The 230,686-nt window shown below is 55.7% G+C and carries 208 protein-coding genes and 7 tRNA genes (2 of these 215 only partly in view); 76 read left to right on the top strand and 139 right to left on the bottom strand.

All coding sequences use genetic code 11. The annotated features are described in order from the left end of the window. A protein-coding gene (glpC, locus tag F8561_RS19610; protein ID WP_151887802.1) for an anaerobic glycerol-3-phosphate dehydrogenase subunit GlpC crosses the window boundary here: on the top strand, positions 1-53 show its 3' end. It extends 1,138 nt beyond the left edge of the window; 53 of the gene's 1,191 nt are visible here — the last part of the coding sequence; its start codon lies beyond the left edge, outside the window; it ends in the stop codon at positions 51-53. A 33-nt stretch (positions 54-86) separates the two neighbouring features. Here the strand turns inward: glpC and F8561_RS19605 are convergent, their stop codons facing one another. The 4 genes from F8561_RS19605 to tctD form a co-directional block, all read right to left on the bottom strand. Then, complete coding sequence (locus F8561_RS19605; protein WP_025203597.1) at positions 87-1,286, bottom strand: nicotinamide mononucleotide deamidase-related protein YfaY; 1,200 nt, start codon at positions 1,284-1,286, stop codon at positions 87-89. Between the two features lie 94 nt (positions 1,287-1,380). Continuing rightward, complete coding sequence (locus F8561_RS19600; RefSeq protein WP_020883156.1) at positions 1,381-1,920, bottom strand: YfaZ family outer membrane protein; 540 nt, start codon at positions 1,918-1,920, stop codon at positions 1,381-1,383. A 129-nt stretch (positions 1,921-2,049) separates the two neighbouring features. Further along, positions 2,050-3,459 carry a sensor histidine kinase gene (locus tag F8561_RS19595; RefSeq protein WP_151887801.1) on the bottom strand — a complete coding sequence of 470 codons (1,410 nt, stop codon included), beginning with the start codon at positions 3,457-3,459 and terminating at the stop codon, positions 2,050-2,052. Then, entirely contained in the window at positions 3,446-4,120 is a 675-nt protein-coding gene (gene tctD, locus F8561_RS19590; RefSeq protein ID WP_151887800.1) for a transcriptional regulator TctD, read from the bottom strand. The genes F8561_RS19595 and tctD overlap by 14 nt, the downstream gene beginning before the upstream one ends. Positions 4,121-4,270: 150 nt before the next feature. On the opposite strand from tctD, the gene F8561_RS19585 reads away from it, so the two are divergent. From F8561_RS19585 to F8561_RS19575, 3 genes are read left to right on the top strand one after another with little or no spacing between them, the layout of a single operon-like run. Further along, entirely contained in the window at positions 4,271-5,251 is a 981-nt protein-coding gene (locus F8561_RS19585; protein ID WP_014170977.1) for a Bug family tripartite tricarboxylate transporter substrate binding protein, read from the top strand. Between the two features lie 11 nt (positions 5,252-5,262). Further along, positions 5,263-5,694: a tripartite tricarboxylate transporter TctB family protein gene (locus F8561_RS19580; RefSeq protein ID WP_020883153.1), complete on the top strand. Its 432-nt coding sequence runs from the start codon at positions 5,263-5,265 to the stop codon at positions 5,692-5,694. Positions 5,695-5,705: 11 nt separating this feature from the next. Next, complete coding sequence (locus F8561_RS19575; RefSeq protein WP_014170979.1) at positions 5,706-7,220, top strand: tripartite tricarboxylate transporter permease; 1,515 nt, start codon at positions 5,706-5,708, stop codon at positions 7,218-7,220. On the opposite strand, the gene menE is transcribed toward F8561_RS19575, so the two are convergent. From menE to F8561_RS19535, 8 genes are all read right to left on the bottom strand, one after another. Then, the gene (gene menE / locus F8561_RS19570; RefSeq protein WP_151887799.1) at positions 7,221-8,582 is read right to left on the bottom strand and encodes an o-succinylbenzoate--CoA ligase; all 1,362 of its coding nucleotides are present in this window, start codon (positions 8,580-8,582) and stop codon (positions 7,221-7,223) included. It lies immediately after the preceding gene. Further along, a complete protein-coding gene (gene menC / locus F8561_RS19565) occupies positions 8,579-9,544 on the bottom strand; it encodes an o-succinylbenzoate synthase (protein WP_151887798.1) in 966 nt (321 codons plus the stop codon). Before menC ends, menE begins: the two co-directional genes overlap by 4 nt. Next, a complete protein-coding gene (gene menB, locus F8561_RS19560; protein WP_014170982.1) occupies positions 9,544-10,401 on the bottom strand; it encodes a 1,4-dihydroxy-2-naphthoyl-CoA synthase in 858 nt (285 codons plus the stop codon). Before menB ends, menC begins: the two co-directional genes overlap by 1 nt. Beyond that, positions 10,398-11,174 carry a 2-succinyl-6-hydroxy-2,4-cyclohexadiene-1-carboxylate synthase gene (menH, locus tag F8561_RS19555; protein ID WP_151887797.1) on the bottom strand — a complete coding sequence of 259 codons (777 nt, stop codon included), beginning with the start codon at positions 11,172-11,174 and terminating at the stop codon, positions 10,398-10,400. Before menH ends, menB begins: the two co-directional genes overlap by 4 nt. After that, positions 11,171-12,841 (bottom strand): 2-succinyl-5-enolpyruvyl-6-hydroxy-3-cyclohexene-1-carboxylic-acid synthase, encoded by a 1,671-nt coding sequence (gene menD, locus F8561_RS19550; protein WP_151887796.1) that lies wholly within the window; start codon positions 12,839-12,841, stop codon positions 11,171-11,173. The genes menH and menD overlap by 4 nt, the downstream gene beginning before the upstream one ends. 88 nt (positions 12,842-12,929) lie before the next feature. Next, positions 12,930-14,225: an isochorismate synthase MenF gene (gene menF, locus F8561_RS19545; protein ID WP_151887795.1), complete on the bottom strand. Its 1,296-nt coding sequence runs from the start codon at positions 14,223-14,225 to the stop codon at positions 12,930-12,932. A gap of 95 nt (positions 14,226-14,320) precedes the next feature. Continuing rightward, positions 14,321-14,626, bottom strand: coding sequence for a stress response protein ElaB (elaB, locus tag F8561_RS19540; protein WP_020883147.1), 306 nt, complete (start codon positions 14,624-14,626; stop codon positions 14,321-14,323). A 53-nt stretch (positions 14,627-14,679) separates the two neighbouring features. Next, the gene (locus F8561_RS19535) at positions 14,680-15,141 is read right to left on the bottom strand and encodes a GNAT family N-acetyltransferase (protein ID WP_025203589.1); all 462 of its coding nucleotides are present in this window, start codon (positions 15,139-15,141) and stop codon (positions 14,680-14,682) included. Between the two features lie 70 nt (positions 15,142-15,211). Here F8561_RS19535 and rbn point away from each other — a divergent pair, with 70 nt between their 5' ends. Further along, positions 15,212-16,129 (top strand): ribonuclease BN, encoded by a 918-nt coding sequence (gene rbn / locus F8561_RS19530; protein WP_063934483.1) that lies wholly within the window; start codon positions 15,212-15,214, stop codon positions 16,127-16,129. A 64-nt stretch (positions 16,130-16,193) separates the two neighbouring features. After that, entirely contained in the window at positions 16,194-17,198 is a 1,005-nt protein-coding gene (locus tag F8561_RS19525; protein ID WP_014170989.1) for a chemotaxis protein, read from the top strand. A gap of 102 nt (positions 17,199-17,300) precedes the next feature. Here F8561_RS19525 and nuoN read toward each other — a convergent pair whose 3' ends face one another. From nuoN to lrhA, 14 genes are all read right to left on the bottom strand, one after another. After that, positions 17,301-18,758, bottom strand: a complete 1,458-nt coding sequence (gene nuoN / locus F8561_RS19520) for an NADH-quinone oxidoreductase subunit NuoN (RefSeq protein WP_014170990.1) — start codon at positions 18,756-18,758, stop codon at positions 17,301-17,303. 6 nt (positions 18,759-18,764) lie between these two features. Beyond that, on the bottom strand, positions 18,765-20,294 hold the full coding sequence (gene nuoM / locus F8561_RS19515) for an NADH-quinone oxidoreductase subunit M (RefSeq protein ID WP_014170991.1): 1,530 nt from the start codon (positions 20,292-20,294) through the stop codon (positions 18,765-18,767). Between the two features lie 76 nt (positions 20,295-20,370). Then, positions 20,371-22,212 (bottom strand): NADH-quinone oxidoreductase subunit L, encoded by a 1,842-nt coding sequence (gene nuoL / locus F8561_RS19510; RefSeq protein ID WP_014170992.1) that lies wholly within the window; start codon positions 22,210-22,212, stop codon positions 20,371-20,373. Continuing rightward, complete coding sequence (gene nuoK, locus F8561_RS19505; RefSeq protein WP_003861496.1) at positions 22,209-22,511, bottom strand: NADH-quinone oxidoreductase subunit NuoK; 303 nt, start codon at positions 22,509-22,511, stop codon at positions 22,209-22,211. Before nuoK ends, nuoL begins: the two co-directional genes overlap by 4 nt. Next, positions 22,508-23,062 carry an NADH-quinone oxidoreductase subunit J gene (nuoJ, locus tag F8561_RS19500; RefSeq protein ID WP_014170993.1) on the bottom strand — a complete coding sequence of 185 codons (555 nt, stop codon included), beginning with the start codon at positions 23,060-23,062 and terminating at the stop codon, positions 22,508-22,510. The genes nuoK and nuoJ overlap by 4 nt, the downstream gene beginning before the upstream one ends. A gap of 10 nt (positions 23,063-23,072) precedes the next feature. Continuing rightward, positions 23,073-23,615, bottom strand: coding sequence for an NADH-quinone oxidoreductase subunit NuoI (gene nuoI, locus F8561_RS19495; protein WP_003861491.1), 543 nt, complete (start codon positions 23,613-23,615; stop codon positions 23,073-23,075). 13 nt (positions 23,616-23,628) lie between these two features. Continuing rightward, positions 23,629-24,606, bottom strand: coding sequence for an NADH-quinone oxidoreductase subunit NuoH (gene nuoH, locus F8561_RS19490; RefSeq protein ID WP_014170994.1), 978 nt, complete (start codon positions 24,604-24,606; stop codon positions 23,629-23,631). Beyond that, a complete protein-coding gene (nuoG, locus tag F8561_RS19485) occupies positions 24,603-27,329 on the bottom strand; it encodes an NADH-quinone oxidoreductase subunit NuoG (protein WP_151887794.1) in 2,727 nt (908 codons plus the stop codon). Before nuoG ends, nuoH begins: the two co-directional genes overlap by 4 nt. 53 nt (positions 27,330-27,382) lie before the next feature. After that, positions 27,383-28,720: an NADH-quinone oxidoreductase subunit NuoF gene (nuoF, locus tag F8561_RS19480; RefSeq protein ID WP_014170996.1), complete on the bottom strand. Its 1,338-nt coding sequence runs from the start codon at positions 28,718-28,720 to the stop codon at positions 27,383-27,385. Next, complete coding sequence (gene nuoE / locus F8561_RS19475) at positions 28,717-29,217, bottom strand: NADH-quinone oxidoreductase subunit NuoE (protein ID WP_014170998.1); 501 nt, start codon at positions 29,215-29,217, stop codon at positions 28,717-28,719. The genes nuoF and nuoE overlap by 4 nt, the downstream gene beginning before the upstream one ends. 2 nt (positions 29,218-29,219) lie before the next feature. Continuing rightward, on the bottom strand, positions 29,220-31,022 hold the full coding sequence (gene nuoC, locus F8561_RS19470; RefSeq protein WP_014170999.1) for an NADH-quinone oxidoreductase subunit C/D: 1,803 nt from the start codon (positions 31,020-31,022) through the stop codon (positions 29,220-29,222). Positions 31,023-31,111: 89 nt separating this feature from the next. Continuing rightward, positions 31,112-31,786, bottom strand: a complete 675-nt coding sequence (nuoB, locus tag F8561_RS19465; RefSeq protein ID WP_003861482.1) for an NADH-quinone oxidoreductase subunit NuoB — start codon at positions 31,784-31,786, stop codon at positions 31,112-31,114. Positions 31,787-31,801: 15 nt separating this feature from the next. After that, the gene (gene nuoA, locus F8561_RS19460) at positions 31,802-32,242 is read right to left on the bottom strand and encodes an NADH-quinone oxidoreductase subunit NuoA (protein ID WP_014171000.1); all 441 of its coding nucleotides are present in this window, start codon (positions 32,240-32,242) and stop codon (positions 31,802-31,804) included. Positions 32,243-32,873: 631 nt separating this feature from the next. Then, positions 32,874-33,812 (bottom strand): transcriptional regulator LrhA, encoded by a 939-nt coding sequence (gene lrhA, locus F8561_RS19455; RefSeq protein WP_025203584.1) that lies wholly within the window; start codon positions 33,810-33,812, stop codon positions 32,874-32,876. A 941-nt stretch (positions 33,813-34,753) separates the two neighbouring features. Here lrhA and alaA point away from each other — a divergent pair. Together alaA and yfbR are read left to right on the top strand one after the other, a co-directional pair. Continuing rightward, positions 34,754-35,968 (top strand): alanine transaminase AlaA, encoded by a 1,215-nt coding sequence (alaA, locus tag F8561_RS19450; protein ID WP_014171002.1) that lies wholly within the window; start codon positions 34,754-34,756, stop codon positions 35,966-35,968. A 93-nt stretch (positions 35,969-36,061) separates the two neighbouring features. Further along, positions 36,062-36,661 carry a 5'-deoxynucleotidase gene (gene yfbR / locus F8561_RS19445; protein WP_014171003.1) on the top strand — a complete coding sequence of 200 codons (600 nt, stop codon included), beginning with the start codon at positions 36,062-36,064 and terminating at the stop codon, positions 36,659-36,661. A 40-nt stretch (positions 36,662-36,701) separates the two neighbouring features. Here yfbR and F8561_RS19440 read toward each other — a convergent pair whose 3' ends face one another. The 4 genes from F8561_RS19440 to yfbV all read right to left on the bottom strand — a co-directional run bounded on the left by F8561_RS19440 (position 36,702) and on the right by yfbV (position 40,323). Then, positions 36,702-38,534: an SLC13 family permease gene (locus tag F8561_RS19440; RefSeq protein WP_014171004.1), complete on the bottom strand. Its 1,833-nt coding sequence runs from the start codon at positions 38,532-38,534 to the stop codon at positions 36,702-36,704. A 75-nt stretch (positions 38,535-38,609) separates the two neighbouring features. Beyond that, complete coding sequence (locus tag F8561_RS19435) at positions 38,610-39,269, bottom strand: sugar phosphatase (protein WP_073396193.1); 660 nt, start codon at positions 39,267-39,269, stop codon at positions 38,610-38,612. Positions 39,270-39,280: 11 nt separating this feature from the next. Further along, a complete protein-coding gene (locus F8561_RS19430) occupies positions 39,281-39,775 on the bottom strand; it encodes a YfbU family protein (RefSeq protein ID WP_020883140.1) in 495 nt (164 codons plus the stop codon). A 92-nt stretch (positions 39,776-39,867) separates the two neighbouring features. Then, positions 39,868-40,323 carry a terminus macrodomain insulation protein YfbV gene (gene yfbV / locus F8561_RS19425; protein ID WP_008502875.1) on the bottom strand — a complete coding sequence of 152 codons (456 nt, stop codon included), beginning with the start codon at positions 40,321-40,323 and terminating at the stop codon, positions 39,868-39,870. A 337-nt stretch (positions 40,324-40,660) separates the two neighbouring features. Here yfbV and ackA point away from each other — a divergent pair, with 337 nt between their 5' ends. Both ackA and pta read left to right on the top strand, forming a co-directional pair. Further along, on the top strand, positions 40,661-41,863 hold the full coding sequence (gene ackA / locus F8561_RS19420) for an acetate kinase (RefSeq protein ID WP_040018038.1): 1,203 nt from the start codon (positions 40,661-40,663) through the stop codon (positions 41,861-41,863). A gap of 76 nt (positions 41,864-41,939) precedes the next feature. Continuing rightward, the gene (gene pta, locus F8561_RS19415; RefSeq protein WP_014171009.1) at positions 41,940-44,081 is read left to right on the top strand and encodes a phosphate acetyltransferase; all 2,142 of its coding nucleotides are present in this window, start codon (positions 41,940-41,942) and stop codon (positions 44,079-44,081) included. 44 nt (positions 44,082-44,125) lie between these two features. Here pta and F8561_RS19410 read toward each other — a convergent pair whose 3' ends face one another. The 5 genes from F8561_RS19410 to F8561_RS19390 all read right to left on the bottom strand — a co-directional run bounded on the left by F8561_RS19410 (position 44,126) and on the right by F8561_RS19390 (position 48,107). After that, positions 44,126-45,079 carry a transketolase family protein gene (locus F8561_RS19410; RefSeq protein ID WP_049022769.1) on the bottom strand — a complete coding sequence of 318 codons (954 nt, stop codon included), beginning with the start codon at positions 45,077-45,079 and terminating at the stop codon, positions 44,126-44,128. After that, on the bottom strand, positions 45,072-45,902 hold the full coding sequence (locus F8561_RS19405) for a transketolase (RefSeq protein WP_014171011.1): 831 nt from the start codon (positions 45,900-45,902) through the stop codon (positions 45,072-45,074). The genes F8561_RS19410 and F8561_RS19405 overlap by 8 nt, the downstream gene beginning before the upstream one ends. Further along, on the bottom strand, positions 45,899-47,290 hold the full coding sequence (locus F8561_RS19400) for a PTS ascorbate transporter subunit IIC (RefSeq protein ID WP_020883137.1): 1,392 nt from the start codon (positions 47,288-47,290) through the stop codon (positions 45,899-45,901). Before F8561_RS19400 ends, F8561_RS19405 begins: the two co-directional genes overlap by 4 nt. A gap of 21 nt (positions 47,291-47,311) precedes the next feature. Continuing rightward, positions 47,312-47,584, bottom strand: a complete 273-nt coding sequence (locus tag F8561_RS19395) for a PTS sugar transporter subunit IIB (RefSeq protein ID WP_020883136.1) — start codon at positions 47,582-47,584, stop codon at positions 47,312-47,314. A 79-nt stretch (positions 47,585-47,663) separates the two neighbouring features. Next, positions 47,664-48,107 (bottom strand): PTS sugar transporter subunit IIA, encoded by a 444-nt coding sequence (locus F8561_RS19390; protein ID WP_025203579.1) that lies wholly within the window; start codon positions 48,105-48,107, stop codon positions 47,664-47,666. Between the two features lie 238 nt (positions 48,108-48,345). Here F8561_RS19390 and F8561_RS19385 point away from each other — a divergent pair, with 238 nt between their 5' ends. Continuing rightward, positions 48,346-49,365, top strand: a complete 1,020-nt coding sequence (locus F8561_RS19385) for a LacI family DNA-binding transcriptional regulator (protein WP_014171015.1) — start codon at positions 48,346-48,348, stop codon at positions 49,363-49,365. A 3-nt stretch (positions 49,366-49,368) separates the two neighbouring features. On the opposite strand, the gene yfcD is transcribed toward F8561_RS19385, so the two are convergent. From yfcD to yfcF, 3 genes are read right to left on the bottom strand one after another with little or no spacing between them, the layout of a single operon-like run. Continuing rightward, on the bottom strand, positions 49,369-49,923 hold the full coding sequence (gene yfcD, locus F8561_RS19380) for an NUDIX hydrolase YfcD (RefSeq protein WP_014171016.1): 555 nt from the start codon (positions 49,921-49,923) through the stop codon (positions 49,369-49,371). Between the two features lie 55 nt (positions 49,924-49,978). Further along, the gene (gene yfcE / locus F8561_RS19375) at positions 49,979-50,530 is read right to left on the bottom strand and encodes a phosphodiesterase (RefSeq protein ID WP_014171017.1); all 552 of its coding nucleotides are present in this window, start codon (positions 50,528-50,530) and stop codon (positions 49,979-49,981) included. A 54-nt stretch (positions 50,531-50,584) separates the two neighbouring features. Further along, positions 50,585-51,229 (bottom strand): glutathione transferase, encoded by a 645-nt coding sequence (gene yfcF, locus F8561_RS19370; protein ID WP_020883133.1) that lies wholly within the window; start codon positions 51,227-51,229, stop codon positions 50,585-50,587. A 140-nt stretch (positions 51,230-51,369) separates the two neighbouring features. Between yfcF and yfcG the strand changes: the two genes are divergently transcribed. The 4 genes from yfcG (at position 51,370) to F8561_RS19350 (ending at position 53,900) form a co-directional block, all read left to right on the top strand. After that, a complete protein-coding gene (gene yfcG / locus F8561_RS19365; protein WP_020883132.1) occupies positions 51,370-51,999 on the top strand; it encodes a GSH-dependent disulfide bond oxidoreductase in 630 nt (209 codons plus the stop codon). A 74-nt stretch (positions 52,000-52,073) separates the two neighbouring features. Continuing rightward, entirely contained in the window at positions 52,074-52,442 is a 369-nt protein-coding gene (folX, locus tag F8561_RS19360) for a dihydroneopterin triphosphate 2'-epimerase (protein WP_020883131.1), read from the top strand. A 13-nt stretch (positions 52,443-52,455) separates the two neighbouring features. Continuing rightward, a complete protein-coding gene (locus F8561_RS19355) occupies positions 52,456-53,349 on the top strand; it encodes a TIGR01777 family oxidoreductase (protein ID WP_014171021.1) in 894 nt (297 codons plus the stop codon). Positions 53,350-53,390: 41 nt separating this feature from the next. Beyond that, positions 53,391-53,900 (top strand): GNAT family N-acetyltransferase, encoded by a 510-nt coding sequence (locus F8561_RS19350; protein ID WP_032678617.1) that lies wholly within the window; start codon positions 53,391-53,393, stop codon positions 53,898-53,900. A 47-nt stretch (positions 53,901-53,947) separates the two neighbouring features. On the opposite strand, the gene hisP is transcribed toward F8561_RS19350, so the two are convergent. The 15 genes from hisP to pdxB form a co-directional block, all read right to left on the bottom strand. Then, positions 53,948-54,721: a histidine ABC transporter ATP-binding protein HisP gene (gene hisP, locus F8561_RS19345; RefSeq protein ID WP_020883129.1), complete on the bottom strand. Its 774-nt coding sequence runs from the start codon at positions 54,719-54,721 to the stop codon at positions 53,948-53,950. A gap of 8 nt (positions 54,722-54,729) precedes the next feature. Further along, complete coding sequence (locus tag F8561_RS19340) at positions 54,730-55,446, bottom strand: ABC transporter permease (RefSeq protein WP_008502590.1); 717 nt, start codon at positions 55,444-55,446, stop codon at positions 54,730-54,732. After that, positions 55,443-56,129: a histidine ABC transporter permease HisQ gene (locus F8561_RS19335; protein ID WP_020883127.1), complete on the bottom strand. Its 687-nt coding sequence runs from the start codon at positions 56,127-56,129 to the stop codon at positions 55,443-55,445. The genes F8561_RS19340 and F8561_RS19335 overlap by 4 nt, the downstream gene beginning before the upstream one ends. A gap of 88 nt (positions 56,130-56,217) precedes the next feature. After that, positions 56,218-57,000: a histidine ABC transporter substrate-binding protein HisJ gene (gene hisJ / locus F8561_RS19330; RefSeq protein WP_020883126.1), complete on the bottom strand. Its 783-nt coding sequence runs from the start codon at positions 56,998-57,000 to the stop codon at positions 56,218-56,220. 226 nt (positions 57,001-57,226) lie between these two features. Further along, complete coding sequence (gene argT, locus F8561_RS19325) at positions 57,227-58,009, bottom strand: lysine/arginine/ornithine ABC transporter substrate-binding protein ArgT (protein ID WP_014171026.1); 783 nt, start codon at positions 58,007-58,009, stop codon at positions 57,227-57,229. A gap of 290 nt (positions 58,010-58,299) precedes the next feature. Continuing rightward, complete coding sequence (locus tag F8561_RS19320) at positions 58,300-58,869, bottom strand: UbiX family flavin prenyltransferase (RefSeq protein ID WP_014171027.1); 570 nt, start codon at positions 58,867-58,869, stop codon at positions 58,300-58,302. A gap of 89 nt (positions 58,870-58,958) precedes the next feature. Continuing rightward, complete coding sequence (gene purF / locus F8561_RS19315; RefSeq protein WP_014171028.1) at positions 58,959-60,476, bottom strand: amidophosphoribosyltransferase; 1,518 nt, start codon at positions 60,474-60,476, stop codon at positions 58,959-58,961. 36 nt (positions 60,477-60,512) lie between these two features. Further along, complete coding sequence (cvpA, locus tag F8561_RS19310) at positions 60,513-61,001, bottom strand: colicin V production protein (protein WP_000262116.1); 489 nt, start codon at positions 60,999-61,001, stop codon at positions 60,513-60,515. A 212-nt stretch (positions 61,002-61,213) separates the two neighbouring features. Further along, positions 61,214-61,915 (bottom strand): cell division protein DedD, encoded by a 702-nt coding sequence (gene dedD, locus F8561_RS19305; protein ID WP_014171030.1) that lies wholly within the window; start codon positions 61,913-61,915, stop codon positions 61,214-61,216. Continuing rightward, positions 61,905-63,173, bottom strand: a complete 1,269-nt coding sequence (gene folC / locus F8561_RS19300) for a bifunctional tetrahydrofolate synthase/dihydrofolate synthase (protein ID WP_050737141.1) — start codon at positions 63,171-63,173, stop codon at positions 61,905-61,907. Before folC ends, dedD begins: the two co-directional genes overlap by 11 nt. A 67-nt stretch (positions 63,174-63,240) precedes the next feature. After that, positions 63,241-64,146, bottom strand: coding sequence for an acetyl-CoA carboxylase, carboxyltransferase subunit beta (gene accD / locus F8561_RS19295; RefSeq protein ID WP_020883123.1), 906 nt, complete (start codon positions 64,144-64,146; stop codon positions 63,241-63,243). 154 nt (positions 64,147-64,300) lie between these two features. Beyond that, entirely contained in the window at positions 64,301-64,960 is a 660-nt protein-coding gene (locus tag F8561_RS19290) for a DedA family protein (protein WP_020883122.1), read from the bottom strand. A 28-nt stretch (positions 64,961-64,988) separates the two neighbouring features. Beyond that, complete coding sequence (gene truA / locus F8561_RS19285; protein ID WP_151887793.1) at positions 64,989-65,801, bottom strand: tRNA pseudouridine(38-40) synthase TruA; 813 nt, start codon at positions 65,799-65,801, stop codon at positions 64,989-64,991. Continuing rightward, the gene (locus F8561_RS19280) at positions 65,801-66,814 is read right to left on the bottom strand and encodes an aspartate-semialdehyde dehydrogenase (protein ID WP_014171035.1); all 1,014 of its coding nucleotides are present in this window, start codon (positions 66,812-66,814) and stop codon (positions 65,801-65,803) included. The genes truA and F8561_RS19280 overlap by 1 nt, the downstream gene beginning before the upstream one ends. A 67-nt stretch (positions 66,815-66,881) precedes the next feature. Beyond that, a complete protein-coding gene (gene pdxB / locus F8561_RS19275) occupies positions 66,882-68,018 on the bottom strand; it encodes a 4-phosphoerythronate dehydrogenase PdxB (RefSeq protein ID WP_025203570.1) in 1,137 nt (378 codons plus the stop codon). A 114-nt stretch (positions 68,019-68,132) separates the two neighbouring features. Here pdxB and flk point away from each other — a divergent pair, with 114 nt between their 5' ends. Continuing rightward, positions 68,133-69,137, top strand: a complete 1,005-nt coding sequence (flk, locus tag F8561_RS19270; RefSeq protein WP_025203569.1) for a flagella biosynthesis regulator Flk — start codon at positions 68,133-68,135, stop codon at positions 69,135-69,137. Between the two features lie 76 nt (positions 69,138-69,213). Here the strand turns inward: flk and F8561_RS19265 are convergent, their stop codons facing one another. After that, on the bottom strand, positions 69,214-70,392 hold the full coding sequence (locus tag F8561_RS19265) for an MFS transporter (RefSeq protein ID WP_151887792.1): 1,179 nt from the start codon (positions 70,390-70,392) through the stop codon (positions 69,214-69,216). 206 nt (positions 70,393-70,598) lie between these two features. After that, positions 70,599-71,816 carry a beta-ketoacyl-ACP synthase I gene (gene fabB / locus F8561_RS19260; RefSeq protein ID WP_014171039.1) on the bottom strand — a complete coding sequence of 406 codons (1,218 nt, stop codon included), beginning with the start codon at positions 71,814-71,816 and terminating at the stop codon, positions 70,599-70,601. A 158-nt stretch (positions 71,817-71,974) separates the two neighbouring features. Here fabB and mnmC point away from each other — a divergent pair, with 158 nt between their 5' ends. Continuing rightward, on the top strand, positions 71,975-73,972 hold the full coding sequence (mnmC, locus tag F8561_RS19255) for a bifunctional tRNA (5-methylaminomethyl-2-thiouridine)(34)-methyltransferase MnmD/FAD-dependent 5-carboxymethylaminomethyl-2-thiouridine(34) oxidoreductase MnmC (RefSeq protein WP_151887791.1): 1,998 nt from the start codon (positions 71,975-71,977) through the stop codon (positions 73,970-73,972). A 49-nt stretch (positions 73,973-74,021) separates the two neighbouring features. Here mnmC and F8561_RS19250 read toward each other — a convergent pair whose 3' ends face one another. The 6 genes from F8561_RS19250 to prmB are packed head-to-tail and all read right to left on the bottom strand — an operon-like array spanning position 74,022 to position 78,573. Beyond that, on the bottom strand, positions 74,022-74,300 hold the full coding sequence (locus F8561_RS19250; protein ID WP_020883115.1) for a YfcL family protein: 279 nt from the start codon (positions 74,298-74,300) through the stop codon (positions 74,022-74,024). Positions 74,301-74,313: 13 nt separating this feature from the next. Then, a complete protein-coding gene (locus F8561_RS19245) occupies positions 74,314-74,859 on the bottom strand; it encodes an elongation factor P hydroxylase (protein ID WP_050737145.1) in 546 nt (181 codons plus the stop codon). Next, positions 74,859-75,668 (bottom strand): sulfite exporter TauE/SafE family protein, encoded by an 810-nt coding sequence (locus F8561_RS19240; RefSeq protein WP_014171043.1) that lies wholly within the window; start codon positions 75,666-75,668, stop codon positions 74,859-74,861. Before F8561_RS19240 ends, F8561_RS19245 begins: the two co-directional genes overlap by 1 nt. Further along, positions 75,668-76,492, bottom strand: a complete 825-nt coding sequence (gene mepA / locus F8561_RS19235) for a penicillin-insensitive murein endopeptidase (RefSeq protein ID WP_151887790.1) — start codon at positions 76,490-76,492, stop codon at positions 75,668-75,670. Before mepA ends, F8561_RS19240 begins: the two co-directional genes overlap by 1 nt. A gap of 2 nt (positions 76,493-76,494) precedes the next feature. Then, positions 76,495-77,580 carry a chorismate synthase gene (aroC, locus tag F8561_RS19230; protein WP_025203566.1) on the bottom strand — a complete coding sequence of 362 codons (1,086 nt, stop codon included), beginning with the start codon at positions 77,578-77,580 and terminating at the stop codon, positions 76,495-76,497. Between the two features lie 60 nt (positions 77,581-77,640). Further along, complete coding sequence (gene prmB / locus F8561_RS19225; protein ID WP_014171046.1) at positions 77,641-78,573, bottom strand: 50S ribosomal protein L3 N(5)-glutamine methyltransferase; 933 nt, start codon at positions 78,571-78,573, stop codon at positions 77,641-77,643. Between the two features lie 145 nt (positions 78,574-78,718). On the opposite strand from prmB, the gene smrB reads away from it, so the two are divergent. Next, positions 78,719-79,270, top strand: coding sequence for an endonuclease SmrB (smrB, locus tag F8561_RS19220; protein WP_014171047.1), 552 nt, complete (start codon positions 78,719-78,721; stop codon positions 79,268-79,270). Positions 79,271-79,318: 48 nt separating this feature from the next. Here the strand turns inward: smrB and sixA are convergent, their stop codons facing one another. The 4 genes from sixA to F8561_RS19200 all read right to left on the bottom strand — a co-directional run bounded on the left by sixA (position 79,319) and on the right by F8561_RS19200 (position 83,995). Beyond that, positions 79,319-79,804 (bottom strand): phosphohistidine phosphatase SixA, encoded by a 486-nt coding sequence (gene sixA, locus F8561_RS19215; RefSeq protein WP_014171048.1) that lies wholly within the window; start codon positions 79,802-79,804, stop codon positions 79,319-79,321. A gap of 209 nt (positions 79,805-80,013) precedes the next feature. Further along, positions 80,014-82,161 carry a fatty acid oxidation complex subunit alpha FadJ gene (gene fadJ, locus F8561_RS19210; RefSeq protein WP_151887789.1) on the bottom strand — a complete coding sequence of 716 codons (2,148 nt, stop codon included), beginning with the start codon at positions 82,159-82,161 and terminating at the stop codon, positions 80,014-80,016. Beyond that, positions 82,161-83,471: an acetyl-CoA C-acyltransferase FadI gene (fadI, locus tag F8561_RS19205; RefSeq protein WP_032678623.1), complete on the bottom strand. Its 1,311-nt coding sequence runs from the start codon at positions 83,469-83,471 to the stop codon at positions 82,161-82,163. The genes fadJ and fadI overlap by 1 nt, the downstream gene beginning before the upstream one ends. A 239-nt stretch (positions 83,472-83,710) precedes the next feature. Then, entirely contained in the window at positions 83,711-83,995 is a 285-nt protein-coding gene (locus tag F8561_RS19200) for a YfcZ/YiiS family protein (protein WP_014171053.1), read from the bottom strand. 372 nt (positions 83,996-84,367) lie between these two features. On the opposite strand from F8561_RS19200, the gene fadL reads away from it, so the two are divergent. Further along, positions 84,368-85,696 (top strand): long-chain fatty acid transporter FadL, encoded by a 1,329-nt coding sequence (fadL, locus tag F8561_RS19195; protein ID WP_020883109.1) that lies wholly within the window; start codon positions 84,368-84,370, stop codon positions 85,694-85,696. Between the two features lie 63 nt (positions 85,697-85,759). Here the strand turns inward: fadL and mlaA are convergent, their stop codons facing one another. Further along, positions 85,760-86,512 (bottom strand): phospholipid-binding lipoprotein MlaA, encoded by a 753-nt coding sequence (gene mlaA, locus F8561_RS19190; RefSeq protein ID WP_020883108.1) that lies wholly within the window; start codon positions 86,510-86,512, stop codon positions 85,760-85,762. A gap of 315 nt (positions 86,513-86,827) precedes the next feature. Here mlaA and F8561_RS19185 point away from each other — a divergent pair, with 315 nt between their 5' ends. After that, entirely contained in the window at positions 86,828-87,757 is a 930-nt protein-coding gene (locus F8561_RS19185; protein ID WP_020883107.1) for a formate/nitrite transporter family protein, read from the top strand. Positions 87,758-87,832: 75 nt separating this feature from the next. Continuing rightward, positions 87,833-87,907 (top strand) — tRNA-Arg (locus F8561_RS19180). On the opposite strand, the gene F8561_RS19175 is transcribed toward F8561_RS19180, so the two are convergent. After that, positions 87,867-88,541, bottom strand: coding sequence for a helix-turn-helix domain-containing protein (locus F8561_RS19175; protein WP_020883106.1), 675 nt, complete (start codon positions 88,539-88,541; stop codon positions 87,867-87,869). The genes F8561_RS19180 and F8561_RS19175 overlap by 41 nt on opposite strands. Positions 88,542-88,715: 174 nt before the next feature. On the opposite strand from F8561_RS19175, the gene F8561_RS19170 reads away from it, so the two are divergent. The 3 genes from F8561_RS19170 to ypdK all read left to right on the top strand — a co-directional run bounded on the left by F8561_RS19170 (position 88,716) and on the right by ypdK (position 90,822). Continuing rightward, positions 88,716-89,192, top strand: coding sequence for a WbuC family cupin fold metalloprotein (locus tag F8561_RS19170; RefSeq protein WP_047366497.1), 477 nt, complete (start codon positions 88,716-88,718; stop codon positions 89,190-89,192). Positions 89,193-89,475: 283 nt separating this feature from the next. Next, a complete protein-coding gene (lpxP, locus tag F8561_RS19165) occupies positions 89,476-90,396 on the top strand; it encodes a kdo(2)-lipid IV(A) palmitoleoyltransferase (RefSeq protein WP_025203512.1) in 921 nt (306 codons plus the stop codon). Between the two features lie 354 nt (positions 90,397-90,750). Further along, positions 90,751-90,822: a membrane protein YpdK gene (ypdK, locus tag F8561_RS19160; protein WP_099458937.1), complete on the top strand. Its 72-nt coding sequence runs from the start codon at positions 90,751-90,753 to the stop codon at positions 90,820-90,822. 52 nt (positions 90,823-90,874) lie between these two features. Here the strand turns inward: ypdK and alaC are convergent, their stop codons facing one another. Beyond that, entirely contained in the window at positions 90,875-92,113 is a 1,239-nt protein-coding gene (gene alaC, locus F8561_RS19155; protein ID WP_025203511.1) for an alanine transaminase, read from the bottom strand. A gap of 386 nt (positions 92,114-92,499) precedes the next feature. Here alaC and F8561_RS19150 point away from each other — a divergent pair, with 386 nt between their 5' ends. Then, a complete protein-coding gene (locus F8561_RS19150) occupies positions 92,500-94,197 on the top strand; it encodes a sensor histidine kinase (RefSeq protein ID WP_025203510.1) in 1,698 nt (565 codons plus the stop codon). 13 nt (positions 94,198-94,210) lie between these two features. Beyond that, a complete protein-coding gene (locus tag F8561_RS19145) occupies positions 94,211-94,942 on the top strand; it encodes a LytR/AlgR family response regulator transcription factor (RefSeq protein WP_025203509.1) in 732 nt (243 codons plus the stop codon). A gap of 32 nt (positions 94,943-94,974) precedes the next feature. Here the strand turns inward: F8561_RS19145 and glk are convergent, their stop codons facing one another. Then, a complete protein-coding gene (glk, locus tag F8561_RS19140; RefSeq protein WP_014171063.1) occupies positions 94,975-95,940 on the bottom strand; it encodes a glucokinase in 966 nt (321 codons plus the stop codon). A gap of 205 nt (positions 95,941-96,145) precedes the next feature. On the opposite strand from glk, the gene F8561_RS19135 reads away from it, so the two are divergent. Then, positions 96,146-97,381 carry an ion channel protein gene (locus F8561_RS19135; RefSeq protein ID WP_151887788.1) on the top strand — a complete coding sequence of 412 codons (1,236 nt, stop codon included), beginning with the start codon at positions 96,146-96,148 and terminating at the stop codon, positions 97,379-97,381. Here F8561_RS19135 and ipdC read toward each other — a convergent pair whose 3' ends face one another. After that, entirely contained in the window at positions 97,382-99,040 is a 1,659-nt protein-coding gene (ipdC, locus tag F8561_RS19130; RefSeq protein ID WP_040018082.1) for an indolepyruvate decarboxylase, read from the bottom strand. A gap of 184 nt (positions 99,041-99,224) precedes the next feature. Here ipdC and mgrA point away from each other — a divergent pair, with 184 nt between their 5' ends. Together mgrA and F8561_RS19120 are read left to right on the top strand one after the other, a co-directional pair. Beyond that, on the top strand, positions 99,225-100,223 hold the full coding sequence (gene mgrA, locus F8561_RS19125) for an L-glyceraldehyde 3-phosphate reductase (RefSeq protein WP_014171066.1): 999 nt from the start codon (positions 99,225-99,227) through the stop codon (positions 100,221-100,223). Positions 100,224-100,350: 127 nt separating this feature from the next. Then, positions 100,351-100,698 carry a DUF2502 domain-containing protein gene (locus F8561_RS19120; RefSeq protein WP_014171067.1) on the top strand — a complete coding sequence of 116 codons (348 nt, stop codon included), beginning with the start codon at positions 100,351-100,353 and terminating at the stop codon, positions 100,696-100,698. A 75-nt stretch (positions 100,699-100,773) separates the two neighbouring features. Here F8561_RS19120 and F8561_RS19115 read toward each other — a convergent pair whose 3' ends face one another. Beyond that, on the bottom strand, positions 100,774-102,012 hold the full coding sequence (locus tag F8561_RS19115; protein ID WP_020883097.1) for an Nramp family divalent metal transporter: 1,239 nt from the start codon (positions 102,010-102,012) through the stop codon (positions 100,774-100,776). Between the two features lie 350 nt (positions 102,013-102,362). Between F8561_RS19115 and F8561_RS19110 the strand changes: the two genes are divergently transcribed. After that, positions 102,363-103,550: a NupC/NupG family nucleoside CNT transporter gene (locus tag F8561_RS19110; protein ID WP_014171069.1), complete on the top strand. Its 1,188-nt coding sequence runs from the start codon at positions 102,363-102,365 to the stop codon at positions 103,548-103,550. Positions 103,551-103,594: 44 nt separating this feature from the next. Here F8561_RS19110 and F8561_RS19105 read toward each other — a convergent pair whose 3' ends face one another. From F8561_RS19105 to F8561_RS19095, 3 genes are all read right to left on the bottom strand, one after another. Beyond that, positions 103,595-105,784 (bottom strand): EAL domain-containing protein, encoded by a 2,190-nt coding sequence (locus F8561_RS19105; protein ID WP_151887787.1) that lies wholly within the window; start codon positions 105,782-105,784, stop codon positions 103,595-103,597. A 213-nt stretch (positions 105,785-105,997) separates the two neighbouring features. After that, positions 105,998-106,073 (bottom strand) — tRNA-Ala (locus F8561_RS19100). Between the two features lie 42 nt (positions 106,074-106,115). After that, positions 106,116-106,191 (bottom strand) — tRNA-Ala (locus tag F8561_RS19095). A 217-nt stretch (positions 106,192-106,408) separates the two neighbouring features. Here F8561_RS19095 and F8561_RS19090 point away from each other — a divergent pair. Together F8561_RS19090 and F8561_RS19085 are read left to right on the top strand one after the other, a co-directional pair. Then, positions 106,409-106,771, top strand: a complete 363-nt coding sequence (locus F8561_RS19090) for a YfeC-like transcriptional regulator (protein WP_032680532.1) — start codon at positions 106,409-106,411, stop codon at positions 106,769-106,771. Position 106,772: 1 nt separating this feature from the next. Then, the gene (locus F8561_RS19085) at positions 106,773-107,165 is read left to right on the top strand and encodes a YfeC-like transcriptional regulator (protein ID WP_014171073.1); all 393 of its coding nucleotides are present in this window, start codon (positions 106,773-106,775) and stop codon (positions 107,163-107,165) included. Between the two features lie 44 nt (positions 107,166-107,209). Here the strand turns inward: F8561_RS19085 and gltX are convergent, their stop codons facing one another. Continuing rightward, positions 107,210-108,625, bottom strand: a complete 1,416-nt coding sequence (gene gltX / locus F8561_RS19080) for a glutamate--tRNA ligase (RefSeq protein WP_014171074.1) — start codon at positions 108,623-108,625, stop codon at positions 107,210-107,212. 258 nt (positions 108,626-108,883) lie between these two features. Between gltX and F8561_RS19075 the strand changes: the two genes are divergently transcribed. From F8561_RS19075 to F8561_RS19060, 4 genes are all read left to right on the top strand, one after another. Continuing rightward, positions 108,884-108,959 (top strand) — tRNA-Val (locus tag F8561_RS19075). A 41-nt stretch (positions 108,960-109,000) separates the two neighbouring features. Beyond that, positions 109,001-109,076: transfer RNA gene (locus tag F8561_RS19070), tRNA-Val, on the top strand. 29 nt (positions 109,077-109,105) lie between these two features. Continuing rightward, positions 109,106-109,181 (top strand) — tRNA-Val (locus F8561_RS19065). 4 nt (positions 109,182-109,185) lie between these two features. Then, a tRNA-Lys gene (locus F8561_RS19060) sits at positions 109,186-109,261 on the top strand. Positions 109,262-109,454: 193 nt separating this feature from the next. Here F8561_RS19060 and F8561_RS19055 read toward each other — a convergent pair. From F8561_RS19055 to xapA, 3 genes are all read right to left on the bottom strand, one after another. Continuing rightward, a complete protein-coding gene (locus F8561_RS19055; protein WP_020883096.1) occupies positions 109,455-110,342 on the bottom strand; it encodes a LysR family transcriptional regulator in 888 nt (295 codons plus the stop codon). Positions 110,343-110,410: 68 nt separating this feature from the next. Next, positions 110,411-111,667 (bottom strand): nucleoside permease, encoded by a 1,257-nt coding sequence (locus tag F8561_RS19050; RefSeq protein ID WP_151887786.1) that lies wholly within the window; start codon positions 111,665-111,667, stop codon positions 110,411-110,413. 51 nt (positions 111,668-111,718) lie between these two features. After that, complete coding sequence (gene xapA, locus F8561_RS19045; protein WP_014171078.1) at positions 111,719-112,543, bottom strand: xanthosine phosphorylase; 825 nt, start codon at positions 112,541-112,543, stop codon at positions 111,719-111,721. A gap of 207 nt (positions 112,544-112,750) precedes the next feature. Here xapA and F8561_RS19040 point away from each other — a divergent pair, with 207 nt between their 5' ends. Continuing rightward, positions 112,751-113,092: a FlxA-like family protein gene (locus F8561_RS19040; protein ID WP_020883093.1), complete on the top strand. Its 342-nt coding sequence runs from the start codon at positions 112,751-112,753 to the stop codon at positions 113,090-113,092. Here F8561_RS19040 and F8561_RS19035 read toward each other — a convergent pair. Then, on the bottom strand, positions 113,083-114,024 hold the full coding sequence (locus F8561_RS19035) for a LysR family transcriptional regulator (protein WP_063214677.1): 942 nt from the start codon (positions 114,022-114,024) through the stop codon (positions 113,083-113,085). The two genes, F8561_RS19040 and F8561_RS19035, sit on opposite strands and share 10 nt — an antisense overlap. Positions 114,025-114,113: 89 nt before the next feature. Here F8561_RS19035 and F8561_RS19030 point away from each other — a divergent pair, with 89 nt between their 5' ends. Then, complete coding sequence (locus tag F8561_RS19030; protein WP_014171081.1) at positions 114,114-115,109, top strand: bile acid:sodium symporter family protein; 996 nt, start codon at positions 114,114-114,116, stop codon at positions 115,107-115,109. On the opposite strand, the gene F8561_RS19025 is transcribed toward F8561_RS19030, so the two are convergent. From F8561_RS19025 to zipA, 3 genes are all read right to left on the bottom strand, one after another. Next, positions 115,106-115,321 carry a DUF3820 family protein gene (locus F8561_RS19025; protein WP_014171082.1) on the bottom strand — a complete coding sequence of 72 codons (216 nt, stop codon included), beginning with the start codon at positions 115,319-115,321 and terminating at the stop codon, positions 115,106-115,108. The two genes, F8561_RS19030 and F8561_RS19025, sit on opposite strands and share 4 nt — an antisense overlap. 1 nt (position 115,322) lies before the next feature. After that, positions 115,323-117,338, bottom strand: coding sequence for an NAD-dependent DNA ligase LigA (gene ligA / locus F8561_RS19020; RefSeq protein ID WP_151887785.1), 2,016 nt, complete (start codon positions 117,336-117,338; stop codon positions 115,323-115,325). Positions 117,339-117,407: 69 nt separating this feature from the next. Further along, positions 117,408-118,394, bottom strand: coding sequence for a cell division protein ZipA (gene zipA / locus F8561_RS19015; RefSeq protein WP_020883089.1), 987 nt, complete (start codon positions 118,392-118,394; stop codon positions 117,408-117,410). Positions 118,395-118,624: 230 nt separating this feature from the next. Between zipA and cysZ the strand changes: the two genes are divergently transcribed. From cysZ to crr, 5 genes are all read left to right on the top strand, one after another. Beyond that, positions 118,625-119,386, top strand: a complete 762-nt coding sequence (gene cysZ / locus F8561_RS19010) for a sulfate transporter CysZ (RefSeq protein ID WP_014171085.1) — start codon at positions 118,625-118,627, stop codon at positions 119,384-119,386. A 163-nt stretch (positions 119,387-119,549) separates the two neighbouring features. Further along, positions 119,550-120,521 (top strand): cysteine synthase A, encoded by a 972-nt coding sequence (gene cysK / locus F8561_RS19005; protein ID WP_020883087.1) that lies wholly within the window; start codon positions 119,550-119,552, stop codon positions 120,519-120,521. Positions 120,522-120,838: 317 nt separating this feature from the next. Then, on the top strand, positions 120,839-121,096 hold the full coding sequence (gene ptsH / locus F8561_RS18995) for a phosphocarrier protein Hpr (RefSeq protein ID WP_000487600.1): 258 nt from the start codon (positions 120,839-120,841) through the stop codon (positions 121,094-121,096). Between the two features lie 44 nt (positions 121,097-121,140). Next, complete coding sequence (ptsI, locus tag F8561_RS18990; protein ID WP_014171087.1) at positions 121,141-122,868, top strand: phosphoenolpyruvate-protein phosphotransferase PtsI; 1,728 nt, start codon at positions 121,141-121,143, stop codon at positions 122,866-122,868. A 40-nt stretch (positions 122,869-122,908) separates the two neighbouring features. Continuing rightward, on the top strand, positions 122,909-123,418 hold the full coding sequence (gene crr / locus F8561_RS18985; protein WP_003861316.1) for a PTS glucose transporter subunit IIA: 510 nt from the start codon (positions 122,909-122,911) through the stop codon (positions 123,416-123,418). A gap of 44 nt (positions 123,419-123,462) precedes the next feature. Here the strand turns inward: crr and pdxK are convergent, their stop codons facing one another. The 10 genes from pdxK to F8561_RS18935 form a co-directional block, all read right to left on the bottom strand. Beyond that, positions 123,463-124,299, bottom strand: coding sequence for a pyridoxine/pyridoxal/pyridoxamine kinase (pdxK, locus tag F8561_RS18980; RefSeq protein ID WP_025203495.1), 837 nt, complete (start codon positions 124,297-124,299; stop codon positions 123,463-123,465). Between the two features lie 5 nt (positions 124,300-124,304). Then, positions 124,305-125,216 (bottom strand): cysteine synthase CysM, encoded by a 912-nt coding sequence (gene cysM / locus F8561_RS18975; protein WP_014171089.1) that lies wholly within the window; start codon positions 125,214-125,216, stop codon positions 124,305-124,307. A gap of 112 nt (positions 125,217-125,328) precedes the next feature. Then, positions 125,329-126,423 carry a sulfate/thiosulfate ABC transporter ATP-binding protein CysA gene (gene cysA, locus F8561_RS18970; RefSeq protein WP_014171090.1) on the bottom strand — a complete coding sequence of 365 codons (1,095 nt, stop codon included), beginning with the start codon at positions 126,421-126,423 and terminating at the stop codon, positions 125,329-125,331. Continuing rightward, complete coding sequence (gene cysW / locus F8561_RS18965) at positions 126,413-127,288, bottom strand: sulfate/thiosulfate ABC transporter permease CysW (protein ID WP_020883085.1); 876 nt, start codon at positions 127,286-127,288, stop codon at positions 126,413-126,415. Before cysW ends, cysA begins: the two co-directional genes overlap by 11 nt. After that, positions 127,288-128,121, bottom strand: a complete 834-nt coding sequence (cysT, locus tag F8561_RS18960) for a sulfate/thiosulfate ABC transporter permease CysT (protein WP_020883084.1) — start codon at positions 128,119-128,121, stop codon at positions 127,288-127,290. Before cysT ends, cysW begins: the two co-directional genes overlap by 1 nt. Continuing rightward, positions 128,121-129,134, bottom strand: a complete 1,014-nt coding sequence (locus F8561_RS18955) for a sulfate ABC transporter substrate-binding protein (protein WP_151887784.1) — start codon at positions 129,132-129,134, stop codon at positions 128,121-128,123. Before F8561_RS18955 ends, cysT begins: the two co-directional genes overlap by 1 nt. A gap of 175 nt (positions 129,135-129,309) precedes the next feature. Beyond that, positions 129,310-130,209 (bottom strand): Dyp-type peroxidase, encoded by a 900-nt coding sequence (locus F8561_RS18950; protein WP_151887783.1) that lies wholly within the window; start codon positions 130,207-130,209, stop codon positions 129,310-129,312. Between the two features lie 92 nt (positions 130,210-130,301). After that, complete coding sequence (locus F8561_RS18945) at positions 130,302-130,877, bottom strand: RpoE-regulated lipoprotein (protein WP_020883081.1); 576 nt, start codon at positions 130,875-130,877, stop codon at positions 130,302-130,304. 63 nt (positions 130,878-130,940) lie between these two features. Then, positions 130,941-131,390, bottom strand: a complete 450-nt coding sequence (locus F8561_RS18940) for a DUF2919 domain-containing protein (protein WP_151887782.1) — start codon at positions 131,388-131,390, stop codon at positions 130,941-130,943. Continuing rightward, positions 131,377-131,802, bottom strand: coding sequence for a GNAT family acetyltransferase (locus F8561_RS18935; protein WP_020883079.1), 426 nt, complete (start codon positions 131,800-131,802; stop codon positions 131,377-131,379). Before F8561_RS18935 ends, F8561_RS18940 begins: the two co-directional genes overlap by 14 nt. 212 nt (positions 131,803-132,014) lie before the next feature. Between F8561_RS18935 and amiA the strand changes: the two genes are divergently transcribed. Both amiA and hemF read left to right on the top strand, forming a co-directional pair. After that, positions 132,015-132,890: an N-acetylmuramoyl-L-alanine amidase AmiA gene (gene amiA / locus F8561_RS18930; protein ID WP_014171098.1), complete on the top strand. Its 876-nt coding sequence runs from the start codon at positions 132,015-132,017 to the stop codon at positions 132,888-132,890. Beyond that, positions 132,890-133,789 carry an oxygen-dependent coproporphyrinogen oxidase gene (gene hemF, locus F8561_RS18925; protein ID WP_025203494.1) on the top strand — a complete coding sequence of 300 codons (900 nt, stop codon included), beginning with the start codon at positions 132,890-132,892 and terminating at the stop codon, positions 133,787-133,789. Before amiA ends, hemF begins: the two co-directional genes overlap by 1 nt. Before the next feature lie 18 nt (positions 133,790-133,807). Here hemF and maeB read toward each other — a convergent pair whose 3' ends face one another. Then, entirely contained in the window at positions 133,808-136,087 is a 2,280-nt protein-coding gene (gene maeB / locus F8561_RS18920) for an NADP-dependent oxaloacetate-decarboxylating malate dehydrogenase (RefSeq protein ID WP_014171100.1), read from the bottom strand. Between the two features lie 290 nt (positions 136,088-136,377). Between maeB and tal the strand changes: the two genes are divergently transcribed. Both tal and tkt read left to right on the top strand, forming a co-directional pair. Continuing rightward, positions 136,378-137,328 (top strand): transaldolase, encoded by a 951-nt coding sequence (gene tal, locus F8561_RS18915; RefSeq protein WP_014171101.1) that lies wholly within the window; start codon positions 136,378-136,380, stop codon positions 137,326-137,328. A 19-nt stretch (positions 137,329-137,347) separates the two neighbouring features. Beyond that, positions 137,348-139,336: a transketolase gene (gene tkt, locus F8561_RS18910; RefSeq protein WP_020883077.1), complete on the top strand. Its 1,989-nt coding sequence runs from the start codon at positions 137,348-137,350 to the stop codon at positions 139,334-139,336. On the opposite strand, the gene F8561_RS18905 is transcribed toward tkt, so the two are convergent. From F8561_RS18905 to aegA, 3 genes are all read right to left on the bottom strand, one after another. Then, entirely contained in the window at positions 139,333-140,376 is a 1,044-nt protein-coding gene (locus F8561_RS18905) for a DUF1176 domain-containing protein (protein ID WP_020883076.1), read from the bottom strand. The two genes, tkt and F8561_RS18905, sit on opposite strands and share 4 nt — an antisense overlap. Before the next feature lie 108 nt (positions 140,377-140,484). Then, positions 140,485-141,075 carry a GDP-mannose pyrophosphatase NudK gene (nudK, locus tag F8561_RS18900; protein ID WP_020883075.1) on the bottom strand — a complete coding sequence of 197 codons (591 nt, stop codon included), beginning with the start codon at positions 141,073-141,075 and terminating at the stop codon, positions 140,485-140,487. A gap of 67 nt (positions 141,076-141,142) precedes the next feature. Beyond that, positions 141,143-143,119 (bottom strand): formate-dependent uric acid utilization protein AegA, encoded by a 1,977-nt coding sequence (aegA, locus tag F8561_RS18895; RefSeq protein ID WP_151887781.1) that lies wholly within the window; start codon positions 143,117-143,119, stop codon positions 141,143-141,145. A 152-nt stretch (positions 143,120-143,271) separates the two neighbouring features. On the opposite strand from aegA, the gene narQ reads away from it, so the two are divergent. Next, complete coding sequence (narQ, locus tag F8561_RS18890; protein ID WP_151887955.1) at positions 143,272-144,966, top strand: nitrate/nitrite two-component system sensor histidine kinase NarQ; 1,695 nt, start codon at positions 143,272-143,274, stop codon at positions 144,964-144,966. A 142-nt stretch (positions 144,967-145,108) separates the two neighbouring features. Continuing rightward, a complete protein-coding gene (gene acrD, locus F8561_RS18885) occupies positions 145,109-148,222 on the top strand; it encodes a multidrug efflux RND transporter permease AcrD (RefSeq protein WP_020883072.1) in 3,114 nt (1,037 codons plus the stop codon). Positions 148,223-148,331: 109 nt separating this feature from the next. Here acrD and ypfM read toward each other — a convergent pair whose 3' ends face one another. After that, on the bottom strand, positions 148,332-148,391 hold the full coding sequence (gene ypfM, locus F8561_RS18880) for a protein YpfM (protein WP_015572204.1): 60 nt from the start codon (positions 148,389-148,391) through the stop codon (positions 148,332-148,334). A gap of 387 nt (positions 148,392-148,778) precedes the next feature. On the opposite strand from ypfM, the gene F8561_RS18875 reads away from it, so the two are divergent. Genes F8561_RS18875 through F8561_RS18865 form a run of 3 tightly spaced genes read left to right on the top strand, consistent with a single transcriptional unit; the run spans position 148,779 to position 150,489 of the window. Then, complete coding sequence (locus F8561_RS18875; RefSeq protein WP_050737159.1) at positions 148,779-149,129, top strand: ArsC family reductase; 351 nt, start codon at positions 148,779-148,781, stop codon at positions 149,127-149,129. Positions 149,130-149,139: 10 nt separating this feature from the next. Beyond that, entirely contained in the window at positions 149,140-150,267 is a 1,128-nt protein-coding gene (gene dapE / locus F8561_RS18870; protein ID WP_014171110.1) for a succinyl-diaminopimelate desuccinylase, read from the top strand. 24 nt (positions 150,268-150,291) lie between these two features. Further along, positions 150,292-150,489 (top strand): YpfN family protein, encoded by a 198-nt coding sequence (locus F8561_RS18865; RefSeq protein ID WP_014171111.1) that lies wholly within the window; start codon positions 150,292-150,294, stop codon positions 150,487-150,489. 36 nt (positions 150,490-150,525) lie between these two features. On the opposite strand, the gene ypfH is transcribed toward F8561_RS18865, so the two are convergent. From ypfH to dapA, 6 genes are all read right to left on the bottom strand, one after another. Continuing rightward, positions 150,526-151,221, bottom strand: coding sequence for an esterase (gene ypfH, locus F8561_RS18860; protein ID WP_032680517.1), 696 nt, complete (start codon positions 151,219-151,221; stop codon positions 150,526-150,528). A gap of 73 nt (positions 151,222-151,294) precedes the next feature. Next, on the bottom strand, positions 151,295-153,268 hold the full coding sequence (locus tag F8561_RS18855; protein WP_151887780.1) for a tRNA(Met) cytidine acetyltransferase TmcA: 1,974 nt from the start codon (positions 153,266-153,268) through the stop codon (positions 151,295-151,297). After that, positions 153,268-154,137 carry a neutral zinc metallopeptidase gene (locus F8561_RS18850; protein WP_020883068.1) on the bottom strand — a complete coding sequence of 290 codons (870 nt, stop codon included), beginning with the start codon at positions 154,135-154,137 and terminating at the stop codon, positions 153,268-153,270. Before F8561_RS18850 ends, F8561_RS18855 begins: the two co-directional genes overlap by 1 nt. A 119-nt stretch (positions 154,138-154,256) precedes the next feature. Further along, entirely contained in the window at positions 154,257-154,970 is a 714-nt protein-coding gene (gene purC / locus F8561_RS18845) for a phosphoribosylaminoimidazolesuccinocarboxamide synthase (RefSeq protein WP_008501631.1), read from the bottom strand. Positions 154,971-155,079: 109 nt separating this feature from the next. Beyond that, positions 155,080-156,114 carry an outer membrane protein assembly factor BamC gene (gene bamC / locus F8561_RS18840; RefSeq protein ID WP_020883067.1) on the bottom strand — a complete coding sequence of 345 codons (1,035 nt, stop codon included), beginning with the start codon at positions 156,112-156,114 and terminating at the stop codon, positions 155,080-155,082. 16 nt (positions 156,115-156,130) lie between these two features. Continuing rightward, positions 156,131-157,009 carry a 4-hydroxy-tetrahydrodipicolinate synthase gene (gene dapA, locus F8561_RS18835; RefSeq protein ID WP_014171117.1) on the bottom strand — a complete coding sequence of 293 codons (879 nt, stop codon included), beginning with the start codon at positions 157,007-157,009 and terminating at the stop codon, positions 156,131-156,133. Between the two features lie 145 nt (positions 157,010-157,154). Between dapA and F8561_RS18830 the strand changes: the two genes are divergently transcribed. Beyond that, positions 157,155-157,724 (top strand): glycine cleavage system transcriptional repressor, encoded by a 570-nt coding sequence (locus F8561_RS18830; protein WP_014171118.1) that lies wholly within the window; start codon positions 157,155-157,157, stop codon positions 157,722-157,724. Further along, positions 157,724-158,194 (top strand): thioredoxin-dependent thiol peroxidase, encoded by a 471-nt coding sequence (gene bcp, locus F8561_RS18825; protein ID WP_014171119.1) that lies wholly within the window; start codon positions 157,724-157,726, stop codon positions 158,192-158,194. Before F8561_RS18830 ends, bcp begins: the two co-directional genes overlap by 1 nt. Before the next feature lie 121 nt (positions 158,195-158,315). On the opposite strand, the gene F8561_RS18820 is transcribed toward bcp, so the two are convergent. Beyond that, on the bottom strand, positions 158,316-159,380 hold the full coding sequence (locus F8561_RS18820; RefSeq protein WP_014171120.1) for an AI-2E family transporter: 1,065 nt from the start codon (positions 159,378-159,380) through the stop codon (positions 158,316-158,318). Positions 159,381-159,601: 221 nt separating this feature from the next. Between F8561_RS18820 and bepA the strand changes: the two genes are divergently transcribed. Continuing rightward, positions 159,602-161,065: a beta-barrel assembly-enhancing protease gene (bepA, locus tag F8561_RS18815; RefSeq protein ID WP_020883065.1), complete on the top strand. Its 1,464-nt coding sequence runs from the start codon at positions 159,602-159,604 to the stop codon at positions 161,063-161,065. A gap of 18 nt (positions 161,066-161,083) precedes the next feature. Next, positions 161,084-161,440, top strand: a complete 357-nt coding sequence (gene arsC / locus F8561_RS18810; RefSeq protein WP_014171122.1) for an arsenate reductase (glutaredoxin) — start codon at positions 161,084-161,086, stop codon at positions 161,438-161,440. Here arsC and F8561_RS18805 read toward each other — a convergent pair. Next, positions 161,437-162,261: an XRE family transcriptional regulator gene (locus F8561_RS18805; RefSeq protein WP_121339161.1), complete on the bottom strand. Its 825-nt coding sequence runs from the start codon at positions 162,259-162,261 to the stop codon at positions 161,437-161,439. The genes arsC and F8561_RS18805 overlap by 4 nt on opposite strands. Positions 162,262-162,406: 145 nt before the next feature. Between F8561_RS18805 and celB the strand changes: the two genes are divergently transcribed. The 3 genes from celB to F8561_RS18790 are packed head-to-tail and all read left to right on the top strand — an operon-like array spanning position 162,407 to position 166,107. Further along, positions 162,407-163,726 (top strand): PTS cellobiose transporter subunit IIC, encoded by a 1,320-nt coding sequence (gene celB / locus F8561_RS18800; RefSeq protein ID WP_014171124.1) that lies wholly within the window; start codon positions 162,407-162,409, stop codon positions 163,724-163,726. A 3-nt stretch (positions 163,727-163,729) separates the two neighbouring features. Then, positions 163,730-164,689, top strand: coding sequence for a N(4)-(beta-N-acetylglucosaminyl)-L-asparaginase (locus tag F8561_RS18795; RefSeq protein ID WP_049022750.1), 960 nt, complete (start codon positions 163,730-163,732; stop codon positions 164,687-164,689). Then, the gene (locus F8561_RS18790) at positions 164,686-166,107 is read left to right on the top strand and encodes a leucyl aminopeptidase family protein (RefSeq protein ID WP_151887779.1); all 1,422 of its coding nucleotides are present in this window, start codon (positions 164,686-164,688) and stop codon (positions 166,105-166,107) included. The genes F8561_RS18795 and F8561_RS18790 overlap by 4 nt, the downstream gene beginning before the upstream one ends. Before the next feature lie 56 nt (positions 166,108-166,163). Here the strand turns inward: F8561_RS18790 and F8561_RS18785 are convergent, their stop codons facing one another. The 4 genes from F8561_RS18785 to F8561_RS18770 all read right to left on the bottom strand — a co-directional run bounded on the left by F8561_RS18785 (position 166,164) and on the right by F8561_RS18770 (position 170,559). Next, positions 166,164-166,865, bottom strand: coding sequence for a DnaA inactivator Hda (locus F8561_RS18785; protein ID WP_212479862.1), 702 nt, complete (start codon positions 166,863-166,865; stop codon positions 166,164-166,166). A gap of 95 nt (positions 166,866-166,960) precedes the next feature. Then, complete coding sequence (gene uraA, locus F8561_RS18780; RefSeq protein WP_014171128.1) at positions 166,961-168,250, bottom strand: uracil permease; 1,290 nt, start codon at positions 168,248-168,250, stop codon at positions 166,961-166,963. Positions 168,251-168,336: 86 nt separating this feature from the next. Then, entirely contained in the window at positions 168,337-168,963 is a 627-nt protein-coding gene (upp, locus tag F8561_RS18775) for a uracil phosphoribosyltransferase (protein WP_020883061.1), read from the bottom strand. Positions 168,964-169,128: 165 nt separating this feature from the next. Further along, positions 169,129-170,559, bottom strand: coding sequence for a 6-phospho-beta-glucosidase (locus F8561_RS18770; protein WP_151887778.1), 1,431 nt, complete (start codon positions 170,557-170,559; stop codon positions 169,129-169,131). A gap of 266 nt (positions 170,560-170,825) precedes the next feature. Between F8561_RS18770 and purM the strand changes: the two genes are divergently transcribed. The 4 genes from purM to ppx all read left to right on the top strand — a co-directional run bounded on the left by purM (position 170,826) and on the right by ppx (position 176,333). Continuing rightward, complete coding sequence (gene purM / locus F8561_RS18765; RefSeq protein WP_014171131.1) at positions 170,826-171,863, top strand: phosphoribosylformylglycinamidine cyclo-ligase; 1,038 nt, start codon at positions 170,826-170,828, stop codon at positions 171,861-171,863. Next, positions 171,860-172,501 (top strand): phosphoribosylglycinamide formyltransferase, encoded by a 642-nt coding sequence (purN, locus tag F8561_RS18760; RefSeq protein WP_014171132.1) that lies wholly within the window; start codon positions 171,860-171,862, stop codon positions 172,499-172,501. The genes purM and purN overlap by 4 nt, the downstream gene beginning before the upstream one ends. Positions 172,502-172,730: 229 nt before the next feature. Next, the gene (gene ppk1 / locus F8561_RS18755; RefSeq protein ID WP_014171133.1) at positions 172,731-174,791 is read left to right on the top strand and encodes a polyphosphate kinase 1; all 2,061 of its coding nucleotides are present in this window, start codon (positions 172,731-172,733) and stop codon (positions 174,789-174,791) included. A 3-nt stretch (positions 174,792-174,794) separates the two neighbouring features. Next, positions 174,795-176,333: an exopolyphosphatase gene (gene ppx, locus F8561_RS18750; RefSeq protein WP_020883058.1), complete on the top strand. Its 1,539-nt coding sequence runs from the start codon at positions 174,795-174,797 to the stop codon at positions 176,331-176,333. A gap of 4 nt (positions 176,334-176,337) precedes the next feature. On the opposite strand, the gene F8561_RS18745 is transcribed toward ppx, so the two are convergent. Further along, the gene (locus F8561_RS18745) at positions 176,338-178,578 is read right to left on the bottom strand and encodes an EAL domain-containing protein (RefSeq protein WP_151887777.1); all 2,241 of its coding nucleotides are present in this window, start codon (positions 178,576-178,578) and stop codon (positions 176,338-176,340) included. A 370-nt stretch (positions 178,579-178,948) separates the two neighbouring features. Here F8561_RS18745 and F8561_RS18740 point away from each other — a divergent pair, with 370 nt between their 5' ends. Beyond that, positions 178,949-179,119: a YfgG family protein gene (locus F8561_RS18740; protein WP_086463593.1), complete on the top strand. Its 171-nt coding sequence runs from the start codon at positions 178,949-178,951 to the stop codon at positions 179,117-179,119. Here F8561_RS18740 and F8561_RS18735 read toward each other — a convergent pair. After that, positions 179,116-180,006, bottom strand: a complete 891-nt coding sequence (locus tag F8561_RS18735) for a LysR family transcriptional regulator (protein WP_014171137.1) — start codon at positions 180,004-180,006, stop codon at positions 179,116-179,118. The two genes, F8561_RS18740 and F8561_RS18735, sit on opposite strands and share 4 nt — an antisense overlap. A gap of 97 nt (positions 180,007-180,103) precedes the next feature. Here F8561_RS18735 and F8561_RS18730 point away from each other — a divergent pair, with 97 nt between their 5' ends. From F8561_RS18730 to F8561_RS18720, 3 genes are all read left to right on the top strand, one after another. Further along, complete coding sequence (locus tag F8561_RS18730; protein ID WP_040018115.1) at positions 180,104-181,297, top strand: MFS transporter; 1,194 nt, start codon at positions 180,104-180,106, stop codon at positions 181,295-181,297. Between the two features lie 111 nt (positions 181,298-181,408). Then, a complete protein-coding gene (locus tag F8561_RS18725) occupies positions 181,409-181,876 on the top strand; it encodes a DUF6130 family protein (RefSeq protein ID WP_151887776.1) in 468 nt (155 codons plus the stop codon). An 11-nt stretch (positions 181,877-181,887) separates the two neighbouring features. Continuing rightward, positions 181,888-182,631, top strand: coding sequence for an alpha/beta fold hydrolase (locus F8561_RS18720; protein ID WP_151887775.1), 744 nt, complete (start codon positions 181,888-181,890; stop codon positions 182,629-182,631). 45 nt (positions 182,632-182,676) lie between these two features. Here F8561_RS18720 and F8561_RS18715 read toward each other — a convergent pair whose 3' ends face one another. After that, entirely contained in the window at positions 182,677-183,123 is a 447-nt protein-coding gene (locus tag F8561_RS18715; RefSeq protein WP_151887774.1) for a winged helix-turn-helix transcriptional regulator, read from the bottom strand. A gap of 113 nt (positions 183,124-183,236) precedes the next feature. Here F8561_RS18715 and F8561_RS18710 point away from each other — a divergent pair, with 113 nt between their 5' ends. Further along, positions 183,237-184,454, top strand: a complete 1,218-nt coding sequence (locus F8561_RS18710; protein WP_151887773.1) for an MFS transporter — start codon at positions 183,237-183,239, stop codon at positions 184,452-184,454. Between the two features lie 41 nt (positions 184,455-184,495). On the opposite strand, the gene iolB is transcribed toward F8561_RS18710, so the two are convergent. The 10 genes from iolB to F8561_RS18660 all read right to left on the bottom strand — a co-directional run bounded on the left by iolB (position 184,496) and on the right by F8561_RS18660 (position 197,614). Beyond that, positions 184,496-185,308: a 5-deoxy-glucuronate isomerase gene (gene iolB / locus F8561_RS18705; RefSeq protein WP_047955946.1), complete on the bottom strand. Its 813-nt coding sequence runs from the start codon at positions 185,306-185,308 to the stop codon at positions 184,496-184,498. Positions 185,309-185,317: 9 nt separating this feature from the next. Further along, a complete protein-coding gene (iolE, locus tag F8561_RS18700) occupies positions 185,318-186,208 on the bottom strand; it encodes a myo-inosose-2 dehydratase (protein ID WP_047955947.1) in 891 nt (296 codons plus the stop codon). A gap of 14 nt (positions 186,209-186,222) precedes the next feature. Continuing rightward, a complete protein-coding gene (locus tag F8561_RS18695; RefSeq protein WP_151887772.1) occupies positions 186,223-188,127 on the bottom strand; it encodes a bifunctional 5-dehydro-2-deoxygluconokinase/5-dehydro-2-deoxyphosphogluconate aldolase in 1,905 nt (634 codons plus the stop codon). A 12-nt stretch (positions 188,128-188,139) separates the two neighbouring features. Further along, positions 188,140-189,273: a Gfo/Idh/MocA family protein gene (locus F8561_RS18690; protein ID WP_020883047.1), complete on the bottom strand. Its 1,134-nt coding sequence runs from the start codon at positions 189,271-189,273 to the stop codon at positions 188,140-188,142. A gap of 8 nt (positions 189,274-189,281) precedes the next feature. Further along, positions 189,282-190,310 (bottom strand): ABC transporter permease, encoded by a 1,029-nt coding sequence (locus tag F8561_RS18685; protein ID WP_014171147.1) that lies wholly within the window; start codon positions 190,308-190,310, stop codon positions 189,282-189,284. An 11-nt stretch (positions 190,311-190,321) separates the two neighbouring features. Further along, positions 190,322-191,869: a sugar ABC transporter ATP-binding protein gene (locus F8561_RS18680; protein WP_014171148.1), complete on the bottom strand. Its 1,548-nt coding sequence runs from the start codon at positions 191,867-191,869 to the stop codon at positions 190,322-190,324. A 54-nt stretch (positions 191,870-191,923) separates the two neighbouring features. Next, positions 191,924-192,853 (bottom strand): sugar ABC transporter substrate-binding protein, encoded by a 930-nt coding sequence (locus tag F8561_RS18675; RefSeq protein WP_020883045.1) that lies wholly within the window; start codon positions 192,851-192,853, stop codon positions 191,924-191,926. 31 nt (positions 192,854-192,884) lie between these two features. After that, on the bottom strand, positions 192,885-193,871 hold the full coding sequence (gene iolG / locus F8561_RS18670; protein WP_151887771.1) for an inositol 2-dehydrogenase: 987 nt from the start codon (positions 193,869-193,871) through the stop codon (positions 192,885-192,887). Between the two features lie 300 nt (positions 193,872-194,171). Continuing rightward, positions 194,172-196,097: a 3D-(3,5/4)-trihydroxycyclohexane-1,2-dione acylhydrolase (decyclizing) gene (gene iolD, locus F8561_RS18665; protein WP_014171151.1), complete on the bottom strand. Its 1,926-nt coding sequence runs from the start codon at positions 196,095-196,097 to the stop codon at positions 194,172-194,174. Between the two features lie 11 nt (positions 196,098-196,108). Further along, entirely contained in the window at positions 196,109-197,614 is a 1,506-nt protein-coding gene (locus tag F8561_RS18660) for a CoA-acylating methylmalonate-semialdehyde dehydrogenase (RefSeq protein WP_151887770.1), read from the bottom strand. 278 nt (positions 197,615-197,892) lie between these two features. On the opposite strand from F8561_RS18660, the gene F8561_RS18655 reads away from it, so the two are divergent. After that, on the top strand, positions 197,893-198,723 hold the full coding sequence (locus tag F8561_RS18655) for a MurR/RpiR family transcriptional regulator (protein WP_020883041.1): 831 nt from the start codon (positions 197,893-197,895) through the stop codon (positions 198,721-198,723). 57 nt (positions 198,724-198,780) lie between these two features. Here F8561_RS18655 and guaA read toward each other — a convergent pair whose 3' ends face one another. After that, the gene (gene guaA / locus F8561_RS18650; protein WP_014171154.1) at positions 198,781-200,358 is read right to left on the bottom strand and encodes a glutamine-hydrolyzing GMP synthase; all 1,578 of its coding nucleotides are present in this window, start codon (positions 200,356-200,358) and stop codon (positions 198,781-198,783) included. Positions 200,359-200,425: 67 nt separating this feature from the next. Next, entirely contained in the window at positions 200,426-201,892 is a 1,467-nt protein-coding gene (gene guaB, locus F8561_RS18645) for an IMP dehydrogenase (RefSeq protein WP_020883040.1), read from the bottom strand. Positions 201,893-202,054: 162 nt separating this feature from the next. Between guaB and xseA the strand changes: the two genes are divergently transcribed. From xseA to F8561_RS18630, 3 genes are all read left to right on the top strand, one after another. Beyond that, entirely contained in the window at positions 202,055-203,428 is a 1,374-nt protein-coding gene (gene xseA, locus F8561_RS18640; RefSeq protein ID WP_014171156.1) for an exodeoxyribonuclease VII large subunit, read from the top strand. A gap of 72 nt (positions 203,429-203,500) precedes the next feature. Beyond that, the gene (locus tag F8561_RS18635; protein ID WP_014171157.1) at positions 203,501-204,520 is read left to right on the top strand and encodes a M4 family metallopeptidase; all 1,020 of its coding nucleotides are present in this window, start codon (positions 203,501-203,503) and stop codon (positions 204,518-204,520) included. After that, positions 204,521-204,871 carry a protealysin inhibitor emfourin gene (locus F8561_RS18630; protein ID WP_020883037.1) on the top strand — a complete coding sequence of 117 codons (351 nt, stop codon included), beginning with the start codon at positions 204,521-204,523 and terminating at the stop codon, positions 204,869-204,871. Here the strand turns inward: F8561_RS18630 and F8561_RS18625 are convergent. The 13 genes from F8561_RS18625 to F8561_RS18565 form a co-directional block, all read right to left on the bottom strand. Beyond that, positions 204,868-205,089, bottom strand: a complete 222-nt coding sequence (locus F8561_RS18625) for a zinc ribbon domain-containing protein (protein ID WP_025203470.1) — start codon at positions 205,087-205,089, stop codon at positions 204,868-204,870. The genes F8561_RS18630 and F8561_RS18625 overlap by 4 nt on opposite strands. A 52-nt stretch (positions 205,090-205,141) precedes the next feature. After that, the gene (locus F8561_RS18620; protein ID WP_151887769.1) at positions 205,142-206,176 is read right to left on the bottom strand and encodes a Gfo/Idh/MocA family oxidoreductase; all 1,035 of its coding nucleotides are present in this window, start codon (positions 206,174-206,176) and stop codon (positions 205,142-205,144) included. 65 nt (positions 206,177-206,241) lie between these two features. Then, positions 206,242-207,783, bottom strand: a complete 1,542-nt coding sequence (locus F8561_RS18615; protein ID WP_047356613.1) for a peptide MFS transporter — start codon at positions 207,781-207,783, stop codon at positions 206,242-206,244. 300 nt (positions 207,784-208,083) lie between these two features. Beyond that, positions 208,084-209,556 carry a ribosome biogenesis GTPase Der gene (gene der, locus F8561_RS18610; protein ID WP_020883033.1) on the bottom strand — a complete coding sequence of 491 codons (1,473 nt, stop codon included), beginning with the start codon at positions 209,554-209,556 and terminating at the stop codon, positions 208,084-208,086. Between the two features lie 112 nt (positions 209,557-209,668). Next, entirely contained in the window at positions 209,669-210,847 is a 1,179-nt protein-coding gene (gene bamB / locus F8561_RS18605) for an outer membrane protein assembly factor BamB (RefSeq protein ID WP_014171163.1), read from the bottom strand. 10 nt (positions 210,848-210,857) lie between these two features. Further along, entirely contained in the window at positions 210,858-211,478 is a 621-nt protein-coding gene (locus F8561_RS18600) for a YfgM family protein (protein WP_151887768.1), read from the bottom strand. Between the two features lie 13 nt (positions 211,479-211,491). Further along, a complete protein-coding gene (hisS, locus tag F8561_RS18595) occupies positions 211,492-212,766 on the bottom strand; it encodes a histidine--tRNA ligase (RefSeq protein ID WP_020883031.1) in 1,275 nt (424 codons plus the stop codon). Positions 212,767-212,847: 81 nt separating this feature from the next. Further along, complete coding sequence (ispG, locus tag F8561_RS18590) at positions 212,848-213,966, bottom strand: flavodoxin-dependent (E)-4-hydroxy-3-methylbut-2-enyl-diphosphate synthase (protein WP_063214644.1); 1,119 nt, start codon at positions 213,964-213,966, stop codon at positions 212,848-212,850. 26 nt (positions 213,967-213,992) lie between these two features. Next, positions 213,993-215,009, bottom strand: a complete 1,017-nt coding sequence (gene rodZ, locus F8561_RS18585; RefSeq protein WP_014171167.1) for a cytoskeleton protein RodZ — start codon at positions 215,007-215,009, stop codon at positions 213,993-213,995. 293 nt (positions 215,010-215,302) lie between these two features. After that, positions 215,303-216,469 carry a bifunctional tRNA (adenosine(37)-C2)-methyltransferase TrmG/ribosomal RNA large subunit methyltransferase RlmN gene (locus tag F8561_RS18580; protein ID WP_014171168.1) on the bottom strand — a complete coding sequence of 389 codons (1,167 nt, stop codon included), beginning with the start codon at positions 216,467-216,469 and terminating at the stop codon, positions 215,303-215,305. Between the two features lie 169 nt (positions 216,470-216,638). Continuing rightward, the gene (gene ndk, locus F8561_RS18575) at positions 216,639-217,070 is read right to left on the bottom strand and encodes a nucleoside-diphosphate kinase (protein WP_003860625.1); all 432 of its coding nucleotides are present in this window, start codon (positions 217,068-217,070) and stop codon (positions 216,639-216,641) included. Positions 217,071-217,226: 156 nt separating this feature from the next. Then, a complete protein-coding gene (gene pbpC / locus F8561_RS18570; RefSeq protein ID WP_151887767.1) occupies positions 217,227-219,551 on the bottom strand; it encodes a peptidoglycan glycosyltransferase PbpC in 2,325 nt (774 codons plus the stop codon). 1 nt (position 219,552) lies between these two features. Continuing rightward, on the bottom strand, positions 219,553-224,505 hold the full coding sequence (locus F8561_RS18565; RefSeq protein WP_151887766.1) for an alpha-2-macroglobulin family protein: 4,953 nt from the start codon (positions 224,503-224,505) through the stop codon (positions 219,553-219,555). A gap of 285 nt (positions 224,506-224,790) precedes the next feature. On the opposite strand from F8561_RS18565, the gene F8561_RS18560 reads away from it, so the two are divergent. From F8561_RS18560 to F8561_RS18545, 4 genes are all read left to right on the top strand, one after another. After that, a complete protein-coding gene (locus F8561_RS18560) occupies positions 224,791-226,335 on the top strand; it encodes a PTS transporter subunit EIIC (RefSeq protein WP_020883028.1) in 1,545 nt (514 codons plus the stop codon). Positions 226,336-226,347: 12 nt separating this feature from the next. Next, on the top strand, positions 226,348-227,715 hold the full coding sequence (locus F8561_RS18555; RefSeq protein ID WP_025203464.1) for a 6-phospho-alpha-glucosidase: 1,368 nt from the start codon (positions 226,348-226,350) through the stop codon (positions 227,713-227,715). A gap of 90 nt (positions 227,716-227,805) precedes the next feature. After that, positions 227,806-228,654, top strand: a complete 849-nt coding sequence (sseA, locus tag F8561_RS18550; protein ID WP_050737167.1) for a 3-mercaptopyruvate sulfurtransferase — start codon at positions 227,806-227,808, stop codon at positions 228,652-228,654. Continuing rightward, the gene (locus F8561_RS18545) at positions 228,654-229,424 is read left to right on the top strand and encodes a MurR/RpiR family transcriptional regulator (protein ID WP_014171175.1); all 771 of its coding nucleotides are present in this window, start codon (positions 228,654-228,656) and stop codon (positions 229,422-229,424) included. The genes sseA and F8561_RS18545 overlap by 1 nt, the downstream gene beginning before the upstream one ends. Before the next feature lie 17 nt (positions 229,425-229,441). On the opposite strand, the gene sseB is transcribed toward F8561_RS18545, so the two are convergent. Together sseB and pepB are read right to left on the bottom strand one after the other, a co-directional pair. Further along, positions 229,442-230,218, bottom strand: a complete 777-nt coding sequence (gene sseB / locus F8561_RS18540) for an enhanced serine sensitivity protein SseB (protein WP_020883025.1) — start codon at positions 230,216-230,218, stop codon at positions 229,442-229,444. A 96-nt stretch (positions 230,219-230,314) separates the two neighbouring features. Further along, positions 230,315-230,686, bottom strand: the end of a protein-coding gene (pepB, locus tag F8561_RS18535; RefSeq protein WP_020883024.1) for an aminopeptidase PepB. Its footprint extends 915 nt past the window's final position; only the last 372 of its 1,287 coding nucleotides appear in the window; the start codon falls outside the window, past its right edge — the gene reads right to left on this strand; its stop codon occupies positions 230,315-230,317.

The following is a 230,686-nucleotide window of genomic DNA, read 5'->3' as shown; positions in this document are numbered from 1 at the left end:
CCAGCAAGCGCTGCGAGCATCCGATCACTCTGCTGGCGAAGGCGCTGGGCTAAACCGTGCCGGGGCAAAACGCCCCGGCAAAGACATCACTCAACAAACAGCGATTCGACAACATTAATCCAGCCGTGCTCGCTGGCCACCTCTTTACCCATCAGCCAGCGGCGCAGCATGTTCAGCGCCATCATGGCGCAGACCTCCTGACGTACCGCCAGACTGTGGCGGGTAATGCTCATTTTAACCCGCAAAGCATACGTGCCTTCCGGCGTCGCCAGCGCAAAGTTGAGATGTTCCTCATCCAGCCCCCCCACAAACAGCGCCAGGCCAGCAAAATGTTTCACTCTTCTTTCCGAAGCCCAGCGCGCGGTCTGCGCCAGCGTTTCCTGCTGGAACGGCACCACTTCACTGGCCAACAGCGGCGCACTGGCGCGCGACAGCTGTAGCGCCAGCAGGCCGCCGGTGAACTGTTCGCTTAAGGTCACGCTCAGCTGGCGAGACTGCAGATGCGACGCAATCTGCGCCGGCAGCCCCTCGGTGCCTTCAAAGATCAGGCTTTCACCTGCCACGCGCTGCACCTCCGGCCAGAGCGCCAGCATCGCCGCCTTCTCTGAGGCCGGTCCTGTCAGCTTGAGTTCAATGATGGGCATGGAGGAGCGGTAGCCCATTGAGACACCGGGTGGCAGGGAGAGATGATCAAGACTCTGGGCCAGATCGCTTTCGGAACGGCCAAACGTGGTCAGACGCAGGCAGAGCGGAGGCTCAGGCAGGGTAAAACGTTCGCGAAGGCGCGGCAGGATCTGCTGCTCGACCATCACTTTAAATTCTGACGGTACGCCCGGCGTGAAGAACATCAGGCAGCGGTTGAGCGTAATGGCAAACCCACACGCGGTACCCACGGGGTTATCGACCAGTTCGGCGCTGGCGGGAATTTCCGCCTGCTTGCGGTTGCTGGGTGCCATAACACGGCCACGTTCTGAGAAGAAACGCTCCATCTGCGCCAGCCACTCTTCATGCAGCACCAGCCCTTCACCTTTTGCGGTCGCGGCGGCCAGGGCGCTGAGATCGTCGCTGGTGGGACCGAGCCCGCCGTTCACAATCAACACGTCGGCGTGTTCGCTACGCTCGCGCAGCACATTCACCAGTGACTCAAGATTGTCGCCCACCGTATTGCGGCGCGTTAACGGTAATCCTTGCTCAAAGAAAAGATCGGCAAGCCAGGCAGCATTGGTATCAATAATTTGTCCATGCAGCACTTCGTCGCCGGTGGATAACATCTCCACGTTAATCATTGTGTTCTCCCGCTTATATGGTCAAAACACTATAGCGCAAATGGATGTCGGGAGAAGAGAGAAACTGGCGCGACAGAATGCCGCGCCGGCGTGATTAGAACCCTGCGCTGACCCCCACGTACGGGCCGTCAGCCAGTGCGTTGTCGCGGTTGCCGTCTTTACCCGCCAGGTTCAGATAGCGATAGCCTGCTTCAATCGTAATCGGACGCATGATGGTCCAGCGCGCGCCCGCGTTGGCTTCTTCATAGCTGTCGATACCGCTGGAGAGCGAATCCGGTGAATAGTAATACTCGCCGAACAGGCCGAAGCTATCGCCAATTTTCCACTGCAGGCCGCCGCCTACCGCCGCCGCGTAACCTTCATCACCGTCGTTCGGGTTAGTGTAAATCCCCTTACCGCCCACGGTAGCCAGGAACGGGCCAAGCGGAATGTTCAGACCCAGGCCGAGGCTTGCCGCATCGCCATCGTCATCGTTATGTGTCCAGCCGCCGGTCATCGCCAGACCGGAGGTCTCGGTCCCAAGGCCAAAGCCGAGGTGAGTATAATCCTGACCCGCCGAGCCGTTGAAGCTGATGGCGTTCGCCGCCGAAGAAACAACCATCAGGCCTAAGCCCACTAATGCCACTTTTTTCATTGTCGTGATCCCGCACAATTTTATAGAGAAGTCCCAAAACCGCGAGATTTTAACCTGAGTCGCCCGGGGATCAAGCACTCTGCGTGCGGCAGGCGAGTAGTTTGTAACGATTTGATACCCGGTGTTTTTTTACGTGAGCAGCAGAAAACGCATTTTAACGCTCAGGCCACCCAGCGTTTCGCTGCGCGTCAGCTGCAAAGGGCTTCGGTGCAGACGGGCAATATCAGCGGCCAGCGCCAGCCCGATCCCTGACCCGGCGGCATCTCCGACGTTATCCAGCCGGTGGAAAGGCAGCATCGCCTGCTGAATCTGGTCCTCTTCGATGCCCGGACCACTGTCCTCCACGCTCAGCTCAACGGCGCCCTGATCTGTTCGCAGGAACACGGTCACTGTCCCTTCTGCAGGGGTATATTTGATCGCATTCTCCAGCAGGTTGGCGCACAACTCCCCCAGCAGCACGTCATCGCCTTCGATCATGAGCGGCTGCTGCAGACCGTCATAGCCCAGGTCAATCGCTTTACTGCGCGCCTGCGCCAGCCGGGAGAAGCAGCAGTTTTGCACCACCTGAACCAAATCCACCGGTGCAAACTGGCCCTCCCCCTGCTCCTTACGCTTCACCGCGGAAAGCTGCAGCAGCCGTTCGGTCAGTACAATGGTGTCATCCAGGGTCGCATTCATTGCCCGCAGGCTCTCCTGCCAGAGGGCGGGATCCTGACGCGTCAGGGCAACGGAGACCTGGGTTTTCAGCACCGCCAGCGGGGTTTTGAGCTGATGCGAGGCATCCGCGTTGAAGCGTTCCTGACGCGACAGCACGCCGCGCAGCCTGTCGATATAGCGGTTGAACGCCACAATCAGCAGCCGGGTCTCAGACCAGGGCAACAACTCCGGCAGCGGCGCGAGCAGGCCTGGATCACGGCGCACCATCAGCGAAGAGAGCTGACGCATTGGGCGCAGTACGCGACGCAACAACCACGCGGTTAACACCAGGGTCAGCAGCACCAGCAATCCCTGAGAGACCCATGATGAAAAGAGCAACTGACTGGCGAGATAGCGGCGGGACTGGAGCGTCTCCGCGACATAAATCTCCGCCATGCCGACGATATTCCCTTCATTGACGGGCTGCAGCAGACGCGCGACACGGATCGCCTGCCCGCGATATTCGGTGTGATAAAACCAGGCCAGCGCCGGATAGAGCGTGGTGCGGGATGTTGCCGGGGGCATCCGGGGCAGATCGTCATAACCCGAGATTACCCGCCCGTCGGGATCAACCACTTTATAATAGAGCCGGTCGTTCATATTGAGTTCAAAGCTGTCGAGCACCACCCAGGGAACATTCACGCCCAGCCTGCCGTCGTGAACCTCCAGCCGCTCCGATATTGTTCGGGCAGAGGATAACAGCGTGCGGTCGTAAGCCTGCGTGGCCGCCTGCAATGCGCTGACATAGCTGTTAAATGCCGACAACCCCCACAGCAACAACAACGGAAGCCCAAGAAACAGCAGCAGTTGCAGGTAAAGCGACTGCGGCTTAACCCACCTCATCGCCGCACTCCAGCACATAACCCAGTCCGCGAAGGGTGGTAACCCTCACGCCGCTACCGCTGAGCTTTTTGCGCAGACGATGAATATAGAGATCGATACTCTCCGGGCTAACGTCGTCATTCAGGCTAAACACCTGATCGAACAGCTGCTGTCGGGAAACGGGCCGGGTCCGGCGATGCATCAACACCTTCAGCAGCGACAGTTCACGCGGCGTGAGCGACAGAGGCTCGTCGCGCAGCAGGAAAAAGCCTTCGTCGTCATATTCTAGCTCCCCAAGGCGCTGACGCTCCTGCGTTCGCCCTTCGCTTCTGCGCAACAGGGCGCGCAGCCGCGCGTCAAGCTCCTCCAGCTCAAACGGTTTCGGCAGATAATCATCCGCCCCGGCGTTGAGCCCTTTCACCCGGTCCGCCACGTTGCTGCGCGCGGTGAGAAACAGGACGGGCAGCGTCTGACCGCGTTTACGCAGACGATGCACGACCTCCAGACCGTCAAAGCCGGGCATTCCGATGTCCAGAATGGCAACCGCATAGCTTTCTCCCTGCAGCAGATAGTCGGCGGCGCGCCCGTCAGAAACGCAGTCCACGGCAAAGCCCTCCTGCACCAGCGCTTTCTCCAGCCAGTGAGCCAGCTCACGATTATCTTCCGCGAGTAAGAGACGCATATCACATCCTGTAAAGTTGGTGTCGCATTGAAAGGGAAATGAAAGGTTATTGTTTTAACAATCACGCAACGGAACCGCTACAAGGTGGTTCACATAATCAGAAAAAAGACCCGTACCCGTACTCCCGGAACTCCGGCGTGAGGATAAACGATGAAAAAACAACTACTTTCGACTCTTGCTGCAAGCGTATTGATGATAAGTGCCTCTGTCGTTCAGGCGCAGGATGCCCCGTCCCGCACCGAGTGCATCGCGCCGGCGAAACCCGGCGGCGGTTTCGATCTCACCTGCAAACTCATTCAGGTCAGCATGCTGGAGACCGGCGCTATCGCAAAACCCATGCGCGTGACCTATATGCCCGGCGGCGTGGGTGCCGTTGCGTACAACGCGATTGTCGCGCAACGCCCTGCGGAAGCCGGCACGGTGGTGGCTTTCTCCGGTGGCTCGCTGTTGAACTTGTCTCAGGGGAAGTTTGGCCGCTACGGCGTGGATGACGTGCGCTGGCTGGCAACCGTCGGTACCGACTACGGCATGATTGCCGTGCGCGCGGATTCACCCTGGAAATCCCTGAAAGACCTGCTGACCGCCATGGAAAAAGATCCGAACAGCGTGGTGATTGGTGCCGGTGCCTCCATCGGCAGCCAGGACTGGATGAAAGCCGCCCTGCTGGCACAGCAGGCGAAGGTTGATCCTCACAAGATGCGCTACGTGGCGTTTGAAGGGGGCGGCGAACCGGTGACGGCGCTGATGGGAAATCACGTTCAGGCGGTATCCGGCGATCTCAGTGAAATGGTGCCCTACCTGAACGGCGATAAAATCCGCGTGCTGGCGGTCTTCTCTGAGAACCGCCTGCCGGGCCAGCTGGCGAACGTTCCTACCGCAAAAGAACAGGGCTATGACCTGGTCTGGCCGATTATCCGCGGTTTCTTCGTCGGGCCAAAAGTGACCGATGCCGAATATCAGTGGTGGGTCGAAACCTTCAATAAACTCCAGCAGACCGAAGCGTTTAAAAAGCAGCGCGATCTGCGCGGGCTGTTTGAGTTCAACCTGAGCGGCAAGCCGCTGGATGAGTACGTCAAAAAACAGGTCAATGACTATCGCGAACAGGCGAAAGCCTTTGGCCTTGCCAAATAACCGGAGGCGGTATGAGCGATCGTATTTTTGCCGGGATTTGGCTGCTGCTCTGCGTCGGTGGGATGTTCGTCGCCTGGCAGATCCACAGCGAATACAGCTATGAACCGGTGGGGCCGCGCCCCTTCCCGATGGGCATTGTTGGACTGATGCTGCTCTGCTCGGTGGCCCTGCTGCTCCGTCATCCGGATACCGTAGAGTGGCCACCGCGCCGTATTCTGCAGCGTCTGCTGGTGATGGTCATTGTTCTGCTGATGTACGCCTGGGGTTTTGAGTGGCTCGGTTTTCCGGTGGCAACCGCCATCCTGACGATGGTGATCGGCATGCTGTTTAACGCCACCCTCCCGGCGGCGGGGATTTCCGGCGCGGTAATGGGGATCTTGCTGTGGTTTGCCTTTGACCGCCTGCTGGATGTGACCTTACCGCTCGGCGCATGGTTTAATTAACGGAGCACGCTATGGATACCTGGATTTATCTCTCGCAGGGGTTCGCCGTGGCGATGACCCCGGAAAACCTGGTGATAGCCCTGATCGGCTGCTTTGTCGGGACCATTGTGGGTCTGCTGCCCGGCCTTGGGCCGATTAACGGCGTCGCCATTTTACTCCCGCTGGCGTTTGCCCTGCATTTGCCTGCGGAATCGGCGCTGATCCTGCTGGCGACGGTGTATATCGGCTGTGAATATGGCGGGCGTATTTCATCCATCCTGCTGAACGTGCCCGGCGATGCGGCGGCCATTATGACCGCGCTGGATGGCTACCCGATGGCACGGCAGGGTCGCGGTGGCGTGGCGCTGTCCATCTCCGCGGTCAGTTCGTTTTGTGGTTCGCTGATTGCCATCGGCGGTATCATTCTGTTTGCCCCAGCGCTGGCCCAGTGGTCGCTGGCGTTTGGTCCGGCAGAGTATTTTGCGCTGATGGTCTTTGCCATCGCCTGTCTCGGCAGCATGATGGCGCAGAATCCGCTGAAATCGTTTTTGTCCGCGCTGATTGGCTTAGGGTTAGCCACCGTCGGCGTGGATGCCAACACCGGGGTTTATCGCTTTACCTTTGACAGCGTGCACCTTTCCGACGGCGTGCAGTTTATCGTGGTCGTGATTGGCCTGTTCTCGGTCTCTGAAATTTTATTGATGCTGGAGCATACCAGCAGCGGACAGACGCTGGTGCGTAAAACGGGCCGCATGCTTTTCAGTGCCAAAGAGGGCGCACAGTGTATCGGCGCGACGCTGCGTTCGTCGGTGATTGGCTTCTTCGTCGGTATTCTGCCGGGGGCCGGGGCCACTATCGCCAGCGCCATCACCTACATGACCGAGAAAAAGCTCAGCGGCAACAGTGACAGCTTCGGCAAGGGCGACATTCGCGGGGTAGCGGCCCCAGAGGCTGCGAATAACGCCTCGGCCTGCGGTTCGTTTATCCCGATGCTGACCCTTGGCGTGCCGGGCTCGGGCACCACGGCGGTGATGATGGGCGCGCTGACGCTCTATAACATTACGCCTGGACCGGCCATGTTTACCGAGCAGCCGGATATTGTCTGGGGGTTGATTGCAGCGCTGCTGATCGCCAACGTGATGCTGCTGGTCATGAACATTCCGCTGATTGGTCTGTTCACCCGGATGCTGACAATTCCCCTGTGGTTCCTGGTGCCGGCTATCGCGGCCGTCTCTGCGGTGGGGGTGTATGCGGTACACAGCACCACTTTCGATCTGGTGCTGATGGTGCTGCTTGGCGTACTGGGCTACATCCTGCGTAAGATGCACTTCCCGATGTCACCGCTGATTTTAGGCTTTGTGCTGGGAGAGATGCTGGAGCAGAACCTGCGCCGCGCCTTGTCCATCAGCAACGGCAATATGTCTATTCTGTGGGACAGCAGCGTGACGAAGGTGCTGTTAGCGATGGCCATCCTGGTGATTGTGGTTCCGCCGGTATTGCGTCTGCTGCGTCGCCGCCAGCGCAAACCGGCACCGGATATCGGTTGATTATCCTTTCAACAGACGGGTGACCCACTGTTTTAATGCCTGGCGGGAGATCTTAATCCCGCCATTTTTGAGCTCTGCCGGCAGCATCAGCCAGTGCACTGGCTGCTCAAAGCGCGCCAGTTTACCCTGTACCCACGCCGGGAAGCCGGTGATATCGGTTCCCGGTTCACACTCCACCACCGCCACCGGACGCTGACCGAACTCGGCGTCATCGAGTGGGACGATAAACGCCTGGTTTATCTGCGGATGGCGGGCAATAACCCGCTCAAGGCTTTCCGGCTGGATCCCTTCGCCCCCGCTGAAAAAGAGGTTGTCCATTCGGCCAAGGATCGTCAGGCGCCCGTCATGCCATTCCCCGCGATCGCGGGTGGCAAACCAGCCCTGTGCATTGGTCAGCGGAATCAATGCACCGTCCCGCCAGTAACCTGCGGCCATACTTTGCGCTTTGATCCACACTTCACCATCAACCACCCGCACCTCTCTGCCCGGCAACGCAGCGCCGACGTCCGGTTCACCGTCCGCCTCTTTGGCACAAACCGTTGAGGCAAACTCCGTCAGACCGTAGCCACAGAAAGTGCGGATCCCCCGCTGGCTCGCCTGCTGAGTCAGGTCAACAGGGATCGCGGCCCCGCCAAGCAGTACGGCTTTTAGCGCGACAGGCTGGTGTGCATTAAGCAGACGCCAGAGCTGCGTCGGTACCAGTGAGGCATGCGTACAGCCCTGCAGGGCCTGCGCCAGCGGCTGCTTCTCGCGGACGGTTAAGCGCGCGCCAGCCTGCAACCAGCGCCACAAAATCCCCTGCCCGGAGACATGAAACAGCGGCAGGGAGAGCAGCCAGTCGTCTTCATCGCCGTAGGGCATCAGCGAAAGCACGCCGCGTGCACTGGCAAGATGGGCGGCACAGGTATGGACCGCCGCCTTGGGTAAACCGGTTGAACCGGATGTCAGCGTCATGGAAGCCAGCCGCGACGGTTGCCACGCCACGCGACACCCACCCGGTGCCTCGCGCATGCTGAGTGCCACCAGCCCGTCGTAGACGCCGTCCAGCACCAGGGCAAAGCGCAGCGTCATCTGCGGGAGCAACACGTCCAGCAGCGGATGCGGCAGCTGCGGGTTAACGGGAAGAATACGTGCCCCGCACTGAAGCAATGCCAGCCACGCCATCAGGGTTTGCGGGTGATTATGCGCCAGCAGCAGTACGCCGTCGCCCTCCTGCACACCCTGCTGCTGAAAGCCTGCGGCCAGTCTGTCGATGCGCGCACACAGCTGTTGCCAGCTGAGCGTCTCATCGTTCAGCCTCAGGGCCGGTTTATCAGCATACTGCGCGCACCAGTGTCGCCACGGCCAGTCGGTAAAACTCATAGCAATGGCTCCAGCCCCTCAACGTCAAGGAGCGGCAGCGTGCTGTCTGGCCACGGGCGGATAAGCTGATTTTGCATCAGGTTCAGCGTATCGAGACCGGGGACAGTGTCTGGCGTTAACCAGGCGGCAACGCGCGCCAGTTGGGTTAGCCCCAGGCTGGACTCAATCGAAGAGCTGATGACCGCCGTCAGCCCGGCGGCATGGGCCGCCGCGACCTGCTCACGTACCTTAGCAAGGCTGCCGGTCAACGTCGGTTTAATGACCGCCGCGCGGACACCCGGTTCGGCGACAAACGCAAAGCCGTCTTCACGCAGGCTTTCATCCCACGCGATGGCAATGCCGGTTTCACGGGCAAACGCCCGGGAATCGTCGCGGGTTTTACACGGCTCTTCCAGAAACGCGATGCGACTGCGGTACGCCGGGTTTACGTACTTCGCGAACTGCTGCGCCTTCAGCGGCGTCCAGGCGCGGTTAGCATCCAGACGCAGATGCAGGTCGGGCAATGCTTCCAGTAAGAGGTTAGCGACCATCCCATCGCGCACCGCTTCATAGAGACCGACTTTGATTTTCGCCACTTTCTCGCCCGGCATGGCGGCGAGCAGCGCAAACAGTTCATCCGGATCGCCCGTACAGAGCGGTGCCGCGCGGTAATTAGCCTCTGCAGGCAAGCTACCGTCCAGCTCCGCCAGCGCGCAGCTAATACCAAAAGCCGCGGAAGGCACCTCCGGCAACGCCGGGTTCGCGCCCTCACGCCACTCACTGGCCCACGCCAGCAATACCGCCTGCGCGTCCTCCAGCGATTCAAGGCTAAAACCCGGCAGCGGCGAAATCTCGCCCCAGCCTTCCTGCTCGCCCTGCTGCAGATGCACCAGCATGCCATCACGGGTTTTTAACCGCCGTTCACGCAGCACCACGCCCGCGTCCATCGGTATCTGCCAGCGGTAAACCTGCGCGCGACGCATTACGGATTCCGTTTATATTTGCTGAAGTCAGGCTGGCGTTTTTCGTTAAAGGCGTTGCGACCTTCCTGCCCTTCTTCGGTCATGTAGAACAGCATGGTGGCGTTACCTGCCAGCTCCTGCAGACCTGCCTGACCGTCACAGTCGGCATTCAGGGCCGCTTTCAGGCAGCGCAGCGCCATTGGGCTGTTTTGCAGCATTTCACGACACCAGCGCACGGTCTCTTTCTCGAGGTCGGCAATTGGCACCACGGTGTTCACCAGGCCCATATCCAGCGCTTCCTGAGCAGTGTACTGACGGCACAGGAACCAGATTTCGCGGGCTTTTTTCTGACCGACAATGCGAGCCATGTAGGAAGCCCCCCAGCCACCATCGAACGAACCCACTTTCGGGCCCGTCTGGCCAAAGATGGCGTTCTCTGCGGCAATGGTCAGGTCACACATCATGTGAAGCACATGGCCGCCGCCGATGGAGTAGCCAGCCACCATCGCCACCACCGGCTTTGGACAGGTGCGGATCTGGCGCTGGAAATCGAGCACGTTCAGGTGGTGAACGCCAGAGTCATCCTGGTATCCGCCGTAATCGCCGCGCACTTTCTGATCGCCACCGGCACAGAACGCTTTTTCACCTTCGCCGGTCAGGACGATAACACCGATGTTGTCGTCATAGCGCGCGTCTGCCAGCGCCTGAATCATCTCTTTGACGGTCAGCGGACGGAACGCGTTACGCACCTGCGGGCGGTTGATGGTGATTTTGGCAATGCCGTCTGCGGATTTGTGGTAACGAATGTCGGAGTAACCTTCGGAGCAGTCTTGCCATTCAACCGGCGCATAGAGCATGTGTTCATCAGGATAGATCATAGAGAGTCCTTTATTCGAAGACGCAGTATCTGAGCCAGACTCGCAGCAACCGCAGCGGGGTTTTCCCGGTGGGCGTTGTGTCCAGCATGGGGGATCGCATGGCGTACGGAGTACAGTTCAGCCGCAAGGGCTTTGAACTTCTCATCACGTTCACCATATAAATAATCAAAAGCGACGTTGCAGGCGCTCAGTGCCGGACGCAAATCAGGCTGCACGGCCAGCGAGGTGGCCTCGAGCATCATCGCCAGAGTCGCGCCATTGTTCTGGCTACGCAGGCGAATAAGCGCCTGCCGCTGAACGTCCGTCAGGGAAGCAAATACGGGTTGTCGGTACCAGTCGGTGAAAACCACGTCGAGCGATTCGGTGCGAAAGCGCCGCGCCCAGCGGCGATCGGATGCCAGCCGCGCACTCCGCTCACCGGCATCCTGTAGCCCGGGATGGCCGCCTTCCACAATAATGCCCTTCAGCCCCTCTGGCTGCTGGCAGGCATGGAACATCGCAATGCGGCCGCCGAGGGAGTACCCCACCAGCCAGAAATTCAGTATGTTGTAACTAAGCAGGGTTCGGGTCAGCAAATCGCTCATCTCCTCGAACCCGGTCACGCCAGTATTGCCGGAACCACCGTGCCCCGGCAGGTCGAGATACAGCCGCGGGTAATCGCCCAGCGCCGCCCCGACCGTCTGCCACTCGCGGCAATCCCCGGAAAAACCGTGCAAAAAGACCAGCCAGGGATAACCTGGCTTTCCAGCCTGCTGCACGCCCGCGAGGATCACAGGTGGCTTACCTGGGCCAGCAGGCTTTGCAGTTTCTGCGCGCCGTCAGCATCGTTCACCACCAGTTCGATCAGCGTCGCACCGGGCTGTCGCCAGGCGCTGCTCAGGGCCGCATCAAGCGCTTCCCAGCTTTCCGGGCGATGGTATTTCAGGCTGAACATTGCCGCGGCGTGTTCAAACTGCACGTTCTGCGGCATCAGATAGAAACGCTCACGTTCGCTCTGCGGGGTGGGCAGCAGGGAGAAAATCTGTCCACCGTTGTTGTTAACCACAATCAGCACAAACGGTGCCGAAACCTGACGCAGCAGCGCCAGGGCATTGAGGTCGTACAGCGCGGAGAGATCGCCAACGATTGCCAGCGTAGACTTCGCGCTGGCACGCTGTACGCCCGCCGCCGTGGAGATCAACCCGTCAATGCCGCTGGCCCCCCGGTTACTGTAGACCGGGTAACCGGCTGGCAGCTTTGAAAAGGCATCTATCAGGCGAACCACCAGACTGTTGCCGACAAACAGCTGCCCCTGCTCGGGCAGATACTGACGAATACGGTGTGCCAGCCCGGCCTCACTGAACGTTTCGCAGCTCGCCTGGGTTAACGCCCAGGCCTGTTCCGAAAGCGCCGGGATCGCAACGGCCCAGGGCTTGCGTTTTTCAGCTGGATGGAGCGCAAGCCAGGCATCAATCTCACTGACCAGACGACGACCACGATGGTGCGCCGGGTCGAGCCGCCCTTCCAGCGAGTCCACCAGCCAGTACTCTTCTGGATCACAGGTAGCCTGCCACTGCAGTAACCGTTTGCCGGTCAGGCTTGAGCCGAGCTGGATAATAATCTGCGCCTGCGCAAGCTCGGTGACCGCCTTCGCATTCCCCAGCCAGAGATCGGCACACGGCAGCGGCTGACCGGTCTGGGAAAGTACGTCGCCAATCAGCGGCCAGCCAAGGGTTTGCGCCCATTCCGCAACCAGCTTGCCTTGTGCGGCGCTCATGCGCCCGGCAACCACCACGCCACGTTTCTGCCGCCAGAAGAACCAGTCACGTTGTCTGGCGCTTTCAGGATGCGGTTGTGCACGCAGCCACGGCTTTTCACTTTGCCACCACTCACCCAGGGTGCGCTGCCATTCAAGACCGGTGTCATCCATTTCGCCATACAGCGGTTCGGCAAACGGACAGTTAATATGCAGCGCCCCGCCGCGCAGTGTCCCGATGGCATGATCGATTGTCGAGACCAGCCAGCTTGCCGGAATATCCTGAGTGGGACGCGGTAGCGCAATTGCCTGTGAAGGATATGAGGCAAAGATGCCCGGCTGACGAATGGCCTGGTTGGCACCACAGTCGATAAGCTCGGGGGGACGATCCGCGGTCAGCAGGATCAGTTTCTCCCCGGTTAATCCGGCTTCGATCAGCGCCGGATAGAGGTTTGCCACCGCGGTACCGGAGGTCACAATCACCGCCACAGGCTCGTTGCTGACTTTCGCCAGCCCCAGCGCCAGATGGCCAAGCCCGCGTTCATCAAAATGAGTGTGGTGAATAAATGCCCGGTTTTCAGCGGCCGCCAGCGTCAGCGGGGTTGAACGAGAACCCGGTGCAATACACACGTGCCTGACGCCATGGCGAGTCAGGGCTTCAAGGATCACCGCCGCCCAGCGTCGGTTAAAAGAACTTACTGACATGAGATTGTCCGGTATCAAGAATGCGACACAGTATAAATAATAGAAAAAATTGGAATTTTGATATGAATCGGGATTGCGCGAATCAGTATTAATCCCTTAGGAGCAGAGAGCGCAGTCCGGCCGCTTTGTTTTCTATCTCCTGCCACTCCTGCTCCGGGTCAGAGCCGCTGACAATTCCCGCCCCGGCGTACAGCCGCAGGGCGTCTTCGTAAACACGGGCAGAACGCAACGCCACGCAGAATTCGCTTTGTTCAGGGGATAAATACCCGGCAGAACCGGCGTACCACTCGCGGTCGAACGGCTCGTTGTGGCGGATAAAGTCGCGCGCCGCCTGACGCGGCAGACCGGCGACGGCCGCCGTAGGCTGCAGAACATGCAAGCATTGTGCATCGTCAGCGTGTTTGAGCTCGGTCCAGATACAGCGACGCAGATGCTGTACTTTACGCAGCCGTACAACCTGGGCGGGCAGCACCTCCAGCGTCTGGGTATGGTGCTGGAGCCGCTGGCAAATATCTTCCACCACCATCATATTTTCACGCTGATTTTTGTCGTCGTTCATCAGCCAGTCGCCCAGCCGTTTGGCCTGTTTATCATCGGTATGGCTGGCGACGGTGCCTGCCAGCGCTTCCGTGCGCAGCAGCTTGCCGCGTCTGCGCCACAGGCGCTCGGGTGTCGAGCCGAGAAACGCGTTGCTGGCATCGAACACCATGCAGAAATGGTAGCAGTTCAGGTTCAGGGCGCGGCTGGCAGCCATTAGTGCGACGGGGTTAACAGAGTGCTTAAACTGCAGGTCGGTTGCCCGGGCGAGCACCACCTTTTCAAAATCACCGCGTGCGATGGTCTGGGTTGCCTTGCGGATAAGGCGCAGCCATTCGGGTTGTTCCGGATGATGCTTTTCCTGCACAACCTCAACGGACAGCGGACGAATGGGTCTCGCCTCACCGAGCTGCTGGAGAAAATCCAGCGCGGCGCGGGCATCATCGTGAAGTGAACTGTCGCTCCACAGCTGCAGGCGTAACGTGGCCTGTCCGGCGGTACGTCGCCACAGCAGACGCGGTAAAAACAGACTGCCCTGCTCGGGATTAAACGCATTCAGGCCGCAGATACGCGTGTCACGGGCCGCATCATGCGCCTGCAAAAACTGTGAGGCAAATGCCAGAGAGGAGAAATGCGCGACGGCACCAAGCGCAGCAAGTTCTTCATCACCGTTACGCTGTTGCCAGTAAAACTGAGGATAGCAATGCTGAACACCCAGCCAGGCCAGGGGATCGAAGGCGTCGTTTAACGGGAAAGAGACGTCGAAGTGATGTAAACCGGGTGCAGTGGGTAACGCTTGCGTAAGCTGGCTACGCAGATGCTCCAGCGCGGTGGAAATCGAATTCACGCGAACCTCTCCCTGTTAAAACCGCATATTATACGGGGTACTGACCATAAATAGCAGTACCCACGTATAGGGAGTGGTTAACCGTATAAGGAACGTTAACGGCGGGCTAAAAGCAGCCCCAGCACCAGTCCGACAGCTGCCCCTACCCCGATGCCTTGCCATGGTTTTTCATGGACGTAATCATCGGCACGGTATACCGCCTTTTTCGCGCGGTAGTAGTAATTGTCCGAAGCATGGCTGACGCGATTTTTAACATCATCCAGTGCTTTTTCGGCACGGGCTTTCAGCTCAATATATTTCTGATCGGCAGGGTCGCCCGACGAACGTAACACCTCTTCCAGCGTTTCGCTCAGCAAGGCCAGGTCGTCATCGATACGGGTATCCCAGGATTGAAATGACATATTTTTCTCCATGTTAGTACACCAGTCCGCTAACTATAGCCAACGACTCGCCATTACGCCTGTTTCGCTTCCCGCGCCATGCCGATGTGTGGAATACCGTCCTCATCGTACACGTCCGTCACGGGCGTAAACCCAAAATGCCCGTAAAACGGTTGCAGGTGCGCCTGCGCGCCCAGATATAACGCCTTGTCCGGCCACTGTTTTTGGCACGCTTCCAGCGTTTTTTCCATCAGCTGATAGCCCAGTTTTTCACCACGCGCGTTGCCGCTGATAATCACGCGACCAATCACGACAGGCTCAAAATCGTCTTCGCTTTTCAGAATCCTCGCATACGCCACCAGCGCGTTGTCCCGCCAGCCAAGAATATGGCGATTCTCGCCAATAAGATCATCGCCATCGATATCCTGATACGGGCAGGTTTGTTCAACAACAAACACTTCGCAACGCAGTTTAAGCAGCGCGTAAAGTGACGCTACCGTGAGCTCACTATGGTGTAAATCTTGCCACTGGATCATGTCAGTCTCCTTCCTGGGTTCATCACGTTATACTAAACCCCTCCCCGTTCGGCAAAGGGCTGATTACGTTATGGAACTGATTTTTCTCGGTACGTCCGCTGGAGTGCCAACCCGATCACGAAATGTGACCGCGATTCTGCTGGATTTGCAGCACCCGACGCGGGGTGGATTATGGCTTTTTGACTGCGGTGAAGGGACGCAGCATCAGCTGTTACATACCCCGTATCATCCCGGCAAACTGGATAACATTTTCATTACCCATCTGCATGGCGACCATCTGTTTGGCCTGCCTGGCCTGCTGTGCAGCCGCTCAATGGCGGGCAATGCCAACCCGCTGACGATTTACGGGCCTGCGGGTATTCGGGAATTTGTCGACACCACGCTGCGCCTGAGCGGCTCATGGACAGATTACCCCCTGGAGGTAGTGGAGATAACCGCCGGTCTGGTGCTGGATGACGGGGTTTATCGGGTGACAGCCCAACCCCTGAGCCATCCTGTGGAGTGCTATGGTTATCGCATTGAGGAGCGGGATAAACCCGGCGCGCTCAATGCGTCGGCGTTACTGGCCGACGGGATTAAACCCGGGCCGCTGTTCCAGCGTCTGAAGCAGGGCGAAACCGTGACGCTGGAAGACGGGCGCGTCATCAACGGGCAGGATTACCTCGCCGCCCCGCAGCCCGGGAAAAAACTGGCGATTTTTGGCGACACGGCCCCGTGCCCGGCGGCGTTGCTGCTGGCGCAGGGTGTGGATCTCATGGTGCATGAAGCCACCCTCGAGGCGGCGATGGAAGAGAAAGCCAACAGCCGGGGCCATAGCTCTACGCACCAGGCGGCGCAGCTTGCGCGTGACGCGGGCGTCGGGAAACTGATCGTCACCCATGTCAGCTCGCGCTACGATGCCCGGGGCTGTGAACGCCTGCTGGCAGAGTGCCGTGGACGGTTCCAGGAATGTGAGCTGGCCGAAGATTTCGCTAAGGTCAGCGTTTAGTCCTTCATTTTTCTCTCAGAGTGCCGATAACGATTAAAAGGTCAGCATTTCTCTCGAGGGTAGAATGGATAATTTCCAGAAAGATATTGATGACAGGGCGAATCTCACCCTGTCGAACCGTTTTGAACTGTTGCTGTTCCGTCTTGGCACCTCTCTGAACGCAAATAAATCCGAGCTGTTTGGCATTAACGTCTTTAAGCTGCGTGAAATTGTGCCGATGCCAGAGTTCACGAAACCCGCCGGGATGAAATCACCGCTGATGGGCATGGTGAATATTCGCGATCAGGTTATCCCAGTAATCGACCTGGCCGCCGTGGCGGGCTGTAAGCCAACCACCGGGCTGAACATCCTGCTGATCACGGAATATGCCCGCAGCGTGCAGGCTTTTGCGGTGGAATCCGTTGAGAACATCATGCGTCTTGACTGGAAGCAGGTGCACGCGGCGGAAACTGCCGTCAGCGGGCGGTATATCACCAGTATCGCCTGTCTGGATGAGAAGACCGATACCAATGAGCTGGCGATGGTGCTCGACGTTGAGCAGATCCTGTATGACATCACCCCGGCCAACCACGACCTGCATGCCACGGATCTGAAGACCACGAAATTCCACATCAAGCCCGGTGCCGTCGCGATTGTCGCCGAAGACTCAAAAGTGGCACGCTCGATGCTGGAAAAAGGTCTGCAGGCGATGGAGATCCCGGCGCAGCTGCATATCACCGGCAAAGACGCATGGGAGAAAATTAGCGTGCTGGCGGCGCAGGCTCAGGCTGAAGGTGTGCCGATTACCGATAAGATTGCACTGGTGCTGACCGACCTGGAAATGCCGGAGATGGACGGCTTTACCCTGACGCGTAAAATCAAAACCGACCCGCTGTTGAAAGATATTCCGGTGGTGATCCACTCTTCCCTCTCCGGCAATGCTAACGAAGATCATATTCGTAAGGTGAAAGCCGACGGTTACGTGGCAAAGTTTGAACTCAATGAACTGTCGTCAGTCATTGAAGAAGTTCTGGATCGGTCAATGAAGAAGATTGACGGTCCGCTGATTAGCCGTAAACAGCTGGCTTAACTTTCAGCAGGCTCACGCCTTCCCGACAGGGCAAGGCCGCAAGCCAACAAAAAACCCGCCGAGGCGGGTTTTTTTATTCACTGCGGTCAAACAGCAACGTGATTACATCAGCGGCATCGCGTGCTGCACGATGGTGATCAGCGGCTGTGGATAGATACCGAAGATCAGTACCAGCAGCGCGGAGATCAGTACCACGATACCACCGGCGCTGTACTGCCAGTTACGCGGCGCATCGCGGTTCAGCTGCTGAGGTGCACTCAGATACAGACTCACGGCCACACGCAGGTAGTAGTAGAGACCGATTGCAGAGCCGATCACCACGCCCGCCGTCAGCCACCACAGGTGTGCCTGCACACCCACTGCCAGCACGTAGAACTTACCGATAAAGCCCAGCGTCATCGGAATACCCGCCAGAGAGAGCATCATCACGGTCATAACAGCGGACAGAATCGGACGGTGCCAGAACAGACCACGGTAGGAAAACAGGGAATCTGCATCCGGACCACGGTACGGGCTGGACATCAGGCTCACCACGCCGAACGCGCCGAGGCTGCTGAACAGGTAACCGGCCAGGTAAACACCGACGGTCTCCATCGACATCTCACCGCTCTGCAGCGCAATCAGTGCCACCATCAGGTAGCCCAGGTGGGAGATAGATGAGTAGCCCAGCAGACGTTTAATGTTGGTCTGGCTCAGCGCCATCAGGTTACCGAAGATGATGGAAGCAAACGCGATGATACCCAGCACCACGCGAACCGCTTCGCTGTCACCCACCGGCGCATACAGGAACAGACGCATCACCACCCCGAAGATAGCGATTTTGCTCGCCGTCGCCAGGAAGGTTGAGACTGGAGCAGGCGCGCCCTGGTAGACGTCTGGCGTCCACAGGTGGAACGGAACCAGAGAGAGCTTAAAGCCAAGGCCAACAATCATCATGCCCAGACCCGCCAGCAGCAGCGGTTCGTGCAGCATACCGTCGCCGAGGCTCTTGCCGAGCGCCATGAAAGAGAGATTACCGGACTGTGCGTACAGCAGCGCGATACCAAACAGCAGGAAAGACGACGCGGCAGCAGACAGAATGGTGTACTTGATGCTCGCTTCCAGAGAACGTTTCTGACGGAAGGCGTAACCAATCAGACCGAACAGCGGCAGAGAGATAAGCTCAATACCGAGGAACAGCGCAGCCAGATGGTTCGCATTCGCCAGCAGAATACCGCCCAGCGCGGCAATCAGTACCAGCAGGTAAAACTCTTCTTTGTTGTCGTTGTAGCCTTCCAGCCATGGGTACGCAAACGTACAGGTTGCCAGGCTCGCCAGCAGAACCAGACCCGAGTACAGCATGGCATAGCCGTCAACGCGCATCAGTGGAGTGACGTCCATCGCCCCGCCCTGGCCAACAAACCAGAGAGAGACTAATGCGGCGTTCAGACCGATGACCGACAGCGTGGCATTTAGGAAGTGATTGCGTCGCCACGCAATGGAGAGCATCACAACCACCACCGTCAATCCGACGATCAGCAGCGGTAGCAGCGCGATCAGTTGTTGTGGAGTTATTGTCATGGCGAATTACGGCCTTGTAGTAGAAGCAGAATTAACAAACCACTGCTGGATATTCCCCATCGCGGAGTGCGAGGTATCCAGAATTGGCTGCGGGAAGAAGCCCAACAGCACCAGCAGTACGACCAGCAGCAGGATGATGAACAGCTCACGCAGCGACATCCCCGGCAGTTCTTTTGCAGCAATTTCGCTCTTCGCTTTACCGAAGTAAGCGCGATGCAGCATCGCCAGCGAGTAAACGGAAGCGAACACCAGACCAAAGGTGGAGATCACGGTAATGACCGGCACCACTTTGAAGCTGCCGAACAGAATCATAAATTCGCCGACGAAGTTACCGGTGCCTGGCATACCCAGCGTGGCCACCGCGAAGAACATAGAGAGCGCTGGCAGCCATTTAATTTTGCTCCACAGACCGCCCATCATACGCATGTCACGGGTGTGAAGACGTTCGTACAGCTGACCACACAGGATGAAGAGACCGGCTGCGGACAGACCGTGCGCAATCATCTGGATAACCGCACCCTGGTAAGCCAGCTGGCTGCCGGTGTAGATGGCAATCAGTACAAAGCCCATGTGGGAAACGGAGGTGTACGCAATCAGACGTTTAATGTCGTACTGCGTGAAGGCCATCCAGGCACCGTAGAAGATACCGATCACACCAAGCCACATCGCAATTGGCGCGAACTCAGCGGACGCATTCGGGAACAGCGGCAGAGCGAAACGCAGCAGACCGTAGGCCGCGGTTTTCAGCAAGATCCCCGCCAGGTCAACGGAACCCGCCGTTGGTGCCTGTGAGTGCGCGTCTGGCAGCCAGCCGTGCAGGGGAACCACCGGCATTTTCACCGCGAAGGCAATGAAGAAGCCCAGCATCAGCAGGTATTCCACACCGTGAGACATCGGGGTCTTCAGCAGGTCTTCATAGTTGAAGGTCCAGATACCGGTCGCGGTGTGGTGAACAAACACCAGCGCCAGAATCGCAATCAACATCACCAGACCGCTCGCCTGGGTATAGATGAAGAACTTGGTTGCCGCCGTGATACGCGTTTTACCGTCGGACGCCTTATGGCCCCACAGCGCGATCAGGAAGTACATCGGCACCAGCATCATCTCCCAGAAGAAGAAGAACAGGAACATGTCGATGGCAAGGAATACGCCGATAACGCCGCCCAGGATCCACATCAGGTTCAGGTGGAAGAAGCCCTGGTATTTTTCAATTTCTCGCCAGGAGCAGAGTACCGCCAGAACGCCGAGCAGACCCGTCAGCACCACCATCAGCAGCGACAGACCGTCGATAGCCAGGTGAATGGTTATCCCAAAACGCGGGATCCACGGCAGAATAAATTCAGACTGCCACTGCGGAATCCCCGCAGACTGCGTCAGAGAGTAGCCACCCTGCAACCACAGTTGCAGACCAAGCGCGAGCGTCAATCCCATGGTGATCAGCGCGATCCAGCGCGGCATCTTCACGCCAAAGCGTTCAGTCTGCCAGCACAGGAAGCCGCCGATGAAGGGAATTAATATTAGCCAGGGTAGTAACATGGCGATTTACATTCCTTTTTAAGGCCCCCAGCAGGGGCCTGATTTTCAACGAATTCGAATAAAATTCACTTAACGATCAACGCAACACCATCAGCAGCGCCAGCACGACAACCGCACCGATGCTCATGGACGCCACATACCAGCGCAGGTAACCGTTCTCGCTGAACAGCAGGCCTTTACCTGCAAAGCGGGAAAGGATCGCCGGGATATTCATCAGGGAGTTCAGCGGATCGCGTTTCAGCAGCCACGCAATGCCCAGGAACGGCTTGACGAAGATCATGTCGTACAGCCAGTCGAAGCCCCACGCATTGTACCACCAGGTCCCCAGCAGGCGGCCTGGCGCACTGTTGGCAACGGCAGTCACCAGCGTACGTTTGCCCAGCCACAGCCATGCTGCGATCAGGATGCCCGCGATAGCGACCACACCCGAGGTAATTTCAAGCGTCAGAACGCGACCGTGCTCAAGCTCGGTGGTGTCCGGCAGTACGCCCTGCAGCGGTGGCACAATCAGTGCGCCAACGAAGGTGGAGAGTACCAGCAGCACAATCAGCGGCAGGTGATGAGTAATCCCCTTCCCTGCGTGAGCGTGAATTTGTTCTTTACCGTGGAATACGATGAAAATCATACGGAAGGTATACAGGGAGGTCATGAACGCACCGACCAGACCCGCAACCATCAGATTGATATGACCATTCGCCATGGCACCGGCAAGGATTTCGTCCTTACTGAAGAAGCCCGCGGTAATCAGCGGCAGTGCCGCCAGCGCCGCGCCGCCCACCAGGAAGCAGACATAAACCAGCGGAATGGACTTACGCAGTCCGCCCATCTTGAAGATGTTCTGCTCGTGGTGGCAGGCCAGAATCACGGAACCGGATGAGAGGAACAGCAGCGCTTTAAAGAACGCGTGCGTCATCAGGTGGAAAATGGCTGCGTCCCATGCCTGAACACCCAGTGCCAGGAACATATAACCAATCTGGCTCATGGTGGAGTACGCGAGAACGCGTTTGATGTCGGTTTGCACCAGCGCGGCAAAGCCTGCCAGCACCAGCGTTACCGCACCAACGATACCCACCAGATGCAGAATTTCCGGCGTCATCAGGAACAGACCATGCGTACGCGCAATCAGGTAGACCCCAGCGGTAACCATGGTTGCGGCGTGGATCAGCGCGGAGACAGGCGTTGGACCTGCCATCGCGTCGGCCAGCCATGTCTGCAACGGCAGCTGCGCGGATTTACCCACGGCACCACCCAGCAGCATCAGCGTTGCCCACCACAGCATGTCATTGCCGGCAGCGAAGTGCGCTGGCGCCAGTTCCACCATTTCGCGGAAATTCAGCGTGCCCAGTTCGTTGTAGAGAATGAACAGCGCGAAGGCGAGGAAGACGTCACCCACACGGGTCACGACAAACGCTTTCATGGCCGCTGCGCCATTCTTCGGATCGGTATAGTAGAAGCCGATCAGCAGATAAGAGCAGAGACCCACGCCTTCCCAGCCGAGATACATCAACAGCAGGTTATCGGCCAGCACCAGAACAACCATGCTCGCGATAAACAGGTTGGTGTAGGCGAAGAAGCGGGAGTAACCCTCTTCACCGCGCATATACCAGGAGGCAAACATGTGGATCAGGAAGCCCACGCCGGTTACCACGGAGAGCATGGTCAGAGAGAGACCATCCAGCACCAGGTTGAAACCGATGTTGAAATCACCGACCGACATCCAGGTCCACAGCGGAACGCTGAAGGCCTGACGCCCGTTATTAAAGAAGTCGATACCCGCATACGCTGTCACCAGCGCAGCCAGACCCACAGAGCCCATGCCGACGGTGGCGGACAGATTCTCAGACCAGCGGCCACGAGAAAACGCCAGCAGCACGAAGCCAATCAGCGGAAAAATAATGGTTAAGGCAAGCATGTTCATCCACGCAACTCACTTACTGAATCGATGTTCAGGTTCTGGCGGCGACGATGGAGCTGCAGTAACAGCGCCAGGCCAATACTCGCTTCGGCAGCCGCGAGGCTGATGGCGAGAATGTACATCACCTGACCATCGGTCTGGCCCCAGTAGCTTCCGGCGACCACGAAGGCCAGCGCGGAGGCGTTAATCATGATTTCCAGACCGATCAGCATAAACAGCAGATTGCGGCGGATAACCAGACCGGTTAAGCCCAGAACGAATAAAATCGCAGCGAGGATCAGTCCATGTGTTAAGGGGATCATGCGCGTTCCTCCGTTTTTCTTTTCGCGCGGTCGTCAGTGCGGTTGCTCAGCAACTCACCAGCACGCTCTTCGCGGCCAACGTGGAAGGCGACAACCAGGCCCGCCAGCAGCAGCATAGAGGCCAGTTCAACCGCCAGGACGTATGGGCCAAACAGCGTAATACCCACCTCTTTAGCGCCGATTGGCGTGCCGTCGATGCCCTGATCATTCACGCCCAGAATGGCGTAAACAATGACCACCAGCATGATGGCCGACAGGATCGCCGGGCCAATCCAGACCTGCGGTTTTAACCACTGACGTTCCTGCTCAATTTCAGAGCCGCCCAGGTTCAGCATCATCACCACGAAGACGAACAGCACCATGATGGCCCCGGCGTAGACGATGATCTCCAGCGCACCAGCAAAGTGCGCGCCCAGCGCAAAGAACACCCCGGAAATAGCCAGCAGCGAGATAATTAAGTACAGCAGCGCATGCACCGGATTGGTGTGCGTAATCACTCGCAGCGTAGCCAGGATGGCGATAAGGCCACAGATATAAAAAGCGAATTCCATTGCCCTCTCCTTACGGTAACAGGCTCTTGACGTCGATAGGCTTAGCTTCGTTCTCTGCTTCGCCCTTATCTTTGCCGTCGATTGCCATACCCGCCATCCGGTAGAAGTTATATTCCGGGTATTTGCCCGGACCGGAAATCAGCAGATCCTCTTTCTCGTACACCAGGTCCTGACGCTTATACTCACCCAGTTCGAAGTCCGGGGTCAGCTGAATCGCCGTGGTTGGGCACGCTTCTTCACACAGACCGCAGAAAATGCAGCGTGAGAAGTTGATGCGGAAGAACTCAGGATACCAGCGGCCATCTACCGTCTCTGCTTTCTGCAGAGAGATACAGCCCACCGGACACGCTACCGCACACAGGTTACAGGCAACGCAGCGCTCTGAACCGTCCGGATCGCGCGTCAGCACGATACGGCCACGGTAGCGCGGCGGCAGATATACCGGCTCTTCCGGGTACATCCGGGTTTCGCGTTTGGCAAACGCGTGCAGGCCGATCATCCAGATACTGCGTACCTGAGTGCCGAAACCTACCAATAATTCTTTTAAGGTCATGGTCTATAGCCCCTTATGGCTGCTGCCAGAGAATGACAGCCGCCGTTACCAGCAAGTTGATGAGCGTCAGCGGCAGGCACACTTTCCAGCCGAAGGACATTACCTGGTCATAACGCGGACGCGGTAACGCTGCGCGAATCAAAATGAACATCATCATGAAGAACGCGGTTTTCAGCGCGAACCAGATGAACGGCGGTAAGAACGGGCCATGCCAGCCACCAAAGAACAGCGTTACCATCAACGCGGAAATGGTGACAATACCGATGTACTCGCCCACGAAGAACAGACCGAATTTCATACCGGAATATTCGATGTGGTAACCGTCGGCCAGTTCCTGTTCGGCTTCTGGCTGGTCAAACGGGTGACGGTGACACACCGCCACGCCCGCGATAGCAAAGGTAATAAAACCAAAGAACTGCGGGATAACGTTCCAGATGTCAGCCTGGTTGTTGACGATGTCGGTCATGTTGAATGAACCGGCTTGCGCCACCACACCCATCAGGGAAAGCCCCAGGAATACTTCGTAGCTCAGCGTCTGCGCAGAAGCACGCATCGCACCCAGCAGGGAGTATTTGTTGTTACTGGACCAGCCCGCGAACAGCACCGCATACACGGCGAGGCCTGCCATCATCAGGAAGAACAGAATGCCGATGTTCAGGTCAGCCACCACCCAGGTCGGGCTGACAGGAACAATCGCGAACGCCAGCAGCAGCGAGGTAAAGGCGATCATCGGTGCCAGAGTAAAGATCACGCGGTCAGAGAAGCGCGGGATCCAGTCCTCTTTAAAGAACATCTTGATCATGTCCGCTACCAGCTGGAGTGAACCACCCCAGCCCACGCGGTTCGGTCCGTAACGGTTCTGGAACAGACCGAGCAGACGACGTTCACCAAAGCTCATGAACGCGCCGCAGGTGACGACCACCAGCAGGATAACTATCGCTTTCAGAATGCTCAGCAGGATGTCGATAAGATCCGGCGTTAACCAACTCATGCTTTTGCCTCCTGCAGATTATCAAGACGCGCACCCGCCAGTACCGGCGCGATGCCAGGCATACCCATCGGCAGACCCACCTGCCCTGCTGTCAGACTTTCAGAGATAATCAGCGGCAAGCTGATTGTCTGGCCATCATAGCTAAAGGCGATGTTCGCACCCGCGTTAACGCCAAGCTTCGCGGCATCTGCCGGGTTAAGCTTGATGTACGGTTGCGGCATGCGGCTCTGGAATACCGGAGAACGCTGGGACAATTCGTCACTGCCGAACAGATGGTAGTACGGCGCAATACGCCAGTTCCCTTCCTGCGCATGGAAGCTCGCCGGCACGGTGGTGAAGAAGTCCAGACCGGTGTCGGAAGCTTCAATCAGACGCACGCCCGGGTCACCGTGGCGCAGAGAGCCGCCCACTTCAGCCTGGAATTTGTTCCATGCCTGCGGGGAGTTCCAGCCAGGTGCCCATGCGAACGGAACCTGAGAGCGCGGTGCAGACGGCTGGTTGTTCCCTTCCATTGAGAAGGCAAACATCGTGTCTTTATCCTGCGGCTGACGAGGTTCGTGAACGCTGATGTTGGCTCGCATCGCGGTACGACCGCTGTAACGGTGCGGTTCACGCGCCAGTTTCTGGCCACGAATACGGAAGCTTGCGTCAGGAGCCGCATCTTTGATGCCAGCCAGCTGAGGCAGTTTTTCCACGACCGCGTCGATAACATGGTCGAGCTGCGTCCAGTCTACTTCACGGCTCTGAACGGTGCTGTGCAGAGAGTGCAGCCAGCGCCAGCTTTCCAGCATTATGGTGTTGCTGTCGTAGTACGCCGGGTCATACACCTGGAAGAAACGCTGTGCGCGGCCTTCGTTGTTGATAACCGTACCGTCGCTTTCCGCGAAGCTTGCCGCAGAGAGCACCAGGTGCGCTTTGTCCATAATCGCGGTGCGCTGATGGTCAATAACCATCACAAGCGGCGCTTTGGAGAGCGCTGCGTCAACGCGTGCGGCAGAAGCATGGCGATGCAGGTCGTTTTCCAGCACCACAACGGCGTCAGCAGCACCGGATTCCAGTTCGCTTAACGCAGCTTCCAGAGAGCCACCGCCAATCATTCCCAGACCGATGCTGTTCACCGCACGAGCAATCATGGTCACGCCAACGTCTGCACCACGGCCTTTCAGCGCTTTAGCCACGTTCGCGGCAGCCTGAATGATCTCCGCGCTACCGGCGTTAGTGCCGGAAACAATCAGGGGTTTCTTCGCACCCGCCAGGGCCTGAACAATCACATCAACCTTGTTCTGCAGGTCGCGATCGAGACCTTCAACGGCCGGAGAATTGCTGTCCAGCGCATGAGCAATCGCAAAGCCAAGACGGGCCTGATCTTCAACCGGCGCGCAGTAGGTCCACGCCGCGATATCGTCCAGACGCGTGTTGTCGACGTTGGTCACAAACAGAGGATGCTTCGCACGCTGACCGATGTTGAGGATTGCCGCAATCTGCCAGTCAGCCACTTTCTGAGCCGCCGCCATTTCACGAGCTTTACCTTTGACCGCCTGACGAACCGCCAGGGCAGCGCGAGCGCCGGTCTGCGTCAAATCTTCACCCAGCACCAGAACCGCATCATAAGATTCAATTTCACGCAGCGCTGGGGTATGAATACCGCCTTCACGCAGCACTTTCAGTACCAGCTGCAGACGTTCCTGCTCGCCCTGAGCGATACCGGTGTAGAAGTTTTCCGCCCCAACCAGCTCACGCAGCGCAAAGTTACTTTCGATGCTGGCTCGCGGGGAGCCGATACCGATCACTTTCTTCGACTGGCGCAGAATATCTGCCGCGCCCTGCATCGCCTGTTCAGCGTTCAGGGTGATGAAGTCATCACCACGGCGTTGAACGGGCTGACGTGGACGGTCTTTCAGGTTCACGTAGCCGTAGCCGAAACGACCGCGGTCGCACAGGAAGTAATGGTTAACGGTACCGTTATAACGGTTTTCAATACGACGCAGTTCGCCATAGCGCTCACCCGGGCTGGTGTTACAGCCCAGCGAACACTGCTGGCAGATGCTTGGTGCAAACTGCATGTCCCACTTACGGTTGTAACGCTCGGAGTGGGTTTTATCGGTGAAGACGCCGGTTGGACAAATCTCGACCAGGTTACCGGAGAATTCGCTTTCCAGCGTACCGTCTTCCGGACGACCGAAGTAGACGTTGTCATGCGCGCCATACACGCCCAGATCTTGTCCGTCTGCGTAATCTTTGTAGTAACGCACGCAGCGGTAGCAGGCGATGCAGCGGTTCATTTCGTGAGAGATGAACGGCCCCAGGTCCTGGTTGCGGTGGGTACGTTTGGTAAAGCGATAGCGACGGAAGCTGTGACCGGTCATTACGGTCATATCCTGAAGGTGGCAGTTACCGCCCTCTTCACAGACCGGGCAATCGTGCGGGTGGTTGGTCATCAACCATTCCACAACGCTTTCACGGAACTGTTTGGCTTCTTCGTCATCAATCGAAATAAAAGTGCCTTCGGTGGCTGGCGTCATACAGGACATCACCAGGCGACCACGCGTGTCTTCCGCGTTTTGATATTGCTTCACCGCACACTGGCGGCAAGCACCGACGCTGCCCAGCGCCGGATGCCAGCAAAAATACGGAATATCAAGGCCGAGCGACAGACAAGCTTCCAGCAGGTTGTCCGCCCCGTTGACCTCATACTCTTTGCCGTCTACATGAATCGTAGCCATTAGCATGCTTCCAGTTGGCTCAGTCGTAACTGAGCGTTAATCAAAATTCTGTTTTACCAGCGCGCTTTCAGCAGGTTCGGCTGAATCCCATTGATGGCATGGGTATTGCTGAACGGCTGCTTGATGCCTGCTTCGAATTCGTCGCGGAAATATTTAATCGCGCTCTGCAGTGGCTCAACGGCGCCTGGTGCGTGGGCACAGAAGGTTTTCCCTGGACCCAGGAATCGACACAGTTGCTCAAGTGTCTCGATATCGCCAGGCTGGCCTTCGCCACGTTCGATAGCACGCAGGATCTTCACGCTCCACGGCAGACCATCACGGCACGGTGTACACCAGCCGCAGGACTCGCGGGCAAAGAACTCTTCGAGGTTACGCACCAGCGATACCATGCCGATCTCGTGGTCGACGGCCATCGCCAGCGCCGTACCCAGACGGCTGCCTGCTTTACCAATGCTTTCGAATTCCATCGGCAAATCAAGATGGGCCTCGGTCAGGAAGTCGGTCCCTGCACCGCCTGGCTGCCAGGCTTTGAATTTCAGGCCATCACGCATGCCGCCAGCGTAGTCTTCAAGAATTTCACGTGCGGTGGTGCCAAACGGCAGTTCCCAGACGCCAGGGTTCTTCACGCGACCGGAGAAGCCCATCAGCTTGGTACCGGCATCTTTACTGTTCGAGATGCCCTGATACCACTCCACGCCATTGGCGAGGATTGCCGGGACGTTACACAGGGTTTCGACGTTGTTTACACAGGTCGGTTTACCCCAGACGCCAGAACTTGCCGGGAACGGTGGCTTGGAACGTGGGTTAGCACGGCGGCCTTCCAGGGAGTTAATCAGTGCGGTCTCTTCACCACAGATATAACGCCCTGCCCCGGTGTGCACGAACAGCTCGAAGTCAAAACCGGTGCCAAGGATGTTTTTACCCAGCAGGCCCGCTTCAGTGGCTTCGGCAATCGCGCGACGCAGGTTTTCAGCCGCTTCGATGTATTCACCGCGCAGGAAGATGTAACCCCGGTACGCTTTCAGCGCGAACGCGGAGATCAGCATGCCTTCCACCAGCAGGTGCGGCAGCTGTTCCATCAGCAGGCGGTCTTTATAGGTGCCCGGTTCCATTTCATCAGCGTTACACAGCAGGTAACGGATGTTCATGGATTCGTCTTTTGGCATCAGGCTCCACTTCAGACCGGTGGAAAAGCCTGCGCCGCCGCGCCCTTTCAGGCCAGCGTCTTTGACCGCACTGACGATGTCGTCCGGCGCCATGCCGCCCAGGGCTTTACGCGCACCGGCATAGCCGTTTTTGCTCTGGTATTCGTCGAGCCATACCGGCTGTTTGTCATCACGCAGACGCCAGGTCAGGGGATGAGTTTCAGCAGTACGAATTACAGTTTTCATTTGTACTGCTCCAGCAGGTCAGGAATGGCTTCCGGCGTCAGATAACTGTGAGTATCCTCATCAATCATCATGGTCGGCCCCTTGTCGCAGTTCCCCAGGCAGCAGGTTGGCAGCAGCGTAAAGCGGCCATCGAACGTGGTCTGGCCTGGCTTGATATTGAGCTTTTTCTCAATCGCTGCCTGAATGCCCTGATAACCGGTAATGTGACAAACCACGCTGTCACAGTAGCGGATCACATGGCGACCCACCGGCTGACGGAAGATCTGGCTGTAGAACGTGGCTACGCCTTCTACGTCACTTGCCGGAATGCCCAGCACTTTTGCGATCTCATAGATCGCCCCATCCGGCACCCAACCACGCTGTTTCTGTACGATTTTCAGCGCTTCAATGGACGCCGCACGCGGGTCTTCGTAGTGGTGCATCTCGTGCTCAATAGCGGCACGTTCTGCTTCACTCAGCTCAAAAGCCTCGGTTTGTGGTTGTTGATTCTCGTGCATAATTAGCGGTCCACATCTGACATAACAAAATCGATACTACCCAGATACACAATCAGGTCGGAGACCAGACTGCCGCGGATGGCGGACGGGATCTGCTGCAGGTGCGCAAAGCTTGGTGTACGCACGCGGGTACGGTAGCTCATGGTGCTGCCGTCACTGGTCAGGTAGTAACTGTTAATACCCTTGGTCGCTTCAATCATCTGGAAGGATTCTTGCGCCGGCATGACCGGACCCCAGGAAACCTGCAGGAAGTGGGTGATCAGGGTTTCGATATGTTGCAGCGTGCGCTCTTTCGGCGGCGGCGTCGTCAGCGGGTGATCCGCCTTGAACGGGCCTTCCGGCATGTTGTTGAGGCACTGCTCAAGGATGCGCAGACTCTGGCGCAACTCTTCAACTTTCAGCATCACGCGGGTGTAGCAGTCGGAAACACCGCCGCCAACCGGGACTTCGAAGTCGAAGTTTTCATAGCCAGAGTAAGGACGGGCTTTACGCACGTCGAAATCAATACCGGTTGCGCGCAGACCCGCACCTGTCGTACCCCACTCCAGCGCTTCTTTCGCACCGTAGGCTGCAACGCCCTGGGAACGGCCTTTCAGGATGGTGTTACGCAGTGCGGCTTTCTCGTAAGAAGCCAGACGTTTTGGCATCCAGTCGAGGAATTCACGCAGCAGACGCTCCCAGCCGCGCGGCAGATCGTGTGCCACACCGCCGATACGGAACCAGGCCGGGTGCATACGGAAACCGGTGATGGCTTCTACCAGATCGTAGATTTTCTGACGATCGGTAAAGGCAAAGAAAACCGGTGTCATCGCGCCAACGTCCTGAATGAACGTGGAGATATACAGCAGGTGGCTGTTAATACGGAACAGTTCGGAGAGCATCACGCGGATGACGTTAACGCGATCCGGTACGGTGATACCTGCCAGTTTCTCAACGGCCAGCACGTAAGGCATTTCGTTTACGCAACCGCCGAGGTACTCGATACGGTCGGTATACGGAATGTAGCTGTGCCAGGACTGACGCTCGCCCATCTTCTCAGCACCACGGTGGTGGTAACCGATGTCCGGTACGCAGTCGACAATCTCTTCGCCATCAAGCTGAAGAATAATACGGAAAGCACCGTGCGCAGAGGGGTGGTTTGGACCGAGGTTGAGGAACATGAAGTCCTCGTTTTCCGTCCCGCGTTTCATGCCCCAGTCTTCCGGCTTGAAGGTCAGCGCTTCCATCTCCAGATCCTGCTTGGCTTTCGTCAGCTCAAACGGGTCGAATTCAGTCGCACGTGCCGGATAGTCTTTACGCAGCGGGTGGCCGGTCCACGTCTGCGGCATCATGATGCGCGTCAGATGCGGGTGGCCGTCGAAGGTCATCCCGAACATTTCCCAGGTTTCACGCTCATACCAGTTAGCGTTCGGGAAAAGTTTAGTGATCGTCGGCAGATGCATGTCGTTTTCAGACAATGCCACCTTGAGCATGATATCCGTATTACGGTCTATTGAGATCAGGTGGTAGAAAACGGAAAAATCCGCAGCAGGGAGACCCTGGCGGTGCGTACGCAGACGTTCATCCATGCCGTGTAAGTCAAACAGCATGACGTAAGGTTTTGGCAATTTCTTGAGGAAATCGACCACTTCCAGTAATTGCTCACGCTTCACCCAAACAACGGGTACCCCGGTGCGGGTCGCCTGAACAGTAAAGGCATCCGGCCCAAAACGGTTGCGCAGTTCGCCAATGACAGGGTCATCCAGATGATCCCGTGTTTGCCAGGCGGCTTCTTGCGCGGTTAAGTCGGTCATATTGTTCACCATTGCAAATGGTCCGTGGTGACTGTAGGGCGTGGCTTCGCGCTATTTGAGTAGTGATATGCGAAGGTTTACTCCATGCCCACAGGCGCAAATTAAATTTCGTCAGGCGTACGCAGATTGGTTACTGCAATACGTTCGCCGCGTTTACGCTCGCGCTCAGACTGCATGTTGGCGCGGTAAACACCCTGATCGCCAACCACCCAGGAGAGCGGACGACGTTCTTTACCGATAGACTCCTGCAGCAGCATCAGCGCCTGCATGTAAGCTTCCGGACGCGGCGGACAACCCGGGATGTAAACATCCACTGGAATAAACTTATCTACGCCCTGTACGACGGAATAAATGTCGTACATACCGCCAGAGTTTGCACATGCGCCCATGGAAATAACCCATTTTGGCTCCAGCATCTGGTCATACAGACGCTGAATAACAGGTGCCATCTTGGTAAAGCATGTACCTGCCACCACCATCAGGTCAGCCTGACGTGGGGAAGCACGCAGTACCTCTGCCCCAAAACGCGCAACGTCATGCACCGCAGTGAATGACGTCACCATTTCAACGTAGCAGCAAGAAAGGCCAAAGTTGTAAGGCCAGATGGAGTTCTTACGACCCCAGTTGACCATATCGTGCATGGCATGCTCGAGTTTGCCCATGTACACGCTTTTATTGACTTCTTGCTCCAGGGGGTCGGTTACGATCTCCTGTTTTTGCAGGGGGTAACGGTCATTCTCACCGTTAGGATCTATGCGGGTGAGCGTATAATCCATCTTATTGCCTCGCTGTTACTGCTGACGATTAGAGATACTGTTTTCCGGGTTGATGTGTTCACGACGTGAACGCGCAGGCGTCCAGTCAAGCGCGCCAATACGCACCAGATAAACCAGACCGGCCAGTAACACTAAAATGAAAATTGCGGCCTCGACAAAGCCCACCCAACCACTTTCGCGGATGGAAGTTGACCATGCGAAAAGGTAAAGCGCTTCCACGTCAAAGATGACGAAGAACATGGCTACCAGATAGAACTTGGCAGACAGGCGTAAGCGAGCGGAACCTACTGAATCAATACCTGATTCGAAAGGTGTGTTCTTGTGCCTTGCACGGGCGCGACCGCCCAGGAACCAGCCGCCGACTAACATCAGGCAGCACAGGCCAATGGCTACAATAAGAAAGATTGCGAATGCCCAGTGATGAGCGATGACTTCTGTGGATGTTGACATACTCATTGCTTACTCATCAAAAGTGATACCTACGACACTGCTCTTGCTGGCAGATGGGCATCACATCGATTCATGGGGAGGAACGAAAAACCTTACACTAACTGTCAGAAATGAGACGTAGACAGCAAAATGATGGGGTTTTTTACTCCTTTCTATAACCTTTTGTCAACTTTAACAAAGGTTTCTTCACATTAAATTACATCGAGCGATTCTCATTAACATTTGGTGCCCTTTAACCCTGGTGGGTACCTGAGTTTACGTCAAATGCATGTTGTTGAATCGTGTCCGTTTTGGAAGTAAAAAAAATAACCCTCCTATTTTGACAGGATTTGCCAACGATTCCTCCCCCCAAAGAGGAGTATTTTCTTGATCTGAGACACGCTTTTGTTAATTCACCCAAAAAACCAGCAACATATTTCCTGTTTTATTAACATCGAGGCGAGCTGGAGGGAGACTGAACGGGAAACGCACAACATTTGAACAAAAGTATTTATCTTACTGATAAATAGCGGCTATCCTGAAAATCCACGCGGTGATCGCGGGTATTACTGCCAAAAAAAAGCCACTGCAGGCGAAAATCGCGTGAGTGGCTTTTTTTTTACATTTACAAATTGTTACCAGAATTTTGAGCTGTCGATCACTCAAAGTCCCCTTCAACGATCAGGGAATCATCCCCCCCTTCGGAGGTAACATGTTCGAACTGCCATGGATTATGGTAGTTTTCCATCGCCTCGAACACGACTTTCGCCAGTTCGTTATTGCTGGACGTATTGTGGCAGAGCAGATACTCCGTATCAGGCAAAGCAGGAAGACCATCTGATTTACCCAGTACGCGCAGATCCGGGCTCATCATTTCGACCGGACGGGCCGTTACTCCAAGCCCCGCTTTCACGGCAGCACGTACCGCTGGCAATGTGGAAGCCACATAAGCCAGACGCCATGGAATATTGGCCTCATTGAGCGCCGCCAACACCATATCGCGGAACGGACTAGGATCATCCAGTAATACCAATGGAATTGGCTCACCTTTTTGCAGCACATATTCAGCTGCGCAATACCAATGCGTCGGAGACGTGCGCAACGTCAGGCAATTAAATTGCCCTGGACGGTGCGTAGTCACCACCAGATCGACCTTATTCTCATTTAACATCTCAATCATAAAAGCATTTCGTTTTACGCTAACGTCCAGCGCAAGCTTCGGATAAACCGAACTAATTCGATTGAGAAGAAATGGCAATATTGTGTCTGCTGACTCATCAGACGCACCTAACGTTAGCACCCCTTGCAGGTTGCTATACATTAATGACATACATGCTTCGTCATTAAAGCGAAGTATTTTCCTGGCATAACCCAGAAGCTGAATACCGTGTTCCGTTAAGAGCTTATTACGCCCGTGACGGGCAAAGAGCTCTTTACCAACCAGTTGTTCCAGCCGTTGCATTTGCTGGCTAACGGCGGACTGGGTTCGGCAAACGGCGGCAGCAGCAGCTGCAAAAGTGTTGAGATCGGCGACCGCAACAAACGTTCTCAGCAGATCGAGGTCGAGATTCATTATCGGACGATTTGCATTTATCATATCTTTTCACTTTCAGGTTGCTCGTGCGGAGCTGCCCGGGTTGAAGCTGTGTGTGTAACAGTTAAGCAATTCCCTCTGAAGGTTTTCCCTCGCATCCCGGCCCGGCAGACTGCCTGACAGATAGTTATTGTGCTGTTTTAATATCAACAGTCAGAAAGCACGTTTCATGACGTTATTTTTATTCTCTTAAACGTTCAGGATATTTAGATGTTTGCAGGTTTATGTAAATTCCATTAAGGGTGATACACCCTTTCTGCCATCTTTCTCGCAGTGCTGTCAACGTAGCAGGAGATGTTTAACCCATTCCGGCCAGAGATAACTCTAACAATAACAATCAATTAATTCAGAAAACCTGTTCCACAAATACAATACATATGTATCTGTGCCCAGCTTTCCTGAAAGACATCTTAACCCAAATCCACTTTATTTATAAGTCTTATTGCAATATTGAGGATTTATGAGGGTTGTTAAGCTTCTCAACTAATTTTATTAAAATTAACTAAAGTTGCATTTTGTTGGTTAATAATAAATAAATTTTAATTTAGATTAAGGCCATTCATTAATAACACTTAACATTAATTTCACATGAGTAACTTTTAGCCAATGCACACTATTACAACGTCACGTAACGAAGCATTCAGGTTTTACGAAAGGTCACTCAGCGTAACTGCCACGCAGGTTGCGGATATTATTTATTTTTATCAGCACAATATACAGATTTTATATTCTTTAACAGCACAATAAACCTATTATCAAACCATTAACCTTACTTTACGTCAGTCAAATTGTTCGTTGATAGCGAAAAAGATTCACTCCATTTTCATTCACTCCACAAAATCTTCTCCTGCCCGCCCTTCAAAACGAAGCGAGGGGGGAGTACATTATTCCGTGCTGACTTCCACGGCAGGGAGTGGCAACAATCGCGAAAAGGTTAAAGGTTCATGTCCCCTATCGAAAAATCCAGCAAGCTAGATAACGTCTGTTACGACATCCGTGGCCCGGTTCTGAAAGAGGCTAAACGCCTTGAAGAAGAAGGCAATAAGGTTCTGAAACTCAACATTGGTAACCCTGCGCCATTTGGTTTTGAAGCGCCGGATGAGATTCTGGTTGATGTGATCCGCAACCTGCCTACTGCGCAAGGCTATTGCGATTCAAAAGGACTTTACTCCGCACGAAAAGCCATCATGCAGCACTACCAGGCGCGCGATATGCGTGATGTTACCGTTGAAGATATCTATATCGGCAACGGCGTCTCTGAACTGATCGTGCAGGCCATGCAGGCGCTGCTGAACAGCGGCGACGAAATGCTGGTTCCCGCGCCGGATTATCCGCTGTGGACAGCGGCCGTATCCCTGTCCAGCGGTAAAGCCGTGCACTATCTTTGCGATGAGTCCTCTGACTGGTTCCCGGATCTCGATGATATTCGTGCGAAAATTACCCCACGCACGCGCGGCATCGTCATTATTAACCCGAACAACCCAACGGGCGCGGTCTACTCAAAAGAGCTGCTGATGGAGATCGTGGAGATCGCCCGCCAGCACAACCTGATCATCTTTGCCGACGAAATCTACGACAAGATCCTGTATGACGCGGCGCAGCACCACTCTATCGCCGCACTGGCTCCGGACCTGCTGACCGTGACTTTTAACGGCCTGTCTAAAACCTACCGTGTGGCCGGTTTCCGTCAGGGCTGGATGGTCTTAAACGGCCCGAAAAAACATGCGAAAGGCTATATTGAAGGGCTGGAAATGCTCGCCTCTATGCGTTTATGTGCCAACGTGCCGGCGCAGCATGCTATCCAGACCGCACTCGGCGGCTATCAGAGCATCAGCGAGTTTATCGTGCCAGGCGGGCGTTTATATGAGCAGCGTAACCGCGCGTGGGAGCTTATCAACGATATTCCAGGCGTCTCCTGCGTGAAGCCGAACGGCGCGCTCTACATGTTCCCGAAAATCGACGCGAAACGCTTTAATATTCATGACGACCAGAAGATGGTGCTCGATTTCCTGCTGCAGGAAAAAGTGCTGCTGGTTCAGGGTACCGCTTTTAACTGGCCGTGGCCGGATCACGTGCGTATCGTTACCCTGCCGCGTGAAGATGACCTCGAGATGGCCATCAGCCGCTTTGGACGTTTCCTCTCAGGTTACCACCAGTAATCTTAAAATCAGGCTACTCCGGTAGCCTGATTTGCATCTTGCCTCCCCTCCCCGCACAATGAAGTCTGTCGCAGTGAAGACAAAAGGTAACCTATGAGTCAGAGTCATTTTTTTGCCCACCTCTCCCGCCTTAAACTGATCAACCGCTGGCCGCTGATGCGCAATGTCCGCACCGAGAATGTTTCGGAGCACAGTCTGCAGGTTGCGATGGTCGCTCACGCTCTGGCTGCCATTAAAAACCGGAAATTCAATGGGCAGGTTAACGCTGAACGTATTGCCCTGCTGGCGATGTATCACGATGCCTCGGAAGTGCTGACCGGGGATTTACCGACACCCGTGAAATATTTCAACTCGCAGATAGCCCAGGAATATAAGGCCATTGAGAAGATTGCTCAGCAGAAACTGATCGACATGGTGCCGGACGAGCTGCGCGATATTTTTGAGCCGCTGATTGATGAGCATCAGTACACGGAAGAGGAAAAATTACTGGTTAAGCAGGCGGATGCGCTATGCGCTTACCTGAAATGTCTGGAAGAGCTGTCCGCGGGGAATAACGAATTTCTGCTGGCGAAAACGCGTCTGGAAAAAACGCTGGAATCACGCCGCAGCGAAGAGATGGATTATTTCATGCAGGTGTTTGTGCCGAGCTTCCATTTGTCGCTGGACGAGATCAGTCAGGACTCCCCTCTCTGACGGTATGCCGGGTCGCGACATCGCTACCCGGCATCAGGGTTTAAAACGGGAACAGTACGGGAATCAGTATCACGCACACCACCATCACCAGCACGGTGAAGGGCACGCCTATCTTCACAAAATCACTGAATTTGTAATTTCCCGGGCCAAGCACCAGCGTATTGACCGGTGACGAGACCGGAGTCATAAACGCTGCAGATGCCGCCATAGCGACGATCATGGCAAACGGGTACGGCGAAACCCCCATTGATTTCGCCATCGCCAGTGCAATGGGTGCCATCAGGACGGCCGTGGCCGTATTGGAGATAAACAGGCCTATCGTGGCGCACATGATAAACAGGCAGACCAGCATCATGTAAGGCCCGTATCCACCGCCTGCGTCCATGAGTCCCTTGACGATCAAATCCACCCCACCGGTTTTTTGTAACGCCAGGGCAAAAGGCATCATCCCGACAATCAGAATGATGCTCGGCCAGTGAATGGCTTTGTAGGCGCTTTCGGCATCAATACAGCGGAATTTCCCCATCAGAAGACAGGCGATAATGGCCGCAATGGGGTTTGGAATTTCGTCAGTCAGCATCAGTGCGACCATCAACACCAGGCAAAAAATCGCATGCGGTGCCTGGCTGTGCGCCGGAGAAGCATCGCTCTCTTCAACCGGCATATTGAGTACAACAAAGTCGCGGCCTTTCTGCCCAAGCTGACCGATCAGTTTCCAGTTGCCGACGACCAGGAAGATATCACCGAGCAGGATAGGCTCATCCACTACCGCCCCTTCCATCGCCACGCCATCACGCTTTAAGCCCACCACGTTTAGCCCATAGCGGGTCCTGAAGCCGATTTCGCGCACGGTTTTACCCAGTAATTCAGATTCCGGGATCAGCGACACTTCGGCCATGCCGACATCCAGCGCCTGGTCTGAAAAATACTCCCCACGTAGCACCATGGGTTCCAGCAACTGTTCACTGCAAAACTCGCGCAAATCGACATCGGCGGTGGACATATCAATCAGCAAAACGTCGCGTGCACGGAATTCCGACACCCCGTTGACGTTAACAATCACCCGCCGAAAACGACGCCAGCGCTCTACGCCGATCACGTTCGCGCCATAGCGCTCGCGCAGCTTCAGGTCGTCAAGACGCTGGCCAATGAGGGGCGAGCCGGGGCGGATAGCCAGACGGCGCGCCCGCCCGGTCAGACGGTACTCTTTGATCAGATCGCGGAAGGTCCGTCGTTTCCAGCCGTCTTTGCTTTTATCCTGTTTTTCCCCCTTCAGGGCAAAACGGGTTAACAGCATGTAGACCACGCCCAGCACCAGAATCACCAGTCCAAGTGGGGTCACGCTGAAAAAGCTAAAGCCTTCAAACCCTTCGCGGATTAGCTCACTGTTGACGACCAGGTTCGGCGGGGTCGCCACCAGCGTCATCATCCCGCTGATAAGACCGGCAAAGCTCAGAGGCATCATCAGGCGCGACGGCGAGGTTTGCATCCGCATGGAGACGCTCAGCACCACCGGGATAAAGATGGCGACGACGCCCGTGGAGCTCATAAACGCCCCCAGCCCGGCAACCGTCAGCATCAGGTAGATCAACATTTTGGTTTCGCTGTTGCCGGCCACCTTGACCAGCCACGACCCCATAATGGTCGCCACGCCAGTGCGCACCAGCCCGTCGCCAATAATAAACAGGGCGGCAATCAGGATAACGTTGGGATCACTAAATCCGGAGAAAGCCTCCGGCAGCGTGAGCGTACCGCTCAGCACAAAGGCAACGATGACAAACAAGGCGATGGCATCCATGCGCACCTTGCCTGAGGCAAAGAGAAGGATGGCGATTAAAAGCAGGCTCAGGACCCAAATCAGTTCACCGTTCACAACATATCCTTGTCAGTGGAGGAGACAAAATTTTGCCATAAAAAAGCCCCAACAATGTGGGGCTATATCATGGGATTACATTTTAAGCGAGACGGTTACAACTCCGTCCGGTGCCTTCGCAACGTTAATCGCCGTCAGCGTGTTAAGCACCAGATCCGCCTCGATCAGGCGGGGTGAACCCGCCGGAACGTTAACGGCGATGACGTGGCTTCCGGCGTTCAACCCCGCCAGGACGCCTGCTGCCGCATCCTCCACCACCACACAATCGGCTGGTGCCAGGCCAAGCAGTTCGGCACCGAGTAAAAAGGCATCCGGTTCAGGCTTGCCTCGCTTCACGCGCTCTGCCGTGATAAACACTTCGGGCGTCGGTAACCCTGCGGCCTTGTGGCGGGCATGGGCAACGGGCACCGAGCCGGAGGTGACGATCGCCCACGGGATTTGTGCTTCGTTCAGATGTTCAAGCAGTTCACGCGCCCCCGGCAGCGCTGTGATGCCATCCGTGTCGGTGGCTTCAATGTGCTCAAGATAGCTGAACTCCGCCTGAATCTCTTCCTCAGAACGTCCTGCTAAGAAGTGCCGCAATGAGGTTATGGCCTGTTTGCCATGGATAAAATTCAGTACTTCCTGATGGTCAATGCCATGTCTGTCCGCCCAATGGCACCATGAACGCTCCACAACCGGCAGCGAATCCACCAGCGTACCGTCCAAATCAAACAGAAAACCTCTACACTGCACAAGCACCTCCGTCAGGCATTAATAATTTGTTGAATCTCATTGTTACTTAAATGGTACTGGCGCGGGCAGGCGTGCCAGACGCTCAGCATGCGCTGATATTTTTCCCACATTGGGGTCTGCGCATTGAAGCCGTGTGTGCCCGCGTCAAAATGGGTATAGCGCCCTTCCGTGTTCACCATAAAACGCACATAGCTCAGATAACGCGCTTCCGTTGCGGCATCAAAGCCCAGGAAGGTGACGCGACGTTCGTCAATGGACTGCTGATCTTTGAGATTGGTCCAGGAAACATGCAGGGCGTGATACATCTCCATAATGTCGATCACGGTGCGGCAGGTTTCTTCTTTCATCTCACCAAACTCACGGTCCAGTTCACGCATCTGCAAACCAAAGCCACGTTCGACGATTGTCTGCAGGCGGCTGTAGCGCTCAGCGTTATCGGGATCAAGCATAGTCATCATTTTGTACTGGTTGGACAAAATCAGACGTTGAGCATGGGTCATTTCCATCTTTCGACTCCTGTAGCGCATTGCACTGTAAAAAAAAGACACGGTAACGGTGAGTTACTGTGCCTTCTTTTATTCGTCGTTTCGATGATCAATCACAAGTCATCGAGGAATGTTTTGTCGAGTTGCTTAAAAGCGCGCTTGAGCGTGTCAGCCAGCGCCTGGTAATCGGGCTTGCCTTCGACCGGGGCAAGCGCCTGCCCGGCTTCCTCCAGTTTCCCGCGAACTTCATAAAACCAGTGTAAAATAGAAGGCGGGAGTGGCGTGATAGAACGTTTACCTAACCACCACAGACCCTGCATCGGCAGACTTAACGCGAAAAGTGCCGTCGCAACGGCCGGGCCAAGCTGCCCGCCCAGCGCGATTTGCCAGCAGAGCGTAAAGATGGCGACAGGTGGCATAAAGCGAATCGCATAGCGCGTGGCGCGGATCGTGCGATTCTCAATAAACATGGGCGCAAGGCGCTTTTCCATTGGCCACGTCTTTGCGTAATGCTGTCCCCGACGAAACAGACTGAAAAAATTCACGGACGGGTTCTCTGGTGTCGACATGGCTGCACCTCAACTTCACATATAAAAATTAAAATTTTCGTGCAAAACCACAACAGGCTATGACAACGTTCAAAATATTTTGTCATCAGCACCCCGTATCGGGTATTCTGTGCCAGCCTGATAGGCCCTTAGACGAGAACCATTAACTCGTCAAATTATCGCATATTATGCCATTGGCTGAAAAATGTTCAAAATGGCATAAAATCATATGTATTTCTTCCATCATGCCACAATGTTCGTTTGGCATGATGTTAATCATAAATGTCTGAGTCATTATGCGTTACGCTTTTAGACTCCCTGACGTTTTTTTAGCCACGTATCAATAATAGGTACTTCCATGTCGAGTAAGTTAGTACTGGTTCTGAACTGCGGTAGCTCCTCACTGAAATTCGCCATCATCGATGCGCTCAACGGTGACGAATACCTCTCTGGTTTGGCCGAATGTTTCCATCTGCCTGAAGCACGTATCAAGTGGAAGATGGACGGCAGCAAACAGGAAGCGGCTTTAGGTGCAGGCGCCGCTCACAGTGAAGCGCTGAACTTTATCGTTAACACTATTCTGGCACAAAAACCAGAACTGTCTGCTCAGCTGACTGCGATTGGTCACCGTATCGTCCACGGCGGCGAAAAATACACCAGTTCCGTCGTTATCGACGAAACGGTTATCCAGGGCATTAAAGACTCTGCCTCTTTCGCACCGCTGCACAACCCAGCTCACCTGATCGGTATCGCTGAAGCGCTGAAATCCTTCCCGCAGCTGAAAGACAAAAACGTGGCTGTGTTCGACACTGCGTTCCACCAGACCATGCCGGAAGAATCTTACCTCTATGCCCTGCCGTACAGCCTGTACAAAGAGCACGGCGTTCGTCGCTACGGCGCGCACGGCACCAGCCACTTCTATGTGACTCAGGAAGCCGCTAAAGTGCTGAACAAGCCGGTTGAAGAAGTTAACATCATCACCTGCCACCTGGGCAACGGTGGTTCTGTTTCTGCCATCCGCAACGGTAAATGTGTTGATACATCCATGGGTCTGACCCCGCTGGAAGGTCTGGTGATGGGTACCCGTTCCGGTGACATCGACCCGGCGATCATCTTCCACCTGCATGACACCCTGGGCATGAGCGTTGATCAGATCAACAAAATGCTGACCAAAGAGTCTGGCCTGCTGGGTCTGACCGAAGTCACCAGCGACTGCCGTTATGTTGAAGACAACTACGCAGAAAAAGCAGACGCTAAACGTGCAATGGACGTTTACTGCCACCGTCTGGCGAAGTACATCGGCTCTTACACTGCGCTGATGGACGGTCGTCTGGACGCGGTTATCTTCACCGGTGGTATCGGTGAGAACGCGGCAATGGTTCGTGAACTGTCCCTGGGTAAACTGGGCGTTCTGGGCTTCGAAGTTGACCACGAGCGTAACCTGGCTGCCCGCTTCGGCAAGTCTGGCTTCATCAACAAAGAAGGCACCCGTCCGGCTATCGTTATCCCAACTAACGAAGAGCTGGTCATCGCGCAAGACGCGCACCGCCTGACTGCCTGATTCCACACCGCCAGCAATGCTGGCGGTGCTGTTTTGTAGCCCGCCCCCTGTCGGCGGTAACGAAAGAGGATAAACCGTGTCCCGTACTATTATGCTGATCCCTACCGGAACCAGCGTCGGTCTGACCAGCGTCAGCCTTGGCGTTATCCGTGCTATGGAACGCAAAGGCGTTCGTCTGAGCGTCTTTAAGCCTATCGCCCAGCCTCGTGCCGGTGGCGATGCGCCAGACCAGACCACCACCATCGTGCGTAAGAACTCCAATCTGCCAGCGGCTGAACCGCTGAAGATGAGCCACGTTGAATCTCTGCTCTCCAGCAACCAGAAAGACGTGCTGATGGAAGAGATCATCGCCAACTATCACGCTAACACGCAAGACGCGGAAGTGGTGCTGGTTGAAGGCCTGGTCCCGACCCGCAAACACCAGTTCGCTCAGTCTCTGAACTTCGAAATCGCGAAAACGCTGAATGCTGAAATCGTGTTCGTCATGTCCCAGGGTACCGATAACCAGGAACAGCTGAAAGAGCGTATCGAACTGACCCGCAGCAGCTTCGGCGGCGCGAAAAATACCAACATCACTGGCGTTATCGTTAACAAACTGAACGCACCGGTTGATGAACAAGGTCGTACCCGTCCTGACCTGTCCGAAATCTTCGATGACTCTTCTAAAGCGAAAGTGGTTAAAGTTGATCCGGCAACTCTGCAGGATTCCAGCCCGCTGCCAGTACTGGGCGTGGTGCCATGGAGCTTCGACCTGATTGCTACCCGTGCAATCGACATGGCGCGTCACCTGAACGCTACCGTGATTAACGAAGGCGACATCAACACCCGCCGCGTGAAGTCTGTGACCTTCTGTGCGCGTAGCATTCCGCACATGCTGGAACACTTCCGCGCAGGCTCCCTGCTCGTGACCTCCGCTGACCGTCCTGACGTGCTGGTTGCTGCGTGCCTGGCCGCGATGAACGGTGTGGAAATCGGCGCCATTCTGCTGACCGGTGCTTACGAGATGGATCCACGCGTAAGCAAGCTGTGCGAGCGTGCGTTCGCCACTGGCCTGCCAGTCTTTATGGTGAACACCAACACCTGGCAGACCTCTCTGAGCCTGCAGAGCTTCAACCTGGAAGTGCCGGTTGATGACCATGAGCGTATCGAGAAAGTGCAGGAATACGTTGCGGGCTACATCAACGCAGACTGGATTGAATCCCTGACGGCGACCTCCGAGCGCAGCCGTCGTCTGTCTCCTCCGGCCTTCCGTTACCAGCTGACCGAGCTGGCGCGTAAAGCAGGCAAACGTGTTGTTCTGCCAGAAGGCGACGAACCACGTACCGTTAAAGCGGCTGCCATCTGTGCAGAGCGCGGCATCGCGACCTGTGTGCTGCTGGGTAACCCGGATGAAATTAACCGCGTTGCTGCCTCTCAGGGCGTTGAGCTGGGTGCAGGTATTGAAATCGTCGACCCGGAAGTGGTTCGCGAAAGCTATGTTGCGCGCCTGGTTGAGCTGCGTAAGAGCAAGGGCATGACCGAAGCCGTAGCGCGTGAGCAGCTTGAAGACAACGTTGTGCTGGGCACGCTGATGCTGGAGCAGGACGAAGTTGACGGTCTGGTTTCCGGTGCGGTTCACACCACGGCGAACACCATCCGTCCACCGCTGCAGCTGATCAAAACGGCGCCAGGCAGTTCTCTGGTGTCTTCCGTGTTCTTCATGCTGCTGCCTGAACAGGTTTACGTTTACGGTGACTGTGCGATCAACCCGGATCCAACTGCAGAGCAGCTGGCTGAGATTGCTATTCAGTCTGCCGATTCCGCGATTGCCTTCGGTATTGAACCTCGCGTGGCAATGCTCTCCTACTCCACCGGTACTTCTGGTGCAGGTAGCGATGTAGAGAAAGTCCGTGAAGCGACACGTCTGGCACAGGAAAAACGTCCTGATCTGATGATCGACGGTCCGCTGCAGTATGATGCCGCGGTTATGGCTGACGTTGCGAAATCCAAAGCACCGAACTCACCGGTTGCGGGTCGCGCTACCGTGTTCATCTTCCCGGATCTGAACACCGGTAACACCACCTACAAAGCGGTACAGCGTTCTGCAGACCTGATCTCCATCGGGCCAATGCTGCAGGGTATGCGCAAACCTGTGAACGACCTGTCCCGTGGCGCGCTGGTTGACGATATCGTCTACACCATCGCTCTGACCGCGATCCAGTCTTCACAACAGCAGTAATACGTTACTGACTAAAAAGGCGACCCTCGGGTCGCCTTTTTTATTTACAACAACTCCCTCGCCGCCGACACAATGTCGTGTGCCGTCAGGCCATACTCCTTCTGCAGGAAGTCCTGTGTCCCCACCTGACCGTAACGCTCCTTCACGCCCACCCGGCGCATCGGCACCGGACAGGTTTCCACCAGCACTTCCGCCACTGCCGATCCCAGCCCGTTATGAATGCTGTGGTTTTCGCAGGTCACGATACGTCCGGTTTTCTCGGCGTAGTTTTTCACCAGCATCCGGTCAATCGGCTTAAGGGTAAACATGTCGATCACCGCGGCGCTGACGCCCTCCTGTTCGAGCTGACGCGCCGCTTCAAGCGCTTCCGCCACCATAATGCCGTTGGCAATCAGGGTGATGTCACTGCCTTCGCGCAGTACGTTGCCCTTGCCAAGCGTAAATGTCGAACCCGGCGCATACACGCTCGGGGCCTGCTTACGGATGGTACGCACCCAGTAGAAACCTTCGAGGTCAATAAGCTGGCGCAGTACATCTTCAAACATCACCGCATCCGTTACCTCCAGCACCACCGAATGGGCAAGCCCCCGCACGATGCCCATATCTTCAAACGACATATGCGTGCCGCCGTTATGACAGGCCGTCACGCCGGCATCTGAGGCAATGACCTTCACATTGTTACGCTGGTAGTCCAGGGACATAAACAGCTGATCGAAACAGCGACGGCTGGCGAAGGCGGTAAAGGTATGCACAAACGGCTTGCGTCCGGTCAGCGACAGCCCCGCCGCCGTCCCTATAACGTTAGCTTCCATGATGCCGCAGTTAATCACATGCTGCGGATAATCACGCGCCACGCCATCCATCGCCATTGAGCTCATCAGATCCGCTTCGAGGGCGATAATGTCGCTCCCGGCTTCAATCTGCTGTGCCACAAACCCCGCGTAGACTTTACGCATCTCGACGGCGTCTTTCTGACCTGCAGGTGCAACCTTAATCATGTGAAGCCTCCAGTTGGCGAATCGTCTCGTTGAGGGCCGCCTTGCTCTCGGCGGTTAATCGCAGATGGTGCGAGTTACTCAGTTGCTCCAGATACGGCACGCCCTGCCCTTTGATACTGTCGAGGATCACCACCAGCGGGCGAGCATCCGCCGCCGGAACCAGCGATGTCACCTCCAGCAGTGCCGGAATGTCATCTCCTTTCACCGTCACCACGTCAAACCCGAAGGCACGGAATTTTCCTTCCAGATCGAACGCACAGATAATGTCGTCGAGTTCGCCATCAAGCTGCTGTTTGTTCCAGTCAACGAATACGGTCAGGTTATTCAGGCGATGGTGTGCAATAAACTGGAACGCTTCCCAGCACTGCCCTTCGTTCAGCTCGCCGTCGCCGACGATACAGAAAACCCGGTTGGGGCGTCCCGCCAGCTTATGCGACAGCGCCATTCCACCGGCGATGGAAATCCCCTGCCCCAGCGAGCCGGTGGTGGCATCCACGCCGCGCGTTTTTAGCCGGTCCGGATGGCTCGGCAGACGCGTACCGTTCTGGTTCAGCGTGCTCAGCTCTTCCATCGGGAAATAGCCTTTGATCGCCAGGGTGCTGTACAGCGCCGGACCAGCATGTCCTTTTGACAAGACAAAGTAGTCACGCTCTGGCCAGTCCGGGTCGGCCGGGTCAATTTTCATCACTGCGCCGTACAACACGGCCAGGGTTTCAACAACCGACATACTGCCGCCGTAGTGACCAAAGCCCAGCTGGGTCAGCATTTTCAGCGTTTCAAGGCGGATCTGACGCGCCAGATGGGTTATCTCATTCTCATTCATGATTTGGCTCCGGTGTTTTCCTGCGCGTTATCGCCCGCAGATTTGTTTTTAGCGAACACGTTGTACGCCACCAGCAGTGCGAACAACGCCACAACAAGGCCGGTGATGGCAAGCGGCGACAGGAAGCGCGCCAGGTTACCCAGCACGATCCCGACAGCGCCAAAGTCAGCGTCCGAGAACGTGGTATTGGCAAATCCAATTGCCCCCAGCACCGGCAGCAGCAGAACCGGCAGGAAGGTGATCAGCAGGCCGTTGGCAAACGCACCAATCATCGCTCCACGACGTCCCCCCGTGGCGTTACCAAACACGCCCGCGGTAGCGCCGGTGAAGAAGTGCGGCACCACACCAGGCAGAATCAGCACCCAGCTGAACTGCCCACAGATAAACAGCCCCACCAGCCCGCCAAGGAAGCTAAACAGGAAGCCAATCAGCACCGCATTTGGCGCATACGGATAGACAACCGGGCAGTCCAGAGCCGGACGTGCATTCGGCACCAGTTTTTCAGAAAAGCCGGTAAAGGCCGGGACGATTTCCGCCAGAATCAGGCGCACACCCTGCAGGATGATGAACACCCCCGCGGCGAACGTGATGGCCATGATGATGGCATAGACCAGGTAGTTCTGACCGCCGCTAAAGGTCGCCTCAACGTAGTCACGCCCGGCGCTCACCGCCATGATCAGGTAAATGATCATCATGGTCAGCGAGATGGAGATAGAACTGTCGCGCAGGAAGCTCAGGTTCTTCGGCAGGTTCATCTCTTCAGTCGAGCGAGAGCCTTTGCCGAACTTGCTGCCAATCCAGCCGGAGAGAACATAGCCCAGGGTACCGAAGTGACCAAAAGCAATGTCATCGTTGCCGGTAATGCGCTTCATGTAACGCTGCGCCAGTGCCGGGAAGAAGGCCATCACCAGACCGAGGATCAGCGACCCGGTAAACACCAGGCCAACGCCCTCAAAACCCGCCACGGTGAGGATGACCCCAATCATGCATGCCATGTAGAAGGTGTGATGCCCGGTCAGGAAGATATACTTCAGACGCGTAAAGCGGGCGACAATGATATTTGCCACCATACCGAATGCCATAATCAGCGCGGTAGAGGCACCGTATTTCTCCAGCGCAATGGAAACAATTGCCTCGTTATTGGGAATAATGCCCTGAATATTAAAGGCGTGTTCAAACATTCCGCCTAACGGATTTAATGACCCAACCAGCACCGTGGCCCCGCCGCCAAGTACAATAAAACCGAGTATGGTTTTAATGGTCCCTTTCACCACATCAGAAAAAGATTTCTTTTGAGCGACCAGGCCAATTAAGGCTATTAAGCCCACCAGCACCGACGGGACTTTTAATATATCAACAACGAAATTCAGCGTTTCAAGGATAAACATATCCACCTCGCCTTATCAGGATTATTGTCTGTCGAACCAGGCGCGGAGCTGCGCTTCGAGTTCGTTGATATCAATGATGTTGTTGATCACCACCAGCTGGCTTTCCGGCACGCTGGCACTGGCGGCAATGTCCTTCGCCATCACGAAAAGATCGGCGGCACCCGGCGTTGCCGAGGAGAGATCGGCGTGTTCAACGTCGGCGTCAATGGCCAGCTTCTTGAGTACCTTTTTAATATTCATTTCGACCATAAAACTACTGCCCAGGCCTGAACCGCAAATAGCCATAATTTTCATTGTTGTCCCCTTTTTTTGAGTAGAGCACGCCCCATCACGCTAAACGTAATGTTGTGATAAATCGGATGAGAGAATTAAATCAGAAGCGGTCAATAATCGTTTTAATATCCTCCAGGGTATTCGCCTGATGCAATTCAGCCATATCGTCGTCGCTGGAAAATAATTCAGCGAGGGCAGAGATCATGTCGATGTGACTGTGTTTATCCGGCGCCGCGAGCATAATAATAACATCCACGGGATCGAACTCGCCGGCACCAAAAGAGACTCCCTTTTTCAGTTTTAATAATGAGAGGCCTAATCCTTTGGCCCCCTCTTCCGGCCGCGCATGCGGCATCGCCAGCCCTGGTGCCAGCACATAATAAGGTCCTAGTGCATGATGCTGCTCAATGATGGCCGTCACGTATTCCGGGCCAATCACCTGCAGATCCAGCAACGGTTTCGCGCATATTTCCAGCGCCTGCGGCCAGCTTTCCACGCTCTCCTGCAACGTGATGGTTGTATCATATATCCACTTTTTCAGCATTTCTCCGTCCCGCCACAATGCAAAAGATGAGCAAACTTTATTCAACACATCCCTTATTGACTGCGATCGGGATCACAAAGATAGCGCTACCAATCGCTAACATTCAGAAGTGTGATAGCGCTATCAAATTGTAATCATGGTGTGAATTCACAGCAAAAAAAGGGATTTAAGGCGTATACTGCGTTTCACGTGAAACGAAGGATGATAATAAAAACGCGTCTGGTCAGCAGGAAGGTGTATGTCTCTAACCCGAAAACGGCGCAGTACCGGTAAAGTGACACTCGCCGATGTCGCACAGCTTGCCGGGGTGGGCACGATGACCGTGTCCCGTGCACTCCGCACGCCTGAACAGGTTTCCGATAAACTGCGAGAAAAAATAGAAGCCGCTGTACAGGAATTGGGCTACATGCCTAATCTCGCTGCCAGCGCGCTGGCCTCGGCATCGTCATGGACGATTGCGATGGTCGTTCCTAATCTCTCCGAATCCGGTTGCTCGGAGATGTTCGCCGGGCTTCAGCAGGTGCTGCAGCCTGCCGGCTACCAGATCATGCTGGCCGAATCACAGCATCGACTCGAGCAGGAAGAAAAATTGCTGGAGACGCTGCTGGCGTCGAACATTGCCGCTGCGATTTTGCTCAGCGTTGAACACTCCGATACTGTCCGCCACTGGCTGAAAAACGCCTCCATTCCGGTCATGGAAATGGGGGCCATGCGCGCCGATCCTATTGATATGAATATCGGGATTGATAACGTCGCGGCGATGTACGAACTGACGGAGATGGTTATTAAGCGCGGCTACCAGAATATTGGCCTGCTGTGTGCTAACCAGGAGCAGTGGATTTTCCAGCAGCATTTACAGGGTTGGTACAAAGCGATGCTTCGCCACCATATGTCACCAAACCGGGTGATTAACGCCGCCATGCCACCGAGTTTTTCCACGGGTGCGGCGCAACTGCCGGAGTTCCTGCTGGCGTGGCCAGAGCTGGATGCACTGGTGTGCGTGTCGGATGAACTGGCCTGCGGGGCACTTTATGAATGCCAGCGTCGGCGTATAAAAGTACCGGACGATCTGGCCGTGGTGGGTTTTGGCGATAGCGACGTCAGCCGGGTCTGTCAGCCACCGCTGACGACCATGGCTGTGCCACATCGTAAGATTGGGATTGAAGCGGGACGCGCGTTACTGGAACGTCTGAATGATGGAGACTGGCGCGATCATAAACCTATCGCGTCCAGCCTGTGTCTGCGGGAGAGCTGTTGAGGCTTACTCCGCCTCTTCCTCTTTTTCCGCTTTCGTGGATTCGTTTTTAGCGTTGCGGGTCATCCACAGCGCCAGCGCTTTTAACGAATCCGGGGTGAACTCGTCGCAACGCGCGGTAATTTCTTCCGGCGTCATCCAGTTCACTTCGCTCACTTCTTCTTCCTGCAGGGCGAACGGGCCATGGGAAACGCAGCTAAACAGCCCGCCCCAGACGCGGCAATGTTCGTCCTCGAAATAGAACTGACCATGCTCGGCAAACGGCACGCCGGCAATCCCTAACTCTTCTTCCGCTTCACGACGCGCGGAGTCCAGCAGAACTTCATCCGCCTGAACAACGCCGCCTGCAGTTGCATCCAGCATACCAGGGAGAAAATCTTTGGTGTCCGTGCGGCGCTGAACCAGAATTTTGCCCATCCCGTCATGCACAACGATGTATGTCGCACGGTGACGCAGACGCTCCGCGCGCATTTGTTCGCGGCTGGCCTGCGCGATCACTTCATTCTCTTCGTTGACAATGTCAACCCACTCTGTACTTGCCAAATGACTCTGCTCCACCATCGGGAAACCTTCTCGTCTAAGCGCTCTTTCGGCGCGTTTGCAGTTGAGGTGTAACTTACGGATTAATCGCTATTTGCGCAATAACTTGCTGATCATTAAGTGCGATTACGCTTAACGTATTCTCATCGAGCATGCCATAGCTTGCTGGATTTCCACCTTTCGGTATGCTGACCGAACCGGGGTTAAAGTGATACATCTCGCCGCGTTTTTCTGCCACCGGAATATGAGTATGACCGTAAACCAGGACATCGCCAGCCGCCAGTGCCGGGAGATTTTCCGGGCTAAAAAGATGACCATGGGTCAGGAACAGACGGCTATTTTCCATCAGCACCTGTTGCCAGGGGGCAGTGATGGGAAAATCCAGCAGCATCTGGTCCACTTCACTGTCGCAGTTACCGCGAACGGCGATAATGCGCGAAGCATACTGGTTGAGTTTTTCCGCTACCTGCGCCGGTGCATAGCCTTCCGGCAGCGCATTGCGCGGACCATGATTTAACACATCCCCCAGAATCACCAGCCATTGCGCCCCGCTTTGAGCAAACAGAGAAAGAACACGCTCGGTCGCGGGCAGCGAACCATGGATATCAGACGCAAACATCAGTTTCATCAGTCACTCCCTGGAAATCAGACTGCCTTATCATACCTGAAGCGTCAGGCTATATCAGCCCGCCCGCTTAGCGGAGAGTGCCACATAGCGCTGCACTGAGGCGCGTTGCCACTGAAACGCGGCATAATCCACCAGCAGCTGAGGCACCTCATCTCCATTGAGGATCAGACGGTTCAGCATCAGCGCCAGATCGGTATCGGCAATACACCACTCGCCGAATAAATTCGGATTACCATGAGCCAGCAGAGAAGTCGCGGTATCGATCAGTTTTTGGGCACTGGCCGCACCGTCTTTACTCAGCGCCGGTTTTTTCACCCCGGCAAACACCACATCCGTGGAGCGTTCCACGCGAATCGGCACCAGATCGCTGCGCAGCCACGCCTGGATCTGACGTGCGCGGGCACGTTTTTGCAGATCGTGAGGGTAGATGCGCTCCCACTCAGGTGGTGCGAACCGCTCTTCCAGATACTCATCGATCGCCGACGATTCACTCAGCGCGAAGCCATCAATATCCAGCACCGGCACGCGACGGGTCAGGGCGTAGCCCTGCCACTGTGGTTTCAGATGTTCACCGCCGTCCAGATCCACCGTCTTTAGCGTAAATGACAGTCCTTTTTCGGCCAGCGCCACATACGCGCTCAGAACATAGGGAGAAAAGAAATCTGCATCGGACCATAACGTGATTACGGGCTGGTTCATAACATCCTCATCGGCTGATCGGTTTTCATTCAACATATAATCTCTTTGCCTCGCTGTCACTTGATGAAAACTCACGATTTACAACAACCACCTATACTCATTTTTCATGGCGTCACTATTTTCACTGACAGGAGTTGAGAATGATCGACCTTTATTATGCCCCTACCCCGAACGGCCATAAGATCACCCTCTTTCTTGAGGAAGCCGAACTGGATTACAGGATCATTCGCGTGGATATCAGCAAAGGCGATCAGTTCAGTCCTCTCTTTCTGGCTATATCGCCAAACAATAAAATCCCGGCCATTATTGATAACCATCCTGCCGATGGGGGCAAGCCGTTGAGCCTGTTTGAATCCGGAGAAATATTGCTCTATCTGGCAGAGAAGACTGGCAAATTGCTGAGCGGAGAGCTGCGCGAGCGTCACCACACGCTGCAGTGGCTTTTCTGGCAGACAAGCGGTCTGGGGCCGATGCTCGGACAAAACCACCATTTTACTGCCTACGCACCGCAGCCGATTCCTTATGCTATCGAACGCTATCAGGTGGAAACCCAGCGGTTATACGGCGTTCTGAACCGTCGGCTGGAGAAAGCACCGTGGCTCGGCGGGGATCATTACAGCATCGCCGACATTGCCTGCTGGCCCTGGGTGAATACCCATGAAAAGCACCGCATTGACCTGGCGTCTTACCCGGCGGTGAACAACTGGTTTGAACGAATCCGCACGCGTCCGGCCACCGAACGCGCCATGCAAAAAATCCAGCAAATTTAAGCCGGTGGCTGGTGTGTGCCGGAGAGGCTCTCATGTATTATGTGAAGGAAATTCTGACACGGAGAAGACCTGCAATGTCACAGCATGACGCTATTATTCGTATAAAAAATTTACGCCTACGCACCTTCATCGGTATCAAAGAGGAAGAGATCGCCAACCGTCAGGATATCGTGATTAATGTGGTTATCCACTACCCGGCTGAGAAAGCGCGGGCCAGCGAAGATATTAATGATGCGCTGAACTACCGCACGATAACCAAAAAAATCATCCAGTACGTGGAAAACAACCGCTTCTCTTTACTGGAAAAATTAACTCAGGATGTGCTCGACATCGCACGCGATCATCACTGGGTCACTTATGCTGAAGTAGAGATCGATAAACTTCACGCCCTGCGTTACGCCGATTCCGTCTCGATGACGTTAAGCTGGCAACGCCAGGCGTAACCCTGGAGGTTGTATGAAGATTTTGCTGACCGGCGGTACCGGCCTGATTGGTCGCCATCTCATTGCGCGTCTGCAGGCGTTGCATCACGACATCACCGTGGTGACGCGCAGTCCAGAGAAAGCGCGCCAGGTGCTGGGCGCAGGTATCGACATCTGGAGAAATCTGGCCGAGCAGCAGAATCTGGACGGATTTGACGCCGTCATCAACCTGGCAGGCGAACCGATCGCCGATAAGCGCTGGACGGAAGAGCAAAAACAGCTCCTGTGCAGCAGCCGGTGGACCCTTACCGAGAAGCTGGTTGAGCTTATCCGCAACAGTCATACCCCGCCGTCGGTTCTCATTTCGGGTTCTGCCGTAGGGTATTACGGCGATCTCGGCGAGGTGGTGGTAACGGAAGAAGAGCCGCCCCACAACGAGTTCACCCATAAACTTTGCGCCCAGTGGGAGCGTATCGCCTGTGCTGCGCAAAGCGATCATACCCGCGTCTGCCTGCTACGCACCGGTGTGGTCCTTGCCCCGAAAGGCGGCATTCTGGCGAAGATGCTCCCCCCTTTCAGGCTCGGTCTTGGCGGGCCAATCGGCAATGGCCGTCAGTATCTGGCGTGGATCCATATCGACGATATGGTCAACGGTATTCTCTGGCTGCTGGATAACGATCTGCGCGGGCCGTTTAATATGGTTGCGCCCTACCCGGTGCGAAACGAACAGTTTGCCCATGCTCTCGGACATGCCCTGCATCGCCCGGCGATTTTGCGCGTGCCTGCTACGGTGATCCGCCTGATGATGGGTGAAGCGTCCGTGCTGGTGTTAGGCGGGCAACGGGCCCTGCCAAAACGGCTGGAAGCGGCCGGGTTTGCGTTCCGCTGGTATGACTTAGAAGAGGCGCTGGGGGATGTGGTGAGATAATGTTACAGTGATATGCCATGTTCCGACGAAATGGCATATCTATGGCAACCATTACCACTCCCCGGCTCCACCTCACGCCCTTCGAACCCACTGACTGGCCTTTTTTCCGTGCCCTGCGCGAGGATCGCGCCATCATGCAGTATATGGCCGCTATCGCCCCGGAAAAAGAGACCCGACGCCTGTTTGCCGCACGTCTGACGGCAGCGCATGTGTTCGTTATCCGCTTACGCGATGAAGAGACCCCACTGGGCGATATCGGCCTGCAAATCAGCGCTGAAAATCGTGAAGAGGCGGATATCGGCTATACGGTCGTGCCTGCCGCGCAAGGCCAGGGCATCGCCAGTGAGGCACTGCGCGCGGTGTGTGACTACGCATTTAACCAGACGGGTGTAAAGGCGATTAACGCATATGTGCTTGCAGACAACGGCGGGTCAGTCCGGGTACTGGAGAAAGCGGGTTTTGTGCGCACGCAGGTGCTGGAAAAAGCGTATGAGATTAACGGTGTGCGGTATGACGACTGGGTGTATCGACTGGAGTGTGGTGCGGTCTGATGCCCACACTCCGGCCCTCTCCCACAGGGAGAGGGGAAAGGCAAAACCTACTTCAAAGACCCCTTCAGGAACTGCTGCAAACGCGGGCTTTGCGGGTTCGCTAACACCTCATCGGGATGCCCCTGCTCTTCGATTTTCCCCTGATGCAGGAAGATGACGTGGTTAGAGACGTTCCGGGCAAAGCCCATCTCGTGCGTCACCACCACCATCGTTTTGCCCTCTTCGGCGAGCTTCTGCATGATGCGCAGCACTTCGCCAACGAGTTCCGGGTCCAGCGCGGAGGTCGGTTCGTCGAACAGCAAGACTTCCGGCTCCATCGCCAGCGCGCGGGCAATGGATACACGCTGCTGCTGCCCGCCGGACAGATGTACCGGATACTTCATCTGCTGGCGTTCATCAATACCCACTTTCGCCAGGTATTTCACCGCACGGTCGCGGGCGTCCTGTTTGCTGAGACCCAGCACCTGGATTGGCGCTTCCATTACGTTCTCCAGCACCGTCATATGGCTCCAGAGATTAAAGTGCTGGAAAACCATCGTCAGGCGCGTACGCAACAGACGTAGCTGATTTTTATCCGCCACCTTCAGCTGGCCGTCTTTGTCACGCACCAGATTGATGTTCTGCCCGCTCACCACAATTGAGCCTTCGCTCGGTTTTTCGAGGAAGTTAATGCAGCGCAGGAAAGTACTTTTACCGGAGCCGGATGAGCCGATAATACTGATGACATCGCCCGCGTTTGCCTGCAGCGACACCCCTTTCAGCACTTCATGTTCGCCGTAGCGTTTGTGCAGATCAATAACGTTTAATTTGTTCTCAGCCATCATCATTCTCAGTGCGTCGAAGAAGGTTTTATATGCTGCAACCAGCGTTTTTCTGCCTTACGGAACAGGCTAATCAGGACGTATGAAATTATCAAATAAAGCACTGCCGCAATACCGAATGCGGTAAACGGCTGATAGGTTGCCGAGTTAATATCCCGGGCAATCTTCAGTAAGTCCGGCACCGTGGCGGTAAAGGCCAGCGCCGTGGAGTGCAGCATCAGAATCACTTCGTTACTGTACGCCGGTAACGCAATACGCAGCGCCGACGGCAGAATGATGCAACGGTAAAGCTTCACGGAGGAGAAGCCGTACGCACGCGCCGCTTCAATCTCACCGTACGGGACAGAGCGAATCGCCCCTGCGAAAATCTCGGTGGTATAGGCGCAGGTATTGAGCGTCAATGCCAGCACCGTACAATTCAGACCGCTGCGGAAGAACGCATTGAGCATTTCAGTGCCTTTTACGATCTCAAGCGTGTACATCCCCGAATAGAACACCAGCAGTTGCACGTACAGCGGCGTACCGCGAAATACATAGGTAAACAGCCAGATTGGGAACTGGATAAATTTATTGTTCGACACACGACCAATGGCGAGAAATACCGCCAGAATGCCGCCCATCACCACAGAGGAGATCAGAAGCCAGAGCGTAATGGCGACGCCGGTGAAGCGATAGCCATCTGTCCACAGCAGCGATTTCCAGTATTCCTGAATAATCTCAATCACAGATCAGCCCTCTTCACACCCACGGAGTAGCGACGTTCGAGCAGAAGCAGCACACCATTGGAGGCGGTCGTAAAGACCAGATAGATTACGCCACATACCACCGCAAAGTAGAACGGCTCCCAGGTGCTTTTGCCGGCAAGCTGGGTCGCTTTCACCACATCTTCCAGGCCAAGCAGAGAGACCAGCGCGGTTGCCTTAAGAATAACCTGCCAGTTGTTACCGATACCTGGAAGCGCATAGCGCATCATGGCCGGGAACATGATTCGACGAAACGTCTGTGAGGAGGTGAAACCGAATGCAGTTGCCGCTTCAATGTGGCCTTTCGGCACAGCCATATACGCGCCGCGGAAGGTTTCGGTGAAGTAGGCCCCGTAGATAAAACCGAGCGTAATAATACCGGCCACCATCGGGTCGATATCGATTTGTCCCATACCCATTGCGTCCGTCACGCTGTTAAGCGCAATCTGCAGACCGTAAAAGATCAGAAGCATTAGCACCAGATCGGGAACACCGCGAATCAGCGTCGTATAGCCTTCAAAAATCAGCGCCAGCGGCTTGTTAGCCGAAAGCTTCGCCCCTGCGCCCGCCAGACCTATCAGCACCGCCAGCACCACGGAGCTGAGAGCCAGCTCAAGGGTGACAAGCGCGCCCTGTAAAATAACGCCAGAAAATCCGTACAGCATACCGCGAGCCCTGTCGTATCGTGAGTGGTGGAACCGTGTCTTTTCCCCTCCCACAGTGGGAGGGGCTGCACGTTATTTGACGGGGCGATTAGCCGCCGTAAACATTAAAATCGAAGTATTTTTTCGCAATTTTCTCGTACGTGCCGTCAGCGCGCATTTCGGCAAACGCTTTGTTCAGCGCTTCACGCAGTTCGTTGTCTTCCTTGCGCAGGCCCATACCGGTGCCTACACCAAACAACTTCACATCCTTGATGGATGGACCGCCAAACTTATAGTCTTTGCCGACCGGCTGCTTCAGGAAGCCTTCGCTCGCCGCGACTTCATCCTGGAACGCCGCGTCAATGCGACCTGCCGTCAGGTCAGCGTAGATATTTTCCTGGCCCTGATAAGAGACGATTTCAATCCCTTTCGGTGCCCAGTGTTCGTTACCGTAGGTTTCCTGAGTGGTCCCCTGCAGCACGCCCACGCGTTTGCCTTTCAGCGACTCGAGAGTGGGCTGAATGTCGGAAGATTTGGCGACGACCAGACGTGAATCTGCCGCGTAGAGTTTGTCCGTGAAAGCAATCTCCTGCTGGCGTTTTTCAGTAATGGAGAGCGAGGACATAATCACGTCGATTTTTTTCGCTTTCAGCGACGGGATCAGCGCGTCCAGTGGGTTCTCAACGTAGGTACACTGCGCTTTGATGCGTTTGCACAGTTCGTTGGCCAGATCGATGTCAAAACCAACCAATTCACCTTTAGAATTCTTCGATTCGAACGGTGCATAGGTAGGATCGGTACCGATTCGAATTTTCTGCGGAATTGCTGCGAATGCCGCGGTGGCGCTGGAAAAAGCCAGCACCAGAGAAAGTGACAATACTAGTTTTTTCATATCTGTCCTCAACAAACTGTCTACATACGGGATTTTTACGACGACGGGGTGGTGCTAATGTGCCATCAATCCCCTCCGTCAGGCAAAGAATAATGCCTTTGAGACGGGATTTTTTGCATTATAAATGCGTAAGTATGCACACAGCGATCCAATACAGTGCATTAATTGCACCATATTGGATCATCCCGCCTAGCAATGCACCTCAGCAGTGCATTGTCGTCAGGTATTAGTCACCGTAGACGTTGAAGTCGAAGTATTTCTTCGCCAGTTTGTCGTAGGTACCGTCTTTACGCAGCTCAGCAAACGCTTTGTCGAAGGCGGCTTTCAGCTCGGTATCATCCTTACGCAGGCCGATACCCGTACCATCACCAAAGTACTTTTTGTCTTTCACGGACGGGCCAGCAAAAGCGTACTCTTTGCCCGCTGGCTGTTTCAGGAAGCCTTCGCTCGCGGCGACTTCATCCTGGAATGCCGCATCCAGACGGCCTGCCGCCAGGTCAGAGTAGATCAGATCCTGGTTCTGGTACGCCACCACGTCGACGCCCTTTTCACGCCAGTTCGCATTGGCAAACCCTTCCTGCGTTGAGCCCTGAAGCACGCCGACATGCTTGCCTTTCAGCGAGTCGATGGTGGGTTGAATCGGGGAGCCTTTAGCGGCAATCAGACGTGAATCTGCAGCGTAAAGCTTGTCAGAGAAGGCAATCTCCTGCTGACGTTTTTCGGTGATAGAGAGAGAAGAGATAATGGCGTCGATTTTCTTGGCTTTCAGCGACGGGATTAACGCATCAAAGTCGCTGCCCACCCATGTGCATTTCACCGCAATGCGTTTGCACATTTCATTTCCCAGATCGATATCAAACCCAACGAAATCGCCTTTCGCATCCTTGGAAGAGAATGGCGCGTAGGTTGCGTCTGTACCGATACGAACTGTCTGTGGAAGCGCTGCGTAGCTACCTGCTGCCGCACTTAACCCCACCAGCAAAGACAGAGCCAGAACCGTCTTCTTCATACATTTACCCTCAAGTACCGTGATTTTATTATGTATTGTGTTGTGTGTTGTGTTGCAGGCTTCTCTTGCAGGTCTTATGCCACATTGCCGTCTGGTGAAAAGTTCGACGTTAAATATGTTAATAAAACGTTGCGATATTGCCTTAATGGTGAAAGATAGCAGGTCTGCCGAACGAACCGGAAAGAGAAAAAGGGAAAAAGCGAATTAAATGTCGAGGATATGATCGCCGTTGCATAATTGCCCTGAAACAGGGCACGTTATCTTTTCATGCACGCTGTGGGTGCACAGATTCAGGCACCCTGCCAGCGGGTGAAGAGGTCTTCGGGCAGGTCGATATCAAACTGATCGAGAACGCGGTTAACCGTCTGATTAATCACATCATCCAGTGAAACGGGCCGGTGATAGAACGCCGGTACCGGTGGCATGATCACCGCGCCGAGTTCAGCAGCCTGAGTCATTAAACGCAGATGTCCCAGGTGCAGCGGCGTTTCCCGCACGCAGAGAACCAGAGGACGACGCTCCTTCAGCACCACGTCCGCGGCGCGGGTCACCAGCGTGTCGGTATAGCTGTTTACAATGCCGGAGAGCGTTTTAATGGAACAAGGCAGGATAACCATGCCCGCCGTTTTAAACGAGCCAGAGGAGATGCTGGCGGCGATATCGCGGGCATCGTGAACCACATCCGCCAGCGCCTGGACATCACGCAGTGAGAGGTCGGTTTCAAGAGAGAGGGTCTGACGTGCCGCCTGGCTCATGACCAGATGCGTTTCCACTTCTGCCACGTCACGCAGCACCTGTAACAGACGTACGCCGTAAATCGCGCCACTGGCACCACTGAGCCCAACAATGAGTCGTTTCATGATTTTCGCCCTAACTGATTTCAGGGCAGACTGTGCAGGATTTTGCGGGGAGTTGCAAGTGAGGGCAAATGCCCTCACTTGCACAGACATCAACCTTCGTTGTGCATCTCTAAACTTTCGAGATCGTTTTGCAGCTGGACGGCCTTCGCATCGTCGTTGCGCAGCGAATCAAGGTAGTCGAGGTACTGCTGGTCAACGTCTTTCGTCACGTAGACGCCATTAAACACGGAGCATTCGAACTGCTGAATATCCGGGTTCTCAGCGCGTACTGCGTCGATAAGATCGTTCAGATCCTGGAAAATCAGGCCGTCGGCACCGATGATCTGACGAATTTCGTCCACTTCACGACCGTGAGCGATCAGCTCATTGGCGGTTGGCATATCGATGCCGTACACGTTCGGGAAACGAATTTCCGGTGCGGCTGAGGCCAGATACACTTTCTTCGCACCCGCTTCGCGCGCCATCTCAATAATCTGTTCTGAGGTGGTGCCACGAACGATGGAGTCATCCACCAGCAGGACGTTTTTGTCGCGGAACTCAGCGCGGTTTGCGTTCAGTTTACGACGTACGGACTTACGGCGCAGCTGCTGACCCGGCATGATAAAGGTACGACCAACGTAGCGGTTTTTCACAAATCCCTGACGGTATGGCTTGTCCAGAATGCGGGCGATTTCCAGAGCGATATCGCAGGACGTTTCCGGAATAGGAATAACGACGTCGATATCCAGATCGTCCCATTCGCGGGCAATCTTCTCGCCAAGTTTTGTCCCCATGTTCACGCGCGCGCTGTAAACGGAAATCTTGTCGATAAACGAGTCCGGACGGGCGAAGTAAACATATTCAAACAGGCACGGATTGCTCACCGGGTTGTCAGCACACTGGCGGGTGAACAGCTGGCCCTTCTCAGTGATATAGACCGCTTCGCCAGGCGCAACATCACGCAGGAACTCGAAGCCCAGGGTATCCAGCGCCACGCTTTCAGAGGCAACCATGTATTCGGTACGACCATCACCGAGATCGCGCTTACCGAGCACCAGCGGGCGGATGCCGTTTGGATCGCGGAAAGCAACCATCCCGTGGCCGATAATCATCGCCACGCAGGCATACGCACCACGGATCTGGCGGTTAGTCGCGGCAACGGCGGCAAAAATGTTGTCTGCTTCCAGCGGGTAGTGACGGAAGTTATCCAGCTCGCTGGCAAAGATATTGAGCAGAATTTCAGAATCAGAGGTGGTGTTGATGTGGCGACGTTTCTCTTCGAACAACTTCTTACGCAGCTCGTGCGCGTTGGTCAGGTTGCCATTGTGGGCAAGCGTGATGCCATACGGTGAGTTGACGTAGAAAGGCTGAGCCTCAGAGGCGCTGGAACTACCAGCAGTAGGATAACGAACGTGACCGATCCCCATATTACCTTGCAGACGCTGCATATGGCGGGCTTCAAACACATCATTTACCAGACCATTCGCCTTACGTAAACGGAAGCAGTTGTTTGCATCAATGGTGATGATACCCGCAGCATCCTGCCCACGGTGCTGAAGCACCGTTAACGCGTCATAAATCGACTGGTTTACCGGCATGAAACCGGCGATACCGACAATACCGCACATTCGTCTTTTCCTCGTTAAGCCACATCTCAGAGCGCATTACGCTCTGGGCAAGAAACTCGACGAGCTTTGCAGATAGTCAAAGAACCATCTGATGATGAAACTGAACTCTGGAATGAGCTGCGATTTTTGCCAGTCTTCACTTTTGGAGAACCCGGTAAAGGTATCCAGGAAGAACAGGATCGCGGCCACAATCAGCACGCCTCGTAGTGCGCCGAAACAGATCCCGAGTACCCTGTCTGTTCCTGACAGACCGGTTTTCTCGACCAGCTGACCTATCACGTAATTTACGATAGCGCCGACAATCAGCGTCGCGATAAACAGCACCGCGATAGCGATTCCATTTCGGACCAGTTCATCTTCAAAGCCCGTGAACCAGACAGACAGGTAAGTGTAGTAATGACTGGCAACAAAGAAAGCACAACCCCAGGTTACCAGCGATAACGCTTCACGAACAAAGCCACGGATCAGGCTAACCAGACAGGAAAAACCAATCACCGCAATGATGGCGTAATCAATCCAGACCATATGTGTCCCACGATTTAACGCCCTGTCATCCAGTTCGGGGCGAATTCTAACAGAAAAAGAAAACGTTTGCGTAGGGATTTCCTTCCCACGCGTAAATAAAAAAGGCGCTGAAAAAATGTTCAACGCCGTGGCTTTTTACGTCTCTGTGGACGTCTGCCGTCACTCTTCCCCCCCACCCTCTCTTCATAGAAAGGATAAGGGTGAGGGAGGGGTTAGTTCGCGCTGTAGCTCATCACCACACCGCTCAGGCCGGAGATCTGCTTCAGCTCACCCAGCGATCCTTTAAGCTTATCTTTGGACGCTTCTGGCCCCACGAGAATACGGGTAATTTTACCCTGTACCGGCGTGGAAGGTGAAGTGTAAACACGATATCCCGCACTGCGCAGTTTACCCACCACCTCATTGACCTTATCGGCATTTTTCAGCGCACCCAGCTGCACGACGTAGGCTTTGCCCGTCGGTGCGGCTTCCTGCTGAGCCGGTTTCGCCGGAGGCGGTGTCTCTGTCGCTGCGGCAAGCTGTTCGCTCGTTTTATCACGCTGCGGTTTCGGCTGCGTTTTTTCGACCGGCTTCGGTTTCTCAGCCGGTTTAGGCTGCACGACCGGAACCGGTACAGGATCGATATCGTTGGTGTTGCTCGCCGCCAGACGAGACGGATCAAGAGACGGCGCAGCCGCATCGCCCGCGCGAACCTCTTCCGCTGCGCCTTCCGGCGGCTGAGCAGGAAGGGCCTGTGTCGCCGCAGGCAACATATCCGGCTCGTCGCGATCGCCCGGTTTCGGTACCAGTGGAATGGCTGCAAACTCATCCTGATAGTGCTTTTTCTGCCCGTCGAGCAGGCCCGGAAGAATAATGACTCCCAGCGCCACCAGCACTATTGTTCCTGCTAAACGGTTCTGAAACTTACTCGCCACCGGTTCTCCCCGCGTCCATCACTTCCATGACATGTGCCACCGTGTGGAACGAACCACACACCAGCACGGTATCTTCTGGTTTAGCATCCGCCATCGCGGCATGCCAGGCCTGAGCCACGCTATTATAGATTGCGCCTTTGCCGAGATGTTCCATCAACTGCTCAGCGGTCGCCCCGCGTGGCCCCTCCAGAGGAGCACAATACCAGCTATCGACCACACTCTCCATGCAGGCCAGCGTACCGCCAATATCTTTATCATGAAGCATACCGATAACCGCCAGCACGCGCCCGGTTTTTGGTAACGATTTGAGACGTCCCGCGAGATACGCCGCGGCATGCGGGTTGTGCGCCACATCGAGGATCAGGCGCGGTGACTCGCTGACAATCTGGAAACGCCCGGGCAGGATCGCCCGCTCAATGCCCTCGCGAATCGCCTGCTCGCTCACCGCCAGACCGCTTGCGCGCAGTGCCGCCAGCGCGGTTGCCGCGTTAGGCTGCGGCACCTGCGGCAATGGCAGGTTGTCCAGTGCGCCCTGCGCATCGCTAAAGCGCCAGCCGTCTGCCTGAACCTCATACTGCCACTCTACGCCACGGCGCAGCAGACGCGCACCCGTCTCATTCGCCACCTCTGCAATGGTGTGCGGCATATCCGGCTCGCCGACCACGGCAGGTTTATTCGCCCGGAAAATCCCGGCTTTCTCGCGACCAATGCTTTCGCGATCCGGCCCCAGCCAGTCGGTATGATCCAGCGCAATGCTGGTCACGACGGCCACATCCGCATCCACCATGTTGGTGGCATCAAGACGCCCGCCGAGGCCGACTTCCAGAATCACCACGTCCAGTTGCGCCTGCTTAAACAACCACAGTGCCGACAGGGTGCCGTATTCAAAATAGGTTAATGAAATTTCACCGCGCGCGGCTTCAATTTCCGCGAAAGAGGCGGTATGCGCTGATTCCGGCAGCTCGCGGTTTTGCACACGCACCCGCTCGGTATACCGCACGAGATGTGGAGAGCTGTAAACGCCAACCTTATAGCCTGCTGCCATCAGGACAGACTCCAGCGTGCGGCACGTCGTGCCTTTTCCGTTCGTTCCGGCAACGGTGAACACAAACGGCGCTGGTTTCAGTACGTCGAGACGCGCGGCAACCTGGCTTACGCGCTCAAGCCCCATATCGATGGTTTTACTGTGCAGGTTTTCCAGATAAGAAAGCCACGCGGCCAGGGGCGACGTGGCTTGGGGAATGCTTTTATTTTCCATGATGCCCGGTCATTAACAGTTGAGAAAGCAAAAGGGCAGCGCCATCCGGCCCTGCCCTTTTCAGTTATCAGGCCTCGGGTTCCTGATCCGGTACCACCACGCCTTCGCGCGGCTCATCCGGGTTCGGCGCTGGCAGATTCATCAGCTTCGCCAGGATGCTTGCCAGTTTCAGGCGCATCTCCGGACGGCGGACGATCATGTCGATAGCGCCTTTCTCGATGAGGAACTCACTGCGCTGGAAGCCCGGCGGCAGTTTTTCACGTACGGTCTGTTCGATAACGCGTGGACCCGCAAAACCGATCAGCGCTTTCGGCTCAGCGATGTTCAGATCGCCCAGCATGGCAAAGCTTGCGGAAACGCCACCCATCGTCGGGTCGGTCAGCACGGAGATGTACGGCAAACCGCGCTCCTGCATTTTCGCCAGCGCAGCAGAGGTTTTCGCCATCTGCATCAGCGACATCAGCGCTTCCTGCATACGTGCACCACCGGAGGCGGAGAAGCAGATCAGCGGGCAGTTGTCTTCCAGCGCCTGCTCAACGGCACGCACGAAACGCGCACCCACGACAGAGCCCATTGAGCCACCCATAAAGGAGAACTCAAACGCGGCAGCCACCACCGGCATCGTGTGCAGGGTGCCTTTCATGACGATCAGCGCGTCTTTCTCGCCGGTCTCTTTCTGTGCAGAGGCCAGACGGTCTTTGTATTTTTTGGAATCACGGAACTTCAGCACGTCTTTTGGCTCAAGCTCGCTACCCAGTTCTACCAGAGAACCTTCGTCCAGCAGGCTATGCAGGCGATTACGCGCCGTCATACGCATGTGGTGGTCACACTTCGGACACACCTCAAGATTGCGTTCCAGCTCTGCGCGGTACAGAACCTGGCCGCAGCTATCACACTTCGTCCATACCCCTTCAGGAATGCTCGCTTTACGAGTCGGGGTTATGTTGCTTTTAATTCGTTCAATCCAGCTCATTGATAACCTTTCTGCCTGAACCTGGTCGTATGCCAGTTTTGCTATAAGAGGCGAATAATGCCATTTTTGCCTCCAACAGACCATGAATGTTGCACATTAAAACATAACAGCCCGAAACTTTGGATAAAAAAGTGGTCGAACCGCCAGTATGCATTTACTTCGCTTGCTTTGCTGCCGCACGTCGGTGACGAATAATCTCAATAACGCCAGGCAGTACCGAAAGCACAATAATCGCTACAATCAGTAACTTAAGGTTTTCCTGGACCACCGGGAGATCGCCAAACAGGTAGCCGGCATAGGTAAACAGCAGCACCCACAGCAGCGCGCCAACAACGTTATATGCCGCAAAGTGACGATAGGACATATGCCCCATTCCCGCCACAAACGGTGCAAATGTACGCACAATAGGCACAAAACGGGCAAGGATAATGGTTTTGCCGCCATGGCGTTCATAGAACGCATGGGTTTTATCGAGATAGCTGCGACGGAAAATTTTCGAGTCCGGATTGCTGAAAAGCCGCTCACCAAACACCCGTCCAATCGTGTAGTTCACCGCATCACCAATAATCGCGGCGATAACCATCAACACAACCATCAGATGCACATTCAAATCGTTAGTCGGTAACGCGGATAACGCGCCGGCCACGAACAGCAGTGAATCCCCCGGCAGGAACGGGGTGACAACCAGACCGGTTTCACAGAACAGAATGAGGAACAGAATAGCGTAAACCCAGACGCCGTACTGCGCGACCAGCTCCGCCAGGTGAACATCAATATGCAGGATGAAATCAATCAAAAAACGTATTACGTCCATTTTGTCTAAGCCTTAATTGCACCTTTGATTAGTCCGCTAAAAACAGCGGGCCCATTGGCGGTTTCGGCAGGTCAAACCGATCCGGATAGTCTACCGAGACCAGATACAGCCCTTCCGCTTTCGCCGTGGCTGCCGCAAGCGTTCTGTCCTTCGCTGCCAGCAGTTCTGCAATCCAGCTCTCCGGCTGGTGTCCGGCGCCCACTTCCATCAGGCTGCCCACAATATTCCGCACCATATGATGTACAAAGGCATTGGCTTTGATATCCACCACCACATACGCGCCATAACGGCTGACGTTTATGTGCATGACATTACGCCACGGCGTACGGGACTGGCACTGCACCGCACGGAACGAGGTAAAGTCATTTTCACCAATCAGACACTGCGCCGCACGATGCATACGTTCAGCATCAAGCGGTTCATAAAAATGCGTCACGCCCTGGCTTAACACCGCCGGACGTAGACGCTGATTGTAGATGACATAGCGGTAACGGCGCGCGGTGGCGCTGAAACGCGCATGAAAATCATCGGGAACATCTTTAACCCAACGAACCGCAATGTCTCCAGGTAAATTCGCATTCACCCCCAGCGTCCATGCTGTGTCCTTTCGCACAGCGGTGGTTTCAAAATGAACCACCTGCCCCGTGCCGTGAACGCCGGCATCCGTACGCCCGGCACAGAAAACGCTTATCGGTTCGTTCGCCACCTGAGAGAGCGCTTTTTCCAGTTTTTCCTGGACGCTGCGCACCTCATTTTGACGCTGCCAGCCATAATACTTACTGCCATCGTATTCAATACCGAGGGCAATTTTATGAACAGGCTTGTGATCCACTTCTGACATCAGTACAGGTACTCCTGCACGAGTTTCTCCGCAATTTTCACCGCCATCAGCGCGCCGCCAAAGCGAACGTTATCGGCAACTGACCAGAACTGGATCTGCTCAGGCATTCCGTAATCGTTACGCACGCAGCCAACAGACAGATGTGCACTACCGGTCGCATCACCAACCTGCGTCGGGAACTCACTCTCTTCGGAGAGGGCGATATCCTCACCGCGACCAAACGCGTCACGCGCTTCTTCTGCGGCGAGCGGGCGCAGCGCTTCAAAACCGACCATCTGTGCGTGGCCGTAGAAGACAGGAGACTGCACGCAGCTGGCAGAGATCATCAGGCCGTCATCCTGCAGAATTTTACGGACTTCATCGACAATACGGCGTTCTTCTCGCACGCTGCCTTCGCGATCCGGCAGCAGTGGCAGCATGTTAAACGCCAGCTGACGACCAAAATAGTCGTCTTCATCAATCGGAACGCCGCTCAGCAATTTCGCGCTCTGTCCGGCCAGCGCGTTAACCGCTTGCTTGCCGTTGGCAGACGCAGACAGCAGGCTGGTGACGAAGATACGCGACAGGCCGCCTTCGTCGATCAGCGGTTTCAGCGCGGTAAGCAGCTGACTGGTCAGGCTGTTCGGTACGGCGATAACGTTGCGGTTACGGTAGTCTGCCAGCACAAACGGGTTCACATCCGGCACCACCAGCGGCACATCCGGCTCAAGCGCGAACAGACCGCTTAAATCAATCACCAGACAACCCGAGTTGGTGGCCTCTTCAATGTAAGACGCCGTAGCCTCAGCACCGGCTGCAAAAAACGCCAGCTGCGCCTGAGTCCAGTCGAACCCGGCCGCATCCTGAACCATGACAGATTTACCGCCAAAACGCAGATGTTCACCCGCGCTATCTGTACGCGCCAGCGCATAGATATCACCCACCGGGAACTGACGCTCAGCAAGGGTTTCGAGCAGGGCTTCACCCACGGCACCCGTGGCACCTAAAATGGCAATGTTCCAGCCTTCAGACATGGTGGTTTACTCCAGAAATAAAAAAGCGTCCCTGTCGGAGTATCCAACAGGGAGCATTAAGAAGACATTAATGTGCCGGGTGATGAACGGCGTTAAAACCCAGTTTATGCAGCTGCGTCGCAGCCGTTGCGTCGTCGCAAATCACATACAGGGAAGACCACTCGCGGCGCTCAACATAGTTCTTGCGCAGCTTATCAAACTCACCCGGAATACCCGCCACTTTACGCAGCAGCGCGTCATCGCGGCGCACATCATACACCAAATGGACCAGTCGTTTCAGCGTTGCCTGATCGAGTGGCCCGTGCAGGGTAATGCGGCCAAATTCAGGCGCAGGCAGTAAGGTATCCAGCGCCACCTGCTGTGGATGGCCGATAAAGGCGCTATAGGCCTCAAAGACCTGCGTCGTGCCGCGGGCTTTTCCTTCAAGGGTATAACCGGCAATATGCGCCGTTGCGACGTCCACCTTGTTAAGCAGCGCAACGTTAAGCTCAGGCTCCGGCTCCCAGACGTCCAGCACCACGCTAAGCGCTTGCCCCTCGTCCAGACATTTCAGCAGCGCAAGGTTATCGACCACCGGGCCCCGGCAGGCATTTATCAGAATAGTGCCAGGCTTCAGACGACGGATCAGGGCTTCGTCAGCTAGGTGCAGCGACTTATAAGGCCCCTCTTTAAACAGCGGCGTATGGAAAGTGATCACATCGCACTGTGCAACCAGTTCATCCAGCGAACGGAAGTCTCCTTCATCACCGTTGTCTTTGCGCGGCGGATCGCACAGCAGGGTACGAATGCCTAACGCCTCAAGACGTTTATGCAGGCGCCCGCCCACGTTGCCCACACCAACAATCCCGACGGTACGGTCCTGCAACGCAAAACCGTCGCGCTCTGCCAGCATCAGCAGGGAGGAGAAGACATATTCCACGACCGCAATGGCGTTGCAGCCCGGCGCGGCTGAAAAACCGATCCCCGCCTGCTTAAGCCATTTATCATCCACATGATCCGTCCCTGCCGTTGCGGTCCCGACAAATTTCACTGCTTTGCCGGAGAGCAACGCCTCATTTACTTTGGTTACCGAGCGCACCATCAGCGCGTCTGCATCATCCAGCTCGTTTACCGGGATCGGCCGACCCGGGACAGCCTTAACGTTGCCGAGGCGGCTAAAGAGCTCGCGGGCATAAGGCATATTTTCATCAACGAGGATTTTCACGTCTGAGTACCTGTTTGAGAGGAAGAAAACCCATCAAGTGTGCCATAATCTGGCCGCCAGGCATATACGTCTGCCAGGTTTACGCTGAGTTTTGACTTTAAGGATTTTTTGACGATGCAGCCCATTTCAGGTACGCCGCCGCGCCCTCCGGGTGAAGGCCCTGTTACGCCAAACGTTGCAGGCGAACAACCGCTATCCACACAACAGCGCACCGTGCTGGAGCGACTGATCACGCGCCTGATCGCGCTGACGTCGCAGCAAAACGCGGAAGTCTGGGCTGGGGTAAAGCACGATTTAGGTGTCAGGAACGACGCACCTTTGCAGTCGCGCCATTTCCCTGCTGCCGAGCAAAACCTGAACCAGCGGATTGATACTGCACAGCAGAATCACAGCACACGCCAGATTGTCTCGCAGCTGACCGAGCTGTTGGGCCAGGGAAATAACCGCCAGGCGGTGAGTGATTTTATTCGCCAGCAGTTTGGTCAGACCGCCCTGAGCCAGCTGACCCCGGAACAGCTCAAAACCGTACTGACGCTGCTGCAAACCAATCAGCTGTCAATTCCACAGCCTCAGCAACGCCCTGCGACCGAGCGTCCGCTGCTGCCTGCCGAGCACAACACGCTCAAGCAGATGGTGACCAAGCTGGCCGCCGCCACCGGCGAACCGACGAAGCTTATCTGGCAATCAATGCTGGAACTCTCCGGCGTAAAAGCGGGCGAGCTGATCCCGGCGAAACAGTTTACGCATCTGGTGACCTGGCTACAGGCGCGTCAGACGCTCAGCACCCAGACCGCTCCAACCCTGCACACGGTTCAGGCGGCACTTAAGCAGCCGCTGGAGCCGAACGAATTTGACGCCATTCGTGATTACGCCCAGCAAACCTGGCAGGCCACACCGCAAACGGTACTGACCACCGCGCAGGTGCAGGATGTGCTCAACCAGATTTTCGTTCGCCGCGCCGAACGCGAAGGGGGCGTGCCGGAGGCACGAAACATACAGCCAATCTACAATCCGCTGTTTGCGCCGGTGGTGGAAACGTTCAGAACCCTCTCTGCCCGTCCAGGGTTGATGTTTATTGCGTTAATGATTGCACTGGCGATTTTCTGGCTGGTCGCATAACGGTTTCGCCCGGTGGCGCTACGCCTGCCGGGCCGACAGCACACCGGGGAAGGCTTGCCGCCCCGGCACTTAACCGCTAAGACTGCCGAAACGCCACCAGCGTCACCACAATGCCCATAACCGCTGCAACCGCGCCCGCCAGGAAAACAGACGGATACCCGAACGACGTTGCTAAAAGACCTGCCAGCGGCCCGGTTACCCCGTATGAGATATCCTGAAACGCCGCATAGCCGCCAAGCGCCGTGCCACGCACCTGCGGGGCGACACGTTTTACCACCTCCACACCCAGCGCCGGGAAAATAAGCGAGCATCCGCAGCCGGTCAACGCCGCGCCTAACAACGCTACGGACGCAACGGGTGCACTCCACAGTAATAGCAAACCCAGGGTTTCAATCACCAGTGATGCCACTGCAACCTTCACGCCACCAAAACGATCCGGCATCCAGCCGAACAGCACGCGCATTAAGACAAATGCGCCACCAAAGGCGGTCAGCGTAAAACCTGCCATCGCCCAGCCGCGGCTCATAAAGTAGAGTGAGACGAACGTACCGATTACCGCAAAACCGACGCCCTGCAGGGCCAGGCCAAGGCCCGGCTGCCAGATTTGGCCCACCACGCTCCACAAAGACGGGCGCTCCCCTTTATGGGCAGGGACTTTACGTACCGGACCGTTGAATGCCCATGCCAGCAGCGGCAGCATCAGGGTGGTCTCTGCCAGCGCGGCAAAGCCAAAGTGGCTGTGAATAAGCAACCCGAGCGGGGCGCCTGCGGCAAGCGCGCCATAAATGGCCATGCCATTCCAGGACATGACTTTGCCGGAGCGCGCAGGCCCCACCAGCCCCATACCCCATGTCAGCGTACCGGTCAGGAGCTGGCTTTCACCAAAGCCCAGGATTAAACGCCCCACGATCAGCAGCGCAAATTTATACGCAGCGTCAACCGGCAGGAGAGCGGCCAGCAGCCATGCACCTCCCGCCAGACCACAGGCAAACATGCCCTGTAACGCCGAGCGTTTTGCCCCGTGCTGATCCGCCAGACGTCCGGCATAACCGCGGGTTAATACCGTAGCCAGGAACTGAATACCCACGGCGACGCCGACCATGGTGTTGCCATAGCCCAGCTCCTGATGAACAAACAGCGGGATCACCGGCAGCGGCAGGCCGACGGTCATATAGGTCAGGAACACCGCAAACGCGATGCGAAACAGCGAGACGTTCGCTGAAGAGGTTGTTTCTGTTTGAGTGACTGCAGTCATGCTTTACTCCGAAATGAAGAGTAAGGCGGGGAAAAACCACGCCCCCTCTTCCTGATAACCAGGATTTAGGTGCGTTGGTTGACGTTGAACGCTTACGCATTATCGTGAGGATAATGTTGAGGTAGGAAGTTTGCCTGTGAGATCAGCCGCTTGTCAATGCATAAAAAAAGGGAGCCGTCAGGCTCCCCTTTTGAATCAGTCAGAACTTATGCGTTGTACTTACGCATCACCAGCGTGGCGTTAGTACCGCCGAAACCGAAGCTGTTGGACATGACGGTAGTCAGTGTCGCTTCTTTTGGCTGGGTCACGATGTTCAGACCTGCGGCCTGCTCGTCCATCTCGTCAATGTTGATGCTTGGGGCGATAAAGCCATTTTCCAGCATCAGCAGAGAGTAGATCGCTTCCTGAACGCCAGCAGCACCCAGAGAGTGACCGGTCATGGCTTTGGTCGCGGAGATAGCCGGGCTGTTGTCGCCGAACACTTCACGGATCGCACCCAGCTCTTTCACGTCGCCTACCGGAGTAGAGGTACCGTGGGAGTTCAGGTAGTCGATTGGTGTGTCAACGCCGTGCATCGCCATCTTCATGCAGCGCACTGCGCCTTCACCGGATGGAGCCACCATGTCAGCGCCGTCAGACGTTGCACCGTAGCCCACGATCTCAGCGTAGATGTGCGCACCACGCGCCAGCGCGTGCTCCAGCTCTTCAACCACAACCATACCGCCGCCGCCTGCGATAACGAAACCGTCACGGTGCGCATCATAGGTACGGGATGCTTTATCCGGAGTTTCGTTATATTTGGTGGACAGTGCCCCCATTGCGTCGAATTCACAGGCCATTTCCCAGCCCAGTTCTTCGCCGCCGCCAGCAAACACGATATCCTGTTTACCCAGCTGGATCTGCTCAACCGCATTACCGATGCAGTGTGCGGAGGTCGCACAGGCAGAGCTGATGGAGTAGTTAACGCCGTGGATTTTGAACGGGGTCGCCAGGCAAGCGGAAACCGCTGAACCCATAGCTTTAGTCACAACATAAGGACCTACCGCTTTCAGACCACGTGGGCTACGCATTGCGTCGGCACCAAAGACCTGCGCTTTAGATGAGCCACCGGAACCGGCGATCAGACCTACGCGTGGGTTGTTCTGGTAAACTTCCGCGCTCAGACCCGCATCCGCAATCGCTTCCTGCATGGAGAGATAAGCATAAATAGAGGCATCGTTCATGAAACGAACCACTTTACGGTCAATCAAACCGGTGGTGTCCAGTTTGACGTTACCCCATACGTGGCTACGCATACCTGAATCTTTAAACTCTTCAGAGAAAGTGATCCCGGAGCGTCCTTCACGCAGAGATGCCAGGACTTCCTGCTGGTTATTACCGATGCTGGAAACGATGCCCAGGCCAGTAATCACTGCACGTTTCATTCAATACCTCTGTAAGTCGCACTATATTAAGTTTCGAGTCGCACAATAGCGTACACTTGTACGCCGAACAAGTCCGATCAGACATTTTCTGCGGAAATTTGCACCGATGGACGCACATCGTTAAGATCGTGTCACTGCCTGTCAGACGAGTAACTTACGTGAAACAAAACGCTATACAACCCGCCAACCTCGAATTCAACGCTGAGGGTACACCTGTTTCCCGAGATTTTGATGACGTCTACTTTTCTAATGATAACGGACTGGAAGAAACCCGCTATGTTTTCCTTGACGGAAACCAGTTAAACGCCCGTTTCCCCACGCATCCGCGCAGTCTGTTCGTGGTCGCTGAGAGCGGGTTTGGTACCGGTCTGAATTTTCTCACCCTCTGGCAGATGTTCGATCAGTTTCACGCTGCTCACCCTGACGCTACACTGCAAAGATTACATTTCATCAGTTTTGAAAAATTTCCGCTCACCGCGCATGACCTTCGTCTCGCCCATCAGCACTGGCCGGAACTTGCGCCATGGGCGGAGCAGCTTCAGGCGCAGTGGCCGCCGCACCTCGGCGGCTGTCATCGTCTGCTGCTGGACGGCGGGCGCGTCACGCTGGATCTGTGGCTCGGCGACATCAATGAACTGACCGATAAGCTTGATGATTCAATGAATCAGAAAGTGGACGCATGGTTCCTTGATGGTTTTGCCCCCGCCAAGAATCCGGACATGTGGAGCCAGCATCTGTTTAACGCAATGGCACGCCTGGCGCGTCCTGGCGCAACGCTCGCGACCTTCACCTCGGCAGGCTTTGTCCGCCGCGGATTGCAGGAGGCCGGCTTTACTATGCAAAAGACCAAAGGTTTTGGTCGCAAGCGCGACATGCTGGTCGGAAGAATGGATCAGACGCTGGAGATCCCCGCTCAGACGCCCTGGTTTTCACGCAGCGCCAGCACTTCACGAGAGGTAGCAATTGTCGGCGGCGGGATTGCCAGCGCCCTGCTTTCGCTCGCGCTTTTACACCGTGGCTGGCAGGTAACGCTCTACTGCGCCGACGACGCACCGGCAAAAGGCGCTTCCGGCAACCGCCAGGGGGCGCTCTACCCACTGTTAAGCGCTCACGATCCGGCGCTGAGCCAGTTTTTCCCGGCAGCCTTTACCTTTGCCCGGCGCCTGTATGATGCCCTGCCTGTGGCGTTTGACCACGACTGGTGTGGCGTTACGCAACTGGGCTGGGATGAGAAGAGCCAGCAAAAAATCGCGCACATGTTGTCGCTGGGTCTGCCGCTCGAAATTGCCCGGGCGGTGAATGCGCAGCAGATAACCGAAACCGCGGGCGTCGATACGGGCTGCGACGGTATCCACTATCCGCTCGGTGGCTGGCTGTGTCCGGCAGATCTGACGACGGCAGCCATTGCGCTGGCGCAGTCGCGCGGGTTGACGGTGCACTATTCCCGCCAGGTCGCCTCACTTCACCACACAGAGCACTGGAACCTGCATTTCACCACGGGAGACGTGGCGCAGCATACCTGCGTAGTGCTGGCCAACGGTCACCCTATCAGCCAGTTCAACCAGACGGAAAAGCTGCCGCTTTACCCTGTCGGCGGCCAGGTCAGCCATATCCCCACCTCGCCAGCGCTGGAAAAACTGCAGCAGGTACTCTGCTACGACGGCTATCTGACGCCACAAAATCCGTCCAACGGCCACCACTGCATTGGTGCCAGCTACCATCGCGGTGAGACCGACATGCGCTACAGCGAAGACGATCAGCAGCAAAATCGCCAGCGCCTGCTCAACTGCTTCCCGCAGGCCGACTGGGCAAAAGAGGTTGATATCAGCGCCGGTGACGCGCGCTGTGGCGTACGCTGCGCCACCCGGGACCATCTGCCGATGGCGGGAAATGTGCCTGACTATGAAGCAACGCTTGAGGCCTATCAGGATCTTGCTGAAAACCGTGATACCGCGGTGAGTGCGCCAGTTTATCCGCAGCTGTTTATGCTCGGGGGACTCGGTTCACGGGGATTATGCTCAGCGCCGTTGCTGGCCGAAGTGCTGGCGGCACAGATGAGTGATGAGCCCGTTCCGCTGGACAGCGTTACGCTTGCGGGACTCAATCCCAACCGTTTGTGGGTACGGAAGTTACTGAAAGGAAAAAGGGTGAAGTAACGTGCGGGCCGATGTCCTCCCTCTCCCACCGGGAGAGGGAGGAAAATGACTACCTGGCTTTTGCCTGCTGGAACAGGGTGTCCCACATACCCAGCACTAATGACTGGTCACGCGGAGAGAGTTCCCCTGCCTGGATCGCTTTCTCCAGGCTGCGGCTCACTTCATCATGAATGGCCTCGGCAGAGTGATCGTCCCCTGCTTCCAGCTCAGCGACAGCCAGCGTCAGGTGACCACGCAGATAACCGCTGGCGAACAGCTCATCATCACTGGCGTGTTCCACCATGTCATCAATTAACGCCAGAATGCGTGATTCAAATTCTGCGATCATCTTCTTTCCTCTGTTAAAGATCTTCCGGCCAAGGGAAGCATTCCGCCGTGATCTCCGGCGTGTGGTAATAATTCTGTAAGGCCTCGATCAGGCGCGCCGGGCGTTCCGGGATGCCTTTCTCAAGATACTCCATCACCTGCGCATGAACGCGGCGCTGGAAGAGAATACGGTCTGGCTCGACCTCTCCTTCGAGGTTGTCACAGCTGACGTTGAACGGGAAACCTGCCGCCACACAGAATAACCATTCCAGCGCCTGCGGTTTCACCTCCACATCTTCAAACTGGCTCTGCGTGGCGGCGTCACGGCCGTCCGGACAATACCAGTAGCCGAAGTCCACCTGCTCACGACGCGCTTTCCCCGCTATACACCAGTGCGAAATCTCGTGTAACCCGCTGGCGTAAAAGCCGTGCGCGAACACGATACGGTTATACGGCACGTCCGCATCAGCAGGAAGATAGATCGGTTCGTCGTCGCCTTTAATCAGACGGGTATTAAAATCATCAGCAAAACAGCCATCAAAAATCTCAATCAGCTGTTCGTATTTATGGGTTGTGTTCATTAATTCATTCCCAGCCAGGTGAGGATCTCTTGTCCATGGCTGTCATAAAGCAGTTTGGCACTCATGACCGCTGAGACGACAACAATCATCGGGCGAATGAGCTTCTGTCCTTTGCTTAATACCAGACGCGAGCCCGCACGTGCGCCTAAAAATTGCCCTGCCATCATCACAAACCCGGTTGCCCAGATAACTTTGCCACCAATGATAAACAGCAGCAGGCCGCCGACGTTTGACGTCGCATTGAGCACTTTGGCGTGGGCGGTGGATTTAGCGAGATTAAAGCCGGCCAGCGTCACGAACGCAAGGGCATAGAACGAGCCTGCTCCGGGGCCAAAGAAGCCATCGTAAAACCCGACGCAGCCACCCGCGATAAGAGCGAACGGCAGGCCATGCAGACGACGCTGCCGGTCTTCTTCCCCTAGCTTTGGCATCAACAAAAAGTAGAGACCGATGCAGATAACCAGAATGGGGAGGATCTGGCGCAGAATATCGGACTGTACATGCTGAACCAGCAGTGCACCCGAGGTCGAACCAATAAAGGTCATCAGGATATTGAGCTTCTGGTCAGCCAGACTGACGACCTTACGGCGAATAAAATAGAGTGACGCGGAGAGCGAGCCACCGCAGGCCTGAAGCTTGTTAGTGGCGAGTGCCTGTGCCGGGCTCATGCCCGCGGCCAGCAGCGCCGGTACGGTTAACAAACCACCGCCGCCCGCCAGAGCATCAATAAACCCGGCCAGCATCGCCACAAAGAAAAGCACCACCAGCAGAAGCGGCGACACCATAAACAGTTCGACGAAATTATCCATTAAAGTACATGCTCATCCAGTAGCGCCTGGCAGGAAGGCGGCAACGGAGGCGGTGTCTTCTTCTCAGGCTTAGAGGTTCCAGGTTTTGCCGGCTCAAACCAGCTCTGCAGTTCCGCACCACAGCCATCGCCTGGCGGGGGTAACGGCTGATCTTCACATTCCAGGCTGTTTGCCGGGCAGCGCAGACGAACGTGCATATGTGCACGATGCTGGAACCACGGACGCACTTTACGCAGCCAGTCGCGATCGGCGCCGGCATCCAGGCAGAGTTGCTGCTTGATGGCCGGGTTCACGAAAATCCGCGTGACATCGTTATCTTTCGCCGCCAGCTTAATCATGCTGAAGACGTCCTGCGTCCACAACGATGGCACGACGTTTTTACCGTCGCGCGCCACCAGATCCAGCGCCTGCGGTTTCAGCAACTGGGCTGAACTCCAGCGCGCTTTCGGCAGTTGCAGGAAGATATCGACATCGAGACCGGTCTGGTGACTGGCGTGTCCGCCGTTGAACCGACCGCCGGCAGGCATCCCCATATCGCCAATCAGCATCGTGCCCAGCCCCAGGTTATGCACCTGGTTTCCCAGACGCTGGATAAACAGAACCAGATCCGGGTGGCCAAAATAACGACGCTGGTCGGTACGCATCACCTGATAGGTATCGGACTGCAGCGGAAGTTCCTGTGCCCCAACGATACAGCCGTTCGAGAACGCGCCAATTGACTGCGCGCTGCCCGCCACAGGATGGGTAATTTTCTGCCATGGCGTCGCGGCCAGACTGGCTCCACTGGCAAGCAGTGCCAGCAGAGCAATGACGGTTTTTTTCATGTTTACCAGCGTGGAATGGTGGTCGTCACATCCGCATTCTGCGCGCGCTGGCGCAGGAAGTGATCCATCAGTACGATCGCCAGCATCGCTTCTGCGATCGGCACCGCACGGATCCCCACACAAGGATCGTGACGTCCTTTAGTGATCATCTCAACTTCTTCGCCAGAGCGGTTAATCGTGTGGCCTGGCACGGTAATGCTGGAGGTCGGTTTCAGCGCAATATTGGCAATAATCTGCTGACCGCTGCTGATACCGCCGAGGATGCCGCCCGCGTGGTTGCTCTGGAAACCGTCTTTGGTGATTTCGTCGCGGTTCTGGCTGCCCCGCAGCGCAACGACGTCAAAACCGTCGCCAATTTCTACACCCTTCACCGCATTGATGCTCATCAGCGCGTGAGCGATGTCCGCATCCAGACGGTCAAATACCGGTTCACCCCAGCCTGGCGGTACGCCATCAGCCACGACGGTGACTTTGGCACCAATGGAGTCGCCCTCTTTTTTCAGGCCACGCATCAGTTCGTCCAGCGCTTCCAGCTTATCTGCATCGGCACAGAAGAACGGATTTTGCTCGACCAGATCCCAGTCTTTGATAGCCAGTGGAATATCGCCCATCTGGGTCAGACAGCCGCGGATCACAATGCCAAATTTCTGCTGCAGGTATTTTTTGGCGATAGCCCCTGCCGCAACGCGCATCGCGGTTTCACGGGCAGACGAACGTCCGCCGCCGCGATAATCACGGAAGCCATACTTTTGTTCGTAGGTGTAATCGGCGTGTCCAGGACGGAACACATCTTTGATGGCGCCGTAATCCTGCGAGCGCTGATCGGTATTTTCAATCAGCAGCCCGATGCTGGTGCCGGTGGTGCGGCCTTCGAAAACGCCGGAAAGAATTTTGACCTGGTCCGGCTCGCGACGCTGCGTGGTGTAGCGAGAAGTCCCCGGACGACGACGGTCGAGGTCGTGCTGTAAATCAGCTTCGGTCAGTTCGATGCCTGGCGGTACGCCGTCAACGATACAGCCCAGTGCCAGCCCGTGCGATTCACCAAAGGTGGTCACCCGGAATAATTGTCCAATACTGTTTCCTGCCATCACGGCTCCGATGTCGTTATTTGTGTTTGAGCGTTGTGAAACGGGCCGAAGCCCGCTGGATTAATCTTTGTAAATGCTGAAGTATTCGCGCGCGTCAAGCAGCTGCGCTTTGGTCAGCATAAAGACGCCGTCACCGCCGTTATCGAACTCGAGCCAGGTGAACGGCACATCCGGGTACTGCTCTATCAGATGTACCATGCTGTTGCCCACTTCACAAATCAGAACACCGTCGTCGGTCAGATAATCCGGCGCGCAGGCCAGAATGCGACGGGTAAGCTTCAGGCCATCAGAGCCTGACGCCAGACCCAGCTCCGGCTCGTGGCGATATTCGTTTGGCAGATCGGACATGTCTTCCGCATCAACATACGGCGGGTTGGTGACGATCAGATCGTACTGCAGCGTTGGCAGATCGCGGAACAGATCGGAGCGGATTGGCGTAACGTGATGGATCAGACCGTGCTCTTCAATATTGTGCTCGGTAACAGCCAGCGCATCGGTGGAGATATCCACGGCATCCACTTCCGCTTCCGGGAAGGCGTACGCACAGGCAATCGCGATACAGCCGCTGCCGGTACACATATCAAGGATATGCTCTGGCTGATGGTTAATCAGGCCTTCAAAGTGGTTGTTGATCAGTTCGCCAATCGGCGAGCGCGGCACCAGAACGCGTTCATCAACATAGAACTCGTGTCCACAGAACCAGGCTTTGTTGGTCAGATAGGCAACCGGAATGCGCTCGTTAACGCGGCGGATAACACGCTCCACGATACGGTGCTTTTCGCTGGAGGTCAGGCGTGCGGTACGCATGTCTTCCGGAATGTCGAGCGGCAGGTAGAGGGACGGCAGCACCAGTTGAACGGCCTCATCCCACGGGTTATCGGTACCGTGCCCGTACCAGATATTTGCGGCGCTGAAGCGGCTAACCGACCAGCGCAACATGTCCTGTATGGTATGCAGCTCGTTTACTGCTTCATCGACAAAAATTTTATCCACTCTTTCCTCCAGGGCATGCTCGCATAATTTTCGGCGGCTAGTTTGCCATGAAGACGGCGATAAATCAGCAATGACGCGTCGCGCTTGAGGTTAAAAAATGCGTTTAGTCGGGTACACTGTCGGAAATACGAGATGAGAATGACCCATGAAAAAGAAAACATCCCTTAGCGAGGAGGATCAGGCGCTCTTCCGTCAGCTGATGACCGGGACGCGTCAAATCAAGCAGGACATCATTGTCCACCGTCCGATGCGCAAAAAAATCACGGAAGTCCCGGTCAAGCGATTGCTCCAGGAGCAGGCGGATAATAGCCACTATTTTTCAGATGAATTTCAGCCCCTGCTCAATACGCAGGGCGCGGTGAAGTACGTACGGGAAGATGTCAGCCACTTTGAGCTGAAAAAATTACGCCGGGGGGATTACTCGCCCGAACTGTTTCTTGATCTGCACGGTTTGACGCAGATGCAGGCGAAGCAGGAGCTGGGCGCGTTAATTGCCGCCTGTCGTCGCGAACATGTTTTCTGCGCCTGCGTGATGCACGGCCACGGCAAACATATCCTGAAGCAACAAACACCGCTGTGGCTGGCTCAGCACCCCCACGTGATGGCGTTTCATCAGGCACCCAAAGAGTACGGCGGAGATGCCGCATTACTGGTGTTGATTGAAGTAGAAGAGTGGCAGCCGCCAGAATTACCCTGACAGGACGGCGGGAGGCATGTTCTGCTCCCCGCCATATCGCACGTCACATCAGATAGCTTTTGCCATCTTCAGATTGCACGGACTCATTTGCCAGTTGAAGACCCCTTTGCCCGTTTCGTCGAGAGCGACGTTGGCAATGGCGGAAGTCGTGAACATCGGCGGCGTCTCGCCCGGGCACAGCTCAGATACCAGATAGCCAACGAGTGGCAGGTGGGAAATGACCAGCGCGGAAGCGACACCTTCATTGCACAGCGCCTGAAGATAAGCGCTGACAAGGCCGACATCACCGCACGGGGTGAGTTCCGGGAGAACATCCACACTGGCTGGCAGGTTCATACACTCCCCCACCACTTCCAGCGTCTGTTCTGCACGCAGGAACGGACTCACCAGAACGCGTTCGATGTCCACTTTTTGACCTTTAAGCCAGGTCGCCATCAGACGAGATTCGTCGCAGCCACAGACGGTCAAAGGACGTACTGAGTCACTGGCGGCATCGAGTGCCGCGTCGCCGTGACGCATGATAAAAACTTGCATATTGCACCGCTTTTGTTAACCAGAATCACCGGCGTTGACTACCCGCGATTACCGCTCCGAGGTAGAAAACCCGATGGTCGGGCATTGTGCCTGATCCATTCGGTGAATGAAACGCTGTTTTTTACCTCAATGGCGTAAGTATAGTCAATCTCTGTTTACAAAATCGCCAAAACAGGTTCATACACTTCAGGATTTACCCTTTTTTGACCTCAACTTACGAGGACAGTTTCCCTTGAAGGCCAAAATGTCTGGCCCCGTTCCGCCATCTGCAATAATTCGTCACACGGTGTAAACCGCGGACCGTATTGCGAGGCCAGACGTTGCAGGATTGCAACTACTTCACCCGCACCGAGAGTGTCCATGTAACGGAACGGGCCGCCGAGGAACGGCGGGAAACCAATGCCAAATACCGCACCGATGTCACCATCGCGCGCGCTTTTAATCACCTGCTCACCAAAGCAGCGTGCCGCTTCATTAAGCATCATCATCACACAGCGTTCAGCACACTGAACGGGTGACAGTTTCCCCTGACCGGTTGTCGGAATAAGCCCATAAACCGAAGGGTCGACCTGTTTCTTGCTTTTACGCCCTTTCGCGCCGTAAAGATAGAAACCGCGTTCATTTTTTCTGCCTTTGCGATCGTCCTTCAAAATTGCAGAAACAATGTTTGCAGGCGGGCTAAAACGATCTCCATAAGCATCTTCCAGCACAGGTATAATTTTAGTGCCGGTGTCGATTCCCACCTCATCCAAAAGTTGGATTGGGCCAACGGGGAACCCAAACTTCACCAGCGCCTCGTCGACGTGTTCGATCTTCTCCCCTTCCGTCAGAAGCCGCATCGCTTCATTTATATAAGGCGCCAGAATGCGGTTAACGTAAAAGCCGGCTTTGTCCGCCACCACTATCGGTGTCTTACCCTGCATTTTGGCCAGTTTAACCACGGTAGCAACGGTTTGCGGGCTGGTGCTGGCGTGCGGGATAACCTCCACCAGCGGCATTTTTTCAACCGGACTGAAATAGTGCAGGCCAATCACCTGCTCCGGACGCTGGGCTCTGGCCGCAATATCGCTAATGGGCAATGACGAGGTGTTCGACGCAAAAATGGTATGGGGTGCGCAATGTTGCTCAACGTCAGCCACCATCTGCTGCTTAAGCGCCAGGTCTTCAAACACCGCTTCAATCACCAGATCGCGATGGGCAAAACCGCTGTAGTCTGTCGTGCCGGAGATCAGTGCCAGGGTTTTATCACGCTCATTGGCCTTGATATGGCGGCGTTTAACCTTTTGATCAAGGTTCTGCCAGCTGTACTGCAGCGCGTGATTGATTCCTTTCGCATTGATGTCTTTGATACGTACAGGCAATTTGCCTTTGCTGGCGGTAACAAAAGATATTCCGCCCCCCATCAGCCCGCCACCCAGTACGCCAATGGCATGCAGCGGGGCAGGCTGCGCCTCGCTGCCGGGGTCTTTTTTTACCTCTGTACTGGCAAAAAAGATGTTACGCAGCGCCTGAGACTGCGGCGTCATCGCCAGCTCGCCAAAGGCTTTTGCTTCTGCGGCATAGCCGCTGCTGCTGCCCTGAGATAACCCCACTTCAATAACCTCAAGGATACGTTTCGCCGCCGGGTAGTTACCTTTGGTTTTTTGTTCGGTTTTCTTGCCCGCCATGCTGAACAGGAGTGTGCGGCCCAGTGGCCCGGCCAGCACGCGCTCACGCACCGGCAGAGGACGTTTTGCCTGCCGTCCTTTGAGCGCCAGTTCAACCGCCGCCTCAAGCAAAATGGCGTGAGGAACCACCTCGTCGACCAGGCCGGCTTTCAGCGCCTGACGGGCACGCAGTTGTTTGCCGGTTAATATCATTTCCAGCGCAGTGCTGACCCCAACCAGACGCGGCAGACGCTGCGTCCCGCCGGAGCCTGGCAGGAGGCCTAACTGCACTTCAGGCAGGCCCAGAACGGTTTTCGCATCGTCGGTACAAATGCGGCTGTGACAGGCCAACGCCAGCTCCAGCCCACCGCCCAGACAGGCACCGTGGATCGCCGCGATGACCGGGATAGACAGCGCATGGATCTCCGCCATGACCTGTTGCCCCTGACGCGCCAGCTCTTCGGCTTCCTGAGCGTTTTGCGCCCGGGCAATCATGTTGATATCGGCTCCGGCAATAAAGTTGTCCGGTTTCGCCGAGATAAACACCAGGCCGCGAATCGCTTTGTTCTCACGGATCTGCTTTAGCATCGCGCGCACCTGAACGCCGAACTCGGCTTTCAGGGTGTTCATCTTCTCGTTGGGAACATCGACAGTAATAACGGCGACGTTATCGAGGCGTACCGTCAGATTAAATGCAGATGGCATATCCATTATTCAGCCTCCAGAACCATTGCCGCGCCCAGACCACCCGCTGCGCAGGCGGTTACGAGACCAAAACCACCGCCCCGGCGGCGTAACTCATGTAATGTCTGGGTGATCATCCTCGCCCCCGTCGCCGCAAATGGATGACCGTAGGCGATGGAACCACCCAGGACGTTAAATTTGCTCTGATCCACTTCGCCCGTGGCATGCGCCCGGCCAAGAACATCGCGCGCGAAACGTTCACTCGCCAGCAGTTGTATGTTTGCCAGGGTTTGTGCGGCAAAAGCTTCGTGCATATCAATGAGGGTTAAATCCGCGAGGGTCAGTCCCGCGCGTTCCAGCGCCAGCGGTGTGGACCACGCCGGCCCTAACAACATGTCCTGCCACACATCTATCGCCGTGAAGGCGTAGCTGCGCAGGTAGCCCAGCGGTTTTATGCCCAGCTCTTTGGCACGGGATTCCGTCATCAGGATCACCGCGGCGGCACCGTCCGTCAGCGGAGTACTGTTGGCGGCCGTGACGGTACCGTGTTTGCGGTCAAATGCCGGACGGAGCCTGGCGTAATCCGCCATCGTCGAGCTGCCGCGAATATTGTTATCTTCTGAGAGCGGTTCACGGTATGGCGGGATGTACGCCGTCATGACTTCATCAGCCAGTTTGCCTTCCGACCAGGCTTTCGCCGCCAGCTGATGTGAGCGATGAGCCAGCGCATCCTGCTGCTCACGGGTGATCCCGTAAGTTTTTGCCATCTGCTCGGCGGTATCGCCCATTCTCAGACCGGTGGAATACTCCGCCACTGCGGGCGGTACAGGCATAAGGTCACGCAGGCGTAAGCGTGAGAAAAGTTTGAGTTTCTGACCGACGGTACGGGCTTTGTTGGCGTCAACCAGGATCCGGGCCAGCTTTTTACTGACCCCAATCGGCAGAACCGAAGAGGAGTCCGCCCCGCCGGCGATCCCAGCGCGAATGGTACCTGCCATCAGGCTTTCAGCCACGTTAGCCACCGCCTGGAAACTGGTAGCACATGCCCGGCTGACGCTGTAGGCATCAGTGTGGACGTTCATCCCCGTACCGAGGACGATTTCGCGTGCAATATTGGGTGCTTCAGGCATCTGCACAACCTGGCCAAAAACCAGCTGCTCGATGACCTCAGGCGGAATTTCGCTGCGAGCCAGCATCTCCCCCACCACCATTTTCCCCAGATCGACAGCCGGTATGCCATGAAACGCTGTCGCCTGACGTGCAAATGGCGTACGTAATCCACTGACAATGGCAATGCGATCGCCCTGACGGGTAATAAGCGGTAACGCCTGACTCATAACCTTCCCCTGTAAAATTTTTTACTCAAACATAAAGTGGTCTGACCTGATAACAGTCTTAACCATTTTTTTACATTCAGCCAATCAGGGAAACGAAAAAGTGCGAGCTAAGGCACAGAGAAGAAAAAGAAAATGTCTCTGCGAAAACAAAAGCAAAACGGTAACCTGAAGGTTACCGTTTTAGTGTGCACCCTCTACTGTGAGAGAGGGGCCAGGATGAGGGTATTACGCCGTTGAGGTTAGCGCAGACCCAACTGGAAAATCAGCGTTTCCGCCTCGCAGGCGAACACAAAGTCGATATCCAGCTTCACACCGCCGTCCACGTCAGTAAAGGTGGATTTGATTTCGCACGGATCGGATTCGACCTCACGTGCACGTTTGCTCAGCGCGGCCAGGGTTTCTTCCGCTTCGGCGCGGTTGCTGAATACACGGCTGTAAGAGGCGGTGCAATCGGAGTTGTCCATGATGGTACCAACATCCATACAGCAGCAAACCGGGGTTTCATCAGCACTGCATTTACTCATAGCTCAATTTCCTCTGTATTCGCGCAAGGCGCGAGATAAACACGATGCTGCTATTTTACGCCCCGGGGCTGGCTCTCTCCAGCCGTTAATGGCGCAAAAGCGGATAAGTGACCAATATCACACTAAAAAATGATCTAGAACAAAAATCACCCTTTCAGACGATTCGCAATGGTCACAATTTTGCCAACCAGATCTCGTTTCAAGAAACATGTTTGAAAATATTAATAAACAAACTTGCAACATTCTGGCTGGTCAGACCTATACTCTCGCCACTGGTCTGATTTGTATGTCATACCTCAGACCCTACACTTCGCGCTCCTGTTACGGTATGTAACAATTATTGAATAAAAATAACTCAATGAGGTTATGGTCATGAGCCAGAAAACCCTGTTCAAAAAGACTGCGCTGGCAGTCGCAGTGGCAATCGTCTCTACGTCCGCCTGGTCCGCGGGCTTTCAGTTAAACGAATTTTCTTCCTCTGGCCTTGGCCGTGCGTATTCCGGGGAAGGCGCAATTGCTGATGATGCGGGTAACGCGAGTCGTAACCCTGCACTGATCATGATGTTCGATCGTCCGACCTTCTCTGCTGGTGCAATCTTTGTTGATCCGGGTGTTGATATCTCGGGCCGCTCGCCAACAGGCGCCAGCCTGAAGGCAGACAACATCGCGCCAACAGCCTGGGTGCCAAACCTCCACTTCGTTGCGCCAATTAATGACCAGTTCGGCTGGGGCGCTTCCGTGACGTCTAACTACGGTCTGGCTACCGAGTTTAATAATAACTACGCCGCAGGGGCGTATGGCGGTAAAACCGACCTTGAAACCCTGAACCTGAACCTGAGCGGTGCTTACCGTCTGGACAACCACTGGAGCTTCGGCGTCGGCTTTGATGCGGTTTATGCTAAAGCGAAGATCGAGCGCTACGCGGGTGACCTGGGTAAAGTCGTTGCTGGCTCAGGCGCTCTGCCACCGATTCCGGGTCTGGCACAGCAGGTTGCAGGTATTCCGGCAGATACCCAGATTGCTTACCTTAAGGGTGACGAATGGGGCTTCGGCTGGAACGCCGGTATCCTTTATGAAATCGATAAAAATAACCGCTACGGTTTAACCTACCGTTCCGAAGTGAAAATTGACTTCGATGGCGATTATAAGAGCAGCCTGCCTTCAGCCTATAACCAGATTCTGGGTAGCTTCGGCCTGCCAATGGGCACCGACGGCCGTACCACTGGCGGTTCTCTGAGCCTGCACTTGCCAGAAATGTGGGAACTGTCGGGTTATAACAAAGTGGCGCCGCAGTGGGCGGTTCACTATAGCCTGACCTACACCAGCTGGAGCCAGTTCCAGGAGCTGAAAGCGACCAACAGCAATGGTGACACGCTCTTCTATAAAGATGAAAGCTTCCGTGATGCCTACCGTATCGCGCTGGGTACCACCTACTATATGGATGACAACTGGACATTCCGTACCGGTATTGCCTTCGATGATAGTCCGGTACCGGCTGACAAGCGTTCCATCTCCATTCCGGACCAGGACCGCTTCTGGCTGAGCGCAGGTGCAACCTATGCCTTCAATAAAGATGCTTCTATCGATGCGGGCATCTCTTACATGCACGGTCAAAAAGTTAACTTTAAGGAGGGGCCGTATGAGTTCTCTTCTGAAGGTAAAGCCTGGCTGTATGGCATGAACTTCAACTACGCGTTCTAATCGCGCAGGGATTAAAAAAGGTGAGCATGGCTCACCTTTTTTCTTTATTCCGGGTCGATATCTTTATTCCGAGTCGATATCTTTTAATTCGTTCTCGATTGCTTTCGCGTTCGGATTCTCTTCCGGCTTCAGCTTGCCGCCATTGGCAATAAAGTCGTGATTCTGGAAGTAAGCTTCGCGGACCATAATATACGGGTCAGAAGACTGACGCAGCAGACCGTCCGAATCAAGCAGTTGCGCACGCGTCTCGATCCCTTCCACCGTCCATTTCCCTACCGACAGCGGCCAGGTCAGCCACGACAGAACCGGATACAGCGTATCCACCATGTCGCCGCCGTCATCTCGTACGGTGAAACTGCCGTAGAATGGCAGATGAACATACGGACCATAACCCACGCCATAATGCCCCATCGTACTGCCGAAACGGTGCGGTTGCTCACGCTGAAGTTTCGGGTTCGCCATACCGGCAACATCGATGAAGCCCCCCATCCCCAGCAATGAGTTCAGGAAGAAGCGGGTAAAGTGCACCATACCCTGATACGGATCGCCCTGCAGGAAGTAGTTCACCATCACCGCAGGTTCTTCCAGGTTACTGGTGAAGTTACTCAACCCGTTACGCGCAGGTTGTGGAACATAATCACGCCATGCAACTGCCACCGGGCGAACCACATACGGGTCCAGCACGTTGTAGTTGAAGCTGTACATTGAGCGGTTAAATCCTTCGAGAGGATCGGAGCGTCCCGTTTGCTCTCCAGAGCTGGCGCAGCCCACAAGCATCGTCGCGCCCAGCGCAAGCGCCGACAGCCGAAGTTTCATAAATATCTCCCTGTTCAGTATGGCTATCGTTGATTGCCATCCGTAACGGAGCATGGGTTGCTCCGCCTGTAAACGTGCAAGTGATTGTAACAGCACGTTTACCAATGTCTACGAGCACAATTACGGGCAGTAACCACCGTCACTCTGATCTCAGCATAGCCTGGCTTTTGGAATTCGTTTCGCTGGCAATTTTATAATGTCTTTTAATGAGATGTATCGCCTTTGTTGCCATTGCCGCCAATTTAAGAGCATCCCCACGGGCATTTCATTAAAAGCCGCTACGCTTTATAGAAAGATCATCGTGTTGGAGTGGCTATGAAAGAAGTGGGCGAAGAAAAAATTGGCGAGAGTAATGAGGAAATTGAAATTGAAAGCGAGGAAAAAGAGCGCGGTGAGGAGATAGAAATCAATGAAGATCGCCTTCCTTCCCGTGCGATGGCGATCCATGAACATATCCGACAGGATGGCGAAAAAGAGATGGAGCGTGATGCCATGGCTCTGTTTTGGTCGGCCATCGCGGCAGGCTTGTCGATGGGCGCCTCACTCCTCGCCAAGGGCATATTTCATGTGCAACTGGAAGGGGTACCCGGTGGATTTTTACTTGAAAATCTCGGCTACACCTTTGGCTTTGTGATTGTCATTATGGCGCGCCAGCAGCTGTTTACTGAAAACACCGTTACTGCCGTTCTCCCGGTGATGCAAAACCCTACCCTCGGTAATTTCGGTTTACTGATGCGTTTATGGAGCGTGGTGCTGCTGGGGAATATCATCGGTACAGGCGTGGCGGCATGGGCATTTGAATATATGCCGATATTCGATGAGCCCACCCGGGATGCCTTCGTGAAAATCGGTATGGACGTAATGAAAAACACGCCGTTCGAAATGTTCTCGAATGCCATCATCTCCGGCTGGATAATCGCGACCATGGTGTGGATGTTTCCTTCCGCGGGCAGTGCCAAAATTGTCGTGATCATATTAATGACCTGGCTGATAGCGCTGGCTGACACCACGCACATCGTGGTCGGAACTGTTGAAATCCTCTATCTGGTCTTTAATGGTACGCTTCACTGGAGCGATTTTTTCTGGCCGTTCGCCCTGCCGACGCTGGCAGGCAATATCTGCGGCGGAACGTTTATCTTCGCACTGTTAAGCCATGCGCAAATCCGTAACGACATGTCTAATAAGCGCAAGGCCGAACAGAAAGCGCGGGAAAACGATGATAAATCTGCAAAAAAATCGACCTGAATGGTGACTCTTTGAGCAGTCAGGCGGCGATGAGCTTAACGCAAAGTGTAAATGAGGCTATACTCGTGCCGCCTTGTCCCCTTAGTTAAATGGATATAACGAGCCCCTCCTAAGGGCTAGTTGCAGGTTCGATTCCTGCAGGGGACACCATGCTCTCATCGGCGCGCCGATACACCGGCACAAGGCGAGTGGTTCCGGTAAGATTATCAAATACCTGTTTTTCCGCAGTGATAATTCTCATTCCGGCCTTTCTCAGACGTGACACCTCAGCAGCAATCCGCTGGATCCCAAACCAGAACAGCGCATCAAGCGCGGTTACCTCCAGACCACTTAACAGAGCACGCTTCAGACGTTCCGTGGGGGGCTTAATTTCTTTGGCTATCTGCAGAAAAGGTTCCGCGGTCAATTGTGTCGCTTCCGTTCGCCGTATACGTGTGGACAGATGATATTGAAAAACGTCAGGTACACCGCTCAAATCGGACTTCACGCTCCAGACACAGCCAAACCGCTTCCCGTTAAAAATGACATTCTTCTGGCTGAGCTGCAGTTCATCACGCAACCCGGCAATTAACTGAGGTGTCCGCACGAGCAGCAGGCGGAAAGGCAGCTCAAAGCTGGTAACGTAATCGACATTGGTCAGGGCAATACGCAGACGCGCCTCGGCCCCGGCCTGGATCGCCTTGCACTCGCTTAAAACGTCGGCCCACTGACGGGTAAGACGCGGAGGTTCATTCGCCTCGGTAAATCTGTATTTTTCAATCTGATAATCGATTTGCTCTGTCACCCGCTTTTCCCTGTCAGTCACGTTTTAGCCGCTAAAGAGAATTTAGCAGCACAGGTTATTATGCTCCAGAGGTGATGTGCAGTGATTGAACCCTCATTTATATGGGTTATGTTATTCCGTATTACAATTCCACTGCTTTGCTCCACAGACCCTCTTCTCTTTCAGGCAACCATCATGAAACAAATCACGCTCTCCGATTTGACGCAACAAAGTGAAGCGGCGGCTAACGCCCCGCGTTTACGCGCGCATCGTAACTTTCATCCTGAACTGAGCGACCCGGTTCAGCGACTGGCCATCGCGATGGAACCTGGCACCTATGTTCGCCCTCATCGTCATCCGCATACCTTTGAGCTGTTACTTCCCCTTCGCGGGCGTTTTGTCGTGCTGAATTTTGACGACCAGGGCGTCGTCACCCGTCGCGTCGTATTAGGTGAAGCGTGTATGGCGCTGGAGATGGAGGCGGGAACCTGGCATGCCGTGCTGTCACTGGATCACGGCGGCGTTATTTTTGAAGTTAAACACGGTGGCTATCAACCGGTGGCTGATGAGGATTTCGTTACCTGGGCCCCCGCCGAGGGAGAGCCCGGTACAGCCGCGCTGATGGCATGGTATAAACAGGTACAGCCTGGCGATGCGGCCTGGAAAGCATAGCGACTGCTTTCAAAATATCCAAACAGATGCCGTCGCGCATCTGTTCTGGTTTATAAAAACAGAAAAATCAAAGACCTTTCGAATTGCCGCTTTTTTAATCAAGAACGAGTAATAGCACATACCGTATAAAGGGTGCTACATTATACCGCCCACCCAACGTCAGCAATGGCCAGGCAACGCCGTAAAGATCGGTAAAGCCTGCAACCATGACCTTGTACTACGGTCTAACAGGTACGTGGTTACGCAATGCGTGACTTTCACCGACTTTATATAGGTTCCCATTATTTTGTCACAATCCAAATTCAAACGCGCGTTCCTGCACCCGCGTTACTGGTTCACATGGTTTGGTCTTGGCGTGCTCTGGTTACTGGTTCAGCTTCCTTATCCCGTAATCCGCATTCTGGGCTCCAGGCTTGGCAGCGCATCGCGCCACTTCCTTAAACGTCGTGAGTCTATTGCGCGTAAAAATCTCGAACTTTGCTTTCCACAGTACAATGCGGAACAGCGCGAAAAACTGATTGCTGAAAACTTTAAATCTATCGGCATGGCTCTGCTTGAAACCGGTATGGCATGGTTCTGGTCTGATGAACGTGTTCGTAAATGGTTTGATGTAGAAGGCCTGGATAACCTGAAACGTGCCCAGTTGCAAAACCGCGGCGTGATGGTGGTCGGCGTTCACTTTATGTCTCTGGAACTGGGGGGTCGCGTCATGGGGCTTTGCCAGCCGATGATGGCAACCTACCGTCCGCACAACAGCGCCGTGATGGAATGGGTGCAGACACGTGGTCGTATGCGCTCGAATAAGGCGATGATCAGCCGTAACAACCTGCGCGGCATGGTTGGCGCACTGAAAAAAGGTGAGGCCGTCTGGTTCGCACCGGACCAGGATTATGGCCGTAAAGGCAGTAGCTTCGCTCCGTTCTTTGCGGTGAAAGATGTCGCCACGACCAATGGTACCTTTGTGATTTCACGTCTTTCCGGTGCCTCCATGTTGACCGTCACGATGGTCAGAAAAGCGGATAAATCAGGCTATCGCCTGCATATCTCCCCTGAGATGGCTAACTATCCGGAAAACGAAGGCGAAGCCGCTACGTTCATCAATAAAGTTATCGAAATGGAAATCATGCGTGCGCCTGAGCAATATCTCTGGATGCATCGCCGTTTCAAAACACGCCCTCTTGGCGAAGCCTCGCTGTATATCTAAATTCCAGAAGGTTAGTTTCGTTAAGAAACTAACCTTTTCAATGACCTGTAATCACGCTGTGTACTGTCTTTCTTTGCGTCGCTCAAAGTGAATTTATTGCGTTCTGAAATCAAACTGTCGCCGTTCCACGACACTCGTAAGTGACGGAAATTATTTAAAAAAATCCCTCTTGTCACCCCCCATTTTTAGGCGTACATTAGCGCCGTCTGGCAACAGGAAAGCACAGAATTCTGAGCGGGAGTCAGCGGTATTACGGGAAAAATCTTATTTCCGCTATAAGCCAACTTCAGCTCTCTATAATCAGGTGGACTCTGTTTTTAAATGCGTACCACAAGATACGCGGAGCGATGAAACGTGAAATATTTCTTTATGGGCATTTCGGTGATTGTTTTAGTCTGGGCCGGAACGTTTGCCCTGATGATCTAGTGAAGAACATGCAGTCAAAAAAACAGGAGCCGATGGCTCCTGTTTTTTTATGTCATGATGACGCGTGATGTTCGGTGACGCTTTTCGATGAGAGAAGTCCGTCGGCGCGGAACATACTCTTGATGCCCCTCACCGCCTGCCGGATGCGGTCACTGTTTTCAATCAGAGCGAATCGCACATGGGTGTCGCCATAATCACCAAAGCCAATGCCCGGCGAGACACATACCTTCGCGTCCTGCAGCAGCTTTTTGGCAAACTCCAGCGATCCCATTGCCGCATACGGCTCCGGAATTTTAGCCCAGACGTACATGGACGCTTTTGGCATGTCCACCATCCAGCCAGCTTCATGCAACCCTTTGACCAGCACATCACGGCGACGCTTATACTGCGCAGCAATCTCATGCACACACTGCTGATCGCCTTCAAGTGCTGCAATAGCCGCGACCTGAAGCGGGGTAAAGGTACCGTAGTCGTGATAACTCTTGATGCGCGCCAGGGCATTCACCAGCGTCTTGTTGCCCACCATAAAGCCGATGCGCCAGCCAGCCATGTTGTAGCTTTTCGACAGCGTAAAGAACTCAACCGCCACATCGCGTGCGCCAGGAACCTGCATAATCGAAGGGGCTTTCCAGCCGTCATAGACAATATCGGCATAGGCTAAATCATGCACCACCAGCACGTCGTAACGTTTGGCCAGGGCGACCACTTTTTCAAAGAAATCGAGCTCTACGCACTGCGCCGTCGGGTTCGACGGAAAACCGAGGATCATCATCTTAGGTTTCGGATAGCTTTCGCGAATCGCACGTTCCAGTTCGTTAAAGAAATCGACCCCTTCCACCAGTGGTACGGAGCGAACCTGCGCTCCGGCAATCACTGCGCCATAAATGTGAATCGGGTAGCTCGGATTGGGCACCAGTACAGTATCACCATGATCCAGTGTCGCCAGCATCAGGTGCGCCAGACCTTCTTTTGAGCCGATGGTGACAATCGCCTCGCTTTCAGGGTCGATATCAACCTGGTAGCGATCCTGATACCAGCGAGAAATTGCACGACGTAATCGAGGAATACCGCGAGAGGTGGAGTAGCCGTGCGTATCCGGACGCTGAGCAACCGTACATAACTTCTCAACAATATGCGGCGGTGTTGGGCCGTCAGGGTTACCCATGCTGAAATCAATAATGTCTTCGCCGCGCCGACGCGCAGCCATTTTCAGTTCAGCAGTGATGTTGAATACATAAGGGGGGAGACGATCGATACGCGTAAAACGGCGTTCAGGACTGAATTCAGCCATAGATTCCTCAGATTAACGTTAGCGCCCGGACCGTCCGAGCGACGCTGCCACCGATGTGGCATGTTTAGAAAATAACCTGAAAAAAAACATGCTGTCGAGAGGGAAATGAAAAAAAAGAGTGCGCGCTAAAATCGGAACCCTGCTGCATTGAAAAGCGGAAGCGTCCGAAGTGACAGCCTCTTTCTGATATCTGTTGTGTAACACGATGATATCAAAACCGTTACCTGCTCAGGCGTTATCACAAAAAAATCGGGAGACTTCAGCCCTCTCCTGATAATCCCCTTTGCAAAACAGGTTTTTTCCCCATTTGATAAACCTGACGGATAGCTGGTCAATACGCGCCAGGTTTTTTATCATGGTTCTTTCCCGTTTTCCCTGGTCTACTCGTGCACGAAATATTCAATATGCTGCTGGCAGTTTTTGACCGTGCGGCATTAATGCTGATTTGCCTGTTTTTCCTCATCCGCATTCGCCTGTTCCGCGAGCTTTTGCACAAGTCTGCGCACTCGCCAAAAGAGCTGCTGGCCGTAACCGCGATCTTCTCGCTGTTCGCGTTGTTCAGCACATGGTCCGGCGTGCCGGTCGAGGGATCGCTGGTTAACGTGCGTATCATTGCCGTCATGTCCGGCGGGATTTTGTTTGGCCCGTGGGTCGGCGTCATCACCGGACTGATTGCCGGTACGCACCGTTACCTGATTGATATCGGTGGCGTGACGGCAATTCCCTGTTTTATTACCAGTATTATTGCCGGGGTACTGTCAGGATGGATTAACCGCAAGATCCCGAAAAAGCAGCGCTGGCGCGCCGGGATCATCGCCGGCATGGTGTGCGAAACGCTGACCATGATCCTGGTGGTGGTGTGGGCCCCCACTATCGCACTGGGGCTGGATATCGTTTCGAAAATCGGTATTCCCATGATCCTCGGCAGCGTCTGCATCGGTTTTATCGTGCTGCTGGTACAAAGCGTTGAGGGAGAAAAAGAGGCCAGTGCCGCGCGTCAGGCGAAGCTGGCGCTGGATATCGCCAACAAAACGCTGCCACTCTTCCGCCATGTGAACGCGGAGTCGTTACGTCAGGTCTGCGATATTATCCGCCGCGATATTCATGCCGATGCGGTCGCCATTACCAATAACGACCACGTACTGGCTTACGTCGGCGTCGGGGAACACAATTACCGCGATAATGACGATACCATTAGCCCCACCACCCGACAGGCGATCAACTACGGTAAAATCATCATTAAGAACAATGATGAAGCTCACCGAACGCCGGAAATCCACTCCATGCTGGTGATTCCGCTGTGGGAAAAAGGCGTGGTAACGGGCACACTAAAAATCTACTACTGCCACGCGCACCAGATCACCTCCACGCTTCAGGAGATGGCCATCGGCCTGTCGCAGATTATCTCTACCCAGCTGGAAGTTTCCCGTGCAGAACAGCTGCGCGAGATGGCAAATAAGGCAGAGCTGCGCGCGCTTCAGAGCAAAATCAATCCTCATTTTCTGTTTAACGCGCTGAACGCCATCTCGTCCTCCATCCGGATGAATCCGGACACCGCGCGTCAGCTTATATTCAATCTGTCGCGCTACCTGCGCTACAACATTGAACTGAACGATGACGAGCAGATCGACATCAAAAAAGAGCTGTATCAGATCAAGGACTATATCGCGATTGAGCAGGCCCGTTTTGGCGACAAGCTCACGGTGATTTACGATATCGATGAAGAGGTCAACTGTGTGATCCCAAGCCTGCTGATCCAGCCGCTGGTGGAAAACGCGATTGTTCACGGCATTCAGCCGTGTAAAGGTAAAGGCGTGGTCACCATCAGCGTAACCGAAAGCGGTAACCGCGTGCGCATTGCCGTGCGCGATACCGGCCACGGTATTGATCCAAAAGTCATTGAGCGCGTGGAGTCTAACGAAATGCCGGGCAATAAAATTGGACTGCTGAACGTGCACCATCGGGTCAAGCTGTTGTTCGGCGACGGACTGCACATTCACCGTCTCGAACCCGGCACCGAAATTGCTTTTTACGTCCCGAATGAACGCTCCCCCGTTCATGCGGCGACATCACTGTTGCCATAGGCCGGAGTAATCAATGAAAGTCATCATCGTGGAAGATGAAATTCTGGCTCAACAGGAGCTGAGCTGGCTTATCAAAACGCACAGCCAGATGGAGATTGTGGGTACCTTTGAGGATGGTCTGGACGTGCTCAAGTTCTTGCAGCATAACCGGGTCGACGCCATTTTTCTGGATATCAACATTCCATCACTGGACGGTGTATTACTGGCGCAAAATATTAATCAGTTTGCTCATAAGCCGTTTATTGTTTTCGTCACCGCATGGAAAGAGCACGCCGTAGAAGCCTTCGAACTTGAAGCGTTTGACTATATTCTGAAGCCTTACCAGGAATCGCGTATTGTCAGCATGCTGCAAAAGCTGGAAGCCGCATGGCAACAACAGGCCACGCCTGCTAACGCAAGCCCGGCGATACGTGAAAACGACACCATAAACCTGGTCAAGGATGAACGCATCATCGTGACGCCTATCGACGATATCTACTATGCCGAAGCGCACGAGAAGATGACGTTTGTCTATACACGGCGTGAATCATACGTGATGGCAATGAACATCACCGAGTTTTGCAACAAACTGCCGGCGGCGCACTTTTTCCGCTGTCACCGTTCGTTTTGCGTCAATCTAAACAAGATCCGCGAGATCGAACCGTGGTTTAACAACACCTATATTTTGCGTCTGAAGGATCTTGATTTTCAGGTCCCGGTGAGTCGCAGCAAGGTGAAAGAGTTCCGCCAGCTGATGCATCTGTAAAAATCCCCTCTCCCGCAGGAGAGGGATAGTTGTCAGAGGATTTGACCCAGTACCTGACGCAGGTGCGCGCCCGAGCCAAGCAGGCCTGGATTATCGTGCACAATCAGGTACACAGGGATGTCCTGCACATAGCTTCTGAAGCGACCTTTGTCTTCAAACGCACCGCGGAAGCCTGAGGCTGTAAAGAAGTCGAGGAAACGCGGTACGATCCCGCCCGCGATATAGACTCCCCCGAAGGTACCCAGCGTCAGCGCCAGGTTGCCGCCAAACCGTCCCATGATCACACAGAACAGCGACAGCGCACGGCGACAGTCGATGCAGCTGTCCGCCAGCGCGCGCTCGGTCACATCTTTTGGCTGCAGATTTTCCGGCAGACGGCCGTCTGATTTTACAATCGCACGGTACAGATTCACCAGCCCCGGACCGGAAAGCACGCGCTCGGCGGAGACGTGGCCGATTTCAGCGCGCAGCTCTTCGAGGATAATGCCCTCTTCTTCGCTGTTGGGCGCAAAGTCCACGTGACCGCCCTCACCCGGCAGGCTTACCCAGCGCTGGTCGACGTGAACCAGATGTGAAACGCCAAGACCGGTACCGGCACCGTAGACCGCAATCGGCTTACCTTCTACTGGCGCTGTACCGCCAAATTGAATCAGATGCTCTGGCTTCAGCATCGGGATCGCCATGGACACGGCAGTAAAGTCATTGATGATTTCAAGATGCGAAAAACCAAGGTTTTTTTTCATCTCAGCGATGGAAAATGCCCAGACATGGTTGGTCATCGCCACCCAGTCACCGGTAATCGGGCAGGCAATGGCGATACATCCGTCTTCGATGCTCACCTGTTGCTCTTCAAGATAGACCCGAACAACGGCCTCAAGACTTGGATAATCCAGCCCTGAATAGGTTTTCGCCCGGGAAATTTCACCGCTATTTACATCGCATAGGGCAAGGCGAGCATTCGTGCCGCCCACATCGCCTACCAAAGCATACTTTGTCATTCTTCTACTGCTCCGCTAAAGTCAGAATAAATCTTTGGGACACTGTAAGTTCAAGGCGTGATAACAACAACGACCGGAAGGTGAATGCCCGTGGATTATCGATCTTCGTCACAGAATAACTTTACCGTTTCAGCACCTTTTGCACTATTGCCATAAAGCTGATTGTGCAAAGTAACGTAATAGCGTTTTGTACAAGGAAATCATCATGCTCCATCCGCGAGCCAGAACCATGCTCTTACTGGCAATACCGGCGCTGATCATTGGCGTTGCCTCAAGTCTGGTGCTCATTGTCGTGATGAAAGTCGCGTCGGTGTTGCAGGCGATGTTATGGACGGCGCTTCCTGCACAACTGGGCGTCAGCGTGGATTCGCCGGGATGGATCATGTTGATGCTGACGCTCACCGGCGTTGCGGTGGGTCTGGTGATCCGCTTTAGCCCCGGGCACGCCGGGCCGGATCCGGCGCTTGAGCCACTGATCGGTGCGCCCGTTCCCCCCTCGGCGCTGCCGGGGCTGATTATCGCGTTGATCCTGGGTCTGGCGGGCGGTGTCAGCCTTGGTCCTGAACACCCCATCATGGCGGTAAACATTGGTATGGCGGTCTTTCTCGGTTCGCGCATTTTACCCCGGGTCGGTGCGCTGGACTGGACCATCCTCGCCTCTGCAGGCACCATCGGGGCGCTTTTCGGCACGCCCGTTGCCGCCGCCCTTATTTTTTCTCAGACGCTTACCAGCAATAACGACGTCCCGCTCTGGGATAAACTCTTTGCGCCGCTGATGGCCGCTGCGGCTGGTGCGCTCACGACCAGTCTGTTTTTCCATCCTCATTTCTCACTCTCTCTGCCCCACTACGGCCAGATGCATATTGCCGATATTTTCAGCGGTGCCATCGTCGTCGCGATCGCCATTGCACTCGGGATGATTGCGGTATGGTGCCTTCCGCGCCTGCACCGTCTGATGCACCGGCTGAAGCACCCGGTGCTGATTCTGGGGGCGGGTGGTCTGATGCTGGGCGTATTAGGGGCTATCGGCGGAACGGTAACGCTGTTTAAAGGCCTTGATGAAATGCAGCAGTTGGCTTTCAGCCAGGTGTTCAGCGTGTCTGATTACCTGCTGTTTGCGCTGGTTAAACTGGCGGCGCTGGTGGTAGCTGCAGCATGTGGGTTCCGCGGTGGGCGTATCTTCCCGGCGGTGTTTATCGGCGTGGCGTTGGGGCTGATGCTGCATGAACATGTGGATGCGGTGCCGGCAGCGATAACGGTCTCTTGCTCAATTCTGGGGCTGGTGCTGGTGGTGACGCGCGATGCGTGGCTGAGCCTGTTTATGGCGGCGATAGTGGTGCCGGATTCAACGCTCTTCCCCCTGCTCTGTATCGTGATGTTGCCCGCCTGGCTCCTGCTGGCGGGCAAACCGATGATGATGGCCTGGCGAAACGACAAGTAATCAGGCGTTATTACGCGCTTCCAGAGCCTTGGTAAGCGCCCCGAGCAGCGGCGGGATATCCGCTTTCGGGAGCATCACCTCAATCAACGAGAGCCGCTCGTGGTGCGCCACTTTTTCAAGTACGTCCGCCAGCTGTTCCGCTTCACTGACCCGCCAGCACTCAGACTGAGGATCGAGGCTCAACGCCTGCGGAATGTGCGTCCAGTTCCACAAAGCAATGTCGTTATACCGCTGCTCCGCCCCGTGGATAGCCCTCTCAACCGTGTAACCTTCGTTGTTGAGCACCAGAATAATGGGGTGCTGTTTATCACGCAGCATCGAGCCTAGTTCCTGAATGGTGAGCTGGGCCGCGCCATCCCCCGTCAGCACAATCACGCGCCGGTTCGGGCATGCGGTTTGTGCACCAAACGCCGCCGCCAGCGTGTAACCAATCGAGCCCCACAGCGGCTGGACGATAAAGTTCACATCAGCCGGTAAACGCAGATCAATCGCGCCGAAGGCCGATGTTCCCTGGTCGGCAAGGATAATGTCCCCCGGGCGAATAAAGGTTTGCAACGTTCTCCAGAAATTCTCCTGGGTAAGCGAACCGTCCGGCTGCGGGAACGGTATTGCGCCGGATGATGACGACATAAGGCCAGCATGCACGTGCTGTTTGCAGAGTTCGACCAGCGTCTCAATCGCCTGGTTCATTGGGATGCCGGTAAACCAGACATCCCCGACGCGTGCGGCATGCGGCTGGACTTCAATGGTTTGCGCCGGGGTAAGCTGGTGCGTGAACCCGGCCGTCAGGGTATCGGTAAAACGCGTGCCAACACACAATACCGTGTCAGCCCCTTCAATCGCCTCTTTTACCGCACCGGTGCTGGCTGAACCACTGTATGTACCGTAAAAACCCGCCTGACGCTCGTCGAATATCCCTTTCCCCATCAGCATGGTGGCATGGGCCATCGGTACCTCTTTCACCCACTTCTGTAGCGCATGCTTCAGGCCATGGCGCAGAACAAGGAAGTCAGCCAGCAGCGCGGTACGTTTGCTCATCGCCAGTTTGTTCTCAGCAGCATCCCGGAACGCTTTCAGGCAGGCGCTATCGGCATGAGCCTGCTTATGAGTGAGAGCGTTTACAGGCGGCGTGGCGGCTTTTTTTGCCACATCGGCTGGTAACATCAGATAACCGGGGCGACGTTCCCGAAGCATGGTTGTCAGCACACGGTCGATTTCATAACAGGCATTTTGTTCGGTAAGGACCGCCTGTGCGACGGTGATCGGCTCGCTCATATGATAAAAGTGACGGAACTCCCCATCCCCCAACGTATGATGCAGCAACTCTCCCCTTTGCTGTGCCGCCGTACCCGGCGCCCCCACAATATGTAAAACCGGGACATGCTCGGCATAGCTGCCGGCAATGCCGTTCATGGCACTTAACTCCCCAACGCCGAATGTGGTCAGCAGCGCGGCAAAGCCCTTACATCGGGCGTATCCGTCAGCGGCATAGGATGCGTTCAGCTCATTGGCACAGCCCACCCAACAAATATCCGGGCTGTCTATTACGTGGTCGAGAAACTGCAGGTTATAGTCGCCCGGCACACCAAACAGATGATCGGCACCACAATCTGTAAGACGGTCCAGCAGGTAATCGGCGACGCAGTATGGGGTTCGCATAACAGGTGTCCTTCTGACGTTGACCTCACTTTGAGTATTAAAGAAGCGTGATGGCTGTCCAGAATTGGTCGTAAGAAGGGCATGGAAAGAATGCTTTACAAAAAAGGCTGCGCTATGCTCTTTTTTTTCACGTTAATGTAAACGTATACACTGATTTTTCCTTTCAGCACCAGAGGGCATCAGAATGAGTTACCAGCCGGACAAAAATCGTTATCAGACAATGCAGTATCGCCGCTGCGGGCAAAGCGGACTCAGGTTGCCCGCCATCTCACTCGGGTTGTGGCACAATTTTGGCGACGCCACGCTTGTCGAAAATAGCCGTCAACTTTTACAACGCGCGTTCGATCTGGGTATTACGCATTTCGACCTTGCCAATAATTACGGTCCTCCTCCCGGCTCAGCCGAACGTAATTTCGGTCGCATTTTGCAGGAAGATTTCCTGCCATGGCGCGACGAGCTGATCATCTCGACCAAAGCGGGTTATACCATGTGGGATGGCCCCTACGGCGACTGGGGGTCACGCAAATATCTGGTTGCCAGCCTGGATCAAAGCCTGAAGCGTATGGGGCTGGAATATGTGGATATCTTCTATCATCACCGTCCTGACCCACAAACGCCACTGCTGGAAACCATGAAAGCGCTTGACCATGTGGTGCGACAGGGAAAAGCACTTTACGTCGGGTTATCAAATTACCCTGCAGAACAGGCCCGCAAGGCTATCGATATCCTGAATGACCTTGGGACGCCGTGTCTGATCCACCAGCCGAAATATTCGATGTTTGAACGTGCGCCAGAGGAAGGCCTGCTGGACGTGCTACAGGAAAAAGGCGTCGGCTGCATTCCCTTCTCGCCGCTGGCGGGGGGACAGCTGACTAACCGCTACCTGAACGGTATTCCTGCAGACTCGCGTGCGGCAAGCGGCAGTAAGTTCCTTAACCCCGATCAGATCACCGAAGAGAAGCTGGAGAAGGTTCGTCAACTGAACGCGCTGGCGGAAAACCGCGGCCAGAAACTGTCACAGATGGCGCTGGCGTGGATTTTACGCCACGAGTCGGTAACGTCAGTCCTGATTGGGGCCAGTAAAACTGCCCAGATTGACGATGCCGTGGCAATGCTGGAAAACCGCCATTTCTCGGCGGAAGAACTGGCAATCATTGATGGGATCCTGAACAGCTCAAAATAAAATCACTTTTAGCAAAAAGTGCTCTCATTCATGAATTAGGAGTTGAGGCGATGAAACGAGCCTTTACCAACTCGTAATATTGCGTTAACAGGCCCCACAAAGGCCCCGATCGTGAAGGAGAAAGAGTATGTTCAGGTCACTGATTCTTGCAGCGGTATTACTGGCTTCGGCCCCGCTGATCGCCACTGCGGGCGAAATCACCCTGTTGCCATCAGTTAAATTACAAATTGGCGATCGTGACGACTACGGCAGATACTGGGACGGTGGCTACTGGCGCGACCGTGATTACTGGAACCGTCACTATGAGTGGCGCGGCGACCGCTGGCGCAGACATGATAATGGCCTGCATCGCGGCTGGTACAAAAACAACGCCTATGAGCGTGGTTACCGTGAAGGCTGGAACGATCGTGACGACCGCCGCGGTGGCTGGGGTCACGGTGGCAGAGGACACGGTGGTCACGGCCATCATCACTAATGCGTCATCACTAATGCATCATCAGTAATGCAAAAAGGAGCCTCCCGGCTCCTTTTTCTTTCGTTCAACGCGACGCTATAACCCCAGTGCAGTGCCGACCAGGAGCCACAGGTTCAACGACACCACTACCGCCACAATGACCCAACCGGTTCGTTTCACCAGCGTGCTGTTCACCAGTTCGCCCATCAGGCTTTTGTCACTGGTAAAGATCAGCAGCGGCACCAGTGCAAGCGCGATACCAAAACTCAGCAGTACCTGGCTCATGACCAGAATTCTCGTGGGATCCAGCCCCATCAGAATCACAACAAAGGAGGGCAGCATGGTCACGGAGCGACGAACCCAAAGCGGAATGTGGAAACGGACAAAGCCCTGCATCACCACCTGCCCTGCCAGCGTCCCCACAACCGTTGACGAGAGACCGGCCGCCACCAGGCTGAGCCCGAATATCGTGGCAGCAGCGTGGCTCAGTAACGGCTCCAGCGTAAGGTATGCCTGGTCGAGATCGGCAATACCGGTGTGACCGTTAAAATGGAAAGCGGCGGCAGCGGTCGCCATCATCGCCAGGTTCACAAAACCGGCAATGGTCATGGCGATCGCCACATCCCATTTCGTCGCAGAGTAACGCTCTTTGCGCGTCCCGCCGTGCAGGTGCTGAGTCAGCGAGGAATGCAGGTAAATGACATGCGGCATGATGGTTGCGCCCAGCACCCCGGCGGCCAGGAACACCGCTTCAGAGGTTGGCAGGCTCGGGATAATCATCCCTTTGCTGAGCTGTGCCAGATTCGGCTGAGAGAAAATCAGCTCGACGATATAGGCCGCCGCCACAAACAGCAGCAGCCCACCGATAACTTTTTCCAGCGGTTTTTGACCGCGACGCTGCAGCATCAGGATCAGGAAAGTGGCAATCCCGGTGAGCACCGCGCCCTGAAGCAGCGAGACGCCGAGGATCAATTTAAAACCAATCGCGGCCCCGATGAATTCGGCGAGGTCAGTTGCCATGGCGATAATTTCCGCCTGAACCCAGTAAAGCCATACCGCCGGACGCGGATAATGATCGCGAATTTGTTCAGCCAGGTTTTTGCCCGTAGCAATCCCCAGCTTCGCGGACAGCATCTGAATCAACATGGCCATCAGGTTAGCCCACACGACCACCCAGAGCAGCTTATAGCCGAAGCTGGCCCCGGCCTGAATATTGGTCGCAAAGTTACCTGGATCGATATAGCCGATGGCAGCAATGAACGCAGGTCCCATTAACGCGAACCGCAACTTGCGCGCTGCTCTGCCACTGCTACCCTCTACGCGACTGTTTGTCATTTCTGCCTCTGGAAATATAGCCTTTGCTATGTTTAATGCTATCAAAATGAGAATGATTATCAAGATCATTTAGTGAGTTTATAGTGATTTCTCTGATAGCTTTGAACAATAGACGGGCGGGTAAGGTGGGGCGATCTAACAAAACCTGCAATCGCGCACGCTTTTGTGAAGACTAGCACACAAACTTAACTTTTCACGCATTTACCTAACATAACAAAAATGTATTGTGGATCACTAATTTTGAGACTCGTCACAGGATGTAACTATAGTGTGTCCTTGATCTCGTTTTCTTTTCGCTTGTTACATAGAATGTGCACGAAAATTAAACCTGCCTCATATTTGGAGCAAATATGGACCGCGTCCTTCATTTTGTCCTGGCACTCGTTGTCGTTACTGCGCTTGCGTTACTGGTCAGCCATGACCGTAAAAAAATCCGCATCCGCTTTGTTGTTCAGCTTCTCGTTATTGAAGTTTTGCTCGCGTGGTTCTTCCTGAACTCCAACGTGGGGCTTGGCTTCGTAAAAGGCTTCTCCGAAATGTTCGAAAAACTGCTCGGATTCGCCAACGAAGGGACGAACTTTGTCTTCGGTAAAATGAACGACGAAGGTCTGGCGTTCTTCTTCCTGAAGGTACTGTGCCCTATCGTCTTCATCTCTGCGCTGATCGGTATTCTGCAACACATTCGTGTTCTGCCTGTCGTTATCCGCGCCATTGGTACCGTACTCTCCAAAGTTAACGGCATGGGTAAACTGGAATCGTTCAACGCCGTCAGCTCCCTGATCCTGGGTCAGTCTGAGAACTTCATCGCCTATAAAGACATCCTCGGTAAGATGTCCCGCAACCGCATGTACACCATGGCAGCCACCGCAATGTCTACCGTCTCCATGTCTATCGTGGGTGCGTATATGACGATGCTGGAACCTAAATACGTGGTTGCCGCGCTGGTCTTGAACATGTTCAGTACCTTTATCGTTCTCTCTCTGATCAACCCGTACCGTGTTGACGAAGGCGAAGAGAACCTGCAGATGGCAAATCTGCATGAAGGTCAGAGCTTCTTCGAAATGCTGGGTGAGTACATTCTTGCTGGTTTCAAAGTGGCGATTATCGTTGCGGCGATGCTGATCGGCTTTATTGCCCTGATTTCTGCTCTGAACGCCCTGTTCGCAGCGGTTCTGGGTATCTCCTTCCAGGGCATTCTGGGCTACATCTTCTACCCGGTTGCCTGGGTGATGGGTGTTCCTGCACATGAAGCGCTGCAGGTAGGCAGTATCATGGCGACTAAACTGGTCTCTAACGAATTCGTTGCGATGATGGATCTGCAGAAAATTGCCAGCACGCTCTCGCCACGCGCGGAAGGCATCCTGTCCGTGTTCCTAGTCTCCTTCGCTAACTTCTCTTCCATCGGTATTATCGCCGGTGCGATTAAAGGTCTGAATGAAGAACAGGGTAACGTGGTTTCTCGCTTCGGTCTGAAGCTGGTTTACGGTTCTACGCTGGTGAGCGTACTGTCTGCCTCTATTGCGGCACTAGTACTGTAACACCTGCAGCGAAATAAAAACCGGGAGCTCAGCTCCCGGTTTTTTTATGTCCGTAATTCATTAAGCGGTTTGGGTTTGCCAATCAGGTAACCCTGCAGATAGTCGACCCCGAAGTGAAGCAGCTTCTCCCGCTGTTCCGGCGTTTCAACATATTCGGCCACCACACTCAGCGATTTCGTCTTCGCCAGGTTGCAAATCGACTGCACGATCATCGCATCCATATCGTCGGTACAGATATCTTTCACAAAGCACCCGTCAATTTTGATGATGTCCGCCTGCAAACGTCTGAGACGTTCGTAGTTGGCATATCCGGTGCCGAAATCATCAATCGCGATCCGGAAACCGCAGTCCCGCAACTGCTGAATGTTTTTGATACTGCTGCCCGAATTAGAGAAAGCCTGCTCTTCGGTGATCTCAATCACCACCGCCTGTGGTGCAACCCCATAGCGTTCAAAGAGCGAGCAAATCTCGATGGCCACCTCTTTTTGCATCAACGTCAGGGGCATCAGATTGACAGAAAAACGCACTCCGGCATGCGTCGCTGGATGATCGCGCAGCCACACCAGTAATTTTTCCATCACGCACATGTCGAAGCGGTGGCTCAGGTTAAACTGGGCAATCAGCGGTATAAAGCGGTCTGGGGTGATGATCTCGCCCTCGCTTTCCATGCGCGCCAGTATTTCATAATACCCGCTACCATCTGCCTTCTGGATTGGCTGGGCGTATAAATGAAACTGTCCGGCATCCAGAGCATGTTTAATGCGCGCTAACATCAAAACCCGCTCGGTTGTTTGTCCTGATGCCACCTCGAGGCTATTGGTGAGCGCCAGTACATTATGCGCTCCGCAAGATTGCTCAGCCAGCCAGCTGAGCTGCCCCAGCGTATGGTGTAACTTCTCACCGTTTTCAACCATTCCCCAGGAAGCGCCAAATTCAATATCCAGCCCGGTGTTGTTCCAGACAATCTTACGGCTGTTCAGCTGATCGACCATATGCTGCAGGCGCTCAGCGGTTCCCGGCCCCAGCAATACCAGCACCAGTTCGCTGCCCGGGAGCTGGAAAAGCCGCTCATCTTTTTGCAAAAATGGTTGCAGCGAGGTGGTCACCATCCGTTTGCAATGCACCCGCATAAGAATGCCGTAGTGACGACTCAAGAACTCGAGGTTGTCCATTCGCAGACAGCACACTTTGGCATCAGGGTGGTCCTGCAAAAAATCTTCCAGTGCACGAATGTTCGGTAAACCGGTCAGCGGATCGGTTAGCGCCCTGTCCTGCCAGTCCTGCTTCAGCCACTCGCTGCGCTGATAAATCCGCGACATGTAGAGCAAACAGATGGCGAAAGAGATAAGGACAGACAAAATAAAGGAGAGCGAATGGCCTGACTCCACGCCATTGAGGAAATTATAGTTATAGGTCAACAGCAGAAGTGCGGATGCCGCCCAGAAAAGAGAAATGAGCGCGTAGCTCAGGCGACTGATCCCTAACGTAAAGAGAATAAAAATCACTGGCATTAAATAGCCCGCAATAATAGGTGACTCAAAAGGAGCACATAAAATTGCGAGGATGACGATTAAAAGCATCAGCCAGACTAATATATATAGCGATTTCTTTTGAAAAAACACGGGCTTCACACTGCGTCGCCAGAAGGTGATGGCATAACGTGGATTAATTATCATTCTTAACGGGTAATAGAACATCATGGTAAATATCAACGCCGCGCAGATCAGACTTTGTATATCGACTACGTTATAAATTGCGGTACCTTCACCGAAGAAGGTTGAGATAGTAACCGGGAAATGGAACAAATAACCTGCCAGGTACATCGACACTTTTATGCCTATCGGTACCATAAAGCCGAGCCAAAATATCCGTAACCCAATATGCTTGTTCGGCACGCAGTAGCGCCAGCGCTTGCCCAGTATGATCCTGAGGATGCCGCACCCCGCAAACACCGAGAACGTCTGACAGAACAATAAAACTGAATATTGTAGCGGTGCTAAATCAATGCTGAATATATTAGTGATAGTAAAACTTAACAGAACAGGAATAACCGCCCGACGCCCAAATACCAGAATAACCGCCAGCATTACGCTTAAAGGCAGCCATGCTAAATATACGTCATGACCATTAACAACAGCGCGCGGAGAGATATAACGGGAGAATGGCACCGCAACCAGGCAAAGCGCCAGGGCAGTTATAAATATCTTTACATTATTGTAAGTTTTTCTATTCATTAAGTTAGATAATCTATTTTCCATTCGTATCATTGACCGGATGGATAATAGGTTTATTAATTGCGCGAATCAAGTTGAAGTCTATTTATAGACCGCTTTATTGATTTTGATTGAGGTGAGGTACAAAAACACCTCTATTTCAGCAACAAATTAGGGTGAAGAGTTTTACAAAAGCATAAAAAAACCCCCGTCTTTCGACGAGGGTTCAAATTTTGGTGGAGCTAAGCGGGATCGAACCGCTGACCTCTTGCATGCCATGCAAGCGCTCTCCCAGCTGAGCTATAGCCCCACATGTTGACTTTACTGACCGCACTCTGTTGGGTTCAGAGTGTGGTGGAGCTAAGCGGGATCGAACCGCTGACCTCTTGCATGCCATGCAAGCGCTCTCCCAGCTGAGCTATAGCCCCATCGTAAAGCTGTCATGTTGACGGGCGGCATAATATGAATTCCGCTGCGGAGTGTCAACGGCAAAATCAATGACGGTGGTTCAATCGCCGAAAAATCATGCAAATGAATCACTTTGCGAGTCTGCTCGCAGTCATGAGTTAAGCCTGTCACATTTTCCTCTAAAACGGTGCTATAAAATGAGCCGTTAATTAACCCCACGAATATTCAGGAAATTGCATGATCAAGGAACGAATGACGCCAGAAGAGTTAGCCCTGCTCACTGGCTATAGCCGCCAGACCATCAATAAATGGGTACGCAAAGAGGGTTGGATTACATCGCCAAAACCAGGAGTCCAGGGCGGCAAAGCGCGTCTGGTGCACGTTAATGAAAAAGTGCGTGAGTTTATCCGCAGCGCGCGCCGGGCAAGTGAAACGGCTGAGATACCAGAAAGTGCCAGCCATGATGGCTCGCTTCACTCCCTGCTCCTGACGCTGGCAAATGAAATGACGCCGGAAGAGCAAAGGCAGATGACATCACTGTTACTGCGGGAAGGGATTACCGGATTGTTGCAACGTTTAGGGATACGCGACCAGAACTGATATGAAAAGATTCCGTAGCAAAATGACCACCGAAGAGCTGGCAGAAAATTTGGGTGTTGCACGGCAAACGGTGAACCGCTGGATACGCCAGCAGGGATGGAAAACCGAGGGCGTCAATGGGGTGAAAGGCGGACGTGCACGGCTGATTCACATTGATGCCCGCGTGAAGGAGCACATCATGAGCCTCCCGGCTGTCCGTAACCGTCAGGCGGTGTACCATCTGGCGGAGGTGACATCGTTGTACAGTGACCCCTCCTCTACTTTGCGTCCTGGGATCATCGAGACGCTGGAGAATATGACGCACCTTGAGCAGGAGCGTCTGGATGCCTTACTAAAGCGTGAAGGGATTCGCGGCTTTCTTGCACGTCTCGGCATTGCTGAATTTAATGCATAAAAAAACGGCAGGTCTCCCTGCCGTTTTTCATGGTTCAGGCGTTATTACTGCTGGTTTTCGCGCTCAGTAATAAAATCCAGCGCCTTGTTAATGCGCGCTACGCTGCGTGATTTACCAATGGCATGAACGGTAACATCGAGTGCCGGAGACTGACCCGCACCGGTTACTGCCACACGCAGTGGCATACCCACTTTGCCCATACCAACTTCCAGCTCATCTGCCGTCGCCTGAATGGCATGATGCACATTCTCGGCAGTCCAGTCAGTCATCGCCGCCAGTTTGTCACGCACCACTTCGAGTGGCTGACGCGCAACCGGACGCAGGTGCTTCTTCGCCGCGTCCGCGTCGAACTCGTCAAACTCTTCATAGAAGTAGCGGCAGCTTTCAGCGATCTCTTTCAGTGTTTTGCAACGCTCGCCGAGCAGTTTCACCAGTTCCGCCAGTTCAGGGCCAGTACGAGTATCAATATTTGCCTGCTCGATGTGCCACTGCAGGTATGTCGCCACATATTCCGGCTGCATGGTATTGATGTAGTGGTGGTTCAGCCAGAGCAGCTTATCAGTGTTAAACGCGCTCGCAGATTTGCTCACCGCGCCCAGAGAGAACAGATTGATCATCTCTTCACGGCTAAAGATCTCCTGATCGCCGCTGGACCAGCCCAGACGCACCAGATAGTTCAGAAGCGCTTCCGGCAGATAGCCGTCGTCGCGATACTGCATGACGCTGACTGCACCGTGGCGTTTAGACAGTTTTTTGCCGTCGTCGCCATTGATCATGGACACGTGCGCATAAACCGGAACAGGGGCGTTCAGCGCTTTCAGGATGTTGATTTGACGTGGGGTGTTGTTGATATGGTCTTCGCCACGGATAACATGCGTGATTTCCATATCCCAGTCGTCAACCACAACGCAGAAGTTATAGGTTGGGGAACCGTCGGTGCGGCGGATGATCAGATCGTCCAGCTCCTGGTTGCTGAATTCGATCGGGCCACGGATCTGGTCGTCAAAAATTACCGAGCCGTCCTGCGGGTTAGCAAAACGCACCACGCACGGTTCATCAGCTGCATGCTCGCTATGGTCATGGCGGCAGCGGCCGTCATAACGCGGTTTTTCACCCTTCGCCATCTGATCTTCACGCAGCGCATCAAGGCGTTCTTTGGAGCAATAGCATTTATACGCTGTACCCGCGACCAGCATCTCATCAATCACGGCGTTGTAGCGGTCAAAACGTTTGGTCTGGAAATACGGGCCTTCGTCCCACTCCAGATTCAGCCAGTTCATACCATCCATAATGGCTTCAATTGCTTCCGGCGTGGAGCGCTCAAGATCGGTGTCTTCAATACGCAGTACGAACTCACCTTTGTTGTGGCGTGCAAAAAGCCAGGAATAGAGAGCGGTACGTGCACCACCGACGTGCAGATAGCCTGTCGGGCTCGGCGCGAAGCGAGTTTTGATTTTCATGAAATGGCCTTACGTTATAAAGATGCCGGCAATCGGCAAATCCTGGGAAAAAAACAATGGGCAATATTCTATCACTGTGGGGGGATTCCTCAATGTTGATCCCTTTATCGTGAGGGAGTTTGCGATTTTTGTTTAGAAATCATGCGTCATCGCCCGTTTCGCGATCGTTTTGTTTAATTTTACGACGAACGAATAAAAACTTTAGAAAATGCGTTGACTCATTTTCAACTCTCCCTATAATGCGACTCCACACAGCGGGGGTGATTAGCTCAGTTGGTAGAGCATCTCCTTTACACGGAGGGGGTCGGCGGTTCGAGCCCGTCATCACCCACCATCTACTTAAGTAGACTCGCAGTGTAGATAAGTATTGAGATTGGGCGATTAGCTCAGTTGGTAGAGCATCTCCTTTACACGGAGGGGGTCGGCGGTTCGAGCCCGTCATCGCCCACCATTCTCACCTTATCGCAGCAGTTCCGAAATGGGCGATTAGCTCAGTTGGTAGAGCATCTCCTTTACACGGAGGGGGTCGGCGGTTCGAGCCCGTCATCGCCCACCATTTCGGGTCGTTAGCTCAGTTGGTAGAGCAGTTGACTTTTAATCAATTGGTCGCAGGTTCGAATCCTGCACGACCCACCAATGTAAAAAAGCGCCCTAAAGGCGCTTTTTTGCTATCTGCGGTATGGATGATTCGAACCTGCAGCAGGTCCGAGCCGAACGCAGTGAGGCAACGGAGCCGTTTACGGCGACGGCCCGAAGCGAGTCATCCTGCACGACCCACCAATGTAAAAAAGCGCCCTAAAGGCGCTTTTTTGCTATCTGCGGTATAACATCACTCTTCCGTCAACGTTGCTATCAACGACTTAATCGCCGGTGTCGCCTGCTTCTCGTCATACACCACATACAAATCTGCCGGTATACGTACCTGTAATGGACGAAATACTACACCGGGCCACTGCATTTGCGCATAGCTGTCAGCAGCTAACGTAATCCCCATTCCCATGCTGATCATTGCCAGCACCGTCTGTGGTTCATCGGCTTCACGCACTATCATCGGTGAAAAACCGGCCTGCTGACACACTCGCTGTAAGAACGACCAGTCAGAATGCGCAGACGGCATAGTTACAAAGTACTCATTCTGCAGTTCGGTGAGCGCAATTGCGCTTTCCCCCACCAGCCGGTGATCCTCCGGCAGCGCAACCAGAAATGCCGCATCCCGTAAGCGGATACTGGTAAACCCTGCGGTGGGCTCGGTTGCCATTCGCCAGATCCCGACATCCAGCTCCCGACGCTCCAGCAGCGCCATTTGCATTACCGGCGACTTTTCGCGAAAGACGACATCAACGTTCGGATGCTCTTTCAAAAATGTGCGCATGACCGTGCGCACTTCGCTCCACATGGCGGTACCGACAATGCCCAGCGCAATCCGCCCCGCCTCACCCCGTCCAATTTGTTCGACCCGCGCCAGTGCCTGGTTTGCGCTGGCAAGCAGTCGACGGGACTCTTCCATCAATACTTTACCCGCATGGGTCAAGGCGACGCTTCGTGAGTGGCGAATAAACAGTAAGGTACCGAGCTGACTTTCCAGCTCTTTTATATGCAGGCTCAACGGCGGCTGCGACATATTGAGACGGGCCGCAGCCCGTCCAAAATGAAGTTCCTCAGCGACGGCCAGAAAATAGCGCAGCAGCTTGAGGTCGGTTCGGTAGACGCGTTCCATCAACACATATCCTGGCGATAACACTTATGCTCCCACCTTAAAGCCTTTCACCGCCTGCCGGGAAAACTTTAATGCGCAACTGTGCGCAACTCGCTGTTTTTACTGGTGTGGCGATAGTTAAAGCTGAAATAAAACACTACGGCGAGCACCAACGCATACGCCGCAAATACCAGCCAGATGGTCTGCCAGTCTTTCACCCCATCCACGGAGAAATAATCTACCGCCGCGCCGCTCAATACCGATCCGAAATAAGCACCGATACCGTTAACGGTCGTCATAAACAGCCCTTGCGCGCTGGCGCGGATATCAGCGCTTACCTCCTGTTCGACAAACACCGAGCCGGAGATGTTGAAGAAGTCGAACGCGCAACCATAGACCAGCATTGACAGCATCAACAGCCCGACGCCTGTCGCGGAAGGATCGCCATACGCAAAGAGTCCAAACCGCAGCATCCAGGCCACCATGCTCATCAGCATCACGGTTTTTATGCCAAAACGTCGGAGGAAGAAAGGAATGGTCAGGATGAACAGCACCTCTGACATCTGCGAGACGGAGAGCAAAATAGAAGGATATTTAACGATAAAGCTTTCCGCATACGCCGGATTACGCGCAAAATCATGCAGAAAGGGGCTACCGAAAGTATTGGTGATTTGCAGCACGGCGCCCAGCAGCATCGCAAACAAAAAGAACACCGCCATTCGGGGCTGTTTAAACAGAACGAACGCATTCAGGCCAAGTTTGCTTGCCAGCGACGATGAGGTTTTATTCTTCGCCACCGGAATGGCTGGTAACGTCAGTGAATAGATTGCCAGCACCAGCGACGCGGCAGCAGCAATGTAGAGCTGAATGTTAGTTAACTCTGCCCCCATCAGGCTTATGGCCCACATCGCCACAATGAAGCCTACCGTGCCATAGACCCGCACCGTTGGAAAATGGGTCACCGTGTCCAGCCCTGCCTGCTCAAGACAGGAGTAGGAAATGGTATTCGATAGCGCAATGGTCGGCATAAAGGCCATGGCATTAACCAGCATGACCCAGAACATCAGCCCCGGTTCATTGACCTGCGCGGCATAGCAAAGCGCAACGGCACAGACGAGATGGCAAATCACATATGCACGATCTGCCCGCAGCCACTTATCGGCAATAATGCCCACCAGCGAGGGCATCACGATCGCGGCAAGCCCCTTCGAGCTGTAGACCATACCCACATCAGAGCCAGAAAAACCCAGGGTGTTAATCATGTAAGCGCCGAGAGTAACGAGCCAGCTTCCCCAGATAAAATATTGCATAAAGGACATCATCTTTAAGCGCGTCGTGATGTTCATACCCGATTCCTTATAGCAGGGTGGCCCTCACGGGCCACGGTGTTGTTTCGCTCAGGCAAGCTGGCGCAGAAAACCGCAGATAAGATCGATGAAGTTCTGGCGAGAGAGTTCGGCGGCGGCAAGCGTTTGTTCATGCGAGAGTTTTACATCGCTCAGACCTTCAGCAAGGTTGGTTATGGCCGAAACGGCGACCACCTTCAGGCCACAGTGGCGCGCCGAGATCACTTCCGGCACCACTGACATTCCCACCACATCTCCGCCGATGATCTGCATCATGCGGATCTCAGCCGCGGTTTCGAAGTTAGGGCCTGGATAAGAGACAAACACCCCCTCATGCAATGGAAAGCCCTTCTCGCTCGCCACGGTCTGCAGCAGGGCACGGCAATCTGCGTCATAAGCATTGGCCAGCGAGAAAAAACGGTCGCCAAAACGGTCATCGTTCAGCCCGACCATCGGGGTACCCGGCAGGGTGTTGATGTGGTCGCTGAGGGCAACCAGGCTTCCCGGTTCAACCTCCGGACGTAATGAACCGGCGGCATTGGTACTGAACAGCAGTTCGCAGCCCAGCAGTTTGAAGGTGCGGATTGCATCGGTCATGACGGCGATGCCGCGGCCCTCATAGAAGTGACCGCGCCCTTTCATACAGGCGACCGGAACACCGGCAAGATGCCCCAACACCAGCTCACCGGCGTGACCGTGAACGGTGCTCACCGGGAAGCCCGGCAGTTTTTCATAGCTCAGTACCACAGCGTCAACAATCTGCTCGGCGAGCGCGCCAAGACCTGAGCCGAGAATAAACGCAACCCGCGGAGTGAAATCAGGTTTAGCGGCACGAATGATGTCGGCAGAGAACCAGGGATTATTCGAGAGGGTCATAAAAGCTCCTTGAGAATTAAGATCGCGATATCACCGATCGCATGTCCTTAGTCTTATATCTGGAGCCTGCGGGTTACCTCCAATACACTTTCTCTGCACCATCAATACTGATTTGGTATCAATACCTTTCCCTGCCAGATATGGCAGTTTTGCTCAAGCTAATTGCGTTGGCGCCGATACCTCTGTTTTACAGCGAGAGGAAAAAGTATGACGACCATTCAGGCTACAACCCAGCCCATTCAAACCAGCGGTGGCGGGAGTCGTTCTTCCGGCGGCAACGATATCGCTGCCCAGATCAGCCGCATCACTGACAAGATAACCAAGCTGACTCAACAGCTAAAAGAGGTTGCGAACGGTTCCGGCAGTGCGGAAGAGAAGAAGAAACAGCAGGAGCTTATCCAGGTGCAAATCAAAGTGCTGCAGGCACAGCTCGCACAGCTGCAGCGCCAGCAGGCGGAAGAAGCCCAGAAGAAACAAGAGCAAAGTCTGGTCAACGTGGAAGGCCCGAAGAACGCATCAGACAATCATCAAATAGACATCTACGTCTGACGCTCTGTTGAGTTAAACAGTGGATCGCGTATACGGGCCTCGGTTAATCGTTGCGCCTGGATACGCACCACTTCCCAGATAGCCTGCGCAGCCCCGGAGAGCGAACGGTTTTTTCGCCGTACCAGCATCAGTTTTCGCTCAATAGCAGGCGTCAGTCGCTTCACGACCAGACGGCTTCCCTGCGGCAAAGGGAGCGCCAGGGCGGGTAATACACTGATCCCTATGCCGGCCTCCACCATGGGAAACAGCGTTGCCGGGTGTCCAATCTCCTGCACAATGGTCGCCTTAACGCCCTGCGTCACCAGCGCAGAATCAATCAGCGGACGGCTGCCTGAGGCATAATCCTGTAATACCAGGTTCGCTCCCTGCAGCGCCTGCCAGTGAACAGACGGCTGCGCGGCTAGCGGATCGTCGTCCCGGCAAAGCAACAGAAACGGCTCAGAAAGCACAATTTCACACTCCAGGTCACTCACCTGACCGGGATCGATAACAATACCAAAATCCACATCACCCTGACGGATGCTCTCCAGCACCCACTGCTGCGGCCTGTCATGCAAAACAAAATCGATATCCGGATAGCGATGATTACCCTCTGCAATACACTGCGGGATAAGGTGCGCGGATATCGTCTGGCTGGCCGCAACCCGCACGGTACCCGACAGCTGCTGTCCCAGTCGACCTACATCTCTGAGCGTACTGTTGAGTTCGTCCAGCAGCCGTTCAAGGCGCTGAGCCAGCTGCTGTCCGGCTTCCGTGAGCACGACTTCACGCGTGGTGCGATCAAGCAGCCGGACACCCGTCTGGCTCTCCAGCTCTTTCACGCTGTGGCTTACCGCGGACTGGCTCAGGCCGATGATCTCCCCTGCCCGGCTGAAGCTGCGGGCATGGGCTACGGTGACGAAGATGCGAAGCTGGCGTAAGGAATAATTCATCTGTTTAATTCATGAATGGATGCAATAAATCAATTTTATTTCTCAAACAGAAAAAAGCACAATAGCGATATCTGTTTTCAGGAGTCATTATGAAACTATTTCGTATTCTTGATCCGTTTACGCTTACTCTGGTTGTCACGGTATTACTGGCCTCCTTCTTCCCCGCACGGGGCGGGTTCGTTCCTTTTTTTGAAGGACTGACGACCGCGGCCATCGCGCTGTTGTTCTTTATGCACGGCGCAAAGCTCTCGCGCGAAGCCATTATTGCGGGGGGGAGCCACTGGCGACTGCACCTGTGGGTGATGTGCAGCACGTTCATCCTCTTCCCTGTACTGGGCGTGCTGTTCGCATGGTGGGCGCCGGTGAATGTCGACCCGGCCCTTTATACCGGCTTCCTGTATCTGTGCATTTTGCCGGCCACCGTGCAGTCCGCTATCGCGTTTACCTCTCTGGCGGGCGGTAACGTCGCAGCCGCAGTCTGTTCAGCGTCGGCATCCAGCCTGTTAGGGATTTTCGTTTCGCCGCTGCTGGTGGGTCTGCTGATGAACATGCACGGTGCGGAAGGTAACCTGGAACAGGTAGGTAAAATCTGTCTGCAGCTGCTGCTGCCGTTTGTGCTGGGTCATCTCTCTCGTCCGTGGACAGGCGCGTTTGTTGCAAAGCACAAAAAATGGATCTCAAAAACCGACCAGTCGTCGATTCTGCTGGTGGTCTATTCGGCCTTCAGTGAAGCGGTTGTGAATGGCATCTGGCACAAGGTGGGCGCAGGCTCGCTGCTGTTTATCGTGGTGGTCAGCCTTGTTCTGCTGGCGATTGTGATTGGCGTAAACGTCTTTGTGGCCCGCAAGTGCGGCTTCAACAAAGCCGATGAAATCACCATTGTCTTCTGTGGCTCGAAGAAGAGCCTGGCGAACGGCATTCCTATGGCAAACATTCTCTTCCCGACCTCAATGATAGGGATGATGGTACTGCCGCTGATGATTTTCCATCAGATCCAGCTGATGGTCTGCGCGGTGCTGGCGCGTCGTTACAAACGCCAGACGGAAAAACAGGCGCAGGAAGAGACCCGCGCCGCGAAAGCTTAAGGACGTTTCAGGGGCTGAACCAACTGCGTCAGCCCCTCGGTTTTAATCAGTAACGTGATAGCCATCAGCTCACCCAGTCGTCCAGCCGGGAACCCATCCTTGCGGGCAAACCACAGCAAATAATCTTCCGGTAAATCAATCAGCCTGCGGCCTTTATATTTACCGAATGGCATCTCCGTGTTGGCGATCTCAACGAGCTGCTCTTTCTCCACGTTACTCTCCTAACAGGCGCATCATTTCTGCTTCGTCGATAACCTCAATGCCCAGCTCCTGAGCTTTAGCAAGCTTCGAACCGGCGGCTTCCCCGGCAATAACCAGGTCGGTTTTCTTCGACACGCTGCCTGCCACTTTTGCGCCCAGCGCAACCAGTCGCGCTTTAGCATCATCACGTGAAAGCTGGCTCAGGCTGCCGGTCAGCACGACCGTTTTGCCTGCAAACGGGCTGTCGATCTCGTCAGCGTTGACCACGACCGGAGCCGGCCATCTGATGCCCTCTTCCAGCAGCTTGCCGATCACCTCGCGGTTGCTCTCTTCGGCAAAGAAGTTGAAGACATGCGTCGCGACGACAATCCCCACGTCCGGGACTCTCTGCAGCTCGTCAATACTCGCCTTCTCCAGGGCTTCCAGCGTACCGAAATACGCTGCCAGCCCCGCCGCCGTGGCTTCACCCACTTCGCGAATACCGAGCGCATAAAGGAATCGGGCAAAAGTCGTCTCTTTGGCAGCATCCAGGGCATTAACCACATTCTGGGCCGACTTCGGTCCCATGCGATCAAGACCCGTGAGTTTACCCGCGGTCAGTTTAAAGAGATCTGCAGGCGTATGAACATATTCTTTCTCTACCAGCTGATCGATAATTTTGTCGCCCATTCCGTCGACGTCCATCGCCCGACGGGAAACGAAGTGCTTCAGTGACTCTTTACGTTGTGCCCCGCAGATTAAGCCACCCGTACAGCGAGCCACCGCTTCACCTTCAACGCGCTCAACGTCAGATCCGCATACCGGGCAATGCGTCGGGAACACGATGGCGCGCGTATCGTCAGGACGCTCTGACTCAACCACGTTCACCACCTGCGGGATAACATCGCCCGCGCGACGAATCACCACTTTGTCACCAATGCGCAGGCCGAGACGTTCAATTTCATCGGCGTTATGCAGCGTGGCGTTACGCACCAGCACGCCGGCAACCTGCACCGGCTCCAGACGGGCAACCGGGGTAATCGCGCCCGTACGGCCCACCTGGAACTCCACGTCACGGACAAAGGTCATCTGCTCCTGCGCCGGGAATTTAAACGCCACTGCCCAGCGAGGCGCGCGCGCCACAAAGCCTAACTGCTCCTGCAGCGCAAGTGAGTTAACCTTGATAACCACGCCATCAATATCAAAACCAAGCGTCGGGCGGTCTTCTTCCACTTTGTGGTAGAACGCCAGCACGGCTTCCGGGGAGTCGCACAGCTGAACACGGTTACTCACCGGCAGGCCCCACGCTTTAAACTGCAATAAACGTCCGAGATGGGTATCCGGCAGTTCACCGCCTTCCAGAATCCCGACGCCATAGCAGAAGAAAGTAAGCGGTCGCTTCGCGGTGATACGGGGATCAAGCTGGCGCAGGGAGCCTGCCGCCGCATTACGCGGGTTAGCAAAGACTTTCCCGCCGGTACGGCGCGCCTCTTCGTTGATTTTCTCGAAGCCCGCCTGCGGGAGGAATACCTCACCGCGCACTTCCAGTCGGGCTGGAATATTATCCCCTTGCAGCTTCAGCGGGATCGCACGGATGGTGCGTACGTTGGTGGTAATGTCTTCACCCGTCGTACCATCACCCCGCGTCGCGGCACGCACCAGCACACCGTTTTCATAGAGAAGGCTGACCGCCAGACCATCCAGCTTCAACTCGCAGCACCAGGTCAGGGAGTTGCTGCTTTTGAGGCGATCCTGCACGCGCTTGTTAAACGCGAGGAAGCTCTCTTCATCAAAGACGTTATCCAGAGACAACATTGGGACTTCATGACGTACCTGACTGAAAGCACCCAGCGGCTCCGCACCCACGCGCTGCGTGGGTGAGTCGGGCGTAATCAATTCCGGGTGCTGCGCCTCTAGCTCGCGCAGCTCGCGCATCAGACGGTCATACTCCGCATCCGGCACTTCCGGCGCGTCCATAACATGATAGAGGTATTCATGATGGCGAAGCGTGGTTCGCAGTTCAGTGAGTTGTTGTTCGATTGAGTCCATATCACACCATCAATGAGAAAAAACCCCCGACATGCGGGGGTTGAGGAGGAGTCGATGTAAACGCGATGATTACGCGTTGGCTTCCTTAACTTCGCGGATGCGGTCCTGATACTCGCGCAGTTTCTGCGGCGTCATCATACGACGCTGATCGTCGAGCACCACACCACCGACTTCGTCAGCAATGTGCTGTGCGGACTGCAGCATCAGCTTAAAGTTTTGCAGTTCATCACCGTAGGACGGCACCTGCATGAAGATAGTGACACCCGGCGTCACGAAATCACCGGTCATTTCCGGGTCAAAGGTGCCAGGGTTAACCATATTGGCCAGGCTAAACAGCGCCGGACCGCTACCGTCAGGACTCAGGTGACGATGGAAAATATTCATGTCGCCAAACTTGAAGCCTGCCTGTTGAATGCTGTTAAGCAGGACATCGCCATTCAGGTGGGTGCCATGATGCGCAGCCACGTTCATGATGATGACCGCTTCTTTACGCTGCGGTTTTTCAACAACCGGTTCTGGCTCAACCACGGGCTCTGGTTCAACGAGCGGGGCCGGCGCAGGCTGAGGTGCAGGCTGCACGTGAACAGGCTGCTGCGGTTGGTGTACCGGCTGTGCAGGCTGTTGTGGCGCAGGTTGCTGCACAGGCTGTTGCTGAACCGGCTGTGGCGCAGCAGGCTGCTGATGGACAGGCTGTTGCGGCGGCTGACGCACCGGCTCTTCTCCAGGCTGCGGCGCCTGCTGGCGCGGCTGTGCAGAAGCATACGGCGGTTGATACTGGTGCTGCGGAGGCTGACGAGGGGCTTCATGCTCCCCATGAGCCGCGCCGGGCGCAGTATTGACCCGATGAACACGAACTTCACCCACTCCGTCGTCGTCGCTTCCGTCGATGTCATTTTCACTGTCATCGTCATCACGACTGGACTTCATGCGCTTCAGTGGGCGATCGCGAAACATAGAGGAACGCTCTTTACGGCTGGTCCAGAAACCATGTACCAGTAAAGCGATTATGGCGATCGCGCCAACAATGATTAATATCAGACGCAAATCCTGCATCATTATATTCTCTGTTGTTCTAACACCTTGCCACCACGGCAAACATTTACTCACTAAGAGTATTTGCCGTTTACGTCAAGTGCAAGTGTGTGCAGAGCATTCACAGCATAAAGATGAACTAAATCGTGCTTTTTGCTGTTTTTTCGAACATTTCCGAACTGGTCATTGGTCCGTAAGTGGATAATATAGGCGGGCAATTCCACTGGTTGTGAAAAAAGGAGTACAGCCTGGTTATGGTTTCAACATCATCTTCTCCCCCGCGCAGCGGCGTCTGGTATTTTTCTCAGGGCTGGAAACTGGTCTCACTGCCGGGGATTCGTCGCTACGTCATTCTGCCGTTGCTGATTAACATTATCCTGATGGGCGGCGCGTTCTGGTGGCTGTTCACCAGACTGGAGAGCTGGATCCCTTCGCTGATGAGCCATGTGCCGGACTGGCTGCAGTGGCTGAACTACCTGCTCTGGCCGGTTGCGGTCATCTCCGTGCTGCTGGTGTTCGGCTACTTCTTCTCGACGATTGCAAACTGGATAGCTGCGCCGTTTAACGGCCTGCTGGCAGAACAGCTGGAAGCACGTCTTACCGGTGCAACGCCGCCGGATACGGGCATGCTGGGGATCATGAAAGATATCCCACGCATCATGAAGCGCGAATGGCAGAAGTTTGCCTGGTATCTTCCCCGCGCCATTGTGCTGCTTATCCTTTATTTTGTCCCTGGCGTCGGTCAGACGGTGGCGCCGGTGCTGTGGTTCCTGTTCAGCGCCTGGATGCTGGCAATCCAGTACTGCGATTATCCGTTCGATAACCACAAGGTGCCGTTCAAAACGATGCGCAGCGCCCTGCGCACGCAAAAAGTCGCGAATATGCAATTCGGGGCGCTGACCAGTCTGTTCACCATGATCCCGGTGCTCAACCTGTTCATCATGCCGGTCGCCGTCTGCGGCGCAACGGCGATGTGGGTTGACTGCTACCGTGCTAAGCACGCGTTATGGAAGTAATGCAAAAATGTGTAAAAAGGGGGTGGCTTATGCCGCCCCTTATTCCATACTGATCCCCATTATTTCCTTGCAGTATATAGATATGCGAATTCCTTACTTCCCCCTACCTGTTCAACAGGTATGCTGGGACGGTATCCCAATTTCATACAGTTAAGGACAGGCCATGAGTAAGATTTATGAAGACAACTCGCTGACTATCGGTCATACGCCCCTGGTTCGACTGAACCGTATCGGTAATGGACGCATTCTGGCGAAGGTCGAATCACGTAACCCGAGCTTCAGCGTGAAGTGCCGTATCGGTGCAAATATGATTTGGGATGCTGAAAAACGTGGCGTGCTGAAGCCAGGCGTTGAGCTGGTTGAACCGACCAGCGGTAACACCGGTATCGCACTGGCCTATGTTGCGGCGGCGCGCGGTTATAAACTGACGCTGACCATGCCTGAAACCATGAGCATCGAACGTCGCAAACTGCTGAAAGCGCTGGGCGCGAACCTGGTGCTGACCGAAGGTGCCAAAGGCATGAAGGGTGCGATTCAGAAAGCAGAAGAGATTGTTGCCAGCGATCCGGCGAAATATCTGCTGCTGCAGCAGTTCAGCAACCCAGCGAACCCGGAAATTCACGAAAAGACCACCGGCCCGGAGATTTGGGAAGATACCGACGGTCAGGTTGATGTATTTATCTCCGGTGTAGGCACCGGCGGAACCCTGACTGGCGTGTCGCGCTATATAAAAGGCACAAAAGGTAAAAAAGACCTGATTACCGTTGCCGTGGAACCAACCGACTCACCGGTGATCACCCAGGCGCTGGCGGGCGAAGAGATCAAACCCGGCCCACATAAAATTCAGGGTATCGGTGCCGGCTTCATTCCGGGCAACCTGGATCTGAAGCTTATTGATAAAGTGGTGACCATCACCAACGAAGAAGCTATCTCTACCGCACGTCGTCTGATGGACGAGGAAGGTATTCTGGCGGGCATCTCTTCCGGTGCTGCTGTTGCGGCAGCGCTCAAACTTCAGGAAGATGAGGCCTTTACCAACAAGAATATTGTGGTTATCCTGCCTTCATCGGGTGAGCGTTACTTGAGCACCGCACTGTTTGCCGATCTGTTCACTGAAAAAGAACTGCAACAGTAATGCCAGCATGTTAATAACGCGTAAAAAAGCACCTTTTTGGGTGCTTTTTTGTGGCCTGCTTCAAAGTTTTACCCCTCCTGGCATTGATTCACCCCGTTGGGTCTGGTATTTAAACCAGCAATTATTTTGATGCGTGAAATTAATCAGTGAACGAAATAGCCTTGCTGAATCGATTTTATGATTTGGTTCAAGTCTTGCTTTCGCTGCATAATGTTTAATGACGATCGAAACGTCAGCGCTAACAATACAGGCTAAAGTTAAGTCGCCAGGCTAGACTTTAGTTCCACAACACTAAACCTATAAGTTGGGGAAATACAATGTTCCAGCAAGAAGTTACCATTACCGCTCCGAACGGTCTGCACACCCGCCCTGCTGCTCAGTTTGTTAAAGAAGCGAAAGGCTTCACTTCTGAAATCACTGTGACTTCCAACGGCAAAAGCGCCAGCGCAAAAAGCCTGTTCAAACTGCAGACTCTGGGTCTGACTCAGGGTACCGTTGTCACCATCTCTGCTGAAGGTGAAGACGAGCAGAAAGCAGTTGAGCATCTGGTAAAACTGATGGCTGAGCTCGAGTAAGTTTCCGGGTTCTTTTAAATATCAGTCACAAGTAAGGTAGGGTTATGATTTCAGGCATTTTAGCATCCCCGGGTATCGCTTTCGGCAAAGCACTGCTGCTGAAAGAAGACGAGATCGTCATCGACCGGAAAAAAATTTCTGCCGACAAGGTTGATCAGGAAGTTGAACGTTTTCTGAGCGGTCGTGCCAAGGCATCTGCGCAACTGGAAGCAATCAAGACTAAAGCTGGCGAAACTTTCGGTGAAGAAAAAGAAGCCATCTTCGAAGGGCACATCATGCTGCTCGAAGATGAGGAGCTGGAGCAGGAAATCATAGCCCTGATTAAAGATAAAAGCATGACGGCAGACGCTGCTGCGCATGAAGTTATCGAAGGTCAGGCAACTGCCCTGGAAGAACTGGATGATGAATACCTGAAAGAGCGTGCGGCTGACGTACGTGACATCGGTAAGCGCCTGCTGCGCAACATCCTGGGTCTGGCCATTATCGACCTGAGCGCTATTCAGGATGAAGTCATCCTGGTTGCCGCCGATCTGACCCCGTCTGAAACCGCACAGTTGAACCTGAAAAAGGTCCTCGGTTTCATCACTGACGCGGGCGGCCGTACCTCCCACACCTCTATCATGGCGCGTTCTCTGGAACTGCCTGCCATTGTGGGTACCGGTAGCGTCACCTCTCAGGTTAAAAACGACGATTATCTGATTCTGGATGCCGTAAACAACGTGGTTTACGTCAACCCAACCAACGAAGAGATCGAAAAACTGCGCGCGGTTCAGGAGCAAGTTGCGACTGAAAAAGCGGAACTCGCTAAGCTGAAAGACCTGCCTGCCATCACTCTGGACGGTCATCAGGTTGAAGTGTGCGCAAACATCGGTACCGTACGTGACGTCGATGGCGCTGAGCGCAACGGCGCGGAAGGTGTGGGTCTCTATCGTACTGAATTCCTGTTCATGGACCGTGACGCGCTGCCAACTGAAGAAGAACAGTTTGCTGCGTACAAAGCTGTGGCTGAAGCGTGTGGCTCTCAGGCGGTTATCGTCCGTACCATGGATATCGGTGGCGACAAAGAGCTGCCGTACATGAACTTCCCGAAAGAAGAGAACCCGTTCCTGGGCTGGCGTGCGATTCGTATCGCGATGGATCGTAAAGAGATCCTGCGCGATCAGGTTCGCGCTATCCTGCGTGCGTCTGCTTTCGGTAAACTGCGCATCATGTTCCCGATGATCATCTCTGTTGAAGAAGTGCGTGCACTGAAGAAAGAGATCGAAATCTACAAACAGGAACTGCGCGACGAAGGTAAAGCATTTGACGAGTCAATTGAGATCGGCGTGATGGTGGAAACACCTGCGGCGGCGACCATTGCGCGTCATTTAGCCAAAGAAGTTGATTTCTTTAGTATCGGTACCAATGATTTAACGCAGTACACCCTGGCAGTTGACCGTGGTAATGATATGATTTCACATCTCTACCAGCCAATGTCACCGTCCGTACTGAACTTGATCAAGCAAGTTATTGATGCTTCTCATGCAGAAGGTAAATGGACTGGCATGTGTGGTGAGCTTGCAGGCGACGAACGTGCTACACTTCTGTTGCTGGGTATGGGTCTGGACGAATTCTCTATGAGCGCCATTTCCATCCCGCGCATTAAGAAGATTATCCGTAACACGAACTTCGAAGATGCGAAGGTGTTAGCAGAGCAGGCTCTTGCTCAACCGACAACGGACGAGTTAATGACGCTGGTTAACAAGTTCATTGAAGAAAAAACAATCTGCTAATCCACGAGATGCGGCCCAAATTACTGCTTAGGAGAAGATCATGGGTTTGTTCGATAAACTGAAATCTCTGGTTTCTGATGATAAGAAAGACTCCGGAACTATTGAGATTGTTGCTCCGCTCTCCGGCGAGATCGTCAACATCGAAGACGTGCCGGATGTAGTGTTTGCTGAGAAAATCGTTGGTGATGGCATTGCTATCAAACCAACTGGCAACAAAATGGTTGCTCCAGTTGACGGCACCATCGGTAAAATTTTTGAAACCAACCATGCGTTCTCTATCGAATCTGATAGCGGTATCGAACTGTTCGTTCACTTCGGTATCGACACCGTTGAACTGAAAGGCGAAGGCTTCAAACGTATCGCGGAAGAAGGCCAGCGTGTTAAAGTTGGCGACCCGGTCATTGAATTCGATCTGCCACTGCTGGAAGAAAAAGCCAAGTCTACCCTGACGCCGGTTGTTATCTCCAACATGGACGAAATCAAAGAACTGATCAAACTGTCTGGCAGCGTCACCGTGGGTGAAACCCCGGTTATCCGCATCAAGAAGTAATTCTTGCCGCACAGAAAAATGGCGCCTTCGGGCGCCATTTTTGTTTATGCGGGCAGGATAAGCTCGTCGTAGCCTTTCGACTGCGTATAAATCATCACATCTGTGACGCGGTCTCCTGCCATGCGAATCGCATCGGCAACGGTTTTGCCCTCAACGATCCCGCTCACCAGCTCTGAACAGAAGAGGTCGCCCGTGCCTTTCAGGTCCGTTTCAACACGCGGATGCGCACTGACGGTCACACCGTCTCGGGTAACCAGCACCACGTGAATATTCTCCGGATCGTCCGCCACCGGCGCACTGGTGATGGCCACCCATTTCAGCGTGTCGGAAAGTAACCCCTGCGCTGCCGCTATGGCACTTTCAGGCGTACGACACGGTTTACCGCTTAACACTTCCAGCTCAAAGACGTTAGGCGTGATCCCCTGCGCTAGTGGCAGCAGGTACTCCCGATACGCCTCAGGGATATCAGGTTTCACATACATCCCACTGTCAATATCGCCAATAACGGGGTCAACCAACACCAGCAGGTCAGGATGCTGCGCTTTGATCGTGGTGAGCCACTGCGCCAGGCATTTTATCTGGCTGGCACTGCCCATGTAGCCCGTGGTAACGGCTTTAAGCTCGCGCAGGATCTCGCGCTCTTCCAGCGCCTTAAGATACCCGCTGAACCACTCATCGGGGATCACGCCACCGTAAAAGGTATCGTAGTGCGGCGTGTTGCTGAACAGCACGGTCGGCACGGCGGTGACGGTCAGCCGGTGGGTACGAATGTTCGGCACCGCAATGCTGTTCCCCACGCTGCCGTAAACCACCTGCGACTGTACCGCGACAATATCGGTTTGCTGCGCCCGGGTGTTATCCCGGAATAAAATCATCTCCATGACGCTTAAATCCCCGCCCCCTGCGTATAACTCTCTTCACCAAAGACGCCGGTAGAAAGATAGCGATCGCCGCGGTCACAGATAATCGCCACCACGACAGCCCCGGGATGTGCCTGCGCAACACGCAATGCTCCCGCTACCGCGCCACCCGAGCTGACCCCGCAGAAGATACCTTCACGCACGGCCAGTTCACGCATCGTATTCTCCGCCTCGCGTTGATGAATATCCAGCACCTGATCCACCAACTGGGCGTTATAAATGCCCGGCATGTATTCCGCCGGCCAGCGGCGAATACCCGGTATGCTGCTCCCCTCTTCCGGCTGCAGACCCACAATCGTTACCGCCTTTTCCTGCTCGCGCAGAAAACGGGATACGCCGGTAATGGTCCCTGTCGTGCCCATGCTGGAGACGAAGTGAGTGATGCGCCCGTTGGTCTGCTGCCAGATTTCCGGACCGGTAGTGGTGTAGTGAGCGTACGGGTTATCCGGGTTATTAAACTGATCGAGCAGTTTGCCTTCACCGCGTTCGGCCATGGCTAGCGCCAGGTCGCGCGCCCCTTCCATCCCCTCTTCTTTAGAGACCAGAATCAGTTCGGCACCATAGGCACGCATCGCCGCACGGCGCTCCTGGCTCATGTTATCGGGCATCAGCAACGTCATGCGATAGCCTTTCAGCGCGGCAATCATTGCCAGCGCAATACCGGTGTTACCGCTGGTGGCTTCAATCAGCACGTCGCCGGGCTGAATTTCACCGCGTTTTTCGGCCTGCACAATCATGGAGAGCGCAGCCCGGTCCTTCACCGAACCGGCAGGGTTATTGCCTTCGAGTTTGACCCAGATTTCGCTGCCGTTGTCCGGCCCCATGCGCTGAAGTTTGACCAGAGGGGTGTTGCCGATGGTGTGTTCTAATGTGTTCAAGATCGCTGTCCAATAAAAAGCCCGGTGGCGCGCAGCGCTCCGGGCATACGGAGATCATATTCCAGACCGGCTAAGCGCAGCGCCTCCGGTCAAACTACGTGTCATTAACCTATCAGGCTGACTCCGCCAGAGCAATATCCTCGCGCGTCTCTATGCGCTCATTGCCATGATAAATACGGGCATGCTGCAGCCCAACAAACAGGCGTTCGCCCCGGTACGGCGGCTCGTCATCACGCATCACCACCGTCAGCGGCTCGGTATACCAGCCCAGCGGTTGTACCACCAATTGGGTGTAGTGCCCTTTAGGGCTAGCTTCCAGCACCTGCACCGGCAGCGGTGAATCCAGACTCGTCCGGCGGCTCACGTCCACTTCCCAGGGACGCAGGAACAGATCGACCGGCCCCTGATGTGCGGAGGTGTATCCCAGCGGCCAGCGGTGTGCGCCCACGTGGAATTGCCCACCGCGGATGGTGCCCTGCAGCCGGTTAACTTCGCCCATAAACTCGAGGACAAATCGGGTCGCCGGTTCACGCCAGAGCTGCTCTGGTTCATCAACCTGCTCGATGTTCCCCTGGCTCATCACTACCACGCGGTCCGCGACTTCCATCGCCTCTTCCTGATCGTGGGTGACGAAGACGCTGGTGAATTTCAGCTCTTCATGCAGCTGACGCAGCCAGCGGCGTAACTCTTTACGCACCTGCGCATCCAGCGCGCCAAACGGCTCATCCAGCAGCAGAATTTGCGGCTCAACGGCCAAGGCCCGCGCCAGCGCGACGCGCTGCTTCTGGCCGCCGGAAAGCTGCGCCGGGAAGCGGTCAGCCAGATGCGCAAGCTGTACCATCTCCAGCAGTTTGGTCACTTTCGCTTTGATGGTGGCCGCATCCGGGCGCTCGCGGCGAGGCAGCACGGTCAGACCGAAAGCGATGTTATCGAACACGGTCATATGGCGGAACAGCGCGTAATGCTGGAACACAAAGCCCACTTTACGGTCGCGGGCGTGCAAACGGCTTACGTCGGTACCGTGAAAACGAATATGTCCGCTGGTCTGATGCTCAAGCCCGGCGATAATGCGCAGCAGCGTGGTTTTACCCGAGCCAGACGGCCCGAGCAGTGCCACCATTTGTCCGGAAGGGATATCCAGCGAGATATCATTCAGCACCTGGGTGCGACCAAAAGACTTCTTAATATTGGCAATCTCAATGCTCATGATTTCCCTCCTGGTGCTGACGTTTTTCCTGGTTCTCTAAACGCCACTGCACCACACTCTTCAAAAACAGGGTCAAAATCGCCATCAGCGTCAGTAACGCTGCGGCAGTAAAGGAACCGACGGTGTTGTAGTCCTGTTCCAGTAATTCAATCTGTAACGGTAACGACAGCGTTTCGCCGCGGATGGAGCCCGAGACGACCGAAACTGCACCGAACTCGCCAATGGCGCGGGCATTGGTCAGCACGACGCCGTAGAGCAGCGCCCAGCGAATATTCGGCAGCGTCACGCGGCGGAACATCTGCCAGCCGGATGCGCCCAGCAGAATTGCTGCTTCATCTTCGTTGCTGCCCTGGCTTAACATCACCGGGACCAGTTCGCGCACCACAAACGGACAGGTTACAAACACCGTGACCAGCACCATGCCCGGCCAGGCAAACATGACCTGCAGGTTATGCTCATCCAGCCAGCCGCCCAGCGGGCCGTTAGAGCCGTAGAAGAGCAGATACACCAGACCGGCCACTACCGGCGACACGGCAAACGGGATATCCAGCAGGGTCAGCAGCAGCTGACGTCCCGGGAAGTTAAAGCGCGTTACCAGCCAGGCCAGCAGCGTACCGAACACCAGGTTGACCGGCACCGTGATAAGTGCAATCAGTACGGTCAGCCAGATGGCGTGCAGCATATCCGGGTTCGCCAGGTTTTCCAGCGCGGGCATCAACCCCTTGCTGAACGCCTGAACAAAAATATAAATCGTCGGCACGACGAGAATGAAGGCGGACACCAACACGCCCGTACCAATCAGAAACCATTTTCCCCAGTTGATACGGGGAGCATCGTATCGCTTCAATTGAGTAACTTCCGCCATCAGTGACCTACCACGCGTCGACCAAAGCGACTTTGCAGAGTGTTAATTGAGTAGAGCAGCAGCAGCGATGCGGCAAGAATGACCGAGGCAATCGCGCTCGCCGCCGGGTAATCAAACTCCTGCAAGCGGATAAAAATCATCAGCGAGGTGACTTCGGTTTTCCACGCAATGTTCCCGGCAATGAAAATAACCGCGCCGAACTCACCGAGGCTACGGGTAAACGACAGCGCGATACCGGCCAGCAGCGCCGGAGAAAGCTCAGGCAGGACGACCTTGCGGAAGCTCTGCCAGCGCGTGGCACCCAGCGTTTCCGCCGCTTCTTCATATTCAGGGCCTAATTCTTCGAGCACAGGCTGCACGGTGCGTACAACAAAAGGAATACTGGTAAACGCCATCGCGACCGCGATACCGAGCCAGGTATAGGTCACTTTGATATCAAGCTTCGCCAGCCACTCACCGTAAAATCCGTTCACGGAAAAGAGCGAGGCAAGGGTTAACCCCGCCACCGCCGTCGGCAGCGCAAACGGCAGGTCCATTAACGCGTCGAGCAGCGTACGGCCCGGGAAACGGTAGCGGGTTAAGATCCACGCCATCAGCAGGCCAAAGGCCCCGTTAAAAATGGACGCCACAAACGCCGACAGCAGCGTCACCTTATAGGCTGCGACGACCTGCGGGTTGGTTATCACTTCCCAGTACTGCGCCCAGCTCATTTGCGCAAGCTGCATTACCAGCGCGCTGAGCGGCAACAATAAGATCAGGCAGACGAACAGCAGGCTGGTCCCGAGGCTTAAGGTAAAGCCCGGCAGCACGCGTCTGGTAGAGACTGCAAACATTACTTACGCCCCGCCGCCAGCAATTTGTCTAACTCACCGCCGCTGGCAAAATGCGTTTTCATGACATCAGGCCAGGAGCCGAAATGGTCTTCCACGCGGAACAGCTCGGTCTGCGGGAATTTATCCTTCACTTTGTTCATCACATCCGGGTTATTCACGCGGTAGTAGTAATCGGTAATGATCGTCTGCGCCTGTGGGCTGTACAGGTAGTTGAGGTAAGCTTTTGCCGCTTTCTCTGTGCCGTTGGACTGCACGTTTTTATCTACCCACGCTACCGGGAACTCGGCGAGGATATTGGTTTTCGGGATAACGACCTCGAAACCCTGCGCCTCGTACTGTTTGCGGATATTATTCACTTCCGACTCAAAGCTGATCAGCACATCGCCCAGGCCGCGCTCTGCAAAGGTCGTGGTCGCGCCGCGACCGCCGGTATCAAACACCTCGACGTTTTTCAGGAACTGGGTCATGAACTGCTCGGTTTTCGCTTTATCGTTACCGTCAGCTTTGTCCGCCGCGCCCCACGCTGCCAGATAGGTATAGCGCGCGTTACCGGAGGTTTTTGGATTCGGGAAAATCAGCTTCACGTCGGAACGCACCAGGTCATTCCAGTCGTGGATATTTTTCGGGTTGCCCTTACGCACCAGGAAACCCATGGTGGAGTAGAACGGTGAACTGTTGTTCGGCAAACGACTTTGCCAGTCAGCGGCGATCAGCTTGCCTTTGTCGTGCAGGATCTGCACGTCAGTGACCTGGTTATAGGTCACCACATCCGCTTTCAGCCCCTGGAGGATGGCCAGCGCCTGCTTGGACGACCCTGCGTGTGACTGTTTAATGGTCAGCTTGTCGCCGTTGTTGTCTTTCGCCCACTGCTGTTCAAACGGTGGGTTAAGGGCGGCAAACAGCTCGCGGGAAACATCATACGAACTGTTCAGCAGCTCAGTAGCCTGCGCCTGTGCCACCAGCAGCAAACCTGCCAGTGCCAGCGATCCTTTTTTCAGTACAGTAACGGCCATTGCGCACCCTTATAAATGTGATGACTATCTTATAGTCATAATATTTATAACGAGGACGAAAGGAGTAACGGTTTTATATACCGTTTGGTGATTTACAAGCAGAAAAGAGAATAAGGGTGCAGCCCGTTGTGGTCCGCACCCCAGCCCTCTCCGTGCGGGAGAGGGTGGAAAGCACTTACAGCGCCAGCAGACGCTCGACGGACGGGGCGAAGTAGTAGCCGCCGGTCACCGGTTTGGTGAAGCGCAGCATGGCGTCACGCTTGCCGTCGGTATCGCCAAACATGCTCAGCAGCTGCTGTTCGATGTTATGCAGGCGCGCGCAGTACGCACAGAAGTAAAGACCGTGGGTACCGCTTGCTGTGCCGTATGGCAGGCTCTGGCGAACAATCTTCAGACCTTTCCCGTCTTCCTTGAGGTCAACGCGGCTCAGGTGAGAGGTGACAGGACGGGCATCGCCGTCGATCTCTTCGTTGGCCTCTTTCGTACGGCCAATCATCATCTCCTGGTCATGCACGCTCATGCGGTTCAGCTGCTTGAGGTTGTGCTCCCAGCGCTGGACGAACACATAGCTGCCGCCCGCGTCGACGCCGTCTTTGATCACCGCCACTTCACGACGCGTCTCTTCACCCGCCGGGTTTTCAGTTCCGTCAACGAAGCCGCTCAGGTCGCGTTCTTCCACCCAACGGAAACCGTGGATCTCTTCCTGAACGTCAATGCTGTCACCAAAAGCCGCAACCGCCGCCTGGGCAACAGAGAAGTTCACATCATGACGCAGCGAGAGAATGTGGATCAGCAGGTCGAACTGCGTTGCGGGTGCCAGGCCTTTACCGTAAGGGATAAAATCCTTCAGCTCTTCGGCGCCTTCGCCACCGCTCAGTTGACGCCAGACGTTATGACCAAAGGCAACGACCGCGCCCAGATGGGCGTCCGGGAATTTGGCCTGGAAGGTGGCCAGCTTATCAACGAACGCTTTACTGGCCGCACGCAGGGCATCCACATCCCCTTTAACATTGGCTTCAATCCAAATCGCCGCGCGGCAATGTTCTGGCAAAATGCCACTCTGAACCTGAGACATCGCTCCTCCTGAAATAAAGATGCCACGTCAGCGTGGCATTGATGGCGGCTATTATACCCGTATTTCAGCGAGACGGTTTGTTCAGGCGCAAATTACTGCTTCCAGATAATTTTGCTCACTTTCCAGCTTTTCAGCGTGTCGTCAGACGGCATTAAACCTTCCGGACCACTCCAGGTACCGGTGAAGAGATAGCTGATATGCTGGCTGCCCTGCGCTTTACATTCCACCGCCACGCCGTCGTCAGACGGGGCGCTGGTGCAGTTGCCGAAGGCCTGTTTATAGAGTTCGCTAAACGGGGTTCCCACTTTCACACCGCTTTCGGTTGGGATGTCGTCGTCCATCACAGCAATGCGGTTTACCGTGCCTTTATCACCGTTAATCACCAGCGCCAGCGTGTCACCCTTCAGCGCTTCGAAATAACGCACGATATTGCCGTTTTCTGTTTTCATGCCGCTGCGCAGGCGATAACCGCCACCCAGTGCATCCTGAAGGGCGTCCTGATCCAGCGCCGTCGCGGCGGTAATTTTACCCACGCCCTGCTCGGTCACTTCCGTTGAAGAGCCAAACCAGTTCCACGGATAGGCCGCAGACCAGTTAATTGATGAGAGCGTTGAACAGCCGGTTAACGCCAGCGGGAGAGCGCATAAAAGTAAACGCAGCGATTTCATTGAAACGTCCTTACATGTTAAATCAACGCTTGTTGGAGTGCGGTATCGGCAAAAAGTGCCAGGTTAATCTTCCTGATGCGTAAAACAGGCGCGAAGGCGGGGATTCGTCAGCAGCCACAGCAGCGCCACGATATCCGCCACGACCAGCGCAATACCGATCCCCGTAAGCGGTTCACCGCTCCACCAGAGCACCGGTTGCCAGACGAGCAGCACAAGCTGAGCGAGGATCAGCAGCCAGCGAAGCGCACCCCACAGGCGCGGGATCGTATGCCGTCGCCCGCTGCATAAAAACGCCACCACCGCCGGCACGCCCGGCAGCAAGCCGAGCCAGAAGGCATCGTGATCGGGATAGAAGAGCGTCAGAAGCGTATCGCCCTGCCCGCGCGACGCGGCGGCCATCACAAACAGCACCCAGGTACGGGCCTGCAGCAGCAGAACGCACCAGAACAAAAAGGGCAGCCTGACACGCCCTTGCGCATCATAATCTGCCGGATGGATCTCAGTACTCTTCATCTTCTATCAGGCGCTTACCTAAGCTCAGTACGTCCGCGTGTTCATAACCCAGACGTTCATACATGCCCAGCACCACGTCGTTATCTTCCCGCACCATGATCTGAATCTTCGGGCAGCCGCGGGCAATGAGTTTCTTTTCCAGCCGATTGAGCAGCGCATTGGCGATGCCGCGCGCACGAAATTCCGGGTGCACGCCCAGATAATAGGCCGAGCCGCGATGGCCGTCGTACCCGCCCATCACTGTTCCCACCACCTCGCCGTTGACTTCTGCAACCAGAAACAGACTGACGTCGTGATTCAGCTTACGTTCAATATCCATTTCCGGATCGTTCCACGGACGCAGCAGATCGCAGCGCTCCCAAAGGGTGATCACCTCTTCGAAATCTTCCTGGCGAAAAACGCGTATCTCCATGGTATTAACCGCCTTTTCGGGTTTAAAAACAGTGATTATGGCGTGAACATCGCGTTTAGCCAATAACCGGGGAAAAACTCGTCAAAATTTGGCATAATGTCACTTTGTCACGTATTGAAATGAAAAGTAAAACAATTCTCAATAAGGACTGTCGTAACGCTAATCACGATACGATATAACACCAGGACCCCAATTTTTACAATTCAGGCCGCATGAGCACATTCAAACCATTAAAAGCACTCACATCGCGTCGTCAGGTTCTCAAAGCGGGGCTGGCGGCCTTAACGTTAACGGGCATCGCACAGCAGGCTCAGGCTAAAGAAGAGAGCACGCTCAAAACCAGTAACGGACACAGTAAACCGAAATCGAAAAAGCCGGGCGCGAAGCGCCTGGTCATGCTGGACCCCGGTCACGGCGGAATTGATACCGGCGCTATTGGTAAAAACGGTGCGAAAGAAAAGCATGTCGTGTTAGCGATTGCAAAAAATGTGCGCGCAATTTTACGCAGCAATGGCATTGACGCCCGCCTGACGCGTTCTGGCGACACGTTTATTCCGCTGTACGACCGCGTAGAGATCGCCCACCAGCACGGTGCCGATCTGTTTATGTCGATTCACGCGGACGGTTTTACCAACCCGTCGGCGGCGGGGGCTTCGGTGTTCGCCCTCTCCAACCGTGGGGCGAGTAGCGCCATGGCGAAATATCTCTCCGATCGTGAAAACCGGGCGGATGAGGTTGCGGGGAAAAAAGCCACCGACAAAGATCATCTGTTACAGCAGGTGCTGTTTGACCTCGTTCAGACGGACACCATTAAAAACAGCCTGACGCTCGGCTCGCATATTCTGAAGAAGATTAAACCGGTGCATCGCCTGCACAGCAGGAGCACCGAACAGGCGGCGTTCGTGGTGCTTAAGTCGCCATCAATTCCGTCCGTACTGGTGGAGACGTCGTTCATCACCAACCCGGAGGAAGAGCGCCTGCTCGGCACCACCGCGTTTCGCCAGAAGATCGCCAACGCCATCGCCTCAGGCATAATCAGTTACTTCAACTGGTTCGATAACCAGAAAGCGCACTCCAGGAAACGTTGATGAAACCCAATGCACAGCTGGTAAAAACATTCCTGCTGCAGCTGCAGGATGAGATTTGCCAGAAACTGGCCGCCGCAGATGGCGGTGAATTTCAGGAAGATAGCTGGCAGCGCGAAGCCGGTGGTGGCGGACGCAGCCGCGTGCTGCGTAACGGCGGCATCTTTGAGCAGGCTGGCGTCAATTTTTCCCACGTCCACGGAGACGCGATGCCCGCTTCCGCCACGGCCCATCGACCAGAACTGGCAGGCCGCAGCTTCGAAGCAATGGGCGTATCGCTGGTGGTTCATCCGCACAACCCGTATGTGCCGACCAGCCATGCCAACGTGCGCTTTTTTATTGCTGAAAAACCCGGAGCCGATCCGGTCTGGTGGTTTGGCGGCGGTTTTGACTTAACGCCCTACTACGGGTTTGAAGAAGATGCCGTGCACTGGCACACCACCGCACGCGATCTCTGTCAGCCGTTTGGGGATGACATCTACCCGAAATTTAAAAAATGGTGCGATGACTATTTTTATCTGAAGCACCGCGATGAGCAGCGCGGCATTGGTGGGCTGTTCTTTGACGATCTCAACACGCCAGATTTTGATACCGCATTCAGCTTTATGCGGGCGGTAGGTGAAGGGTATACCGGGGCCTATCTGCCGATCGTGGCGCGGCGTAAAGATACCGACTACGGCGTGCGCGAGCGCGAGTTCCAGCTTTACCGCCGTGGGCGCTACGTAGAGTTCAACCTGGTATGGGATCGCGGTACGCTGTTTGGCCTGCAGACCGGCGGGCGCACGGAGTCCATTTTGATGTCGATGCCGCCGCTGGTTCGCTGGGAGTACAGCTACGAGCCAAAAGAAGGCAGCCCGGAGGCTGCCCTGAAAGACTTTATTACGATTCGGGACTGGGTGTAATGCCGGCAGGCGCAGCGCTTACAGCGGCTGCGTCTGCGCTTCAACCACTGCCAGTGCCACCATATTCACGATACGACGCACCGAAGCAATCGGCGTCAACACGTGCACTGGCTTCGCCACGCCCATCAGCACCGGTCCTACGGTGACCCCTTCAGAGCTGGAGACACGCAGCAGGTTGTAACTGATGCGGGCCGCTTCCACGTTCGGCATAATCAGCACGTTTGCAGAACCTTTCAGCGGGCTGTCCGGCATGCGTTCGTTACGAATGCTCTCCACCAGCGCAGCATCACCGTGCATCTCGCCGTCAATCATCAGTTCCGGCGCACGCTGGCGAACCAGCTCCAGCGTCTGGCGCATTTTGCACGCCGCTGCTGATTTCGACGAACCGAAGTTGGAGTGCGACAGCAGCGCCACCTTCGGTTCAATACCAAAGCGACGCACGGTTTCTGCCGCCATCACGGTGATCTCCGCCAGCTCTTCCGGGCTCGGATCGTCGTTAACGTAGGTGTCGGCAATAAAGGTGTTGCCGCTTGGCAGCAGCAGCGCGTTCATCGCCCCGGCGGTGTGGACCCCTTCGCGATAGCCGAAGATCTCCTGCACCACGCTGAAGTGCTCGTGGTAATCACCGATCGTGCCGCAGATCAACGCATCCGCTTCACCGCGATGGACCATGATCGCCCCGATCACCGTGGTGTTGCTGATCACGGCCTTTTGCGCCTGCTCCTGGGTGATCCCGCGACGTTTCATGATCGCGTAGTATTCGTTCCAGTACTCTTTAAAGCGCGGATCGGATTCGTTATTAACGATCTCAAAATCCACACCCGCTTTGATCTGCAGCCCCAGCTTCTGAATACGCATCTCGATAACGCTCGGACGACCGATCAGGATTGGCTTCGCCAGACCTAAGGTGATCAGCTCCTGCGTGGCATGCAGAACGCGCGCCTCTTCCCCTTCCGCCAGCACCACGCGTTTCGCGTCGGCACGCGCCTGGGAGAAAATGGGCTTCATAAACAGGTTGGTTTTGTAGACAAACTCGGTGAGCTTATCGACGTAAGCATCGAAATCTTTGATGGGGCGCGTCGCCACGCCGGAGTCCATTGCCGCCTTAGCAACCGCCGGGGCGATTTTGACAATCAGACGCGGGTCGAATGGTTTTGGAATGATGTAGTCCGGGCCAAAGCTCAGATCCTGGTCACCATATGCCGAGGCGACCACTTCGCTCTGCTCGGCGTGCGCCAGTTCCGCAATAGCATGAACGGCCGCGAGCTTCATCTCTTCGTTGATCGCCGTCGCGCCCACGTCCAGCGCCCCGCGGAAGATGAACGGGAAGCAGAGAACGTTGTTCACCTGGTTCGGGTAATCGGAACGACCGGTACAGATAATGGCATCTTCACGCACGGCTTTTGCCAGCGGCGGCAGAATTTCCGGTTCCGGGTTTGCCAGCGCCAGAATCATTGGCGCACGCGCCATTTTCTTCACCATCTCCTGGGTCAGCACTTTCGGGCCTGAACAGCCAAGGAAGATATCCGCGCCGTCAATCACGTCCTCCAGCGTGCGTTTACCGTCGTCTTCTACCGCGTAGGCCGCTTTGGTTTCCGCCATGTTCGGCTCACGGTCCTTGTAGATAACGCCTTTGGAGTCGCAGACCACAATGTTGTGCTTCTGCATGCCCAGCGCCACCAGCAGGTTCATACAGGCGATTGCCGCCGCACCTGCGCCGGAGACCACCATACGCACGTCAGAGAGATTTTTCTCAACCACACGCAGACCGTTCAGAATGGCCGCGGTGCTGATAATCGCGGTACCGTGCTGGTCATCATGGAACACGGGAATGTTCATACGCTCGCGCAGTTTCTGCTCGATATAGAAACATTCCGGCGCTTTGATGTCTTCGAGGTTGATCCCACCGAAGGTCGGTTCCAGCGCGGCAACCACATTGATGAATTTATCAGGATCGAGCTCATCCACTTCGATATCGAACACGTCAATACCGGCAAATTTCTTGAACAGAACACCCTTGCCTTCCATCACGGGCTTACCGGCCAGCGCACCAATATTGCCTAATCCCAGCACCGCCGTCCCATTAGAGATCACGGCGACCAGGTTGCCACGCGCGGTGTATTTATAGGCTGCCAGCGGATCTTTTTCGATTTCGAGGCACGGCGCCGCGACGCCGGGCGAATAGGCCAGTGCCAGATCGCGCTGAGTCGCCAGCGGTTTTGTCGGGGAGACCTGAATTTTACCTGGGACAGGGAACTCGTGGAAATCGAGAGCACTCTGTTTTAACTGATCATCCATCTTATTTTTCCTTTCACGTATCGGTCAAAAGGGTGACGTTTGCGATCCTGAAGCACACCCTGGTGTGCCGCCTAGTATCGCCGCAGGCAGCCACATAAACTTTGAAGGCTGCCAAACTCTCACCATTGCAGAATAAAAATTGTTATCAATTTATAACAGCCATGTTACCCGTCTCAGAAAGCAATGCCTCCCCCGTCTGCTATGCTTTTTTGTTAAGTCCATCATGATTTTCGCAGAAGTGTGAACTAACGCACTCAAGTAACTCTTTTATTTCCAAGGAGTAATTATTTATGAACCAACTAGACGGCATCAAACAATTCACTACCGTGGTCGCCGACAGCGGTGATATCGAGTCGATTCGCCACTATCAGCCCGAAGATGCGACCACTAACCCTTCGCTGCTGCTCAAAGCGGCCGGTCTTGCTCATTTTAGTCATCTGATTGATGACGCTATCGACTACGGTAAACAGCGCGGTAAAACACAGGAGCAGCAGGTCGCCGAAGCGAGCGACAAGCTGGCCGTTAATTTCGGTGCGGAAATTCTGAAAAGCATCCCGGGACGCGTCTCTACCGAAGTGGACGCCCGCCTCTCCTTCGACCAGGAGAAGAGCATCACGAAAGCCCGCCGCCTGGTTGAGCTCTACCAGGAGCAGGGCATCGATAAATCGCGCATTCTGATTAAACTGGCCTCAACCTGGGAAGGGATCCGCGCGGCGGAAGTTCTGGAAAAAGAGGGGATCCATTGCAACCTGACGCTGCTGTTCTCCTTTGCACAGGCGCGCGCCTGTGCCGAAGCCGGCGTCTTCCTGGTGTCTCCGTTCGTCGGGCGAATCTATGACTGGTATCAGGCTAAACAGCCGATGGATCCGTACGTGGTGGATGAGGACCCGGGCGTGAAATCGGTGCGTAATATCTACGACTATTACAAACAGCACCGCTACGAAACCATCGTGATGGGCGCCAGCTTCCGCCGTACCGAGCAGATCCTCGCCCTGGCAGGCTGTGACCGCCTGACCATCTCCCCTAACCTGCTTAAAGAGCTGCAGGACAAAGAGGAGACGGTTATCCGCAAACTGGTGCCCACATCAACCGTTCTCCCCAAACCTAAAGCCATGACCGAAGCGGAATTCCGCTGGGAGCACAATCAGGACGCAATGGCCGTCGAAAAACTGGCGGAAGGCATCCGCCTGTTCGCCGTCGACCAGCGCAAACTTGAAGATCTTCTTGCCGCCAAACTTTAACCTTGCCACGGAGTGAATTATGTCCCGTAAAGAGCTAGCCAATGCCATTCGCGCCCTCAGCATGGATGCCGTGCAGAAAGCCAATTCCGGCCACCCTGGCGCCCCCATGGGCATGGCTGACATTGCCGAAGTGCTGTGGAATGATTTCCTGAAGCACAACCCGAACGACCCCAGCTGGTACGATCGTGACCGTTTTATTCTCTCTAACGGCCACGCCTCCATGCTGCTCTACAGCCTGCTGCACCTTTCCGGCTACGACCTGCCGCTATCCGAGTTAAAAAACTTCCGCCAGCTGCACTCAAAAACCCCGGGCCACCCGGAGATAGGCTATACGCCGGGTGTGGAGACCACCACCGGGCCGCTCGGCCAGGGGTTAGCCAACGCGGTCGGGCTGGCGATTGCCGAACGCACGCTGGCGGCGCAGTTTAACCAGCCAGACCACGAGATTGTCGATCACTACACTTATGTGTTTATGGGCGACGGCTGTCTGATGGAGGGGATTTCTCACGAAGTCTGTTCGCTGGCGGGCACGCTGGGGCTGGGCAAGCTGATCGGATTTTACGATCACAACGGTATCTCCATCGACGGGGAGACCAAAGGCTGGTTTACCGACGACACGGCAAAACGGTTTGAGGCCTACCACTGGCACGTAGTGCATGAAATTGACGGCCACGACCCAGAAGCGGTGAAAAAAGCGATTCAGGAAGCGCAAAGCGTTAAGGACAAACCGTCCCTGATCATCTGTCGCACCACCATCGGTTTCGGCTCACCGAACAAAGCGGGTAAAGAGGAAGCCCACGGCGCGGCGCTGGGTGAAGAAGAAGTGGCGCTGACCCGGCAGAAACTGGGCTGGAAATACCCACCGTTTGAGATCCCGAAAGAGATCTACCGCGAGTGGGACGCCCGCGAAGAGGGTGAAAAAGCCCAGCACGCGTGGAATGAAAAATTTGCCGCCTATCAAAAAGCCCACCCGGAACTGGCCGCTGAATTCTCGCGTCGCATGAGCGGTGGCCTGCCGGAGGACTGGGAAGCGAAAACCCAGGCGCTGATTGAAAATCTGCAGTCTAACCCGGCGAAAATTGCCACCCGTAAGGCCTCGCAAAACACGCTGAACGCCATCGGCCCCCTCCTGCCCGAACTGCTGGGCGGCTCCGCGGATCTGGCTCCAAGTAACCTGACGATCTGGTCTGGCTCAAAATCGCTGAAAGAGGATATTGCCGGGAACTATATCCACTATGGGGTGCGTGAGTTCGGGATGACCGCCATTGCCAACGGCATCGCCCATCACGGCGGGTTTGTGCCCTACACCGCCACCTTCCTGATGTTCGTTGAGTACGCCCGTAACGCGGCGCGTATGGCGGCATTAATGAAAGCGCGGCAGATCATGGTCTACACCCACGACTCGATTGGTCTGGGTGAAGACGGTCCCACGCACCAGGCCGTTGAGCAGCTGGCAAGCCTGCGTTTGACGCCAAACTTCAGCACCTGGCGTCCGTGCGATCAGGTCGAAGCGGCGGTTGGCTGGAAGCTGGCGGTTGAGCGCCACACGGGGCCAACGGCATTAATTCTGTCGCGGCAAAACCTGGCCCAGATTGAACGCACGCCGGAGCAGGTAAAAAATATCGCCCGCGGCGGTTACATCCTGAAAGACAGCGGCGGCAAACCGGATGTCATCCTGATTGCTACCGGTTCTGAGGTGGAAATTACCGTGAAGGCCGCAGAAAAACTGACCGCCGAAGGTCATGCGGTACGCGTGGTATCCCTGCCGTCCACCGACATTTTTGATGCTCAGGATGAGGCCTACCGTGAATCGGTCCTGCCCTCTAACGTCGCAGCCCGTGTGGCCGTCGAGGCGGGTATCGCCGACTACTGGTACAAATATGTCGGGCTCAAGGGTGCCATCGTCGGGATGCGTGGGTACGGCGAGTCGGCGCCTGCCGACAAGCTGTTCCCGTATTTTGGCTTTACCGTTGAGAATGTGGTTGAGAAGGCGCTGAGCGTAATTTAGCGCGTGATCCACAACGTGGGCCAGGCATCTGGCCCATTCCAGTTATCGCAGCTGGGCTCTTCTGCATAACGCACCAGGCGGAAACGCTGGCCGTCAAAACGCCAGCGCGTCTGGACCCCACAATCGCCAATACCGCGCCCCAGCGCGAGCGTAGTCAGCTCGCGCGTTTTCTCATCAAAGCGGGCATTCATCAATTCGATTTCACTGCTATCGTCTGCAGGGGTGAAAGGCAGACGCAGCCTTACGCTGCGGGAAGAAAACGGCTTTTTGCGCGATACCAGCCAGGCCAGATCGACCGTGTTATACGCCCCCGCCTCACAGCTAATAATCAGCAATGCTTTTTCATCGGTTAACGCGGTGACGCGCACTTCCCGGCGGTTAGGATCGAGCGAGCACTGGCTGTTGTTCATCCGCCAGGTGCCATAATCCAGCAGGTCGTTCAATTCGGCGTGGGAGAGCGGCGTCGGCGTCGGATTGACTACCGCCACCTTTTTTAAGGCGGGTGCAGGCGGCACGCTTAACGGCGGATCGTCACCTTTTTTAATCCAGGCCGTTTCACTCCCGACACGTTTCTGCTGCGCGTCAATAAACAACAGCGCGGCTTTCAGGCCGTTCAGAGAGATAACCTGGTCACCGCCGCGCAAGGTCAGGGCTTTTCCTTCCTGGATATTTTTCAGAAACGCCGTGATGGTGGCGGCATCATCACTTTTCAGATGCCACGGGGTTAACTGCCAGTGCTGCCGATCCAGCTTGAGAGGAACCTTATCCAGCAACAACCGCGGCGCAATATCCGCTTCTTTCACGGCAGGGTCAGCAAGGCCGCCGAGATCGATACGCAGCGTAGCGTCGGTTTTCGCGCCGGCACTGCGGCTGAGCGTCATGACCAGCCCCCGGTGTTCACCGGTATTGCGTGCGAGGCAAAAATTCTGGTTATTGCAGGTCACCTGCCAGTCAGAAAACAATTGCTGGGCAGGCGCAGCCCACACCTGCGAGGAGGTGAGCACGCAAAACAGGCAGAGAAGAGAGACGCAATAGCGCATGAATGGCACAATCCCGGAACGAAAACGCTTAACTGGGCTGTATCTTCGTGTTCCCGCCCGGGTTGCTCAATCGGATTTATCGGATAGATTTATCCGAAATACAATCTATCACCGTTCGAAAGAGGCGTTCATCAGCCCGGTCGTTTGAAGATACTGTAGTAATATCACAGCTTTACCATCCCTGATTTCCCCGGCATGCATCATCTCCAGCGCCCGGGAAAACGGCAACTCCAGCACTTCAATATCTTCATCTTCCACGCCACCGCCGCGGTGAGTACGCTGCGCATCGCTGTATTCCGCGATGAAGAAGTGGACGATTTCCGTCACGCCGCCAGGAGACATAAACAGCTCGAAGACCTTTTTGACCTCTCCCACTTCAAAGCCAGTCTCTTCGACGGCCTCTTTGCGGATGCACACTTCCGGCTCGTCGTCATCAAGCAGGCCCGCACAGGTTTCAATCAATCTTCCGTCAGGGTTGCCATTGACCCATGTTGCTACCCTGAACTGACGGATCAGCACCACACTCTGCTTTTCACGGTTATAGAGCAAAATGGTGGCGCCATTGCCGCGGTCATAGACCTCGCGTTTATGGCGGATCACTTCACCGTTATTACGGGTTAAATCGTAAGTGATGTTACGCAGGACAAAGTAGTTTTCAGAAAGGATTTTGTCTTTGATAACGTCAATTTTCAGGGTCATACGGGCTCCACGACACAATGAGTCTTCCTATAGTACGCCGTGAAACCCGCTTTGTCGCCCGCCTGGTTTAGTGCATTTTCGGCACACTGACCTCAAGCCAGTCAAGGATCCCCCGCGCCGCATGACGCCCTTCCGCCATCGCCGTCACCACCAGATCAGCGCCGCGCACCGCATCACCGCCGGCGAAAATTTGCGGGTTAGACGTCTGGTAACGATAGCGGCTTTCCACCGAGGCAATGATTCGCCCCCAGTCATCGGTGTTGACGCCCTGACTCTCCAGCCAGGGCATGGCATGTGGGTTAAAGCCAAAAGCCATAATCACCGCATCGGCCGGCATGACAAACTCGCTGCCCTCCACCGGGACGGGTCGACGACGCCCCTGCGCATCCGGCTCTCCCATCCGGGTGCGCAGCATCCGGATGCCGTTAACCTTGCCGTCAGCAGCAAGGGTCAATTCAACGGGCTGGACGTTAAATTCAAATGCGGCTCCCTCTTCTTTCGCATTCTTCACCTCTTTTTTCGAGCCCGGCATATTGGCTTCATCCCGGCGATAGGCGCAGGTGACTTTTGCCGCGCCGTGACGTAACGCGGTGCGCACGCAGTCCATTGCGGTATCGCCCCCGCCCAGCACCACCACATTGAGTCCACGGGTGTCGATAAACGGTTCGTTGGCCGTCGCGTCCAGCCCCATGACGTGGCGCGTGTTCCCCACCAGGAACGGCAGCGCATCGTAGACGCCCGGCGCATCTTCATGGGGGATGCCCGCTTTCATCGAACGATAGGTTCCCACGCCAATGAACAGGGCGTCGTAATCTGTTTGCAACTGAGACAACGACACATCGCTGCCCACGTCGCAGTTCAGCTCGAAGTGAACCCCCATCGCAGTAAAAATCTCTCTGCGTCGTGCGAGCAGGGATTTATCCAGCTTAAAGGCCGGAATGCCGAAGGTCAGCAAGCCGCCGATTTCGGGATGCCTGTCATAGACCGTCACGCTCACTCCGCTGCGCACCAGCACATCCGCGCATGCCAGTCCGGCAGGCCCCGCGCCGATAATCGCGACGCGTTTTCCCACCGAAGAAACGCCAGACATATCCGGTCGCCAGCCCAACGCCAGCGCCTGGTCAGAGATGTAGCGCTCGAGGTTGCCAATGGTCACCGACCCTGACGCATCGCGCACGGTGCAGGCACCTTCACATAACCTGTCCTGCGGGCAGACCCGGCCGGTAATTTCAGGTAAACAGTTGGTCTGATGAGAAAGTTCGACCGCGCCGAGGATGTCACCGGCGTTAATCCGTTCAATCCACTGCGGAATGTGGTTATGCAGCGGGCAGGTCCATTCACATATGCTGTGCTCCCCGCATTTCAGGCAGCGCGATGCCTCGCGTCTGGCCTGTTCGGTCCGAAACGGCAGGTATATTTCATTGAAATGGCCAACCCGCTCTTCGGCAGCCAGTTTGTCGGGCTCGCCGCGTGGTGGTGTGTTTTGCATCTGCTGCAGTTTGGTGGGTGCCGTCTCCTCGCTGACTGCCTCACTGTGCCAGGGCTGCGCCTCCAGCCTGGCGGTGCGCTGACGGCGCGATTTTGCCAGCTTATCCAGCACGTCTGGCGTCGCCAGCGTCAGCACATCTGCCGGGCAATTTTCAATACAGGCCGGGCCCTGCGGGCGGGTCAGGCAGAGATCGCATTTATACGCCGAGGCTTTTGCACTGCCGTTGTCGAGCGGCGTAACGATAATCTCCATTGTGCCGAAGGGACAGGCAACCACGCAGGCTTTACAACCGATGCATTTTTGTTGATTCACCTGTACGCTGTCATCGCGTTTGCTGATGGCGCCGTTCGGGCAACTGAGTGCACACGGGGCATTTTCACAGTGGTGACAGGTGACGGGGCTGTTCTGCGCGCCAGAGTTAAGGACCGTAATACGGGGATGGAAATGGCGCTCGCTCAGGACATGTTGCTCATCATTATGCGCCATTACGCAGGCAACTTCGCAGGCGTGGCACCCAATACATTGCTGGCTGTTAGCCATAATAAAACGATTCATAACGACACCTGTTTTTGGTTCAATAACCTTATTCTTTGTATGAATATGGTATTTACTCATCACAGCGTCGTCAGGCAATGTTCAATTGCCCGGAATGCCAAACTATTTCCAGTGAACCTGTGGCAGATCAATTTTATTCAGGAAGCCGTTCTGTGACCGTTAAACGCCCTGTTTCCGCAAGCCTGGCCTGGGCTTTCTTTTCGATGATTGTGTTATCCGTTCTGACCAGCACCGTCGCGCTGCTGACGCTTGCCAGCAGCCAGCGTGACGCCGAAGCCATCAATATTGCGGGTTCACTGCGTATGCAGAGTTACCGGCTGGGCTATGAGATGCAGCGCAACAGCCCTTCCCTGACACAGCATCGCCAACACTGGCAACACACCCTGAGCGCACCTGCACTACAAAAGCTGAACCGCTGGTACGTGCCGGACGATGTCAAACAGCGCTACCAGCAGCTGCATCTGGCCTGGCAGGAGATGGATACGCACATCGCCCGCGGCGATCTCGCGTGGTATCAAACCCATATCGAAGATTTTGTTGGCCGCATTGATGCCTTTGTGCTCGCCCTTCAGCACTATACCGAACATAAAATTCAGACGGTGACCCTGCTCTCTCTGGCTGGCGCGCTGGGGATCCTGCTGCTGACGGTGTTTACCCTGCGACGCATCCGTCGTCAGGTGGTCTTGCCGCTCAACAATCTGGTCGCCGCAAGCGAACGCGTTGAACGGGGACAATTTGATACCCCGGCACCGGATACCGCTTTGCCGAATGAACTCGGTCAGCTGTCCCGGGCCTTTAACCATATGTCGGCGGAGTTACACACCCTCTATCGCTCGCTTGAAGATTCGGTTGCGGAAAAGACCCGGCACCTGAACGAGGCGCACCAGCAGCTCGAAATGCTGTTCAAATGTTCGCAGGCGCTCAACACCGGACAGATAGACAGCCACTGTTTCCGCCATATATTGCAAATCGTCCATGAATACACCCGGATGAATTATCTGGAGTTACGGACCAGCGACGACTGGCGTCTGTGTGAAGGGAGTGAGGCAGCCGACATGCCGCTGCAAAACCTGCCGGTGCTGATGCAGGACACGCTCTACGGCGAGCTGCGCTGGCAGAGCGAGACGGACAGCGTCCCGCTTCCGCTGATGAGAAGCGTGGCGACAATGCTCGGGCGCGGGCTTTACTTCAACCAGGCGCAAAAGCATTACCAGCAGTTGCTGCTGATGGAAGAGCGCGCGACGATTGCCCGCGAACTGCATGATTCCCTCGCGCAGGTGTTGTCGTATCTGCGGATCCAGCTTACGCTGCTTAAGCGTGCCGTACCGCAAGAGAATACCCCGGCGCAGACCATCATCACCGACTTCTCCCGCGAGCTTAACAATGCCTGGCATCAGCTTCGCGAGCTGCTCACCACCTTCCGCCTGACGCTCAACCACGCTAACCTGCCGGCGGCCCTTCAGGAGTCACTCGACGGCCTGCAGAGCCAGACGCAGGCAAAGCTGCATCTTGACTGTCGCCTCTCCTCGCTGGCCCTTGACGCACAAAAGCAGGTGCATCTGCTGCAGATCGTGCGTGAAGCGGTGTTGAACGCAATCAAGCACGCGCAGGCCAGCGAGATCACCGTAAGCTGTATCACCGCCGTGGACGGCACGCACAGCGTGAGCATTCGCGACAATGGCATCGGGATTGGCGAAGCCAGCGAGCCGCCAGGACATTACGGGCTGAATATTATGCGTGAACGCGCGGAACGGCTCGGCGGTACCCTGCACTTTTCGCAGCCACAAAATGGGGGAACGCAGGTGAGCGTGACATTCCCTTCGTCGCTGGCGTTAACAGGTAAATAACCGTAAAGGGGGCAGCGCAGAGAAACGCGCATGATAATTTACATTATCTCCTTTATTTCTCCACGTTTGGTCTTCGTCTTGCCGCTAAAGTGGTGCGGGCAATAAACAATAATGACGTGCAGCAAAACGAGGTCAATTTTTCATGGCGAATTTTTTCATCGATCGCCCCATTTTTGCCTGGGTACTTGCCATTCTGTTGTGTCTGACAGGTGTCCTGGCCATTACTTCACTTCCCGTTGAGCAATACCCCGATCTGGCACCTCCTAACGTGCGTGTCACAGCAAACTATCCCGGCGCCTCGGCACAGACGCTGGAAAATACCGTGACGCAGGTTATCGAGCAGAACATGACGGGTCTGGATAACCTGATGTACATGTCCTCACAAAGCAGTGCCACGGGCCAGGCGACGGTGACCCTGAGCTTTACGGCCGGGACTGACCCGGATGAAGCGGTGCAGCAGGTACAAAACCAGCTGCAGTCAGCCATGCGAAAACTGCCGCAGGCAGTGCAAAATCAGGGCGTTACCGTACGTAAAACGGGGGATACCAATATTTTGACCATCGCGTTTGTCTCCACCGATGGTTCCATGGATAAGCAGGATATTGCGGACTACGTTGCCAGTAACATTCAGGACCCGCTCAGCCGTATTAACGGCGTAGGGGATATCGACGCCTACGGGTCACAATATTCAATGCGCATCTGGCTCGATCCTGACAAGCTGAACAGCTTCCAGATGACGGCGACTGACGTGACGGACGCCATCAAGTCGCAGAACGCCCAGATTGCCGTAGGGCAGCTGGGAGGAACGCCTTCCGTCGAAAAACAAGCCCTGAATGCCACCATTAACTCGCAATCGCTGCTTCAGACTCCGGACCAGTTCCGCAACATCACCCTGCGCGTGAATCAGGACGGTTCAGAAGTGCGGCTGGGCGATGTCGCCACGGTGGAAATGGGCGCGGAAAAGTACGACTACCTGAGCCGCTTTAACGGTAATCCCGCCTCCGGCCTGGGGATTAAACTGGCCTCCGGCGCAAATGAAATGGCGACGGCGAAACTGGTGTTAGACCGCCTGGACGAGCTGTCGAACTATTTCCCTCACGGCCTTGAATACAAAGTCGCCTACGAAACCACCTCCTTCGTTAAAGCGTCGATTGAGGATGTGGTGAAGACCCTGCTGGAAGCCATCGCGCTGGTCTTCCTGGTCATGTACCTGTTCCTGCAAAACTTCCGGGCGACGCTGATCCCGACCATAGCCGTCCCCGTGGTCCTGCTGGGCACCTTCGCGGTGCTTTACGCGTTTGGCTACAGCATCAACACGCTGACGATGTTTGCAATGGTGCTGGCAATTGGCCTTCTGGTGGATGACGCCATCGTGGTGGTTGAAAACGTCGAGCGCATCATGAGCGAGGAAGGCCTTTCCCCGCGCCAGGCCACGCGTAAATCGATGGGGCAAATACAGGGCGCGTTAGTCGGCATCGCCATGGTGCTTTCGGCGGTCTTTATCCCGATGGCCTTCTTTGGCGGCACAACCGGCGCCATTTACCGCCAGTTCTCGATAACCATCGTCTCGGCAATGGTGCTTTCTGTACTGGTGGCGCTGATCCTGACCCCTGCGCTCTGCTCTACCCTTCTTAAGCCTTTGCACAAAGGCGAGCAGCATGGTCAGAAAGGGTTCTTCGGCTGGTTTAACCGCATGTTTAACCGCAATGCCGCGCGTTATGAATCCGCCGTCGGTAAAGTGTTGCACCGCAGCCTGCGCTGGATGCTGATTTACGTAGTGCTGCTGGGTGGAATGGTCTGGCTATTCCTGCATCTGCCTACCTCGTTTCTGCCAATGGAGGACCGGGGAATGTTCACCACCTCCGTGCAACTTCCGAGCGGCGCGACGCAGCAGCAGACGCTGAAAGTGGTCGAAAAAGTCGAACAGTACTTCTTCACCCAGGAGAAAGATAATGTGGTGTCGGTCTTCTCCACCGTGGGCTCTGGCCCGGGCGGTAACGGGCAGAACGTCGCCCGTATGTTTGTACGCCTGAAGGACTGGGACGAGCGCGACACAAAAACGGGGACCGCGTCGGCCATCATTGAACGCGCAACCCACGCTTTTACGAAGATCAACGAAGCGCGCGTCTTTGCCAGCAGCCCACCGGCCATTAGCGGGCTGGGCAGTTCTGCCGGGTTTGACATGGAGCTGCAGGATCACGCCGGTGCAGGCCACACTGCGCTGATGGCCGCACGCGATAAGCTGTTAGCGCTGGCGGGCAAAGACGCTGACCTGACCCGCGTTCGTCATAACGGCCTGGATGACAGCCCGCAGCTGCAGGTGGATATTGATCAGCGTAAGGCGCAGGCTCTGGGTGTTTCCATCGACGACATTAACGACACCCTGCAGACGGCCTGGGGCTCAAGCTATGTGAATGACTTTATGGATCGTGGGCGTGTGAAAAAAGTGTATGTCCAGTCCGCCGCACCGTTCCGTATGTTGCCGAATGATATTAACCGCTGGTTTGTTCGTAATAACGCAGGCGGGATGGTGCCATTCTCGGCGTTCGCCTCGTCGCACTGGGAGAGTGGTTCGCCGCGTCTGGAACGCTATAACGGCTATTCGGCGGTAGAAATCGTCGGTGAAGCCGCGCCGGGCGTCAGTACCGGTACCGCCATGGACACCATGGAGAAACTGGTGCAACAGCTGCCTGCCGGGTTTGGGCTGGAGTGGACGGCGATGTCTTATCAGGAGCGGCTCTCCGGGGCACAGGCGCCTGCGCTTTACGCGCTTTCCCTGCTGGTGGTCTTCCTCTGTCTTGCCGCGCTGTATGAAAGCTGGTCCGTTCCGTTCTCGGTCATGCTGGTGGTGCCGCTTGGCGTCATCGGTGCGCTGCTGGCGACCTGGATGCGCGGTCTGGAGAATGATGTGTACTTCCAGGTAGGGCTGCTCACCGTGATCGGCCTGTCGGCGAAAAACGCGATCCTGATTGTTGAGTTTGCCAACGAGATGAATGCCAAAGGCCACGAGCTGATGGCGGCCACACTGCACGCCTGCCGTCAGCGCTTGCGTCCGATCCTGATGACGTCGCTGGCATTTGTCTTTGGGGTATTACCGATGGCAACCAGCACCGGTGCGGGCTCCAGCAGCCAGCATGCGGTAGGTACAGGGGTGATGGGAGGCATGATTTCGGCAACCGTCCTGGCCATTTATTTTGTGCCGCTGTTCTTTGTGCTGGTGCGTCGCCGCTTCCCGCTGAAGGAACGTCCTGAATAACAGTACGTAATAAAAAAGGCGGCTCTCAGGGCCGCCTTTTAGGGTGTGTGATTAATTCACACTATGGTTATTTTACTTATTTAAGTGCTCTTGCAATTCTTACTGAATGTCATTTACGAAGCATGCCTTCGATAAAATCTTTCCAGTTCCCCAGTTCACGTTCAATCATAACTACCTCTCTTATTATTATGCGCATTCTACGAAAACGTATCATCATTGTGAAGACCGTCTAACCTATCGCTGTGATTGTACCCCGCTACTGTCAGGGATTTATGATAAATATGAACGCAGGGCCTTAAATTTTGTGTGACGCTCAGCAATATTTTGAAATAACCATACAGGCAGGTGAGATTTAAATTACCGCCTGAGTTCATTAGCATTTTCGGTCTTATGGACATCTATGCTTAAATGATGAAAGAATATTCAGCGTACAGTTGTGAGTTGAATTAAGAAGAAGTGTAAATCAAGACAATTCCTGAATGTGTTATATTCCACTTAAGGATATATCTTCGAAATTACTGAACATTTAATCATCATAAGAACAAAAGGATTCACCATGGTTGTGATGTACGGCATTAAAAATTGCGACACCATCAAAAAAGCACGCCGCTGGCTGGAAGCAAACAACGTGGAGTACCGTTTCCATGACTATCGCGTTGACGGGCTTGATGCAGAATTTCTGCATACCGCTATCAAGGAACTGGGTTGGGAGGCGCTGCTGAATACCCGTGGTACCACCTGGCGTAAACTGGATGAAGCCGTCCGGGCTGGCATCACCGACGCCGACAGTGCCGCCAAACTGATGCTCGAAATGCCGGCAATCATCAAACGCCCATTGCTCTGCGCGCCCGGGCAGCCTATGCTGCTGGGTTTCAGTGAAACCCTTTATTCCGACTTTTTTCGTTGAGGTGTAGTTTATGTCATGCCCGGTCATTGAGCTGACTCAGCAGCTTATTCGCCGTCCCTCCCTTAGCCCGGACGACGCAGGTTGTCAGGCATTAATGATTGAGCGCCTGCGTGCCATCGGTTTCACCGTTGAACGCATGGACGTTGGCGATACCCAGAACTTCTGGGCATGGCGCGGTCAGGGCGAAACGCTGGCCTTTGCCGGACATACCGACGTCGTTCCTGCAGGTGATGCGGATCGCTGGATCAACCCGCCGTTTGAACCCACCATCCGCGATGGCATGTTGTTCGGGCGCGGTGCGGCAGACATGAAAGGCTCGCTGGCGGCGATGGTCGTGGCGGCAGAGCGCTTCGTTGCCCAACATCCGAACCACAGAAACCGCCTCGCGTTTCTGATCACCTCTGACGAAGAAGCCAGCGCCCACAACGGCACCGTGAAGGTCGTTGAGGCGCTGATGGCCCGCAATGAGCGTCTCGACTACTGCCTGGTCGGCGAGCCGTCCAGTACGGAAGTGGTGGGAGACGTCGTCAAAAATGGTCGCCGTGGTTCGCTGACCTGCAATTTGACGCTTCATGGCGTTCAGGGGCACGTTGCCTATCCACACCTGGCCGATAACCCGGTCCATCGCGCGGCACCGATGCTAAACGAACTGGTGACCATCGAGTGGGATAAAGGCAATGAGTTCTTCCCGCCGACCAGCATGCAGATTGCAAACCTGAAGGCCGGTACCGGCAGCAACAACGTGATCCCGGGTGATTTCTTTGTCCAGTTTAACTTCCGCTTCAGCACTGAACTGACCGATGAGATGATCAAAGCGCGCGTTATCGCGCTGCTGGAAAAATATAATCTGCGTTACACCGTGGACTGGTGGCTTTCCGGCCAGCCGTTCCTGACCCAGCGCGGCAAACTGGTGGATGCGGTAGTGAACGCCATCGAGCACTATAATGAAATTAAGCCACAACTGCTGACGACAGGTGGCACCTCAGACGGACGTTTTATTGCCCGGATGGGGGCCCAGGTTGTCGAACTGGGGCCGGTGAACGCAACCATTCATAAAATCAATGAATGTGTGAATGCTGCTGATTTGCAGCTGCTGGCCCGTATGTATCAACGAATTATGGAGCAACTCGTCGCCTGACGAACGCTCTGAGAGGAATAGCGAATGGACTGGCTTTCAAAGTACTGGTGGATTCTGGTGTTAGTGTTTCTGGTCGGCGTGTTACTTAACGTCATTAAAGATCTTAAGCGCGTTGATCACAAAAAGTTTCTCGCCAACAAACCGGATCTTCCACCGCATCGTGATTTTAACGATAAGTGGGACGATGATGACGACTGGCCGAAGAAAGACCAGAAGAAGTGATTCTCTGTCCCCTCTCCTGTGGGAGAGGGGGCTACATCACATAAACTCGACGATATCATCGTCATTTGGCTTGCCGCCGCTGAGCGCTTCATCAAAGTAGTGCTTCGGTACGGTATAACGCAGATGATCGAGCGCAAACTGCATGCTGCGGTCATCAATCGCGTGCCCCAGATCGTCTACAATATCCAGCGTCACATCCCCGCCTTCGCGGATCAGCGCTTCCTGCGCGGCAACCGCATGCGAAAGTTCAATCACGCGGTCTTCACCACCGTGGATCAGATGGATCGTGGTCTGCGTCGTCGCGCGTTGCGGTAACGTCGCAAAGCGCCCGTTAAAAGCAATCACACGCGACACCAGGCCTGGCTGCGCTTTTACGCTCTCCAGGGACATGATAGACCCCTGCGAAAAGCCAATCAGCGCGGTCGCATCGGCACCAACGCCGCTCTGCTGCTGCCAGTAACGCACGGTGTCGATAAAGACAGGCATGACGGCGTCAATACGTGCCTGACGGTTCTCTTCCGTAACGCCCTGAACGGAGAACCACTGCCGTCCGTTCGGACCACACGGCTCCACTCCGCCAATACTGACAATCAGCGCCTGCGGAAATACCGGGGCAAACCAGCTGCCAATCTGGCCCATATTGACGGCGTTATCGCCAACACCATGAAACAGAAGCAGTAACTGTTTAGCCGGTTTATCAGGGCTTTGAACAACAAAATGATCGTGTTTCATGGCGGTCTCCTTATCTGATGGCCTGGATTCTACGCCTCTCAGGAGGAATGACCATGCCACTTTACTGAAGAAGTCATTGAAAAAATTGCCATTGCAAAATGTCGTCTTTCAGCTGCTGACAGCGTGCAGGTTCAAGGCTTTCAAGCGCTTGCGCCGTTTCACTGCGAAGCCTGGCCAGTAACGCTTTTCGCCCCGAAAGAAGCAGTTCAGCGCTGAGCCGGGCGTCATCACTTCTCGCCTCCACTTTCCCGCGCAGGGCGGGCAGCGGCATGTCCACGCTTAGCAGCAACCGCGTTAACGCCGCGACGGAGGTAGAAAATGCGCGATGGGCAAAGGCAAACCCCGCCAGCTCCAGCCAGTCGTCACTATTAAGGGTAGCCTCCCAGCCATCGTCCACCGGGATCTTTTCACCGTTCAGGGCCGATAACACGCGCGCATCGCGACGCAGTCGCTGATGCGCCTGCTCACACAGCTGTCGCCCCGCGTCGCTGAGCGGCAGCAAGGCCATTGCGGTATAACAGCCGCTGCTGGCTTCGCGATGGCTGCCCATGCGCACCAGCACAAAGCCGCATCGCTGCCAGAAACGCCACAGTTCATCGGTATAGCCAAAGCTCACCGACAGGTAATCCTCGCCGCTTGCGCTGCGGATCAGCGCCTGTCCGATGCCTTCCCGTTGACGACGAGGATGTACCGCTATTCGGGTCACCCGTCGGCCTTTGAGCGTCGCCGCCAGCGGGGAGCCGCCATGCGCGGCAAGGGACTGCGCCACCAGGTTCCCGCGAGGACGGCGGAACCCCGCCCAGACGGCACGGCTGAGCTGCGCTGTTAATCCCCCCTCTTCCACCAGCCAGAGCGCCCCGGCAATGACAGAGTCCGTTTGGGCGACGGCGAAGTGCTGGCCGGGCGCGTCCATCATGCGGCGTAAATCAAGCGGTGAGGTGCGGTAATGTGCCGCACAAAGCAGCTCATACACACTCGCCGCCAGCGCCGGGTTGCTCGTCCATGCTTCCGGGGCCAGAGAGGTCAACTGTATGGCGCCTGTTGGGCTGCGATCGATAAGCGTATCGTCAAACAGCAGTGCGCTGGCGACGACCCGCTCAAGAGGACATCCTGCAGCCCAGCGTACCGGGGTTGATAAGGTATACCGCTGCAACCCGCTGAACCGGCTACAGAATTTAAGCAGAAAGCCTCTTCCTGTTCCTTCGTAACCCTGCACCGTTGTGGTCAGCAGGACGCGCGGGAAACGGTCGACCAGCTTTTCAAGCAGCGGTCCGGGGATGGCGGCGGCTTCGTCGACAATCAGCCAGTCGGCCTGCTCTTCAGAGGCCAGCAGCGCGTCCGGGGCCATAAAGTGAAAACGTTCGCCGGCAAAACGGGCGATAACCTCCGTCGCCCCCTTTGATGGCGCGGTGACAATGGCACTGCCCTGCGTGCGGCTCAACAGCATGCCCGCCAGCGCAGACTTTCCGCGTCCGCGCGGGGCCGTAACGGCCACAACGCCGCGTTTCATGGCCAGGAGTGCTGCCAGGATCTCAGCCTGCTCGCGCTGCGGCGCACCGCTGGCGGGCTGCCAGTCAGGGGCGTCGGATCGTGCAGGGAGCGATAAAGGCTGATGTTGAAGCCAGACGATCGCCTCAGGATCCTCGGCAATCGTCCGGCAAAAGTGGTGAATAAAATTTGGCGTGGCGATGGGTTCGGCGCTGTCACTCCAGCGCAGGGAATCGCTGTCAGGTTGTTCCGCCCACACGTCAGGGGACGGTACCAGCAGCACCAGAAGGCTACCGGCACGCAGCGTCCCGCTCAGGGCCGCAAAGGCTGAGACGTCAAACCCGGCGCGGGCATCAAAAATTGCGTGCCGGAACTCGCGTCCCAGCAGCCCGCTGATGGCTCTGGACGCGTTATCCGCCAGCCACAGCCAGTCTCCGGGCAAGGCATCACGCAGGGCTGATGCCTGCGTGAATGTCCACTGCTCATCGCCGCTGAGCACCACCAGCCGACGATGACCTTTGTGCTCAAGCTCGCGAATCAGATGTTCAAACGCCACCATTACATGGCTTTGCCGAAGGTATTACACTGCGCCGGGTCACCGCTGTCGAAACCGCGTTTGAACCAGCTGTATCGTTGTTGTGATGTGCCGTGAGTAAAGCTGTCGGGGACGACGCGGCCCTGGCTCTGCTGCTGAAGACGATCGTCACCGATAGCCTGCGCGGCATTGAGCGCCTCTTCCAGGTCGCCGGATTCCAGCACGCCCTGCTGCTGCATGTTGTGCCCCCAGACGCCCGCGAAGCAGTCCGCCTGCAGTTCCATGCGTACGGAAAGACGGTTTACCTCAGCCTGAGAGGCGTTTTGCTGAAGCTGGCGTACTTTGGGTTCTATCCCCAGCAGTTTTTGCACATGGTGCCCAACTTCATGCGCAATAACGTAGCCCTGGGCAAAATCGCCGTCAGCGCCAAGCTTGCGTTTCATGTCATCATAGAAAGAGAGATCGATATAGACGGTGCTGTCTGCCGGACAGTAGAACGGCCCCATAACCGATTGTCCGGTGCCGCATCCGGTACGGGTGGCACCACGGTACATCACCAGCTTGGGTTGCTGATAGGTACGCCCCATTTTCTCGAACAGCTGACCCCAGGTTTCTTCTGTGGTGGCGAGAATAACGGAGGTAAATTTGGCCGCTTCATCCTCGTTAGGGCTGATTGAGCGCTCAGAATGCTGCTGTTGCTGCAGAGGCTGGCCGGTCATTAAACCGGTCAGATCGACACCGTAGTACCCCGCGACCAGCACCACAATCAGCAGAATAATACCGCCCTTTCCGCTGGGTAACCGGAAGCCAGGCCCACCCATTGAAGGACCGCCGCCGCTATCGCTGCGCCTGTCTTCTACGTTGTCACTTTCACGACGCCCTTGCCAGCGCATAACCACCTCGAACTATTCCATTAATAATAGCTATGATCGTAGGCGGTTAACGGCAAGATTACCATAGGAAACAAGGGTAAGACGCCAAAGGATATACATATCCTTTGGCGATGAGGGAGTTAGTCGAGCTTAACGCCTAAACGGTGAGCAACCGCTTCGTACGCTTCAATCAGGCCACCCAGGCTCTGACGGAAACGGTCTTTGTCCATTTTATCCAGCGTTTCTTTATCCCACAGACGGCTGCCGTCCGGAGAGAACTCATCACCCAGAACCACTTCGCCTTTGAACAGGCCGAACTCCAGTTTGAAGTCGACGAGGATCAGACCCGCGTCATCAAACAGTTTTTTCAGCACGTCGTTGGCTTTGTAGGTCAGCTCTTTCATGCGCGCCAGGTTCTCTTTATTCACCCAGCCGAAGGTTTCGCAATAAGAGTCATTGACCATCGGATCGTGCATGGCATCGTTTTTCAGGAACAGGTCAAAAAGCGGTGGATTCAGCTCAATACCTTCTTCAATACCAAGACGCTTCACCAGGGAGCCTGCTGCGCGGTTACGAATGACGCACTCAACCGGAACCATATCCAGTTTTTTCACCAGACATTCCGTATCGGACAACAGCGCTTCCATTTGGGTCGGGATACCCGCTTCGGCCAGTTTGGTCATAATGAAGTGGTTGAACTTGTTGTTCACCATGCCTTTACGATCGAACTGCTCAATGCGTGCGCCATCCCCTGCTGACGTATCATTGCGGAACTCGAGCACCAACAGATCCGGGTTTTCCGTGCTGTATACGGTCTTCGCTTTGCCACGATACAACTCAGCTTGCTTCTGCATCTTCATTACTCCTGGTGTGATGATTGGTGTTCAAAACTGGGGATATTATGCCACGCACACGTTTGCGTAGCACGAAAATAAAAAGGGCTGGATTAACCAGCCCTCGTATTTATTTGCTGAATGCAGCCTGGAAGACGGCCACCAGCGCATCGTTCTGCGACTGGGTCAGCGTGTGGCCTTTCGGATCGATAAACTGCAGACTGCTGCGGTTATCGAGGTCACCGACCTGAATCTTGTAGTCGCCGGAAGCCAGCTGTGGATCGGTGGCGCCCAGTTCCTGCCATGCACTGTCAGACAGCGGCTTATAGGTTGCCGTCATGCTACCGGTTGAACGGGTGCTGTCAGTCACTTTCATGCCCACTTTTTCCAGCGTCGCTGGCAGGCGCTGCCAGGTCTGGTTAAACGGTGCACGCACAACCAGCATTGGCAGACCGGTGTCATCCGCACCGCTCTGAACGTCAAACGTCGCGCCGTTGCGGCTCTGCGCTGCGTTAGCGGCGTCGCTGGCGTTCTTATCCAGACCCGCGGCAATCACGTTCAGCATTTCAGTGCTGTAACGCTGCATTGATGCGGCATCCGCAACCGGTTTACCCGCCTGCTCCAGGTTCAACAGCTTAACGGTAACCGCCTGCTGATAACCCTGAGGTTTAACGGAGACTTGATAACGCCCACGGTACTGCTGATCTTCGTCCAGACGGTTCCACTCGATCCAGTCGGTGGTTAAGGTCTGGCTGGCATCATCGCGTTTATCGATGGTGTAGTTCTTCGCCTGAATGACGCTCACAACCTGCGGCCACAGGGTGGTACCGCGGGCGCTTTCAACCAGCAGCGACGCCGTATCACCGGTGAACTGGGTACGCGCCCCGCTCACCAGCGCCAGAGGCTGTGCTGGCGGACGAATATCAAGCGCTTTACCGACCAGGCCGCTGCCGTTGGTCACGGGAATATTGTAATCGCCGTTCTGAATCGGCAGGATCATACCAGCCGGTGCGTGAAGTTCAGCAAGCGGGGTCGCATCCAGATAGGATTCATCACCGCTCACCTGGCGCTTGTAGCGCGAGTCTGAACTACAGGCAGCGAGCAGCATAACAAGCGAAACACTCGCAACCTTCGCCAGGCGCGACTTCTGTACTGAATAAGCCATCAAATCTCCCTAAACTCTACAGCAAACCGGCATGCTTCAGCGCTGCTGTGACAATTTCACGACCGTGGTCGGTAATCGGTGTCATTGGCAGACGCAGCGTATCGGTTGCTACAAGTCCCAACTCCTTACACGCCCATTTCACGGGGATCGGATTGGGTTCGACAAATAATTTATTATGCAACGGCATCAGACGCTGATTAATCACGCGAGCTTCATCAAAGTGACCGGCAGCCGCCAGTTTGCACATTTCAGCCATATCGCGGGCCGCAACGTTCGCCGTTACGGAGATCACGCCATGGCCACCGAGCTGCATAAAGTCCAGTGCGGTCGCATCATCGCCGCTCAACAGGATAAAGTCGTCTGAAACCAGCTCTTTGATCTGATGAACGCGGCTTAAGTTCCCTGTCGCCTCTTTAATCCCGATAATATTTTTTACTTTCGAGAGACGACCAACGGTTTCCGGCAGCATATCGCAGCCAGTACGGGACGGCACATTATACAGAATTTGTGGCAAGTCAGTATGTTCTGCGATGGCTTTGAAATGCTGGAACAGACCTTCCTGAGTAGGACGGTTGTAATAAGGGGTCACCGTCAGACAGCCCACGATGCCGCTGTCGTTAAAACGTTTGGTCAAACTGATAGCTTCTGCCGTGGCGTTAGCGCCTGTCCCTGCGATGACCGGGATACGCCCGTCAGCCAGTTCCAGGGTCAGCATCACCACATCGCCGTGCTCTTCGTGGCTTAGCGTTGCAGATTCACCGGTAGTCCCTACCGAAACGATCGCCGAGGTTCCATTGGCGACATGGTAATCAATCAGCTTCTTCATGCTTGACCGGCAGACATTACCTTTTTCATCCATCGGTGTAACAAGCGCGACAATACTTCCCGTGAACATGAGCCATCCTCTGTGCGAACAAGAGCCTCAATGGTACGTTTGGAACTGTAATAAAAGCAAGCGACGTGAGGCCCTCAGGCGGTTGTATGCATGTTTTTTTTATGCTTTCCTTAGGAAGACTTAACCATGCAAAGGAAGAACAGGTTTGACAACCTCATCACAACATTACCTGGTTATCACTGCGCTGGGTGCTGACAGGCCGGGTATCGTGAACACCATCACCCGCCATGTGAGCAGCTGCGGCTGTAATATCGAGGACAGTCGTCTGGCTATGCTGGGCGAAGAGTTCACGTTTATTATGCTGCTGTCCGGGACATGGAATGCCATTACCCTTATCGAATCGACCCTGCCGCTCAAAGGTGCGGAGCTGGATTTGCTGATCGTGATGAAACGCACTACTGCTCGCCCACGTCCGGCCCTGCCCGCGACCGTCTGGGTGCAGGTTGAAGTCCCCGATTCCCCCCATCTGATTGAGCGCTTCACCGCGTTATTTGACAGCCATCAGATGAATATTGCCGAACTCGTTTCCCGAACGCAGCCGGGTGACGGCAGCGCCATTCCCACCCTTTTTATTCAGATTACCGCGCACAGCCCTGCCTCGCAGGATGCGTCAAATATCGAGCAAGCGTTCAAAGCCCTCTGTACAGAATTAAACGCGCAAGGCAGTATAAGCGTCGTCAATTATTCGCAGCATGAACAGGATGGAGTTGAGTAATGAACCCACTGAAAGCCGGTGACATCGCACCGAAATTTAGCTTACCTGACCAGGATGGTGAGCAAGTAAATTTGACCGACTTCCAGGGACAGCGTGTTCTGGTCTATTTTTACCCGAAAGCCATGACCCCAGGCTGCACCGTACAGGCCTGCGGCTTACGCGACAACATGGACGAGTTGAAAAAAGTCGGCGTGGAAGTGCTGGGTATCAGCACCGATAAGCCAGAAAAGCTGTCACGATTTGCTGAAAAGGAGCTGCTTAACTTTACGCTGCTTTCTGACGAAGACCACCAGGTATGCGAGCAGTTTGGCGTCTGGGGCGAGAAGACCTTTATGGGCAAAACCTACGACGGCATTCACCGTATCAGCTTCCTGATTGACGCTGACGGTAAAGTTGAACATGTGTTTGATGACTTCAAAACCAGCAACCACCACGACGTGGTGCTGAACTGGCTCAAACAAAGCGCCTGATCGTTGGGCCGCGGCTTCGCCTGACCCAACCTACGCGGTAAATGCAATACGGTAACGCAGGTTACCGTTTTTGATATTTGCGCCTCTCCCCACGGGAGAGGGTATCAGGCCGCACAACTATCTACTTATCCTCAACCGCGGGCACATCCGGCCACGCGTGAACCACTGCTTTGATCAGCGTTGCCAGCGGAATGGCAAAGAACACGCCCCAGAATCCCCACAGCCCGCCGAAAATCACCACGGATAAGATAATCACCAACGGATGCAGGTTCACCGCTTCGGAGAACAGCACCGGCACCAGCAGGTTGCCATCCAGTCCCTGAATGATCAGGTACACCGCGAAGCAGCTCCAGAACTCGGTCCCCAGACCAAACTGGAACAGCGCAACGCCGACAACCGGAATGGTCACCACAAAGGCACCGATGTAGGGAATGAGCACCGACAGCCCCACCAGCACCGCCAGCAGCAGCGAGTAGTTAAGCCCGAAAATTAAAAAACCAATCCAGGTAGCCACACCCACCACAATCATCTCCAGCACTTTGCCGCGAATGTAGTTGGTGATCTGCTGGTTCATCTCTTCCCACACCTGCCCGGCCAGCCCGCGATTACGCGGCAGAATGCGCCGCACCGCGTTCAGCATCTGCTCTTTATCTTTGACGAGGAAGAAAACCATTAACGGAACGAGGACAAGGTAGACGGCCAGCGTGAGCAACCCTACCAGCGACGCCAGGGAATATTTCACCACGGAATCGCCCATTGTCATGATGCGGGCGCGCATGTTTTCGGCCATCGCATCAATGATCCCGGCATCCATCAGGGCGGGATATCGGCGCGGCAGCGTGGCGGCAAAATCAGAAAGCTTATTCAGCATGCCGGGCATATCGCGGATAAGGTAAATCCCCTGTTGCCAGGCCACAGGCATAACGACAAACGACATTAACAGCAGGATGCCGACAAACAGCACCAGGACGATACTGGTCGCCCAGCGACGGGAACAGCCTATATTTTCCAGACGCGCCGTTGGCCACTCCAGCAGGTACGCCAGCACAATCGCGACCAGCAGGGGGGCGAGAAGACCGCTGAAGAAGAACAGAATGCCGAACCCGGCAACGAGAATAACCAACAAAGCAATGGCTTCCGGGTCGCTAAACCGACGGCGGTACCACTGCATTAACATTTCGAGCATACAACCCTTCCCTGAATCGGATGGCGGGAGTGAGAACGTGAATTGTATCTAACTGTCACAAAAAAGACTTTCGCTTTTTGTCTCCCTGCCACGATCCGCAAAACCCTGATGAATGGGATTTTCTTCATGCCTCAACACGGCTACACTCGCAGGGCAGTGGAGATGAACGATATGCCGGTTCATCGGTCAAATTAGCACATCCCAAATACAGGACAGTGGTTATGTTCAGGCAGTTGAGAAAAACACTGGTTGCGACACTGATTGCCGCACTGACGGTCGGTCAGGTGTTGCCAGCTTTCGCTGACTCGTCCGATTCATTGCCGGACATGGGCACTACAGCAGGAAGCACGCTCTCCATTGGGCAGGAAATGCAGATGGGGGATTATTACGTTCGTCAGCTGCGTGGCAGCGCGCCGCTGATTAACGACCCGTTGCTGGTTCAGTACATTAACGGGCTGGGCATGCGCCTGGTCGCGCACGCCAACTCGGTAAAAACCCCCTTCCACTTCTATTTAATCAATAATGACGAAATCAACGCCTTCGCCTTCTTTGGCGGCAACGTGGTGCTGCATTCGGCGTTATTCCGCTACTCTGATAACGAAAGTCAGCTGGCCTCGGTCATGGCGCACGAAATCTCTCACGTCACCCAACGCCACCTTGCCCGTGCAATGGAAGACCAGAAGCGTAACGCTCCGCTGACCTGGGTTGGCGCATTGGGTTCCATCCTGCTGGCAATGGCCAGCCCACAGGCCGGGATGGCGGCGTTAACCGGTACGCTGGCGGGGACACGTCAGGGGATGATCAGTTTCACCCAGCAAAACGAACAGGAAGCGGATCGTATTGGCATTCAGGTGCTGCAACGTTCGGGCTTTGACCCGCAGGCCATGCCGAGCTTCCTCGAAAAACTGCTCGACCAGGCGCGCTACTCCTCCCGTCCGCCGGAAATTTTGCTGACGCACCCCTTACCAGAAAGCCGTCTGTCGGATGCGCGTAACCGTGCCAACCAGATGCGCCCGGTCGTGGTTCAGTCGTCGCAGGATTTCTACATGGCAAAAGTGCGAACGCTTGGAATGTACAATTCCGGGCGTAACCAGCTGACCAGCGACCTGCTGGATGCGCTGGCGAAAGGCAACGTGCGTGAGAAAAACGCGGCTCAGTATGGCCAGGCGTTACAGGCGATGGAAGCCAGCAAATATGACGAAGCGCGTAAAACGCTGCAGCCACTTCTCGCCGCCGATCCGAATAACCCGTGGTATCTCGATCTCGCCACGGATATCGATCTGGGGCAGAAAAAAGCCACCGATGCGATTAATCGCCTGAAAGGGGCAAAAGAGGTGCGGACAAACCCGGTGCTGCAGCTTAACCTGGCGAATGCTTACTTACAGGGTGGTCAGCCTGCTGAAGCGGCGAACATTCTGAACCGCTACACCTTTAACAATAAAGACGATCAGAACGGCTGGGATCTGCTTGCCCAGGCAGAAGCGCAGCTGGGCAACCGCGATCAGGAGCTTGCGGCACGCGCCGAAGGCTTTGCCCTGGTGGGACGTCTTGACCAGGCGATTTCCCTCCTGAGCAGTGCCAGTTCACAGGTTAAGCTCGGCAGTCTGCAGCAGGCCCGTTACGATGCACGTATCGATCAGCTTCGCGGTCTGCAGCAGCGCTTTAAGCCGTACGAGAAGATGTAATAAAGGAGAATTCAGGTCATGACAGACGCGGTAAAAATCTACCACAACCCACGCTGCTCGAAGAGCCGTGACACCCTTAGCCTGCTGAAGTCGAACGGCATTGACCCGGAAGTGGTGCTGTATCTGGAGACACCGCCAGATGCACAGACGCTTCGTCAGCTGCTGCACATGCTGGGAATGGGCAGTGCCAGAGAGCTAATGCGCCAGAAAGAGGACCTGTATACGTCGCTCAATCTGAATGACAGTCGTCTAACCGAGGCTGAGCTGATTCAGGCGATGGTTGAAAATCCGAAACTGATTGAGCGCCCCATTGTGGTCGCAAACGGCCAGGCGCGTATTGGACGCCCGCCGGAAGAGGTGCTCGAGATTCTCTAATCCTTACGCCGCAGCGCTTCCAGAAAGGCCTGCGGCGTGCTCTCTCCCAGCTTTTTCTGCGCTTTGCCCCGATTGTAAAACTCGCACATCTCGATCAATACCTGCCCTAACGGAACAGCATTCACTCGTGGAATGATGTCGCCGAGCGGTACCGCAACCTGCACGGCCTTGTGCCTGGTCGGCTGTACTTTTACGGCAGGTTCACCCGCGGGTAAGTCGGGTTCAAAACCGAAAGTCTCAACAGATTGGATATCAGCCGGACAGGCGTTCAGCAACTCACACATCCAGTTGTTCAGCAGCTGTGATGAAATTCCCGCATAGAGCCGGGCATAACACCAGCCGCTCACCGGTTCGCGCCCCCACAGCAGATGCTGCTCCCCGCCATCATCCATATGCAGCGATAAAGGCTGGTGATGCACCAGCAGTTTTGTGGGTAAAACGCCTGCCTTTAGCGCTTTTTTCCCCTGAAGTTCAACGCCCTTGCGTTTCGCAGAAGCGGGACGGAGATAACGGTTCAGTGTCGCCCGCGAAACGGAAATCCCCAGCACCTCGTTAACCAGCAGCAGCAGTTCATCCAGCGGTGCGCCCGTGATATCACGCAGCGCATTAACGAGGTCAACCTGCTCTTGTCTCATCGCTTTGTGTATCACTTTTGGGGTCGTATGGTTGTCAGAAACCCGATCGCGATTGCGCCATCGCCGCACGGTCGTCACGGAAATACCCAGCTCTATAGCCAGTTCTCTGTCGCTTTTGTCGGATTGTTGCAGATAGCGACGGATCCGCGGCGTGGTGGTGGCATTGGCGTGCAATTTGATTTCCATCGCTGTAACTCCATAACCAATCTCATGAGATTTATAATATCTTAGCGAGTGCTTTGTGACCTGTTTCACCTTTCAGCCACCGCGCTTCACTGATAATCCACAGACATAACATAACAACACCCCTCAATCTTGTACGGAGTTCACAATGAACAATGTTCTGGGATTTCTTGAAGCAAAACTGATGCCGCTGGCGGCCAAAACCGCGCAACAGCGGCATCTGGGCGCCATACGCGGGGCCTATGTTTCCTTCATGCCGTTTATCATCGTCGGCTCGATTCTGCTGGTCATCTCCTCTTTTCCGAACCAAACCTATCAGCAGTTTATGTCTCAGGCATTTGGTGAAAGCTGGAGTGCCATCATTGAAATTCCGTTCAACGCGGTGTTCTCAACCATGTCGCTGTTTATCAGCTTCCTGGTGGCGTTTCGCCTGGCTGAACACTACGGCGAAGATCGCATCTCCTGCGGCATTCTGGCTCTGGTCGCCTTTTTAATCCTGACACCTTTTATCAAAGTGGCCGAAAACGGCGGTATCACGGTCATGCCGGTGGAGTGGATTGGCAGCAAAGGGCTGTTCGTGGCGATGATTGGCTCTCTGCTGTGGACGGAGCTGTTCTGCTGGCTGAAGCGCAAAAAGCTGGTCATCAGAATGCCTGATGGCGTGCCGCCGGCGGTGCAGGAATCGTTCGCCGCACTGATCCCGGCCCTGCTGGTAATGATTCTGGTGCTTATTATCCGCATCATTTTCGAAAACACCCACTACAACACCATTCACCAGTTTATTTACGAGGTGGTCGCCACGCCGGTTCGCCACTACGGGACCTCCTATTTCGGCGCGCTGATGACGGTGTTCAGCATCACCATTCTGTGGTCTGTGGGCATTAACTCAGGCTCAATGATCAACGGCATCATTCGCCCGCTGTGGATGGAGAACCAGACCGATAACATCGCCGCCATTCAGGCAGGTACGACGCCGCCGCACATTATCACCGAACAGTTTTTTGACATGATCTGGATGGGTGGCGCAGGGGCAACGCTCTCGCTGGTGATTGCGATGCTGATTTTTGCCCGCAGCAAAAACATGCGCGAGGTGGCGCGTCTCGGCGCGGGGGCCTCGGTGTTTAACATCAACGAGCCGATTCTGTTTGGTCTGCCGGTTATCATGAACCCCATCATGCTGATCCCGTTCAATCTGGTGCCGCTGGTCCTGGTTACCGTGCAATATGCCGCGATGAAAATGGGTGCCGTCGCTGTGACCACCGGGGTGTTTATCCCCTGGACGTTACCGCCGGTAATCAGCGGGTTTATCGTCACGGGGCATCTCAGCGGCAGCGTGATGCAGCTTATCAACCTGCTGATTGGCGCCATGCTGTATCTGCCTTTCATGCGTATCGTGGATAAACAATACCGCGCCGCGGAGATTGCCACCGTGACGCAAACCGACCCAACCCTTGCAAAACAGGAGTGAAGCATGTGGGGAATTATCGCAACCTGGCGAATGGCGCTTGAAGGGGTCACGGAGTCTGCGTCTGCGCTGGCTGCGGGGAAACCGGTAGCAGAAGCGGTGGTCGATGCCGTTGCTGCCGTCGAGGACTTCCCGTTGTATAAATCCGTCGGCTACGGCGGGCTGCCAACCGAAAATGGCGAGGTCGAACTGGATGCGGCGTATATGGATGGCGATACGCTTGCGTTTGGGGCCGTGGGAGATCTGGTTGATATTGCGAACCCGGTGCGTGTCGCCCATGCGCTAAGCCGCCAGCGCTATAACAGCCTGCTGGTCGGCCAGGGCGCGCGCGAATGGGCGCTGAGTCAGGGGTTTGCCGACAAAACCATGCTTACCGACCGCGCGATGCAGCATTACCGTAAGCGCTGCCGGGAGACGCTGGACAAAGGCTTAAGCCCGTACGATGGGCATGACACCGTCGGGATTATTGGCCTCGACAAAAGGGGGTCAATGAGCGTGGCCACCTCCACCAGCGGTCTGTTTATGAAAAAGCGCGGCCGTATTGGCGACTCGCCGATTATCGGCTCCGGCTTTTACTGCGACAGTGAAACCGGTGCCGCCACCGCCACCGGCGTGGGGGAAGACCTGATGAAAGGCTGCACCAGCTACGAAATTGTTCGCCGCATGGCACAGGGCATGTCACCGCAGCAGGCGGCGGACTCGGTGGTCTTCGAACTGGAAGACAAACTGATGTCGCGCTTTGGCCGCGCGGGCGATCTCTCGGTGGTGTGCATGAATAATAAAGGCGAATTCGGCGCCGCAACCAACATCAAAACCTTCTCATTTGTGGTGGCAACGGCCCGCCAGCCTCTCACCGTATTTCGCGCCGAGCGCCTGCGGGAAAAAACGCACTATCAGCCCGTGGATGAGGAATGGATGCAGGCCTATGCCGCGCGGATCCGCGCGCCAGTTGAGGAGTCACAATGATTACTTTTGAGCTTATCATCGCCCTTGCAGACGCAAAGCCCCAGAGTCATCTTATTGCCCGTGCCGCCTGCGCGTTACTGCCGGACACCGCACTCATCGCTGAAATGCGTGAACAAAACGCCGTCGCGGATACCCGCTTTGGCTGTGCTCCGTTTGCCAGAATCACGCTGCTGCCGGATGCGCTCTGGCAGGACAGTCTGACAGAAGGGTTACTCACCGCCCTCCGTCCACTGCTGGCAGCCCCGGTCAGCGCCGATGTGGTACTGGATATCACGGATATTGACGAGGTGGTGCTGACGCAGGTTCTGCGTTTTCTCTTTAACCAGGCGTATGACCTTCGCGATCTGCAGCTTAAGAAAACCGATGGCAAAAGCGTTCGCCTTCGCCATGTCACCGCCCTGTGTCATCCGCAACAGCGTGAAAGGCTGGACGCTCTCTTCCAGCAACAGCAGGCCATTGCCCGAGGAATGGTCGCCGCGCGACGTCTGGCGGATATGCCGTCCGATCGCTGTACGCCGCAGTATGTCGTCGACGAAGCGCAAAAGCTGTGCGCCGCCTTCCCCGCCCTGCGGTGTGAAGTGCTTGATGAGAAGCAAATTATTGAACAGGGACTGGGGCTTCTGCATGCCGTCGGTAAAGGCGCGACCTGTCCACCGCGGCTGCTGGTCATTCACTATAACGGCATCGCTGATGGCCCGGTACGCTGTTACGTGGGCAAAGGCATAACGTTTGATACCGGTGGCCTGTGGCTGAAGGAAGGCGCGGGCATGTACACCATGAAATATGACATGTGCGGGGCAGCGAACGTGCTCGGGTTAATGCTGAGCGTGGCAGAACTCGGCCTGCCGGTTCGTATTATGGGCGTACTGGCGCTGGCGGAAAACGCCATAGGACCGGATGCGATGCAGCCGGGCACGGTGGCCAGCGCCTGCAACGGTATCACGGTTGAAATCAACAATACCGATGCCGAAGGCCGGCTGGTACTGGCGGATGCGATCGCCTGGGCCAGCCAGCGTCATCCGCAGGCTCGCTATATTATTGATATGGCGACCTTAACCGGTGCCGTCGTAAAAGCGCTGGGGTACGAGCTGAGTGGGTTAATGACGCAGGACGAAGCGCTGCGTCAGGCGCTCACCCGCGCGGGGAAACGGAGCGGTGATGAGGTGTGGTCCCTGCCGCTGGATGCACGGTTAAAAAAACAGACCGACAGCGCCATCGCCGACCTGTGCAATACCCCACCCAATAATGCGGCGATCAGCGCATCGGCGGCCTGGCTGTTACACCATTTTTGCCCGCCGACCATTCCATGGGCCCATCTGGATATTAGCGGCACGGCGCTGTGGCGTGAGTACGGAAAAAGCGTGGCCTCAGGCAGACCCATTCCACTTCTGGTTGAGCATTTGCTGGAAGACAGGTGAGTTTTAGCCAGTGGCACTGGTTCTCCCTCTGCGCCAGGCAGAGGGAGAAAAGCGCATCACAGCTTCAGAATATCTTTCACAAAAGGAATGGTCAGCTTGCGCTGCGCGGTAATCGAAGCGCGATCGAGCTGATCGAGCGTATCAAAGAGCGTGCGCATTTCCCGGTCCAGGCGCTTGAGCAGGAAACGCCCCACGTCTTCCGGGAGTTCAAAGCCGCGCAATCTTGCGCGCAGCTGTAACGCCTGAAGTTTGTCTTCATCCGACAGCGGCTGCAGCTTGTAGATTTGCCCCCAGTCCAGACGGGAAGCCAGATCCGGCAGCCCCAGATTCAGCTGGCGCGGCGGACGATCGCCGGTGATCAGCAGTCGGGTTTTCCCCGACTCCAGAATGCGGTTATAGAGGTTAAAGATCGCCATTTCCCATGGCTCATCCCCCGCCACACATTCGATATTATCGATGCAGACCAGTGAGAGATGTTCCATTCCCTCCATGACTTCAGGCACAAACCAGGTACGTTTATCCAGCGGCACATAGCCTACCGCATCACCCCGCGCGGAAAGCTCCGCACAGGCGGCATGCAACAGGTGGCTGCGCCCCGCGCCTTCGCGTGACCAGATATAGATGTATCCGCTGTGTTCCTGACGCAGCACGTTTTGCAGTGCAGCCAGTAAAGAGGGGTTATCACCCGGCCAGAAACTCGCAAAAGTTTCGTCGTCAGGGAGATAGAGTGGCAGAGAGAGCTGTGCCGGTCCGTTCAGAAGTACCTCAACCAGATCTTACATAAAATCGGCGGTGAGTTTAGCACGGAACGTGCAAGGAGAGAACCGGGCGGATCGTCCGCCCGGTTTTACGATCAATGTGACGCTTTTTCGCTGTCTTCGGCATCCAGCACCACTTCTTCTGGGCGCAGGACGGAGATCAGTTTGAAGATCAGGCTCAGGCCCACACCCACGATGGTCGCCAGCGCCATGCCTTTCAGTTCAGCCGCACCGATGTGCACCTTCGCGCCGCTCACGCCGATGATCAGGATCACGGAGGTGAGGATCAGGTTTTGCGCTTTGCTGTAGTCCACTTTAGATTCAATCAGCACGCGAATACCGGACGCGCCGATCACACCGTACAGCAGCAGAGAGACGCCTCCCATTACCGGTACCGGAATGATCTGGATAGCCGCCGCCAGTTTGCCCACGCAGGAGAGCAGGATGGCGATGATTGCCGCGCCGCCAATAACCCAGGTACTGTAGACACGGGTAATCGCCATCACGCCGATGTTCTCACCGTAGGTGGTGTTAGGCGTAGAACCAAAGAAACCGGAGATAATGGTAGAGAGGCCGTTAGCGAACATCGAGCGGTGCAGACCCGGGTCGCGGATCAGGTCACGTTTAACGATGTTTGCCGTCACCACCAGGTGACCTACGTGCTCAGCAATAACCACCAGCGCCGCGGGCAGGATCGTGAAAATGGCAAACCATTCAAAGCGTGGCGTATAGAAGGTTGGCAGTGCGAACCAGTGCGCTTCAGCAATGGGCGTGGTATCAACAACGCCCATCACGAAGGAGAGCGCATACCCCGCCAGCACACCGATCAGGATCGGGATAATTGCCATAAAACCGCGGAACAGCACGGAACCAAATACCGTTACGCCCAGTGTCACCATCGAGATAATGATGGTTTTGGAATCCGGTGACTGCCCGTCAGCAGGCAGCAGGCCAGCCATATTGGCCGCCACGCCCGCCAGCTCCAGACCGATGACGGCGACAATGGCCCCCATTGCAGCAGGCGGGAACATAACGTCCAGCCAGCCGGTACCGGCCTTCTTCACAATGAAAGAGACCAGGCAGAAGAGGACGCCACACATAATGAAGCCGCCCAGCGCCACTTCATACCCCAGCGGCAGCAACAGCAGAACCGGTGAAATAAAGGCGAAGCTTGAGCCGAGATAGGCAGGGATTTTGCCTTTACAGATAAAGAGGTAAAGTAGCGTACCCACACCGTTGAACAACAGCACGGTAGCCGGGTTAATGTGAAACAGGATTGGCACCAGCACGGTTGCGCCAAACATGGCGAACAGGTGCTGCAGACTAAGCGGGATTGTCTGTAAAAGCGGCGGTCTTTCACTCACCCCGATAGCACGGCGCGTCATAGTGTTTTCCTCTGAGTAGTATTGTTGTTGGCGTTTTATTCAAAAAAAAGCCGACTATCAAAGTCGGCTTCATTATCGTTATTCGATTATTTAGTACCAAAAATCTTATCGCCGGCATCGCCAAGCCCCGGGATGATGTACCCGTGCTCATTCAGCCCCTGGTCGATAGACGCGGTATAGAGTTCGATGTCCGGGTGCGCTTTTTCCAGCGCCGCGATACCTTCTGGTGCGGCAACCAGCACCAGCACTTTGATGCTGCTGCAACCGGCTTTTTTCAGCAGGTCGATGGTGGCAATCATTGAACCGCCGGTCGCCAGCATCGGGTCAACCACCAGGGCCATACGCTCGTCGATGTTAGACACCAGCTTCTGGAAGTACGGTACCGGCTCCAGGGTCTCTTCGTCGCGGTAGACCCCGACCACGCTGATGCGCGCGCTTGGCACGTGCTCCAGCACGCCTTCCATCATGCCGAGGCCGGCACGCAGGATGGGCACAACGGTAATTTTCTTACCTTTGATCTGCTCAACCTGAACCGGGCCGTTCCAGCCCTCGATGGTCACTTTTTCCGTTTCCAGGTCAGAGGTCGCTTCATAGGTCAGCAGGCTGCCGACTTCAGAAGCCAGTTCGCGAAAACGCTTCGTGCTGATGTCATGCTCACGCATCAGGCCCAGCTTGTGTTTAACGAGTGGGTGCTTCACTTCCACAATCTTCATTCTCTTTCTCCTCTGAGGGGGCAACCGCAAAAAAATCGCGGGATTATACCGCTTTTTTCGGATTGCACCATACCCAACTTGCTTGACGTACATCAAGCAAAGTGTTTTAGAGGCAAAAAAGCCGGAGGGCAAGCTCCGGCTTTTTGCGTTTTTACTCTGCTGGAATTAAAGAGTGTCGCCGTTGCTGGCTATCACCTGCTTATACCAGTCAAACGACTTCTTCTTACTGCGGTTCAGGGTGCCGTTACCTTCATTGTCTTTGTCGACAAAGATAAAGCCGTAGCGTTTTTTCATTTCACCCGTTCCGGCAGACACCAGGTCGATACAGCCCCACGGGGTATACCCCATCAGATCAACGCCATCTTCGACCACCGCTTTTTTCATTTCGCGGATGTGCGCGGCAAGGTAATCAATACGGTACTGGTCATTCACCGAACCGTCGCTCTCCTGCACGTCGATGGCGCCAAAGCCATTCTCCACGATGAACAGGGGCAACTGATAGTGATTCCAGAACCAGTTCAGGGAGTAACGCAGGCCCACCGGATCAATCTGCCAGCCCCAGGCAGATTTCTGCACGTACGGGTTGGAGACCAGGCTCTTACTTTCGTCGTAATCCAGCTCCGGGTTATCCGCCGTCGCTTTGGTGGCGAAAGACATGTAATAGCTAAAGCCAATGTAATCGACACACCCCTGCGTCAGCGCCGCGTTATCTTCTTCTGTGATATCCAGCGTGAAACCGCGACGAGCAAAGTAGTTAAGCAGATGCTGTGGGTACTTGCCGCGCACGTGGACATCGGTGAACCAGTAGCGACGGTGCATGGCATTCATCGCCATCATCATATCGTCCGGGGCACAGGTCAGCGGATAGATTGGACACATGGCAATCATGCAGCCGATCCGCAGAGACGGGTTAATGTCGCGCCCGGCCTTCACCGCCAGGGCGCTGGCCACCAGCTCATAGTGTGCCGCCTGGAACATCACCGGCTCGCGGTCTTCGCCCGGCTCGTACTTCAGACCGGAGTTGGTAAACGGTGCAAAGTCTTCGTGGAAGTTGGCCTGGTTATTGATCTCGTTAAAGGTCATCCAGTACTTCACTTTATGCTGGTAACGTCTGAACACAACCTCCGCAAAGCGAACAAAGAAGTCGATCAGCTTACGGTTGCGCCAGCCACCGTATTCGGTGACAAGGTGGAACGGCATCTCGAAATGGGAAAGGGTAATAACCGGCTCGATGCCATACTTCAGGCACTCGTCAAACAGGTCGTCATAGAATTTCAGGCCAGCTTCATTAGGCTCCAGCTCGTCCCCTTTCGGGAAGATACGCGTCCAGGCGATGGAGGTACGGAAGCATTTGAAGCCCATCTCGGCAAAGAGTTTGATGTCCTCTTTATAGCGATGGTAGAAATCGATGGCTTCATGGTTAGGGTAATTTTTCCCTGGCAGCACGCCGTTGGTGATTTCACGCGGCACGCCGTGCGCGCCGGCGGTCATCACATCGGCAACGCTGATCCCCTTACCGCCCTCGTTCCAGCCCCCTTCCAGCTGATGCGCTGCGACCGCACCGCCCCACAGAAAATCTGCTTTGAATCCAGACATACACTTTCCCTCATTCTGCGTTATTTTCTGCAAAAACAATTACAGAAACCGGTTTCATTCTGATGATGTGCAAAGGGGCTTTCTGTTGCAAGGAGAAAACCGAAACCGGTTTCATTTTCGTGAACAGACTCAACTTTAGGCGCATTCGCAGGGCCTGCTGAAAAAAAAATCCTCTCGCCGAGAATAGACTCGCAAACGTTTGCCTGGACTGTTAGAATTGCGCCGATTTTTCTTACTAGCTATGCAATCGCGTGGGGACTTGAGCCGTGACCAACAAAACTTCTCTCAGCTACAAAGATGCCGGTGTTGATATTGACGCAGGTAATGCGCTGGTTGACCGAATCAAAGGTGTGGTGAAAAAAACCCGCCGCCCGGAAGTGATGGGTGGTCTGGGTGGATTCGGCGCACTGTGCGCACTGCCGCAAAAATATCGTGAACCTGTTCTGGTCTCGGGTACTGATGGTGTAGGGACGAAACTGCGCCTGGCGATGGATTTAAAACGTCACGACACGATCGGTATCGATCTGGTCGCGATGTGTGTTAACGACCTGGTGGTTCAGGGCGCAGAGCCGCTGTTCTTCCTGGATTACTACGCGACCGGAAAACTGGACGTGGATACCGCAGCAAGCGTCATTAACGGCATTGCCGAAGGGTGTCTGCAGTCTGGCTGTGCGTTGGTCGGTGGTGAAACCGCCGAAATGCCCGGTATGTATCACGGCGAAGATTATGACGTCGCAGGTTTCTGCGTTGGCGTAGTAGAAAAATCAGAAATTATCGACGGCAGTAAAGTGGCTGATGGTGATGTGCTGATCGCGTTGGCCTCCAGCGGCCCGCACTCGAACGGCTACTCTCTGGTGCGTAAAATCCTCGACGTGAGCGGCAGCGATCCACTGACCACCGAGCTTGATGGCAAGCCACTGGCTGACCATTTGCTGGCGCCGACCCGCATCTACGTGAAAAACGTGCTGGAGCTGATCGAGAAGGTTGACGTTCACGCCATTGCCCACCTGACCGGTGGCGGCTTCTGGGAAAACATTCCGCGCGTACTGCCGGACAACACTCAGGCGGTGATTGACGAATCGTCCTGGCAGTGGCCATCCGTCTTTAACTGGCTGCAGACTGCGGGCAACGTGAGTTCACACGAGATGTACCGCACCTTTAACTGTGGCGTGGGCATGGTTATCGCGCTGCCAGCAAGCGAAGCGGATAAGGCGATTACGCTGCTGACCGACAAAGGTGAAAACGCGTGGAAAATCGGTATTATCAAAGCATCCGATTCCGAACAGCGTGTGGTCATTGAATGAAAAACATTGTGGTGCTCATTTCCGGTAACGGAAGCAATTTGCAGGCGATAATTGACGCCTGCAAACAGAAGAAAATCAACGGCACCATTCGGGCAGTATTCAGCAATAAGGCCGACGCGTTCGGCCTTGAACGTGCCCGGGAAGAGAACATTCCCGCGCACGCGCTGGAAGCCAGCCAGTTCTCCGGACGTGAAGCGTTTGACCGGGAACTGGTTCAGGAGATTGATGCCTACGCGCCTGACGTTGTCGTGCTGGCGGGGTATATGCGTATCCTGAGCCCGGCCTTTGTCGGGCACTACGCTGGTCGTCTGCTGAATATCCACCCTTCCCTCCTGCCGAAGTATCCCGGCCTGCACACCCATCGTCAGGTTCTGGAAAACGGCGATGAAGAGCACGGTACCTCCGTGCATTTCGTTACCGACGAGCTGGACGGCGGGCCGGTGATCCTGCAGGCAAAGGTGCCGGTCTTTGAAGGTGACAGCGAAGACGACGTTACCGAACGCGTGCAGACGCAGGAACACGCCATTTATCCTCTGGTGGTAAGCTGGTTTGTTGACGGGCGTCTTCAGATGCGCGACGGTGCCGCCTGGCTGGACGGCGTCAGGCTCCCTGCACAGGGTTATGCCGCTGACGAGTAGTTTGTTTGATGTGCCCGGCGGCGCGACGCCTGCACGGGCCTGTGGTCTTCACTGTCGGGTGAGCACCGCGCTTCCCGACATGCCCTTCCCCCAACCCTCTAAAATCCCCCAGAAAAAAAATAACTGTCATACTTTTCTGGCACTGTTGGACATATCGTGGAAATGCTCGCCATAATAAGGACGAGACGGATTTACCACGTCCTGTGATTGAACTGGAGTGTGAGCTGTAATGGGTCAGGAAAAGTTATATATCGAGAAAGAGCTAAGCTGGTTAGCATTCAACGAACGTGTACTCCAGGAAGCGGCAGACAAAAGTAACCCGCTTATCGAGCGTATGCGTTTTCTGGGGATTTACTCCAACAACCTGGATGAGTTCTACAAGGTTCGCTTTGCCGAACTGAAACGGCGAATCATCATCAGCGAAGAACAGGGCTTAAACTCTCACTCGCGCCATCTGCTGGGCAAAATTCAGTCGCGCGTATTGAAAGCCGATCAGGAGTTTGACGGCCTGTATAACGAACTGCTGCTGGAAATGGCACGCAATCAAATCTTCCTGATTAACGAACGTCAGCTTTCTGTTAACCAACAAACCTGGCTGCGTCACTATTTCAAACATTACCTGCGCCAGCACATTACCCCTATTCTGATCAACCGCGAAACCGATCTGGTGCAGTTCCTGAAAGATGACTACACCTACCTCGCGGTGGAAATTATTCGTGGCGACACGATTCGTTACGCATTGCTTGAGATCCCGTCGGATAAGGTGCCGCGCTTTGTGAACCTGCCGCCGGAAACCCCGCGCAGACGCAAGCCAATGATCCTGCTCGATAACATCCTGCGTTACTGCCTGGACGACATCTTTAAGGGCTTCTTCGATTACGACGCGTTAAACGCCTACTCCATGAAGATGACCCGTGACGCCGAATACGATCTGGTGCACGAGATGGAAGCCAGCCTGATGGAGCTGATGTCATCCAGCCTGAAACAGCGCCTGACGGCGGAGCCGGTGCGCTTTGTTTATCAGCGCGATATGCCAGATGCCATGGTGGAAATGCTGCGCGACAAGCTGACCATTTCTCGCTATGACTCCATCGTGCCGGGCGGTCGTTACCATAACTTTAAAGACTTTATTGGCTTCCCGAACGTCGGCAAGGCCAATCTGGTGAACAAACCGCTGCCGCGTCTGCGCCATCTCTGGTTCGATAAATTCCGCAACGGTTTCGACGCCATTCGCGAGCGCGATGTCCTGCTCTACTATCCGTACCATACGTTTGAACACGTGCTGGAACTGCTGCGTCAGGCTTCGTTCGACCCGAACGTACTGGCGATCAAAATCAACATCTACCGTGTGGCAAAAGATTCCCGCATCATCGATGCGATGATCCATGCGGCGCACAACGGCAAAAAAGTGACCGTGGTGGTTGAGCTGCAGGCACGCTTCGACGAAGAGGCAAACATTCACTGGGCGCGCCGTCTGACGGAAGCCGGTGTCCACGTTATCTTCTCAGCGCCTGGGCTGAAAATTCACGCCAAGCTGTTCCTCATCTCCCGTAAAGAGGGAGAGGACGTGGTGCGTTATGCCCACATCGGGACCGGGAACTTTAACGAAAAAACCGCGCGAATTTATACCGACTACTCGCTGCTGACTGCCGATGCGCGCATCACTAACGAGGTTCGCCGGGTATTCAACTTTATTGAGAACCCGTACCGCCCGGTCAGCTTCGATTATCTGCTGGTCTCGCCGCAGAACTCACGCCGCCTGCTGTACGACATGATCGATAAAGAGATCGCCAATGCCCAGAAAGGGCTGTCGTCGGGCATTACGCTGAAACTCAACAACCTGGTCGACAAAGGGCTGGTGGATCGTCTGTATGCGGCGTCCAGCTCCGGCGTTCCGGTCAATCTGCTGATACGCGGTATGTGCTCACTGATCCCTGAACTCGAAGGCATCAGCGACAATATTCGCGTGATCAGCATTGTTGACCGCTACCTGGAACACGATCGGGTTTATATTTTCGATAATGCGGGTGATAAACAGGTCTATCTCTCTTCTGCAGACTGGATGACGCGCAATATTGACTACCGAATTGAAGTCGCGACACCGCTCCTGGATCCGCGGCTGAAGCAGCAGATCCTCGATATCATCGAGATTCTGTTCAGCGATACGGTGAAAGCACGCTATATCGACAAAGAACTCAGTAACCGCTATGTACCGCGCGGCAATCGCCGTAAAGTGCGGTCGCAACTGGCGATTTACGACTATATCAAATCACTCGAGCAACCCGATTAACCTATGCCGATAAATGATAAGACCCCACGCCCGCAGGAATTCGCCGCGGTCGATCTTGGTTCTAACAGTTTCCACATGGTCATCGCCCGTGAGGTGGATGGCGCGTTGCAGATCATCGGTCGTCTGAAGCAGCGTGTACACCTGGCGGATGGTCTTGATGAGCGCAGCATGCTCAGCGAAGAGGCAATGGAGCGAGGCTTAAACTGCCTGTCGCTGTTTGCTGAACGTCTGCAGGGCTTCTCGCCTTCCAGCGTATGCATTGTGGGCACCCACACGTTGCGCCAGGCGCTGAACGCGCCTGAATTCCTCAAGCGGGCCGAAAAGGTGATCCCCTACCCCATTGAGATCATCTCAGGTAACGAGGAAGCCCGTCTGATTTTCATGGGTGTTGAACACACTCAGCCGGAAAAAGGACGCAAGCTGGTCATCGACATCGGCGGCGGCTCTACGGAACTGGTGATCGGCGAAGATTTTGAGCCGCGTCTCGTCGAAAGCCGTCGTATGGGCTGCGTCAGCTTTGCGCAGATGTATTTCCCGGGTGGCGCAATCAGCCGCGAAAACTTCCAGCGCGCGCGCATGGCCGCAATCCAGAAACTGGAGAACCTGGCCTGGCAGTACCGTATTCAGGGCTGGAACGTAGCGCTGGGCGCATCGGGCACCATCAAAGCGGCACATGAAGTGCTGCTGGCGATGGGTGAAAAAGATGGGTTTATCACCCCAGAGCGCCTGACCTTGCTGACCGAAGAGGTGCTGAAACATAAAAGCTTTGACGCCTTAAGCCTGCCGGGTCTTTCCGACGAGCGCAAAGCGGTATTCGTACCGGGGCTGGCTATCCTGTGCGGCGTATTTGATGCGCTGGCAATTAAAGAGCTGCGTCTTTCCGACGGCGCGCTGCGTGAAGGTGTGCTGTATGAAATGGAAGGCCGTTTCCGCCATCAGGATATTCGTAGCCGCACCGCGCAAAGCCTGGCAAACCAGTACAATATCGACCGCGAACAGGCGAAGCGCGTGCTGGAAACAACCGTTCAGATATACGACCAGTGGCAGGAGCAGAACCCTAAGCTGGCGCATCCGCAGCTTGCCGCCCTGCTGAAATGGGCAGCGATGCTGCACGAAGTGGGACTGAATATTAACCACAGCGGAATGCACCGCCACTCAGCCTATATCCTGCAAAACAGCGATCTGCCTGGCTTCAACCAGGAGCAGCAAACCATGATGGCGACCCTGGTTCGCTACCATCGTAAAGCCATCAAGCTTGACGATTTGCCACGCTTCACGCTGTTTAAGAAGAAGCAATTCCTGCCGCTTATCCAGCTGCTGCGTCTCGGCGTCCTGCTCAATAACCAGCGTCAGGCCACGACCACCCCGCCCACGCTGAAGCTCAAAACGGATGACAACCACTGGACCCTGAGCTTCCCGCCAGACTGGTTTAGCCAGAATGCGCTGGTGCTGCTGGATCTGGAAAAAGAGCAGCAGTACTGGGAAGCGGTCACCGGCTGGCTACTCAAAATCGAAGAAGAGAGCTCAGACGTCGCGGCGTAACCCCTCAGGCCTCGACCGGCGACGCCTCTGCTTCCAGCAGTGACTCAAGCGCAACCGGTCTGCCAATCAGATAACCCTGCACATAATCGATACCTAGCGCGTGAACCGCGCTACGTATCTCTTCTGTTTCGACATACTCCGCGACCACCAGCATTTTCTTCATTCGCGCCAGATGGCAAATCGAGGCCACTATCTGATAGTCCAGACTGTTGTTGACGATATTGCGGATAAAGCTTCCGTCTATCTTAAGGATATCGGCGTCCACGCTTTTCAGCCGCGCGTAGCTCGCATAGCCGGTACCGAAATCATCAATCGCAATGCGTACCCCCATTTTTTGCAACTGCCTGAGGGTATGTAACGCCTGCTCACCACTGCCGAAGGTGCTGCACTCGGTCACTTCAAATATCAGCTGCCAGGGTTCGACGGCGTATTTCGCCAGCAGACGACTCACCTCAGCCGGGAACTGCGCACGGCACACGGTGGAAGGGCCCAGATTAATGGCAAAACGCTGGCCGGGCAGATGTACCCGATGCTCTGCCAGGAAGCGTAGCGTGTTCTCCAGTACCCACAAATCAACCCGCGACGACAGACCAAACTCCTGGGCGACGGGCAGGAATTGCAAGGGAGAGAGCAACACCCCGTTTGCATCTGACATCCGCAGCAACACTTCGTGGTAGCAATCGCCCCGCACGCCGCAAACCGGCTGAACCAGCAGAGTAAACGCGTTACTGTCGAGCGCACTTTGCAGACGGCTCATCATCGCAACCTTGTCCTTCAGGCTACGCTGGAGATGGACAGCACCGCGCTGCTGCAGATTTTCCGGATGGTTGGTCGAAATCGACAGATCGGCAATCACCCCCAGTTCACCGAGGACCAGATAGAGGTGGGTCACCGGTGAGCGTACATAGCAGTAGCTCACGCCCACCTGAGGCTGCAGCGGCATCCCATCCCAGACAAAGCGGAACTGTTTAATATGCTCGTCCAGCGCCTCGATGCGTTGCTGGTGCGATTCCGCGTTAAGGCGAACCGCCAGGTCACAGCCGGTGAGGTGATAGACCCGCTCACTGGGCTGCAAGGTGCCATTGACCCACTGCGCCAGCTGCTGTTTATACAGGATCCGCAACAACACCCCGTAATTTCGGCCCAGCACCTCCAGCTCCGGAATGCGCAGCAGACAGAGCGCCGACCAGGGGTTTTTAGCAAGATCGCGCGACAAGGCCCGCAGGTTCGGCATATGGACAACCGGGTCGAGTAGCGCCAGCCTGCGGGAACGTTTATTCGCGGCGCGCTGGCAGGTGGCCAGCATCGACATGTAAATCACCACAAACGAAAAGACCAGATAGCTGGAAGAGGTAATTGCCAGCTGAATGTCATACCCGGACTGTTGAGGGATATAACGGTAAAAATAGTGGATGGACACCAGCAGCACCGGGGTCCAGATGAGCGACATCAGCTTATAGCCAAACCGCATCGCTCCCCAGAGCATCACCGGCATCAGTAACGACAGGGTGTAGTTGGTGGTGAAAATCGAGCTGTTTTCATTCATCGGGAGCAGCAGCAGGGTAAGCAGCCCGCCAAGCGCAATGGCCCACAGCAGAAATTCAATGACCGTCACCTTTTTGTCTATCTGCATTCGCACCTGCGAGACAAGACTTCTGATATACCGCGGATGGCGAATCAGACGGATCAGTAAATAGCTTAACGGCACGCCCGTCAGCCCGCTGACCAGCAGCGCCTGATAGTTAATCAGCGTGCGAATATTAAGCGGGGTTAACCCCTCCAGGCTCTGACGGCTCTCATACACACCCAGATAGAGGGCAAACTGAAACAGCACCAGAAACAGCGTCGCGGGGCAAAAGGCCTGCCAGAAGATACGCTGCGCCATCAGTCTGACATCCCCGTAAGCCGTCATGCTACGTCTGGGCGCAAACACCCGATACCCCCCCCAGCTGAGCACAACAGGGACAATAAAATGAAAAATGCCGGCGATGGTTTCGAACAACCCAACCGACGGGTAGTAGCGGATGAACAGTGACAATACGATGCCGGGCAGCGCTTCCAGACCAAAAAACATCATCACTGAAAGCAGAAAGGAGAGAGGTAAATAATAAAGTGCCACCAGACCATCGCCCAATCGGGTAAAGGTATTGGCAACGCTTAATACAGGCAGTAAACCCACCGGTAAAATAAGCGGTAAAGCCCACCAGCGGTCTTTATTGTTTTTCAGGAAAGAAATAATGTTCATAGATGCCCGTTTAAACCCCTTTCGCTCCAGAGGGAAATGAAGACAGGCATCCAACCTGACGTACCTGCCGCCCGACAAGGTGTGGGGCGAACAGCATGGAGGTGGGATTTTAAATACCAGGCCAGGGAAACCGTTGACTTAAATCAAACTAATTTACTCAAACGATCCTTTCTTACATTTTTTTTGAAATAGTTTTCTTCATATTATCAATATGGTAAATGCAATTATTAATTTCAATAACATTAATTAATGTAACTATTGACGGTTATTTACACATTTTCGAATTGACCCTCTCTTCCCGCTGTGCCTTAATATCCCTGTCGCCCAAAAGGGCATGCCCAGGAAAAACACAGTGAGTCAGGCCACGCGTATGCGAAAACGACATCAGTTCAACACCCGGATGACCCGCATCATACTGCTTATCAGCTTCCTGTTTTTCTTCGGCCGCTTCGTTTACTCCTCTATTGGCGCCTGGTATCACCATCAGGACAAGACCCAGTCACAGCAATCCAGCCTGACCGTTGATTCAGCCGATCGCTAACGCGTCGAAGGATTTTGTAATATCCGAATGATCCCTGCTATTCCTTTGCTCAGGATTTTATCCTGGCGCATCACTACAGCCAGCTGTCGCTGCAGCACGGGCGTGAGCGACATCACGCATAGCCCTTCGCGGTCAGCCGCCAGGTCTACGGCCATACGCGGCACGATACTGTAGCCAAGCCCCGCACGTACCATCCGCTTGATCGCCTCGATGCTGCCCAGCTGCATCACCGGCGTGAGGATTCGCCCCTCGGCCGCAAACCAGCCGTCGATCAGCGCCCGGGTGCCGCTGCCTGATTCAAAAGCAATGAATGGCTGCGCGTGCAACGCAGCCGGCGTCAACGACTGAAAACCGTCCTGCTGGTCCAGCGACGCGATAAAAACAAACTCTTCGTCCATCACCGGCGTAACGTCGAGCGCTCTTCCGCTCACCGGTAGCGTCACCAGCCCCATATCAAGTCGGTTTTCTTCAATTGCCCGGACGATGTCAAGCGTATTGCCGGTCGTCACGCCCACTCTGAGAAGCGGATAGTCACGTCCGAGCTGCTGCAACAGCGGCGGCAGAAGATGAATGCAGGCGGTTGCGCCCGTGCCAAGCGTAATGGTGCCACTCACGTCGTGGCTGAACTCACTCACGGACCGAATGGCTTCATCCACCGCCTGCTGAATACGCTCCCCGTGCACCAGCAACGCCTGCCCGGCAGCCGTGGGTTTGATACCCCGCCCGGTACGCTCTACCAGCCGGGTTTGCAGAAACTGCTCCAGCTGGCGGATTTGCAGGCTGACGGCCGGCTGGGAAATGCCCAGCAGGTCCGCCGCCGCGGAAAAACTGCCGCGCTGGATAACCAGACGGAACGTCGCGAGATAGCCCAGGTTGAGCGTTGTCATTCAAAGTTTCTCTTATACAGCGCATAAGGTGACTGACCTGCCAGCACAATAGCGCGCTCGCTATGCTCAGGACAACTGCATAACGGAATGAAAAACAATGAAAACACCTGCCCTTCCCCGTCACCTCGCCCTCCGGGCAGGTTGTCATCAGCTTATCAACTGGGGGATCTCGTTTTATATGCCCGGGACCTTTGCCCAGGCGATTGTGGCCGACCGGGGGTGGTCATCACCGCAGCTCTACCTCGGCCTGACGCTGGCGATGCTGGTAATGGCGATGGTCTCCCCTTTTGTCGCCCGACTGCTGGCGTACGCTGGCGGGCAGAACGTGGTGATGAGCGGAACGTTACTGATTGCCGCAAGCTGCGCGGGCATGGCATATACGCAGACGCTGTTCGGCTGGTACGGTGCCTGGCTGGTTGCCGGTATCGGGATGCGGCTGTCGCTGTATGATGCGCTGTTCGCCGCGCTGGTGAACCTGTACGGCCAGCAGGCACGCAGAACGATCTCGCGCATCACGCTCGCTGGCGGTCTGGCCTCAGCGGTTTTTTGGCCGCTGGGTGATGGGCTGCTGAAAGTGATGAGCTGGCAACACGCATTGCAGATCTACGCCCTCTTTGGCCTGCTGAGTACGGTACTGATTCGCACGCTTCCCCACCAGCGGCTGGCGGCCCCCCCGCACGTTACCGCGCCGCCCGTGCGCCAGGAACGGCGTAACGGCTGGCGGTATGCCACGTTTATTGCCCTCATGACCTTTGTCTCTAACGGCACGTCCACCCATCTGCCAGAGTTTATTGCCAGTTTTGGCCTGCCGGTCGCCATCGGCATGTTGTGGGGCGTTGGCCAGACGGGCGCACGCGCCACGGAGGTGCTGGCGGGTGCACGCTTAACCCCACTCAACCTCACGCTCCTGACCGCCCTCGCCATGCCGCTCTGCTTTGTTATCGGGTTAAGCAGCTCGCTGTTTGTCGGGTGTGCCGCCGGTTTTGTGCTGGGCTACGGCGCCATCAACGGGCTGATGACGATAGTAAAAGCCACCCTGCCGCTGACGCTTTTCAGCGCCGAAAGCTATGCCCGCCGCACCGGCATGCTGCTCATTCCCGCACAGCTTATGGCCGCGGCATCGCCGTTTGCCTATGCGTGGCTAAACAAAACGCTGGGGATCGCCGGCGCAATGTGGGTTTCCACCGCGCTGACGCTGGTGATTGCCGGGCTGGCGATAGCGATTGTGCGCAGTGCCGACCCCGCGCGGAATGATGAAATGTATCCCACTGTATCCGGAGCGCCACGCTGACAAGCCGGTACAAAACGCCGTTCCCCGCAAACATCCCGGATACATAAAAATGGTTTTCTGTGTCTGTCATTGTTTGAAACCGAATTTGAAACCGATTGAGGAGAGACTCAGATGATCCGTCGTTATTTACTGCTCCCTGCACTTGTTCTGGCGTCAGCAACCTGCTCCTGGGCCGCACCGCTGGATAACCTCAGCGCTGCCGACGTCAACGGCCCTGCCGCTGTTGCCCCGCTGGAACATCCACAGCCGGCCGCTAAGCTGATTGTCGATCCGCCGCTTGCCGGCCCGCTGAGCAAGGGGGCGGTCTTTATTCAATACCGGGCTGAAAACCTGCGCATCGAGCCGGTATTCGGGCCCGATGCGCTGAAGGTCACGCCACGTATCGGCCATATCCATGTCGTGGTGGATGACGCCCCCTGGCACTGGGCCGATACCAGCGGAGAGCCAATCATTCTGGTTGGGTTACCCGCCGGGAAGCATAAAGTGACCATAATTCTGGCCGACCCCACGCATAAACCCATCGACCATAAAACCATTGAATTCACCGTACCGCCTCACGCAACGGTCCATCATTTTTAAGGAGCCAGACAATGAAAGCACGCACTGTACTGACGGCGGGTCTGCTGGCGCTTTCAGCCAGCGCCTTTGCTGAGAGCAAAACCAGCGTGGTGCTGGTCCATGGCGCGTTTGCCGATGGCAGCAGCTGGAACAAGGTCATTACCCGGCTGCAAAAACAGCATACCGAGGTGATCGCCGTCCAGCTGCCGCTCACGTCGCTTAAAGATGACGTTGCTGCCACCCGGCGCGCCATTGCACGGGCGCATGGCGATGTGGTGCTGGTAGGTCATTCCTGGGGCGGAACGGTGATCAGCGAAGCGGGTAACGATGCACGGGTAAAATCCCTGGTCTATGTAGCGGCCTTTGCGCCTGATTCCGGCCAGTCGACGGCGGACCTGGCGGGAAGTTACCCACCGCCAGCGGGGAGCGCGGATATCGCAAAAACGGCAGACGGGTATTTGTATCTCCCGCCAGAAGCCGTGATGAAAGACTTCGCACCGGATGCAGGCGCCGTTGAACAGCAGACCATTGCAGCCACTCAGGGGCCGATCAAGGCCGACGCGTTTGCGGAAAAAGTGAGCCATGCGGCCTGGCATGAAAAGCCAAGCTGGTTTGTGGTCAGCAAAAATGACCGGATGATTAACCCTGAGCTTGAACGTGCGATGGCGAAAACGATCCACGCGAAAACCACGGAAGTGGCAGCAAGCCACGTGTCGATGGTGAGTCAGCCGGATGATATTGCCCGCACGATTGAACAGGCAATCACAAACCATTAAGAATGACACAACAGCCCGCGTAGCGCGGGCTTGCAGAGCGTCGGGTTACGTCACTTTCTGCACGTCAGTATCTTGCGCCTTCAGCGCCGTTCCATCCTGCGCTGCTGGCGCCATCAGGGGAACCGGCTTGCCGGTACGCCTGTCGATCAACAGCGAGTGGCACTCCCCGCGTTCAAACAGATGCTGCTCTCCCCACTGGCGAAGCGCAACGACGATGGGAAACAGGCTTTCGCCTTTGTCCGTCAGGACGTATTCCTGATACGACGTACCGTCCGACGCCCCCTGCATCGCGAGAATGCCCGCGTCGACCAGCTTGCGCAGCCGGTCAGCCAGAATGTTACGCGCAACCCCGAGATCCCGCTGAAAATCCCCGAAACGGCGCATGCCGTCAAAAGCATTACGCACAATCAGAAGCGACCAGCGATCGCCAATCAGATCGACGCTGCGGGCAACGGGACAGAATTCCTGTTCAATCAGTTTACGAGACGGCACAGCGTTACCCCGGCAGGTCAGTCAACAATAACTGGTTGCATTTTAAAACTGCATAACCTAGCCTTCAACTGGTTTCTTTTCAAAACCACTTTACCCAGGGCGAGGATTTGAACATGTCACACGCGTCACCACTACCGTCAGATCGAAAAACCGGGCACGTCCGCTCAGGCGACATGCCGCGTAGCCTGGTGTGGCTGTTCGCCCTCGCCAGCGGCTTAAGCGTGGCCAACGTCTATTACGCACAGCCGTTGCTTGACGCGTTGTCCAGAGACTTTGGCATCAGCCAGGGTGCCATTGGCGGCGTGGTCACCGCCACGCAGATTGGCTGTGCTCTGGCTCTGCTGTTCGTGGTTCCTCTGGGGGATAAAGTGGATCGCCGGCGCCTGATGGCGCTACAGCTTGTCGTACTGATCGCCGCACTGGTCACGGTCGGCATGGCGCAGACGTCAACGATGCTGCTGGCGGGTATGCTCGCCACCGGCATGGCAGGAACGGCCATGACGCAAGGGCTTATCGCCTATGCGGCCAACGCCGCGTCGCCGCATGAGCAAGGCCGCGTTATTGGTGCGGCACAAGGCGGGGTATTTATGGGCCTGTTAGTGGCCCGCGTCGTCTCCGGAGGCATCAGTGATATCGCGGGCTGGCGTGGCGTGTATCTCTCTGCCGCCGGGCTGATGATCATCATTGCGTTTCCGCTGTGGTGGAGGCTGCCCCGCTTGCCTGCGGTGCCTGAAACGATGAGTTACCCGGGCCTGATTCACTCAATGCTGACCCTGCTGCGGGAAGAAAAAGTCCTGCAGGTGCGCGGCGTACTGGCTTTACTGATGTTCGCTGCGTTCAATATTTTCTGGAGCGCTCTGGTGCTACCGTTAAGTGCCCCACCCTATAACTTATCGCATACCGCCATTGGTGCTTTTGGCCTGGCCGGAATGGCAGGCGCGTTAGCGGCAACCCGGGCCGGCGAGTGGGCCGATCGAGGATATGCCCGGCGCACCAGCGCGGCTGCGCTGGTCATGTTACTCCTGGCGTGGTGGCCGATTTCACTGATGGATCGTTCGCTCGGTATTTTGCTCATTGGCATCGTGCTGCTCGATTTGGGCGGGCAGGCGCTGCATGTCACCAACCAGAGCCTGATCTTTCGCGCCCGCCCCGAGGCGCATAGCCGGCTGGTCGGGCTTTACATGCTGTTTTATGCCGTCGGCAGCGGTCTGGGCGCGCTGAGCACCACGATGACGTATGCCATCGCGGGCTGGCAGGGCGTCTGCCTGACTGGCGCAGCGGTGAGCCTGATGGCGCTGGTGTTCTGGTGGGTAACGCGCAAAACAGGATAAGGGTGATAAAAAAAGCCCGCGGGGTGCGGGCTTCTGCAACGTCAACGTGGATAGTCGCGGTTGATCCACGCGTGATCGTCTTCCCAGGTGAACATCCATTTTCGCACCGGACCGGCCATCACGTTGAGATAGTAGCTGTCATAGCCAGCCAGCGTCGCCACCGGATGGTACCCCTTCGGCACCATCACCACGTCGCGGTTATAAACGGCCATACACTCATCCAGCGACCTGTCGTCGGTATAGACCCGCTGCATGCAGAACCCCTGCCCGGGATTGAGGCGATGATAGTAGGTCTCCTCCAGGTAGGTTTCCTGCGGTGGATTATCCGTATCGTGCTTATGGCTCGGGTATGAACTGGTGCAGCCTTCGTTGGTCCAGACCTCAACCACCAGCAGGCTGTCGGCGGGTTGATCTTCCGGCAGAATGTTGTGCACGTAGCGCTGGTTATGGCCTTTGCCGCGCGCCTGCGCGTCGATATCCTGCGGAGCGATAAGCCGTGTCGGGAAGGATCCTTTGCCGGGTGCGGCACAGACCGCCAGCTCCAGCGTCGTCAGCGCCTTAATCTGCACCGTCTCCTGCGGCGTGACGTAGACCGCCCAGGGCTTTATGCGCTCAAACGGGCTCATCCGCTCGCCGATGTCAGTAAACTGCGCGGTAGGTGTGCTGACAGAGGCCCGTCCGGCCACCAGCACCAGACAGCGCTCTTCGCTGACGGCGGGCAGCGTCAGCGTCTGCCCTTCCTGCAGTTCATACGCTTCAAAGCCAACGTATCCCCAGTCCGCGCGTTCCGGCGTGACGGACTGGGTACGGCCCTCCGCACTCGGCGGTTGCCAGCGTGATAACAGACGTGACATGTCACCTCCTCAGATAAGCCCGGCGTCGCGCGCCAGACGGCTCAGGTTGTTATACCCCAGACGGGCGTAGGTCAGCGGGTGAGCGATAGCAGGATCCTGCTCCGCCTCCACCACCAGCCAGCCGTGATAATCCTGCGCCTTCAGCAGCCGCATGATGGGCGGATAGTCCACGCAGCCGTCACCCGGTACGGTGAAGACCCCACTCAGCACCGCATCAAGGAAGCTGGTTTTGCGGTTTTTGACGTCCGCCAGCACGTCGGCGCGCACGTCTTTGCAGTGAACATGGTTAATGCGCGATGCCCAGCGCTGGGCCACCACCAGCGGATCAGCCCCGGCAAAGGTCAGATGGCCCGTGTCCAGCAGCAGGCCCACCTCTTCACCGGTATGGGTCATCAGGTTATCGACATCTTCAGCGGACTCAATGACCGTTCCCATATGGTGATGGTAGGCAATCTGCACCCCCTGCTGCTGCGTGTAACGGGCAAAAGCGGTCAGCTTCTCGCCGTACTCTTTCCAGCGCGCCTGAGGGAAGCGCGGGCGAAGATGAACCGGCGTCTGTTGCTCGCCGTGAATACAGCCGCTCACTTCGGCGAATACCAGCACCTTAGCCCCCAGTTCGCGCAGCAGCGTCAGGTGTGACTGCACGGCGGCAATCTCCTCCTCCACGCTACGCTCCAGCAGACGCCCTGAATACCAGCCGGAGACCAGCTGCAGATCGTGGCGCTGCAAAATGGGGCCAAGCAGGCGCGCCTCACGCGGGAATTTATTGCCCAGTTCGAAACCGGCAAAACCGGCCTCTTTCCCTTCGCTCAGACAGGTATCCAGCGGCGTCTCCGCGCCGAGTGAAGGCAGATCGTCGTTCGTCCATGTCAGCGGGTTAATGCCTAATTGCACACTCATTGTCGTCTCCTGAATTATGCGTGTCCGCGCTCGCGCCACCAGGCGATAAGCTGCAGGTAATTGTCCCGGATGCGTGCCACCAGCTGCGCATCGTCAATATCGTGTTTCAGCCATGCACGGGACGCATCGCCAAACAGCGTGCGTCCTACGGCAAAGCCCTTCACCAGCGCGTGTCCCGAGGCGGCTTTAAAATCAGCGCGAAGCTGCTCAGCCGGGGCGTCCAGCCCGAGGATCACCACGCCACGGCAGTGTGGATCCCGACGTTCAATAATCTCGCTCAGCGCCGTCCAGCCATCGGCAGAGAGTGGCGGCAGTTTCCACCAGTCGGGATAAATCCCCAGGTTGTAAAAACGCGAGATGGCGCGCAGGTAAAGCTCATCGCTGCGCGGCATGCTCGCAGGCAGGATCACCTCCAGCAGCAGTTCATGACCGGACTGGCAGCAGGCGTGGTAGACCTCTGCGATTTTCTGCTCCTGTTCCAGACGCAGGCCGTGCGCATCTTCCGGATGGAAAAAGACCAGGCATTTCACCACATGCTCCTGCGGCCAGCTGATGAGCTGCGTGCCGATGTTACCGTGCTCCATCTCCAGCGGCCGGGAGCCCGGCAGCTCAATCGGGCGGCCTATCCACCACCCTTCACCGGTAATCGCGTTCAGGGCATCCTGACCAAAAGTACCGTCACACAGCAGACCGGCTTTGCCCTCAAGCCCTGCGCTGCTGGCCGCCTCACGGCTGGCCTGCAGAATAAGCTGCTTCAGCGCCGGGATGCGCTTCAGGGATGCCCCGCACTGCAACGCCATATCTTCCAGCTGGCTGCGATGATCGAAGGCCATCACGCACAGCTCCGGCCACTCACGGCGGCGGGTGGTGACGCGGTGCAGATGGTTCAGGCGCACATCAAGATCGGGACGCGGCACCGACGCCGCACGCGACAGGTAGTCGTCCAGCTCAGCCTTGCTCGGCATCGCCGGGGCACAGCCGTGGCGGGACACCACCAGCGCACCACACGCGTTGGCATAGCGGCAGGCCTGCTCCCAGCCTTCGTCGTTCAGGTAGCCGCGCAGCAGGCCGGACATAAACGCGTCGCCCGCACCGAGCACGTTCAGCACCTCAACGCGCACGCCGGTCACCGTCAGCCCCTCATCCAGCCGGGGCGGTATAGCGTCGGTATACACCGAACAGCCAAGCGCGCCACGCTTGCAAACCAGCGTAGCGTTACTCACGGCGCGCACGCGACCCAGCGCCTGCAGGGTATCGGTACTGCCACCTGCAATGTGGAACTCTTCTTCGGTGCCGACAATGACGTCGAAAAGGTGCAGCACCTCCTGCAGTTCACGGGTCACGTTTTCTGCGGCAATAAAGCGCGTCTCCCCGTCCCCTAATGAGGTCAGCCCCCACAGCACCGGCCGGTAGTCGATATCCAGCACCGTACGAACACCGTGACGGCGGGCATAGTTAAGCGCCGTCAGCACCGCGTCACGGGTCTGAGGGTGCGAGAGATGGGTCCCGGTGATGGCAAGGCACCGTGCGGAGGCAATGTAGCGTTCGTCCACATCGCTGGCCGTGATGGCCATATCCGCGCAGTTATCGCGATAAAAAATCAGTGGAAAGGTGTCCCGGTCTTTAATGCCGAGGAGCACCAGCGCCGTCAGGCGTTCTTTGTCGGTGATCAGATGGCTGGTATCGCAGCCCACCTGGTGTAATTCTTCTCGCAGGAAGCGTCCCATATGTTCATCACCGACGCGTGCCAGCATCGATGAGCGCAGCCCCTGACGCGCCGTCCCGTAGGCCACGTTGCCGGACGAGCCGCCGAGATATTTCGCGAAGCTCGACACATCTTCAAGACGGGCACCAATTTGCTGACTGTAGAGGTCTACCGCCACGCGGCCCATGCATATCACATCAAACTGCTTTTCCACGTTGATACCTCATCAGACAATATCGTTCACGTTCAGCCAGCGGCCTTCCTGGTGCGAGAGTGCGATGGCGTCCAGCACCCGCGAAACCTTCCAGCCCTCTTCAAAGTCCGGCCACATCGGCACATCAGCGGCAATACCGTCGACCAGGTCGCGTACTTCCACCGTTTTTTGATCGTTAAAGCCGATACCATGGCCCGCCCCCATGCAAAACGCGCCATAGTCCGGATGTGACGGACCCACAAGCAGCGTGCGGAATCCCTGGCGGTTTACCGGGTCGTCATGCAGATAGAGCTTCAGTTCCGCCATCCGCTCCTGGGTAAAACTGATGGCCCCTTTGGTGCCGGTTATCACGTACGACAGTCCCATCTTGCGCCCGCAGGCGACGCGGGACGTTTCAATCACCCCTTGTGCTCCGCCGGCGAAACGGACCATCGCGTGCGCCTGATCTTCGTTTTCAACCGCAACGTTTTGCGACGAACCGGCCTGCGCCGGGCGTTCAGGCACAACAATTTTTAAATCACCGCAGACCTGCTGAATGTCCCCGACCAGATACTGCGCCATGTTGACGATATGCGCCGCCAGGTCCCCCAGTGCACCCAGCCCGGCGGTCTCTTTAAAACAGTGCCAGTGAATGGGAGAAAGCGGGTCGGCCATATAATCTTCGTTGTGGGTACCGTAGAAGTGGATCACCTCGCCAATCTCGCCGCGGGCGATGATCTCTTTCGCCAGCTGTGCCGTCGGGTTTTTCATGTAGTTAAAACCCACCAGCGTTTTCACCCCTGCCCGCTTCGCGGCGTCCACCATTTCACGTGCGTCATGGGCATTCAGCGCCAGCGGCTTTTCCGAGTAGACATGCTTACCGTGGCGAATGGCCTCCAGCGCCATCTCTTTATGCAGATGGTTGGGCGAGCATATATCCACGACATCAATCGCCGGGTCAGCCACCAGTGCCCGCCAGTCGCCGGTTGAGCGGTTGAAGCCAAAGGCCTGCGCCCGCTCTGCCGCCAGCGCGGGCGTCACTTCCGCCACCATCTCGCGCACCAGTTTGCCGCGCAGGGTAAATACCGTCGGCGCCTGGGCATAGGCGATGGCATGTGCCTTGCCGATATACCCGGTGCCAATCAATCCAATACGAACCTCTTTCATCCTGATCCTCACAATGCGCCGCGACGGCTCTTGGCATAGGTGTCGAATGCCACCGCCAGAACGATAATTAATCCGGTGATTATTTGCTGGTAATAGGCCGAGACGTTCATCAGCACCAGACCGTTAATCAGGATCCCCATAATGATGGAACCAATGATGGTGCCGCCGATGCGTCCATAGCCGCCCATCAGCGAAGTGCCGCCGATGACCACCGAGGCGATAACGCGCAGTTCAAAGGAGATCCCGGCGACCGCTTCCGCACTGCCAAGACGAGCGCTGAGAATAAAGCCCGCCAGTCCCGCCAGACAGCCAATCAGCACATAGACACTCACCAGCACGCGCTTCACGTTGACCCCCGCCAGGCGCGCTGCCTCCGGGTTACCGCCGATGGCATAGACGAAGCGTCCCCAGCGGGTTTTATGCAGCGCCAGATACCCGCCAAGCGCCACGATGGCGAAAATCCAGATTGGAATGGAGATGCCAAGCAGCTCCCCGCGTCCCCACCAGCGGTAACCCGGGTCGAAACCTGCAATGGGCGCGCCGTCGTTGATCACCAGCGTCAGGCCACGCCAGATGGTCATCCCGCCGAGCGTGACGATAAACGGCGGCAGGCGCAGGCGGGTTACGCCCAGGCCGTGCAGGAAGCCAATCGCCGTGCCCATCGCCAGACAAATCCCCAGCCCAATCAGCCAGCTCATGCCGCCCCAGGCGTTCGGATCAACGGTGGTGAAGTTGTCGCCCTTAATCACGTATGCAGCGGTCATGGCGCAGACCGCCAGAATGGAGCCGACAGAAAGATCGATACCGGCAGTCAGAATGACGAAGGTCATCCCCACGGCCATGATCCCGTAGATGGACACCTCGGTCAGGATGTTGAAAATATTGCGTTCAGAGAAAAAATTGCTGTTCTGCGACTGAAAGAAAATCAGCAGCAGGATCATGAAAATCAGTACCCCGAAGCGCTCGAAGAAGGCGATGGGATCGAGGCGTCCGCTGCGTTTCACCGGAACCTGCGTTTTAGAAATCATCTGCGTCATGGAAAACTCCGTTATGCCGCGTTGAGGGCGTTGTGGTTGATGGCCATCATCGTCATCAGCCGCTCTTCGTTAGCGTCGTCGCCGTGGATCTCACCGGTCACCCGGCCTTCACTGAGCGTGATGATCCGATCGGATACCGCCATCACTTCAGGCAGATCGGAGGAGATCACGATCACCGCCACGCCCTGTTTGGCCATATCAAACAGCACCTGGTGCACTTCCGACTTGGTGCCCACGTCGATACCGCGCGTCGGCTCATCGACAATCAGCACCCGAGGGTTCAGCGCCATGCAGCGCGCCAGGATAACTTTCTGCTGGTTACCGCCGGAGAGCTTGCGCACCTCCTGCGCGCTGTTGACCATTTTGATCTGCAGCGCCTTGCGGTAGGACTCAATCAGATCGTCCTCTTTGCGGGTATTCACAAACCAGCGCCACTGCATCAGAGAAGAGAGACTGGAGAGCGACAGGTTGTCGCGAATCGATAACCCCAGCACCGCCCCCTCTTTCTTGCGATCTTCCGGGACCAGCGCGATGCCCTGCTCAAGGGCGTACATCGGGTCGCGCGGTTGATACGGGACGCCGTCCAGTTCAAAGCTGCCCGAGGTAAAGGCATCCGCCCCGAACAGGCAGCGCGCCACTTCGGTGCGCCCTGCACCCACCAGGCCGGCAATGCCCAGTACTTCTCCGGCGTGGACATGGAAGCTAATGTCATGCAGGGCAATGCCGTGCGGATCCAGCGGCGGTTTTTCGCGGCTCAGCCCTTTTACTGCCAGACGAACCGGCTTGTTTTCATGATGGGTTTCGCTGGCGGGACGACGATTAAAGGCCACGTCACGCCCCACCATCAGACGGATCAGCTGCTCGACATTGGTTTGCGCCACGGCGCCACTGCCGGTGAAACGGCCGTCCTGGAAAACGGTAAAGCGATCGCAAAGCTGGAAAACTTCGTGCAGTCGGTGGGTAACGTAAATAATGCTCACCCCCCGGTTTTTCAGCTCGCGCACCACGCGGTGCAGGCTTTCCACCTCGCTGTCGCTCAGCGCCGCGGAGGGTTCATCCATGATGATCAGCCTGGCGTTCAGCGTTAGCGCCCGGGCAATCTCGACCATCTGCTGCTGGGCTACGCTCAGACGGGCGACAGGCGTGGTTGGCGCAACGTTCAGCTGCAGATAATCGAGGATCACTTGCGCCTCCTGGTTCACCGCTTTTTCGTCGACAATCAGGTTACGTTTACGCGGCTCACGCCCGAGAAACATGTTTTCCGCGACGGTCATATTGGGCAGCAGGTTAAATTCCTGATAGATAGTGATAATGCCCTTGTTCTGCCGCTCAACCGGTGAATCGTCCACCGGCAGCGTGTCGCCGTTGAACCAGATATCCCCGCGCGTTTGCGGCTGTGCGCCCGCCAGGGCTTTCAGCAGCGTGGATTTCCCCGCTCCGTTCTCACCCAGCAGCGCGTGGATCTCCCCGGCACCGACGGTGAGCTGTGCGCTGCTCAGCGCCCAGACACCAGAAAAGCTTTTTGCCAGGTCGGTCACTTTCAGTAAGGGTTGCGACATCGGTCTGCTCCTCCTTAATAGTGAGCCGCCACCTGTGCGGCGGCTCCGGATAAATCAGTTACCGGCCTCACTGATGCGCTCAGCCTGCTGCAGATTTTCTTTGGTGATAAGCGTTGGCGGGTAGTCCGCGCCGGTGATGGCTTTCTTCTCACGCACGTTGGCCACCAGCTGGCTCATCGCCGTTTGTACCGCGAAGCCCGGGCGTTGATCCGCCGTGACCGCCAGCCAGCCGTCGCGCACGCGCGCCAGCGCCTCAGGGACCGCGTCAAAGCCGGTCACCAGAATTTCACCTGGCTTCACGCCCTGGCCCTGCAGCGCTTCAATTGCGCCGAGTGCCATGTCGTCATTGGCGGAGAGGATCACCTGTGGGCGTTTCGGCAGTGACGGCAGAACGCTTTCCACAATGCGCATCCCTTCAGAGCGCATCCAGTTGCCGGTCTGATCGGCAACGATCTTGTACTTGTCCCCGCCCGCCTTCAGGCTGTCGCGGATCCCTTTGGTACGTTCAATGTTGGAGGAGGAACCTGGCTGGCCGGTGAGCAGAATAATGTCTGCCCCGTTGGGGAATTTGCTTTTAACGAAGTCGCCAATCGCCTGACCGCCTTTGTAGTTGTTGGCACCAAAATGCGGCACCTTCTTCTGGCTGTCGACGGAGCGGTCAAGCGTCACAACGGGCAGATTCGCATCCTGAATTTCATCCACCGCGCTGGAGACGGCATTGACGTCATTCGGGGAGACGATGAACCCCTGCGCACCACGGGTGATGGCGTTTTCCAGGTCAGCGACCTGTTTCGGCGAGCTGCCCTGCCCGTCCAGTACCTGAAGCTTTACGCCCATCTCTTTTGCGGCTTTTACCGCGGTACGCTGCATGTGAACTTCAAACGGCATCGCCAGGTTTGGTGTACTGAAAACAATTTGCTCGTTTTCGGCCATTGCTGCCCCGGCGGTCATGGCGATGAGGGCGGCTAAGATCAGTTTTTTCATTATTATGTCTCTCTGTGTAGGGTTGTTGTGTTTAGAGGACGATCTCACGCTGGCTACGCAGGGATTCCAGCGCTTTATCCGCCAGGTACAGCGCACGTTCACCATCATCGCCGCTACAGTCAGGCGTCGCTTCGCCGCACAGCACCGCAACAAAGTGTTCCCACTCCGCGGCGTAAGCGGATTTGTAGCGCTGCAGGAAGAAGTGTTCCGGCAGCGCGCCGGTGCAGCCCTGTTTGCCGTAGTGCTGCACCTGATTTTCAAGAATATTGCCCGCGCACAGCAGGCCTTCTGAGCCGTGCAGCTCCAGGCGCTGGTCGTAGCCATAAGAAGAGCGGCGGCTGTTGACGATGGTCGCCATCGCACCGGAGGCATACTTCAGTACGATAAACGCGGTATCGATATCCCCCGCCTCGCCAATCGCCGGATCCACCAGATTGCTGCCCTGGGCATACACCGACACCGGCTCTTCGCCCATGATGAAGCGCGCCATATCAAAATCGTGAATGGTCATGTCGCGGAACATACCGCCGGAAACGCGCACATATTGCGCCGGTGGCGGGGACGGGTCGCGGGAGATAATCAGCAGCGATTCGGGCTTACCGATCCGCCCGGCCTGCACCTCAGTTTTGACCCGGCGAAACTGCGGGTCAAAGCGGCGGTTAAAACCGATAAACAGCGGTACGTTGTACTCGTTAACCACTTTCAGGCAGTCGCGCACGCGGGCAAGATCCAGGTGTACCGGCTTTTCACAGAAGATCGCTTTGCCGTGGCGGGCGGCCATCTCAATCAGATCCGCGTGGGTGTCCGTCGCAGACGCGATCAGCACGGCATGAACGTTTGGGTCGCTCATCGCGTCCTCCAGGCTCTGCAAACGAGCCTGATATTGCGTGGCGAGGCGGGTGGCAAATTCCTGATTCGGGTCGACCACAGACCAGAGCGTGGTCTCACTGTGGCTGGCGATGTTAGCTGCATGTACCTGGCCAATTCGGCCAGCGCCCAGTAAAGCAATGTTAAACATAACGGCTCCCGGTGTTGGTGAATGCTGTGAACTAACGACCCCTTAAATAAAACATTTATTTCATTTTTATAAATAGTGAAAATTATATTTTTGAGTGCGGGTTAACACTTTTGAGATGATTGAGATAAATTTTGTTATCAATCTCACAACATGGAAGAAGGTGCTACTAACCCCTCACCCCTGCCCTCTTCCCAAAGGGGCGAGGGAGAAAAGAGTGCACCACACCATCCCCTCTCCCCTTTGGGGAGAGGGTTAGGGTGAGGGGAAAATGAAATGAAAATTTCGTTACGGCGGGAAAACTTAATACTGGCGTGCTTTTTTCAGCTGCGCCTGGGTTTGCTCGGCGGCTTTGCGCACCGCAGACGATCCCGCGACCTGCGCATCACCGGTTCGCCACCATGACGCGTAATCATGGGTCATGGTTTTCGGCAGCACTTTGATATCCAGCAGCGTTGGGCCAGGATGCGCCCGCGACGCCGCCAGCGCCGCCAGCAGACTCTGCTCGTCGTGGACCCGCCACGCGCGACAGCCGTAGCTTTCCGCGTTCTGGGCGAAATCGACTTTCACCAGCGGCCCGTCAAGCCGGCCTGAATCTGGATTTCGATGACGGTTTTCCGTACCGAAGCTCCCCATCCCGTGCCCCATCTGCAGGTTATTAATGCAGCCGAAGCTGGCATTATCAAACAGCAAAACGGTGACGTTGATCCCCTCCTGCACCGCGGTTTGTAGCTCGGAGTGCAGCATCATGTAGGAGCCATCCCCCACCATGGCGTAAACCGGCTGATGCGGGCTGGCAAGCTTCGCGCCTATCGCCGCGGCAATCTCATACCCCATGCAGGAGTAGCCGTACTCCAGGTGGTAACTGTCCGGCGTCTTCACCTGCCAGAGGCGCTGTAAATCCCCGGGCAGCGATCCGGCCGCGCCCACAACGATGGCGTTATCTTCGATATGTTGATTGATAAGCCCCAGCACCCGCGTCTGGGTCAAACGGGTGTTGAGCGCCTCACCGTATTCCGCCAGCTGCGCATCAAGGTGCCCTGCCACTTCAGGCGCATCGTCGGGATGCCACTGACGGCCCCATAAGCGCTGGCACTCCGCATGCCAGGCTGATTTCGCCTGAGCGATCTCCTCTCCCCAGTGGCTTCGGTACGCCGGGAGCGCCTGCGTTAACGCGTGCAGCCCGGTTTGCGCATCGGCAATCAGCGCCGTGGCATCCAGTTTCAGGGCATCAAACTCGGCGACGTTCAAAAGCAGGAACTCGACGTCCGGATGGGAAAAGAGCGCTTTGGAGCCGGTGGTAAAGTCCGTCAGGCGCGTGCCGATGCCAATCACCAAATCCGCCCTGGGTGCAAGCTGGTTAGCGGCCATTCCGCCCGTCACACCGATCCCCCCCAGATTAAGGGGGTGATCGCTTACCAGCGCCCCCTTTCCGGCCTGGGTTTCGGCAAACGGCAGTTGCAGCGTCTCGACAAATTCCCGAAATGCCTCATGCGCGCCGGAATAACGCACGCCCCCGCCACACACCACCAGCGGACGGCGTTTACGGGCAATCAACGCCTGTGCCTGGGCCAGACGCTGGGGGTCAGGCGGACGGCGTTCAATGTGATGCACGCGACGCGCAAAGAAGCTCAGGGGATAATCCCAGGCTTCGCCCTGTACGTCCTGCGGCAGGCAAATGGTCACTGCTCCCGTCGCTGCAGGGTCAGTAAGCGTTCGCATCGCATTTAACATCGCGCTCATTAACTGTTCGGGACGGTTAATGCGGTCCCAGTAGCGTGAAACGGGACGGAAGCAGTCGTTGGTGCTGATACTGAGATCGTGGTACTGCTCGATTTGCTGCAAAACCGGATCGGGCTGGCGGCTGGCATAGATATCCCCCGGTAACAGCAGGAGCGGAATGCGGTTCGCGGTGGCGGTCGCCGCGGCCGTCACCATATTAGCCGCGCCGGGCCCGACGGATGAGGTGACGGCAAAAATGCGCCGACGGCGATGCTGTTTGGCGAATCCGGTCGCCATATGGGCGATGCCCTGTTCGTTACACCCCTGCATCACCTGCAGGTGGCCAGGATCCTGCTCCAGTGCCTGGCCGATACCCAGCACGTTGCCGTGACCAAAAATGGTCGCCACGCCTTCCACGAAGGGCGTTTCGTGTCCATCAATGGAGACATATTGTTGATTAAGGAATCTGACCAGGGCCTGAGCCATGGTCATACGTTCGGTTTGCATAAAACCTCCTGTCAGCCCAGCGTCGGCATGGAGAACGCAGCGCCAGTCTCCTGCTGCATTTCCGGCCAGCGTGCGGTGATGGTTTTCATTCGGGTGTAGAAACGCACACCGTCGTTGCCGTGGACATTCAGCGCACCAAAGATCGAACGCTTCCAGCCACCAAAACTGTGGAACGCCATCGGCACCGGGATCGGCACGTTCACCCCAACCATCCCCGCCTGCACCTCTTCGCAGAAGCGGCGCGCGCAGCCACCGTCACGGGTAAATATTGCCGAGCCATTACCATATTCATGCCGGTTAATCAGGTCCACCGCGCTGCTGTAATCTGCAACACGCACCACAGAAAGTACCGGCCCGAAAATCTCTTCTTTATAAATGGTCATCTCCGGCGTGACGTTATCGAACAGCGTTGGTCCGACAAAATAGCCCTGCTCGTGGCCTTTCACGCTGAACCCACGGCCATCCACGCGCAGGCGGGCTCCCTGGGTTTTCCCGCTGCCGATATAGCCCAGCACTTTGTTACGGTGTGCCGAGGAGATAAGCGGCCCCATTTCATTCTCTGGCGTCTGGTCCAGACCCGGCCCGACGCGCAGCGCAGCAATCTGTTTTTCCAGCCGGGAACAGAGTTCATCAGCGGTGTTATCCCCCACCGCCAGCACCACCGACAGCGCCATGCAACGTTCTCCCGCCGCGCCGAAGGCAGCGCCCATAATCGCGTTCGTCGCCATATCCATATCGGCATCCGGCATTAAGATGCAGTGGTTTTTTGCCCCGCCCAGTGCCTGACAGCGTTTACCGTGGGCGGAGGCGGTCTCGTAAATGTATTGGGCGATCGGCGTTGAACCGACAAAGCTCACAGCCTGCACGCGTGGGTCAGTCAGCAGCACGTCAACCGACTCTTTATCGCCCTGCACCACGTTAAACACGCCGTCTGGCAGGCCGGCGTCTTTCAGCAGTTTTGCCAGCGCGAGCGCCAGAGAGGGATCTTTTTCCGACGGTTTCAGCACGAACGTGTTGCCGGTGGCCAGCGCAATCGGGAACATCCACATCGGCACCATTGCCGGGAAATTAAACGGCGTGATCCCGGCACATACGCCGAGCGGCTGCATCAACGAGTGGCTGTCGACACCGGTGCCGACGTTAGCGGAGTGCTCACCTTTTTGCAGATGCGGGATGCCACAGGCAAACTCCACCACTTCCAGGCCGCGGGTCAGCTCGCCCACCGCGTCGGAGAAGACTTTGCCATGCTCTTCGCTGATGATGCGGGCCAGGCGCTCCATGTTCTCTTCCAGCAGCGCTTTGAAGCGGAACATCACGCGTGCGCGTTTAAGTGGAGAATGACGCGCCCAGCCAGGAAAAGCCTGCTGTGCTGCGGCAATCGCCTGTTCGGTTTCCTGTGCCGTACTCATCACCACCTGGCGGATCTGCTCTCCGGTGGCCGGGTTGAAGATTGCCTGAACGCGCTGGCCTGAACCGGTGACACACTCGCCGTGAATAAAATTCGCTACCGTCTCCATCCTTAACCTCTCGCTGTTGATACGTGACTGTTACCTGAACACTATATATGAAACAAATATTCCATTTTAAGTTGAAATAAAATAAATGATGATTATTGTGATCAAGGATGGATTTTTATGTTAACAGCCACCATCACCGGTGCAGCCTGCGCTATTAAGGCATTTCAGGCGTTGAAAAGCGTGAAGCTTCTGTTTCATTTTTGAGGCCAGATGGACGGCCGGCATTTAAAAGACGCGGTTTTGCGTTTAGAATCATAAAACTATGCATAGGGGGTAAAATGACCACAGCAACCAGCCTGAATGAGCTGCAGCAGCAAATCCGCGATCGCTACGATAGCCTGAGCAAGAGGCTGCAGCAGGTCTCCCGCTATGTGCTGGATAATACCAACAGCGTGGCCTTTGATACGGTCGCCGTCATTGCCGAGCGTGCCGATGTGCCGCCGTCAACGCTGATCCGTTTTGCCAATGCTTTTGACTTCACCGGCTTCAACGAGATGAAACAGCTGTTTCGTATGAATCTGGTGGAAGAGACCGCCAGCTACAGTGACCGCGCCCGGCTGTTTCGCGAAATGGAAAGTCAGGCCGTCCCGGAAACCCCGCTCGATATTCTGCAGGAGTTCGCCCGTTCAAATGCGCAGGCCCTCCAGCAGCTGGCCGCCCGCGCCGAGCCGGAGATGCTGGAACGCGCCGTGCAGTTGCTGGCCGACGCCGACACAATCTATATCGCCGGGTTACGCCGCTCGTTTAGCGTCGCCGCCTATCTGACCTACGCCCTGAGCCACCTGGAGTGTCGCCCTATTCTGCTCGACGGAATGGGGGGGATGCTGCGTGAGCAGATCAACCGCATCAAGGCACAGGATATTGTGGTATCGATCAGCTTCTCGCCGTATGCGGAAGAGACGGTGATGGTCAGCGAAACCGCCGCCAGCGTCGGCGCGCGGCAGATTGTGATCACCGACAGCCAGATAAGCCCGCTGGCCACCTTCAGCGATCTCTGTTTTGTGGTGAAAGAGGCGCAGGTTGACGCGTTTCGCTCGCAGTCGGCGACGCTGTGCCTCGTGCAGTCGCTGGTGGTAGCGCTGGCATATCGGCTGGGCAGTGGGAAGTAACGGAGAATAAAAAACCCCCTGCGCAAGCAGAGGGTTTGGGGTGATATCAGGGGAAAATCATTCCCACTCAATCGTAGCCGGTGGCTTACCGCTGATGTCATACACCACGCGGGAGATACCGTTCACTTCGTTTATAATGCGGTTAGAGACGCGGCCCAGGAAGTCGTACGGCAGGTGCGCCCAGTGCGCGGTCATGAAGTCGATGGTTTCTACCGCACGCAGGGAAACAACCCAGTCGTACTTACGGCCATCGCCCATCACGCCGACAGAGCGCACCGGCAGGAACACGGTGAACGCCTGGCTCACTTTGTTGTACAGGTCAGCTTTGTGCAGCTCTTCAATGAAGATAGCGTCCGCGCGACGCAGCAGGTCACAGTACTCTTTCTTCACTTCGCCCAGCACACGCACGCCCAGACCTGGACCCGGGAACGGGTGACGGTAGAGCATGTCGTATGGCAGACCCAGTTCCAGGCCGATCTTACGTACTTCATCTTTGAACAGCTCACGCAGCGGTTCAACCAGGCCCATCTTCATCTCTTTCGGCAGGCCGCCCACGTTGTGGTGAGATTTGATGACGTGTGCTTTACCGGTTGCGGAAGCCGCAGATTCAATCACGTCAGGGTAAATGGTGCCCTGCGCCAGCCATTTAACGTCTTCCAGCTTCAGCGCTTCTTCATCGAACACTTCAACGAAGACACGACCGATGATTTTACGTTTCGCTTCCGGATCGTTCTCGCCGGCCAGCGCGTCGAGGAAGCGCTTCTCGCCTTCCACGTGAATGATGTTCAGACCGAAGTGGTCGCCGAACATATCCATAACCTGCTGCGCTTCGTTCAGACGCAGCAGACCGTTGTCCACGAATACACAGGTCAGGTTTTTGCCGATTGCGCGGTGCAGCAGCATCGCGGTGACAGAGGAGTCAACACCGCCGGACAGGCCGAGGATCACTTTGTCATTGCCAACCTGCTGGCGGATACGCTCAACGGCGTCGTCGATGATTTTTGCTGGCGTCCACAGTGCTTCACACTGGCAGATATCACGCACGAAGCGTTCCAGCATGCGCATACCCTGACGGGTGTGGGTCACTTCCGGGTGGAACTGCACACCGTAGAAGCGTTTTTCTTCGTTCGCCATAATCGCAAACGGGCAGTTATCGGTGCTGGCAACGGTCACAAAGTCAGACGGGATGGCGGTGACTTTGTCGCCGTGGCTCATCCACACGTCCAGCAGCGGTTTGCCGTCTGCGGTCAGGGAGTCTTCGATACCGCGAACCAGCGCGCTGTCCGTGACGACTTCAACCTGCGCGTAACCAAACTCACGCTCGTTAGACCCTTCTACGTGGCCGCCCAACTGCATGGCCATGGTCTGCATACCGTAGCAAACGCCGAATACCGGCACGCCCGCTTCAAACACGTACTGCGGTGCGCGTGGGCTGTTCTCTTCGGTGGTGCTTTCCGGGCCGCCGGACAGGATGATGCCGCTTGGATTGAATTCGCGAATCTGTGCTTCCGTGACATCCCATGCCCACAGTTCACAGTAAACGCCCAGTTCACGCACGCGACGCGCCACCAGTTGAGTGTACTGAGAACCAAAGTCCAGGATGAGAATGCGATGTTTATGAATGTTTTCCGTCATTGACGCTAATTCCGAGGCAAGTGAAACAAATACAGAGCGCCCGGCATGAGCCGGGCGCGGAAATTTATCAGGAGCCCAGACGGTAGTTCGGGGACTCTTTGGTGATCGTCACGTCGTGAACGTGGCTCTCCTGGATACCCGCACCGCTGATGCGTACGAATTCCGCTTTAGTACGCAGCAGGTCGATGGTACCACAGCCGGTCAGACCCATACAGGAGCGCAGGCCGCCCATCTGCTGGTGAATGATCTCTTTCAGGCGGCCTTTATAGGCAACGCGGCCTTCGATACCTTCCGGTACCAGTTTGTCAGCGGCGTTATCGCTCTGGAAGTAACGGTCGGAAGAGCCTTTAGACATCGCGCCCAGGGAGCCCATACCACGGTAAGATTTGTAAGAACGGCCCTGGTAGAGTTCGATTTCGCCCGGGGATTCTTCAGTACCGGCCAGCATGGAGCCAACCATGACGGCTGCAGCACCTGCAGCGATCGCTTTCGCGATGTCGCCAGAGAAGCGGATACCGCCGTCAGCGATAACCGGAATACCGGTGCCTTCCAGCGCTTCAACCGCGTCGGATACCGCGGTGATCTGCGGAACGCCTACGCCAGTCACGATACGGGTGGTACAAATAGAGCCAGGACCGATACCGACTTTCACCGCGCTGCAGCCTGCTTCAGCCAGTGCGCGAGCGCCTGCGCCCGTTGCAACGTTACCGCCGATGATCTGCAGGTCTGGGTATTTCGCACGGGTTTCACGAATACGTTGCAGAACGCCTTCAGAGTGGCCGTGAGAGGAGTCAATCAGCAGTACGTCAACGCCCGCAGCCACCAGCGCGTCAACACGCTCTTCGTTACCTGCACCCGCGCCAACGGCAGCACCTACGCGCAGACGGCCATGCTCGTCTTTACAGGCGTTAGGTTTACGTTCTGCTTTCTGGAAATCTTTAACGGTGATCATGCCCAGCAGGTGGAAGTTCGCGTCCACAACCAGTGCTTTCTCAACGCGCTTCTCGTGCATTTTAGCCAGCACGACGTCACGGGTTTCGCCTTCACGGACGGTTACCAGACGCTCTTTCGGGGTCATGTATACGCTGACAGGCTGGTTCAGGTCAGTCACGAAACGCACGTCACGGCCGGTGATGATGCCCACCAGTTCGTTATCTTCGGTGACAACCGGGTAACCGGCGAAACCGTTACGTTCGGTCAGGGCTTTCACTTCGTGCAGGGTAGTGGTTGGCAGAACGGTCTGTGGGTCAGACACGATACCGGATTCATGTTTCTTCACGCGGCGAACTTCTTCAGCCTGACGCTCGATAGACATGTTTTTATGAATAAAGCCGATGCCACCTTCCTGTGCCAGGGCGATAGCCAGGCGCGCTTCAGTCACGGTGTCCATTGCCGCAGAGAGCATAGGAATGTTCAGGCGAATCGTTTTCGTCAACTGCGTGCTGAGATCGGCAGTATTCGGCAGAACGGTGGAATGAGCGGGAACGAGGAGGACGTCGTCAAACGTCAGTGCTTCTTTAGCGATACGTAGCATGGGCAATATCTCTGACCTGGTGGGTGGTTAAATATTGCCGTGGCATTATACAGAGCGTAACCGATTGCATCCACACTTTTTTATAAAAAAACCTTGCACTCCCCTCTCAGCAGGTTACTATCGACTGAATAACTTGCTGATTTAGAATTTGATCCCGCTCACATGTTATCCACTCAATCCCCCTCAATTTTTACTGTCAGCCGCCTTAATCAGACGGTTCGTTTGCTGCTTGAGCAGGAAATGGGGCAGGTCTGGATCAGCGGTGAAATCTCTAACTTCACGCAGCCTTCATCTGGTCACTGGTACTTCACATTAAAAGACGACACCGCTCAGGTGCGCTGTGCAATGTTCCGCAACAGCAACCGCCGCGTGACGTTTCGCCCTCAGCATGGTCAGCAGGTTCTGGTTCGTGCCAATATCACCCTGTATGAGCCGCGCGGCGATTACCAAATCATCGTCGAAAGTATGCAGCCTGCGGGCGAAGGTGTGTTGCAGCAGAAATACGAACAGCTAAAAGACAAACTCTCGCAAGAGGGTCTGTTCGATCAGCAGTTCAAAAAACCGCTCCCCTCACCTGCCCACTGCGTTGGGGTGATTACGTCAAAAACCGGGGCGGCACTGCACGACATTCTTCATGTCCTCAAACGCCGCGACCCGTCCCTGCCCGTTATCATCTACCCGACCGCTGTTCAGGGTGATGACGCACCGGGTCAGATTGTCCGCGCCATTGAACTTGCAAACGCACGTCAGGAATGCGACGTGCTGATTGTCGGGCGTGGCGGCGGTTCGCTGGAAGACCTGTGGAGCTTTAACGACGAACGCGTGGCACGGGCCATTTTCGCAAGCCAGATCCCGGTCGTCAGCGCCGTCGGCCACGAAACGGACGTGACGATAGCTGATTTTGTGGCGGATTTACGCGCGCCAACGCCCTCCGCAGCCGCGGAAGTGGTGAGCCGCAATCAGCTGGAGCTGCTGCGTCAGCTGCAGAATGGTCAGCAGCGCCTGGAAATGGCGATGGACTATTTCCTGGCCAACCGGACGCGCCGGTTTACTCAGCTTCATCATCGCCTGCAACAGCAGCATCCGCAATTGCGGCTGGCCCGTCAGCAAACCGTGCTGGAACGTCTGCGTCAGCGAATGAACGTCGCGCTGGATATTCAGCTCAAGCGCGCGGTCTCGCGCCAGCAGCGTATTACTCAGCGCCTGAACCAGCAGAACCCACAGCCGAAGATTTATCGCGCGCAAACGCGTATCCAACAGCTTGAGTATCGACTGGCAGACACTATCCGTGCACGTCTTAGCACCACACGTGAACGCTTTGGCAACGCGGTCACCCACCTCGAGGCGGTCAGCCCGCTCTCAACGCTGGCACGAGGCTATAGCGTAACGACCGCCACCGACGGTAAAGTGCTGAAGCAAACGAAGCAGGTGAAAGCCGGAGATGTTCTCACCACCCGTCTGTCAGACGGCTGGGTTGAGAGCGAAGTGAAAGAGATTAAACCGGTGAAAAAAACGCGCCAGCGAAAAACCGGATAATTCTTCGTCGGTTACAAACTATACTGCTGCTATTCCCTTTTATCTGGCCTTGCCCGAACTAAGGAGAGCAGCATGTCTTATCTTCACAGCGTCATTCCCCCCTATATTCTTCGTCGCATTATCGAAAGTGGCTCTGAGCCGCAGCAGCGCTGCGCCCGTCAGACGTTAACGCATGTGCAAACGCTCATGGCGCATATGCCGGGCAAACCCGCCGCGCCGCACGTCAATAAAGCCGGTCAACTGGAGCGTGATATTTACGATGCCAGACAGACGCAGGAGCTGCCGGGTACCCAGGTGCGTTATGAGGGCCAGCCGTCAAATGGCGATGTGGCCGTTGATGAAGCCTACAATTATTTGGGGGTCACCCATGATTTCTTCTGGAAAATGTATCAGCGCGATTCGCTTGATAATAAAGGCCTGATCCTGACCGGTACCGTGCACTATGGCCGGGAATATCAGAACGCCTTCTGGAATGGTCAGCAGATGGTCTTTGGTGATGGCGACGGCGAAATATTTAACCGCTTTACTATTGCCATTGACGTCGTGGCCCACGAGCTAAGCCACGGTGTCACCGAGACCGAAGCCGGGCTTATCTATTTTGAGCAGTCTGGCGCACTGAATGAATCATTGTCAGATGTGTTTGGCTCGCTGGTCAAACAGTACCACCTCAAACAGACCGCCGATGAAGCCGACTGGCTGATTGGTGAGGGGCTGCTGGCAGACGGTATTAACGGCAAAGGGCTGCGCTCCATGTCAGCGCCCGGCACCGCCTATGACGATCCTCTGCTCGGTAAAGACCCGCAGCCTGGGCACATGAAAGACTTTATCAAAACGCGCGAAGACAACGGCGGTGTACACCTGAATTCAGGTATTCCCAACCGGGCGTTTTATCTGGCCGCGAAGGCGATTGGGGGTCATGCCTGGGAAAAAGCGGGATATGCCTGGTACGACACAGTTTGCGACCGTCACCTGGCGCAAGATGCCGATTTTGAGGCCTTCGCAAAACTGACGGTTGCCCACGGCGAGAAACGGTCCGGTGGCGACGTGGCGGCTGCGATAAAACAAGCCTGGGAACAGGTGGGAGTGCTGTAAATGCAGGTTCCGGAACTCACAGATGACGCCGTCGTTGAGCTGGCCCGCGAAGGCGGCGTCGCTTTTATTCCTAAGCTAAGCGGCCAACGCACCATTACGCTTTCGTCACTCAATGAGGCCCAGCGTCAGCGCGTGGTAAGCATCCTGGAGCAGGCATTTCCACGCGGCCAGCCGCCGGGTGAACCCACCTCGCCGGGGAGTGGCGATCAGCGTTATTTTCGCATCCAGATAATCTGGACTCAGCACAATCAGGCCCAGTACACCGATATGATTGTGCTGGTGCCTGAGCAGGAAGCCCCTGAGTCGCTGGTCGAGCTATGGCAGAAAGGCGAAGGCTGCGTGTGTGATTAAGCCTCAGCCGGGACAAACTCCACGCGCTTTTTAGAAATCAGGCCGTGGCCGTTCTGGCAGAAGTAATCCACCGCACCGCAGGCTTTTAAGACCTGGAGTGGCTGATGACACTCCGGGCAGCGGGCTTCGAGCGCGATATCTTTATCGCAGTGCTCACAGTGGGCGACGCCATTTTGCACTTCAAGCTCTGCGTGGCAATCCGGGCAGGTAATCGACATGATGACTCCTTTGCTGGGCATTCTGTAATACGTTGATATTAACACGCAGCACTCAGTGCGGGCCACGCAGCTGTTGCTGTAAGGTCAGCAGCAGTTCTACTTCCGCCATTCGACGGCGTGTCGTCCGGCTCACTTCTTCCGGGTCACATTCGAACAGACTTTTCTGCCCCAGAATGCGCTCTGCCAGGCAGTGCATATAAATCGTGCCTGGAATATGCCAGCGCTGAACCCGATCGCCGTCCGTCAGCACGAGCACATCTTCTGCTCCGTGACGATCGTGGCTTATGACGCGCCCGTCATGCAGATACAGCCGTAACCCTTTTTGCCCGCCTGACGGTCCCGCATATTTGTTGAGCCAAATCTCCACCGGAATGCCACTAAGCTGCCCGCGAAGATGAGCGCTGCCCTCTGCCGTGGTGAGATCGCCCTGTTTGATCTCACGCCCAAGCCGGTCAGTAGCGGCCACCACCTGCAGCGTCATATCATCCCCGCCCCCCAGATAACGCACCGTTTCACGCAGCATCGCCAGCACATGCGTGCCGATGTCCAGGATAACGCCGTCAGGATGGCGAAGCGTGCGGGTGTCCACTTCACCCGTGGCGAAGTTAAGCGCGACAGGTTCTCCTTTTGCGTTAAACCCGCTCGGTTCCTGCAAAAAACCGTCAATTCTGGCGATATCAGCAAAAGTCCCGATCAGCCCAAGCTGAACCGTTGCGAGGCGCGCCATCCAGTGGTCAAGTGCGAGTACACGGGACGCCGCACCGGGCAACGCCAGCAGTCTGTTCAGTTTTTCGAGCTGCGAGAGCGTGGCGACGATGGGTTTTTCAACCACGATCCGCGCCACAGGAGACGCCAGGGCGTGCTCCAGCACCTCAAGATGCTGCAGAGAAGCCGTGGTAATAAACAGGGTATCAAGAGGATGCGAGAGAAGTTCGGTGAGAGAGGCGCAGCGCGTTACGCCTTCAGGGTGCCTGCCAGGCTGAACATCAAAACCCAGGCAGTGCAGTGAATCGCCATACAGATTGTGTAGTGCGGGTAAATAAGCGGTTTCCACCACCGCGCCAAGCCCAACAAACCCTAACAGCATCTTCTACCTCGTCGAGTAAATTACCGGGGCAAACGCCTGCCCCGGTATTGACGAGCGAGGCGTTATCAGGCGTTAGTGGCCGGTTTAGTCTGCGCATTTTCCAGCATGCGACGTACCGGAACAATGAGGACGATCAGCACCGCGGCACAAATCAGCAGCGCGATGGAGCAACGTGCGAAGAGATCCGGCAGCATATCCAGCTGGTCGGCCTTCACGTGACCGCCAATCAGACCTGCCGCCAGGTTGCCCAGCGCACTTGCGCAGAACCACAGGCCCATCATCTGCCCACGCATTCTTTCCGGTGCCAGCAGCGTCATGGTCGCCAGACCAATCGGGCTCAGGCACAGTTCCCCCAGCGTCAGCATCAGGATGCTGCCCACCAGCCAGAATGGCGACACGCCCGCGCCACCGTTATTCAGTACGTTCTGCGCAGCCAGCATCATCAGACCAAAGCCTGCGGCGGCACACAAAATACCAATAACAAACTTGGTGATACTGCTCGGACGAATGTTCATGCTGGCAAGTTTCGGCCAGGCCCAGCTGAATACCGGCGCCAGCAGGATGATGAACAGGGCGTTAATCGACTGGAACCATACCGCCGGGATTTCGAAATCACCGATCATGCGGTTAGTGTAGTCGTTGGCAAAGAGGTTGAATGACGTTGGCTTCTGCTCGAAGGCGGACCAGAAGAACGCAGCGGAGACCAGCAGAATAAAACAGACCAGAAGTCTGGCACGCTCTTTACGATTCAGGCCCGCAAAAAGGAACAGGTAGATAAAGTAGAGGGCAACGGACGCCGCAATCACGTAAACCAGCACGCTGGCTACCGCAACCGGGTTAATCACAATCACACCCTGCGCGATCAGCGTAACGATAACAGCCACACCCACAGCCAGCGCCAGCAACCATGCGCCCACGCCGTTTCTTTTCACCACCGGGCTATTCCAGGTAGAGTCCAGCCCCACTTCGCTGTCATAGCGTTTCATTGCCGGAACGGCAAACACGCGGAAGATGATCAGGGCAACCAGCATCCCGATGCCACCAATGCCGAAGCCCCAGTGCCAGCCGTGAGATTTAATCAGCCAGCCGGAAATCAACGGCGCGATAAACGAGCCCATGTTGATGCCCATGTAGAACAGCGAGAAACCACCGTCACGACGCGCATCGCCTTTTTTGTACAGCGTCCCCACCATGACCGAGATACAGGTCTTAAACAGACCAGAACCGAGCACGATGAACATCAGGCCGATAAAGAACAGGTTATCGCCCATGATGGCCGAAAGCGCAATCGACAGGTGGCCGAGCGCAATCAGGATAGATCCGTACCAGACGGCTTTCTGCTGGCCGAGCCAGTTATCCGCCAGCCAGCCACCCGGCAGTGCGGCCAGGTACATGGTGCCGGCAAAGATGCCCACAATTGCCGACGCGTTTTCACGTGCCAGCCCCATCCCGCCGTCATACACGGTGGCGGCCATAAACAGGATCAGTAATGGGCGAATGCCGTAAAACGAGAAACGTTCCCACATCTCGGTAAAGAACAGCGAACCGAGCGGATAAGGGTGGCCGAAGAACGTTCGGCTTTCTTTTTGATTAACAGAGGATTGCATAATTCTCCCAGGAAGGTATGTGTCGTGCTTGTAAACACCAGCATGTACGCCGGCCAGTTACGTATCTGACCGATTTTTTACATGCGGCGAAAAGTTAGTTAACCATTTGATAACCAGTCGCTAGTTTTGTCTAGTACCGGACCCTGGACTTTAAGATGAAAATTCGATGATTGTCTACTTTCTTAGATTTAAACTTGGTTAAAAGTGAATAGTGATTGACATCACACAGAGTGGACTGACGGTATGAGTGGGCGAAAAAAAGCCCGCGATCAACGCGGGCTTCAGAAAGAACGGCAACGCTTATTTGCTTTTCTTAATGTGCTTAATCAAACGCTTACGCTTACGCATCTGGTTTGGCGTCAGGGTATTGCGCTTGTTGGCGAACGGGTTCTCCCCTTCCTTGAACTGGATGCGGATTGGCGTGCCCATTACGTCCAGTGATTTACGGAAGTAGTTCATCAGATAGCGCTTGTAGGAATCCGGCAGGTCTTTAACCTGGTTGCCGTGAATCACCACGATTGGTGGGTTATAACCCCCGGCGTGAGCATATTTCAGCTTCACGCGACGACCACGCACCAGCGGCGGCTGATGGTCTTCTGCTGCCATGTTCATGATACGGGTCAGCATGGCGGTGCTCTGACGACGGGTGGAGCTGTCGTACGCTTCACGCACGGACTCAAACAGATTACCTACACCGCTGCCGTGTAACGCAGAGATAAAGTGCACGCGAGCAAAGTCGATAAAGCCCAGACGGAAGTCGAGCGTCTCTTTCACCTGCTCTCTCACCTCATTACTCAGGCCATCCCATTTGTTGACCACGATAACGAGTGAGCGCCCACTATTCAGAATGAAGCCGAGCAGAGAAAGGTCCTGATCGGAGATACCTTCGCGCGCATCGATGACCAGCATGACCACGTTGGCATCTTCAATCGCCTGCAGGGTCTTGATAACGGAGAATTTTTCCACCACATCGGTGATTTTCCCGCGCTTACGTACGCCTGCGGTGTCAATGAGCACATACTCACGCTCATCGCGCTGCATCGGGATATAAATACTGTCGCGGGTGGTGCCCGGCATGTCGTAAACGACCACACGCTCTTCGCCGAGGATACGGTTAGTAAGTGTAGACTTACCTACGTTTGGACGGCCCACGATAGCCAGTTTGATCGGCAGATCCTGCGGGTTGAAGTCGTCTTCAGGCTCTTCCTCGCCCGCTTCGCCGTCTTCGAACTGCGCCCAATATTCGGCGTCTTCATCGATCTCTTCCGGCGGGTTAACTTCATCAACCCACGGCAGCAAAACGGTTTCCAGCAGGCTGGTCACGCCACGACCATGAGATGCCGCAATCGGGTAGATTTCGCCCAGACCTAAGGACCAGAAATCCGCAACCGCCTGGTCTGCATCAATACCGTCAGTTTTGTTCGCCACCAGGAAAGTGGGTTTTTCACGCGAGCGCAGATGTTTCGCAATAGCGGAGTCCGCCGGCATCAGGCCTGCGCGAGCGTCCACCATAAACAGAACCACGTCAGCTTCTTCAATCGCCAGCAGCGACTGTTCCGCCATACGGGTTTCAACACCATCTTCTGTCCCGTCAATACCACCGGTATCAATACAGATGAACTCGCGTCCTTCTACTTCTGCACGACCGTACTTACGGTCACGCGTCAGCCCCGGGAAATCCGCAACCAGCGCATCACGGGTGCGTGTTAAACGGTTAAAAAGAGTGGATTTTCCAACGTTAGGGCGCCCGACAAGCGCGACCACAGGTACCATGTTTGAAGCCTCATAAAATTCAAATAAACGTCGCATTTGCGGCGTTTTTAAAAATGTCAAAACGGCTCCTGAGTGAACAGGAGCCGTTTAGTATACTACAACCGCTGGGTAATTAACGCGTGATCGCGTACAGCGTGCCGTCTTTTGCCTGAATCAGCAGTTTGCCGTCAGCCACGACCGGTTCCGTCAGGAAACCTGAGCTGTCGACTTTTTGCTGAGCAACAAAACGACCATTGTCCGGGTCAATCCAGTGCATATACCCTTCGCTATCACCCACCACCAGGCTACCGTTATACAGTGCTGGTGCGGTCAGCAGGCGGTGCAGCAGATCGCTTTGCGTCCACAGCGTAACACCACCTTCGGTGCTGAGCGCCAGCAGACGGTCGTTCTGATCGACCATATAGATACGGTTGCCATCAACCACGAAATCATTTACCGAGCCCAGTTCACGTTTCCACATGACCTGGCCGCTGCGCAGATCCAGCGCGGTCAGGTTACCGTTATAGGCCAGTGCGTAAACCACACCGTCAACGATAACCGGGGTCGTGTCGACATCGCTCAGACGATCGATTTCCGTTGAGCCTGTCGCCTGAGAAATACGCTGCTGCCAGATCATCTGGCCTTGCTGCATCAGTACCGCGCTTACACGACCGTTGTCACCGCCAACAATGGCAGCACCAAAGGCGGTAGCCGGCGCAGATTCACCACGCAGGGATAAGGAAGGCATATCCAGGTTCACGGTCCATTTCACCAGACCATCGGCTTCGTTCAGCGCCTGCAGCTGGCCGTTGCTGGTGTGGATCAGTACCATGCCGTCGCTCACGACCGGACGAGACAGAGACTCACCGGCCACGGAGGTTTGCCATGCAACAGAACCATCGCTGGTGTTGAGAGCATAGACCTGGGCTTTTTCGCTACCCACGTACACATGCCCACCGGCAACGGTCAGACCGCCAGAAAGCAGTGCCGGTTTACGAGAGAACCAGCCGTCTTTTTCCGCCAGGTTAACCGACCACACTTCTTTCCCGTCATCGGCGTTAACCGCCTTCACGGTACCTTTGCGGTCAGCCGCATAGATAACGCTGTCGGCAAAAGCCGGGTGCAGGTTGGAATAAAAATCACCAATACCATCGCCCACGGAGGTGCTCCACGCGGTGGACGGGGTAAACTGGTTTTCAACAGTCGGCAGTGGGGACATTTTCACAACGTCTTCTTCGCCACTGAACAGTGAACAGCCACTCAATAACGTAACAGAAAGCAGTCCTGGCAGAAGTAATTTACGCAATTGCATCGGGTCCCTCTCAGACGGACAAATTATTTATTTTCATCTGCATCATTTCGCTCAGCGCAGGTGAAGCTTTGCTCTCTACGCCAGCTTGCCACGCTTTACGCGCGCCCGCTTTGTCACCTTTGCTCAGCAGTGCTTCACCGCGCAGATCGGCAACAATGGCAGCAAAACCTTCGCCTTTGATGGTATCGAGCGTTTTCAGCGCATCGTCAGCTTTTTTCTGCTGAACCTGAATACGAGCCAGGCGCAGATTGATTACCGCTTTCAGATTTTCATCACTGGCGGCGTTTAGCCCTTGTGACAGCAGGCTAGCGGCTTTATCCAGCTCGTTCTTATCAACGTACTGCTGTGCCACTTCCAGTGCGGCCAGCGCACCGTACGTGTTTTTATTGTCAGCGGCAAATTTCTCTGCCGTCGTCAGCGTTTGCGGCTGATCGGCACGGATTGCGCTAACGGTATTTTCATACGACAGCGACGCGTCACGCGCGGAGTCCGCCTGATGACTGTTCCAGTAACGCCATCCTACCAGCGCACCGACACCTAAAATAACCCCAACAACCAGCGCCTTGCCGTTTTCGACAAAGAAGCGTTTAATCGCGTCGACCTGATCGTGTTCGTTCTCGTAAATTTCCACGCAGTCCTTCTCCTTAGCCCAATAGAGTGCGCAAGTGCGCCGCAACGCCGTCCTGCGTTACCGTTGTCTGCTCACCCGAGCGCAGGTCTTTCACAACCACTTCGCCGTTAGCCACTTCGGACTCGCCCAGCACCAGTGCAATACTTGCGCCCCATTTATCGGCACGAGCAAACTGTTTTTTGAAGTTGCCGCCGCCATGGTTGGTCATCAGCTTCACGTCCGGCAGTGCATCACGCACGCGTTCCGCAAGCTGCATTGCCGCAGGCTGCGTTTCCGCGCCTGAGGCTACCAGGTATATATCGACAACGGAATCTGCTTTAAATTCCGGATTAACTGCCTGAACCAGCAAAACAAGTCGCTCAAGACCCATGGCGAAGCCAACGCCAGGGGCTGGACGACCACCAAGCTGCTCAACCAGACCGTCATAACGACCGCCGGCACACACGGTGCCCTGGGAACCGAGGCTGGATGTCACCCACTCGAACACGGTGCGGTTGTAGTAGTCCAGACCGCGCACCAGACGCTGGTTCACGGTATAAGCAATGCCCGCGGCTTCCAGCAGTTTGCACAGACCCGCAAAGTGCTCACGTGACGCTTCGTCCAGGTAGTCGCCCAATGCAGGTGCATCGTTCAACAGCGCCTGTACGTCAGGGTTTTTGGAATCCAGCACGCGCAGTGGGTTGCTGTACATACGACGTTTGCAGTCTTCGTCCAGCTTCTCTTTGTGCTGCTCCAGGAACGCAACCAGTGCGTCACGGTAGTTCGCACGTGCTTCCAGAGAACCGATGGAGTTCAGTTCCAGTGAGACGTGCTCAGCAATGCCGAGCGCACGCCACCAGCGGGCAGTCAGCATAATCAGTTCGGCGTCAATGTCCGGGCCCTGCAGGCCAAAGACTTCCACACCCAACTGGTTGAACTGGCGATAACGACCTTTCTGTGGACGTTCGTGGCGGAACATCGGGCCGATATACCACAGGCGCTGCTCCTGATTGTACAGGAGACCATGTTCGATGCCGGCGCGTACGCAGCCCGCCGTACCTTCCGGACGCAGTGTCAGGCTGTCGCCGTTGCGGTCCTCAAAGGTGTACATCTCTTTTTCAACCACGTCGGTCACTTCGCCGATCGCGCGTTTGAATAACGGGGTCTGCTCTACAATCGGCAAACGGATTTCGCTGTAACCGTAGCTGCCGAGCACCTGTTTGAGTGTGCCTTCAATGCGCTGCCAGATGGCGGTTTCGCCAGGCAGATAATCGTTCATGCCGCGGATGGCTTGAATGTTTTTTGCCACGTTTATTCTCTTTCTATATACAAAAAAGAACCCAAAGAATGGGTTCAATCATACATGGGAAGCGCCACGCTTCCCATCACGTTATTTTTCAACCTGCTGAATGCTGATGCGCTGCGCTTCATCCATCATTGTTGCTTTGGCACGGATGCGGGCTTCAAGCTGGTCGATCATATCACTATTATCCAGACGATCTTTACGCACGCCATCTTCATAGAGACCACTTTTCTTGTTACCGCCGGTGACGCCGAGCGTTGACACCAGGGCTTCACCCGGACCGTTCACCACGCACCCGATGATGGAGACGTCCATCGGGGTGATGATATCTTCCAGACGTTGCTCAAGCGCATTCACCGTGCCAATCACGTCAAATTCCTGACGTGAACAGGTTGGGCAGGCAATGAAGTTGATCCCACGTGCGCGGATACGCAGTGATTTGAGGATATCGAAACCGACTTTGATCTCTTCTACCGGATCGGCCGCCAGCGAAACGCGCAGGGTGTCACCGATCCCTTCCGAGAGCAGCAGCCCCAGACCGATCGCCGATTTAACGGAACCGCTACGAAGGCCACCGGCTTCCGTAATCCCGAGGTGCAAAGGCTGATCGATCTGTTTTGCCAGCAGGCGATAAGACTCTACTGCCAGGAACACATCTGAGGCTTTTACGCTGACTTTGAACTGTTCAAAGTTCAGACGATCAAGATGATCAACGTGACGCATCGCGGATTCAAGCAGTGCCTGCGGCGTTGGCTCACCGTATTTTTCCTGCAGATCTTTTTCCAGGGAACCGGCGTTGACGCCGATACGGATAGGAATATTTTTATCGCGGGCGCAATCCACCACCATACGGATACGCTCTTCGTTACCGATGTTGCCCGGGTTAATACGCAGGCAGTCGACGCCATATTCAGCAACTTTCAGCGCAATGCGGTAATCGAAGTGGATATCAGCAACCAGCGGAACGCTGACCTGCTGTTTGATCAGTTTGAACGCCTCAGCGGCATCCATTGTCGGCACGGAGACGCGAACAATGTCCGCGCCTACACGCTCTAACGCTTTGATCTGATTGACCGTCGCTTCCACGTCTGTGGTGCGCGTGTTGGTCATCGACTGGACGGCGATAGGAGCCCCATCGCCGATTGGCACATTACCAACGTAAATCCGTTTCGATTTTCTACGTTGAATCGGAGCCTGGTTATGCATGAAAAATCTCCCGCGTTGCCCGTCTGTTACTGTGCTGCTGATTGTTCGGCATTAACGGTAAGACGCGCAACCTGGTTAGTTCTGATAAAGCGGCTCAGGTCGACAGGTTTTCCTTGATACTGGATCTGTACTGCTGCCGGAGCGCCGATTTTAAGTTTATACGGTGCCTGGCCGGTTAGGTTTAACGTGCCATCTTTACGCTGCAGACCGCTGAACAGTTTTTTACCTGTCGCATCGGTCACTTCCAGCCAGCAGTCAGCAGAGAAGTTCATCACCAGCGCATTTGGGTCCGCCGCCGGCGCAGCCGTTCCGGCCGGGTTGGTTGGAAGTGACGCAGCACCGTTGTCCGCAGGCTGAGTGGCCGCTGGCGCGTTGGTCGCGGTATCCACGTTTGCCTGAGAAGGGGCAACCACCGCGTTTGGATCCTGAGCCTGAGGCGCAGGGGTATTAGCCGTTGCGGCGGGCGCCTGCCCGGCATCGGTTGCAGGCGCATCGGTCGCGGCAGTCTGCGGCTCGCTGGAGGTGGCAGCACCTTCGGTATTCAGCGGCACGCTCTGAGCGTTGTCATTGCCGGACTGATTGAGCTCGGCGGAGGATTGATCGGCCATGGTGGTGATCTCTTCCTGCTGCGCCTTGTGGTTTTGCCACCACCATGCGCCCGTCAGGCCGATCACCACAAACAGCACCAGCCAGGTAAAGCTCATCAGCCAGCCATCACGTTTTTTACGACGTTTTCCCAGGGAGAAGGTCTGCATCGGCGCAACTTTTGCTGCGCGGACCGGTGCCTGCTTCTCCATCATTGGCAGTAATTCTTCTTCAGGGATATGCACCAGTTTTGCATAAGAGCGGATGTAACCACGCAGAAATGTTGAAGCCAGATCGGCCGGAGCCTTATCTTCTTCAATATCGCGAACCGTGGAAACCTTCAGACATAAGCGTTCTGCAACGGCTTGCTGGCTGAGTCCGAGTTGTTCACGGGCGTTGCGAAGACGAACGCCAGTGGAGAGTGCTTCATGTTGGTCGTGAGTGGCTTCAGTATTCATTCGCTACAACTACTGGTACGTGAAAAAAAAGGGTTCAGGTGCCGGTAAGTCACAATGCCACCCGCACCGCGAAAGTTCTGATCAGTTAACCTTGAACAGACAGTATAAGACTGTCAGCCCGGAGATGACAGCACAGCCCCGCCCGTCAGGATAAACTGTTGTTACGTCGTTACATACTGCCCGAAAGTCGGATGAAACGCACCGTAATTATTGATCAGTCATCACGAATCTGACTGATTATTCAGTAAGATTATGCTTCACGGCGCAAATAATGCGCCGTGAGTGCATAAGAATCAAACAGCTTTGACCGCAATCGTCTCGCCCTGCATACGTTTACGCAGGGTACGTTTGGTACGGTCAATCACATCACCTGCCAGCTGTCCGCATGCAGCATCGATATCATCACCACGGGTTTTACGCACGATAGTGGTGAAACCATACTCCATCAGCACCTTGGAGAAACGGTCGATACGGCTGTTCGAGCTACGGCCATAAGGCGCGCCCGGGAACGGGTTCCATGGAATCAGGTTGATTTTGCACGGCGTATCTTTCAGCAGTTCAGCCAGCTGATGCGCATGCTCGGTACCGTCGTTTACATGATCGAGCATGACATACTCGATCGTCACGCGGCCCTGGTTCGCGTTGGATTTTTCCAGGTAGCGACGCACGGCGGCGAGGAAAGTTTCGATATTGTACTTTTTGTTGATGGGTACAATTTCGTCACGGATTTCGTCGTTTGGTGCATGCAGGGAGATCGCCAGCGCAACGTCAATCATGTCGCCCAGCTTGTCCAGTGCAGGCACTACGCCTGATGTCGACAGCGTTACGCGACGCTTGGACAGACCAAAGCCGAAGTCATCCAGCATGATTTCCATCGCCGGAACGACGTTGGTCAGGTTCAGCAGTGGCTCGCCCATGCCCATCATCACTACGTTGGTGATTGGACGGGTCCCGGTCACTTTCGCCGCACCGACGATTTTCGCCGCACGCCACACCTGGCCGATAATTTCAGACACGCGCAGGTTACGGTTGAATCCCTGTTGAGCGGTTGAGCAGAACTTGCACTCCAGCGCACAGCCCACCTGAGAGGAGACGCACAGCGTGGCGCGGTCTTCTTCCGGGATGTAGACGGTTTCAACGCGCTGATCGCCAACAGCAATCGCCCATTTGATGGTGCCATCGGCAGAGCGCTGCTCCTCCACCACTTCTGGTGCACGGATTTCAGCCACTTCTTTGAGCTTATTGCGCAGCACTTTGTTGATGTCAGTCATGTCATCAAAGTTGTCGCTGCAATAGTGGTACATCCATTTCATGACCTGATCGGCACGAAACGGCTTCTCGCCCATCTCTTTAAAGAACTCGCGCATCTGCTGACGGTTCAGATCCAGCAGGTTAATTTTTCCATTTTTATTTGGAACCGCAGGAATGGCGACTTCGGAGGTATTCACTAATTCAGACATAATTTTTTCCGGCCTCGTTGTTACACGTTATGGCCCATGGAGGGTTGAAAAGAAACGCCCCGGAAAGCAGTCTGCTCGTCCGGGGCGTTGCATTGTACAAAGTCTGGCGCAGGGATGCCACGTCTGCACGCGGCATTTACGAAAATAATGTGTAAACGAAACCGTTAAATTAACGGGTACGTGGACACACTTCGCCTTCAGCGAAGAAGAACGCGATTTCACGAGCGGCAGATTCAACAGAATCGGAACCGTGGGTGCCGTTCTCGGTAAAGCTGTCTGCATAGTCAGCGCGCAGGGTACCAGCCAGTGCGTTATCCGGGTTGGTCGCACCCAGCAGGTCACGGTGACGCTGTACTGCGTTTTCGCCTTCCAGTACGGATACAACGATCGGGCCAGAAGTCATGAACTCAACCAGACCGTCGAAGAATGGACGACCTTCGTGCTCAGCGTAGAAACCGCGAGCCTGCTCAACGGTCAGGTGCAGCATTTTGGTGCCAACGATTTTGAACCCTGCTGATTCAAAGCGAGCAAAGATGCTGCCAATAACGTTTTTTGCCACCGCGTTTGGTTTGATGATGGAAAAAGTACGTTCAATAGCCATGATAACCTCTGTAAATGTTCTGTTGTTTTTCATACCTGAGTATGGTGTGGCGCGGATTATAATGAGCAATAGCGCCATTGCCTATGGATTCAGGTAACATTTTTTTAAAATGAGACGAAGATTAGCAACAGCTCACAGCAGAAGAGACGTTTAACGCTACTGCAGCATGAAATTCACCGTCGCCACCTGCCCCGCTTCATCCATCACCAGCACCTGATAATCGCCTGATTTATCAAGCTGCAAGGTGTAAACCCGGCTCTTCAACGCCAGCGGTTCGCCATTCAAAAACCACCAGCGTTCACCGCTATTGCCGGTGGCCTGTAGCGGTAACGAGACGCGGGATTCCCCCGGCAGACGCTTGATAACCGCGCCTTCACGCACGCCAGTCAACATCAGCGGTGCAGGTGAGTCCTGCGACAAGGGCGGACAGGTAGCCGATGGTGAAGGGATCCGTGCTGAGCGCCGCTCGGCTGCAGGCAGCCAGGGTTCCAGCGGCAGCGGCCAGACATCCAGAACTTTCTCGGTCGCATCCGGGCAGTCTGCCGCCACGCGTTTGCCCTCTTTATCCAGCCAGACCGGGAAACGGATCCCGCGAATACCTTCCTGTTCAGGTAGAAGCAATGTCGGCGGCTCGCTGCCGTCCAGCAGCCAGGTCGCCAGGCGACGACGGCAATTTTCGCTCCCTTCCGGCAGCGACTGGCCGCCCGGCCAACAGATGACGCCGCGCCCCACACCGTCAGGACGCGGGTCGCGTGGCAGACGCGCCTGATCGAGCGTTGAACCAGACTGCAGTACATTATTCACCTGGTTAAGCAGAGGTACCGCGCTCGCAAACCCAAACTGACCCGCCACAGGCGTGCCGTCCGGTCGTCCGGTCCAGATCCCAATAACGTAACGGGCATTCAGCCCTACCGCCCATGCGTCACGGTAGCCATAGCTGGTTCCCGTTTTCCATGCCAGAGGTACCACCTGAGGCAGCGCATTGTCCGGCAGTGGCTGCGCCTCATTGGCCAGAATACGGCGAATGATCCACGCCGCCCCCTGGGATAACAACGGCCGCTCTGACAGGGGATCGCCTGGCTGTAAGCGCAGCCGGCCCGCTTTACCGTGTCGGGCGAACGCGCTATAGGCCGCGGTGATATCGGCCAGCCGCGCCCCTGCCCCCCCCAGGATCAGCGATAAATTCGGCTGTGCGCCAGCAGGTAAAATCAGCGGCAAACCTGCATTACTCAACATCGCAGCAAAACGTTTTGGTCCGTATGCCTCGAGCACCTGCACGGCGGGCAGATTAAGAGAGCGTACCAGCGCTTCACTCATACTCACCGGCCCATGAAACCCACTGTCGAAATTACCCGGGCGATAATCCCCCGTTTTTCTTGGAACATCCTGGAGCAGCGATGCCGGGTGGATCAAACCGTCGTCCAGCGCCATACCGTAGATAAAGGGTTTGAGCACCGATCCCGGCGATCGGATCGCATTCACCATATCCACATGGCTAAACCGGGTGTCATCGTTAATGTCGACCGATCCCACCCAGCCACGCACTTTCATATCCGTGTGATCGACGACGATCATTGCCAGCGAACTGCGTGCTGGCAGGCGGGATTTCCAGTTCATCGCCAGTTCTTCAAGCTGCCTCTGCAGGGACGCATCTAAGGTAGTCACAATTTTAGTATCGCGACTTTTACTGAGCATCATGCGCGAAAAGAGCGGTGCCAGCTGCGGCATTTGCCGGGGCGCCAGCCATACCGCTTCTTCACGGGACTCCTTAACCTGGCTTGCCGACCAGACGCCCTGCGTCACCATCCGGTCGAGCACTTTGTTGCGTGCCGCTTCTGCACGTTCCGGCCAGCGGTCAGGACGCAACCGGCTTGGCGCCTGCGGCAATACGGCGAGCAGCGCCGCTTCGGAATAGCTGAGTTGCGAAGGCGGTTTGCCGAGATAGGTCCAGCTTGCCGCACCAATCCCCTGCAGCGTACCGCCAAACGGGGCACGGTTAAGATAAAGCGTGAGGATGTCGCGCTTAGAGAGGTGCCACTCAAGCTGCATGGCTCGCCAGAGCTGACGAATTTTGCCACCAAAAGTGCGCGGATGCGGATCCAGCAGGCGCGCCACCTGCATGGTGAGCGTGCTGCCGCCTGAGACAACCCTCCCGGAGGTAAGATCCTGCCAGGCGGCGCGCAGCACAGAGAACGGATTCACGCCTGGATGGTCCCAGAACCAGCGATCTTCATACTGGATCAAGGCTTCAAGATAGCGGGGAGAAACCTCTTCGAGAGTGACCGGATAGCGCCAGATCCCTTCGCTGTCAGCAAAACGCCAGAGCGGTGTGCCCTTTTCGTCCACCACCACCCGTGCGGGGTTGACCTCTTTCAGAGGCAACGGCCACAGGCGATCAGCGGCCAGGATCAGCCCCCATAAAACGAGAAGCGCTCCCGCCAGCCACAGCCAGCGGGAGCGTATCAGACGTACAAGCCGCATATTACGGTACAACAATCAGCGGGTCACTGGCCGCACCTGTTGCCCGCCACTGCGGCACATACATGGACTCCACCATCGGGACCGGCACCTCATAGGTTCCCGGCGTCACGGCGCGCGCCAGATAAACCAGCGTGACCGGCTGCCCTTCGTTAACCGGCACCGCCGCCACAAAGCGATCGTCGCGGAATTCCATATGCTGAATATCCGCCTGCTGCATCTGACTGAGCAGGTTCTGCACTTCGCTGCCGCTATCCTGCAGGCTGGCGCTGCTGCTCGCCAGGTTCTGGTTTTCAAGTTCCAGCCCCGCCGGGAGGAGATCGACAACCAGCGCATCCGGCACGTTCTGGCTGGCCTTCACTTCAAGCCATACCAGCACCAGCTCGCCGCTCTTCAGTGACGTGAGCGACTTTGTACTGCCGTCGGTTGCCAGAATATGGCGTTCAATCTGCAGCACGTTAGACGATGGCTGAGGTGCAGATGCCGGATAACCGGTGCTATCAAGGCGTACCCACAGCGGTGTGCTACCGGTATTGGTCACCTGCAGCGCGCCAAGCTGGTCGCCGTTCACGTTCTGTACCAGTGCTTTATCACCGCCTGATGCGGTATCCGCCAGAGACGTTTGGGCCTGCCATGTGCCGGACAAAGTTTGCAGCGAGCGTCCGGCCAGGAACAGGGCGTTACTCTCCTGGGTCGAGAGCCAGCGCTGGCTGAAAGCTTGTTCCGACAAGGCGTTCAGCAGCGTATTTTGCGCATCCGGCAGAAGCTTGTACTCCTCAAGCAGAGAAAGCATCAGCGCATTATCACGAAGCGCACTGCCATAATCGGCCATCCAGTTTTTGCTGTCGTTACGCGGCGTTTTGATGGCCAGACCCAGCGCCTGCTGGCTGCGCGGTGCGTCACCCATCAATTTAAGCGCCATCCCCAACTGCATCAGCGGCAGCCCGGAAGCGGCCTGTCCGTGACGTTCCCAGATTTCACGCAACGCACCAAGCGGGGCTTTTTGCTGGCGAGCCAGCACCAGCGCGGCATAGGCCTGCACCGCAAATTTACTGGCCTGGGTATCATCGCTGTAGCGGATGGACATCATGCCCGGGTCCTGCAGGTAACGCAGCAAGCGGCTGTTGGCGTTGTTAACCGCCTCAGCAGGCACGCTGTAGCCCTGCTCACCTGCGCGAACCAGGAAGTCAGTGACATAGGCGGTGAGCCAGTACTCCTCCGGACCGTTTTTATCCCAAAGCGCGAAACCTCCGTCATCACGCTGCATTTGCAGCAGACGAGAGATCCCGATATCAATGGCCGCACGGCGCTTGTCATCCTTATCCCCTTTGATGCCAAGCGCGGTCAACTGCGCCGCGTTGGTGTAGAGCGACGGGAACAGACCACTGGTAGTTTGCTCCAGACAGCCATACGGGTATGCCTGGAGCTCACGAATATAGCGCGCCAGATTCAGAGGCGGTTTCCCGCTCAGCAGCAATTGTCCCTGTAGCGTGGCAGGAGAGAAGCCATTAAGGTGCTGCGCCGGTGCACTCCACGACTCACCAGGATTCAGCATGGCACCGGTGTTAACGGTCTGCGCCGGGAATGCCGGACGAACGCCGATTTTCCAGCTCTTCTGTTGTGCAGCGAAAGTCTCGCCCGGCAGCTGCAGGCCGGTCACCTGAGCGGTCACTTCACCATCACCGTAGCCATCCAGCGCACGTACCGGGATAAACAGGGTGCTGCGCGCGCCCGGCGGTAACTTCACGGGCTGCGGCTGTGCGCCCTCAAGCGACAGCTTGCCGGTAGCGGTAAAAGCAACGTTCAGCGTTTGCGGCTGGTCCGTCAGGTTGGTCACATCCAGCGTCAGGCGTGAGGTATCGCCACTTGCCAGGAAGCGCGGCGTGTTCAGTTCGGTAATGATTGGGGCGGCGACAATTACTTTACCTTCGCTGCTGCCGAAATCATCTTCCGTCCAGGCCTGCGCCATCAGACGCAGCTCGCCATTGAAGTCTCCAATGGGCAGCGTCACGGTCCCTTCACCGTTAGCATCGAGCTCGATCGGCTGCGCCTGCTGGGCAATGATAGTCACGTGGTTCACCGGTGGTTTACCGCCGCGCTTAAGCTCATCGCCGTCACCACCAAAGCGCAGTGCAGCCATGCGGCCCTGCCCTTCAATGACCTGACCATAAATATCGTAGATATCCGCGCCGTAGCGCTTCTGACCGAAGAACGCTTCCCACGGATCCGGGGTAACGTAATCGGTGATGTTCAACACGCCGCTGTCCACTGCCGAGATCAGCACATTCACTTTCTGCGGAACGGCGCCTTCTTTGACGCTGGCCTTCACCTTCACGGACAGCGTCTGGTTTGGCCGCATTTTCTGCGGATTTTCCAGCGCGACATTCAGGCGGCGATTCTCATCGCCCATCGGCAGATGCAGTAACCCGACGGCACGTTTCGGCGTCGCTGATTTGGATTTATCGCCAGGGCGTACCACCAGCGTGCTGAGATAGAGATCGTGACGTTTCCAGGCCTTATCCACCGGGATTGAGAGATCGAGTCCGTTGGCCGGTACGTCGATCTCTTTCCACCACAGCGGCCCTTCGCTGGACTCGATCATCGCATAGCCTTTACCCGCCGCCGGAGCAGCGATATGCAGCTGGATGGTATCTCCCGGCTGATAGGAAGGCTTGTCCAGTTTCATGGTCACACGGTCAGGGCGAGCGGCACCGGTGCCGTCGCTATTATCCTGCCAGCTGTAGCCGGCCCAGAAGCGCACGCTGCTGACCATATCGTCCGGCGCTTTGACCTCCAGACGGTACGAGCCCCACTCCACCGGGAAGGTCACTTTACCGGTTTCATCGGCCTTGAGGGTCAGCTCCTGCTCGCCCTCCACCAGGTCTTTCTGATCAAACTGTGACTGCCAGCCATCGCTCTCTGACCAGTTCCAGTAGTAGTCACGGCGCTCACGGATCAGGCGAACCTGTAACCCGGAAACCGCCTTTTTTGCCCCGCTGGCATCGGCATAGACGATATCAAAGCTGGCATTGCCGTTTTCATCCACGATCGGCTGGTTGACGGTGGTGTCAGTGCGGTAGTCATAAACGGCCTTACTGGCAAACTGAGGACGGATACCCGGCAGCTCGGCCGCCGGCCAGATGGCCTGCTCAGCACGGCGCGTCACCGGGCGACCGCCCGACTCCAGAAGGCTGGCCTGCAGGATCAGCTGCAGCGGTGAATGCGCCTCTTTCCACTGGCTTTCGGTCGAGACCTGTCCGCGCCCTTGTTCATCAAGGGTTAGCTGAACTTCATCCAGGCTGCGGCTCAGGTTCTCTTCGGCGATATCACCGAACTGGAAGCCCGGCAGTGCAGCGACGGCTTCGCGCAGCGGTCGCAGGAAAAGCTGGCCTTGCAGGGAATTTCCGTTGGCAGGTGCGCCATACAGGTAATAACCCGCAATGTTAAAGTCGACGTTATCCTCGGTGGAAAACGGCGCTTTTTGTCCCGTCAGATTAAGCGCCATACGCTCCGGCATAAAATCTTCAACGTGGAAATCCCACAGGCGCTGTTGGTTATCGCCGGTATTGGCGCGGATATGCCACATACCGGTCTGCGCCCCGCCGTCCAGGGAATAATTGAAGCGATAGAGGCCGTTCTCAGGCTGGACGACAACCGTGCGCGCCACCTGTCCGTCCGGGCGCAGTACGTCGAGTTTAACCGGCTGGGCAGGAAGCGGTTTACCGTCGCTGTCGCGCAGCAAACCATTGAGGATCACCGTTTCGCCAGGGCGATAGAGATCGCGCGGGCCAAACATAAAGAATTGCTTGCTGTAGCCTGGGCTACCTGCGATATCAAACTCCGCCAGATCGAGGGCCGGAAGCTTGAGGTCAAGCAGCGTGGTCTGTCCGTCTTTGCTGGCCAGAATCAGCGCGGCTTCTTTGTCAGTCTCAAGCTTTGCGTGGCCGTCAGCATCGCTGTTCGCTTCGGCAAGCGTCTGCCCTTTATCATTCAACAGGGTGACGGTAACGCCGGATTGCGCCGCGCCATCTTCCAGGCTCTGGGTGAAAATATCCAGACGGTTATGATAACGGTGAGCGGACAACCCAATATCACTTAAGGTAAAGAGGGTTGCGGCATTGCTGTAGTTATAGTGCCCGGCCTGATTCATGACCGCGATGTACACGCCTGACTGCTGGAGCGGCTTAATATCCCGCAGCGGCAACAGCAGTTTTTCACGGGTGTTGCGTGCCGGATTGAGGTCAAACCGGCCGGTATACACCAGGTCCGCCATTTTGAGCAGATTATCGGACTCCCAGTTGGTCAGGGAGTTACGGTACTCCCACTGGCTGACAAAGGAGGCCAGGGATTCAGGCTTCACGCGGTAGAAATTCACGTCAACATTGTTGACGTTGAGCGCCATTACCGGCAGACCTTCCACCACCTTGCCCGGCAGCAGCGAGCCACGGCTGGCAAAACCGACCGTCGGTTCAACATCCCGGGTGGTCAGGGCTTTTTCGTAATCGATACCAAATGTCGCTTTGTTCAGCGCCTGCAGATCACGTTCAACGGTGACAACCAGATTGCGGTTGGGCTCCAGATGGCGCAGGCGTAGCTCTTTCAGGTTAGGTGCGAGTTCCCACGCCCCGTCAACCTTGCCGCTTTTTTTATCCACCACATGCACTGTTTTGGCGAAATCCTGATCGGGATTAAGCGGAACAGAGAAGGTCAGCACCAGCGTGGCCGCGCCATCAAGCTGCACCTCTGAGGTATCCAGCAGGGTGAGCGCTTTGCCCTGACTCTGTGCCGCCAGCGTTGCCAGCTTTTCAGCGTCCGGCTTTTCCGGTGCTTTCGGTGTCGTTGCTGTGGATGCTGCGGGAGCCGCAACCTGAGAGTTATCGTCGCTGTTATCACAGCCGACAAGCGAAAATGTGGTAAGCAGCGCGAGAGAAATCGCGGCTAAGCGAAACGGTGTCATCCTTTGTCCCTGGCCCATGGAGCCTGTTGGTCGTCTTCCGGATAAGTATTATCCGCAAGTTTCATTAATACAAAAAGTCTAATTTTAGAATCTGGAAAGCACCTCGCAGAGCGACGACGCCTTTACTCAGGCACTGCTATGCCGATCACAGTCGCAAACGTCACATGTTACCTTTTACGTCATTTGTTTTTAAAACAATAAGATAGCTGGATTACCTCGCCTTTAGCCTGCTAGCTTTAAGCTCAAGACGCACCCCGAGTGCGCGGTTCACTAAGAGAGACAGTCATGAAACGAGCCGTGAACGCCCTACAAAATTTCGGAAAATCGTTGTACGGACCGGTACTTATCTTACCGATCGTCGGTCTTTTTATCGCATTCGGTAACGTCCTGGGGAACGGTAACCTCGCAGAGTATGTGCCGTTTCTCGGCCATCCGCTGATTCAGCATGTTGGTCAGCTTATCGCGAAATCGGCCGTGTCAGTACTGGTTAACCTGGCGCTGGTGTTTGCCGTCGGGATACCGATTGGCCTGGCCACGCGTGATAAAGGCTATGCGGCCCTGATTGGCCTGGTGACCTTTGTTGTTTTCATTAACGCGATGAACGTTACGCTGCAGCTCCAGGGCGAACTGGCCCCCGCTGACCAGATGAAAGCCGCCGGGCAAAGTATGGTGCTGGGCGTGCAGGTGCTGGAGATGGGCGTTTTCGCCGGGATCCTGACAGGGGCGCTGTCCGGATACTTGTACAACAAGTACTCCGGCGTACAGTTTAACGGCGCGATGGCCATCTATTCCGGCCACTGTTTCGTCGCCATCGTCATGCTTCCTGTCTCAATGCTGCTCGGCGTCGTGATGAGCGAACTGTGGCCATTTGCCCAGCATGGCATCAGCGCACTGGCGCTGGCGATCAAAGGTTCCGGGCCTTTTGGGGTGGCCATTTACGGCTTCCTGGAACGCATTCTGGTGCCGACCGGCCTGCATCATCTGGTCTATACCCCCTTCCTGTATACCGAACTTGGGGGTACGCAAGAGGTATGCGGCACGGTTTATCAGGGCGCACGCAATATCTATTTCGCCGAAATGGCTTGCCCGGAAGTGAAGCAGTTGAGCAGCACGGTAGTGTGGGACGCGCGCGGCATCAGCAAAATGTTTGGCCTGCCCGCGGCGGCGCTGGCGATGTACATGACCGCCAGGCCGGAGCGCAAAGCGGCAGCCAAAGCCATCCTGATCCCGGCAGCGTTAACCTCTCTGCTGGTGGGCGTTACCGAGCCGATTGAGTTTTCGTTCCTGTTCGTCGCTCCGCTGCTGTTTGTGGTACATGCGGTGCTGACCGGCATCGGCATGATGCTTTTCTCCCTGTTCGGTGTTCATGCCATCGGCGCTAACGGAATTATCGATTTTATTCTTTATAACCTGCCGCTCGGCACGGAGAAGTCCAACTGGCCGATGTACATCGTGGTCGGGCTCATCATGTTCGCGCTCTATTTTGTGGTGTTCCGCTTCCTGATCCTGCGCTTCAACATGAAGACGCCGGGACGCGAGGATGACGATCAGGAGACGCGCCTGTACAGCAAACAGGAGTATCAGGCGAAGGGGAACAATGACGGGCTGGGTGAATCCATCGTGGTGGGGCTGGGAGGCCGGGAAAACATTGAGGTAGTGGATAACTGCTACACCCGCTTACGCGTCACGGTGAAGGATGTCTCCATCATCGACGAGCCGCGCCTGAAAGCGACCGGCGCGAAAGGGATTATCAAACAAGGTAACAACGTTCAGGTGGTCTACGGGCTGCATGTCAAAAAAATGCGAGAAGCCGTTGAGACGTTTCTCTGAGAGGAGCTAAAGATGTTTACACCCCCTTTTATTCTGTCGATTGCCGGTGGCGGCAGCACCTATACGCCAGGTATCGTGAAAAGCCTGATGGTACGCCTGCAGGACTTCCCGCTGGCCGAGATTCGCCTCTACGATATCGACGAAGCACGCCAGAACACCATTGCACCGGTGGTGGAGAAGGTCATTCGCGACCATAGCCAGAGCATTACCTTCACCGTGACCACAGACCCGGAAGTCGCGTTCAGCGGGGCGCACTTTGTCTTCGCCCAGATGCGTGTCGGCCAGTACAGAATGCGTGAGCAGGATGAGAAGATCCCGCTGCGCCACGGCGTGGTGGGCCAGGAAACCTGCGGTCCTGGCGGGCTGGCATACGGCCTGCGCACGATCCTGCCGATGGTCGAGCTGATCGATCTGGTGGATCGCTACGCGCATGAAAAAGCCTGGATCGTGAACTATTCCAACCCGGCAGCGATCGTTGCGGAAGGGGTGCGCCGCCTGCGACCGGACGCCCGCGTGCTTAATATCTGCGATATGCCAGTGGCGGCGATGCGTAACATGGGGGCCATTTTGGGTGTGGACCGCCACAAGCTGGAGGTGGACTACTTTGGTCTGAACCACTTCGGCTGGTTTACCCGCGTGCGGGTGGACGGCGAGGACAAGCTGCCGGAACTGCGTCGGCATATCGCGAGGTTCGGCCTGCTGACGGAAGATGCGGCCAAAACCGACCCGCAGCACTCGGATCCGTCGTGGGTGAAAACCTGGCGCAACATCAAGCCCATCATGGATAACTTCCCGGAATATCTGCCAAACCCCTATCTGCAGTACTACCTGATGCCAAACCAGATTGTGGAGCATCAGAACCCGGACTATACCCGCGCGAACGAAGTGATGAACGGGCGTGAGAAAAAGCTGTTTGCCGCCGCAGAAGAGTATAAGCGTACCGGGATTTTACCGGATGCCTTCCACGTGGGCGTCCACGGCGAGTTTATTGTCGATGTCGCCTGCTCGCTGGCATTTAACCTGCGTCAGCGCCATCTGGTAATGGTGGAAAACCGCGGGGCGATAACCAATCTGCCGTACGACGCGGTGGTGGAAGTCCCGGCCTACATCACCTCTGAAGGGCCAGAGCCTATCCGCGTGGGTCGGGTCCCGCTGTTCCATCAGACGCTGCTACAGCAGCAGCTCGCCTCTGAACAGTTGCTGGTGGAAGCGACCATTGAAGGCAGCTACGAAAAAGCACTGCAGGCGTTCACCCTGAACCGCACCGTGCCCACCATGGAGCACGCAAAAGCGATTCTCGATGACATGATTGACGCCAACCGTGACTACTGGCCTGCGCTGCAAAAAGCCTGGCAGAACGGTGAAGCGGCGAAAAAATAGGGTCGTGCTCGCGAGTTGAACGTGGTTTGCTTGTCGGTGTCAGAAAAAACACCGACAATCCTTTTTTACGGAAAAGAATGGAGGCAACCCATGTCCACCTCATATTTTGTCGCCGCCGACTGGCTGATTGAGCACGGTGACGATCCGGAAGTACAGATTATTGACGCGCGTATGGCACCTGCCGGGCAGGAACACCTTCGCGATATGGTCGCAGAATACCGCGCAGGGCATTTGCCGGGCGCGGTATTTTTTGATATTGAAGCCCTGTCCGACCATAACTCCCCTCTCCCGCACATGCTGCCGCGCCCGGAAGCGTTCTCCGTGGCGATGCGCGAACTTGGCGTTAATCGTGACAAACACCTCGTGGTTTACGATGAAGGTAACCTCTTCTCCGCACCGCGCGCCTGGTGGATGCTAAAAAACTTTGGCGTGGAGAAAGTCTCAATTCTTGCAGGCGGCCTCGCGGGCTGGAAGCGTGATGAACTGCCATTGCAGCAAGGCGACGTGACGCTGCCGGAAGGCGAGTTCGACGCGACGTTTGATGCGCATCAGGTAAAACGTCTGACCGACGTGCTGGTGGTCAGCCATGAAAAAACGGCGCAAATTGTCGATGCCCGCCCTGCAGCGCGCTTTAACGCCCAGGCGGATGAACCGCGTCCGGGGCTGAAGCGCGGCCATATTCCCGGCGCGTTGAATGTGCCGTGGGGCGATCTGGTGTTTGAAGGTGAATTAAAAACGACCGATGAGCTGCGCGCCATTTTTGATCGTCAGGGCGTGGATGTGCATCGTCCCGTTATTGCCAGTTGCGGGTCCGGCGTCACGGCCTGCGTGGTGATTCTGGCGCTCGCCACACTCGGTGTAAACGACGTGACGCTCTATGATGGCGCCTGGAGTGAATGGGGTGCACGAGACGATTTGCCCGTTGAACCGGCCAAATAATGGATAACCGTCTGGCCACGCTGTTAACGCGCGGGGCGTCACTGACCCGCGCGGAATATCGCGTGCTGGCCCACCTCACAGAGCATCCTCTGCTGGTGGGCAATATTACGGTGCGCGAACTGGCGCAGGCGACGTTCGTCTCAACCGCTACCATTATGCGTTTGTGTCAGAAATTAGGCTTCAGCGGTTTCAGTGAATTTATCTGGCACTGCAAACAGCTGTTAACCGAGACGCCGTATATCGCCGCGCAAGCACAACAGCGCCCGGAACTGCCGGCGCTTTTCAGTCAATTTATCGCGAACTATCAGCAAACCTTTCAGTGGGTAACGCAGGAGAAGCGCGCGCAATTTTCGACGTTGCTGCGCCAGAAAGAGAGCTTCTTTCTTTATGGCGCCGGCTTCTCTTATCTCTTCGCCGAGTACCTCACCAAGAAATTGCAGGTGTTGGGCAAAACGGCGTTTATTTCCGGGCCGGGGGATAGCCGGAACATTTTCCTCAGCAACGCTGCGCGGTATCAGGTGTTTATCGCCGTCTCACGCAGCGGGGAAACCGAACAGGTGCTGGATAAAGCGCGAATCGCTAAAAACGTGGGGATGACGGTCGTGGCTTTTACGCGCGCTTCGGCCAATACGCTGGCGGGAATGGCAGATTTGCACTTTGCCTTATATGACGAGGCGGTACATTACGCCGCAGAAGCCGCTGGCGTGACGTCGTTTGAGTCGAATCTGGTCCTGCTGATGGATTTACTGCTGCTGGAAGCGACGGGGTGAAAAATCACCCCGCGTAATCAGATAATGCGGGTGGTTTTGAGATCGCGCAGGAATCCGCCCCAGCGACGCTCGTAAAACGGCGTGATGTGCTCGGTAATAAAGTGGCTGATGCCCTTCTCATCCTTCTTCACCTGACAGATATCGATCGGCTCATCACCCGGCAGCGTATCGGTGGCAACACTGCCCGCAGCCTGAATAATCTCCTCGATATCGCCGTCTGCTTCAATGCCAATCAGCAGTACCGGCTGTTCATCCGTGCTCTCTTTAACTGAGCAGAGGAACGCGCGCCTCACGGGTTTGAGGGTTTTGAATAGCGTGGTCAGCGAATCAATCATCTGCGCAGGGGGTTCGGCTACTTCAGACAACAGCAGCGTTTCGCCCCCTTCCAGCACTTCCTGCGTACTGAGCGGGTTGCCCTCCTCGCCAATCAGATGGTTGATTTCACGCGGGGTGAACTCTTTCCCGGTTGGCAGTTTGGCGTTGAGGAACAAGGTCTGGCCCAGCGTCATTTCGAACAGAGTGCGCACCGGCATCACCACGAACGCCTGCTCGTCTTCAACAGCCTGCTGCAGCGCTTCCAGCGAGGTGAAGAACGGGATCACCGAAGTGCCGTCGTCTTTCTCCCAGTGGAGCAGGTCCAGCGCGCTGTCTTCAACAACCTGTTCGCCTTCCGCTGCGGTACCCGGAACCCAGACGGTGGACTCCAGCAACGTGCGGAAAAATGCCGGACGGTGGGCGGGCTCGGTCGCCGCCTGTTCCAGCAGAGTTTCTAATTCGTTTTTCGTTTCAGACATAGTTTTGCTACTTCAACATAATGTCGGCTGGCGCAAGGCTAACAGGCCTACAAAACCGTAGGCCCGGACAAGCACAGCGCCGCCGGACAAAGATAATTACTCGGCAGTCAGCAGGTTCGCGATAGTACGCACGCCCAGTCCCGTTGCCCCTGCAGACCACTGCTCAACGGCCGCTTTACGGTAGGTTGCGGAGCAGTCGATGTGCAGCCAGCCCTCGTGATAGTTCTCAACGAAGTGAGACAGGAAGCCGGCCGCCGTGCTCGCACCCGCCGGATAGGCTGCGCTCGCGGTGTTGTTCAGTTCGGCGAAGTTAGACGGCAGCTGGCTGCGGTGGAATTCGGCCAGCGGCAGACGCCAGAACGGTTCGTTCTCCGCGGCCGCGCTTGCCAGCAGGCGAGCTGCCAGTTTGTCGTCAAAGCTGAACAGCGCATGGTAGTCGTTGCCCAGCGCGGTTTTCGCCGCACCGGT

Origin of the sequence: Enterobacter sp. 198, assembly GCF_009025585.1 — a bacterium.
Taxonomy (GTDB): domain Bacteria; phylum Pseudomonadota; class Gammaproteobacteria; order Enterobacterales; family Enterobacteriaceae; genus Enterobacter; species Enterobacter ludwigii.
Note: the sequence above shows the minus strand (reverse complement) of the source record. Positions and strands in the feature narration are given on the sequence as shown.

Bases quoted from the DNA above. Each gene is read 5' to 3' on its own strand.
- dapE (WP_014171110.1), top strand. From the start codon at position 149,140: ATGTCATGCCCGGTCATTGAGCTGACTCAGCAGCTTATTCGCCGTCCC.
- F8561_RS18795 (WP_049022750.1), top strand. From the start codon at position 163,730: ATGTGGGGAATTATCGCAACCTGGCGAATGGCGCTTGAAGGGGTCACG.
- menC (WP_151887798.1), bottom strand. From the start codon at position 9,544: ATGCGTCGCGCGCAGGTTTACCGCTGGCAGATACCGATGGACGCGGGC.
- F8561_RS19035 (WP_063214677.1), bottom strand. From the start codon at position 114,024: ATGAATTATTCCTTACGCCAGCTTCGCATCTTCGTCACCGTAGCCCAT.
- F8561_RS18935 (WP_020883079.1), bottom strand. From the start codon at position 131,802: ATGGAGATACGCGTTTTTCGCCAGGAAGATTTCGAAGAGGTGATCACC.
- nuoK (WP_003861496.1), bottom strand. From the start codon at position 22,511: ATGATCCCCTTAACACATGGACTGATCCTCGCTGCGATTTTATTCGTT.
- yfbV (WP_008502875.1), bottom strand. From the start codon at position 40,323: ATGTCGACACCAGAGAACCCGTCCGTGAATTTTTTCAGTCTGTTTCGT.
- bamC (WP_020883067.1), bottom strand. From the start codon at position 156,114: ATGGCTTATTCAGTACAGAAGTCGCGCCTGGCGAAGGTTGCGAGTGTT.
- arsC (WP_014171122.1), top strand. From the start codon at position 161,084: ATGACAGACGCGGTAAAAATCTACCACAACCCACGCTGCTCGAAGAGC.
- F8561_RS18710 (WP_151887773.1), top strand. From the start codon at position 183,237: ATGTCACACGCGTCACCACTACCGTCAGATCGAAAAACCGGGCACGTC.
- ptsI (WP_014171087.1), top strand. From the start codon at position 121,141: ATGATTTCAGGCATTTTAGCATCCCCGGGTATCGCTTTCGGCAAAGCA.
- F8561_RS18680 (WP_014171148.1), bottom strand. From the start codon at position 191,869: ATGTCGCAACCCTTACTGAAAGTGACCGACCTGGCAAAAAGCTTTTCT.
- F8561_RS18555 (WP_025203464.1), top strand. From the start codon at position 226,348: ATGTTTACACCCCCTTTTATTCTGTCGATTGCCGGTGGCGGCAGCACC.
- F8561_RS18770 (WP_151887778.1), bottom strand. From the start codon at position 170,559: ATGTCTGGATTCAAAGCAGATTTTCTGTGGGGCGGTGCGGTCGCAGCG.
- F8561_RS18560 (WP_020883028.1), top strand. From the start codon at position 224,791: ATGAAACGAGCCGTGAACGCCCTACAAAATTTCGGAAAATCGTTGTAC.
- nuoI (WP_003861491.1), bottom strand. From the start codon at position 23,615: ATGACCTTAAAAGAATTATTGGTAGGTTTCGGCACTCAGGTACGCAGT.
- F8561_RS19600 (WP_020883156.1), bottom strand. From the start codon at position 1,920: ATGAAAAAAGTGGCATTAGTGGGCTTAGGCCTGATGGTTGTTTCTTCG.
- lrhA (WP_025203584.1), bottom strand. From the start codon at position 33,812: ATGATAAATGCAAATCGTCCGATAATGAATCTCGACCTCGATCTGCTG.
- crr (WP_003861316.1), top strand. From the start codon at position 122,909: ATGGGTTTGTTCGATAAACTGAAATCTCTGGTTTCTGATGATAAGAAA.
- sixA (WP_014171048.1), bottom strand. From the start codon at position 79,804: ATGCAAGTTTTTATCATGCGTCACGGCGACGCGGCACTCGATGCCGCC.
- yfcG (WP_020883132.1), top strand. From the start codon at position 51,370: ATGATCGACCTTTATTATGCCCCTACCCCGAACGGCCATAAGATCACC.
- nuoE (WP_014170998.1), bottom strand. From the start codon at position 29,217: ATGCACGAGAATCAACAACCACAAACCGAGGCTTTTGAGCTGAGTGAA.
- ligA (WP_151887785.1), bottom strand. From the start codon at position 117,338: ATGGACTCAATCGAACAACAACTCACTGAACTGCGAACCACGCTTCGC.
- sseA (WP_050737167.1), top strand. From the start codon at position 227,806: ATGTCCACCTCATATTTTGTCGCCGCCGACTGGCTGATTGAGCACGGT.
- fadJ (WP_151887789.1), bottom strand. From the start codon at position 82,161: ATGGATATGCCATCTGCATTTAATCTGACGGTACGCCTCGATAACGTC.
- F8561_RS19320 (WP_014171027.1), bottom strand. From the start codon at position 58,869: ATGAAACGACTCATTGTTGGGCTCAGTGGTGCCAGTGGCGCGATTTAC.
- hemF (WP_025203494.1), top strand. From the start codon at position 132,890: ATGAAACCCAATGCACAGCTGGTAAAAACATTCCTGCTGCAGCTGCAG.
- F8561_RS18875 (WP_050737159.1), top strand. From the start codon at position 148,779: ATGGTTGTGATGTACGGCATTAAAAATTGCGACACCATCAAAAAAGCA.
- nuoC (WP_014170999.1), bottom strand. From the start codon at position 31,022: ATGGTGAACAATATGACCGACTTAACCGCGCAAGAAGCCGCCTGGCAA.
- nuoL (WP_014170992.1), bottom strand. From the start codon at position 22,212: ATGAACATGCTTGCCTTAACCATTATTTTTCCGCTGATTGGCTTCGTG.
- rodZ (WP_014171167.1), bottom strand. From the start codon at position 215,009: ATGAATACTGAAGCCACTCACGACCAACATGAAGCACTCTCCACTGGC.
- nuoM (WP_014170991.1), bottom strand. From the start codon at position 20,294: ATGTTACTACCCTGGCTAATATTAATTCCCTTCATCGGCGGCTTCCTG.
- fabB (WP_014171039.1), bottom strand. From the start codon at position 71,816: ATGAAACGTGCAGTGATTACTGGCCTGGGCATCGTTTCCAGCATCGGT.
- F8561_RS18850 (WP_020883068.1), bottom strand. From the start codon at position 154,137: ATGCGCTGGCAAGGGCGTCGTGAAAGTGACAACGTAGAAGACAGGCGC.
- ispG (WP_063214644.1), bottom strand. From the start codon at position 213,966: ATGCATAACCAGGCTCCGATTCAACGTAGAAAATCGAAACGGATTTAC.
- F8561_RS18725 (WP_151887776.1), top strand. From the start codon at position 181,409: ATGATCCGTCGTTATTTACTGCTCCCTGCACTTGTTCTGGCGTCAGCA.
- yfbR (WP_014171003.1), top strand. From the start codon at position 36,062: ATGAGTCAGAGTCATTTTTTTGCCCACCTCTCCCGCCTTAAACTGATC.
- celB (WP_014171124.1), top strand. From the start codon at position 162,407: ATGAACAATGTTCTGGGATTTCTTGAAGCAAAACTGATGCCGCTGGCG.
- F8561_RS18945 (WP_020883081.1), bottom strand. From the start codon at position 130,877: ATGAAATCGCTGCGTTTACTTTTATGCGCTCTCCCGCTGGCGTTAACC.
- menB (WP_014170982.1), bottom strand. From the start codon at position 10,401: ATGATCTATCCTGATGAACACATGCTCTATGCGCCGGTTGAATGGCAA.
- F8561_RS18730 (WP_040018115.1), top strand. From the start codon at position 180,104: ATGAAAACACCTGCCCTTCCCCGTCACCTCGCCCTCCGGGCAGGTTGT.
- dapA (WP_014171117.1), bottom strand. From the start codon at position 157,009: ATGTTCACGGGAAGTATTGTCGCGCTTGTTACACCGATGGATGAAAAA.
- hisJ (WP_020883126.1), bottom strand. From the start codon at position 57,000: ATGAAAAAACTAGTATTGTCACTTTCTCTGGTGCTGGCTTTTTCCAGC.
- ndk (WP_003860625.1), bottom strand. From the start codon at position 217,070: ATGGCTATTGAACGTACTTTTTCCATCATCAAACCAAACGCGGTGGCA.
- F8561_RS18790 (WP_151887779.1), top strand. From the start codon at position 164,686: ATGATTACTTTTGAGCTTATCATCGCCCTTGCAGACGCAAAGCCCCAG.
- ackA (WP_040018038.1), top strand. From the start codon at position 40,661: ATGTCGAGTAAGTTAGTACTGGTTCTGAACTGCGGTAGCTCCTCACTG.
- F8561_RS19405 (WP_014171011.1), bottom strand. From the start codon at position 45,902: ATGAATGAGAATGAGATAACCCATCTGGCGCGTCAGATCCGCCTTGAA.
- fadL (WP_020883109.1), top strand. From the start codon at position 84,368: ATGAGCCAGAAAACCCTGTTCAAAAAGACTGCGCTGGCAGTCGCAGTG.
- F8561_RS19110 (WP_014171069.1), top strand. From the start codon at position 102,363: ATGGACCGCGTCCTTCATTTTGTCCTGGCACTCGTTGTCGTTACTGCG.
- pdxK (WP_025203495.1), bottom strand. From the start codon at position 124,299: ATGGAGATGATTTTATTCCGGGATAACACCCGGGCGCAGCAAACCGAT.
- F8561_RS19250 (WP_020883115.1), bottom strand. From the start codon at position 74,300: ATGATCGCAGAATTTGAATCACGCATTCTGGCGTTAATTGATGACATG.
- F8561_RS18545 (WP_014171175.1), top strand. From the start codon at position 228,654: ATGGATAACCGTCTGGCCACGCTGTTAACGCGCGGGGCGTCACTGACC.
- F8561_RS19595 (WP_151887801.1), bottom strand. From the start codon at position 3,459: ATGAGGTGGGTTAAGCCGCAGTCGCTTTACCTGCAACTGCTGCTGTTT.
- F8561_RS19430 (WP_020883140.1), bottom strand. From the start codon at position 39,775: ATGGAAATGACCCATGCTCAACGTCTGATTTTGTCCAACCAGTACAAA.
- F8561_RS19185 (WP_020883107.1), top strand. From the start codon at position 86,828: ATGAAAGAAGTGGGCGAAGAAAAAATTGGCGAGAGTAATGAGGAAATT.
- nuoF (WP_014170996.1), bottom strand. From the start codon at position 28,720: ATGAAAACTGTAATTCGTACTGCTGAAACTCATCCCCTGACCTGGCGT.
- F8561_RS19135 (WP_151887788.1), top strand. From the start codon at position 96,146: ATGCTCCATCCGCGAGCCAGAACCATGCTCTTACTGGCAATACCGGCG.
- F8561_RS19525 (WP_014170989.1), top strand. From the start codon at position 16,194: ATGGATAATTTCCAGAAAGATATTGATGACAGGGCGAATCTCACCCTG.
- mlaA (WP_020883108.1), bottom strand. From the start codon at position 86,512: ATGAAACTTCGGCTGTCGGCGCTTGCGCTGGGCGCGACGATGCTTGTG.
- iolE (WP_047955947.1), bottom strand. From the start codon at position 186,208: ATGAGTGTGCAATTAGGCATTAACCCGCTGACATGGACGAACGACGAT.
- mepA (WP_151887790.1), bottom strand. From the start codon at position 76,492: ATGAAAAAAACCGTCATTGCTCTGCTGGCACTGCTTGCCAGTGGAGCC.
- upp (WP_020883061.1), bottom strand. From the start codon at position 168,963: ATGAAGATTGTGGAAGTGAAGCACCCACTCGTTAAACACAAGCTGGGC.
- hisP (WP_020883129.1), bottom strand. From the start codon at position 54,721: ATGGCTGAGAACAAATTAAACGTTATTGATCTGCACAAACGCTACGGC.
- zipA (WP_020883089.1), bottom strand. From the start codon at position 118,394: ATGATGCAGGATTTGCGTCTGATATTAATCATTGTTGGCGCGATCGCC.
- F8561_RS18580 (WP_014171168.1), bottom strand. From the start codon at position 216,469: ATGTCTGAATTAGTGAATACCTCCGAAGTCGCCATTCCTGCGGTTCCA.
- F8561_RS18635 (WP_014171157.1), top strand. From the start codon at position 203,501: ATGTCTTATCTTCACAGCGTCATTCCCCCCTATATTCTTCGTCGCATT.
- F8561_RS19085 (WP_014171073.1), top strand. From the start codon at position 106,773: ATGAAAAGATTCCGTAGCAAAATGACCACCGAAGAGCTGGCAGAAAAT.
- F8561_RS18955 (WP_151887784.1), bottom strand. From the start codon at position 129,134: ATGGCCGTTACTGTACTGAAAAAAGGATCGCTGGCACTGGCAGGTTTG.
- folC (WP_050737141.1), bottom strand. From the start codon at position 63,173: ATGGAAAATAAAAGCATTCCCCAAGCCACGTCGCCCCTGGCCGCGTGG.
- purF (WP_014171028.1), bottom strand. From the start codon at position 60,476: ATGTGCGGTATTGTCGGTATCGCCGGTTTCATGCCGGTAAACCAGTCG.
- tkt (WP_020883077.1), top strand. From the start codon at position 137,348: ATGTCCCGTAAAGAGCTAGCCAATGCCATTCGCGCCCTCAGCATGGAT.
- iolD (WP_014171151.1), bottom strand. From the start codon at position 196,097: ATGCAAACCGAACGTATGACCATGGCTCAGGCCCTGGTCAGATTCCTT.
- bepA (WP_020883065.1), top strand. From the start codon at position 159,602: ATGTTCAGGCAGTTGAGAAAAACACTGGTTGCGACACTGATTGCCGCA.
- elaB (WP_020883147.1), bottom strand. From the start codon at position 14,626: ATGTCATTTCAATCCTGGGATACCCGTATCGATGACGACCTGGCCTTG.
- cysT (WP_020883084.1), bottom strand. From the start codon at position 128,121: ATGTTTGCAGTCTCTACCAGACGCGTGCTGCCGGGCTTTACCTTAAGC.
- cysZ (WP_014171085.1), top strand. From the start codon at position 118,625: ATGGTTTCAACATCATCTTCTCCCCCGCGCAGCGGCGTCTGGTATTTT.
- F8561_RS18905 (WP_020883076.1), bottom strand. From the start codon at position 140,376: ATGCGCTATTGCGTCTCTCTTCTCTGCCTGTTTTGCGTGCTCACCTCC.
- maeB (WP_014171100.1), bottom strand. From the start codon at position 136,087: ATGGATGATCAGTTAAAACAGAGTGCTCTCGATTTCCACGAGTTCCCT.
- nuoA (WP_014171000.1), bottom strand. From the start codon at position 32,242: ATGAGTATGTCAACATCCACAGAAGTCATCGCTCATCACTGGGCATTC.
- F8561_RS19090 (WP_032680532.1), top strand. From the start codon at position 106,409: ATGATCAAGGAACGAATGACGCCAGAAGAGTTAGCCCTGCTCACTGGC.
- F8561_RS18690 (WP_020883047.1), bottom strand. From the start codon at position 189,273: ATGAAAGAGGTTCGTATTGGATTGATTGGCACCGGGTATATCGGCAAG.
- F8561_RS19350 (WP_032678617.1), top strand. From the start codon at position 53,391: ATGGCAACCATTACCACTCCCCGGCTCCACCTCACGCCCTTCGAACCC.
- F8561_RS18565 (WP_151887766.1), bottom strand. From the start codon at position 224,505: ATGACACCGTTTCGCTTAGCCGCGATTTCTCTCGCGCTGCTTACCACA.
- F8561_RS18720 (WP_151887775.1), top strand. From the start codon at position 181,888: ATGAAAGCACGCACTGTACTGACGGCGGGTCTGCTGGCGCTTTCAGCC.
- F8561_RS18615 (WP_047356613.1), bottom strand. From the start codon at position 207,783: ATGCAATCCTCTGTTAATCAAAAAGAAAGCCGAACGTTCTTCGGCCAC.
- xseA (WP_014171156.1), top strand. From the start codon at position 202,055: ATGTTATCCACTCAATCCCCCTCAATTTTTACTGTCAGCCGCCTTAAT.
- cvpA (WP_000262116.1), bottom strand. From the start codon at position 61,001: ATGGTCTGGATTGATTACGCCATCATTGCGGTGATTGGTTTTTCCTGT.
- F8561_RS19585 (WP_014170977.1), top strand. From the start codon at position 4,271: ATGAAAAAACAACTACTTTCGACTCTTGCTGCAAGCGTATTGATGATA.
- pbpC (WP_151887767.1), bottom strand. From the start codon at position 219,551: ATGCGGCTTGTACGTCTGATACGCTCCCGCTGGCTGTGGCTGGCGGGA.
- F8561_RS18805 (WP_121339161.1), bottom strand. From the start codon at position 162,261: ATGGAAATCAAATTGCACGCCAATGCCACCACCACGCCGCGGATCCGT.
- F8561_RS19145 (WP_025203509.1), top strand. From the start codon at position 94,211: ATGAAAGTCATCATCGTGGAAGATGAAATTCTGGCTCAACAGGAGCTG.
- flk (WP_025203569.1), top strand. From the start codon at position 68,133: ATGCAGCCCATTTCAGGTACGCCGCCGCGCCCTCCGGGTGAAGGCCCT.
- guaA (WP_014171154.1), bottom strand. From the start codon at position 200,358: ATGACGGAAAACATTCATAAACATCGCATTCTCATCCTGGACTTTGGT.
- F8561_RS19245 (WP_050737145.1), bottom strand. From the start codon at position 74,859: ATGAACACAACCCATAAATACGAACAGCTGATTGAGATTTTTGATGGC.
- ypfH (WP_032680517.1), bottom strand. From the start codon at position 151,221: ATGAAACACGATCATTTTGTTGTTCAAAGCCCTGATAAACCGGCTAAA.
- yfcE (WP_014171017.1), bottom strand. From the start codon at position 50,530: ATGAAACTGATGTTTGCGTCTGATATCCATGGTTCGCTGCCCGCGACC.
- aroC (WP_025203566.1), bottom strand. From the start codon at position 77,580: ATGGCAGGAAACAGTATTGGACAATTATTCCGGGTGACCACCTTTGGT.
- F8561_RS19605 (WP_025203597.1), bottom strand. From the start codon at position 1,286: ATGATTAACGTGGAGATGTTATCCACCGGCGACGAAGTGCTGCATGGA.
- glk (WP_014171063.1), bottom strand. From the start codon at position 95,940: ATGACAAAGTATGCTTTGGTAGGCGATGTGGGCGGCACGAATGCTCGC.
- ptsH (WP_000487600.1), top strand. From the start codon at position 120,839: ATGTTCCAGCAAGAAGTTACCATTACCGCTCCGAACGGTCTGCACACC.
- F8561_RS19575 (WP_014170979.1), top strand. From the start codon at position 5,706: ATGGATACCTGGATTTATCTCTCGCAGGGGTTCGCCGTGGCGATGACC.
- F8561_RS19105 (WP_151887787.1), bottom strand. From the start codon at position 105,784: ATGAATAGAAAAACTTACAATAATGTAAAGATATTTATAACTGCCCTG.
- nuoN (WP_014170990.1), bottom strand. From the start codon at position 18,758: ATGACAATAACTCCACAACAACTGATCGCGCTGCTACCGCTGCTGATC.
- der (WP_020883033.1), bottom strand. From the start codon at position 209,556: ATGGTACCTGTGGTCGCGCTTGTCGGGCGCCCTAACGTTGGAAAATCC.
- F8561_RS19385 (WP_014171015.1), top strand. From the start codon at position 48,346: ATGTCTCTAACCCGAAAACGGCGCAGTACCGGTAAAGTGACACTCGCC.
- F8561_RS19410 (WP_049022769.1), bottom strand. From the start codon at position 45,079: ATGATTAAGGTTGCACCTGCAGGTCAGAAAGACGCCGTCGAGATGCGT.
- F8561_RS19400 (WP_020883137.1), bottom strand. From the start codon at position 47,290: ATGTTTATCCTTGAAACGCTGAATTTCGTTGTTGATATATTAAAAGTC.
- F8561_RS18950 (WP_151887783.1), bottom strand. From the start codon at position 130,209: ATGTCTCAGGTTCAGAGTGGCATTTTGCCAGAACATTGCCGCGCGGCG.
- guaB (WP_020883040.1), bottom strand. From the start codon at position 201,892: ATGCTACGTATCGCTAAAGAAGCACTGACGTTTGACGACGTCCTCCTC.
- F8561_RS18740 (WP_086463593.1), top strand. From the start codon at position 178,949: ATGCGAAAACGACATCAGTTCAACACCCGGATGACCCGCATCATACTG.
- nuoB (WP_003861482.1), bottom strand. From the start codon at position 31,786: ATGGATTATACGCTCACCCGCATAGATCCTAACGGTGAGAATGACCGT.
- F8561_RS19395 (WP_020883136.1), bottom strand. From the start codon at position 47,584: ATGAAAATTATGGCTATTTGCGGTTCAGGCCTGGGCAGTAGTTTTATG.
- purN (WP_014171132.1), top strand. From the start codon at position 171,860: ATGAAAAACATTGTGGTGCTCATTTCCGGTAACGGAAGCAATTTGCAG.
- F8561_RS19280 (WP_014171035.1), bottom strand. From the start codon at position 66,814: ATGTCTGAAGGCTGGAACATTGCCATTTTAGGTGCCACGGGTGCCGTG.
- F8561_RS19580 (WP_020883153.1), top strand. From the start codon at position 5,263: ATGAGCGATCGTATTTTTGCCGGGATTTGGCTGCTGCTCTGCGTCGGT.
- F8561_RS19170 (WP_047366497.1), top strand. From the start codon at position 88,716: ATGAAACAAATCACGCTCTCCGATTTGACGCAACAAAGTGAAGCGGCG.
- nudK (WP_020883075.1), bottom strand. From the start codon at position 141,075: ATGACCCTGAAAATTGACGTTATCAAAGACAAAATCCTTTCTGAAAAC.
- nuoG (WP_151887794.1), bottom strand. From the start codon at position 27,329: ATGGCTACGATTCATGTAGACGGCAAAGAGTATGAGGTCAACGGGGCG.
- nuoH (WP_014170994.1), bottom strand. From the start codon at position 24,606: ATGAGTTGGTTAACGCCGGATCTTATCGACATCCTGCTGAGCATTCTG.
- acrD (WP_020883072.1), top strand. From the start codon at position 145,109: ATGGCGAATTTTTTCATCGATCGCCCCATTTTTGCCTGGGTACTTGCC.
- F8561_RS19290 (WP_020883122.1), bottom strand. From the start codon at position 64,960: ATGGACGTAATACGTTTTTTGATTGATTTCATCCTGCATATTGATGTT.
- sseB (WP_020883025.1), bottom strand. From the start codon at position 230,218: ATGTCTGAAACGAAAAACGAATTAGAAACTCTGCTGGAACAGGCGGCG.
- F8561_RS19240 (WP_014171043.1), bottom strand. From the start codon at position 75,668: ATGGATAATTTCGTCGAACTGTTTATGGTGTCGCCGCTTCTGCTGGTG.
- alaA (WP_014171002.1), top strand. From the start codon at position 34,754: ATGTCCCCTATCGAAAAATCCAGCAAGCTAGATAACGTCTGTTACGAC.
- tal (WP_014171101.1), top strand. From the start codon at position 136,378: ATGAACCAACTAGACGGCATCAAACAATTCACTACCGTGGTCGCCGAC.
- purC (WP_008501631.1), bottom strand. From the start codon at position 154,970: ATGCAGAAGCAAGCTGAGTTGTATCGTGGCAAAGCGAAGACCGTATAC.
- F8561_RS18940 (WP_151887782.1), bottom strand. From the start codon at position 131,390: ATGAAGAGTACTGAGATCCATCCGGCAGATTATGATGCGCAAGGGCGT.
- F8561_RS19335 (WP_020883127.1), bottom strand. From the start codon at position 56,129: ATGCTGTACGGATTTTCTGGCGTTATTTTACAGGGCGCGCTTGTCACC.
- iolG (WP_151887771.1), bottom strand. From the start codon at position 193,871: ATGTTTAACATTGCTTTACTGGGCGCTGGCCGAATTGGCCAGGTACAT.
- gltX (WP_014171074.1), bottom strand. From the start codon at position 108,625: ATGAAAATCAAAACTCGCTTCGCGCCGAGCCCGACAGGCTATCTGCAC.
- F8561_RS19200 (WP_014171053.1), bottom strand. From the start codon at position 83,995: ATGAGTAAATGCAGTGCTGATGAAACCCCGGTTTGCTGCTGTATGGAT.
- F8561_RS18625 (WP_025203470.1), bottom strand. From the start codon at position 205,089: ATGTCGATTACCTGCCCGGATTGCCACGCAGAGCTTGAAGTGCAAAAT.
- ipdC (WP_040018082.1), bottom strand. From the start codon at position 99,040: ATGCGAACCCCATACTGCGTCGCCGATTACCTGCTGGACCGTCTTACA.
- ppx (WP_020883058.1), top strand. From the start codon at position 174,795: ATGCCGATAAATGATAAGACCCCACGCCCGCAGGAATTCGCCGCGGTC.
- ppk1 (WP_014171133.1), top strand. From the start codon at position 172,731: ATGGGTCAGGAAAAGTTATATATCGAGAAAGAGCTAAGCTGGTTAGCA.
- menD (WP_151887796.1), bottom strand. From the start codon at position 12,841: ATGTCAGTAAGTTCTTTTAACCGACGCTGGGCGGCGGTGATCCTTGAA.
- F8561_RS18865 (WP_014171111.1), top strand. From the start codon at position 150,292: ATGGACTGGCTTTCAAAGTACTGGTGGATTCTGGTGTTAGTGTTTCTG.
- yfcF (WP_020883133.1), bottom strand. From the start codon at position 51,229: ATGAACCAGCCCGTAATCACGTTATGGTCCGATGCAGATTTCTTTTCT.
- fadI (WP_032678623.1), bottom strand. From the start codon at position 83,471: ATGAGTCAGGCGTTACCGCTTATTACCCGTCAGGGCGATCGCATTGCC.
- F8561_RS18735 (WP_014171137.1), bottom strand. From the start codon at position 180,006: ATGACAACGCTCAACCTGGGCTATCTCGCGACGTTCCGTCTGGTTATC.
- bcp (WP_014171119.1), top strand. From the start codon at position 157,724: ATGAACCCACTGAAAGCCGGTGACATCGCACCGAAATTTAGCTTACCT.
- bamB (WP_014171163.1), bottom strand. From the start codon at position 210,847: ATGCAATTGCGTAAATTACTTCTGCCAGGACTGCTTTCTGTTACGTTA.
- yfcD (WP_014171016.1), bottom strand. From the start codon at position 49,923: ATGGTGGAGCAGAGTCATTTGGCAAGTACAGAGTGGGTTGACATTGTC.
- F8561_RS19050 (WP_151887786.1), bottom strand. From the start codon at position 111,667: ATGAACATCACGACGCGCTTAAAGATGATGTCCTTTATGCAATATTTT.
- cysW (WP_020883085.1), bottom strand. From the start codon at position 127,288: ATGGCGGAAGTTACTCAATTGAAGCGATACGATGCTCCCCGTATCAAC.
- F8561_RS19265 (WP_151887792.1), bottom strand. From the start codon at position 70,392: ATGACTGCAGTCACTCAAACAGAAACAACCTCTTCAGCGAACGTCTCG.
- uraA (WP_014171128.1), bottom strand. From the start codon at position 168,250: ATGACGCGCCGTGCTATCGGGGTGAGTGAAAGACCGCCGCTTTTACAG.
- rbn (WP_063934483.1), top strand. From the start codon at position 15,212: ATGGAACTGATTTTTCTCGGTACGTCCGCTGGAGTGCCAACCCGATCA.
- mgrA (WP_014171066.1), top strand. From the start codon at position 99,225: ATGAGTTACCAGCCGGACAAAAATCGTTATCAGACAATGCAGTATCGC.
- alaC (WP_025203511.1), bottom strand. From the start codon at position 92,113: ATGGCTGAATTCAGTCCTGAACGCCGTTTTACGCGTATCGATCGTCTC.
- cysA (WP_014171090.1), bottom strand. From the start codon at position 126,423: ATGAGCATTGAGATTGCCAATATTAAGAAGTCTTTTGGTCGCACCCAG.
- F8561_RS18630 (WP_020883037.1), top strand. From the start codon at position 204,521: ATGCAGGTTCCGGAACTCACAGATGACGCCGTCGTTGAGCTGGCCCGC.
- folX (WP_020883131.1), top strand. From the start codon at position 52,074: ATGTCACAGCATGACGCTATTATTCGTATAAAAAATTTACGCCTACGC.
- F8561_RS19115 (WP_020883097.1), bottom strand. From the start codon at position 102,012: ATGACAAACAGTCGCGTAGAGGGTAGCAGTGGCAGAGCAGCGCGCAAG.
- F8561_RS19030 (WP_014171081.1), top strand. From the start codon at position 114,114: ATGAAACTATTTCGTATTCTTGATCCGTTTACGCTTACTCTGGTTGTC.
- truA (WP_151887793.1), bottom strand. From the start codon at position 65,801: ATGTCAGAAGTGGATCACAAGCCTGTTCATAAAATTGCCCTCGGTATT.
- tctD (WP_151887800.1), bottom strand. From the start codon at position 4,120: ATGCGTCTCTTACTCGCGGAAGATAATCGTGAGCTGGCTCACTGGCTG.
- xapA (WP_014171078.1), bottom strand. From the start codon at position 112,543: ATGACCCTCTCGAATAATCCCTGGTTCTCTGCCGACATCATTCGTGCC.
- F8561_RS18820 (WP_014171120.1), bottom strand. From the start codon at position 159,380: ATGCTCGAAATGTTAATGCAGTGGTACCGCCGTCGGTTTAGCGACCCG.
- F8561_RS19055 (WP_020883096.1), bottom strand. From the start codon at position 110,342: ATGGAACGCGTCTACCGAACCGACCTCAAGCTGCTGCGCTATTTTCTG.
- F8561_RS18620 (WP_151887769.1), bottom strand. From the start codon at position 206,176: ATGCTGTTAGGGTTTGTTGGGCTTGGCGCGGTGGTGGAAACCGCTTAT.
- argT (WP_014171026.1), bottom strand. From the start codon at position 58,009: ATGAAGAAGACGGTTCTGGCTCTGTCTTTGCTGGTGGGGTTAAGTGCG.
- F8561_RS18655 (WP_020883041.1), top strand. From the start codon at position 197,893: ATGACCACAGCAACCAGCCTGAATGAGCTGCAGCAGCAAATCCGCGAT.
- smrB (WP_014171047.1), top strand. From the start codon at position 78,719: ATGAAAAAGAAAACATCCCTTAGCGAGGAGGATCAGGCGCTCTTCCGT.
- cysK (WP_020883087.1), top strand. From the start codon at position 119,550: ATGAGTAAGATTTATGAAGACAACTCGCTGACTATCGGTCATACGCCC.
- F8561_RS18675 (WP_020883045.1), bottom strand. From the start codon at position 192,853: ATGAAAAAACTGATCTTAGCCGCCCTCATCGCCATGACCGCCGGGGCA.
- F8561_RS19355 (WP_014171021.1), top strand. From the start codon at position 52,456: ATGAAGATTTTGCTGACCGGCGGTACCGGCCTGATTGGTCGCCATCTC.
- amiA (WP_014171098.1), top strand. From the start codon at position 132,015: ATGAGCACATTCAAACCATTAAAAGCACTCACATCGCGTCGTCAGGTT.
- menE (WP_151887799.1), bottom strand. From the start codon at position 8,582: ATGAGTTTTACCGACTGGCCGTGGCGACACTGGTGCGCGCAGTATGCT.
- F8561_RS19040 (WP_020883093.1), top strand. From the start codon at position 112,751: ATGACGACCATTCAGGCTACAACCCAGCCCATTCAAACCAGCGGTGGC.
- F8561_RS18745 (WP_151887777.1), bottom strand. From the start codon at position 178,578: ATGAACATTATTTCTTTCCTGAAAAACAATAAAGACCGCTGGTGGGCT.
- F8561_RS19535 (WP_025203589.1), bottom strand. From the start codon at position 15,141: ATGATCCAGTGGCAAGATTTACACCATAGTGAGCTCACGGTAGCGTCA.
- aegA (WP_151887781.1), bottom strand. From the start codon at position 143,119: ATGAATCGTTTTATTATGGCTAACAGCCAGCAATGTATTGGGTGCCAC.
- F8561_RS18855 (WP_151887780.1), bottom strand. From the start codon at position 153,268: ATGGTGGCGTTTGAACATCTGATTCGCGAGCTTGAGCACAAAGGTCAT.
- nuoJ (WP_014170993.1), bottom strand. From the start codon at position 23,062: ATGGAATTCGCTTTTTATATCTGTGGCCTTATCGCCATCCTGGCTACG.
- accD (WP_020883123.1), bottom strand. From the start codon at position 64,146: ATGAGCTGGATTGAACGAATTAAAAGCAACATAACCCCGACTCGTAAA.
- iolB (WP_047955946.1), bottom strand. From the start codon at position 185,308: ATGTCACGTCTGTTATCACGCTGGCAACCGCCGAGTGCGGAGGGCCGT.
- F8561_RS19390 (WP_025203579.1), bottom strand. From the start codon at position 48,107: ATGCTGAAAAAGTGGATATATGATACAACCATCACGTTGCAGGAGAGC.
- F8561_RS19120 (WP_014171067.1), top strand. From the start codon at position 100,351: ATGTTCAGGTCACTGATTCTTGCAGCGGTATTACTGGCTTCGGCCCCG.
- F8561_RS18660 (WP_151887770.1), bottom strand. From the start codon at position 197,614: ATGGAGACGGTAGCGAATTTTATTCACGGCGAGTGTGTCACCGGTTCA.
- F8561_RS18685 (WP_014171147.1), bottom strand. From the start codon at position 190,310: ATGACGCAGATGATTTCTAAAACGCAGGTTCCGGTGAAACGCAGCGGA.